Origin of the sequence: Hyphomonas sp. NPDC076881, from assembly GCF_050269995.1 — a bacterium.
Lineage (GTDB): Bacteria > Pseudomonadota > Alphaproteobacteria > Caulobacterales > Hyphomonadaceae > Hyphomonas.
In genome coordinates this window covers 1-219,434 of record NZ_JBNNJJ010000004.1, presented here as the reverse complement: position 1 = coordinate 219,434, position 219,434 = coordinate 1, and the positions used below count along the sequence as shown (strand labels likewise).

The following is a 219,434-nucleotide window of genomic DNA, read 5'->3' as shown; positions in this document are numbered from 1 at the left end:
CCTTTCCTTGGAACGCCTTGACTGTCGAGCCTTTTCGCGCCTCTGGAGAAGGTTGCATCCTCCTGCGAAACTGCCACATAGAGCCCATGATCAAACATCGCCCCGCCCTCTTCCTGGATAGAGACGGCGTCATCAATATCGACCGGGGCTATGTCAGCCGGATTGAGGACTTCGAATTTGTCGAAGGCGCCGCCGAGGCAATTGCTGCCTTCAACAAGCGCGGCTGGTATGTCTTCGTCGTCACCAACCAGTCCGGCATCGCCCGGAATTACTACACCGAAGACGACATGCACGCCCTGCATGACTGGATGCAGGCCCGCCTCGCCGAAAAGGGCGCGCAGATCGACCGCATCTATTTCTGCCCCTTCCATGAAGAGGGTGAAAACCTCCGTTACCGGAAGGACAGTTTCGACCGGAAACCCAAGCCCGGCATGCTGCTGCGCGCCATGGCGGACTTCCCGGTGAAACGCGAGGCAAGCTTCCTGATCGGAGACAAGGACGCCGACATCGAAGCGGCCAAAGCCGCCGGCGTCGCCGGCTTCCTCTTCACCGGCGGCAACTTAGAGCGTTTCGCCGAATGGACCCTCGCGAGCTTCGAGGATGGCAACCGGGGCTGATCCGGCTTAGCGCTCGCCCTTCCGAACAATCCATGCTAGCATGGTATTCATGCCTAGCTTGCTTTTCGTTGAGGGGTCAGGATGAAAGGTTATGGCCCGGAAACCTTCGGTGAGCTGAACGCTGTTGATTATGACAGATTGCATGATCCGGGCACAACAGATGCCGCCGTTGATCTGCTCACGGAAATCGCGGGAACCAGCAGGACACTGGAACTTGCGATCGGCACAGGACGTGTCGCACTGCCAATGGCTCAGCGCGGATGCCGGATCGAAGGGATTGAAGCCTCTCCGGCCATGATCGCAAAGCTGCGACAAAAGCCGGGCGGCGGCGCGATCCCCGTGACATTGGGTGATATGTCGGAAGTCTGCGCAGAAGGAAAGTTCGGTTTCATCTTCCTGATCTTCAACACATTTTTCAATCTCACCAGCCAGGAAGCCCAGATCCGCTGCTTTCAGAACGCAGCAGCCATGCTTGATCCGGGTGGCGCCTTTGTGATCGAAGCCTTCGTGCCGGACCTGGCCCAGTTCCGAAATCATCGCAGCCTCCAGCCGCGACACCTGGATTTCAGTACACTGACACTCGAAGCAGCCATCCACGATCCGGTAACACAGCGGATAGACTACCAGTATCTTCGCTTCACGCCGGAAGGCACACGCATAACCCCGCTGCCGATGCGCTATGCATGGCCCCAGGAAATAGACCTGATGGCGCGCTTGGCTGGGCTCGTTCCAGAAAGCCGTTGGGGCGGCTGGGGCCGCACTGCCTTCACTGCAGACAGCCGCATGCATATCTCCCTTTACCGGAAATCCCGGTAACCCCCGAATCAGGGGATACCGCAGATCTTCCCGCCCGTGCTTACTGGCTCCTCAATTGCCCGAGGCTCGCCATGCTTCGTGGTCCCGCCCACAGGAAACCCTCAACATGCGCAAATTCATCAGCCTTACCTGTCTCTCGCTTGCCACCACGCTGCCCGCCTTCGCAGGCCCGGTAACACTCAATGGTGGTCTCTGGGAGGGTCAACTCACCGTCGCAACCGATGTCTTTCTGGACGAACGCCTGCTCAGCGATTGCCTCCACGGCGAGACAGTCGCGCTCTCCACCGCAGACCTTTTGGCCCGGATCGAGCCAGAAGGTCAGTGCACGGTTCTCAGCGAAGAAGAGACAGAAGAAGGCATACAGCTTGCCATCGAATGCACCGGCGGCACCATCTCGGAAGGAGATGTCCTCATTGCCTCAACGCCCGACGACCTCGAGATCATGGCCGACGTCATCTTCGGTCTCGGGGAAGATCTGTTCGTTCCGGGTGTCGTGCTCGCCATCAGCCATAACGCAGGCGCCTGCCCGGCAGAATAGCGCGCGCTAAACCGCCTTCAGCGTTTTGGGATCAATCCCGCCCATCCGGCAAACCTCTTTCCACTCCGCTGCCGTCACCGGCTGCACAGAGAGGCGGAAAGAGGTAACAAGGCTCATCCCTTCCAGCTTCGGGTTTTCCTTCACATCCTTCAGCTTCACCGGCTTTGGCATCGGCGCCAGCGCGCGGATGGTCACACAGTCCCAGCGCGCATCGTCCGTCGTCGGATCCTGCTTGGACAGCTCATTCACCTCGCAAATGCCCACAACCTCCAGCCCCTGATTGGAGTGGTAGAAAAACACCTGATCGCCCAGCTTCATCGCCCGCATATGGTTGCGCGCGGTATAGTTGCGCACGCCTGACCAGATCTCGCCCGCCGCGCCGCGTTTCACCTGCTGCTCCCAGCTCCAAGCGTCGGGTTCCGATTTCATCAGCCAGTATTGCATACGCCGTCCTTTCTTGATCTGTCCCTGCTTTAGCCGCCACGGCGCGCCTGCGCCAGCGCCGCGCGAACCAGCCGCTGATAATGCGGCCAGCCTTTATAATCCGCCAGCACCGGATCAATCCCCTCCCAGGCATCGCTGAACGCCTGGGCATGCCCCGGCCCGGCCAGCGCCGCCCGCAAGGGATCAATCGCCACCCTTATCGTGAACACAACCGCGCCCGAAACTGCCAGCTTGGAAATTGTCTGCCGCTCCACGCGCAGCCACAGCCCGTCCAGAGCGCCCGCCTCATCCATTTCCGCTGCCTGCGCCTTGAACGGCGCCTGGCTCGGCATGAACCGCTCCGTGCCCGGCTGAACCGTCCAGTTGAACCGCTCCAGCACCTGGCCGGGCCGCAGCGCGTCAAACATCCGGTGAATGCGCCCCACCATGCCGGGATTGGCCCCCGGCACCGGCCCGTGCAGCCCGCCCAGCGGCTCGCCCAGCTTCTCGCCGAGCCGCCAGAAGGTCGGCGCGCAGAGGCTGCCCGCCTCCAGCCGCCAGAGCCCGTCGCCATCTTTGATCAGCAGGCAGAGATCATCAGAAACCGCGCTCGCCGCCCCTTCCAGCGCGCTTGGCCAGTCGCCCACTGCTGGCCCGGCCACCCCGTGCACCACCGCTGCCAGCTCCGCCGCCGCCTCGCTGCCCTCGCGCGCGCCATACACTTCGCCCCGCCGGTCCCGCATCAGTGCGCGCTTTTCCGCCAGAGCGTCCCTCTCCGTATCCGGACAAAGCCACGCCTCCGGCGCAATCGGGCGCAGGCCCGGCGCCAGACTCAGAGGCCCATTGAGGAACGGAAGATAGGGCGGCGCGCGCATCGCCTCACGCGATCCGCGCCGCGCCCCAGCTGACATAGCCGGCAATCTTCGGCGTATTGGGCAGATACATCGTCTCAGCCCCCTCCAGCGCAAAGCCCGCCTCGCGCAGCATCGCGCCGGTATCCCGCGTCAGATGGCACCCGCCCGCCAGCGCCTTCCAAACAGGCTCCACCCGGCGCTGCCATTTGGCCACGCCCTCGTCCGGCGCCAGCCCGTGTTCGGTGAAAACAATCTTGCCGCCCGGCTTCAGCACACGCTTCGTCTCCGCCAGCGCCGATTTCCAGTCCGGGATCGTGCAGAGCACAAAGGTGATGACGGCGGTATCCACCGAATTGTTCGCCAGCGGAATATTCTCCGCGCCGGTCTCAAGGAAATCGATGCTCTTGCCGATGCCGAGCTCGCTGGCCGTGCGCTTGGCCTTCACAACCATCCCCGGCGCCGGCTCCAGCGCGTAGAGATGGTCCACCTTGCCGGCATCATACATGGCAAAGTTCGTGCCCGCCCCACAGCCGATCTCCAGCACCACGCCCTCGGCCTTCGGCACCACCTTTTCGCGCTGCTTCATGATTGGCCGCGTGGCGCAGGCACATGAAACCAGATGCGGAACAACGTACCGCTCCCAGGGGTTCATCAGTTTTCCCGCCGTGTCGGAATGAATCCCGGATAGGATTTGGACTGGATCAGCGTGCGCGTCGCCTCGGTCGGCCGTGCGATCAGGGCGTCCTGCGTGATCGACACCTCATATTCAAACCCGTCGCCCATCGGCTGATAGGTGGCCGATCCGTATTCGGCATCAATCCCGAAGCGCGATCCATAGGTATCGGCCAGCTTCGACACATCAATCCCCGGCTCGCTCGTGACGATCCGTATGCCGTCTATCTTGCCCTCGGTCACTGCCTCGGAGGAGAACTGCATGGAGTTGGTCGAGCGCATATGCTCGATCCGGTAGATCGAGTCATAACCCAGAATGTTTGCCATCGGCTTGAACTTGATCACGCGCGCGCCGATCTGCCATTCATCGCCCCGGAAAACCGGCTGCGAGCCATCGGCCTGGAGCAGATGCGTGCCATCAGAGAAGGTCACGTCCGCTGTATAGGCATCGGCCTGCCCCGGCACGGCCACAAACTTCACCACAGCCACCGGCCGCTCATAGGTGAGGCGCTTGTAAGTCTGCACGTTCAGCCCGATGAAGGCGACCATCCCGGCCAGCCCCACAAAGGCCGTGCCGAAGGCAAGCCGCGTCACCCCGGCAAAAGGCTTCAGATTCGCCAGTTTGCCGAACCCTGCGAACAGGAGGATGAGGCCAATCACCCCGGCAATCGACGGCAGAACCCACCAGATCAGGCCCATCAAACATCTCCCTGCCCGGCGCCGTGGCCGGGGCCAAGTTAACCCTGTTAAACATCATATCAGCGCTTTGCGGCGGATTTAGCAACCTTTCGCAGGGCTGCTGCAATTCATAACGGCCGTAAAATCAGGAAGTTGCGAGAATTCCAAGCACAGCGTTCCAGCCCACATAGCCCGCCACGGCCACGATCATCGCCGCAAAGCCCTTCCGCGCCAGGGCCACCCGCCCGGCCAGCGCCCGCGCCACGCGCACGCCCATCAGCCCGCCCACGGCCCCGCCGGCCAGCACCAGGCCCACCAGCGGAAAGTCCACCTGCCCCGCCAGGGCATAGTTTGCCGAGGTCGTCGCCCCGAACAGCGCCACCGATACCAGCGAAGAGGCCATGGCATTGGACAGCGTCATCCCCGTCGCCATCATCAGGCCGGGCACGATCAGAAAGCCGCCGCCAATCCCGAAAAAGCCTGCCGCCAGCCCGGTCAGCAGGCCCAGCGGCAGGATGCGCGCCATGATCGCCGGGGTGATATGCACGTCCGGGTCGCCCTCGCCCTTCGGCTTGCGGAACATCGAGAGGCCAATCGCCGCCATCGCCAGGGCAAAGGCTGCCAGCAGCCAGGTGCCATCCACCCGCAGCGCCAGCTGCGACCCGGTAATCGATCCCAGAATCCCCGCCACGGCAAACGCGCCCGCACACGGCCATTTCACCCGCTTTGCCCGCCAGTGGCCAACCAGGCTCACCAGCGCGATCGCCGCTACGGCGGCGGCCGATGTGCCGATCGCCACATGCGGGTCGCGCACGCCCACGGCATAAATCAGCAGCGGCGCGGCCAGCACGCTGCCCCCGCCCCCGAACGTACCGAGGAACACGCCGACCAGTGCGCCACTGGCCAGCGCCGCCAGTATCACGGGCAAAGTAAGGTCCATGTGCGGCTCCTTCGCCGTCAGGCTTGAACAGCCTTAAATATATGAGAACTTGCTAAATTAGCAATGCCTCATATATTAGCACCAACGCAGATAAGACCGCCGCCCGAAAGGACCATAAAATGCCAAAGATCAAAGCCTTCTTCGACACGGCCACCAACACCGTCACCTATCTCGTCTGGGACGGCGCCACCCGGCAGGCCGCGATCATCGACCCCGTGCTGGATTTCGATCCTGCCCCGGCCCGCCTCTCCACCAAGTCTGCAGATGACGTGCTCGCCGCCGCAGAGGCGGAGGGTCTGAAAATCGTCTGGGCGCTCGACACCCACGCCCATGCCGACCATCTCTCGGCCGCCGACTACATCCGCCAGAAAACCGGCGCCAGGATCGGCATTGGCGCGCATATCACCGAAGTTCAGAAAATCTTCCGCCCGATGTTCGGCCCCACATCTGACGCGCCGGATGAAACCGTCTTCGACGCGCTCTTCCATGAAGGCGACGAAATCCCGCTCGGCAACGAAACCATCCGTGTACTGCACACACCAGGACATACCGCCGCCTGCCTCACCTATCTGATCGGCGACGCCGCCTTTGTCGGCGACACCGTCTTCATGCCAGACTACGGCACCGCGCGGGCAGACTTTCCGGGCGGCGACGCCCACGCGCTCTACCGCTCGATCCGCAAGCTGCTCGCCCTGCCGCCGGAAACCCGCATCTTCACCGGCCACAACTACCTCCCCGAAGGCCGCAAAACCTATGCCTGGGAAGCCACCGTTGCCGAGCACCGCGCCGCCAATGTGCATGTCCATGACGGCGTCGAAGAAGCAGACTTCGTCGCCATGCGCACCGCCCGCGACCAGACCCTAAGCGTCCCGCGCCTCATCCTCCCCTCTCTGCAAGTCAACATCCGCGCCGGCCGCCTCCCCCCTGCGGAGTCTGACGGGCAGACCTATCTCCGCCTGCCGGTAAACCGGCTGGGCAAGTAACACGCCAGAGAGCCCCCTCCGCCCCTCCGGGGCACGAGAAGGCGCGGTGATCATCCTCCCCCGTTTACGGGGGAGGTGGCCGCGCAGCGGACGGAGGGGGGGACGCCAAGCAGAGCGGCACCCCCGCATACCTCCCCTGCCAGCCTACCCCGACGCGCCCCCTGCCAATCCCCGCCAAAGCCTGATAGGGCCAGCTCCATCATGGCCATACGTGACTTCCTCCTCCTCTGCGCCGTCTGCCTCGTCTGGGGGCTGAACCTTGTCGTCACGCGCTGGGCCGTGGCCGATATGGCCATTCCGCCGATCTTCTTTGCCGCGCTGCGCTTCCTGGGCGTCGCGGTCTGCCTCGTGCCCTTCCTCTTCCCGCGCCCGCCAAACCTGCGCACGCTGTTCTTCGTCTCGATCATGATCGGCAGCGTGCATTTCGCGCTCCTCTTCATCGGCCTGCAGCATGCCGAGGCCTCCGCCGTCGCCGTCACCGGCCAGCTTGGCGTGCCCATCTCCACCCTGATGAGCATGCTGTTCCTGGGCGAGGTCATCCGCTGGCGCCGCGCGCTCGGCATTTTCCTCGCCTTCATCGGCGTCGTCATCATCGCGTTTGATCCGGGCAGCTTCTCGGTCTCCTATGGCCTGCTCTACATCATCGGCTCCGCCTTCGTCGGCTCGGCGGGCGGCATCATCATGAAGTCGATGCCGAAAATCTCCGCCCTGCGCATGCAGGCCTGGGTCGGCGCGTTCAGCTTTGCGCCGCTGTTCGCCCTCTCCTTCGTGATGGAGACCAGCCAGCTCGACGCCTACATCCATGGCGGCTGGATGGTCTGGGCCGCCAGCGCCTTCGCCATCCTCGGCGTGTCGGTGTTCGGCCATTCGGCCTTCTACACCCTCCTGAAGAAGTATGACGTTTCCCTCCTCTCACCGCTCACGCTGATGACACCCATCTGGGGCGTGATCTTCGGCATCGCCCTCCTGAACGAGCCGCTCACCCTGCGCCTCATCCTCGGCGCCATCGTCTCGCTGTCGGGGGTGCTTGTCATCGCGCTGCGCCCGAACGAAAAAATGCCGGAAGCTGCCCTCGGCAAGAAGGCCGCCTCGGGAGACTCGTGATGCACATCGAAGACACCCCCAGCCCGAACTTTGACGACCGGAAACACCCTGTCTCCCTGCTCGTGCTGCATTACACCGGCATGGAAAGCGGCGCCGCCGCCCTCGCCCGGATGCGGGATCCCGAAGCAAAAGTCTCCGCGCACTATATGGTCTGGGAAGATGGCCGCATTGCGCGCCTCGTGCCGGAAAACCTCCGCGCCTGGCATGCCGGCGTATCGAAATGGCAAGGCCTGGAGGATCTTAACTCCCGCTCCGTCGGCATCGAGATCGTCAATGGCGGCCATGACTACCGCGCCCCCGGCGGCAGCCTCCCGCCCTATCCCGGCGCCCAGATCGCCGCCGTCATCGCTCTCTCGCGCGAGATCATGGCTCATCATGCCATTCCGCCCACCGGCCTCGTCGGCCATTCCGACATCGCCCCCACCCGCAAGATCGATCCGGGCGAACATTTCCCCTGGGCGCGCCTCGCAGACGCCGGCCTCGGCCTCTGGCCCGTGCCGGAAACCGGCGCGGCCTGCGTCTGGTCGGGCGGCGACGCCTCGCGCCTCAATGCCCAGCTCGCCGCCGTCGGCTATGACACGGCCGACATCCCCGCCGCCTTGCGCGCTTTCCAGCGCCGCTGGATGCCCCACGCGGTTACCGGCATGGCCGGCGCGGACACCTTGCGCCGCCTCGCCCAGATCGCCGCAGCCTACGCCTCAGCGCCCGGCGCTTCATCCTCGCCCCAGGCATGAGCCCATTCGGTCGCCAGCGCCGCCCCCAGCAGCAGCGATGACACCGACGCCGACAGCCAGATGAAACCGAGGATCAGCGACGCCAGCGCGCCATAGACCGTGCTCATCACCGAATAGTGCAGGTATAGCTGGAACAGAAAGGTCACGCCCAGAAAGGCCACCGCCGCCGCGCCTGCGCCCGCCGCCAGCGCCCGCGTGCCCCGCCGCACATGCCCGCGCAGCGACATCACCAGGATAAGATAGAAAACCACGAAGCTCGCCACCCCTTTCGAGATCCAGAGCGAGTCCACCACCGTCGCGATTTCGTTGGCAAAGCGCACCGCCAGCCCCCCGGCCTCCTGCACCGCCACCGTCGCGATGAGCTGCGTCGCCCCCAGCAGCCACACGATCAGGATCAGCGTCGCCGTCAGCGCCAGCGACGTGCCCTGAAAGCGCGCAAACTTCGTCCGGTCGGCCGTGCCGGCGATCATCCTGATGCCGGTAATCAGCGCCTTGGCGCCGGAGGTTGCCGTAAACAGCACCAGGATCGCCGCCAGAAAGGCCCGCACGCTCAGCCCGGCCGGCGTCATCTTCTGGATCGCGTCCACCTCCTCGAAGGTCAGCGGCTCCACGCTCTGGCTGAAGAAATTGGTGATCGGCTTGGCCAGCTGATGCGCCAGTTCCGGCGGCAGGAAGAACGTCAGCAGCGTCAGCGTCATGTAGATCAGCGGGAAGATCGAGAACAGCGCATAGAAGGCGATGCCGCCGGTCACGATACGCACATCCGGCCGCACCAGCCGGCGCACAGCCCGGATTGCAGGATCTATGAAGTCGGGTCGCCAGCGCTCGAGCATCCCCGTCTTTCTGGCACGGTCCGCCGCAGAAACAAACCGCGGATTAGCGCGCGCCTGTCCCCGCCCTCCCCGCCTGCATTTATTGCAGGCAGAGCCCTGTCCCGATGGGCCCTATCCACCGGGGCCGCCCGGCGGGGCATCCTCGCGCATGCCTGGCTTCATCTCCCAGGCATCCATCTGCTGCCCGAGGGCAGCAATCCTGCGGATGAGGCAGAGCCGGGACGCCGGGGACATCTCATTCCCTCTGACAAATTATATGCCGTCCCCGGACAAATCGGGCCCCCGCCCCATCCGCAGGGCTTTTTCATCCCAGGTATAGCCGGACAGGGATACTCCTTGCCCGGTTGATTTTGTTGCATATTTTTGAAGCGCTTCACAAACATTCCACAGGCGTAACGAAACCTGTGAGATTCTTCTCCGGCAGCGAGAAAAAATCTGGACAGCCTCTCGACTCAGGCGAGGGCTTGTGAGATCGTTTCGGTAAGCCAACGGAATACCCGGCAGGAGCAAACCTGCCAACGGAACCGGAGGAAAAGTCCATCGCCCCCGGACGAAACCGGGTCAGGAGCAAAGCCGGGAGACTGGCGGCGCAAAGGGCCCAGGCGGAGATGAAGGGATAAAGCAGGCGATGGCCGGGAGGCGGGAGCTAGACCCAGCCAAACGGGGCCGTATGCCGTAACGGGGCGCGATCCGTAGACGGTGACCAAGAAGTGAGGGCCAGCAATGGCAAGCGCAGGCGGTCAGCCGCATGCTCGCAACCCCCCGGTTGTGCATGACGGCGACGGAAACGGAAGCGTGCGCCTGAAAAGGCGAACGTCCGGGTCCGGAGGGTGATGAAGGATGGCCCGCTCGAACGGGTTGTCTCCAGAGCCTGATGTCGATCGAAGAACGATATCGAGTGCTAGCACAGTGTCTCGGTAGACCGATTCGAAACACACGGGAAGGCACGACGCTCGCAAGGGGGTCGTGCCTTCTTGCGTTTCGGGACCAAGGCCCTCACCTCCCACCGCCTTTGGCGGCGGGCCCCTCCTCTCCCTGAGGGAGAGGGGTTGGGACTTCACCCCAAGCGCAACGCCAAGCCCCTCTCCCGCGAAGTGGGAGAGGAGGGGCCCATTGCGCAGCAATGGGGGGTGAGGGCGCGCGCAGCGCGAAGCCGCCCGGCCCCATTTGCACTGCGCCCCCAAACCCCCTATATCCCCCGCCAGACCAGATGGCCGGGCAGCCGCTGGTATGGGGGTAACCCCATACTGGAGGAAAGTCCGGGCTCCAGGTGGACAGGGCGACGGCTAACAGCCGCCCGGCGTGAGCCGAGGGAAAGTGCCACAGAAAGTAAACCGCCCGAAGGCTTCGGCCCGAGGGTAAGGGTGAAAGGGTGGGGTAAGAGCCCACCGCAGCGCTGGTAACAGGGCTGGCATGGCAAACCCCGCCCGGAGCAAGACCAAGTAGGGGGCACATACGGGCTGTCCGCCGCTCGTGCCCCGGGTGCGTCGCGCCGAGGCGTTCAGTAATGAGCGCCCCAGAGGAATGGCTGCCAGATCCCGCAAGGGACGAACAGAACCCGGCTTATTGGCCATCTGGTCTAATTTTTCCGCCCGGCCCGCCCTAGATTGACGGATATATCCTCCGGTGTGATGTAGGAAACGGTGCGCGCAGATGCCGGTGCCTGATGGAGACGTGTTCCAATGCCCAGGCCCGCCGGCGCCCGCAATCATGACTTTGACGAGAAACGCGCCGCCCTGCTCGACGCGCTGACCGATTTTGCCCTCTCCGCCGACCTGCGCCGCCCCTCGCTGCGCCAGTTTGCCCAGGCGATGAATGCCTCCGAGCCCACCCTGCGCCATTATTTCGGAGACCGGCAGGGCCTTGTCATCGAGATCCTGGAGAATATCGGCCGCAAGGGCGCGCCCCTCTGGGCGGTCGTCGCCCTGCCCTCGGCCAATCCGGCCACCGCCTTTGAGGAATATTTCCGCATCTCCGAGGCTGGCATGCGGCTGGGCGGTTTCATCCGTGCCCATGCTTTCGGCCTCATCGAAGGCCTCGCCGACGAAGCCATCGGCCGGGCCTATCTCGAAAAGGTGCTCGAGCCGGCGCTGGGCGCCGTGTCAGACAAGCTCCGCGCAACCCCCGGCGCCCCGCAGGACGAGGCCGAGCTGCGCACCGCCGCGCTCGCCGCCCTCTCGCCCCTGCTTGTCATGAGCCTGCATCAGGAACTGCTCGGCGGCGCCGCCACCGCCCCCATCGACTCCAGCAAAGTCATCGCCGCCCTGCAAGTCTGGCTCGGCAAAGCGCTCACGCCCTGATGCCTCCCCTTACTTCCGCATCGCCCGCTTGAGCGTTTCCCGCACGGCGTCAATCTCCGCCTCGGCCGTCGCCCAGGAGCACACAAACCGGCTCGATCCGCCGGGCCATTCGGCATAGAAGGCGGCGCCGTCTTCCTGCAGCTTGTCGATGTCATACGGGTCCAGCAGCGCAAAAACCTCATTACCCTGAACATCAAAGGCAAGCTCGATACCGTCCTCGCGGAATACCGCCGCCAGCTCCTGCGCCATTGCGTTGGCATGGGCCGAGAGGCCGAGCCACAGCCCGCCCTCCAGCATCGCCTCCGCCTGCGCCGCCAGGAAGCGCATCTTGGCGGGCATGTGGCCGGCGCGTTTGGCCCGCGCGCGCAGTTCCTTGCCCTTCGCCTTGGCCGCCCCGAACAGGATCACGATATCGCAGCTCAGCGCCCCGGTTTTCGTCAGGCCCAGGGTCAGCACGTCGATACCGGCTTTCCAGCTCATCTCCGCCGGGCTGGCCCCGGTATGCACCAGCGCATTGCCAAACCGCGCCCCGTCCATATGCACCGCCAGCCCGCCGCCCTTGGCGCGCCGCGCGAAGCGGGCCACCTCGTCCGGCGTATAGGCCGTGCCACATTCGGTCAGGTTCGTCAGCGACAGCACCGCCGGGGGCGTGCCATGCACAAAGCTCGGATCAAACTCGTCCAGATAGTCCTTGAACACATCAAAATCGATCTTCGCGCCCTCGCCGGGCAGAAGGTGCAGCCGCCCGCCGCCGGTGAAGAATTCCACCGCCCCGCGTTCATCCATCTGGATATGCGCTTCGCGGTGGCAGATCACCGAGGCAATCGGCGGGCAGAAACAGGCAAGCGCCAGCGCGTTCGCCGCCGTGCCCGAGGGCGTAATCCAGAAGTCGAAATCGTCTGTCTCGAACACCAGCGCCAGCTGCGCCCGTACGCGCGCGGTAATCTTGTCAGCGCCATAGCTGGGGGCGGGCCCGGCATTGGCCCGCATCATTGCTTCGAGCACGGAAGGATGGGCCGGCGCGGCGGTATCGGAGGAGAAGTTCATGGACAGCCTCTCAGATCTGGGTGTCGGGGGTCTGCCACATCAGGTGCTGGCCGCCATCACAGGCGATCATCTGCCCGGTCACGCTGGAGGCGCTCACCAGATAGCGCAGCGCCCGCACGATCTCCTCAGGGCAGCCGCCCTCTCCGGTCAGCGTCGCGGCCTTCTCGGCGGCAAACTGGGCGGGGGTCTGATGCACGCTCTGCAGCGTCGGGCCCGGCGCAATGGCGTTGACGCGCACATCCGGCGCCAGGCCCTGCGCCAGCGTCTGCGTCGCCTGCCACAGCGCCGCCTTGGACAGGGTATAGGTGAAGAACAGCGGATTGAGCTTCAGCACCTTCTGGTCGATCAGGTTCACCACCAGGCCCCGCTCGCCTTCGGGAAGGTGGGCGGCAAGCTGCTGGGCAAGATGCACCGGCGCGCGCAGGTTGGGTTCGAAATGATGGTCCCAGTCTTCGCGGGTATGGCTGGCGGCGCTGTCGCCGGTAAAAGTTGACGCCGAATTGACCAGCAGGGTTACCGGCATGTCCAGGAGTGTCCGGATTTGTCCAAAAAGGTCCGCCCTCTGACGCTCGTCTGACAGGTCGCAGGCGATGATTTCGGCCTTCCCGCCCGCTGCCCGGATGAGCGCGGCGGTCTCCTGCGCGCCCTCGGCAGAGCCCCGGTAATGCACCGCCACGGTCCAGCCATCGGTTCCCAGCGCCAGCGCCATGGCCCGGCCAAGGCGTCCGCCCGCCCCCGTCACCAGCGCGCCCCTGGGTGTCATCCGCGCACCATCTGAACCAGCGCCATGATGTTCGTGCCCGTCACCAGGCCATAGATATACGCCGCATAGACCAGCAGCAGCACCAGCCCCAGAAGCCGCCCCATCTTCACGCGCAGCAGGATCAACGCCGCAAATACCAGCGCCGCTGCCCCCATCACCCAATGGTCATAGCGCTGGAACATCGGCGCCACTTCGAACGGTCCCAGCAGGGCCACGATCCCGCCCGCGCCCAGAAGGTTGAACACGTTGGAGCCAAGGATATTGCCGACCACAACATCCCCCCGCCGCCGGAATGCCGCCGCCAGCCCCGCGCCGATCTCCGGCAGCGAGGTGCCCAGCGCCAGGATGGTCAGCCCGATCCACTCCTCCGGCACCCGGAAATGCCGCGCCACCCCTTCCCCGCCCGCAATGATCATGCCGGAGGCATAGACCAGCCCGGCAATGCCCAGCGGCACATAGAAAATGGCCCGCCAGACCGGGGGATTGAGCGTCACGGCATCGGCATGATGAGAACCGCGCCCGGCGATTTCGTCATGCCGGGCCGCGAAGATGGAAAAGCCGGTATAGCCAATCAGAACCAGCAGGAAGCAGAGCCCCATCAAAGGCTCCAGCGGCAGGATCGCCGTCATCCCGATCCAGATACCGGTTGCCAGCAGCAGCATGCCCAGCGCCCGCCCCTGCCCGGCCCCGCCAGTGCGATAGGTGAAGATCAGCGCGGGAATGGCCGCAACCATCAGAATGTTGGCGATATTGGAGCCGACGATATTGCCGATGGCCAGGCCCGGATTGCCGTTCAGCGCGGCGTTTGCCGAGATGAACATCTCTGGCGCCGAAGTTCCAAAACCGACAATGAAAACACCCGCGACCAGCGGCGAAACGCCCATCGCCCGGCCCAGGCCGAGCGCGCCCCGCACCAATAGGTCTCCGGCAAGCGCCATGAGGAGCAGCCCGCCAAAAAGGGAAATGAGCAGGATGGGGTCGGGCACCGCCTGCTCCCTTGAAGATTAGTCCAGGCGCTTGAACTCTATGAGATTCAGGATGCCGAACACAACTACAATGGCGGCGATCGCGATCAAGGAAGGATGGATCATGTCTCTGCCTCAGCCCGTGAAAAGGTCGATTTGCGCTGTCCTTAGCGCGCGTTGTCGCACTTGGCGAGCCAATTCGGCATCTTTTCCGTAATGTTTGACAGGGCCCTGACGCTGCGTCATGGGCGAAACCTGCCCCAAACGCTGGGGAATTCCCCTTATTTCCGGATTTCGATCGACACGAACTGGTCAAACCAGCCCCCGGTGTCGCCCCGGCGTTTCACCCGGATCAGGATCGGCTGGTTCGGCGCCTGCATGGCGGCATCCAGGCGTTTGAGCACATCGGAAACCGTGCTGACGGACTGGAAATTCACCTCGACGATGACATCCCCCCGGCGCAGCTTGTTGTAAGCCCGGCCCCGGGTGCTGACACCGGTAACCGCAACCCCGGTCATATCGCGCGGCGCGCCGAACCGCCGGCGCACATCATCATCCAGCGCCACCAGATCGGCGCCCAGATCATTGGACAGGCCAACCGCCTCGGACGGCGCAGCGGTGGCGGGCACATCCTCATCCGGCAGTTCGCCCAGCGTGACGGCAACATCCCGCTGACGTCCGTCGCGCACGATGCTGAGGGTGATCGCCTTGCCGATGGGCTTCTCCGACAGCTGGCGCGTCATGTCGCGCACCCCGGCCACCGCGCGGCCATCAATCGCCAGGATGAGATCGCCGACTTCCAGCTTCGCCTTGGCCGCCGGGCTGTCATCGGTGATGCGGGTGACGATGGTGCCGCTCTTGCCGGTTGCGCGATACGCCTTGATGAGCGACTCGTCCGCATCCTGCACATTCACCCCAAGCCAGGGACGGTGCACCCGGCCTTCCTTGATGAGCTGCGCAGAAATGCGCTTCACCGTGTTGGAAGGCACCGAAAAGCCAAGACCAATGGAGCCGCCCGATTGGGAGATAATGGCGGTGTTCACGCCCACAACCTGCCCATTCAGATTGAACAGCGGGCCACCGGAGTTGCCCTGGTTGATGGCTGCATCGGTCTGAATGAAATTGTCAGACCGCCCCGTATTCAGATCGCGGCCCGTCGCCGAAATGATACCGGCCGAGACCGAACCGCCAAAGCCGAGCGGGTTGCCGATGGCGATCACCCAGTCCCCTACTTCGGCCTTGTCGCTGTCGCCGAGGTCAACGAAGGGCAGCGGCGTGCGGGAGGTGACTTTCAGCACCGCGATATCGGTATCCCGGTCACGCCCGATGATCTTTGCGTCCAGCGTGCGGCCATCGGAGAAGGTGACCTCGATCGTGTCGGCCTTGTCAATGACGTGGTTGTTGGTGATGATATAGCCATCAGCGCTGATGACAAAGCCCGAACCGAGCGAGCCCTGGCGCTGGAAGCCATCATCATTGCGGCCGAAATATTCATTGAACCGCTCGGCAGGCGAGCCTTCCGGAAAGGTTGGCAGACGGCTGGCGACGACCTGCGACGTGGAGATGTTCACCACCGCCGGCATCAGGCGTTTGGACAGCGCGCTGAAGCTTTGCGGTGCCGTCTTGGCATCAACCGGCGCGCCGGGACGGGACAGGCTGCCCGCTGTCTGCGCGAACGTGGCGGGGGCCATGAGTGCCATCAGGGCGATCACCGCAACGGCGGTCCGGTTCATGGTGGAGATGACTCCCTTCACGGTCTTTTCTGCGGCCCGCCCGGCAGATGCCGGCGCGCGCGAATTATTCTGCAAAGCTGACTATGGCGCTTTGGCCGCCAGTTGCAACAGGCTCAGGCTGTGCGAACTGCAAGCATCAGAAGGCCGACGCCGACCGCCGCCACCACCAGCCCGCCTATCGCCAGATCGCGGGGCGGCATGTTGGAGAGGAGCTGACCTATGCGGCGCATATAGTCAGGTGTAATGGCGCAGAGCGCCCCTTCCACCAGAAGCCAGACGCCGAAGCCGGCGAGGGCGAGCGTAATCCAGCTCATCGCCTCGCCCGCCCCTGATCAGCGCGTCCCGCCCGCCGCGCGGGCGCTGTCGAAGAACTGGTCACAGACCCCCAATGAACCGGGGCTGATGACCAGCTGCGTGCCCTGCTGGATAGCCTTTTCACACGCGACCAGCGCCCGTTGGAAACGGAAGAATTCAGGGTCCTTGTTATACGCCGTGGCATAGATTTCCGTGGCACGGGCATCACCCTCACCGCGGATCTTTTCAGCCGCTTCACGCGCCTGGGCCTCGATAACGGTCTTCTCGCGTTCGGCCTGGGCGCGGATCAGGCGGGCCCGCTCCTCCCCTTCCGAACGGATGCGCTGGGCTTCCTGCAGACGCGCCGTCCGCATCCGGTTGTAGACGCCTTCGGCAACTTCCTGCGGCAGGTCTGCCTGGCGGATACGCACGTCGATGACATCGACGCCGGCCCGCTGCAGCTCTTCGTTCACGCTGTCACGGATGTTGTTCATCAGGGCGGCGCGTTGTCCGGAAATGATCTCCGGCACCGGAACATCACCCAGCGTGGCGCGGATGGCCGCAACCGTGATCGTGTTGATCTGGGTTGTGGCTGCCGCTTCGGTGCGGAAGCTCTGATAATAGCGCAGCGGGTCGTTGATCCGCCAGCGGACGAACGCATCCACCTGCAGGCGGCGCTGGTCGGAAGCGATCACCTGGATGCCTTCGATATCGAGGCCAAGGTTACGCTTATCGAGCACCTGGACCTGCTGATAGACCGGGATTTTCATGTGCAGACCGGCCTGATCGGTGCCGGGCGCGTTGATGATCCGCACCGGGCGGCCAACTTCAAGCACGATGGCCTGTTGCGCCTGGCCGACGATGAAGAACACATTCGAGATCACCACCAGAGCGATGATGGACAGGATCAGGATGAGCCAACCAAAAGCACGCATCAGCGCTCTCCTCCGCTGTTGGGCTGGGTCCGGACGCGATCAAGCGGCAGATAGGGCACAGCGCCCGAATTCTGGTCGAGGATCAGCTTGTCCGAACGCTCAAGCACACGTTCCATGGTTTCAAGATACATACGCTCGCGCGTGACGCGCGGCGCCTTGCGATACTCTTCATAGATCTGGTCGAAGCGGGCGGCTTCACCGTTTGCATCGGCCACGATCTGATCGCGGTAGGCTTCAGATTCCTGTTGCAGGCGCGAGGCCGTACCGCGGGCCTGCGGAACAACTTCATTGGCAAACTGGGTGGCGCGGTTGGTCAGCGTTTCCGCGTCCTGCTCGGCAACGTTCACATCGTTGAACGCCTCGATCACAGGCTGGGGCGGGTCCGCCTTGCCGATCTGCACCTGAAGCACCTGCACGCCGGCGCGGTATTCGTTCAGAAGCGCCTGGGTCTGTTCGGCGACCTGCTGCTGAACACGGTCACGCTCTGTCGTGATGATCGCCTGAAGGCGCGTCTTGCCGACCACTTCGCGCATCACCGACTCGGCGACCATGGCAACCGTCGTTTCCGGGTCGCGCACGTTGAGCAGGTAGTTCTCGGGGTTCTGCGTGTCGACCTTCCAGATGACCGAGAAGTGGATGTCCACGATATTCTCGTCCTGGGTCAGCATCAGGCTCTGGTCCTGCGTGCGCCCGATCGGGGTTTCGGTGCGGGTTTCCACCTGGATCAGCCGGTGGCTTTCCAGCGGGGCAGGCAGATGGAAATGAAGGCCGGGACCGTAATTTGCCTGCCACTTGCCGAAGCGGAACACGGCGGCCTGCTGTTCAGGCGCCACAACCACAATGCTGGTGGAGAGCCAGGCGAGAAGACCCACGCCCACGATGACCATGACGCCGAGCGGACCGGCGCCGCGGCCTGTGCCGCCGCTGCCACCACCGCCGCCTTTGCGGCCCCCGCCGCCACCATTGCGGCGCTGGCGAAAGCGCTCCTGCATGCGGCGCATCTGTTCTTCCAGGTCGGGCTGTTCCTTGTTCCCGGAATCCTGTTTTCCGGGCCGGTTCCACGGAGAACCACCTTCTCCGCCCCCATTGCCATTACCCGAACCGCCTCCGCCCCAAGGGCCAGAGCCTTTTGTCTTGTCGTCCCAGGGCATTCAGCCTCCTGAAATCTGCGTTTCCCGCCTATATAGAGGCTCTACCACACTCTGCACGCTAAATCGGCTTCCCGGCGCAGCAAAAATGCCGCATTCCGGGGTGCCGGGCCGCCTGCTTCACCCCGCACAAACCGATGTTTGCGCAATTTATGCCCCGTTCTAGCCGAGGAAGTCTTAAATGTTTGGATCAAGGCAGAAGTCCCGGGAGAAACTCGCGGCCGCCGTGCGCAGCGCGCTGGGGGCGCCGGACTGGCTGGAGTCCGTCACCATCGGGGAAGAGGGCCGGGCGATCCTGGTGATCCGGGCTGACAGCGGCGGCACCGCAGGCGCTGAGGCCCGCCGCATCGAGGCGGAAAACGCCGCCGCGCGCATTCCCGGCATCGAAAAGGTGACCACCGTTCTGACCGCGGAAAAGGCGCCCAATCAGACTCATTCCCATGCCAATTCCGGACAGAACCGGACAAATCCGGACAGTCCGCTGACACCCTCGCCCCCCGCCGGGACACGCCGCGTCACCAAGGGCGCGCGCCTTTCCGACGAGGCGCTGAGCCAGGGCGCCCCGCCGCCGGCCAGCCCCATGCGCCCCCTTCCGGGCATCGCGCGCATCCTGGTGGTCGCCAGCGCCAAGGGCGGGGTTGGCAAGTCCACCGTGTCGGTGAACCTTGCCGCCGCGATGGCCAAGGCCGGCATGAAGGTCGGCCTGCTGGACGCTGACATCTATGGCCCCTCCCTCCCCACCATGCTGGGCACGGTGAACGCCGAGCCGGCAACCTCCCCGGCCAAGAAGCTGATCCCGGTGGAGGCGCATGGCCTGAAGACCCTCTCCATCGGCTACCTCTCCGACCCTGACGCGCCGATGATCTGGCGGGGGCCGATCGTGATGTCGGCCATCACCCAGCTGCTCAACGATGCCGAATGGGGCACGAAGGAAGACCCGCTGGACCTCTTGATCATCGACACCCCGCCCGGCACGGGCGACGCGCAACTTGCCATCGCGCAGAAGGTGCCGGTGACCGCCGCGCTGATCGTGACGACGCCGCAGGAAGTGGCGCTCGCCGATGTGCGCCGGGGCGCGGCGATGTTTGCCAAGACGCATGTGCCGGTGATCGGCATTGCCGAGACGATGAGCTGGTTTGAAGACGCGGCCGGAAACCGCCACTATCTGATGGGCGAAGGCGGCGGGCGGAAGATGGCGCAGGCCCTCGGCCTGCCCCTGCTGGCGGAAATCCCGATGCTGCAGCCCATCCGCGAAGCAGGCGACGCGGGCACGCCGGCCGCCCTGTCAAATGGTCCGGCAGCGGATGTTTTCCTGAAACTTGCACGGAATGTGGCGATTGCGCTGGACGAGCTGGTAACAAAGCCCGCGCCGGAGATTGTGTTTGAAGATTGAATTCAACCCAACTACTGGTAATATTCGAATTCTATCTAATGGGGTGGACGAATGACTTCACAACCGCAGCAATCATCATGGCGAAAGTTTTCTGACTGCTTTTACATCAAGCCTGACCCTTCAATTTGGAAAACTCAAAACTACTCCCGCTCCGGGAGTACGATGGTCCCAGATCGGGAACAATTCAGAGAGCCCCAATATGGCTTGCAGCCAAAGAGCCCATACATTTCTCTGCAACAGACCCATGGAGTTTACCTCATCGCTCAAGGTGACGAGGTAATTTATGTTGGTCGAGCAAGGGGCACGGAAAGTATTTGGTCCCGCCTGGGGAAGCACCGCATAAAGTTAACTGGAAGTATGTATGGAAAAGGTGTCCATCACCCAGTTCTCTGGCAGAACTATGCGAGAGATCGATACAGAAATAATCCAAATCTGATTTGCAGCGACATCTTAGAAGATTTCAGTTTTTCCTACTATGAAGTAACCACTCGCTTCGGTCCAACCCAGCCACTCCACCTCTATAAACAATTGGAAGCAGAGGTTTTCAGTGTCGTGGAGACGTCGCCGAATGGGGCACCGCGCCTCAACCACCCGAAACGAATCGCTCGATTGCACACTCGAGTCGGATTAGCGTTCACTCTTCCGTAAGCCAATTAAATACAAATATCCATTATACGCACAACTGATTCCGACAGGAAAATCCTTTGCGCACCCAAAACCGACCCAACATAAAGCGGAAAAATGATCGGCAAAACAAACGAAACCTGAAACAATTTCCGTACACCTTGCAAAATAAATCACATGGCGAACATTACTTTTGCGAACCTCCAACTACTATCGATGCGCGGAATGGGAGTTAGCACTTGGTCGCCCCCAAAGCGGGCCTAGTTGGAACAGGATTAATGAGCAGGCGGGAGGGAGCGCTGCCGCATTGGAGGCTGAGGGCATTTGACTGCGCCGCATGAGTTGCATGAATTTGTGGTGGTGGACCTTGAGACGACGGGGTTCAGTCCGCGCACCTGCCAGATCATTGAGGTGGGCGCGGTGCGGGTGGATATGGTGACCGGCGCGCGGGCGAGCTTTTCGAGCTTTGTGCGATGTGACGCCGCCCTGCCCCATCACATTACGCGGCTGACCGGGATCAGCAGCGACATGCTGGAGGGGGCGCCTGAGGGGCATGAGGTGGTGGCAGAGTTGACCGGGTTTATCCGTGGGCTGCCGATTGTGGCGTATAATGCCGGGTTTGACATGAGCTTTCTGCGCGCGGCGGCGCCGGAAGTGTTTGAGACCCATCCCGTGATTTGCGCCCTGCAGGCGGCGCGGCGGTATCTGCGCCTGCCTGACTACAAGCTGGCAACCGTGGCGCGGCATTTCGGCGTGGACCAGGCCGCCGCCCACCGGGCGCTGGACGATTGCCTGACGACCCTCTCCATATTCGAAGGCATCCGCGCCATCAGCGGGGCGCGGGGATAGGCCTGCCCCGCGTTTATTTTCTCTCGCGGTGGATTGGCGGGTTACGCCTTTGGCTAACCCGCCCTACGGTGTTGTGCTTTGATGAGAAGGAAGGCTGCCCCATGAAACACTTTGCCCTGATGGCCCTGCTCGCCCCTGCCGCGCTGGGCGCGTGCGTGAACATTCAGGATCACGGCCGGCCCGCGCCGAAGGCGTTTCCGCCGCCACCGCCGGAGAAAGTGGTGCTAGTGCCGGGCAATCAGCTTTACAGCGCGGCGGTGGGCCATGGGGATACGATCTATCTGGCCGGGGTGATCGGGCGGAGCGAGACCGGCGACGTAAAAGAAGCCACCCGCCAGGCGATGGACACGGTGAAGGGCAATCTGGAGAAGGCCGGCCGTACGATGGATGACGTTCTCAAATGCACCGTGTTCCTGACCGGCGCCGAGCAATACGGCCCGATGAATGAGGTGTATGCGGACTACTTCCCCGCAGACCCGCCGGCGCGGACGACCGTGGCGATTTCCGCCCTGCCTCTCGGGGCGATGGTGGAAGTGGAGTGTATTGCGGCGCGGTAGGCCGCGTCAGAACGGGTTCAGCGTATAGCCCTGCTGCTGGAGCTGGGCATGCGCGGTCATCGCCGAGAGGGAGACGGTTACGCCCTCGACCAGATCCTCCGGCGCGGCGTCATGCATGACGCCTGCCTGGCCGCAGAGGATGATGGAAACCCCGTTTGCCAGAAGGGCCTCCACCAGCGGCGCGCTGGGATTGGGGGCGCCATCCTTCATCACCTTGCGCAGGTCATTGGTGGCCGGGCCGTGGACCACGACCGCAAGGGCGACATTCTCTGCCGGGACACCGGCGGCGGCGGCCATGTTGAGGAAACGGGCCACACGGTCGAGCGCGGCATTGGCTTTGCCGGGCTCGGCGCCGGCGGCCACATCATAGGCAATCCTGAATTCGGTTTCCGGCGTGAGCGTAGGGTCTGCGACCGGGGCGAACTTGCCATAGCCGGGGATGACCGTGCCCGCGCGGAAATCTTCCGGCCCGGCCAGGGCGGGCACCGCGGCGAGCGCGAAGAGGACGGGCAGAAGGGCGAGTGTGCGGCGCATGGCGATGGCTCCCGGTGGCAAAACGTGACCGGGACCATGGCATGGCTGGCAAGGCTTGGAAACTGCCGATGCAAGAAGATAGGTCCTCTGACGGGCTTTGCCCGCCGAGGGTGACGAAGGTGGAAGGGTCAGGCCCTGGCCATCAGGCGTTGTAGTTCAGCTTCAGGCCCGGTTCTGCCCAGCGGGTCTTGATCAGCTGGCCGGTGCCGGAGGCGCAGATATAGGCGTCGCGCATGTCTGCCCCGCCAAAGGCAATGTTGGTGACGAAGGGGTCTGGGATTTCGGTGAAGCTGGATTTGCCTTCGGGCGTGATGGTGGTGATGCCGCCATAGCCGCCATTCTTGAGGATTGTTGCCACACAGACGTTTCCGGAGGCGGCGACGGCGAGACTGTCGAAATAGCAAAGCTCCGTCTGCCCCGTAATCACGCGGCCACGCAGGAAGGGCGGCTTGTAGGGCGTGTATTCGCCGGGGCCGGTGAGCGCAAAGCCCCAGAGACGGGCGGTCATCGTGTCAGCAAAATAAAGCGTCTTGCCGTTCGGCGAGAGGCCGCAGCCATTGGGCGAGATGTGGTGATAGTCCACTTCCTTGATGAGGGAGCCATCGGGCATTGCGTAATAGACGCCGCCATGATCGCGGTTGCGCGAGAAGCCTTTGCCGAGGTCGGTGAAGTAGAAGCCGCCTTCGGTGTCGAACACGATGTCGTTGGGGCCGCGCAGGGATTGTCCGTCCACGGCTTCATAGAGGCGGTCCACCTTGCCGGTGGAGAGGTCGACCCGCTCGATACGGCCGCCGGAATAATCGGGCGGGCAATTGCCGGGGATCGTGAGGCCGCCGACTTCGTGATATTCGAAGCCACCATTATTGCAGCAATAGAGCGCGCCGTCCGGGCCGATGGCGAGGCCGTTGGGGCCCCCGCCCGGCGTGGCGATCACCTCGCGCTTGCCGTTCCAGAGGCGGGAGATGCAGCCGCGCTGGATCTCGACGATGATGACCGAGCCATCTTCCATGACGACGGGGCCTTCGGGAAACCCGAGGCCTGAGGCGACGACTTCAAAATCCATGCTCTTGTTCCTCCCGGAAGGTTTCTTTTCCGGAAGGGTAAGGCGGGGATGCGGGCCGTGTCTATCACTGCCCCAGCGTGAAGCGCAGGCCAGTGGTTCAACTATGGTCAGGCGTGGGCGGAGGCGCGGTCGAGGCGGAGGATGCGGAAGGCGTGGTCATTGCCCTCCCCTGCCGGATGGGCGGCCAGCTCGTCCTGGCGCCACTGGCGCATGTCCAGTTCCGGGAATAGCGCATCGCCCTCGACCTCGGTTTCGACCTCGGTGAGGTAGATGCGGTCCGCGAAAGGCAGCGCGAGAGTGTAGATTTCCGCGCCGCCGATGACGAAGGCTTCGTCCCGGCCTTCGCGCGCGGCGATGGCGCGGGCCGCGTTCATGGCCGCCGGGAAGCTGGAATAGACGCGCGCCTCTGCCGCGTCATAGTCCCAGTCGCGCGTCAGAACGATATTCTCGCGGCCGGGCAGCGGGCGTTTGGGGAAGCTTTCCCAGGTCTTGCGGCCCATGATGATGGGCGCGCCCATGGTGGTCGCCTTGAAGAATGCCATGTCATCCTTCAGCCGCCAGGGAAGACGGCCGGATGCGCCGATGACCCGATTGCGCGCCTGCGCAACGATCAGGCAGAGTTTGACTTCGATGGACATTGTTCTTGTTATTATCTTTCACATCAGTCCGACTGGCGCACTCCCGATTGCCCGCTTCCTCGCCCCGAGTGCATGGTTTAAGCAAGCACCGAAAGCAGCGGCAACTGTATTAAACTGGTACATCGGGGGAACGCTCACAAATGTCTGAACTCGTATCGGTCCTGACCAATGGTCAGCCGCAGTTGATAGGGCCGGCGCTGGGCGCGCTGCTGCTCACATTTTGCGCCATCTGGTTTCTGAACGGACGGTTCTGGGCGTTCATCTATGTGGCGCTGATTCCCTTCCTCAACTGGTCGTTCAGTGTGATCCCCCAGGCTGAGATCATCGCGCCGGGCGGGGATTATGCGCCGGGCGTGGCGCTGCACCCGATGACGATGGTGACCGGCATGGTGTTCGTCATCCGTGACTTCGTGCAACGGGAGATGGGGCACAAGGTGCTGATCCTGATGGCGATCGCGGTGGCGTGGTCGTTCTTCTATTCCTGGCCGGTGATTGCGCTGGCGAGCGGAATTGCATTTGCCGTGTCAGAATTTGTCGACTGGATGGTTTACACCTTCACGAAATACCGCCTGTCGACCCGTATCCTGATTTCCAGCGCGCTCGCCTCGCCGATGGATACGACAGTGTTCCTCTATGGCGCCGACATCGCCCAGCAGATGCAGCTGGGGGCGGAGCCGGGCAACATGCTGCATCCCATAAACTGGATTGTTTTTGTTATCGGCAAGATGGTGGGCGCGGTGATCGTTTCATATGTGATCCGCCGGCGCGAGGATATGGGGCTGATCTCGCCCCATGAGGCGTGATTGAGATTGCTCGCGGCTATTGCTGAGCCCTGCGGTCTCAGCGCCGCTGTGCCTGCGCGTTGCTTGTGGAGTCGCGGCTGGAGAGGTTGAGATGGCCCCGCCCTTTTGGGGCGAGGCCAGTTGAGAATTACTCCGTTTCCAGAAGTTTCTGGCGGAAGAGAAGGCCGGCAAGCGCTGCGCCGATCAGCGGGGCAACGAAGAACAGCCAGAGCTGGGAAATCGCCGTGCCGCCGACGAACACCGCCGGGCCGAGGCTGCGGGCGGGGTTTACCGATACGCCGGTGACCTGAATGCCGACAATGTGGATGACCGCCAGCGTCAGGCCGATGGCAAGGCCCGCGACCATGCCGGGGGCTGATATCTGGGTAGACCCCAGGATCACCACCAGGAACAGGAAGGTGGCCACGACTTCAAAGACGAGGGCGGCCACAAGGCTGTATTCGCCGAGATAGCCCGGCCCCCAGCCATTCTGGCCGAGCCCGTTCGAAGCAAGATCATACCCGGCCTTGCCCGAAGCGATGAGATAAAGGACCGCCGCACCGAGGATCGCCCCGATGAACTGCGCCAGCCAGTATTGCAGCATGGAATTCAGCGTCATCCGCCCGGCAATGAACGCGCCAAAGCTGACAGCAGGGTTTACATGACAGCCCGAGATGGGGCCGATGCCATAGGCCATGGCGACGATGGCCAGGCCGAAAGCGAAAGCTATTCCCAGTTGGCCAACTTCGCCTCCCGCGAGAACGGCCGAACCGCAACCGAACAGGACAAGGGCAAAAGTGCCGATAAGTTCAGCAATCAGGGTTTTCATGGATGCCTCCTTGATGGGCCGGACCGGTCTAAATGCCGCCTCAAGCCAATGTCAGGATGCAGAGCTTCTACCGTTACGGCAAGCCGCAATCTGGGGCTTGCCAGAAAAGGCGGTGCCCGCAACTGTCTGGAAGACAAGGAGTTCTATCGATGAAACGCCTGACCGTCCTTCTCCTGCCGGCTCTGCTGCTGGCGGCCTGCGGGCATAGCCCGGACCGGAACGATGCGGCCGCGCCGGCCAGGGCTGCTGCGCCAGAAGCGGAGCGCGCGCCGGGGCCCGGCGCGTATGACCCCCGCCCGGCGGCCCTGCCCTTCCGGCTGGATGTGACCGTTTCAAGCGAAGTCAGCCGGGCGCTGGACGCAGCGGGCGTCAAGCTGACCGTGGAGGCGGACTATTTCGGCAAGGCGCGGCGGGGCGAGGCGCTGGTCGATCTGGGGCGGGAAGACCGCCAGATCAGCGTGCGCAACCAGTCCGTCACCCTGGCCGGGCGCTTTGACGCCGGGCAGGTGGCGCGCGAGGTGAGCGGGGATCCGCAGGTGCGGGTATCCGCCTCGGTGAAGGGTGAAGGCGGGCCAGTCGTCTATTGTACGGAGTTCGAGGAGGCCCTGCCGATCGCGGTGGAGACCGGTGGTTTCATCCATTGCGAATTGCTGAGCGAATAGCGCAGCCCCCGCGGGGCAGATGCCTAAGGGCATTTCCCTATTGGATCGGCAGACCAGGGCCGCCAGTTGAGAAAAGGCGCATGCGCCCGCCAACTCACATCCAGGAAGCTGCAAGGAGCCCCTATCATGTCTTCAGGCACCAAGGACTACGCCGTCATCACCGGCGCCATCAATGAAGGCCTCGCCGGCCTGCGGCGCACGGGCGCGGCAGACACGCTCACCCAGTTCAGCGCCCTCTCCAAGGCTGCCCTTGCCGACGGCGCGCTCGACAAGAAGACCAAGGAACTCATCGCCCTGGCCATCGGCATTTCAAAACAATGCGACGGCTGTATCGGCTTCCACACCAAGGCCCTGAAACGCCTTGGCGCCACGGATGAAGAGGTGGCCGAAACCCTGGCGATGACCGTCTATATGGGCGGCGGGCCCAGCCTGATGTATGCGGGCGATGCCTGGACAGCCTGGCAGGCCCTTCAGGAGGACTGAGGCACGCTTCAGACCGCCACAGGCGCCTTGATATGGGGATGGGGATTGTAGCCGTCGACGCGGAAATCCTCATACTCCCAACCGAAAAGATCTTTCTTCTCAGGGTTCAGCCAGATGGCCGGCAGGGGGCGCGGCTCCCGCGACAGCTGCAGCTCTGCCTGCTCCAGATGGTTGAGATAGAGATGGGCGTCCCCGAAGGTGTGGACAAACTCGCCCGGCTCCAGCCCCGTTGCGCGGGCCATCATCAGCGTCAGCAGCGCATAGGAGGCGATGTTGAAGGGCACGCCCAGGAAGACGTCGGCCGAGCGCTGGTAGAGCTGGCAGTTGAGCTTGCCGTCCATGACATTGAACTGAAAGAGGCAGTGGCAGGGCGGCAGGGCCATGTCGTTGACGTCTGCCGGGTTCCAGGCCGAGACAATCAGGCGGCGGGAATTGGGATTGGTGCGGATTTCATTCAGCACCCACTGGATCTGGTCGATGGTTTCGCCATTCGGGGCGGCCCAGCTGCGCCACTGCTTGCCATAGACAGGGCCGAGATCGCCGTTTTCGTCGGCCCACTCATCCCAGATGGAAACGCCGTTTTCCTTGAGATAGCGGATATTGGTATCGCCCTTCAGGAACCAGAGCAGCTCGATGATGATGGAGCGCAGGTGCAGCCGCTTGGTCGTGACCATCGGGAAGCCCTCGGAGAGGTCAAACCGCATCTGGCGGCCGAAAACACCGATCGTGCCGACGCCGGTGCGGTCGCCGCGCCGGTGGCCGTTTTCCAGAATGTCCTTCATCAGGGCGTGATACTGCTGCATGGGGCGAGGCCTCTCGATTCGCGCGGTGACCAAGTTAACAGATTCCAAACCCTGCGGGCAAATTTCATCATCCCGGCCGCACCGGGCAGAAACCCAGATCTGCGATAACCCTGCAATGGCCGGGGACATGGGGGCACGCATTTGACCCAGATCCCGGCCGTATGGATGGGACAGAGGGTCAAGATGAACACCGGCCGTTTGAATTTTGCTGCGAATGAGAAGGGCAATGTTGCGATGATCGCGGCGCTGACCATCATCCCGATTGTCGCGATTGCTGGCTTTGCCATCGATTTCCAGGTGACAACCACCCAGAAAGCGCGGGTTCAACAGGCGGTCGACAGCGCGGTTCTGGCCGCAACCAAATCCATGCAGGATGGCAAGGACCAAGCCTACACGCTGAAGGAAGCCAACGACTATTTCACCGGCATCCTCAACCAGTCCAACAATAGCGGTCTGACCTGCACCAAGATCCAGCTCACCTATATTGAAGAAACCGAGGAACTCGAAGGTTCCGCCACCTGTGAGCAGCGCACCACGCTTTCCAATGTAGTGGGCATCAAGAAGCTCGATTTCACCGTCTCCTCCGCCGCCACCTATGGCATCGGCAAGCTGGAAATCGCCTTCGTATTCGACGTGTCAGGCTCGATGGGCTCCTACGGCCGGATGGATGACTTGAAGGAAGCCGCAGTCGTCGCCGTAGACACCCTACTCCCGGTTGAAGGGTACTCGGGCGATCCCGAAGATGTGCGTCTTGCAATGGTGTCTTACGATACGATGGTCAATGCTGGCCCATTCTTCAAAGCCGTGACGAACAAAGACGCAAACCGGACCTATTCCGAAAGCGTCTATACATGCATCCGTTATCGGAACAATGGCACTTGCCGCCAGTACGGTTATGAAGAAAAAACATACACCATAAACTCAACCTGCGTTTGGGAGCGCCAGGGCGCTGACGCATATACTGACCGTGGCCCTGCCCCCAATCGCTGGCTCAGCACCGTAGACGCGACTTACGACACCAGCAATGACCGTTGGGTTCTGGTGAACCCGTCCAGCACTACTACGTGGTGCAACACAGATATTCCCGTTCCGCTCACGTACAATCGCGAGCCTCTTCTGGATTTCATCGCCAGTATGCGCCCCCGTGGCAATACGGCCGGTCATATTGGCACCGCTTGGGGTTGGTATCTGGTTTCGCCGGAATGGAACCATGTGTGGCCTGCTGCATCGCAGGCCCTCCCCTATGACGAGCCCGACGCAACCAAGGTGGTTATCCTAATGTCGGACGGCGAATACAACCAGACCATTCAGGGTACGAACAAGGGCACGCCAAGATCGGCAACAATGGCCAAAGACACATGCGACGCAATGAAGGCCAAAGAGATCATCATCTACACAGTCGGGTTCAACGCGCCCACTGCCGGCCAGGAGGTACTTGATTACTGTGCCAGCAATCCGGCGTTCTCATTCCGCCCCACCAACGGGCAGGAACTGACCGAAGCCTACAAGAATATCGCCCGCTCGATTTCCGATCTGCGCATCTCGCGCTGACCGGCGCTTCAAAAAACCCTTCTGCCTGCAGAGCAATGATCTAGAGATGCGCCCTTCCCGCCCGATTTCCCGCCTTCACGCGCTTGCGCGCGCCGAGGGCGGGAATGTGGCGATGATCGCGGCTTTTGTGATCCCCTGCATCATTGCCATGGCGGGCATTGCCGTCGATCTTCAGAACACGGTGCGCCAGAAATCGAAGGTTCAGGCAGCGCTGGATTCCGCCGTGCTGGCCGGCGCGCTGGGCCGGCAGGCCGGCAACACGCCTGCCGAAGTGACGAGCGATGTGCAGGCGTACGCGCAGGCGCTGTTCGACGATCAGGGCGGGGGCCTTACCTGCGATCCGGTGGCCGTCAGTTTCGACGAGGCCAATTTCGACATCCATGGCTCGGTACACTGCGAACAGGTGACCTACATTTCCAGCCTGATCGGCCACGACAAGCTGGAGTTCACTGTCAACTCCACCTCCACCTATGGGGTCGGCAAGCTGGACGTTGCGTTCATATTCGACGTATCCGGATCAATGAACAGCTATAACCGGCTGGCGCAGCTGAAGACGGCAGCGGGGGCGGCCATCGACGAACTGCTGCCCGATAGCCGGGAGCGGGACGGCACGGTGCGCCTGGCCATCGCCAGCTATAATCACTCGCTGAATGCCGGGCCCTATATCAGCCAGGTGACCGAGATGGTTACCCTATCCGCTGACGGATCAAATTCCACCGCCCAGAGCCGCTATAACAGCCACAACACCAAGCGGATGATCGATCAGGACAGCGGGCGGCGCTTTTTCTATTATCAGGCCGGCACCTGTTCGAGCTGGAGCTGCGGGCGCAATTCGACCTGGACCTGGAATACCCAACGCCGTTTCTTTGCCGATACCGGGCTCAGCGACCGCTGCGTGCATGAACGCACGGGCACGCAGGCCGCCACCGATGCGGCGCCTGGCGCTGGCGCCTGGATCGGCGCGGGCAATCCGCGCTGGAACTTCTCTGCCAGCAGCACCAGCAAATATGATGGCTGGCAGAATGTGGAAAACCAGAACGCAACCGGCTATGGCGTGGGCGCCTATGAAGGGCGCCACGGCACCTGCATGCCCTCTGGCCCCGTGCCGCTGACCGAGGACAAAACCGCCCTCAAGGCGCATGTGAACGGCCTGATCGCGGAAGGCGGCACGGCGGGTCATCTGGGCATAGCCTGGGGCTGGTATCTGGTTTCGCCGGAATGGGCCGGCATCTGGCCGGAGGCCTCCGCGCCCCTGCCCTACCGGGAGCCGCAGACCTCCAAAGCGGTGATCCTGATGACCGATGGCGAGTTCAACATTCAGCACCCCACCGCCACCAAGGACTCGTTTCGCCAGTCGATGGATCTGTGTGACGCGATGAAAGCCTCCACCCGCCGGATCCAGATTTATACTGTTGGCTTTCAGGTGCCCTCCGGCGTGCAGCGCACCGGCGACGGGCGCACCATTCTGGAATATTGCGCCACTTCCCCCAGCCACGCCTTCAGCGCCGACAATGGCGAGGAGCTGATCGAGGTTTACCGCTCGATTGCCCGCTCCATCTCCGACCTGCGCCTGAAACAGTGAACGGGCGCCATTGCCGCAAGGCGCGCGGGCTGGCAGACGGAGCGCCATGTTTGCCTGGATCCCCAACGCCCTGACGATTTCCCGCTGCGTGTTTGCGGCGCTGGTTCTATTTGCTGCCTTCAAGGCGTCAGGCCTCGAGCCGCTGCTGGCCGATGCCGGGGTGACGGGGCTGGAGCGCCAGCGCTACGCCACCTTCCAGCAGCTGTGGCATCAGTTCGGCCTGCTGGCCTTCATCTCGGGCATGCTGACGGATTTCCTGGATGGCTGGGCCGCGCGCGCCTTCAAGGCGGAAAGCCGGTTTGGCGTCTGGCTTGACCCCATCGCCGACAAGCTGCTGGTGGGGGCCGCGCTGATCGCGCTCGCCCTCGCGCTGAAAACCTGGCTGATCTACGTCCCCGCCGCGCTGATCCTGGCGCGGGACGTGTTCATGACCTGGCTGCGCACGCGGCCGGAAGCGGCTGGCATCGTCGCCCCCTCAAGGCTGGCGAAATGGAAAACGGCGGCAGAGATGATGGCGATCACCGGGCTGATGCTGCCGCTGGCGCTGTGGCCGATGCCGGAAGCCCCGGCGGGCGGGGCCGGGCTGCATTGGAGCACGCTGGCAACCGGGGCGCTGGTGCTCGGCCTCTGGGTGGCAGCCGCCCTCTCCCTGCTCACCGGCATGCAATATGTCAAAGCCATCAAGGGCAGCCAGCGCTGAACACGAAAACGCCGGTCTGGGAAAGCAGACCGGCGCCGACGTCGATGGGCGGGCTTATGCGCGGGAGAGTGCGGGCCGCCGATTTGCAGGGTCGTCATCATGTATGGCGGGAGGGGTGAACCCGACATGTGCCCAGATTGCGCCGCAATTCTTAACGGCGCATTAACGCCTGCCTTTCGGTCTTTTAACCAAAAATCCCGGGGCCTCCGCGAAGGCGCCCGGCTTCAGCCACAATCGGGGTGAAGCTGGATGGGCCATGACCCAGCGCCGCCCGACCTATCGCCGCCGCCCGCAACCCAACATCATCGCGATCCTGCTCGCGATGCTCGCCTTCCTCTGCCTGCCCGCGCTGTTTGCGTTTGCCCATGCCGAAGCTGTGCCGCAGACGGCCCGCTCCCGCGCGGCATATGAGGCGCAGGCGAGCGGCGTGAAGGCCGCGCTGGCCGAAAAGGGCCTTGCCCTTGGCAGCCCGGTTTTTCTGCAGATCACCAAGCAGCCTGCCGAGCTGACCGCCTATGTTCAGGACACAGACGGCCGGTTCCAGCCCTACCGGACCTGGCCGGTCTGCGCGATGTCTGGGGGCCTTGGCCCGAAGATGCGCGAGGGCGATCTGCAGGCGCCGGAGGGGTTCTATACGGTGAGGCCCGGCCAGATGAACCCGGCCTCCAGCTTTCACCTCTCCTTCAACCTCGGCTATCCCAACGCCTTCGACCGGGCAAATGGGCGCACGGGAAGTTTCCTGATGGTACACGGATCATGTGTCTCGGTGGGCTGTTTTGCGATGACCGATCCGGTGATCGAGGAAATCTGGACGCTGATGCAGGCAGCGTATGAAGGCGGACAGAGCGAAGTGAAGGTTCACATCTTCCCCTTCCCGATGACGCAGGCGAACCTGGCCGCGCATTCAGCCAGCGAACATGCCGCTTTCTGGCAGAGCCTGAAGCCCGCCTGGGAGCGCTTTGCGGCAGACGGCAGGCTTGCGTCCGTCAGCGTTCGCGGCGGCGCCTATCAGGTAGGGGGCGCCCAGTAGGGCGAGACCGGCAGGCCGCCATAGAGTTCTTCCAGCCGCAGGCGCGTGCCATTGGTGATCCCCTCTGGCGGGGCGGCCGGGTTGACCCAGACGGTCTCTGCGATCTCACCGCGCGAGGTGGCCTCTACCGGCTCCCAACTGCCCCAGGGCACCCGGTAGAAGAGGACGTGATCGTTGGGAAAGTTGTGATGGTTTGAATAGACACTGACGAGCCGGGGCTCTGTGACGAGTTTCACGCCCGCTTCCTCGACCAGTTCGCGCTGAAGCGCGTCCAGCGCCGGCTCGCCCCGCTCGATACCGCCGCCGGGCATGAACCAGCCCCGTATGTAAGTGTGGCGCACCAGGAAGACATGCCCGGCCTCATTCTCCACCGCCGCGCGCACGCCGAGTGTCATCGGGCGGCTGAGACGGAACCAGGACTGGAAAAGGCGGGTACGGATCTTGGACATTTCCGGTCATCTCCGGACAAATTCGGACACCTTGTATCCTTGGAAGAAGAGGGCGGCCGTCAAGTCCGTATGGCGGATGGCGCCGGTGGCTTCGGCGGCGACAACGGGTTTTGCCTTATAGGCGATGCCGAGGCCGGAGGCGCGGATCATATCCAGATCATTGGCCCCGTCCCCCATGGCGATCGCGTCTTCCGGGGTGGCGCCGAGCGCCGCGACGGCCTCAATCAGGGCGGCGCGCTTGGCTTCGCGGCCAAGGATGGGCCGGCCCACTTCGCCGGTGAGAGCCGCGCCGTCATCCATCAGCGTGTTGCCCTGATGGCTTTCAAAGCCTGCGAGTTCAGCGACGCGGGAGGTGAAATAGGTAAAGCCGCCGGAGACGAGCAGCGTGCGGGCGCCATGGGCCTTCATGGTGGCGATCAGTGTGCGGGCGCCGGGATTGAGGGTGATGCGTTCTTCCAAGGTGCGCGTCAGGGCGCTGAGCGGGAGGCCTTTCAGCATCGAGACGCGCTCTGTCAGGGCCGCTTCGAAATCCAGCTCGCCGCGCATGGCGCGTTCGGTGATTTCGGAGATCTTGGCTTTCAGACCCACGGCGTCAGCGATCTCGTCGATGCATTCCTGGCCGATGATGGTGGAGTCCATATCGGAGATGAGGAGCCGTTTGCGGCCGAACCGGCCCGCCGGCATGATGGCCGCATCGACCGGGCCAGCCGCTTCGATCTGGCGGCGCAGCGCTGCGGCCCCTTCCCCGCTGGCGGCGAAAGGCAGGAAACCGGCATGGAAGGGAGCCCCGTCAGCCAGGGAGGTCCATTCGCCCGCCTCCCCGCCAGCCGCCTTGACGGCGGAGGCGGCGAGTGCCGGGAGGCGGACATCTGCCGCGCTGGCGGCGGCCACCAGAACCCAATCCATCTTCATGCCGGAGGCCCTCTTGAAAGCTCGCCGTCTCTAGGTGGCTTTCCTCAAGGCCCGCAAGTCCTTAGTTGTACCAGATGCACCCTGCCATCCTGATACACGGCCCGACGGCCAGCGGAAAAACCGCCCTTGCAATAGAAGTCGCCCGCAAGCTGGGCGGAGAGGTAATCAATGCCGATTCGATGCAGGTTTACCGTGACCTGCAGGTAATTTCTGCCCGCCCGACCGAGGAAGAGATGGACGGCGTGCCGCATCATCTGTTTGGCTATGTGGACGCGGCGGCGCGCTATTCGACCGGCGAATGGCTGGAGGCGGCACGGGGCGTGCTGAAGAAATTGCAGCGCCAGAACAAGCATGCGGTGATCGTGGGCGGCACTGGGCTCTACCTGCTCGCCCTCACGCAGGGGCTTTCCGACATCCCGCCGGTGCCCGACGACATCCGCGCCGAGGTGAAGCAGATTTCCGACACCGAGGGCGCTGACGGGTTGCGGGCGCGCCTTGCCCCGCATGATCCGGAGCTGGCAGAGCGGCTGGGCACCGGTGACAAGCAGCGCCTGGCGCGGGCCTATGAAGTGTGGCTGGCAACCGGGCGGCCCCTCAGCGATTTCCAGACCGAGCGCCAGCCGCCCGTGCTGAAGGATGGCGAATGGGTAGGCTATGCCCTCACCCCGCCGCGCGCGGCCCTCTACAAGAAGATCGACCGCCGGTTTGAAGGGATGCTGATGCAGGGCGCCATGGCCGAGGCCCACGCGCTGGTTTCACGCGATCTTGACCCGGAACTGCCGGCGATGAAAGCCCATGGCATGCCCTGGATTGCCGCCTTCGTGCGCGGCGAGATCAGCGCCGAGGAGGCAGCCGAGAACGCCAAACGCGACACAAGACGTTATGCTAAAAGACAATTTACCTGGATCGGGCGGCAATTTCCCTTCTGGCCGCGCATCCCTTCCCCCGAAATCGGGGACCGCATGAGGGTTATTTTTGCCCTCTATCGTGAGATTGACACGGCCAACACGGAAGATTATGCCTGAGCTCCCAGAATTGAGGAAACGCAAAGTGCGCGTCAGAAACGTAGTAATCCTTAAGTGCCCGTAGCTGCCCTTCGATCAGGCAGTTGCGGGTGCGCGCACAAAAGGGCTTCCTCCGGAGGCCCTTTTTCTTTTGGCCGATCCCTCTTTTAACCCTACGCAGAAAACCCCCTCCCGGAAGCTGAAGCCCATGACCACCAAGACGAAGGCCAAGCCCGCCGCTGACACGGCAGAAATCTCCACCCCGCGCATGATGACCGGCGCGCAGATCATCGTGGAGGCCCTTCGGGAGCAGGGCGTATCGGTGATGTTCGGCTATCCCGGCGGCGCGGTGCTACCGATTTATGATGCGCTCTACGGGCAGGATGAGATCCGCCATATTCTGGTGCGCCATGAACAGGGCGCAGGCCATGCCGCCGAAGGCTATGCCCGCTCCACCGGCAAATGCGGCGTGGCGCTGGTCACCTCCGGCCCCGGCGCGACGAATATGGTGACCCCGATCACCGATGCGATGATGGATTCGATCCCCATGGTCGTCATCACCGGCCAGGTGCCGACGCATCTGATCGGCACAGATGCCTTCCAGGAATGCGACACCACCGGCATCACCCGCACCTGCGCCAAGCACAACTATCTGGTCACGGATGTGAACCAGCTGGCGCGGACGATCCATGAGGCGTTCTACATCGCCACAAATGGCCGGCCCGGCCCGGTCGTGATCGATATTCCCAAGGACATCCAGTTTGCCACCGGTCCCTATATCGGCAAGGCGGGCATTCTGAAGCAGACCTATGTGCCCCAGACCGAGCCCGCGCCCGAGGCGATCAAGGCCGTGGTCGATCTGATGACCAAATCCTGGCGGCCGATCTTCTATACCGGCGGCGGGGTGATCAATTCCGGCCCGCGCGCGGCAAAGCTGCTGCGGGAGCTTCAGGCGGCGACGGGCTTTCCGGTGACCTCCACCCTGATGGGCCTGGGCGCCTTCCCCGCCTCCAGCCCGGACTGGCTGGGCATGGTGGGCATGCATGGCAGCTTTGAAGCCAACAATGCGATGCATGACTGCGACCTGATGATCTGCGTGGGCGCGCGGTTTGACGACCGGGTGACCGGCCGGGTGGATGCGTTCTCGCCCAAGTCCAAGAAGGTTCACATCGATATCGACGCTTCCTCGATCAACAAGATCGTGCGGGTGGATGTGCCGGTGCTGGCTGACTGCGCAGAGGCGCTGGAAGCGATCCTGAAGGAGCTGAAGGCACGCAAGGCGAAACTGCCCGACCTTTCGGCCTGGAAGGAGCAGATCGATACCTGGCGTGAGCGCCGCTGCTTTGCCTACAAGGGCTCCAATGAGGTGATCAAACCGCAATATGCGGTCGAGCGCCTTTATGAGCTGACCAGGGACCGGGACACCTACATCACCACCGAAGTGGGCCAGCACCAGATGTGGGCGGCGCAGTTCTATCATTTCGAGGAACCCAATCGCTGGATGACGTCCGGCGGGCTGGGTACGATGGGCTACGGCCTTCCCGCCGCTGTCGGCGTGCAGGCGGCCCATCCCGGCGCCCTTGTCATCGACATTGCGGGGGAAGCCTCGATCCAGATGATGATGCAGGAGCTTTCCACGGCCGTTCAGCACAAGCTGCCGGTGAAAGTGTTCATCCTCAACAATGAATGGATGGGCATGGTGCGCCAGTGGCAGGAATTGCTGCATGGGGAGCGCTATTCCCATTCCTATTCGGAAAGCCTGCCGGACTTTGTGAAGCTGGCCGACGCGCTGGGCGCCCATGGCATCCGCTGTGACGATCCGGCAGAGCTGGACGCGAAGATTCTGGAGATGGTGAACCATCCCGGACCGGTGCTGTTCGACTGCCGGGTGGAGCGGGCGGAAAACTGTCTGCCGATGATTCCGTCGGGATCAGCGCACAATCAGATGATTCTCGGTGAAATAACGGGTAACGAGATCGGAGAGGCTGGCCGCAGGCTGGTCTGACGGTCTGCGACCGGACCCCGGACACACGGAACACTCATGGACGCTGCAAGCATCTTTGAATGGCTTAAAGGGAATGCCGAGATCTTCATCGGCATTCTCTCTGCCATCGTGGCTGTGGTGAGCGCGGTGATCGCCCGCGGGGAGACCCGCAAGCAGCGCAAGCTGGCCACCGAACGCCTGCGCCAGAGCATCGATGCGGCAAGCCTCGACTGGGGCGCCGCCGCAATCGACACGATGGCGCGCTGCGCGGCGTTCGTGCGCACCCGCCACATGCACGCCAATGAAGCCGCCTTCATGGCAGCCAAGACCAATATGCTGATCCTCTTGTCTACCCTGGTGGACCGGGGGCGGATGTTCTTCCCGAACATCGACCCCGATGGAAAGGGCGTGGAGAAGGAAGGCGCCTATCGCGGCTCGCGCCCGCCGATCCTTGACGCGCTGATGTTTGCCTATCGCGAAGTGGAAGCAACCACACGCGAGAATGGCCCGCCCTCAGAAGAGTGCGGGGACTTCATCGACGAATGCCGCCGCCTGCTGGTTTCCGAACTGCAGGCACATCTTGATCCCCGCCGCCTTGACGAAATCGTCGAGCGTTATGATGACCGGTCAAAGGAAAACCGCGCCAAGGCCAGGGAGCAGTCCGCCATACTTCGCGGCAAGCTGCTGACCCGGCGGCCGAACGTGGTTCTTGATCGCGGCTTTGCCAGCAACACTATTCCGGAGCGCCCCCAATGAGCGATGGCACCATCCCGCCCGGCCCTGCGCCGAAATCTGCCTATTTCCTCTCGCATGAGGATGAGGAAGTCGAACGCCGCACACTGGCGGTGATCGTGGACAACGAGCCGGGCGTATTGGCGCGCGTGGTGGGCCTGTTCTCCGGACGCGGATACAATATCGACTCCCTCACCGTGGCCGAGGTGGACGCCAACCAGCACCGCTCGCGCATTACCATTGTCACGCAGGGCACCGCGCACATTCTGGAACAGATCGAGGCGCAGCTGCTGCGGCTTGTTCCGGTGGCGGAAGTTATCGACATCACCAACTCCAAGCGCGGCATCGAGCGGGAGCTGGCGCTGGTGAAGGTGGCGGGCACCGGCGAGAAGCGCGTCGAAGCACTGCGCATCGGCGAGATTTTCCGCGCGCATGTCATCGACACAACGAATGAGAGCTTCATTTTCGAAGTGACCGGCGCGTCCGACAAGCTGACCCAGTTTGTGGACCTGATGCGGCCTCTGGGCCTGGTTGAGGTGAGCCGTACAGGCGTCCTTTCGATCAAGCGCGGGAAGGAAAAGGGCTGATGACCCTTCGCCTGGTCCTGGCAGCCCTGACGCTGACCGCCCTGCCCCTGATGGCAGCGGCGCAGGCAGCGCCGTGTGCTCCGGCGACGAACGACCAGGAACGGCTTGACTGCGATATGGCTCGGGCCGCCGGGATTGCCGGCAGCGGCGAAGGCCTCTTCGGCGCGGCGCCGGAAGCCTGGCTGCGGATCATCGACACCCAGTCTGCCAGCGGCGCAGCCTATGTCTATTATGTGATCGAGGAAGGCCCCTATCAACTGCTGGAGGCGCGGTCTGTGCCGGGCGCAGGCGCGGCCAGGGCGCCGGCCTGCAAGCTGCGCACGGCGCTGCCGATGGACGTGGCCGTCAAGGTGAAAGAGGCCGCAGCAGGCCTCGCCGCCGCCCCGCCTGCCAGCTATGGCCCGCGCGAAGTGGTGACGGCAAACCCGGATGGGTCGCGCAGCATGCGCCTGATCGTGGACAGCCAAGACATCATTACACGTATCAATATGGGGGATCGCACCCTGAATTTCTCGCGCCTTGCCGGCGCGGAGGATGCGGTTACCCGTCTCAACAATCTTGTCATCGGTGTCGCCAATTTCAGTGGCGACTGGAGCTGCGACGCCGTTTGACCTGACAATCCCCCCTCCCTCAACTTTCATCCACCGGAGCTTTAGCAAGCACATGAAGATCTATTACGAAAAAGACGCGGACATCTCGCTGATCCAGAAACTGAAAGTCGCCGTGGTCGGCTATGGCAGCCAGGGCCACGCCCATGCGCTGAACCTGAAAGATTCCGGCGTGAAGCAGATCAAGGTGGCGCTGCAGGAAGGCTCCGCCTCGCGCAAGAAAGCTGAAGCGGCAGGCCTGGAAGTGGTCACCGTTACCGAAGCGGCCAAATGGGCCGATGTGCTGATGATCCTCGTTCCCGACGAGAAGCAGGCCGTTCTGTTTGCCAACGAGATCGAGCCGCACCTGCGCGCTGGCCAGCACCTGATGTTCGGCCACGGCTTCAACATCCACTATAACCTGATCCGCCCCCGGAAGGATGTGGACGTGTCGCTTTCGGCGCCCAAGGGCCCGGGCCACACACTGCGCAACCAGTACCAGATGGGCTTTGGCCTGCCGGGCCTGATCGCCATCCACCAGGACGCCACCGGCACCGCCCAGGCCGTTGCCCTCTCCTACTCCAAAGCCATCGGCAACACCCGCGCCGGCGTGATCGAAACCTCCTTCCGTGAAGAGACCGAAACCGACCTCTTCGGCGAACAGGCCGTGCTCTGCGGCGGCATCGTCGAGCTGATCAAGGCAGGTTACGAAACCCTCGTTGAAGCTGGCTACGCGCCGGAAATGGCCTATTTCGAATGCCTCCACGAGACCAAGCTGATCGTCGATCTGATCTATGAAGGCGGCATCGCCAACATGAACTATTCGATCTCCAACACGGCCGAGTACGGAGAATATGTCACCGGCCCGCGCGTTGTGAACAGCGCGACGAAGGCGGAGATGAAGAAGGTTCTCGAAGACATCCAGAACGGCACCTTTGCCCGTAACTGGGTTCTGGAAAACCAGGCCGGCGCGCCGGGCTTCCACGCCATGCGCCAGCGCATGAGCAGCCACCCGATCGAGGAAGTGGGCGAGAAACTGCGCGGCATGATGCACTGGGCGCAGAATGACCGCCTCGTGGACAAGAGCCGCAACTAGGGCCCTCGCCGCATATGGCTGACAGGTCTTCGCCTCCATCCGGCTTCACCCACCGCCTTGCGGTGCCGGCCGACGAGGCGGAGATCGCCGCCCTGATGGACGTGGCCATCGGCGAACTGCAGAAAGGCTTTCTGAGCCCGGAGCAGATCGCCGTGTCACGGTCCATCATGGGGCTGGACCGGACGCTGATTGCGGACGGCACCTATTTCCTGATCCATGACGCAGAAAGCGGCAGGCTGGCCGCCTCCGGCGGCTGGAGCCGCCGGGCGACGCTTTATGGCGGCGATCATTCCACCGCGCAGCGCAATGCCGCTCTCCTCCGTATCGGGACGGACGCTGCCCGTATCCGCGCGATGTATACCCATCCGGATTTCACCCGCCGCGGCCTTGGCCGGCTTATGCTATCGATCTGCGAACAGGCTGCACGGGAAGCTGGCTTCCACAGGGTGGAGCTGATGGCGACGCTGGCGGGCGAGCCGCTATACCGCGCCTGCGGGTATGAAGAGATCGAACCGATCATCAGCGCATCTGCCGGCGGCATTGATGTGCCCGGCCTGCGCATGGGCAAGCAACTGATCTGACCCTTCGGGCCTTACTGGGCCTTCTGCAACCAGCGCGCATGGGGCCGGTAGCCATCGGCATGCATCCGCGCAAGCGCCGGCGCCACGGCGCGCCAGTGATATTCGAGAGTGTCGTTGATGATATCGGCAAGATCCCCGGCAACGCTGCCGGTTTCCTCGCCCAGCAGCCCCAGCGCGTTCTGGCGCATGGCCTCGCGGCGGATCAGGGCAGGCGGATGGGTATCCAGCAGGCGCTCCTGCTCGGCACCATGCTCGAGAATGCTCAGTGTACGCTGCATATAATCGACACCCGTGAAGACAAGCTCGATCCCGGCATAGGAAAGGTTGGGGCTGTAGCCGCGCGCGCGCATGACATCCATGGCCAGCGCCAGGCCGATATAATCCGCCTCAAGCTCCTTTTCCCAGCTTTCCGGCATGCGCAGCTCTATCTCGCCGCCCTCCCCGCTTCCCTCTGCGGCCATGGAAAGCGACATCCGGGGGGCGCCCTGAAGATGGCCGGCTGCGCAATGGCCATACTCATGCCCGAAGATGAAAAACTCCATCGCATCGCGGAACACGCCCACCAGATGGGTGTGATGGGTGGTCATCAGATAGGACTGGGCGGCATGGGGCGCGCCCTGAACGGCATAGGCCGTGAGCAGATCAAAGAAGCGCATACCCGTTTCAGGCGATTGCAGGCGCTGGCGGACCACGCTGTCCCGGTCGGTGGCAAAGTTGAGATTGCCATCTTCTGCCTGGGTAACCGGGAAGCTGACGGCGGCGACCTTGGACAGGAGGTTGGCAAAACCCATGATGCCGTCATCGATCAGGATCAGGTAATAGGACGGATTGTCGACATCGGCGGCAACGCCGTTGACACGCCCGGTCTGCAGGCTGCCGAATACGGGCTGTTTGGGCAGGCCGATCTTCAGGCGCTGGCAGGACTGTTCCAATTGCCCCTGCATCTGCTGAAGCCAGAAATGCGTGAGCGGATCTTCATACCGGCTGAACGGGCGGGCGCGGAAGCCGGGCTCCATTTCCTTCCGCCAGGCGTCCAGAGGCAGGCTGGTGATGCCCGCCGCCGTCATGGACTGGTGGAAGTGGACGAGAAACTGCTCGGTAAAGTCGGCGTCGGTGGCGCCCGGTTCCATGCCTGCAAGCCAGGGATGAGAGCGCGCATGCACCTTCTGGAGGTATTCAAGGTCTCCGATGACCTGCCGCCAATGCTCCTTGCTGGCAGCCGCTGGGGCTTCACGCCCTTTGCCTTTCGAGAACCAGTTGAGCATGATAATCTCGCCCCCCGTGCATCATCATGGCAATGGATGTAGCACGGGTGTCTGATGAGTGGAAATTGGGGGATATGTCAGGATGAGCCTGGTTGATGTCGTGCTGGCGCTGGTGTTTGGTCTTTTGGCGGCGTTCATTGCCGGCCAGATAACCGGGCGGGGCAGCAAGCTCTATGAGGCCACGCTCGAGCGCCTTGTCCGGCTGGGGCGCATGCGGGCGCAGGGCCTTGACGCGGATACCGGCGAAGAAACCTTCACCGTGACCAAGGCGATGATCCAGCAGGCGCTGGAGGAACATACCAAGCCTGCGAAGTTTGCCTGGGCGAGCAATTTCCTCTGGTTTTCAGCCGGCGCGCTGGTCTCGCTGTTCACCTCGGAAATCCGCGGGCTGGTCGGGCTGGGCTGATCACTCGGCGGCGCGATTGAGATCGACATTGCCGGCCACGCCCGGCACGCGGCCCTTCATCGAATACTGCCAGATGGCATGGGTCAGGCGCGGCGGGCCATCCAGCGACCGCACCCAGAGCGGGTGGCGGTCAAACCCCTCCCCCGCCAGCCATTCGGCATGAAAGGCTGGGGTGGTGTAGATCACCGGCACGGCGCCGTATTCCTCTTCAAGGCCTGCCAGAAACCGTTTCAGGTCTGCCAGCGTTTCGGCCCGGCCCGCGCGCGGCGCACAATTGTGAGCATGTTCCAGATCGACCGCCGGGGGTAGCGTGTCGCTGCGCACCTCGACCTGGCGGATGAAATTCACCGCCTGCCGCCCGCCATCCTGGCAGAGAAGGTAGAAATGGTAGGCGCCGGTCTGCCAGTGATGGCGCAGCGCGCTCTGCCAGTTGGCCTGAAACTGCGTATCGACATGGCTCTCTCCTTCGGTGGCCTTGAGATACACGAAGGAGAGATGGGTGGCGGAAAGGCGCGGCCAATCCACCGCGCCATTATGGTGGGAGAGATCGATGCCTTCCGCGCCCGGCGCCAGCAGAGGGCGTATCGCCTCCTCCACTGGGGCCCCACTTGGCCCGCAGGATGCAAGCAGACAGGGGGTGACCAGCACGGACATAAGGCGCAGGCGCAGATTCATCGCGCCGGGCCTTGGTGAAGTGTCCCGTTCTGGATCATCTTGGTCATGATGGAACCTCATCGGCAGGCCTATTCAGGGAGACGCAGAATGGCAGAAGACAAAGGCAGAGCGGCGCCGCCGCCCTCACCCGCCAAGCCCTCTGCCCCGGCCGGCCCGAACAATGTTATCGCGGCCGGATGCCGTGTCATCGGCGATATGACACTGGCCGGTGAGGTTGTGGGGGACGTCCACTGCCAGGGCGCGCTGGTGGTTGAGGCCACAGGAAAGATCAAAGGCCGGATCAGCGCGGCAGAGATCGTGCTGGCGGGCGCCCTGATCGGAGAGGTCGCTGCGGCGCGCCGGATCGAAGTCAGTGCCGGCGCCCGGATTGAAGGCTCCATCTTTGCCCCGTCCATGCGGGTGGAGGGCAATGCGGTGATTGACGGCGATCTGCTGATCGCGCCGGAACGTTCGCCCGCCCATATCGAACGGGCGAAGGTTCTCAGCGTGCTGACGGAAGCGCCGGGGACAATGCCCACCGGCACCGCCGGCTAGTTCTTGTTCTTCTCGATCTGACGCAGGCGCTGCTGCGAAGCGTCATTGGGATCGAACGCGCCCAGGGTCTGGATGCGCTCGCACGCCCAGGCATAGTCTTTCTGGCAGGCCTCCTGCAGGGCGCGGGTGCCGCCCTGAACGTCTTTCGGGCCGCCGGTGCCGGTGAAGGCCATGTTGCCCCAGGCCGCGCAGCCGCTGACTTCGCCCAGATCACAGGAAGCCTTGTAGAGGCGGCGGCCCTCGGTGAGGTTTGCCTTCACGCCCCGGCCCTGCACCGTCAGATAGGCAAGGCCCGCGCAACCGCGGCCATCCTTGGCATCGCAGACTTTCTTGTAGTTCTTGGCCGCCGCTGCGAGATCCTGCGAGCCGCCAAGGCCCTTGCGTTCCAGCTCGGCGAGTTCATAGCAGGCCTGATATTCACGGGCCGCGCACTTGGTTTTCGCCGTCTCGCGAGATTCCTTGAGCTTGGTAAAGTCTGTTTCTGCCTTCTCCATGGCGAGTTCGGCCTGGGTACGCTCGACACGCCCCGCCGTGCCCTGCGCGCTTGCCGGCAGGGTGATGGCAGCCGTCATGAGGACAGCGCCGAGCATCATGAGAACCTTTTTCATCGATCGGGTCTCCTTTTCCTTGTGTGAGGGTTTAGCGGCAGAATTGGGCAAGGCTGGGGCAGGCCGGCAGACAGATTGCAGTAGCCCCCTGCCCAAGGCGGGTCTACCATCGCCGCAACACACAAAAAATAAGGGAGAAACCGCAATGGCGGCAAGTGATCAGATACCCCTCGGCTCAGATTTTCACGCCAAGAGCACGGCCAGGGAAGTCGTCGCGGACATCGGCCTTGCCGGCAAAAACGCCGTCGTGACCGGGGGCTATTCCGGCATCGGGCTGGAGACTGTCCGCGCGCTGGCAGAAGCCGGAGCGAAGGTGACCGTGCCTGCCCGGCGGCCTGAGGCCGCGCAGGCGGCGCTGGCAGGGATCAGCGGCGTCACCGTTGCCGCCATGGACCTTGCCGACTTGGCAAGCGTGCGCCGGTTTGCGCAGGAACATGTGGCCGCCACGCCGAAGCTGCACCTGCTGATCAACAATGCCGGGATCATGGCCTGCCCCCTCGCCCGCATCGGGGCCGGCTGGGAAAGCCAGTTCGGCACCAATCATCTTGGCCATTTCGGCCTGTATCAAGGACTGCTGCCCTCGCTGCGCGCTGCCAATGGCGCGCGCGTGGTGGCGCTATCCTCAACCGGGCATATCCTGTCGGACGTGATCTGGGAGGATCCGAACTACCAGTCCCGCAAATACGACAAATGGGAAGCCTACGGACAATCCAAATCCTCCAACGCCCTGTTTGCCCTTGGCGTGGACCTGCGCGAGCGGGGCAACGGCATTCGCGCCTTCTCGGTGCATCCGGGGGGCATCTTCACCAATCTTCAGCGCCACCTGCCGGATGAGGAAATGGTCGTGCTCGGTTGGAAAAACCCCGATGGCACGCTGCCCGAGAGGATCAAAGCCTCGTTCAAGACGCCCGAGCAGGGCGCCTCCACCACCGTCTGGGCGGCCACCTCTCCCATGCTGGAGGGTAAAGGCGGGGTCTATTGCGAAGACTGCGACATTGCCAAGGCCGCCACACCGGCAAGCCAGCGCTATGAGCATGCCCGCGACTGGATCAGCGACGACGCCCGCGCCGAGAAGCTGTGGGCGATGAGCGACACCTTTCTGGCCAATGCATAACGCCCTGCCCCGTCCAGATTGACGCTTCCGGGCTTTCGGCGCACGAGAACGCGATGAGCGAGACCAACCTTCCTTCCAGCGCTCCGGCAGCTTCGCGGCGCGCGATCCTTCTGGGGCTTGCGCTTCTGCTGGGGATTGCGGGGGTGTTTGTGGCCGGAAGGGCTGGTCTGCTGCCTGATGCCGATACGGTGACCGGCTGGATGGCCACGCTCAGCGAAAGCCCGTGGGGGCTGGTGGCCGTGATCGCCGTATTCTGCCTGGCGGCCTTTGCCGGCATTCCGCAATTTGCCCTGATCGCAACAGCCGTCGCGGTGTTTGGCCCCTGGTATGGGGCAGGCTATTCCTGGATCGCCAACATGATTTCGGGCGCGCTGACCTTCTGGGTGGGCCGGGCAGCGGGGGAACAGGCCTTCCGCCGCTATGCCGGCGCCAGCGCGCAGAGGCTGTCGCGCTTTGTCGGGCGCAATGCGCTGGTGACGAGCGCGATCGTGCGCAATGTGCCCACCGGGCCGTTTCTGCTGGTGAACATGGCTTTCGGCGTCAGCAGCGCCAAATTCCGCGATTTCTGGATTGGCATGGGCATCGGCGTCCTTCCGAAGATCGCGCTGGTGGCCTTTGCCGGCCGCAGCGTTCTGGCCGCGCTTCAGGGCAATCTGGGGATCGCGGTCCTGACTGCACTGGCAGCCGTCGCCGTTTATGCCGGCGGATATGTCTATTTCCGGCGCCGGGCGGCTCGCGCGCGGCAAATTATTGCGAATGAGACAGCCTCACCGGTTGACAGGGCCGCTGAGGCCGGTGATTAGAGTGGCCATGCGCAAAGTTCTGCCCCTTCTTAGCCTGCTTACCGGCCCCTGGCCGGGGACCGACGCCCGAGTCTGAGGGCGGTCGCGCGGCCAGGGGACATTCGAAAAGAACCGCTTTTTTCCCGACATCCCGCTGAGCGACGCAAAACCATGACCTCCCAAGACCAAGCTGCGAAATCCGCAAAGAAACCCCGCGTATTCATTTTTGACACCACCATGCGCGATGGCGAGCAATCGCCCGGCGCGTCGATGACGCATAACGAGAAGCTCGAACTGGCAACCCTGCTGGAAGACATGGGCGTCGACATCATCGAAGCCGGCTTCCCCGCCGCTTCGGAGGGTGACTTTGCCGCTGTCAGCGCCGTGGCGGCCCAGTCGAAGAACGCCGTCATCTGCGGCCTTTCCCGCTCCACCCCGGCCGACATTGACCGCTGCGCCGAAGCCGTCCGCAAGGCGGCCCGCCCGCGCATCCACACCTTCATCTCCACCAGCCCCGTGCACATGAAGCACAAGCTGAAGATGGGGCCGAATGCCGTTCTGGAAGCCGTTGGCCGTTCCGTGGCGCAGGCCCGCAACCTGGTGGATGACGTGGAATGGAGCGCGGAAGACGCGACCCGCACCGAGTTCGACTTCCTCTGCAAATGTATCGACGCAGCGATTGCCTCGGGCGCTACTACGATCAACGTGCCCGATACGGTGGGCTATTCGCACCCGGAAGAATATGGCGCTTTGATCCGCAGGCTGATCGAAAACATCCCCAACTCCGACAAGGTGATCTGGTCGGCCCACTGCCACAATGATCTCGGCCTGGCCGTTGCCAACTCGCTGGCTGGCCTCTCCAATGGCGTGCGGCAGATCGAATGCACCATCAATGGCCTGGGTGAGCGCGCAGGCAACGCGGCGCTTGAAGAAATCGTGATGGCCATGAAGGTGCGCGGCGACACCCTGCCCTACGAGTGCAACATCAATTCAAGCTATCTGGCCCGGGCCTCTGCGATGGTCAGCCGCATCACCGGTTTCCCGGTGCAGTACAACAAGGCCATCGTCGGCAAGAATGCCTTCGCGCATGAAAGCGGCATCCATCAGGATGGCATGCTGAAGAACTCCGAAACCTATGAGATCATGAAGCCCGAAGATGTCGGCGTGGCCAAGACCTCGCTGGTGATGGGCAAGCTGTCGGGCCGCAATGCCTTCCGCGACAAGCTGGAATCCATGGGTTATTTCCTCGAAGGCGAAGCCCTGAACGACGCTTTCAAGCGCTTCAAGGATCTCGCTGACCGCAAGAAACATGTGTTCGATGATGATATTATCGCGCTGGTGGATGAGCAGCTGGCCGCCGAAGGCGAGCGCATCGGCTTCAAGCGCCTGCGCGTCGTGGCCGGCACGGAAGGTCCGCAGACGGCAGAAATCGATCTCGTGATCGACGGGGTGGAGCAATATTCCATCGCGCGCGGCAATGGTCCGGTAGACGCTGTGTTCAATGCCATCCGCCAGCTGGTGCCGCATCAGGCGATCCTGGAACTCTATCAGGTACATGCCGTTACCGGCGGCACGGACGCGCAGGCAACCGTCTCTGTACGGCTGAACGGCGATGGCATCATGGCCACCGGCCGCTCGTCAGACCCCGACACGCTGGTTGCCAGCGCCAAGGCCTATCTGCACGCGCTCAACAAGTTTGAAGTTCGCAAGGCCAAGCGCAGCAAGGCAGCCTGATCTACAGGTGGGCGGCGGGCGGCTCAGCCCCCGTCCCGCTCTCCGAAGCCATCGGCGACCAGCGCGGCGATGGCTTCCACCGCCTCCTGAGCCTGGGGACCGCTCGCGGTCAGCTCGATCTCGCAGCCGGTATGGGCCACCAGCATCAGCAGATCCATGATCGAGCGGGCATCGGCCTGCTCGCCTTCATGGCGCACGATCACCTTGGCATCATATTCGGCGGCAAGCTTGGCAAGCTTTGCCGAAGCCCGCGCATGAAGGCCCTTGCGATTGACAATGGTAGCGCGGGCAGAGGCAGTGGGAACCGAACTCGACATCAAGGCAGCCTGGCAAGCAGCTCGGAGGCGATGGTGACATATTTCCGCCCGCCTTCTGCGGCGGCGTGAGCGGACTCGTCCAGGCTCAGAACTTCGCGCACTTCGGCCAGCTTGATCAGCATCGGCAGGTTGGCCCCCGACACGATCTCCATCGGCACATTGCCCCGAATGGACAGGACGAGATTGGACGGCGTGCCGCCGAACATATCCGTCAGCACGACCACGCCATGGCCATCATCGCAGGCTTTGACCGCCGCCAGGATCTGCTCGCGCTTCTGATCGAGATCGTCATCTGAATCGATGGAAACAGCCCGCGCACGCCAAAGGCGGCCCACGACGTGCTCCGCTGCCGCGACGAGCTCGTGGGCCAATCTTCCATGGCTGACAACAACAATGCCGATCATTCCGCTACTGGGATGCAACCCTGAACGTTAAACTAACGTCACGTTGTCACGATGCTGCGCCGCGTCAAGGCGCATTCGGCTGAAGATGCGGTGCTTTCCTCAGCCGGTGTGGCCCAGACCCAACACATCGTTCATGTCGTAAAGGCCGGGTGCCTGCGCCGCTGCCCAGATCGCTGCATGCAAGGCGCCTTCGGCGAAGACAGAGCGATCAAGTGCCGTATGGGAAAGCCGGATCAGCTCCTTTTCGGAGCCGAAGATCACCTCGTGTTCCCCGATCACGCCGCCGGCGCGGCGCACGGCAAAACCGATCTTGCCGGTTTCGCGCCGGGCTTCCGGCCCGTCATAAGGCGGCGCCCGCAGCGCGCTCAGCGGCGCGCCCCTGCCCTCTGCCGCCGCCGCGCCCAGCATCAGCGCCGTGCCCGAGGGCGCATCCGCCTTCATGCGGTGATGGGTTTCCAGCACTTCGATATCCCAATCCGTGCCCAGACGGCCGGCGGCAAGGCGGGTGAGCGCTTCGAGCAGGTTCACCCCGATGGAGAAATTACCCGCCTTCACAATCGCAAAGCGCGAAGATGCCGCCCGGATGGCGTCCTCTTCAGCCGCAGAGAAGCCCGTTGTGCCGATCACCACAGCGCGCACCGTTGTCGCTTCCAGCGCCGGCAGCGCGGAAAGCGTGGCTTCCGGGCGGGTAAAATCAATCCACGCCCCAGCCGCCTCGGCGGCGCCTGCCACGGTCGCCACAGGTTTGATCCCGATCGCGCGCCGCCCGGCAAGAAGGCCGATATCCTCGCCATAGGCGTTGGCGGCAGCAACTTCGGTGCCGCCCCGGATAGGGATGCCCCGGTCAATCGAAACGGCCGCCAGCTGGCGCCCCATACGCCCGGCGACGCCTGCAATGGCAACACTCATGGCGGTCTCTGGTTTAGTCATTCGATTTCTCCGCGGCAGCATCCGCCCTAGTCTGTTCCAGTTCGCTCCGCAGGCTGGAGAGCTCCCGCTCGCGCAGCTCGTCGGAAAAGGCGCTGGCGAAAACACCCGCCGGCAGCGCCACAACCCCGATCCCCGCAATCGCAATAATGCCGGCGCAGAAGCGGCCAAGCGGGGTCACCGGATAGACATCGCCATAGCCCACCGTCGTCAGTGTGGCCACAGACCACCAGATGGCGCGCGGAATGGACGCAAAGGCTTCCTGCTGGTTTCCGCCGATGCCCTCGACAAAATAGAGCAGCACGGCAGCCACATAAACCAGCGTCACCGCCAGGGCCAGCGAGGTGAGAAGCAGCGAGCTTGCCCGCCGCACGGCCGCGCCCAGCGCTTCAAAGGCAGGAATGAAGCGCGCAATCTTGATCAGACGCGCCAGGCGCAGCACGCGCAGCACCAGCAGCGACATGCCCGAACCCATCGCCATCAGGATCAGCTCCGGCAGAAAGGCCAGCAGGTCGGCAATCGAATAGAATTGCGCCATGAAACGCAGACGCCCGCGAAACCCGCGATAGGCCGGATCAATGCCCGCGCTCCACACCCGGGCAACATATTCCAGCGCGAAGATGCAGATCACCGTGACATTGAACACATGGAACACGCGCTGCCAGCCCGGCACCTGCAGGGTCGGCTCGGTCTCCAGCGCCAGGAAGAGGAAGCTGAGGATCACCAGCCCGACAATGCAGGCATTGGTAAGCGATAGACCCGTCCGGCGCGCCTCGGGCGCTAATGCCTCATAAAGCCGCCGTTTCAGTCCCATCCCAGCCGTCCCCTTGCTGTTTCTGTCAGCCTCTTAGCACACCGCCCGTTCCCTTGGCGACGGAAGCAACAATCCGCTCCATCACCTGCTGGATCTGCTCGTCCTTGAGGGCTTCCTTCGGCTGAAGGGTAATCTCGATGGCCACCGATTTCTTGCCCTCGGCAACGCCCTGCCCCTGATAGACGTCAAACACGTCTACGGAGGTGATCAGCTGCTTCTCGGCAGACTGGGCGTGACGCACGATTTCGCCGGCCGCCACGCCCGCATCGACCAGGAAAGCCAGGTCGCGGCGGATCGGCGTCAGCTCGGCGCGTTCCAGCACGGGCTTGGTCTTGGTCGCCTTCACCTTCATCACCGGCAGGGCGTTGAGATTGAGCTCAAACGCATAGACCGGGCCTTCCACATCCAGCGCTTTCAGCACGCCGGGATGCAGCGCGCCGAAATTGGCGACCGTCATCTTCGGGCCGAGCTTCAGGCTGGCAGCCTGCCCCGGATGCCAGTGCGGCTGGGTCGGGGCCGACACCTGGAACCGGTCGCCCGGCTGGCCAAGCGCGGCGAGGAGCGCGAAAAGATCAGCCTTGGCCGCATACGCATCATAAGGCGCAGCCTTGCCCTGCCAGTGGCGCTCGGCCGCCGGCAGCACCAGTCCGGCAACCACCGTACGCTGATCTTTGGGGCCATCGCCGAGATAGACCGGGCCAGCTTCGAACAGGCGCACCGTGCGTTCGCCGCGATTGCGGGCGCGCTGCGCGGCCTGGGCAAGGTTACCCAAGGCGGAGGGGCGCATATAGTTCAGTTCGCTCGCTACGGGATTGGCTACGCCGAGGGCGTCTTCGGTCTTACCGAAGAGCTCGGCATGTTCGCGCGCCATGAAGCTCCAGGTGACCGCTTCGAGAAAGCCGCGCGCCGCCATCACGCGGCGCGAGATCGCCACCCGCGCCTGGCGCGGCGTGGTGATGACGCGGCGCCCGCCTTCGGGCAGCGGCAGCGAAGTGGTCGGCAGCTGATCAAAGCCGATCAGGCGGGCGATTTCCTCAACAATGTCGGCCGATTGCTCCATATCGAACCGGTGCGAAGGCGGCATCAGATACCAGGCGTCCCCTGCATCCTCGATATCGAACTCGAGATCCTTGAGGATACGCTTCATTTCCGCCGGCTTGACGACGAGGCCCGTCAGGCGCTCGACATCGACAGGATAGAAGGTGACCTTCTGGGTACGGATCGGGATCGAGCCGGCAATCTTTGCCTTCGACACCTGACCGCCGCCATATTCCAGGATCAGCGCAATCGCGAGATTGAGCCCGTCCAGGCAGCTTTGCGGATCAACGCCGCGCTCAAACCGGTAGCGGGCGTCCGAATGGATGCCGGTAGCGCGGCCGGTGCGCGCGGTGCGCAGCGGATCGAACCAGGCTGCTTCGATGAACACGTCTACCGTCTCTGCCGACACCGCTGTGGAGACGCCGCCCATCACCCCGCCAAGGCCGATGGCGCCGGAATTGTCAGCGATAACGCACATGTCTTCGGTGACCGCATAGGTCTTCCCGTCCAGCGCTTCCAGTTTCTCACCGGCTTTGCCGAGGCGCGCCAAGACAGCGCCGGAAAGCCTGGCAGCGTCATAGACGTGCAGCGGCCGGGCCCGGTCGAGCGAGATATAGTTGGTCACATCAACCAGCAGCGATTTCGGCTGCAGACCCGCCGCCTTGAGGCGCGCCTGCATCCAGTCCGGAGACGGACCATTTGTGACACCCCGGATCAGCGCGCCGGCAAACATCGGGCAGGCTTCGGGGGCTTCCAGCTTGATGTCGATGGGGCAGTCATAGCTGCCATTGATCTTCTTGGGATCATTGCGCAGGAAGCGCCCTGCCCCGGCCGCGGCCAGATCGCGCGCAATGCCCTGCACGCCCAGCCAGTCGGGCCGGTTGGGCGTCACTTCAAAGTCGATCACCGGGTCGCTCTGGCCGAGCGCTTCAGCCGCCGGCGTGCCGACCTTGAAGTCTCCCTGCAGATCAATGATCCCGTCATGATCATCGCCGGTTTCCAGCTCCCGCGAAGAGCACATCATGCCATGGCTCTCGATGCCGCGAATGGCGCGCGGCTTCTTGTCGAGCGCGAAATCGAGCCCCGGAATGAAAGTGCCGAGCGGCGCATAGATCGCCGTCATGCCGGCGCGCGCATTCGGCGCGCCGCAGACGATCTGCTTGATCCCGTCGATGGTCTCCACCGTACACACACGCAGCTTGTCGGCGTCCGGATGCGGCGTTGCCTCGATCACCTTGCAGACCGTGAACGGGGCGAGCTTCTCGCGCGGATCAATAACCTCTTCGACCTCAAGGCCGGCCTTGAGCATCAGATCGAGAATGTCCTGAAGCGACGCCTTGGTGACAAGGTGATCGTTCAACCAGGAAAGCGAGAAACGCATCAGCTGAGCCCTCCGCTGACGGATGGTGTGAGCCAGGGCGAGAAGCCGTAATGGCGGGTCCATTGCGGGTCGGCTTCGAAATAGGGGCGCAGGTCCGGCATGCCGTATTTCAGCATGGCGAGACGGTCCACGCCCATGCCGAAGGCAAAGCCCTGATGCACGGCCGGATCAATGCCGCAATTGCGCAGCACATTGGGATGCACCATGCCGCAGCCAAGGATTTCCATCCAGCGGTCGCCCGCGCCAATCTCGATGGCGTCGCCCTTGCGGGAATATTTCACGTCCATTTCGGCCGAAGGCTCCGTGAACGGAAAGAAGTGGGGCCGGAAACGCGACTCCACATTGTCCACCTCGAAGAAGGCTTTCACGAAATCGATGAGGCAGCCTTTGAGGTGCCCCATATGGATGCCCTTCTCGATCACCAGGCCTTCGACCTGGTGGAACATCGGCGTATGGGTCGCGTCCCAGTCATTCCGGTAAACGCGGCCGGGCACCAGAATGCGGATCGGCGGCTTCTCTTCCATCATCGTGCGCACCTGCACGGGGCTCGTATGCGTACGGAGCACCTTGGGTGTGTCGCCTTCCAGCGCCTTCATGAAGAAGGTGTCGTGCGTCTCGCGCGCCGGATGGCCCAGCGGGAAGTTCAGCGCGGTGAAATTGTGCCAGTCGTCTTCGATGTCGGGCCCTTCGGCCACAGTGAACCCCATATCGCCGAAGATCGCGGCGATTTCCTCGAACACCTGCATCACCGGGTGCAGTGCGCCTTCGCCGGGGCCGGGCGCGGGGGGAAGCGTCAGGTCCACCCGTTCGGTCACCAGGCGCGCTTCAAGCGCGGCATTCTCCAGCACATCCTTGCGCAGACGGATGGCCTCATCCACGCGGGTCTTGAGGGTGTTGAGCAGAGGCCCCTGCGCCTTGCGCTCCTCCGGGCTCATCTTGCCAAGGGCGCCCATCAGGGCGGAAACCCGCCCCTTCTTGCCAAGCTCGGCCACGCGCACGGCGTCCAGAGCGGCAAGGTCGCCCGCCGCCGCGATGGCAGCGAGGGCTTCTTGTTCGATCGCGGTTATGTCGGACACTTGGAGTTTCCCTTTCAGGTCAGACCGTCGCGGCTTTCTAGTCGCTAGAATAAGGGCGAGGCAATCAGCAAAACGCCCGCAGGCCGGAACCCACGGGCGTCTCATAAAACGAGGCGAGGCCGGGGGCGCCGATCAGGCGCGCGCAGCCTTCTTGCGAGCAAGGCGTGCGCGCTTGGTGTTACCAAACACGCGGACCTTTGCCCGCTTTCCAAGGTTGGCGGTCCATTTGGCGTTGCGGCGCTTGACGCGCGGCTTCTTGCCGGCGGTGAGAACGCTGTTCGGGGATTTCGACATCTTGTTTCTCTCCGGGCTGGATTAGGCGAGGGCAGCTTTGGCCTGGGCGACGAGCGCACCAAAAGCCTCAGGCTCGCGCACGGCGAGGTCAGCCATCACTTTACGGTCGACTTCGATACCGGCCTTGGTCAGGCCGTTGATGAAGGTCGAATAGTTGAGGTTCTCGTCATGGATGCGGACAGCAGCGTTGATACGCTGGATCCAGAGCGAGCGGAACTGGCGCTTCTTAACCTTGCGGCCAACGTAAGCATACTCGCCGGCTTTCCAGACGGCGGCGTGGGCGTTGGTGAAGGTATTCTTGCGGCGATTGCGGAAACCCTTGGCCTGCTTCAGGATTTTCTTGTGGCGGGCGTGGGCGGGAACTTTGGCGCGTGAACGGGGCATCGTGGCCTCCTGTCAGAAAGTGTTCAAAATCAACGGGGTTAAAGGGGGTCTGCCCAGCCTTAGAGGCCGTAAGGCAGGTACTTTTTCACGCGGGCTTCATCCGCCTTGGCGCCGACGGACGTGCCGCGGTTCTGGCGGATATATTTCGCGTTATGGCTCATCAGGCGGTGACGCTTGCCAGCGACGCCGTGCTTCAGCTTGCCCGTTGCGGTGATTTTGAAGCGCTTTGCAGCGGCCTTCTTGGTCTTCATCTTCGGCATCTTTGTCTCCTTAAACTGTAGAGCTCACACCAGATCTGGCGGCCCAGGACACACGGGTCAGGGGGCAATGCCGTCGCCCCAAAACCCGGAAGTGGCGGCTTATGGCGGAACATCCGCCATGAATCAAGGGGGCGGACGGGAAGGAAACGCAGGCGGAGAGGCGGTTATCGGTCCCGTATAATAAACGCCGTCCCAGTAAGCGGTACTCCCATCATACGCAGGTTCCTCCGCCCCGAGGGCAAAGGCATGCACGGGTGCATCCGGAGGCAGCCCGTTCATAAGGTCAAGCGCGCCCATAAAGGGCTTGCCGTCCACCTCGCCTATCATCCAGCCGGAGCCGCCCGCATGCCGCATCTCCAGCGAGAGCACGGGGCGCGCCCGGATGCCCGTTGCCATGGGGACAAACGACGTCCCGTCAAAGTCAAACACCTGTTTACGGGCATGGAAACCGCCCGTCAGCAGAAGGACGGCGCCGGAAAACCGGGCGGCGGCCGCATCCACCGTTTCAGCCATCCTGGCGTCCCGGCTAACCGTTCCCCAATCGGCCTGCTCGCGATAATCCAGCTCTGAGGAAGCATCGAACGCAAAGACGCTGACCTCAAGACCCGCCGCGCGAAGCTCCGCAAGGTTCTGCAGCAACAGGAGGGCCGCCTGCGACGACCGCCCGTCATGTACATCCCACATGCCGCTGGTGGTCCCGTAGAGCCTCGCAGCGTCGCCGTGATCAAGGAAAGCGTCGAGTTCATCGCTAAACGTGCGCTCAGCCTCCAGCCCGACCAGCACGGGGGCCCCCTCCTTCGCCAGGTGGCACGCCAAACCGAACAGCGCTGCAGGAGACTCGTTCGTGCCGTGGATGGCCTCGCCAAAGACAACGATATGGCTTTCTGCCTTCTCGGCGATGACTTCAAAGCTCTGATAGGGATGGCACGCAGGCACCGGCGTTCCTGAGCCGGGCACGACGGCAACCGGAGCCGTCCCGCAGGCGGCGCAGAGAGCCAGCATCACAACTGCGATGGCCCCGCGCATCACCCCCTCCTGCAATCAAGGATGGATATCCTTGCGCCACAGAGAAAAAAGTCAACCGCACCCCGGAAACAGAAAGAGCCGGGGTCCGTGAGGACCACCGGCTCCTGGATCTGGCGCCTTGCCTTGCGCCCCTCAGCGCGGGGCGAGCACCATGGTCATCTGCTTGCCCTCGAGCTTGGGTTCGAGTTCGACCTTTGCGGTCTCCTCGAAATCCTTCTTCATCTTCTCGAGAAGCTCCATGCCGAGATGCTGGTGGGCCATCTCGCGGCCCCGGAAGCGCAGGGTCACCTTCACCTTGTCGCCTTCTTCGAAGAAGCGGGCGATGGCGCGCGCTTTGACTTCGTAATCGTGCTTGTCGATGTTCGGGCGGATCTTGATCTCTTTCAGCTCGGAAGATTTCTGCTTCTTCTTGGCTGCGGCCTTTTTCTTGCGCTCTTCAAAGCGCAGCTTGCCATAGTCGAGGATCTTGACGACCGGGATTTCCTGCCCGGCCGACACTTCGACCAGGTCCATCGATGCTTCTCGAGCCGCGTCAAGCGCGGCGGCCAGGGGCATCACACCCTGCTTCTCGCCATTCTCGTCAATCAGCAGCACTTTTGCGGCGCGGATTTCTTCGTTGATGCGGGGGCCAGCCTGTTTCTTGGGCGGCGCATCGGCTTCAGGTCTGCGAGCTATGGGAGATCTCCTTTGGTTGCTCAGAAAGTCGCGGGAATATGCCTGTGTTCGGGGCATTCTTCAAGGCGCGAGGCTTTGGCAGCCGCTGAAGCGCAATGCAACTGCCAAAGTTAGCTGCCTGAATTGCTCTCCGGGCGAAGATGTCCTTAATCGCAGGCCTAGAGAAACAAAGCCTTGGGGGCGCCATCATGAAACTTGCCGCTATCCTTGCCGCTGGCTGTCTGCTGCTGGCCGGCCCCGCCTCCGCGCAGCCAAAGCCGGAAGCGCCCGCGAGCCTCGCCAGCAAGATCGAGGGCCTTGAGGCAAAACCCGGCTTTCTCGATCTCTATGTCGACAAGGCCGCCGGCAAGGTGTTTGCCGCCCTGCCCGCCCCGGATGAGGATGGCCTCTCTGTCCGCTTCATCTATTCCACGGGCCTCACCGCCGGGCTCGGCTCCAACCCCATAGGTCTTGACCGGGGCAACGCCACCTCCGGCGATATTGTCCGCTTCCGCCGCATTGGCGAGAAGGTGGTGGCCGAGGCCGAGAACTGGAGATACCGCGCCACGTCCGGCCGCAGCGATGAGGAACGCTCCGTTCAGCAGAGCTTTGCCAATTCCTTCCTCTGGTCCACGGGTATCGAGGCCAGCGGCGCCGATGGCACGCTGCTGATCGACCTTTCCGGCTTTCTGACGCGCGACGCCAGCGACATCGCCAGCGCCCTGAAGCACGGCAAGGATGCGGGCGACTATCGCCTGGCGGCAGACCGCTCGATGCCTGATCCGGGCGCTGTTCTCTCCTTCCCGGACAATGCCGAGATCGACGCCTTCCTGACCTTCGAAACCTCCAGGCCAAACGCGCAGACCTATGCCACAGCCGCCGATGCGCGCGCGGTAACGCTGGTGCTCCACCATTCCTTCGTGCGCCTGCCCGATGAGGGCTATACCCCGCGCGCCTTCGACCAGCGCACAGCCAGCATCGGCATGGGCTTTCATGATTTCTCCGCCCCGCTCGGCGCGCCGCTCGTCTCCCGCTTTTCCCCCCGCATGCGGCTGGAACGGGTAGACCCGGCCGCCGCCTCCGGCCCGGTGAAGGAACCGATTGTGTTCTATGTCGACAATGGCGCGCCGGAAGAGATCCGCAACGCCCTGATCGAGGGCGCCAGCTGGTGGGCGCAGGGGTTTGAGGCGGCCGGCTTCGAGAACGCTTACCGCGTGGAGGTTCTCCCCGAAGGCGCCCACCCGCTGGATGTACGCTACAATGTCATCAACTGGGTGCACCGCCAGACGCGCGGCTGGTCCTATGGCGGCAGCGTGATGGACCCGCGCACCGGCGAGATCCTCAAAGCCAACGTCATCCTGGGTTCCCAGCGTGTCCGGCAGGACCGGATGATCCTTGAGGGGCTGGCGGGCGCAGCAAAAACCGGCACCGGCGTGGCCGATGATCCGGTGGAGGTGTCGCTCGCCCGGATCCGCCAGCTCTCCGCCCATGAGGTGGGCCACACCCTTGGCTTTGCGCACAACTTTGCCGCCAGCACGAATGACCGCGCCTCGGTGATGGATTATCCGGCGCCCTGGGTGCGCCCGGCGGCCGGCGGCCGGCTGGACTTCAGCAACGCCTATGCAACGGGCCTTGGCGCCTGGGACATCTTCACGGTGAAATGGCTCTACGCCCAGTTCCCCGAGGGCGGAGACGACCTGCCTGCGCTGAACCAGATGGTCGATCAGGCCTATGGCAGCGGCCTGCGCTTCGTGTCGGACAATCATGCCCGCAGCAAGGACACTGGCCACCCCTTCGGCGCCGTGTGGGACAATGGCGCAGACCCTATCGGGATGCTCGACGAGGTGATGGCTGTCCGCCAGATTGCTCTGGCGAATTTCGGCCCCGAAGCCCTCTCCGATGGGCGGCCGCTGTCTGAGCTGAATGCCGTGATCGTGCCGATCTATCTTTACCACCGCTATCAGGTGGAGGCCGCCGCCAAGAGCATTGGGGGCCTCGACTTCCGGTATCATGTGAAGGGTGAAGGCGAGACACCGGCCCGGCCGGTGGCGGCCGCTGAGCAGCGCCGGGCGCTGGAAGCCCTTGTAAACACACTGAAACCTTCCGCGCTGGACCTGCCCGACAGCGTGCTGAACTACCTGACGCCCGGCGATGTCGGCTATGCTGGCGGCGGCACCATCGAGGAGCTGTTCCCGAACCGCACGGGGCCGGTATTCGATCTGGCCGCGTCTGCAGAAATTGCAGCAGGAGTGACGCTCTCTGCGGTGCTGGATCCGGCCCGCGCCAACCGGCTGATGGCGTATGAGGCGCGTGATCCGGGCGCGCTGACCCTGAGGCAGGTGATCGAGCGGCTGGAAGCATCTGTTTTCACTGAAGAAAAAAGCCCCCGGCTCACCGCGCTCAGCGGCATTGTGCAGACCCGCTTTGTGGCCGAGCTGATTGGCCTTTCGCGCAGTGAAACGGCCTCGCCGGGCGTCAAGGCCGTGACAGACAGCTACCTGGCCGGGCTGCAGACGCGGCTTTCCGCGCCCAAAAGAGGACAAATCCGGACAAATCCGGACACCTCGCGGGCACTGGCAGACATGATCGGCAAGCATCTGGCCGGGGATGACCTGCCCGCCGCGCTGCTGCGCCCGGCGCCCCCTGCCCCCGCCGGCGCGCCCATCGGATCGATGACCGGCGCCATGGGCCAGATCGAGGAATGCTGGTTCTGCGGAGCTGAATAGCTGCGCCCCTATGCCGGCGCGATCCCCAGCGCGCGGACGGACTGCCAGACATCATCCACCGACAGCTCTTTCAGCGTCGGGGCGGAGTTGACGATGACGGTCTTGGGGCCGCGCGGGGCCGAATGGTCCGGGTTGCTTTCAGTCAGCGCGAAGAGGGCGATGCCGGGGGCGCCCGCCAGGGTCGCCATATGCATCGGCCCGGTATCATTGCCGACGACGAAGACCGCCGTTTCCGCCAGCGCGACAATCTGGAAGAGGTCTGTCCGCGTCACGAGGTTCTTGACCCGCGGCTCGCGCTTCACCAGTTCCTGGGCGATGGCGCTTTCGGCCTTGCCGCCGATGACAACGGGCGTGATGCCGAGATCGGCGATGCGCCGGGCCAGCTCGGCATAATGCTCGATCGGCCAGCGCTTGGCCTCCCGGTGTTCCGACGCGCCAGGGATCAGCAGCATGTAGGGCTTCTGGATGCCGAAATAGGCCGGGCTCAGCCGGGGCGTGTCGCCCAGCTTGGGGCGCACCCAGCCGAGATCCGGAAAGGGCGCGCTCTTGCCCAGCCAGCGGCCCTGAGGGGCCACGCCGGCGACCTCGAGCTGTTCGGCCAGCCGGTCAATCGAATGCATACCTGCGCGGGCCGGATTATCGTGGAAGAAGGCAGCCTTCTCATGATGGCCTGACCACAGCGGCGCCTTCCCGGCGCGGGAAAGCACCGAATAATAATTCCTTGTGCGCCCGCTGGTCTGGAAATCATAGATGATGTCGTATTTCGCCTTGCGCAGGCGGCTCAGCAGCGCGTTGGTGGCTTTCAGCCCTTCCGGGCGGCCATCGGTCTCCACCACGTCGAAATACGGGCAGGTCTTGGCGAATTCCTCGTAAGGCGGGGTGGTCAGCAGCGTGATGCGGGCAGATGGGTGAAACTCGCGCACAGCGCGCATCGCGCCCAGCGCCAGGACAAAGTCTCCCAGCGCGCTGAGCTTGATGACCAGCACTTCCTTCGCCTTCGCGCCGGGATTTACCGGGCTGGCGCCGCTTCCGCGCGCACTCGACAAGTGATCAATTCCCCTTCTCCAACAGGCGCTTATAGACGGTGAGTGTCGCCGTCTGAAGCCCCCTCTTGGAGAAATGGCGCAGGACATGCGCCCGGCCCGCCGCGCCCATGGAGGCGCGCACCGTGGGGCCAAGCCCGATCATAGCCCGCAGCGCGCCCGAAAGCGCGCTCGCGTCCCCCGGGGTCACCCGCGCGCCGGTCTCGTATTCAATGACGGTTTCCCGCCCGCCGCCATGATCGGAAACGATCACGGGACGCTCCATCGCCGCAGCCTCTGCCGCCACCCGGCCAAAGGCTTCCGGACGGGTCGATGGGGCAAGCACGATGTCAGAGGCCAGGTAAGCGGCGGCCATGTCGCTGATATGCGGAACAATGAGTACCGAGCGTTCAAGGTCGAACCCCGCAATCTTGTTCTGCAGCGCCTCGACATAGCGGTCGCGCCCCTGCGGGTCTCCGGCGAGGACCAGCACCATGCCGGCGCGTTCGTCCGGCGCGAGGGCGGCGAAGGCGTCAATGGCGAGGCCCTGCCCCTTCCATTCGGTGAGGCGGCCGGGGAGGAACAGCGTCAGGCGCTTGTCGCCGAGCAGACCCCAGCTCTGGCGGATCGCATCCACGCGGGCGGGCGCCACGGCCTTGGGGTCAAACTCGGCCAGGTCCACCCCGCGCGGGATGGTGACAATCCTGTCCGCCGGCGTTTGGTGAACCTGGCGGATGTGACCGGCAATCCAGTTGGAGTTGGCGATGACGATATCGCCCTTGGCCATCACGGAATTGTAGGCGCGCTTCAGCCCGGAGGTTCCCGAATAGGCGCCGTGATAGGTGGTGACGAAGGGCACGCCTTCCGCCTTTGCCGCGGCATAGGCACTCCAGGCCGGAGCACGCGAGCGGGCGTGGACGAGGTCCACCTTCTCTTCACGGATGATCTGACGCAGCTTGCCTTCATTGATCCGGATGGTCAGCGGGTTGCGGCTTTTTGCATCCATACGGAAGAGTTCGCCGCCCAGACGTTCGAACTCGGCTTCCAGCCTTCCACCTCGGCTCGCAAGCAGGGCGCGCCCGCCTGCCGCGACGATGGCCTCGGTCACCTCCAGTACGGTACGCTCCACACCGCCCGCCGAAAGCTCCGGCGCAACCTGGAGGATCACCTTGTTCTTCAAATCCGGAAGTTCGCCCAAAACGCGGCCCTGACTACTCGCTTGACAGGCGTGAGAGATGACGGAAGGCAGCAGCCATGACAACGGAATATTTCACCTCACCCGAGGGCCGCCGGCTGGCTTTCAACAAAATCCCGCCTGTAAACGGGCGGCCAACCTTCATCTGGCTGTCCGGCTACAGATCGGACATGGCGGGCGGCAAGGCGCAGGCCGTCAGCCGCTGGGCCTGGGAGACCGGAAATGGCGCTGTTTTGTTTGACTATTCCGGTCATGGCGAATCAGATGGCTGTTTCGAAGACGGAACAATTTCGGCCTGGCGCGAGGATACGCTGGCCGCCATCGACACGCTGTCGGAAGGCCCGCTGATCCTGGTGGGTTCCAGCATGGGCGGCTGGATGGCGCTGCTGGCCGCGCTTGCCCGGCCCCAGCGCGTGAAGGGCCTGGTGCTGATCGCGCCCGCGCCGGATTTCACCGAAAAGTTGATGTGGGCGGGCCTCTCGCCTGCCCAGCAGGAAGAGATCATGACGCAGGGCGTCACCCTTCGCCCATCAGACTATGGCACGCCCGACCCGATCACGAGGGCGCTGATCGAGGATGGCCGGGGCTGGCAGATCCTGGACGCGCCGATTGTGTTTGAGGGCCCGGTGCGTATCCTGCAGGGGGTGGAAGATCCCGATGTGCCCTGGCCACACGCTCTGGAGATCAGCGAGCGGCTGACCTCTTCCGATGTCGTCCTTACCCTGATCAAGGACGGCGACCATCGCCTCTCCCGCGATCAGGATGTGGCAAGGTTGATTGCCGCCTGCGCGGATGTGGCCATGAGACTGCGCTGACTTGCTCAACGTATTGACAGGCTGGACGCCAGCACATCTTCAAGCCAACCAGCAAAAATCTGAACCCGGCGCGACAAAAGACGCCTGTGCGGAAAAACAAGATTGAGCGGCATCGGAGGGCACCTGTATTGAGGCATGACCTCTACAAGTTCACCGGCAGCCAAATGACCCCCAACATCATAAGCGGGGATCTGGATCAGACCGAGACCTGCGAGGCAGCAGGCGATATAGGCTTCCGCGCCGTTCACGGTGGCACGCGCTGGTAGCATCAGGCTACGGAGGACGCCCCCCTCCTCCCACTCCCAGACTTCCGGGCGACCGGTCGTGGGCGACGCAAAGCAGACAGCCACATGACCCTGTCGAAGGTCCGCGGGTTTAATGGGCGTACCGTGGCGGGCAAGGTAGTCAGGGCTTGCCACGTTGATCAGCGGCAGATTACCGAGGCTGCGCGCGACAAGGCCGGAATCGGGAAGCGCTCCCACGCGCAGGGCGAGATCAACATTCTCGCCAATCAGATCTACCGCACGATCCGTCATGCCAAGCTGCACATTGATACCAGGGTAGCGCTCCAGAAATTCAGCCAGGACCGGGGCAACGATCAACCGCCCGATGCGGCCGGGCATTTCGACATACAGCTTTCCGACAGGTCCCTCTCCATCGGCCCGGAACATGGTCTCGAGTTCTTCACTGTCGGCAAGAAGCCGCGCGCAGCGATCATAAAAGAGCAGACCGTCCTGCGAGGGGGAGACCTTGCGGGTCGTGCGATGGAGGAGGCGGACGCCGAGGCGTGACTCAAGTGTCCCGATCACAGTGGAGACAGTGGAACGCGGAATGTTGAGGGTCGTGGCTGCCTTGGTGAAGCTGCCCGCTTCGACCACACGCATGAAGACCCGGTAGTGCTGTAGCCGATCCATGGCCGCTCCGCCCTATTGTTCGAAATCGACGACAAGAGTTGTCGCAAATAGATGATTTATACCAACAATTTCGACCTATAAATCTTGGTCCGTCAAGAGAGAAGGAGACGCCCATGACAAACCACACGATTGCAGGAAAAACCGTGCTGATTGCCGGGGGCGCCAAGAATCTCGGGGGTCTGCTGGCCACCGACTTTGCCCGCCAGGGCGCAAAAGCTGTGTGCATTCACTACAACAGCGCGGCTGCTTTGGCCGATGCAGAGAAAACGGCAGGCGCCGTGCGCGCCGCCGGAGCAGCTGCAACCATCCTGCAAGCTGACCTGACGACGGCTGGCGCGATCGAAAAACTGTTCGTGGACGCCAAGGCCGCAATGGGCAGCATCGACATCGCAATCAATACGGTCGGCAAAGTGCTGAAGAAGCCGTTTGTAGAGATCACCGAAGCCGAGTTCGACGAAATGGATGCCGTCAATAACAAGAGCGCCTTCTTCTTCCTGAAAGAAAGCGGCAAACATGTCAGTGACAATGGCAAGGTATGTACACTGGTCACGTCTCTGCTCGGCGCGTTCACGCCTTTCTATTCAAGCTATGCGGGCACCAAGGCACCGGTCGAGCATTACACGCGGGCGGCAGCAAAAGAGTTTGGAGCACGAGGTATCTCGGTGACAGCGATTGGACCAGGACCGATGGATACGCCCTTCTTTTATGGCCAGGAATCTCCCGAAGCACAGGCCTATCACAAGACGGCTGCCGCCCTGTCAGGCTTCACACCAACGGGCCTCACACATATCGAGGATATTGTTCCCTACATCCGCTTTCTGGTGAGCGATGGCTGGTGGATGACGGGGCAGACGATACTGGTAAATGGCGGCTACACAACGAAATAGCCGGAACGGAAGGAGGTGGAAGGCATTCCACCTCCTTCTCAACGCGCCGGTTCATCCGCAGACAGACATCAATCCCGCAAGAGTTCGTTCACGCCGGTTTTGGAGCGGGTCTGTGCGTCCACCGTCTTCACGATGACGGCGCAGGCGAGCGAGGGGCCGCCTTTGGGATCGGGCAGCGTGCCGGGCACGACCACGGAGTATGGCGGCACCTTGCCATAGATGATCTCGCCGGTGCTGCGATAGACGATCTTGGTGGACTGGGTGATGAACACACCCATGGCGAGGACGGAGCCTTCGCCCACGACAACGCCTTCGACGACTTCCGAACGCGCGCCGATGAAGCAGTTGTCTTCGATGATGGTGGGATTGGCCTGCAGCGGCTCAAGCACGCCGCCTATGCCGGTGCCGGCGGAGATATGGCAGTTCGCGCCAACCTGCGCGCAGGAGCCGACCGAGGCCCAGGTGTCGATCATGGTGCCTTCGCCGACATAGGCGCCGATGTTCACATATGACGGCATCAGCACGGCATTCTTCGCCACATAGGCGCCGCGGCGGACAGCCGAGGGCGGCACGGCGCGGAAACCGGCGTCCTGGAATTCCTTGGCGCCCCAGCCTTCAAACTTGGAGGGCACCTTGTCCCACCAGGCGCCGCCGCCGGGCACGCCATTGATCACGCCATTGGCGTTGAGGCGGAAAGACAGCAGCACGGCCTTCTTCAGCCATTGATGCACGGTCCAGCTGCCGTCGGCTTCCTTGGTGGCAACGCGCGCCTCCCCGGAATCGAGCAGGCTGATGGCGGCGTCCACCGCGTCGCGCACCTCGCCGGTCGTGGACGTGGAGAGGCTGTCGCGTCCTTCCCAGGCAGCATCGATTACACGGGCAAGGGCGTCGGTCATGGCATCTCTCTTCAGCTTATTTTTTTGGCAGTCAGGCTCGACACCGCCGTATCGAGGAAACCGGCGAGGTCGCCGGTGACATAATCGATGTGTCCGGGGCCGTCATCCCCGAAAGCGTCCCCTGCCCCGGCGGGACGTGCCTCGATCGGCTCATGGCTCCAGTCCTTTTCCGAATGGACGAGCACGGTGGTGAAGCCCAGAGACTTGGCCGGTTTCAGATTGCGGGCGAGATCCTCGAAGAAGATTGCGCCTTCGGGGCGAACCTGATGAGCTTGGCAAAAGGTCTGATAGGCATCCAGGTGAGGCTTGGGCCGGTAGGCGGCTTCCTCGATGCCGAAGCTGTCATGGAAGAGATGGGCGATCCCCATCTTCTCGGTCACGCGCTCGGCATGGCGGCGCGAGCCATTGGTGTAGACGAACTTCCGGCCCGGCAGCGACGCCAGCGCGGTGCGCAGGTTCGGCAGGTCCGGCAGCGGCGAGAGGTCGATCTCATGGACATAGTGCAGGAACTCTGCCGGATCGAGCTTGTGCACCTGCATCAGCCCCGACAGCGTGGTGCCATACTGGGCGTAATAGGATTTCTGCAGCTTGCGGGCATCGGTGCGCTCAAGCTGCAGGTAGCGGGAGACGAAATCGGTCATCCGCGTATCGATCTCGGCGAAAAGATCGCACTCGGCCGGATAGAGGGTGTTGTCGAGATCGAACACCCAGTCCTGCACATGGCCGAAGCCGGCATCGCTCTTCCCGCCCCCGCCGCTCATTTTCTGGCAACCTCGGTAAAGTCGCGGGCGAAGAATTCATAGACGAGCTTGCGTTCGACCGGCGCGGGCGTGCGGGTGAACAGGGCGGTGCGGTAGGCGGCGTCCTCGCAATCCTCGCGGCCGGAGATGGCGAACTTCGCCCGGCCGACGCAGAAGGCTTCGTTCGCATTGGCCAGCGTGCGCAGCTGGGCGCCGTCTTCCATCTCGGCATAGACGAAATGTTCCGAGCCCCGCAGCGGGCGGTCGATCACACGGGCGCAGCCGCCCGCCTCGATCCGCCACCAGCCGCGGCTTTCCCAGCCTTCCGGGCTGCGCCGGGCAATGGCGCTCCAGATGCGGTTCTTGGTGCGGTTACAGAGCGTGAAGCCGACATTGCGGCCCCGTTCCTCGGCGGCCTGTTCAAGATAGTCGATCAGATCAGCGTCCGAGAGGTTGGCCGGCAGGCCGCGCAGCTTCAGGAAGTCGGCAATTGCCGCGCGCGTGCGCTGGCCGATGAAACCATCAACATTGCCGGAAATGACACCCGCCTCATCCAGCAGGCGCTGCAGCCCGGCATTGCGGGCGGTGTCCTCAGAATAATTCTCGATCTCGGTGAAGAGGTTGGTCCAGCTTCCGTCCCGGGTGATATCGACCGGGCGGAAACCCTGCGTTTCAAGTCCCATCGCGGCGCAGTCCGGCGGGCTCTCCAGCGAGAAGGCGCCGGTGGGGTCCACGCAGAGATCCTTGCGGCCGCCCCATTCCCGCCCGCCGCCAAGGTGGGCAGAGGACGTGCGGCCGTAAAGATAGTGCACCCCCGCCGTCAGCGGGCCGGGCAGCGCAATGCGGCAGGCGCCCGGATGCAGCTTCGTCCAGCCTTCAACCGTGATGCCGCTGGCTTCCTCATGGCCGACAGCGGCCTCGATGACATAGCTGGTGCGATTGCACAGCTTCCAGCCTTCCTCTTCCTGCGCATCGGCAGGCAACAGCAGGACGGCCAGCGAGGCAATCGCCAGAACTACAATTCTAAGAAACCAGCGTTCCAGCGCCATGTTCGGTGAACAGCTCCATGAGCAGGGCATGCGGCGCACGCCCATCCAGAATAACCGCCGCCCCGACACCATGATTTACGGATTGCGCCGCTGTTTCAAGCTTCGGAATCATACCGCCGACAGCTGTGCCGTCCTTGATCAGCCCGGCGACCTCTGCCGCAGGGATTTCGCGGATCAGCTGCTTCTGCTTGTCGAGCACGCCGGCAACGTCCGTCATCAGAATGAGGCGGCTGGCTTTCAGGGCCGAGGCGAGCGCGCCGGCGGCTGTATCTGCGTTGACATTGTAGCGCGCGCCGTCCGCGCCCACGCCGACCGGGGCCACCACCGGGATCAGCGCCGCATCGGCCTGCAGCAGCGCGTTGAGCACGCTGGTATCAACCTCGCTCGGCTCGCCGACAAATCCCAGATCGACGATCTGTTCGATATGGCTGTCGGGATCGCGTGTGGTGCGCGTGGCCTTTTCCGCCCGCAGCAGGTTTCCGTCCGCGCCGGAGAGGCCAACCGCCTTGCCGCCTGCCTGGTTGATGGCCCGGACGATGGATTTGTTGATCGGGCCGGAAAGCACCATCTCGACGACTTCCATGGTCGCCTCATCGGTGACCCGCAGGCCATCCTTGAACTCGGACACAATGCCGAGCTTGTCGAGCAGCTTGCCGATCTGGGGGCCACCGCCATGCACGATCACCGGGTTGAGCCCCAGGGCCTTGAGCAGCACCACATCGCGCGCGAAGGACAGCGCAAGGCTGGCATCGCCCATGGCATGGCCACCGTATTTCACCACGATGGTCTGGCCGGCATAGCGCTGGATATAGGGCAGAGCCTCGGAGAGGGTGCGCGCGGTGAACTGGGCGTCGGAATGGGTCGTCATGGCTGCCCCTTATCGCGGTTTTGAACAACGCGAAACGGGTTTGTCAGAGCAATTTTCCAGGAGGCTCAGCGGCGAGACCTGATACGGCGTGTCCGGGAGGCGGGCTCTACGCCTTCGCCCGCCGCTTCCGAAGCCTTCTGCCGCTCGATTTCGGCAAGGCGGCCTTGTATCTGCCGGTGCGCTATCTCGCGGGCCGCTTTCTGATCGGCCTTGTAGCTGAAAAAGCCGACGAGCAGGAAGATGATCCCGAACGGGATAATGATGATTGCCATGCCCCGCCCCCCCGGCGATCGATTGCGCGCTAGCGGCGGCCAACCCTGCGGCGCGTCTCGATAGAGATGGGCACCAGCTCGCCGTCTTCGGCTCCCTGCCGCACACGCGCCAGCGCCGCCAGCTCGCTCTGGAGGCGGCGCAGCTCAAGCTCACGCCCGGCTTTCTGAGTGCGGCGATAGAACAGAACGCCAACAAGAACGGCGATCAGGATAAGCGGAACGGCCAGCATGCAAACTCCCCTTTGCGCGTGGAACCCCCTTAAGAACGATCCTGAATCCGGCGTCAAGTGTGGTTGAATATTACAGTCCGGAAAGGTGAAAAACGCCTGTTATATTTGCAAATGCATGAAGACACTGTTCGGGTCTTCAGCATAATCGCCGAATGGTCCGCAGTAAGAGAAGCCATAGCTTTCATAGAGGCGGCGGGCCGGGATAAAGGCGTCCATCGAACCGGTTTCGAGCCAGAGCCCGGCATAGCCGCGTGCCCTGGCGGCGCCGAGGATATGTTCCAGCATCATCCGGCCAAGCCCCCTGCCGCGCAGATGCGCGCGCGTATGCATCGACTTGATCTCGCCGCCCCCGTTGCCGAGATCCTTGAGGGCGCCGCAGCCGATCAGCGCGCCGTCTTCCCACATCGACCAGACACTCACGGAAGGCTGGCGCAGGCCGTCAATCGGCAGGAAGTGACAGCTTTCCGGCGGTGAGGACGCCAGCATCGTCTGCGCATGGATGGCGATCAGATCGGCCATCTCGGCGCTGGTGAGATCGTCAGGGCGGATGTCGATGGTCATGTGAGATGCCTTGCCACTGAGGGGCCGGCAAATTCGCTAGCCGAGCGCGGCGAGGCCTGCAATCTCTGCCCGGAGTTCGGGAATGCCAAAGCCCTTTTCTGCCGAAGTCATGCGCACGACGGGATGGGCCGCGCCGCGTTTCTTCAGCTTGTCGGTGATCTTCGCGACGGTCTTCTCGACCTCCGCCTTCGGCACCTTGTCGACCTTGGTGAGCACGACCTGATAGGTGACGGCGGCGCCGTCCATCAGGTTCATCACTTCTTCGTCCGTATCCATCAGGCCGCCGCGCCGGGCATCGACCAGCAGGAACACCCGGCGCAGGCTGGGCCGGCCGCGCAGATAGGATTTGATCAGCTTGGTCCAGGCGGCCGTCTGCGTCTTGGAGACCTTGGCATAGCCAAAGCCCGGCAGGTCGACGAGAAACAGTTTCCCTTCATCCCCGATGGCGAAATAGTTGAGTTCGCGCGTGCGGCCCGGTTCCGCCGAGGAGCGGGCAAGCTTGGCCCGGCCGGTGAGGGCGTTGATCAGGCTGGACTTGCCGACATTCGAGCGCCCGGCAAAGCACACTTCGGCCCGGTCAGCCGGCGGCAGCCCCGACAGGCTCGCCACGCCCAGCACAAACTCCGCCTTACCCGCAAACAGCAGACGGCCCGCCTCCAGCGCTTCCTCTGAGAATTCCGGGGCCGCGTCCAAGATCTATTCCGCCTGCGCCTTCTTGAGGCCAAGCCGCGTGGCAACAAACTTGCCGAGCTCGGTCTCCACCCCATTCATCCGCATGATGATGTATTGCTGGATGAAGGTCAGCACGTTTGACCACACCCAGTACATCACGAGGCCAGCCGCAAAGCCGCCGAAGACGAACATGAACACGATCGGCATGGCCATGATGATGCGCGCCTGCATCTTGTCCGGCGGCGGCGGGGACAGCGACTGCAGCGCCGCCATGGTCGCGCCATAGAGGATCGGCAGGATACCGATGCCGATGATAATGCCGATGACCGGGATGCTCTTGACGTCTGCGCCGGACCAGAACGGGATCAGGCCAAACAGGTTGCCGATGGCCGTCGGATCGGGCGCGGAGAGATCCTTCAGGAACCAGAAGGGCGCATGGCGCATTTCCAGCGAGACATACAGCGTCTTGTAGAGCGCGTAGAAGATCGGGATGGTGAAGAGGATGGGCAGGCAGCCGCCGATGGGGTTGGCCCCCTCCTCCTTGTAGAGCTTCATCAGCTCCTGCTGCTTGCGCTGCGGATCGGCGGCAAAGCGCTCATTTAGCTGCTTCATCGGCTCCTGCAGCTTCTTCAGCTTGGCCATGGATTTGAAGCTGGCATTGTAGAGCGGCACCAGCGGCAGCTTCACAAGCACGGTAAAGGCCAGGATCGACCAGCCGAACGAGCCGAGATGGCCGTTCAGCCAGTGCAGCACATAGAAGAACGGCTTGGTCAGGAAGTAGGCCCAGCCCCAGTCGATGGCATCGACAAAGCGCGGCAGGCCGGATTTCTCATAGCCTTCGAGCACTTCGAACTGCTTGGCGCCGGCAAAGAGGCGGTTCTCGACCGTGACGCTGGCGCCCGGCGCAATCTGCACCGGTTCTGCCTCGGTGCGCACTTCCAGCGGGCCACCGCGCGACAGGCTTGTCCGGTTGACGCTGGCCGTGAACGGACGAACCTGTTCGGGCACCAGCGCGCCCATCCAGTACATGTCGGTCAGGCCCCACCAGCCGCCTTCGTCAGAGAAGAAGGTGCCGTCTCTCGATTCGCCGCTGATTTTCTTGGATTCAAAAAGCGGTTTGTATTTCTGCAGGCGCAGATCGCCCTCCACCACGCCCATCAGGCCAAGATGCGCCGGGCCGCCACTGGTGGCCGAGGCCGGGTCTGTGATCTCGAGGAAGCGTTTCCAGTCGCCATGGCGCTCCAGCGAGCCAATGGCGCGGACATTGCGCGCCGCGCCGGACGTATTTGTCAGCGTGTCGCGGAAGGTGAACATGTAATTGGCATCGATCGAGATTTCCCGGTCGATGGTCATGCCGTCGGCTTCAAGGCGCAGGGTGATCGGCGAAGCGGTGGTCAGCGTATCGCCGCCCACCTGCGTCCAGGCAGAGTTGCGCCCGGCCACCAGCGTATTGCCGTCCGCCCAGTAATAGGTGGCGAAATAGCCCCCTTCGGTGGCTTCCGGGCGCAGGAGGCGGATTTCCTCCACACGGTCGACCGTGGTGTAGAACTGTTTCAGGCTGAGATCGTCGATGCGCGCGCCGGCCAGACGGATCGAGCCGTCCACGGCCTCAGCATTGAACGCCACCCGCTCCCCTTCGGAAAGGGCCGCTTCCAGCGGCCTGGGCCCCAGAACCTCGGCAACCCCGGTATCGGCGCCAGGCACCTGCGTGGCAGCAGCGAGCGCCGCCTGCTCGGCCTGATACCGCTTCTGGGCCGGTTCCATGACAAAATACTGGTACAGGAAAACGAACGCGATCATCGCCGCCATGGCGATCAGGAAGTTGCGTTGTTCTTGAGGTTCCATATCGGGTGTCCGCGGGGGCTGAGAGCGTGCCGGTCCGGCAGGCGCGGTGGCGTTTCGGGGATCAGGTGCGCGCGAGGCTTATCAGCGCGCTTTCCATATCGTCAAGCAAACGTGCCCAGCCGGTATCAAGTGTCGCTTCCCGGGCGATGAAGACATAATCCCATCCGGGGCGGCCATGCTGGGCCAGGAGGCGGCGGGCAGCTTCGCGCAGGCGGCGCTTGGCCCGGTTGCGTTCGACAGCGCCACCAACCTTTTTCGTCGCCGTGTAGCCCTCCCCGACATGATCGCCGGTTTCATCACCGGGCCGGGCGCGCGCCTGAACCACCACCGTCTTGCGCCGCTCGGTCACCCCGTCGCGGACATAGGTGAACTCGCGGCGTCGGCGAAGCCGGCGCAGTTCTGGCATAGGGGAGAGATCGGGCGACATTACCGCAACGCCGGAAAAACCGGCGCAGGCAAGCTCCGTCAGGCCGTCAGCGTCTTGCGGCCCTTGGCGCGGCGGCGCGCCAGAACCTTACGGCCGTTCTTCGTGGCCATACGCTCGCGGAAACCATGCGTGCGCTTGCGGCGAAGGTTGCTCGGCTGGAATGTGCGTTTCATCGGTCTGCCCTGACGGCTTGAATTCTGGAAACCGCGGCCAATACAGGCCGCGCGGGGGAAGGTCAAGCGGGGCCTGCGGGATTTACCCCTCCCCGGCTGACAGATTGCAGCTCTACTGCCTGAGCCCGGTTTACACTTTCCTGCCACACACGGTGTTATCTGTAACGCAGCATCTGAAGGCAGAGGGGTATCGATGATCCGGTTTGGCGCGTTTCTGCTGGGATTGATGGGCTGTGTGGCAGGTATCGCTCAGGCGCAGGCCCCTCAGCAGCCCCCGGTTCAGGCCTCCGTTCTGGTCGCGCCCCAGCCTGTAAATTTTGACCGCCTGGACGAAAGGCTGACCCGGCTCTCCCGGGAAAATGACATGGTCGGGCTGGCCGTGGCGGTGATCGAGCGGGGCGAGATCACCTTCGCGCGCGGCTATGGCGTCACCGCCTATGGTGAAGACCCGGTTACGCGCAATACCGTGTTCCGCTGGGCCTCGCTGTCGAAAGGCGTCGCCAGCAGCCTGACGGCAAAACTCGCCAATGAAGGCCGCTTTGCGCTGGACGATACCCTCGCCTCGTTCAAGACCAGCCTGCGCCTGCCCGGCAAGGGCGAAGAGGCGGCCACTCTGGAAGACCTCCTGGCCCACCGGGTGGGCGTTGTGTCCAACGCCTATGACACGATGCTGGAGGATGGCCGCAACCCGGCCGATATCCGCCGCAGCCTCGCCGGCCTGAAGGTCGTGTGCCCGATCCGCGATTGCCACTCCTATCAGAATGTCGCCTTTGATGCGGTCACCGAGATTGTCGAAGCCGCCACCGGCATGTCCTATGGCGCTGCCGTGGATGCGGCCCTGTTCAAGCCGCTGCAGATGACCACCGCCAGCACCGGCCGCGCCGGGCTTGTCGGCTCTGCCTCCTGGGCCAAGCCCTATGAAATGAAGCGCGGCGCGCCCCAGCCGGTCCGCCAGACCGTCAAGGAGCCCTATTACCGCGTGCCCGCCGCCGGCGGCGTCAATGGCTCGATCCTCGACCTGGCCCAGTTTGCCCGCGCCCAGATGGGCCTGGCGCCCGATGTGCTGACGCCCGAAACCCTGGTCACGCTGCACACGCCCCGCGTCTACACCCCGCGCGAGCAGTCCCGCCTGGGCAACCAGTATGAAAACCGGATGCGGGACGCCCGTTACGGGCTCGGCTGGCGGACCTACAAATACGACATCACCGGCGCCCGCGTGGTGGGCCATCGCGGCGCGGTGGAGGGGTATCGCTCGCTGATGCTGTTTGACCCGGAACTCGATTCCGGGGTGGTGGTGCTCTGGAACTCCAATTCCCGCCGCCCGGTCGGCATCGAGCTGGAAGTGATGGACATGATCTATGGCCTGTCCCCGCATGACTGGATGCGGATCGACGCGCCCGCCGCCGGGGCCGCGAAATAGCCCCCGTTTCCCTCACGGCGCTTTTGGCCTAAGTCTCCGGCCGTGAGCGAGCCTGACCTGCCCCCGGACCAAGCCCCGCAGCGCCGCGTGCGGCGCCTGACGGAGAGCCTTGCCGCGCGCCTGTTCGCGTTGACCCTGGGCGCCATCCTGCTGACCGAAGCGCTGGTGTTCGTTCCCACGGCCGGCAATGTGCGCACGCAATGGCTGACCGAGCGCGCCCAGGCCGCCCGGATCGCCGCCCTCGCCCTTGAGGCCGCGCCAATGCGCGAGGTTTCCGAAGAGCTCTCCAGCAGCCTGCTGGAGAAGGCTGAAGTGCTCGCCGTCACGGAGGTGGAAGACGACATGCGCTTCCAGCTGCTCGCCCCGGCCATGGAAATCGAAGAAGCCCCCACCCGTATCGTGGACCTGCGCGCGGGCGGCATGATGGGCCGCAGCGCGGCGGCGCTGGTGGAATATTTCGCGCCCGAAGGCGAAATGCTGGTCATCCTGGCGGAAGGCTCCGAAAGCGGGCGGGTGATCGAGGTTGTGGTGCCCCAGGCGCCACTCAAGAAAACGATGGTGGAGCTTGCCTGGCGGGTCGCCGGCTTCTCACTGATCATTGCGCTGGTCGCAGCCGTGGTGATCTACCTGGTGCTGAATGCCCTCGTGGTCGGCCCGGTGCGGCGGGTGACCGTCAGCGTGGAACAGTTCAGCCGCGATCCCGGCAGCTGGACCCGGCGCCTTTCCCCCACCAAGCGCCGCGACGAGATCGGCCGCGCGCAGAACGCCCTTGCCGGCATGGAGGAAGTCGTCGCCGACTCCTTCCGCCAGCGCGCCCACCTGGCCGAGCTTGGCAGCGCCGTGGCCAAGATCAACCATGATCTGCGCAATTCCCTCGCCTCCGCCCAGCTCGTCTCCGATGGCCTTGCCGCCTCTGAAGACCCCCGCGTGCAGCGCGCCGCCCCGCGCCTCAAACGCGCCCTCGAACGCGCCATTGAACTGGCCACCGCCACGCTAGACTATGGCAAGGCCGCCCCGCGCGCGCCGGTGATGCAGACCGTGCGCCTGCTGAGCGTTTTGCAGGGCGCCGCCGAAGAAGCGCTGGTGGAGAACGGCGTAAAGACGCGGATCGATGTGCCCGAAACCCTCGTCATCCGTTCCGACGCCGACCATCTTCACCGCATCGCCGCAAACCTCATCCGCAACGCTGCCGAGGCAATGCGGCAGGTAAACACGCCCGACCCGGAAATCCGGATACGGATAGAAGGCGGCGCGCTGATGTTTGCTGACAATGGCCCCGGTGTTCCGGAAAAGACGCAGGAAAATCTTTTCCGCCCCTTCTCCGGCTCTGGCCGGGTGGGCGGCACGGGGCTTGGCCTGGTGATCGCCCATGAACTGGCGCAGGCCCTGGGCGGCAATCTCACGCTCGCCTCAACCGGCCCGGAAGGCACCGTCTTCCGCCTCGCCCTGCCAGGCCTTGCGGTATGAACGCCTACGCCCCGGCGCCCGCGCCGGTTTCCTATATATATTGCGACGATCACCTGATCCTGATCGACAAACCCTCCGGCCTCCTCTCCGTGCCTGGACGGGGGGAGGAAAAGGCCGACTGCGCCATCGCCCGCGTGCAGTCAGAGTTTCCAGATGCCCTCACCGTCCACCGGCTGGACATGGCCACCAGCGGCCTCCTGCTGATGGCGCGCGGCAAGGACATGCAGCGGGCGCTCTCCGGCCTCTTCGAGCGCAGCGAGGTGGAGAAGTCCTACCTCGCCGACGTCTGGGGCGCGCCCTCGCCCACCCGCGGCGAAATTGACCTTCCCCTGATCACCGACTGGCCGAACCGGCCCTTGCAGAAGATCGATCACGACATCGGCAAGCCGAGCCGGACGCTGTATGAAACCCTCAGTGTCAAGAACGGCCATGCGCGCCTGAAGCTCACCCCGCTCACCGGGCGCTCCCATCAGCTCCGCGCCCACCTCGCCGCCATCGGCCACCCGATCCTGGGCGATGAGTTCTACGCGGCCGGCGATGCCCTCGCCGCCCGCCCGCGCCTGGCGCTGCACGCCGCGCGGCTCTCTTTCATCCATCCGGCAACGGATGAATGCCTGGAGTTTGAGGCGCCCTGCCCCTTCTGACGCGGCGGCATCCTTCGTTCAGTATCGGTATGCTGACCGGAAAACAGGGCGCAGAAGGAGGCGTCTTTCCGTCACCCGATCTACTCAGCCGGCGCTGGCAGGGTGGGGCCGGCGCCTCCGCCCGGTCCGCGCGATCACAATCGCCCCGATCAGGATCAGGATTGCGCCCGATGCGACCACGATCAGGATATTGCGGGCCTCCAGAACAATCAGTGTGTCGAGCCCGGCCTTGCCCGTTTGCCAATACAGCCATTCCCCGCCGATTTTCCGGGCCAGTGTGGCGCTGCCGGTTTGGAGTACGACGATGCCGTTGCCTGTCGCTGGATCAATCCGCGCGGTGGTGTTGATTGCGGGGTAGTTGCCCCCATCATGGCCGATCACATACCCCCCAGCGCCATTGGGCGCGTAGAGGGTTGGCCCAAGCCCCCAGACGGGCAGGCCATACAGAAACGCCTCTGGCGCATGCATCTCTTCAAGCGTGGCGCGGCTGAGCACACCGCGCCCGGGCGGAGCCCCCTCCGGGCCCTTGGCCTGAGCCTGAAGGAAGCGCGTCAGATCCGCAGCGGACGTGTAGAGGGACGCAGCCCCCGTCGCAGTGAACCGGTAGTGCGCCGCCAGTGATCCGTCCGCTGAATAGAAATCAACCAGGCGGCCCGGGTCTGGCTCAACAAATGTGGAGCCGGTCATCCCGAGCGGCTGAAGCACCGCGCGCTGCATATAGTCGTTGAACGGTTCCTGCGTCACGTCCTCAATGAGCAATTGCAGGATCAGATAGCCCCCGCCGGAATAGCGCCAGGCAGACCCCGGCTCAGCGCCGACCTGCACGATCCCATTCGCTCCCGGCATCACGTCTCGCGGTTGCGTCAATTCCTCTTCGAGTGTGGGGAGGACCTGCCCCTCTTCAAAACCGAGGAATCCCAGGCCATCGGTGAGACCGGCCGTGTGGCTGAGCAGTCTGCGTACGGTAACCTCCTCATTGTTGAACGGCCCCGGCGGAAGCTGCCAGCGTGTAAGATATTGCGACACGGGCGCATCAAGATCGACCCGGCCCTGCTCGGCGAGCGCCATTACGCCCCAGGCGGTAACCCACTTGCTTATGGAAGCGATCTGAAAGAGCGAGCCGCCCTCGACGGGCCGCCCATGAGACGCGAAGTAAGTTTGCGCCGGGTGGCCGTTCTCGAGCAATATGATCGCAATATTGCCCTGCGATTGCGACGTATATTGGGCCTCGGCCCATTTCAGGAAGGCCGCCGTGTCGCCTTTGGCCGCCGGCATCGGCCGCAACCAGCCTTCGCGCGCGCCCAGCACCACGAGTGCTGCCCAAAGGATGAGAACAGCAAGGGCTGCGGCGGCAATCTTGAGCAACCTTTTCATCCTTCATCGGTGCCCTTGCGGCTGGCGGCGGTCAAGCACGCGGCGAGCGGCGACCGGCGGGGCCGGAAACCAAATCCCGGTGTTGACGCCCCCGTCCCATTCATATATTGAAAAACGATAAGAAGCTGAGGAGCCGCCCCATGCATGCTGAACTCGTTCGCGTTGCGCTGCACGAAGTCGATATCAAGATCGTCTCGGGTGACCGGATGCATGTGCTGCAATGGCGGCGCAACCTGCTCTGGGATGAAGTGCTGCTTGATGGCAAGCGCCAGGCGGCCAGCCATGGCCTCTGGGGCCGGGAAAAGGTCTATGGCCTCGTCTTCGGGCGCGATCTTGAAGGCAAGGGCGGCGAGCAGGTGATGCTGATCCTCGATCCGGCCCAATCCTACGATTTCAGCCATGTCGGCGAGCGCATTCGCGGCGTGCGCCTGGAAGGCAAGGATGGCGCGCTCGTCTCCTATGGCTCGCTGGAGGCCAACGCCCTGAAGAAACCCGCCACCTTCTCCGGCTGGATGAAGAAATCCATGGGCATGGACTGGGGCGACGAGACCACCCGCCGCCCGAACTGACCGGCCCCACGCCCCCTTGCAGACGCCGTCATCCTCCGTCATCGCGCTCTATGATCAGAACGCCTCCGGCTGGGATGAAGACCGCCAGTATCAGCGCCCCGCCGGGGAACAGCGCTGGATCGCGCGGTTTACCGGTGCAGCAGAGCCTGCTTCGCAGTTACTGGATCTGGGATGCGGCGCGGGCCAGCCGATTGTGCCCGACCTTCTCGCTGCCGGGCATCGCGTAACCGGCATCGACGGCGCCGCCTCCCTCATTGCCCTCTGCCGGCAGCGGTTTGCGGATCAGGAATGGCAGGTGGCCGATATGCGCGGGCTCAATCTGGGGCGCGTCTTTGGCGGCGTCCTCGCCTGGCACAGCCTCTTTCATCTTTCCCCGGACGATCAGGCAGACATGTTTCCGGTCTTCGCGCGGCATCTGCGGCCGGGCGCGCCCCTGATGTTCACCAGCGGAACCCAGCGCGGCGAAACCCTGGGCCGCTGGCGCGGAAAGCCCCTCTATCATGCCAGCCTGGATCTGGCAGAGTATGAGGCATTGCTCGCCGCAAACCGGCTGGCCCTGATCGGCCGGGTTGTGGACGATCCCGATTGCGGCGGCGCCACGATCTGGCTCGCCCGGCTGGCTGCCTAATTCTCCTGCGCAATGCGCACGAGGTTTGCGTCCATCTCTCCGATGATGGAGGGCGCATCGGCCGGGCGGTCATTGGCATAAACGGCAAAGATCAGCGTCTGCCCGCTGCGCGCGGTCATGAAGCCTGAGAGCGCGTTGACGCCGTGCAGAGAGCCTGTTTTGGCGTAAACTTTCCCCTCCAGCGGCGTGCCCTGGAACCGGCGCGCCAGCGTGCCGCTCTCCCCGCCCACGGGCAACAATCCGCGCCATTCATCGCCCCAGGTCTGCCGGGCTGCCCATTGGAGAAATTGCGCCATGCCGCGCGGGGTCACGCGGTTATAGCTGGAAAGGCCCGAGCCATCGAACAACTCCGCCTCCACCGGCGTCAGCCCCGCCTCAGCCACCAGCGCGGCCAGCACCTCCGGCCCGCCTTCGGGGGAAAGCTCCCCCCTTGCCAGCGCAATGCGGCGCAGCAACAGCTCCGCATGCAGGTTCTGGCTGTTCACAAGAATACGCCGCAGACTGTCCATCAGCGGCGGCGGCGTCAGCTGCGCAATCAGCACCGGCGCGCTCTGCCCGGCCTCCCCTTCGGCGGGCTCATGACGTGCCCGCATCTTGCCTTCCACAGCCACGCCGCGTTCCGTCAGCAGGCGGAAGAGGCGAAAGGCTGCCGTCTCCGCCGGGTCGCGCATTCCCACGGCATAGGCGCGCGGGGCGGTGCCGGCCGGGATCGATCCGGTCAGCCGCAATATCTCAAGGCCCGGCACGCGCCCCATCCGCAGGGTCTGCTCGGTTCCCGGCAGGCCGGTGATCAGCTGGTTGTCAACCGTCAGCAGGTCATCGCCCGCCGCCCAGTCCGCCTCTGCCGGATCGCCCGGGGCCGCCCCTGGCGCCACAATCAGGCTCAGCGCATTCTCGTTGACCGAAAGAGCCGATACCGGCGCGGCATAATACCAGACGAAATTGTTCCAGCTCCACCCCTGCCCCCAGGGCTCGGCGGGCAGCAGCGTATCATCGCCAATAATGTCGCCCACGCGCGTGATCCCGGCAGCGGCCACAGCGTCCGCCAATTGATGCAGGCAATTGTCCAGGCAGTCTGGCCGGTCAGCCAGCATGGGGTCGCCCGCTCCCATCAGCACAAGATCGGGCGCCGCCCCTTCTCCGCGCGGCGCCAGCCACAGCGATGTGCCCGCCGCCGGATCGGCCACATCAAGCCCCGCCAGATACTGAAACGCTGCCGCCGTGGTGAACACCTTGGTGTTGGAGGCCGGAATGAAGCGCTCATCGGCATTCAGCGAAAACACCTCCCGCCCGTCCAGCGTCATCACCACCGCGCCCCAGCGCACGCCGGCCACCTCCGTCTCCGCAAACGGCGCCGGCCGGGGCGGCTCTGCCGGCGTCGTGGTGCAGGCAGCAAGCCCGATCAGCGCAGCGCCGGTGATGGCCTTCAGCAAGCGGGGCAAGTTCATCCGTAACCGTCCTTTTGTCTCTAGAGGCGCTTCTTGGTGCGCCCCTCATGCGCGCGGGCATTTGCCGGGTCGTCCGGCCAGTCATGCTTGGGATAGCGCCCGCGCATATCCTTGGCCATGTCCTTGTAGCCTGCGCCCCAGAAGCGCGCGAGATCCTGTGTCGCCGCCGCCGGTTTCATGCCGGGCGAGAGCAACTCCACCGTCACCGGAACACGGCCCGCCGCAATCTTCGGATGCTCGGTCAGCCCATAAAATGCCTGCGCCCGTGCCGACACCAGCGGCGCGCGCGGGTCCAGCCAGTCCACCCGCGCGTTCTGACCGGACGGCAGCTCCAGGCTCAGCGGTGCATGGCTGCGCAGCGCTTCCTGCACCGGCCAGTCCAGCGACTGCACCAGCGCCTCGCGTACATCATGAGGCTCGGGCACCTGCGCTCCGCGCCGTTTCAGCGCCGGCTTCAGCCAGTCTGCCGCCGTTGCCGCCAGCCCCTCCCCCGTCAGCCCCGGCGCCTCGATCAACCCCGCCTCTGCCAGAATGCGCAGCCGGCTCAGCGTCTCCTCGATCACATCGCCCGCGCCAATGGCGCCAAACCCGTCTGCCTCAATCGCCGCCAGCATCGCTGCGGCCGCCGCCTCTGCCGAAGGCTTCGGCAAAGGCGCTTCGGAAAGCACAATCGCGCCCAGCGCCTTCACCCGCCGCGCCGTGAATTTGCCCGTCTTCGGGTCAAACGCCGCGCGCTCCTCGGTCACCGCCTTCTGGCTCGCCAGCGCTTCTGCCTCGCTGAGCGGAAGGCCCAGCAGAATGCGCGGCTCCTTCGCTGCCCCGCCCAGGTCTGCCACGATCAGCCAGTCTGACTTCGCCAGAAGATCAGAGGGCGGAACAGCGGCCGCCCGCCCCGATGCCATCAGATAGCTGCCCGCGCTCCCCGGCCGCCGCCGCGCCACCTGATCGGGCCAGGCTTGGCTGAGCAGCTTTGCCAGATCCCCGCCCGGCGCTGCGCCCCCGCCCCAGCTTTTGGCCTGCTGTTTCAGGGACCGGGCCCGCGGGCTGCCATCAGCGCGGAAACGCTGCAGGCGCTGGGTGAGATCGCTGCTCTCCCCGCCCATGCCACGCTCGCCCATCATGGCGGCAATCTCGGCGGCCAGCGCCTTCTCTGCCGGGCCTGGCGCGGAAGCCACCAGCGCGGCAAGGCGCGGGGGCAGCGGCAGGCGCGCCATCTCCCGCCCCCGCGCGGTCAGGGCGCCATCTACGTCCAGCGCGCCAAGCGCCGTCAGCAGCGCGCGCGCCCCCTTCAGCTTGCCCGGCGGCGGCGGGTCCATCCAGGTCAGCGCCGCCGCGTCCTGCGTGCCCCATTCGGCCAGCGTCAGCGCAAGCCCGGAAAGATCAGTCACCAGAATTTCCGGTGTCGGCGCCGCCATAAGCCCGCGTGTCGCCGCTTCGTCCCAGAGGCGGTAACACACGCCCGGCGCCGTCCGCCCGGCCCGGCCCCGGCGCTGGTCGGCAGACGCGCGGGACGCGCGCACCGTCGTCAGCCGGCTGCCCAGCCCGCCCAAATCTTCCTCCGCCACGCGCGAGAGGCCAGAATCAATCACGATCCGCACCCCCTCAATCGTCAGTGCGCTTTCGGCAATGTCCGTCGCCAGAACAATCTTCCGCTTGCCCGGCGGCGCGGGCGAAACCGCCGCGTCCTGTTCCCCCGGAGACAGCGCGCCGTAAAGCGGCGCTATGATCACGTCCGGCCCAAGCCCCGAGAGCGCCTCTGCCGTGCGGTTGATCTCCCGCGCGCCCGGCAGAAAGGCCAGCACAGAGCCTGCCTCCTCGCGCAGCGCCTGGCGGATCACCTTCGGCATCCGGTCTTCTATCCGCTCGTCAGACTTGCCAAGATAGCGCGTCTCGACCGGATACATCCGCCCCTCGCTCTCGATCACCGGCGCATCAATAGCGCGCGCGACCGCAGCCGTATCCAGCGTGGCCGACATGATCAGCAGGCGGAGATCCTCGCGCAGCACAGACTGCACCTCCAGCGCCAGCGCCAGGCCCAGGTCAGCGTTCAGCCGCCGCTCATGGAACTCGTCAAACAGCACGGCGCCCACGCCGGGAAGTTCCTGATCGGCCAGAATGCGGCGCGTGAACAGGCCATCGGTGATCACTTCGATCCGCGTCTCCTTCGACACCTTCCGGTCCACCCGCGTTGTCAGGCCGATGGTCTGGCCCACCCGCTCGCCAAGGGAGGAGGCCATCCGCTCGGCCGCCATGCGCGCGGCCACCCGGCGCGGCTCCAGCAGGAGGATACGCCCCTCAATCACCCCCGGCGCGCCCAGCAGGCCCGCCAGCGCCAGCGGCACGCGCGTCGTCTTGCCCGCGCCGGGCGGGGCGGCCAGCACAAGGCGCGGCCCAGCCGCCAATGCCCGGAGAATTTCCGGCATCACCTCATCAATCGGCAGGGCGTCGGCATGCATCATCTGCCCGCTGATAGGGCGCCCCCTGCCCTGATGGCAAGCGCCGGCCTCTCTGCTGCAGTTCCGGCAGTTGCCATTGCGGCGCCCTCCCCCTACCGTCCCGGCGGGTTCTAACTGGGAGTTGCGTATGAAGGGCTGGTTCGCCATTGATCTCTGGAAGCGGGTGCTGGTCGGCCTCGTTGTGGGCACGCTGATCGGCCTCGCCCTGCGCTACGGCCTCGGGCCAGAGCGCGCCGGGGAGTTCGTCACCACCTGGTTCAAACCTGTGGGTGATGCCTTCATCAACCTCATCCGCATGCTGGTCGTGCCGCTGATCTTCGTCACGCTGGTTTCCGGCGTGCTGGCGATGGGCGATCCCAAACGCCTCGGCAGTCTCGGCGGCCGCGCCCTTGCCATGTATATGGGCACCACCGTCATCGCCATCTGCTTCGGCCTGCTGATGGGCACGCTGGTTCAGCCCGGCGCGGGCTTTGACACCTCCATCGCCTCAGCCGCAGACATTGAGGAAACCCGCTCGCGTCTCGCCGTCAACGCGCCCGCCGGCAGCGTCGGCGAGCAGCTTGTCCGGACCCTGCTCTCCATCATCCCGTCAAACCCGGTGGATGCCTTCGCGCGCGGCGATGTGCTGCAGATCATCTTCTTCGCCATCCTGCTCGGCATCGGCATCATGATGACCGGCGAAATGGGCAAGCCGCTGGAGAAACTGTTCAACTCCGGCGCCGAAGCGATGATGAAGCTGACGCTGATCGTGATGGAAACAGCGCCCTTCGGCGTCCTCGCCCTGATGGCCTGGGTGATGGGCGACCGGGGGCTCAGCGTGCTCACCGTGCTCGGCAAGATGACGCTGGCCCATTACACCGCCTGCCTGCTGCACATGGTCATCACCTACGGCTTCATCGTGAAAGGCGTTCTGCGCCTGCCGCTGATCCCCTTCTTCCGCGGCGTGTTTGATGCGCAGATGGTGGCCTTCTCGACCTCCTCCTCCAACGCAACCCTGCCGATGAGCATCTCCTGCGCCACCAAGAATCTCGGCATCGGCAAGCCGGTGGCCTCCTCGGTGCTGCCGCTCGGTGCGACGATCAACATGGACGGCACCGCGCTCTATCAGGGCCTCATCGCCCTCTTCGCCGTGCAGGCGCTCGGCATCCCGATGGAGCCGGGCATGTATCTGACCATCATCATCATGTCGACGCTGGTATCGATCGGCACCGCCGGTGTGCCCTCCGTCAGCCTGCTGCTGGCCACCACCACGCTCAGCATCGTCGGCGCCAGCCCGGAGCAGATCGTGCTGATCATCGCCGTATTGTTCCCGTTCGACCGTATCCTCGACATGATGCGCACCGTCACCAACATCACCGGCGACCTTGCCGTCTCCACCGCCGTCGCCAAATGGGAAGGCGATCTCGACGAGGAAGTCTTCAAGGCATCCGATCCAGTCTGATCTTCAAGCCCCTTCTCCCCCTGGGGAGAAGGGGTTGGGGATGAGGGGGCCAGGCAACCAACGACATCACCGGCAGAAGAAAAAGCCCGGCCGTCTTTCGAGGGCCGGGCTTTTCATATGCTTTAGGCGCTAACTCAGTGCGCGGTCGGTTGCGGCTCGAAGCTCGTCTGGCTCGGCGGCAGGGACGCCGTTACCGGTGCCTGCGAGGGCAGCCAGCAGGTCACTTCCAGGCCCCCGCCATCGACCGATTTCATGCCCACCGTGCCGCCATGCAGATGGATGAAGTGCTTCACCAGAGCGAGCCCCAGGCCCGCGCCGCGCTGATCGCCGGAAACAAAGCTGTCAAAGCTCGTCGCCCGCTTGTCTGCCTCAAGGCCGGAGCCATTGTCGCGCACGCTGAGGGTAATCATGTCGCCCATGCGCTGGGCCGCCACCACGATCTCCCCGCCCGGCTCGGTAAAGCGCAGCGAGTTGGAGATGAGGTTGAACAACACCTGCTTGATCCGGCGCTCATCGCCCCGCATCTGGCCAAGGCGCCCGGTGATCTCGGCGCGCACCGAGACTTCGGTATCCTCCGCTTTCGACACAACCAGCTCGACGCTCTGATGGATCACCTCTTCCAGGTCCAGTTCACTCAGCTCCAGATCCAGCCTGCCGGCTTCGATCAGCGCCAGATCCAGAATATTCTCGATCAGCTTGTTGAGATGATCGGACGCTGAAAGGATCGCGCGCACATGGTCTGTCTGGCGCTCCGTCAGCGGACCATTGCGCTGGGTCTCCAGCAGCTCGGCATATCCAAAGATCGTGGTCAGCGGCGAGCGCAGCTGATAGCTCACATTGCGCACAAACTCGGTCTTCAGGCGGTCTGCCGCTTCGAACGCTTCGGCCCGGTCGCGCAGCGCCGATTCCACCCGCCGCGTCGCCGTCACATCGGCAAAGGCGATCATCGTGTTTCCATCCGGCAACGGATGGGTCAGATATGTCAGCAACGAGCCATCCGAGCGGCGCATTTCGCCGGTGGTGGACTGGCGCGCCGAAGGGTCGGTGATGTGAACCTTGATGCCTTCCCAGATGTCCATGTCATGGAACAGCGGCACACAGCCCCGCACCACATCATCATAATCCGGCTTGTCCTTCAGCCGGTCAGACGGAATGTCCCACACCCGCTCAAAGGCGCGGTTATGCAGCTTCAGCCGCCCGTCAGAACCGAACACGGCGACGGCCTCATGCAGATTGTCCAGCGTCGAAGACTGCGTCTTGATCAGCGCGTTGAAGCGCGTCTGCAGCGACAGATGGTCGGTGATGTCCTTGAACAGGACCAGCAGCCCGCCCATCGGATGGCGCTGGCGCGTGACAGACAGCGTGCGGCTGTCCGGCAGAGACCATTTGTCTTCCTTCACCCCGTCAATGTCGAGATAATAGGAAATCTCCTCGGCGCGCCATTCGGCATAATTCGTCCGTGCCGGGAGTTTCTTCTTCTCGCGCAGGCGGTCCAGAAGCTGGCCATGATTGGGGCGGTCCAGAAGGAAGGTCTCTTCCAGGTCCCACATGTCGCGGAAAGCCTTGTTGTAGAAGTTCAGCTTCCGGTCCGGCCCGAAGATCGCCACAGCGTCGGCCACATGGTTCAGCGTCTCGTCATGGGCGCGCACATGGCGGTTGAGCTCCTCGCGGGAATTCTCCTGCTCGGTCACGTCAAACGCCATACACCCCGCCCCGCCCGACAGCGGGAAGGTCAGCACCCGCATCGCCCGGCGCTGATTGTTGATCACGATATGCCGGGTCTCGTCATGCTCGGCCCCGTCGGTGATCGTCTTGCGCGCCTGCTCGTTGACCGCCTGGTCCAGCATCACCTGCCGCTCCAGCACCCGGTCAAGGTTTCCGCCGTCCACCGCTTCGATATAAGCGGGGTTGGCCCATTGCAGGCGCCCCATGCCCGAAACCCGCCAGGCCGGGAACGGCGCCTTGCCGAGCATGTCGAGGAACGCCGTCGGGTCGCGCGCAATCACCTGCCGCGCCTCTTCCAGCTTGCCGCGGGCCGAGCTTTCCTCCAGCCCCTTGATCGTCGTGTCGTTGACCCACACCACCGCGCGCACGCCCGCCGTGCGCCCGTCCGCCTCCAGGAAGCGGCCCGAGGGCCCGATGATGGTCAGCGAGAAAGGCTGCCCGCTCTCGCGCAGCTCCCGCAGGCGGATGCGCAGCGTCGTGTCCTGGCCCGCCGAATCGCGCGCCTCCAGATCCGCCAGCCCCTCGACGATGCGCACCGCCGGGTCCGGCGAAATCGCGTCATCGGTAAAACTGAGAAGGCCCGCCAGCGCCACTGGCGAGCCATAAAGCTCCGGCGGGGTAATCTCGTCCCCATCCAGCTCCAGCGCGTCGCCCTGCCAGACCAGAATAACGCCCGGATGGGCCCCTAACACAGATTTAAGGCCGGCATTCTCCGTCTCGCGGTCCCCGGCCACTTCGCGGTAGCGCTTGGCCGCCCCGCGCGCGCCGTCCGACACCCGCAGCGCCCAGAGCAGCGCCCCAAGCGCCAGCAGCGCAGTGCCAATAGCCATCAGAATGGGCATCTGTTCAGCGGTCATCGAGCTACCGGGCCTCTATATATTGGCAAAACATGCCGATCATGGACGGCCGCGCGCAGAAACAGGCGCCGCGACTCGCGAGGGTTTATACTGGTTAATGAATGGTGCTGCGAGCGTTAAGGCGGGGTTAATACTGAGTTCAGCACGCTGCCTGCAGAACAGTCCGGCGATCGGGCAGGCCTGCAGATTGGTGTTGCAAAACAGCCACACCCACCTAGGTTAGTCCGATCGGCCTTTCAGGAGCTATCCCGTATGCGCGCCCTCCTTGCCAGCCTTGCCCTGTCTCTTGCCCTGCCGATGACCGCGATGGCGTCTGGCGATGGAGACCTTGCCGAAGCCGACGACATCGTGCGCCTGCCCGGCCAGCAGGCCGCCGGCCGCCCCGAAAGAATGCCCCTCCCCGGCGGCCAGCCTGGCGACAAACCCAAACGCCTCGTCTCGGGCGGCGTGCTGATCATCAGCTTCGATGCCAATGGCGACGGCGTCATTTCCCCCGAAGAACTGCGCGAGGGCATTTCCGCCGCCTTCGCAGAGGCCGATGCCAATGGCGATGGCCAGATCTCAGCGCTGGAACAGCAGGCCTGGGCGGCCAGCTTCCCGGTGCGCGACGATACCCTCGCCAATCCCGTCCGGTTTGACCCCAATCTCGACCGGATCGTCACCTATGAAGAATTCTACACGGTGATCCTCCAACTCGCCGCCCAGTATCAGGACAGCGCCGGCAACATCACCGCCGCCAGCCTCACCGCGCCCGACAAGCCGGAGAAGGAAGACCGCCGCTTTGCGCAAGGCGGCGGCCCGCGCGGCGAAGGTTCGCCCGGCGGCCCCCAGCGCTAGGGCGCCCGCCGCCTTCGGGGCCCCTCCCCCACCTTGACTTCGCGCGCGGTTCAGGAAACCCGTTTCCGCCATGACCCTGCCTCCCCTTCCGCCCGTGCGCGGCAAACTCATCCCCGGCGCAGAGCTTGCGCCCTACACCTGGTTCCGCGTTGGCGGCCCGGCAGACGCCCTCTTCCTGCCCGCCGATGAGGAAGACCTGGCCGCCTTCCTCAAGGCGCTCGATCCCGCCATCCCGGTCACCGTCCTCGGCGTCGGCTCAAACCTCATTGTCCGCGATGGCGGCATCCCCGGCATCGTCATCCGCCTGATGGGCAAATACTGGGGCGAGATTGAAGCCCTTGACGGCATCACCCTCTCGGCCCGCGCCGGCGCGCTCGATCTCGCCGTCGCCAGGGCCGCCGCCGGAAACGGCATCACGGGGCTGGAATTCCTCTCCGGCATCCCCGGCTCGCTCGGCGGGGCGACGCGCACCAATGCCGGCTGCTATGGCGCCGAGCTGCGCGACCGGCTTGTCGCCCTGCATGGCTTCCGCCGCGATGGCAGCCCGGCGGCCTATCGCGGCCCCGGCAAGCCCGGCGCCCTGCCCGAGGCCCACTTCTCCTACCGGCATACAGACCTGCCGGAGGATCTCATCGTCACGCGCCTCATCCTGGAAGGTACGGGCACGGATGATCCGGCCACCATCAGCGCCGCCATCGCCGCCCTTCAGGCCCGCCGCGCAGAGACCCAGCCAATCAAGGAAAAAACCTCCGGCTCCACCTTCGCCAACCCCGATCCTCCGGGCACACCGGACCAGCGCTCCGCCTGGAAACTGATCGACGCAGCCGGCTGCCGCGGCCTGAAAGTCGGCGGCGCCCAGGTCTCCCCCCTCCACTGCAACTTCCTGATCAACACCGGCACCGCCACCGCCGCAGACCTAGAAGCCCTCGGCGAACTCGTCCGCGCCCGCGTCCTCGAAACCTCCGGCGTAGACCTCCGCTGGGAAGTCCGCCGCATGGGCCGTATGCAGAGGGTTTAGGCAACCGTTCCGACCCGCGCCCCTCCTCCCCCGCCTGCGGGGGAGGTGCCCGAAGGGCGGAGGGGGGACGCGGCAAGACACACCCTCAATAAAAGAAACCCCGTAGGGCGGGTTAGCCAAAGGCGTAACCCGCCATCTTCCTCAACAACCGAGAGCCCTACGCTTGTTAAAAGCCCCCTCTCCTGCGGGGTTGCGAGGAAAAGAAATCGCACCGCGATTTCCCGAGCAACGGGTTGGGGGTGAGGGCGCGCAACGCTTCCCCAAACCGCTCCTCCAGACGGATGACCCAGCCCCCCCTCACCCCTGCCCCTCTCCCAAGGGAGAGGGGTTCCAGATAAAGGCGGCCTACGCCCCTTCTCCTCCCCCGTTCACGGGGGAGGTGGACGCGAAGCGGACGGAGGGGGCTTCGAGGGAAATGAAATCGCCCCGCGATTTCCCCGAGAAGGCCAGGTGTCTGAAAGACATCTGGCCCTCAATGCCCAAACGCGCTCACCACAAGCGAACCCCGTAGGGCGGGTTAGCCCAAGGCGTAACCCGCCATCCCAAGCGCAAACGGTGGTTATCGCGCTGCTTCAAAAACACAACAGAGAATGCCTTGAAATCAAAACTGTAGCCTTGAAAGCAGAGAAGTCGCCCCCACCTAAGCGAGAAACCAAAAAGTGGTGGGAGACCATGAAATTTTCTAAGTATTTCAAACTGAAGAAGAAACAGGCCGAACTGGACTTTGTAGACGTCGATGTCGACGAGGACACTGAGCTTTACATTGATCCGTACGCAATCGAGCTTGCAACGGAGCCGCTCGCCGAGACTTGTAACGAAATATTGCGCGAGTTCTTTCAAGAAGTATTGAACGCTATTCGGAAATCTGATCGCCTGCGTGTTGGGTTCTTGATGAGCAATCTCCACTAGCCATTGGACACCTATTTGGGTGTATCGAAAGGTGGTCCCGGGCGTGGCATCGGCGCGAAACAGTCTGCTCAAATTGTTGCATCGTTGTTGAAAAGCAAGGCAGCACAAACTGGTCTGCTTAGTGATCTCTCAAATACCACACTGTTCATCGATGGGATCGCGCGCGATAAAATCTCTGACCTCGTTACTAATTTGATCCGCAGAGAACTGGCGGAGTACACTCAAAGACAATGCGAACTGCACGGCATCACAAAATTAGAAGAGCGGAACGCTGTCGCGCCATTATGGTCACGAAAACATTTAGGCTGGAAATCTGAAAAACTTTTACTCCCTATCGTAAAAGGAAAGCCGGTTCTTCTGGTTCCAAAGCATTTTGTACGCCATGACCTGTCTTTGGTCGCACAATACTTTTATGATAAGATTATCATCGACTTCCTCAGATCAGAACACTTGTCTGCCAATTCTTCCTTGGTACACGTACTAAAAAACGGTGACAGGCGCGTGTTGGTCAAAGACATTAAGCAAACGCACCCATTCTCAAAAGAGCTCATCTTTGAAATGGCGCAGAAGCACCATGAACTTCTGCAGAAGTACAAAAAGATGGCATCACAGGTTGGCCCATTGACAACTGGCGATATGGACGAGGGTTTCTTTGAGTCAAGCTTTGCTACCGCCGCCATCGAGACCCTGAAAAATATTCCTGCAGGAAAAAAAGACGCCTCCGCCTATCACAACTTCATGGTAGGTATACTGACGTTCCTGCTACATCCTGATTTGACCAATCCACGCAAAGAGGCGGAGATAAACGATGGAAGAAAGCGAATTGACATTCGCTATGATAACTCCGGATTTGGATCATTTTTTGCCCGCATATTGATGGCAAAGCAAACCCAGGCAATACAAATCCCGGTTGAGTGCAAAAACTATCACACAGACGTAAAGAACCCCGAGATCGATCAAATGATCGGGCGGTTTTCTCCTAGAATTGGTAGCTTCGGAATAATTGTATCCAGAAAAGTCGACGATCCGATAGGCTTAAAGGCTAGGCTGAAAGACGCCGCCACTAACCAAGGCGCCTTCATTGTGCACTTAGATGACGAGATCATCATAAAGATGCTGAATTCCGTCGCAGACGGAAGACGGAATGAAATACAAAGCATTTTGGAGTCTCTGTTTGGAGAACTATTGACGTGAGAGGACTCGGTGCTTTCTTCGAATACCCCCTCAAAACTTCCCCTTCAACTCCACCGTAAAAATCGGCCCGAACGCCCGGGAATATTCCTCCGTGCGCACCAGCGCCCCGTTGCGGTCGCCGTCATAGACGCGGCGCCAATAGGTGTCCTTCTGGTTGGTGAGGTTGCCGATGGCCACGGTGCCGGTCATGCCGGCGATGTCCTTGTGTTCCAGATAGGCCATCAGGAAAGGCGGCTCATTGCCTGACAGCTGCGTGTCGGAAAGCTGGTAGAACGGCTCCTGCTTGAAGCCCTCCAGGATCACGCCCCAGGCAATATCCGTCTTCGGAACATCCTGGCGCAGCTCGATATTATAGTCCCAGATCAGGTGGCCATTGATCGACCGGCGAATGCCGGTCACCGGATCGTCTGCCTCCGTATCATAATAGCGGCCCGTGGCGGTAATCTCCGCGCCGGCGAAACCGAGCTTGGCGAGCTTCAGCGTCGATTCGGTTTCCACCGCCCAGGCCTTGGCGCTGTCGATATTGCCGGGCCCCGCGCCCTGCCCGATCGGCACCTGGTCCACCACGTCTTCCAGGTCCACATAGAGGAAGCGCACGGTCGAGGCGCCCCATTCGCCGAAAGTCTTCTGCGCCTCCACCGAATAGCGCCAGGACTGGCTGGGCACGATTTCCTCATTGCCGGACTGGCCATTGCCAAGGTCCAGGTCCACCGAGGAAATGAAGTCGTAAAAGTCAAGCTGGCCCACGCGCCGCTCCACCTTGCCGACGAGTTTCAGCGTGTCGCTCTGCTGCCAGGAAAGCGTGGCAAAGCCCTTGGGCCGGGTAAAGCTGCGCTTGTTTTCCGCGTCGCCAGTCTGTTCGAGCTCGGAATATTCCAAGCCGCTGGAAAGCTGCAGGTTGAGTTTGGGCGAAAGCTGGCGCCCATGGGTGAGGATCACCTCGCCCCGGCGTTCCTCCACGCGGCTGTTGGCCAGGTGCAGCGGCACCGGCAGCAGTGGCCCGCCGCCAGTGGCTTCCTCCAGTGCGGTTTCCGCCTCCAGGAAGTTGAACGCGCCCTCGGCCGAAATCTGCCAGTCGCGCCCCTTCCCCGTCTGCAGGGCATATTCGCTGCGCAGGATGTATTCGCCCTCGTCCACGGTCTGCTCGAAATTGGACGCATACTGACCAGATCCGTCGAGCCCGCCCATCAGGAACCGGTCAACAAACGGGCTGTGCTCATGGCGCACAAGGCTGATGAATTTCAGCCGCCCCGGCCCCAGGCCGAATTCATAATCCCCGCCGATTTCGGCGTTCCACTCATCCTCCGCGCCCTGGAAAAGGCGCCGCCCCTCCACCCCGCCCAGCGGATAGGTCTTGGAAATCTGCTTGCGGTCCACTTCCCACACGCCGGCCCTGGCGTTGAGATTGGCAATCGCCCCGCTGGCCGGTTTCCAGGAGAGCGACCCGGCCACGGAAACATCATCCCCCACGCGGGTGAAATCCTCCCGGCGCTGTTCCAGAAGGTTGCCCTGCCCGTCCTGAATGAGGCGCCAGCCGGCATCGGCGCCCCGCTGCGGCGCGCTGGCCGCCTCCAGGCTCCAGCTCAGCGCCCCCTGGCTGCCCGCCAGCGTCAGCGTGCCTTCGTTGAGCGAGGGCGGCAGGTTTTCCCGCAGGCGGATCTTGTAGCGCCAGGTGCCGTCCATCGTGCCTTCGCCATCGGTGATCACATTGACCACCTTGCCGGTCAGGCCGGGAATGTCGGTCTGCGTCCCGTCCAGCACTTCGATGCGCACCACCCGCGCCGCCGCGACCCGGCCAAGCTCGGCTTCCGCCCCGTTGGACTTGGCCGAAACCCGCTGCCCGTTGATCAGCACATTGCCGCGCGCCTGGCCAAAGCCGCGATTGCCGCTGTCATCGCTCTGGATGGCAAAGCCCGGAATGCGGCGCACCATGTCCAGCGCCGTCACCGGGCCATACTGGGCAAAGTCTGCCGGCACATAGGCGGAACGGTCCGTTCCGCTCGCGGCGGGGCTGGCGTCCGGCATCACCGGCGCCGCCGTCTCGGCGCCCGCAGGCCCCATCAGCGCCATCACGGCAAGGCTTCCCATCAGCAGCGGCTTCAACGGCATCGGCATTTCCTCCCACACTCTTCGAGCAGGCCTGCTTGACAGCGCCGCTCAAATATCATTTCCGTTTTTCGGTATCGATTTCTCGATCTTCAATAAGATTGAGGTGTGGTCTCATGAGACTACATATGTAGTCAACATCTTTTTGGGCACGCAAATAATAATCACTCGCGAGACTTGGGCCGGGCTCTGGCCATCAAAGCGGCGGAACGCCCGGTTTTTCAGGCGAAACGGCCGTCGCCGCGCTCTGCCCGCCCAAACATGATATTTCGGTAATCCGCCGCAAAACGGCCCCGCCCCCGCCTGACAGCTGCCGCGCCCCGCGTCTTAAGTCGCTGTTCACCGTGTCAGGCCATCAACTGGGCAAGAGCGCGGCAGTAAGCGGCAGAAGGAATTTCCCATGAAACGGGTAGCAGTGATCTATGGCGGCTGGTCTTCGGAACGGCCTGTGTCCTTGTCCTCCGGCCAGCAGATGGCCGCTGCCGCCCGCAAGGCCGGCTACGGCGTCACCGAGATCGACGTCACCCGCGACCTCGCCACCCAACTCGCCGAAGCCAAGCCCGATGTGGTCCTCAATGGCCTGCACGGCCCCTGGGGCGAAGATGGCTGCGTCCAGGGCGTGCTGGAGGTGATGGGCATCCCCTACTCCCATTCCGGCGTGCTCGCCTCGGCCCTGGCCATGGACAAGCTGAAATCGAAAGCCGTTTACCGCTCGGCCGGTCTCGATGTCGCCGCCGACAAGCGCGTCACCCGCGCCGAGGCCGCCGCCGCTCACGCCCTGCCCCCGCCTTACGTGATCAAGCCGGTGAATGAAGGCTCCAGCTTCGGCGTGCTGATCGTGCGCGAAGGCGCCAACGGCCCGCCTCAGGAACTTACCGGCCCGAACTGGCGCTATGGCGATTATCTGATGGCCGAAGAATACATTCCTGGCCGCGAACTCACCGTCGCCGTGCTGGGAGACAAGCCCCTCGCTGTCACTGAAATCACGACCTTAAGGGACTATTACGATTTTGATGCAAAATACGCGGCTGGCGGATCAAGACATGTGATCCCGGCAGACCTGCCGGCCCATGTGACGAAGGCGGCGATGGACGCCGCGCTTACGGCGCACAAGGCCCTGGGCTGCCGCGGAGCAACGCGATCAGACTTCCGCTATGATGAACAGAAGGACCGGCTCGTGATCCTCGAGACAAACACCCAGCCCGGCATGACGCCGACCTCGCTCGTTCCCGAGCAGGCCGCGCATGTGGGTATGTCTTTCGAGGAGCTTGTCGCCTGGATGATCGAGGACGCTTCATGCCAAAGATAGAGCGCAACCAGACCGTCCCCGGCGGGCGCCGCCGTGCCCCCGCCACGATCATCGACGAAACCACCGGCGAGGAAGTCCGCGTCTCCTCGGTGATCTTCGGCATCGTGATGCTGATCGCCATCCTCGTCGCCACCGCCGCCTGGATGGGCGGATCGATGTCGCAGATCGGCTCGCGCTTTGGCGGCTTCATGGACGACACAGCCCGCCTTGCCGGGGTCGATGTACGCTCGGTGTCGGTGATCGGCCTGGAGCTCAATCCGGCGCTCGCCGATGAAGTGCGCGCCGCCGCGATGATCGAGCCGGGCGAAAACATGTTCCGCGCCGACCCGTATGTCATCCGCCGCCGCGTCGAATCCACCAAGAAAGTCCTGAACGTCCGTGTCCACCGTCTCTGGCCCGGCCAGGTGGTGATCCTGGCCGAAGCGGCGGAGCCCGTCGCCCTCTGGCATGACGGGCGCGACTGGAAAGTCGTCGATGGCCTTGGCCGCATCCTGCCGGATGCAAAGGCCGAAGATCACGGCCACCTCCTGCGCCTCGCGGGTCTCGGCGCCCCCTCCGCCGCGCCCCAGCTCACCCGGGCGCTCGCCGCGTCGCCGGACATCAACGAGCGCGTCGCCGTCGCCACCCGCGTCGGCGAACGCCGCTGGGACATGCGTTTCGTCAGTGGCGTGACGGTTCGCCTGCCCGAAGACGAAGCGCTTGAGCCCGCGCTTGACCGTCTCGCCAAGCTGCAGGTGCGCACCGCCCTCACCCAGCGCCCGCTGGAAATGATCGATCTGCGCTCGCGCAACCGGGTCTATCTGCGCGCCACCAAGGAAGCCCAGCTCGCCCACCCCCTCACCCCCGCCGGTGAACGCACCTGATGGCAAACCTGTCGGCCAAACGTCTCGCCCGCCTGCAAGGCCAGCGCGCCGGCACCGTCGCCGCCCTCGATATCGGCTGCTCGAAAACCACCTGCCTGATCGGCCGCCCGGATGGCTCGGGCCCGCGCCGCATCCATGTCCTTGGCGGCGGGCGCCAGCAGACACGCGGCTTCAACGGCACCGGCATCACCGACATGGAAGGCCTTGAGCGCACCATCCGGGTTGCCGTGGAAGATGCCGAGCGTGAGGCGGGCGAACCGATCAGCGAAGTCATCCTCGGCGTCAGCGGCCCGCAGGTCACCTCCTGCCTCGTCGAAGCCCAGATCGAGCCGGGCGGGCGCGCCGTCACGGCCCGCGATGTGCGCCGCCTGCACACCCAGGCCATGGCCCGCGTGCCTCAGAAGAATTCAGACATTCTGGCCGCCTGGCCGGTCGTCTACACGATTGACCGCGCCGCCGGCCGCGTGCGCCAGCCCGTCGGCATGATCGCCGGCACGCTGCATGTCCGCATGGCGGTGATCACCGCGCCCAAATCCATGGTGCGCAATCTCGTCGAATGCGTTGGCCGCGCCCATCTTGGCGTCACCAAGCTTGTCCCCTCCCCCATCGCGTCGGGCCTTGGCACGCTGATCGAGGACGAGCTGGAAAACGGCACCATCTGCATCGACATGGGCGCCGGCATCACGGCTGTCTCCGTGTTCCTCAACGGCGCGCCCGCCTGGCTCGGCCTCGTGCCCGTCGGCGGCCAGCATGTCACCGCAGATCTCGCCCAGGGTCTTGGCACCACCTTTGCCGCCGCCGAGCGCATCAAGACCGTCTTCGGCACGGCAGACCTGGAAGGCCCCGGCCTTGCCGAACGGGTCGAGGCCGCCCGCCTTGGCGATGATGGCCGCCTGCACGCCACCCGCACCGAGCGCGGCGAGATCGCCCGCATCATTGCCCCGCGCATCGAGGAAACCTTCGAACTCGTCGCCCAGATCCTGGAGACCAGCGATGTCCGCAAGGTTCTCCCCCACCGCGTCGTCCTCACGGGCGGCGCCAGCCAGCTTCCCGGCATCCGTGAAGTCGCCAGCCGTTACCTGCGCGCGCCGGTGCGCCTCGGCAAACCGGTGATTTCCGAATTTCTGGGCGAAACACTGGCAACACCGGCTTTCTCCACCGCGTCCGGCCTGATACTCTATCCGGAGTTGGGGTATGCAGATGCTGCGCGGGCTGGCGTGGCATCAACAGAGGATGCTGCCGGATCGGGCACTTGGGTGAATGCTGCGCTGCGCTGGCTGAAGGATAACTTCTGAGGAACTTCCCCGGAATTTTTCTTCTCCCCTCCACACTCACTTAAGCGTTTTTTAGCCCCGCCACAGGATGGTGCAGGTTGAATACGGCCCGGCAGGACGCGGATTGTGAGAGTAGGTACGCGATGACCCAGGAACTCAAACCCAGAATCGTTGTCTTTGGCGTGGGCGGTGCCGGCGGCAATGCCGTCAACAACATGATCGAAGCCAACCTTCAGGGCGTGGAGTTCGTCGTCGCCAATACCGACGCGCAGGCGCTGGCCCGCTCGCGCGCCGAATTGCAGCTCCAGCTTGGCCTGGAGACCACCGGCGGTCTCGGCGCCGGAGCGCGCCCCGAAATCGGCGCCCGCGCGGCTGAAGAATCCCTTGATGAAATCCGCCTCCATCTGGAAGGCGCCCATATGGTGTTCATCGCCGCAGGCATGGGCGGGGGCACCGGCACGGGCGCCGCCCCGGTCATCGCGCGCGCGGCCCAGGAACTCGGCATCCTCACCATCGCCGTCGTCACCAAGCCCTTCGGCTTTGAAGGCACCCACCGGATGAAGCTGGCCGAGGACGGCCTTGCCCGCATCCGCAGCCATGTCGACACGATGATCGTGGTGCCCAACCAGAACCTCTTCCGCGTCGCCAATGACCGCACCACCTTTGCCGATGCGTTCCGCATGGCCGATGATGTGCTCTATAACGGCGTGCGCGGCATCACCGATCTCATCGTCATGCCCGGCCTCATCAATCTCGACTTTGCAGACGTCGGCGCCATCATGCGCGGCATGGGCACGGCGCTGATGGGCATGGGTGAAGCCAGCGGCGAAGGCCGCGCGCTGGAAGCGGCCCGCCGCGCCATCGACAATCCCCTGCTGGATGATGTCACGATCCGCGGCGCCAAGGGCGTGCTGATCAACATCACCGGCGGCTATGACATGACCCTGTTCGAACTGGACGAGGCTGCCAACGAGATCCGCCGCGAGGTAGACCCGGAAGCCAACATCATCATCGGCTCGGCCTTCGATACCGGGCTTGAGGGCACAATCCGCGTCTCCGTGGTGGCTGCCGGCCTGGATGAGGCCGCCCGGCGCCTGCCCGCCGCCCAGCCGGCCACCGCCAGCGTGCGCCAGCCCATCGCAGCCCCCGTCGAAGACGCCCCCGTCCTGCCCGAGCCTGAGCCCCTGATGGCCGAGCCGGACGTCGAAGACATGCTCGAAACGGTGGCTGAAGCTGCCACCGCAGAAGACACCCCCGCCAGCGCCCCGGAAGACGATGACCGCCCGGTCGTCATCACCCGCCCTCAGCCGGCCGCGCGCGCCGTGATCATCGACGACACCGCCGATGAGGAAGAGGAGCCCGCCGCGCCGATGCCGTCGGTCTTCTCCAGCCGCAAGGACGTGCCCGCTGCCGACAAGCCGGCCCGCGAAGCCCCTTCGGCGGGCTTTGCCAACCTCTTCGGCTGGCGCCGCCCCACGCCCCAGGGCCAGAACGACACGTCCGATGTTCCGGCTGTGCCCAGCCAGATCGTCACCTCGCCGGACGACCATCCCAAACCGGCACCGTTTGACGATGCCGATCTCGAAATCCCGGCCTTCCTGCGCCGGTCGGCCAACAACTGATCTCCGTCTCCAATTTGGCCAGCGCGCGCCCGGACCTCGTCCGGGCGTGTCCGTATTTGTCCCGGATCTGTCTGAAACTGTCCTTGTGTGTCCCTTCGGAGACAGCTTTTGTAACAGAAATGTCCCTTTGTTTTCAGCGCACTAAGATCAAAAAACGCCCCATTTTGTAACAACACGCAATATCCCGTGTTTTGATGCTGGCCCCCACCCTTGCCAAATGGATTTCGAAGGCTGCGACAAGTGCAGCCGCCAGTCAGGTTCTTGGTTCCATGGTCGATATGCAACATACCCTCGCAAAGGCCGTCAGCTGCGCCGGTGTCGGCGTGCACAGCGGCGTGCGGGCCCGGTTGACCCTGAAACCTGCTCCCGCCGGCACGGGCATCGTCTTCCTCCGCACCGATGTTCCCAAGGCCACCGCCACCGTGCCCGCCCATGCCGAAACCGTCACCGATACCCAGCTCGGCACCACGATCAGCAATGAACACGGCGTTTCCGTCGCCGTCGTCGAACACCTGCTGGCTGCTATCGCCGGTCTCGGCATCGACAATCTGATCGTCGAGATCGACGCCCAGGAAGTGCCGATCATGGACGGCTCCTCCTCGGTCTTCTACGAGCTGATGATGCTGGCCGGCCTCAAGGCCCAGGGCGCCCTGCGCCGCCGCATCCGCGTGCTGGAGCGCGTCGAAGTGGCCGATGGCCCCAAGCGCGCCTCCCTCTCCCCGGTCGCCGATGACAGCCTCACCATGCGCGCCCGCATCGAATACACCGATCCCACCATCGGCGTGCAGCAGATGGCCCTGCGCCTCCTGCCCGGCAGCTTCGCCCGCGATCTCGCCTTTGCCCGCACCTTCGGTTTCGCCCGCGATGTCGATATGCTCCGCGCCATGGGTCTTGCCCGGGGCGGCTCACTCGAAAACGCCGTGGTGATCGACGATAACGGCATCATGAACCCGGAAGGCCTGCGCGTGGAGGATGAGTTCATCCGCCACAAGATGCTCGATGCGGTGGGCGATCTGATGCTCGCCGGCGCCCCGATTGCCGGCGCCTATGATGCCGTCCAGCCCGGCCATGGCATCAATAACAAGCTGGTGCGCGCCCTGCTCGCCAACCCGACAGCCTGGTGCTGGGAAGAAGCCGGTTCGCGCGCTGAAGCGGCCGAAGACGTGCGCGCTGCCGTCTGAGCTCCCGCCGATCTGGCGCCCGCGCCTCAGGCCTGGCCGCTGATCCCGCCATTGGTGGCTGGCCGGGCCGGCGCAACCTCGCTGTCCCCCTCAACGTCCCCCCCGCCGGACAAAGCCCGCATCAGCGCCATCAGATGGCTGCGCACGCGGTCGTCCTCGATCCGGGAAAAATTGCGCACCAGCTCGATCACTGCGCGGGAAGAGTTGCCCGGCTCATCTGCGGCCTCGGCAGCGCCAAAGAACCAGCCCGGCAAAACTTCCAGCACTTCGGCAATCTGGGCCAGCCGCCCGGCGCTGATGCGGTTGGCGCCGGTCTCATATTTCTGGATCTGCTGATATGAAATGCCCAGCGCATCGGCCACCTGATCCTGCGTCAGCCCAAGCAGTATCCGCCGCCGGCGCATTCGCTCGCCCACCTGACGGTCCACCTGGTTTGCATCGCTCAGTTTGATCGGTCTCATGGAGCTACCTGACTGCGCCAAAGCTAGCGGATGACCCACCCGAAAATCGGGTTCCGGCGCGTAAAGAAGTACCCTTATACGCCGCAAGCTAGTCCGCAACACCCTTCCGGCAAGGGCAGCGCCCCCCGCCGCGCGCACTGAGATGACAAACGGCCTTGGAAACCCCACACAATCCGCGCTAATCAAGCTGACGAAAAGTTCTGAGAGCGCGAGGCCGCACCGCATGTCGAAACTGACACCCCTTCCCCTCGTGCTTCTTGCCAGCGCCCTGATGGTGACAGCCTGCGCGTCGAGCCGCCGCAATCCTGAGCTGGCCTATGTCGAGCGCCCCGTGGAGCAGCTCTACAATCAGGGCACCGACCGGCTGGACCGGCGCGATTACACCCGCGCCAAGCTGTTCTTCGAGGAGGTCGAGCGCCAGCACCCCTATTCGGAATGGGCCCGCCGCGCGATGGTGATGTCGGCCTATGCGTCCTATCGCGCCCGCGATTACACCACCTCCATCTCCGGCGCGCAGCGTTATCTCTCGCTCCACCCCGGCGGCTCGGAGGCTGAATACGCCTATTATCTGATCGCGCTGAACCATTTCGACCAGATCACCGATGTCGGCCGCGACCAGGCGACCACCGAAAACGCCCGCAACGCCTTTCTGGAGGTCATCCGCCGCTATCCCGACAGCGAGTATGCCCGCGACGCCCGCGTCAAGCTCGACATGGTCAACGACCAGCTCGCCGGCAAGGAAATGACCATCGGCCGCTGGTATCTGCGCTCCAATCAGACGCTGGCCGCCGTCAATCGCTTCCGCCGCGTGGTGACGGAGTATCAAACCACGTCTCACTCCGAAGAAGCGCTTCATCGCCTGGTGGAAGCCTATCTCACCCTGGGCCTGCGCGATCAGGCGCTCGCCGCCGGCGCCACGCTCGGCCACAACTATCCGGGCAGCGACTGGTACAAGATGAGCTACCAGCTGCTGACCAATGAAGGGCTGAACCCCGACACTGTGGACGAGACCACCCGCCGCAGCTTCCTTCAGCGGCTGATCCCCGGCGGCAATTAACCGCCGGGCCGCGCGCCCCTCAGGCCTCGCCGATCAGGGCCAGCCAGTCATCTTCCGTCATCACCGTCAGGCCAAGCTGCTCGGCCTTGGCAAGCTTTGAGCCTGCCCCTGGCCCGGCGACGACAATGTCCGTCTTGGCCGACACCGACCCGGCCACCTTTGCGCCCAGCGCGCTCGCCCGCGCCTTGGCCTCGTCCCGCGTCATCTTCTCCAGCGTGCCGGTGAACACCACGGTTTTCCCTGCCACCGGGCTGTCGGTTGCGGCAGGCACTTCATCCTCCACCTCGACCTCCTGAAGCAGCGCGGCGAGCATTTCCCGGTTATGCGGCTCGCCCTCGAACGCCATCAGCGCGCGGGCCGCCGCCTGGCCGATGCCATCAATGCCGATCAGGTCATTGTAAGCCTCGCTGCCCACGCCGCCCTCTTCAGCCGCCTTCACCGCCGCCCAGAAGCTCTGCCAGCTGAGGAAACTGCGCGCAAACTGGGAAGAGGTCGTCTGCCCCACATAGCGGATGCCGAGGCCATTGAGAAACCGCGCGAACGCCACCTTCCGGCGCGCATCGATCGCGCTGTAAAGCTTCTTCGCGGAGGCCGCGCCAAAGCCTTCCCATTCCTCCAGTGGCGGCAGGCCGGCCGCCTCGATATTCGTCTTTAGGCGGAATATATCCTGCGGCGCCTTCAGCACCCCCTTCTCGAAGAACAGCGCCACCTGCTTCTCGCCCAGCCCGTCAATATCCAGCGCCTTGCGCGAGACGAAATGTTTCAGCCGCTCCACCGCCTGGGCCGGGCAGATCAGCCCGCCCGTGCAGCGCCGGCGCACATCCTCGCGGCCGGCGTCATCAATCTCGCGCACCGCCGCCGAGCCGCAGACCGGGCAGGTGTCCGGCATCGTCCAGGCTGGCCCCTTCCCCGCTTCCACCACGCGCAGCACCTGCGGGATCACATCACCCGCCCGCTGCACCTCCACCCGGTCGCCGGGCTTCACGCCAAGGCGGGCAATCTCATCCTCATTGTGAAGCGTGGCATTGGAGACCACCACGCCCCCCACCGTCACCGGCTCCAGCCGCGCCACCGGCGTCAGCGATCCCGTGCGGCCCACCTGGATGTCGATGCCCAGCAGCGTGGTGACCGCCTTCTCGGCGGGAAACTTGTGCGCAATCGCCCAGCGCGGCGCGCGGCTGACAAAGCCGAGCCGCTGCTGCCAGTCCAGCCGGTCCACCTTGTAGACCACCCCGTCAATGTCATATTCAAGGCCCGCCCGCTCGGCCTCGATTTCAGTATAGTAGGAGAGAACCGCCTCCACCGTCTCGATACGGATCATGCGCGGATTGGTGACAAAGCCCCAATCGGCAAAGGCCCGGACCGCGCCCAGCTGCGTCTCCGCAAAGGGCTCGCTCGCCGCCGCCCAGGCATAGGCAAAAAAGCGCAGGGGCCGCGATTTGGTGATCTCCACATCCAGCTGCCGCAGGCTGCCGGCCGCGGCATTGCGCGGATTGGCGAAAGTCTTGCGCCCGGCGGCGGCCTCGCGCGCATTCAGCGCGGCAAAGTCGGACTTGGCCATATACACCTCGCCCCGGATCTCGATGCTCTCCGGCCAACCTGCGCCTTTCAGTTTCGCCGGAATATCCTTCAGTGTGCGGGCATTCTTGGTTACGTCCTCGCCCGTCTGGCCGTCCCCGCGCGTTGCGGCGCGCTTGAGTTTACCCTTCTCATAGGTGAGGCTGAGGGAGAGGCCATCAATCTTCGGCTCGGCGGTAAAGGCGACCACCTCTTCGGCCGGCAGCCCCAGAAAGCGGCGGATGCGGGCGGCAAAGTCAGCCACATCTTCATCCGTGAACGCATTGTCGAGCGACAGCATCGGCGCGCTGTGGCGGGCCTTGGCAAAGCCGTCTCCGGCTTCGGCGCCCACCCGCTCGCTGGGGGAATCCTCACGCTTCAGTTCCGGAAAGCGCGCCTCGATGGCAAGGTTGCGCTGGCGCAGGGCGTCATACTCGGCGTCCGTCAGCTCCGGCGCGTCATTCTGGTAATAGGCTGCATCTGCGTCCGCAATCGCCCTGGCGAGACGTTCCAGTTCTGCCGCCGCTTCTGCCGGCGTCAGCGCCTCGACCGGTTTCTCCGCGCTCATGCATCCTCCATCAACCTCCCTGCCGCCGCGCGCGCCTCATCGGTGATTTCCGCGCCCGACAGCATGCGGGCAATCTCTTCCCGCCGTCCGCACGCATCTAGCAAGCTGAGCTGTGTCTCGCCAGCCTCCGGAAGCTTTTCAATGAGCCAGTGATTGTCCGCTGCGGCGGCCACCTGCGGGCTGTGGGTTACGGCAAATACCTGCCGTGTCCGCGCCAGATGCTCGAACCGCTCGCCAATGGCGGCAGCCACCGCCCCGCCCACGCCCTGGTCTGCCTCGTCAAAGATCAGCGTGCCGGCGCTGCCCGCTTCGGCGAGCGCGCATTTCAGCGCCAGCGACACCCGCGCCAGCTCCCCGCCCGAGGCCACCTTGCGCAGCGCGCCAAAGCCCGCGCCCGGATTGGTTTCCGCCTCAAACTCCACCCGCTCGGCGCCTGCCGCGCCCGCCTCTGCCTCGGCCAGCGGCGTCAGCGCCACCCGGATCGTCGCCCGGCCCAGCTTCAGCGGTTTCAGCTCCGCCGCAATGGCTGCTTCCAGCCGCCCGGCCGCGCCCTTGCGGGCCTGGGTCAGCCGGTGGGCCGCGCCATGCCAGCGGGCCCGCGCCGCGCTTTCCGCCGCCTCGGCTTTCTTCAGGCCAGCATCCCCCGCCTCCACCAGATCGAGCCGCCCGCGCAGCGCCTCCAGCCGGCCGGGCAGCAGCTCTGCCTCCCCGCCATATTTCCGCGCCGCCGCGCGCAGCGCAAAAAGCCGCGCCTCCACCGCGTCGAGATCGCCCGACGCTTCGGGCAACGCCGCCAGCCGCGCCACCGCCAGCTCCGCCTCGCGCACCTCGATCAGCGCCCGCTCGATCGCCTCGGCGGCGGCCCGCGCGGTTTCGGCCAGCTGGCCCTCCCCGCTTTCAAAGCCCGGCAGCCGGCAGATCCGCTCGGCCGCCCGCGCCGCCTTGCCGAGCGCCGTTTCAGACCCGCCTTTGGCGAGCGCCTCTTCGGCCTCGGCGACCGCTTCCTGAATGCGCTCGGCCTGCATCAGGCGCATGCGCTCCTCGCTCAGCCGCTCGGCCTCGCCCTTTTGCGGCGCCAGGCGCTCCAATTCCTCCACCGAAGCCACCAGCCATTCGCGCGCTTCCCGCGCCGCGTCCTGCTCCGCCTTCAGCCGTGCCCGTTCGGCCCGCGCCGCGTCCAGCGCCTGCCAGGCAGCGGCGCATTCGGCCAGCAGCGCCTCATTGCCGGCAAACTGGTCCAGCAGCCGGCGATGGGAAGACGGCCGCATCAGGCTGGACGCAGCGTGCTGCCCGTGGATCTCCACCAGCAGGTCGCCCGCCTCGGCCAGCAGCGACGCGCTCACCGGCTGATCATTGATAAATCCCCGCGCCGGCCCCTGCGCCCGCACCACACGTTTCAGCGTCAGCGTTTCGCCCGCCTCCGCCGCAACGCCCTGCCCGGCCAGCAGCGCCCAGACCGGATGGTCCCGCGCCACGTCGAACTCGGCCGCAACGCTTGCCTGCTGGGCGCCCGCGCGGATCACGCCCCGGTCGGCCGGCCCGCCCAGGGCCAGCGCAATGGCGTCCAGAATGATGGATTTGCCCGCACCGGTTTCCCCGGTCAGAGCGGTGAAGCCTTCCCCCGGCGAAAGATCGAGCCGGGAAATAAGCACGAAATCACGGATAGAGACTGAGAGCAGCATGAAGGGGCTGATACCACGAGAACAAAATGAGAACAACCAGAATCATGGGCTTGCGCGCAGAGGCCACTTCGCCCCATCCTTGGCGCATCGGGCACAGGGCGCATCAGGAGGCGGGGTGCAGATAAGGCGCGCGCAGATCATGGCAGGCTTCAAGGGCGCGGGGCTCGCGGCCATCGCGCTCCTCATCCTCTGCTTCTGGTATCTGGGCGCTGCCTGGCTGTCGGGAAAACTGCCGCTCGGCGGGCGCGCGCAAGCCGAGGAGCCGGGCACCCCGGCCACCTATCTCTGCGAAGCGCCCTTCCACACGGACATCGCCCTCCCCCTGTACGATCCCCTGTTCGACTGGGCCGCCGAACTGAAAGACGAACTGCCCGCCTGGCTGCCGCCGGACACCTACATCCTCTTTGGCTGGGGCGACTCGGTCTTCTTCACCCGAGTGCTGCAGCCTGAAGACATGACCCCCGGCCGCGTCCTCAGCGCCCTGGCCGGCCTCAACGAAACTGCCGTGCGGATCGTCCCCGTCGATGGCGGATCAGTTGACGAGTTCTGCAATCCCATCGCCGTCGACACAGAGGGCCGCGCCGCCCTGATCGCGCATATCCGCGAGACCCTCGAGCGCGACCGCAAAGGCGAGCTGCGGATGATCCCGACGCCGGTGCCCGGCGAAATCCTGGTCCGCGCCAAGGGCCGCTACAGCATCTTCAACACCTGCAACCAGTGGACCGCCGCCGCCCTGGGCAAGGCCGGCCTGCCCCGCTCCCTGTTCGCGCCCTTCGCATGGAACGTTACGTCACCCTTGCAAGGCGCGCGCGAGACAGATACCGAGGAGGTAACTCTATACAACTAGATTAATGGGAGGAGTTAGCATGATTGGTCCAAATGGCCGCCCCTGTCCGGAATGGTTCGCCAAGCCCCAGCTTGGCATCTTCATTCACTGGGGCATGTTCACGATCCCCGCCTGGGCCCCGCGCGGCCGCGCCATCCACGAGCTTCATGGCGACGATTATTACATGAGCGCGGTGATGACCCCCTATTCGGAATGGTATGACAATGCCGTCCGCGTCGAAGGCAGCGAAACGCGCAAACGCCATCTGGCGCTCTACGGAGACAAGCCGTATCAGGACTTCTTCCCCGAATTTGACGCCCAGTCCCAGAAGTTCGATGCCAATGCATGGGCCGATTTCTTTGTCGAATGCGGCGCTACCCACTGCGTCTTCGTCGCCAAGCATCATGACGGCCTCTGCCTCTGGCCCACGCAGGTCGAAAATCCCCACCGCCCCGGCTGGCACACAGAACGCGACTTTGCCGGCGAGCTCGCCGATGCCGTCCGCGCGCGCGGCCTGCGCTTTGGCCTTTATTATTCCGGCGGCCTCGACTGGACCTTCCGCCCCTTCCCGATTGCCAATCTCGGCGACATGTTCGCCTGCGTCCCCACCGAGCAGGATTACCGCGACTACGCCCTCGCCCAGGCCAAGGAGCTGATCGACCGCTACAAGCCCTCGATCTTCTGGAACGACATCTGCTGGCCCAATGGCGAAGATGTGCCCGTCCTGCTCGACTATTATTACAAGGCCGTGCCCGACGGCGTCACCAATGACCGCTGGCTGGGCGCGCACGACTTCTTCAACTCCCTGCGCAATGACGAGGTCCGCAAGGGCTTCAACGACATGATGAAGGAACGCTCCGCAGGCGGCGCGCAGGAGGAAACGCCCGCGCCGTATGCGGACTATCGCTGCGTTGAGTTCGGCCTCGGCGTTGTGCCGAAGGAACACAAATGGGAGGCCTGCCGCGGCCTCGGGCTCGGCTTTGGCTACAACTCCGCCGAAATCCCGGAAGACTATATGACCAGCGACGAGGTGATCGCCCTTTACAAGGACGTCACCTCAAAGCGCGGCAACCTGCTGATCAATATCGGCCCCCTCGCCGACGGCACGATCCCCGATCTGCAGAAGACACCGCTGCGCGCCCTCGGGCAGTATCTGAAGGGCTGACGGCGGGGGCTTTACCCCGCCCGCTCCACAACATCCGCCACCGGCCGGCGCCGCGCGCCGTGCCGGCCCTTGAAGCGCACCTTCTGGCCCACCCGCACATACACCCGCCCCGGCGCCAGCTTGAACTGCACCGGGCTTTTCACCCGGTCACACCGGATGAGGCCCACGGCCTTGTACCGGTCAAGATGGATCACATTGCCCGACACCCATTCGTCCGGGTCAAGATCAGGCCCCCGGGCCGGGCCGGACGCGGCCTGCGCCAGCATCACCAGGGCCGGGCCGTCCGACAGGGCCACCGGCTGCGCCCCTACTACCGGCAGCGGCCCCTTCGCCCCGCGCCCGCCGGCCAGCCGCGCAATCACCGCCAGCGCCAAGACCAGGATCACCGCCCCCGCCAGTCCCACCACCAGCATCCGCGCCGTCTCATCCCACGCCGCCGGCAACAGCGATGTCACCGGCCTCAGTATTTCCTGAATATCCAAGTCTGCCTCCCTCAAGCAGGATCAAGGATTAGATCGCCGCCCCCCGCCGCCAAGCACCGGCGCGATATTCGCAACCGGAAACCCCGCGCTGCCTGATTTTCAGGCAGCACCTGGGCCCCCGCCCTGCCGCGCTATTGCGGACACATCGCGTCGATGCGCGCCTTGTTCTCTTCAAAGGTCACCTGGATGTCGAAGGCCGCCCGCCGCGCATTCACCTCTTCTGCCGGCGCTTCGATTTCGAACGCCACCCAGTCGCCCGGCCCCATACATCTGCCCTGCGTGCCAAACCGCTGCGGCCGATCCTGCGCCACGGCCACACGGTCCCACAGATAGGCGTAATTGTTCCGGTTCACATCCCCGGTCTCAAGCAGGGGCGCCATCTTCTCCAGCGCCAGCCGCTGGAAGGCGGGGGTCTGGTCGGCATGCTGCGTCAGCAGCCAGATATTGCTGGCCGTATCGGCGCCCACCTCCTCCACCGTCCACCAGCGCCCGCCGCGCGCCTCGAGTTCGCGCTGCAGAAACGCCGTATTGTCGAGATCGGTGCGGACAAGCGCCCGCATTATGCGGTCTCCGAAGGCTGCCCCGCCTTCCTCGTCCAGCTCAAACCCCAGGCGCGCGGCCAGCGCAACCGGCGCCTCCGGGGTCATCGGCCCATCCAGGCGCCCATACTGATCCAGCGCCACGCGCCGGTAAACCTCCTTCACAAACGGATCATCGCTTTCGTCAGAGGTCTGTTGATAGTCCCTCATCTTCTGATGCCAGTCGAGGAAGGGCGCCTTCTCTCCGGCAAGGATGGCATCGCGCTCGGCAATCCATGCCTCCAGAACTTCATCAGCCTGCGAATGAGGTGCCGGCGGCGTCGCCAGCCAGTCGCTGAGATCAAAGTTCGCTTTGGGCTTTTTCTCCTCTGCCGCTTCCTCCGGCGCGGCCTCTTCCGGCGGCGCGGCTGGCTCCCCCGCAAAGGATGGCGCCGCAAACCCGCCGAGCGCCGCCATCACCAGACCCATCAGATAATACCGCATCCCTCAGCCCTCCTGATCCCCGGAGGAAGCAGTCTAGCCGGGCACACACCCGAAACAAGGAAATAATTGCTACCTTAACGATCAATAATGATTACCCCAAACAAAACGCCCCAGCCTTTCAGGCCGGGGCGCTTCTTGTCTCTCTGCGGCGGCGAAATCAGATCTTCGCGCAGGCCTTCTTCAGCCAGTCTTTCACCTCGCCGTCCAGCTTGCGGCCAAGCAGTTTCAGAACGCGCTTGTGATAGTCGTTCACATATTTGCGCTCTTCCTTCGTCAGCATCTTCACATCGATCAGGTCACGGGCCAGCGGCGCAAAGGTCAGGCATTCAAAGCCGAGCATCGCAATTTCCCCGCCCGGAATATCCTCCGCAGGCGTCACATATTGCAGGTTCTCGATGCGGATGCCGTATTCCCCGGCCTTGTAGAAGCCCGGCTCGTTGGAAACGATCATCCCCGGCATCAGCGGCACAGGGTTCCACGGCTTGGCAATCCGGTGGGGCCCCTCATGCACGCCAAGGTAAACCCCCACGCCGTGGCCGGTGCCATGCTGATAATCCAGCCCCGCCTGCCACAGCGCGTGGCGCGCCAGCACGTCCAGATGCGTGCCCGTGGTGCCCGGCGGAAAGCGCACGGTGGCCAGCGCAATATGCCCTTTCAGCACACGGGTATAGTTTGCGCGCATTTCCTCCGTAGGCGTCCCGATCGGCACGGTGCGCGTCACATCCGTCGTTCCGTCCAGATACTGCCCGCCCGAATCGATCAGGAACAGCGATCCGCGCGCCAGCTTCCGGTCAGAGGCCGTGGAAACCCGGTAATGCGGCAGCGCGCCATTCGGCCCCGCGCCGGAAATCGACGGGAAAGAGAGGTCATTGAGATTGCCCAGCTCCTCGCGGAACGCTTCCAGCTTCACCACTGCGTCAATCTCGGTCACGTCCCCGCTCTGCGCTTCGGTGTCCAGCCAGTGGAGGAACTTCGTCAGGGCAATACCATCGCGCGCATGCGCCGCCGTCGTGCCCTTGATCTCTGCCGCGTTCTTGCACGCCCGCGGCAAGGCCACCGGGTCGCGCTGGCGCAGGATATTGGCGCCCGCTTCCTTCAGCGCGTCAAAGAACCAGGCCGAGGCCACGTCCGGGTCCAGGCTGACGGTCTTGCCCGAAAGGCCTTTCAGCCCCTCGTCCAGCTTGCTCAGAGGGCGGAGCGTTACCTTGTTGCCCAGATGCCGGCGTAGCGCGGCGTCGGTCTTCTCCTCGTCGATGAAGAGGTCCGCCGAGCCATCCGCACGCAGGATCGCCCGCCCCAGCGGCAGCGGCGTACAGCTTACATCCCCGCCGCGAATATTGAATGCCCAGGCCAGCGAGGCCGGCGAGGTCAGCACCGCCGCGTCCGCCCCGTCGCGGGCGAGCTGCGCGCCAACCGCTTCCAGCTTGTCGGTATGCGCCACGCCGGCATGTTTTACCGCCTGGGGCACCACCTTCGCCATCGGCTGGGGCGGACGATCCGTCCACGCCGCATCGACCGGGTTCTCAGTCACCGCCACCAGCTCGGCCCCGGCCTTCGCCGCCGCTGCCGCCAGCGCGGCCACATCATTCGGGCTCATCAGGCGCGGGTCATACCCCACCTTCTTGCCTTTAAGGCTCTGCTGGGCCAGCCAGCCAAACGCGCCGGGGTCAGGAATGCCCACCACTTCAAACAGCGCCGGGTCGGTCTGGTCGCCCGCCTGCAGCGTGTAGCGCCCGTCAGCAAACAGCACCGCCTGGCCCGCAAACACGAAGGCCGAGCCGAACGAGCCGGTAAACCCACTCACCCAGGCCAGGCGCTCATTCGCGTCGGGCAGGTATTCGTTCTGATATTCATCGTCATGGGGCACGTAGAAGCCGTCGAGGCCCTGGCGCGCCAGTTCACGGCGAAGCAGCGGAAGATGGGTCCGGCCGTCCTGCGGCCCGCCCTTGATGTCGAATGTCTGTCTCATGCCCTTTCATAGCGCCAAGTGGCCGCGCCGGAAAGCAAGCAAGCTATGCAAATCGGCATGGAAAAATGTCACTTTCCATACTGTTTTGTTTAGCTCGCACCCTATATAGGCCGCACACAAACATTGCTGCGCCGCAGCAAAGTGAGCATTAACAAGGCATTAACATGAAAACCGAAATTAACCTCTCGCAATCGGCCGATATGGTGATCGAGAGCGTCCTGCGCCCGGCAATGGACACCCAGGCTGCAAGCGCCGCTGCGCCGGCCGCGCATGAAAGCGCCCGCGACGCCCTCGTCCGCCTCAACATCCTGGCCCGCCGCCAGCAACGCTGGGATCGCCGCGCCGCCCGCGCGTCCTGATCCGTCCTTATTCGCCTGCCGCCCCGCACCCTCCCATCGGGGGCGGCAGCTGAAGATCGCCCGGCCAGGCGTCCCTCCCCCACGCGCCGGCGCGATCCCCTCCCCGCCCATCCCTCCCCCAGGGATGGGCCGGAGGGCCAAGGGAGCCTCTCCAAAGTTTAACTTCCCGCTGAAATCATACCCCCTAAAGTTGCTCTTCAGACATCACCTGATGGGCAAGGGGAAACACCTATGGCGTTCTGGCACCACACGGGCGCGGCCTTCGCCGCCCTGCTCACCGCATGCAGCACTGCGCCCACGCCGCTGGCCGCTGCCGGCAGCACCGATGTTCGTCCGCGGTCGGTCGAGATATCCCTGCCCTGCGCAGACCATGCGGCCCGCCGCCTGGAGGAAACCAACCCCATCCAGCTAGCAATGCTCGATCTTCTGGCAAACGCCTGCGCGCTGCCTACGGACGATCTCACCCTGGCGGAAGCTGAAGCCACGCTCGCCGGCAAACCGCTCGCCCTCACCGCCAAAGGGGACACGCTCACCCTCTTTCAGATCGCGGACGGCCGGGAGCCTTCCATCTGCTGCTCCCTCCAGAGGGCAAACTGGCGCGACCTTGGCGATGGGCGCACCTATGCCGCCCGCTTTCATCTCAAGGATCTGCAGTCAGGCATGCTCAAACTGACAGCAAAGCCGCTGGATCAGGAGTGGGTGGAGGATGACTTCATCCTCTGGCGCGGCCCGGATGCGCCGGACGAGCCCATCTTCAAGCCTGACCTTGAGGGCACTCTGTCAGATCACACGCTCTACAGCCCCGAACTGGGCGAAACGCGCAAGCTGATTATCTACCAGCCTCGCCAAGGCGGAGAAGGCCGCCTGCCCACGCTCTATCTGGCCGATGGCGACGACCTGCATTTCCTGGCCCGTATCATCGAGCCGCTGATCGATGCGCGCGAAATCGCCCCGCTCCTGATTGTCGGCATGCCCAGCGGTCAGGAAGGCATCGTGGAGGATCGCAGTGATCTTGGCCAGGATATCCGCAGCCTCGACTACCTCCCCATAGATTTACCCGGACATTCGCCCAGCCGGTTTGAACCCTATCTCGCTTTTGCCGCAGACACGCTGGCGCCATGGGTGGAGGAAACCTTCCCGGCGGCGCCGGACCGTCAGATGCGTGCGGTTTCAGGCAAATCCAGTGGCGGGGGCTTTTCCCTCAACGCCGGCTATCGCAGGCCGGATGTCTTCGGCCATGCTTGGCCTATGTCGGTTGGGAGCGGTGAGATCCACCCCGCCGCCCTGCCCGAGGGCGAGCCCGCCCGTTTCCGCATCAGTGCGGGCTATTACGAACCGTATTTCCTCCGGGCCAGCCGGATCAGCGCGCAAGCACTCCACGACGCCGGATACTCCGTAGACACCAACTGGTACGCCGCCGGCCACATGACGGACCAGTGGCACCACCGTCTGCTCGAAAACCTCAAATCCGTCTTCCCCAGCCCGGCGGCCAGCGCCAGCGCCGAGTAAGTCTTATCCCCGCTTCCGGAATACCAGCGTTGACCAGCCGTCGCGCTTGATGCGTTTCTGGAAGAGAAGGTTATGCCCCTCATAGGCGGCGCGCACCGGCGCGGCCTGATGGTGGAGCAGGCCCGAAAGGATGATCGTCGCGCCCGGCGCCGAAAGCTGCTCGATCTCTCCGGCAAGGCCGATCAGCGGCTTCATCAGGATATTGGCAAACACCGTATCATAAGGCCCCGCCCGCCGGATCGCCGGATTGTTGGCGCCCGCCACATGATGCACGAAAAACCGGCTCACCTGGTTCTTCTTCGCGTTCTCGCGCGCCACGAACACCGAGTCCCGGTCAATGTCGCTGCAGGACGCCATCTCCGCGCCCACTTTCAGCGCCGCAATCGCCAGCACGCCTGATCCCGTGCCCAGATCCAGCACGCGCCCCGGCTTGCGATAGCGCCGCGCCTCCGCCAGCGCCAGGAGGCAGCCCAGCGTCGTGCCATGGTGGCCGGTGCCAAAGGCAGGGCCTGCTTCGATCAGTACAGAGATTTTCCCCGGCGAGGATTGGGTCAGCGCATGGCTGCCCGCCACCACGAACGGCCCGGCATTGACCGGCGGCAGCCCTTCCAGCGACAGCGTCACCCAGTCCCGCTCGACAATCTCCTCGATCCGCGCGGTCAGCTCCGGGGCGGCTTCCTCGATGAGGGCGGCGCATTCTTCGGCCTCTTCCAGCGTTTCGCAGAAGGCGTCGATCCGCCAGGCGCCGCGCGCATCTTCCTTGGCATCAACCGCGCCTGCGGGCGAAGGGTCCGCCCAGGCGAGCGCCTCCCATGCCGTTTCCACTGGCCCCCGCGGGCCTCTTGCCGTGATCTGGTACATGGACGCGGCGCTTAGCAGGCCGCCCCCGCCTTGGGAAGCGGGCAAGGCGCCCCGCCCCGCCCCCATCCTAACAAAGTTTAACACAACCTCTGCGGGCTCGCGGCGTTGGTCCGGTACAGCAACCCCCGAAAAGGAGACGACCTTTATGCCGACCCCATCCGGACATACCAGCGCCATCCCCGCCAGCCGCACCATCGGCACCTCCGTCTACAACACCGCCGGCGACAAGATCGGCAAGGTCGAAGACGTGATGCTCGACAAGCTCGACAACTCGATCCTTTACGCCGTTGTCGGCTTTGGCGGCTTCCTGGGCATGGGCGAGAAATACCATCCCGTTCCGTGGTCAACGCTCGACTACAACAAGGACAAGGATGGCTATGTCGTGCCCTTCACCAAGGAACAGCTGGAAGCGGCCCCGGCCGATTCCATCGAACAGCTGACCAAGAATGACGGCTACGCCGCCCGCGACGCGGCCTACAATTACTACAAGGTCCAGCCCTACTGGCTCTGATCCCCTGCCAGTAAAGCCTGGATAGAAGGCGGTGGCCCCGGCCACCGCCTTTCCTTTTGCTGAGGGTGCGGAGTCAAAAAATTACCGTTTTTCGATAAAAACCACTGGAAACCTGCCCGCTGCCTATTATATGATAATCGATAAGACAGCAGAGGAGCCGGACAATGGCTTTCACCACCGAAGACATGATCCTGATCGAGCAGCGCGCCGCCAATGAGAAGAAGAGCGCCGGAGCCGCCTATCTGCTCTGGTTCTTCCTGGGCTGGATCTCGGCGCACCGCTTCTATCTCGGCAAGCCGGTCACGGCGGTCCTGCAGATCGTCAGCTATTTCTTCCTCATCGGCTTTGTCTGGTGGGTGCTGGATCTCTTCCTCATCCCGGCGATCATCGAGCAGAAGATGGATGCCGCCCGCTCCGATGCGGCCTGGTCCATCCGCCGCAGCCGCTACGCCTGACAAGGGGCCCAAACCCCAGCGGCTGCCCTCCTCCCACAGCCGCCCCCAAGGCCCCGGAGTTCCCCGCTCCGGGGCCTTTTCTTTTTCAATACAGAGAGATCAAGCGCCCTCCTCCCCCGTTTACGGGGGAGGTGCCCCAAAGGGGCGGAGGGGGGAGCCTCACTCGCTGCCCCACCCCCAACACCCGCTTCGGCACGCACCGCACAAGCCGCACTTACCAATTCGTGCTTGACCATTTATTTTCACTTTTGTAGAAATATTATCAACAAACGGAAGGAAATGCAGATGTCAGATTTCTCTCGCGGCAAGGGCGTCTCCAGCGCCGTCACCTATGCAGACCCCAACGCCGCCTTCCGCTGGCTGGAAGACGCCTTCGGGTTTGAGCCTGTGATGGTGATCCTGGACGAGCATGAGCGCATCGCCCATTCGGAGATGGCCTTCGGCAGCGGCCTCATCATGGTGGGCGGCGAATGGTCTGAAAACCATCGCAGCCCGAAAAGCCTCTCCGGCGTAAACACCCAGTCCGTCCACATACAGCTTGCGCCCGGCGAAGACATTGACGCCCATTGCGCCCATGCGCAGAAGTCCGGCGCCGAAATCCTTCAGATGCCGGACGATCAGTTCTACGGAGACCGCACCTATCGCGCCCGCGACCCCGAAGGCCATATCTGGACCTTCGGCGTCACCGTGAAGCAGATGACCCCCACCGAATGGGACAAGGCCTCCGGCGGAAGCCTGCACACCCGGACACGCCTGTGAGCGAACCTGCCCGCCTCGATACCGTCTTCGCCGCGCTGGCCGATCCAGACCGGCGCCGCGCGGTAGAGCTGCTGGGAGAGCGGCCCCGCAGCGCGGGCGAGCTGGCCAGCGCGCTTGGCCTTGCCGCCCCGGCGATGAGCCGGCATCTGCGCCTCCTCAAACAGGCAGGCCTGGCGCAGGAAAGCCATCCGGAATTTGATGCCCGTGTACGGATCTATTCCCTGAAGGAGGGGGCCATGGCGGATCTGAAGCTATGGCTGGCAGAAACCGAAGCCCTCTGGACCGGTCAGCTCACCGCTTTCAAGGCGCATGTCGAGGGCAAGGCAAAGGCGCGGAAAAAGCCGTGAGCGCCGTGATCGTCTCCCTCCGCGTGCCCGCCAGCCCGGAAGAAGCCTTTGACATATTCACCGCAGAGATTGCCGCCTGGTGGCAGCCCTCCGCCCTCTTCCAGCTTACCCCGCGCGGGGATGGCACGCTGAGCTTTGAGGAAGAAGCCCGCCTTATCACCACCCTCCCCAATGGCAAGGTGTTCGAGATTGGCCGCGTCACCGCCTGGCAGCGCGGCCAGCGCCTCGCCTTCTCCTGGCGCCAGGCGACCTTCACGCCAGACCAGATCACCCATGTCGATGTCCGCTTCGAGGCGGTCGGCGCAGAAACCCGCGTCACGGTGGAGCATCGCGGCTGGGACACGATCCCTCAGGCACATGTCGCCCGCCACGGCTTTCCCCTCGCCGCCACCCAGATGCGCCTTGCCGAATACTGGCGCGCCCAGCTCGCCGCGCTCAGCCGGGCCCGTAGATCGCCGTGAACTGATCCCACAGCGCCGCCCGCGTCGTCTTGAACGCCTTCACCACCAGCGCGTCTGAGGCGGCCACCGCATCGGGCCACGCCTCTTCGATGAAGATGTGCGAGGTCGGGATCGCCCAACCGGCTGCGTCCAGCGTTCCGGCGCAAAGGATGATCAGGTCCGGCGCCACATCCGGCCCGTGCCACAGCCGCGTCCCGCAATGGCGGCAGCGATAGATGGAGATCTGGTTGCCGCTGCCCCCGGTGCGCCGGAAAAGGTCCAGCTGGCCAGAGGTCACCTCAAACCCCGCTTTCGCCACATGCAGGTAAACCCCAAACGGTGCCCCGGAAAGGCGCTGGCAATCCCCGCAATGGCAGGCATTCACCGCCATCGGCCGCGCGCTCACCCGGTAACGCGCCCGGCCGCAATGGCATCCCCCCTCCAGCGGCAGCGAAGGCAAAGGCGGGCGCAACACATCCATCCGTTTCATCCGCCAAACCCTGCCCCCACCCCCGCGCCCAGGCAAGGCCCGCTTCTGCATGGCTCGGTTTCGGGAAAGCCGGCATCGCGCGGCGATTGACAGACATCCCCTTCCGCCACTTAAAACCTGAACCATTCTTCTGCGTGCGGATCAGAAACATCTGCCGCTCGGGCCATAGGGGGCCTCCCGATGTTACCTTCCAGCCACCTCGCAGCCGTGGCAGAGGCCTATGCTTGGCACCGGGGCCTCGGTAATGAGTGCATCAGAGGCGATCATTGCCAGTTGGTGATCGACCGTGCGCATCCTGCCGTCTGGTCATCAAACCACGCCTCGCGCATCCGTGCCGAGACCGAACCGGAAATAGATGCCGTGTTCGAAACAATGGACCGCGCGTTCGCCCATTGCAGCCATCGCTTTGTCAGCAGCGATTGCTTTACGCCGCCTCAATTCCTGGCTCACCTGGCCATGAGAGACTACCGCGAACTTACCCCCACGCTGCAGATGATCCTTCCGGGTGACCTGGCATCCGTAACGGCCCCGCATCTGGATCTGCGCGAAGTCATCAGTGATCAGGATTGGAGGGTCGTTGCCCGCCTTGTCCGCACCGACCACGAAGAAGGGGCCCGAACCAATCGCACAGCCCTCACAGACGAGGTGAGCCGGGGGATCGTCGAGGGGTTCAGAAAGAAAGCGGGCCCATGTACCCTCTATCTGGCCCGCCTTGATGGCGAAGACTGCGCCTACGGAATGGCCGTCCGCTGCCCGAATGGTCTCGGCATGGTGGAAGACCTCTACACCCTGCCTGGCTATCGGGGTCGCGGCATCGCGTCGGCCATCATCCGGCATTGCGTTGATGTCCTGCGCCAGGAGGACCACCAGGTCATCTTCCTCGGCGCCCACATAACGGAACGGCCCAAACATCTGTATCACAAGCTCGGCTTCAAACCGCTGATGCTCACCCGCGAATTCGTGCTGGCGTTATAGCGTTTGATCAGCCCCCTGCCCGCCATCAGGCCACCGCCGGTTGACGCGCGCGCGGGGGTGGCAGACAGTTGCGCGTATGAAACGCGCTCTTCTTGCCTCCGCCGCCCTTTTCTGTGCCGCCTGCGTCACATCCAGTCCGGTCTTGTCCGAAACTGTCCCTGAACTGACCGAAGCTGATCCCGGCTGGCGCGCGGTTGACCCGGAAAATCTGATCATCGTCACGCTGGAAACCGGCACGGTCGCGATCGAGCTGTTCCCGGAAGCGGCCCCCGCCCATGCCGCCCAGATAAGGGAGGCGGTCCGCGAAGGCTTCTATGACGGGGAATATTTCTACCGCGTCGTCGAAGGCCATGTGGCCCAGGCCGGCCGCGAATTCGACCTGGCCATTGCCGCCTGGCCCACCCTGCCCTTCGAGGCGGAACGTCAGGTCTCCGCCGAAGGCTTTGCCCCGCAGGGGAACGCAGACCTCTACGCGCAGGAAGTTGGCCACAGACAAGGCTTTGCCGTTGGCCGGGAGGGGGACAGGGAATGGCTTCTCAACTGCCCCGGCGCCCTCGGTATGGCGCGCGATACCAATCCCGAAAGCGGCTCCACCGAGCTCTACATCCCCCTTCAGCCGCGCCGCTATCTGGACCGGAACTACACCATCTTCGGCCGGGTGATCGACGGGATGGAATTCATCCACCGCCTGACCCGTGTTGATCCGTCCACGGAAGAAGAAATGAACGCGATGATGGGGGAAGACGAGGAACTCGCCCATCAGATCAGCCAGTATCGCCGCTCCAAACTGGCGGATAACCAGATCGTATCGGCCCGTATGGCCGCCGATATCCCCGTGGACAGCCGCCCGGCCTATGACGTTATGATGACGCCCTCCGCCGAATGGGAAGCCCTGAAAACCTCCAAGCGGGATTACACCGGCATCGCCGCCCTCGCCTACACCCCGCCCAAGGTGCTGGACATCTGCTCCCTCCCCGTGCCCGCCCGGCGGGCGGGGGAGTGACGCAAGGATGGGCACTGCCGGGCCTCTGATAAACCTTACGCATTTATAATCTCCCGCGAATCCATCCGGAAACAGAGCACTAGCGCGCAGCCTCTCCTGTGGGGCGAAGCGGCGGCTTTCTCCTGCCTTGCCAGTCTCGCCGGGCCATAGTTTCGTTTTGGCTTCGGGTGCCCCGGGCTGCCGGTCCGGGCGGGCGGGCTTTGCGCCCTGCGGCGGGGCGCCGGAACGGCTTCGAGAGGCAGGGCGTGTGAGCATGGCGTTCGAGGGAAAGTCGCAGGGCGAGGGCCGCCCCGCCGAGACCGAAGGCAAGACCCAGACCGGGCGGCGCTGCTTCGTCATCCTGCCCTATCCGGCCAGCGAGGAAGCCGCATCCGGCCCGGATTTCGACGCGGTGTATGAAGAGCTCATCCGCCCCGTGATCGAGGACCTGAACCTCGACATCCTCCGCGCCGACCGGGTGAGCCGTTCCGGCCTCATCCACAAGGAGATGATCGAAAACCTGCTGGAAGCCGATGTGGTAATTGCCGATGTCACCCTCGGCTCGCCCGACGTGTTCTTCGAGCTCGGCATCCGCCAGACCGCGCGGCGGGCAGGCACCGTCATTCTGCGCCATGCCAAAAGCGCCGTGCCGCTGCCTATCTCCGGCCTGCGGGCGCTGGATTATGATCTGGACGCGCGCGGGGCCATCTCGCGCCAGCAGGTGATCGAGGATTGCCGCATCCTCTTGCGCACGCATGTGAGGAACAGCCTCGACAATCCGAGTACGGACAGCCTCGTCCACACGCTGATGCCGGGGATGGAGGTTTCCCTGCCCGGCCGCCTCATTCCCGAGCGGCGCTACATCTCCTACCGCGTTGGCCCGCAGGGGCCAAAACCCTCGAAACTGATCGAACTCGTCACCGGCGACATTGCCGACATTGACGACATGGATGTGTGGGTAAACCCCGAGAACACCCGGATGGAATTTGGCCGGTTCCACGAAACCTCCATCTCGGCAGCCATCCGCTATCTCGGCAGCCGGCGCGACCGGCATGGCTTTGTGCGCGACGACATGATCGCCCGCCTCCTGGCCCAGCGCGCGGGCGGCCATCAGCTGCGCACCGGGGTGGAGCCGGCCACCGCGCTGATCACGGAAGCAGGCATGCTCAGCCGGTCCAACAGGGTGCGCCTGCTGGTGCACACCGCCGCCTATCAGGGCGAGCCGGGGCGCGGCTACCGGTTGATCGGGGCCTATCGCAAATGCGTCAGCAACGCGCTGGCCGCCGTGGACGCGGAAAACCGCCGCTTTGGCGTCAGCCCGAAACGGGCGCTGAAATCGGTGCTCATCCCCCTCTTCGGCACGCGCAGCAGCGGGGAAAGCCCGCATGAACGCGCCCAGGGCCTGATCCAGACTGCCCAGCAATACCTCCTGAACTGGCCCGACTCGCGCATCGAGCGGGTGGCTTTCCTCTGCCATACCCAGGCCGACCTCGACCTCGCCCAGGCCGCGCTCTACCGGATGGGCCTGCGCGCGGTTGCCGTGCCGAGGGGCGCGCGCTAGGCAGGCAGGCAGGGGCTTTTTTGTGGGATTCGCCGGGGTGCGGCACATGCACATCTTGCGGTATTAACCCATTTTAAGCACTATATGTGGTGTGTTGAGTGTCCGAACCGGCCGGATTCGCCGGCCTTAACCGACCTGATGAATGGAGCCCGCCCCATGGCAAACGTAAGCAATGATCGCCCCGGCCTGCTGACGCCGAGCCTTGCCTACAAGCCCTTCCGCTATCCCTGGGCGTACGAGTTCTGGAAGAAGCAGCAACAGGTTCACTGGATGCCCGAGGAAGTGCCCCTCGGCGAGGATTGCAAGGACTGGGCGGTGAAGCTCTCGGACGCCGAGCGCAACCTGCTGACCCAGATCTTCCGCTTCTTCACCCAGTCGGATGTCGAAGTCGGCGCCAACTATATGGAACACTACATGCCGCTGTTTAAGCCGGTGGAAGTGTCCATGATGCTGTCGTCCTTCTCCAATATGGAGACGATCCACATCGCGGCCTACGCCCTGCTGCTGGAAACCATCGGCATGCCGGATTCGGAATTCTCCGCCTTCATGGAATACAAGGAGATGGCCGCCAAGCACGACTATCTCGGCCAGTTCGGCACGGAGACGAACGAGGACATCGCCCTCTCCATGGCCGTGTTCGGCGCCTTCACTGAAGGGCTGCAGCTCTTTGCCTCCTTCGCCATGCTGATGAACTTCCCGCGCTTCAACAAGATGAAGGGCATGGGCCAGATCGTTTCCTGGTCGGTGCGCGACGAGAGCCTGCACTGCGAGGGCATGATCAAGCTGTTCCACACCTTCTGCGCCGAAACCGGCGTGATGACGGACGAGCTGCGCGAGCGTATCCGCGAAAGCTGCCGCACGGTGGTGAGCCTGGAAGACAAGTTCATCGAGCTTGCCTTCGAGATGGGCCCGGTCGAAGGCATGACCGCCGACGATATCAAGAACTACATCCGCTATATCGCCGACTGGCGCCTTGGCCAGCTGAAGCTGGAGCCGCTCTTCGGCATCACCAAACACCCGATCCCCTGGCTGACCGAAATCCTCAACGGGGTCGAGCATGCCAACTTCTTCGAGCAGCGCGCGACGGAATATTCCAAAGGCGCCACGAAGGGCGACTGGCACGGCGATGACGGCGTCTGGGGCCGCTTCGACGCCCGCCGGAAAGCCGCTGACAACGTGCCGGCGGAGTGACGCCAGGAAAGAGTTGATAGAAGGTCCCGGATAGCAGCTGCGCTGCTTCCGGGATGACACGGATTTTCTGAAACAAACCGTGTCATCCCGGACGGCCCGAAGGGACGATCCGGGACCTTCCCTCAATCTTGCGCCCCCCTCTCAACAAGGTCCCGGATCACTGCTTCGCAGTGTCCGGGATGACACGGGTGTACGGGGGATAGCGGGAATCCTCGCGCCGCCCGTCAACAGCTCCTCATACAGATCAATCCAGCCGGGATTGAATTTCCCGATCAACTCATCCTTCCATTGCCGGCGCCAGCGCTTGAGGCGTTTCTCAAAATTCAGCGCATCGTCCACTTCGGCAAATTCCTCAAACCAGACGAGGCGCCGAATGTGGTATTTCTTTGAGTGACCGCTGAAGGCCCCGCGCCGGTGTTGCGAGACACGGGCGAGCAGGTCACTGGTGATGCCTACGTAAAGCGCGCCGTCTTTCTTCGAGGCGAGGATATAGACCCAGTAGGTTTTCTGACTTGTCCCCATGGTTGGAACATATAGAGAACATATTCCTCCTTGTCAATCTCTTCGTGTCATCCCGGACGGCCCGAAGAGGCGATCCAGGACCTTCGTGGGGAAAAGTCCCGGATAGCGGCTTTGCCGCTTCCGGGATGACACGGGGGAGCGCGAGATGACACGGGAAGGCTGGCGCCCCCGCCCCGGCCCCGCTAAGGTCCGGCCGATCCATGAGCGCTGACGATTCCTCCACAGGCGATGACGCCACGGGCGCCCTTTTCGGGGGCGGGGACGCGCCTGCGCGCGGCAAGGCGTATGAGGTGCTGGCGCGGAAGTATCGCCCCCGCCGCTTTGAGGATCTGATCGGCCAGGAAGCGATGGTGCGCACGCTCTCGAATGCCTTCGAGACGGGGCGGATTGCGCATGGCTTCATGCTGACGGGCGTGCGCGGGGTGGGTAAGACGACCACCGCGCGCCTCCTCGCCCGCGCCCTCAATTATGAGCCCAAGGCAGAGGCCAAAGGCAAGAAGGGCAAGGCTTCGGGCCCCTCGATCCATCTGGACCCGCCCGGCGAGCATTGCGACGCGATCATGGCGAGCCGGCACCCCGATGTGCTGGAGCTGGACGCAGCCTCGCGCACCGGCGTGGCGGATATGCGCGACCTTTTGGATTCGGCCCGGTATGGCCCGGTTTCGGCGCGCTACAAGGTCTATATCATCGACGAAGTTCACATGCTGTCGAATGCGAGCTTCAACGCGCTGCTGAAGACGCTGGAAGAACCCCCGCCGCACCTGAAATTCATCTTTGCGACGACCGAGATCCGCAAGGTGCCGGTGACGGTGCTGTCGCGCTGCCAGCGGTTTGATTTGAAGCGCCTCGATGCCGGGGAACTGGCCACCCATCTGGGCAATGTGGCCCGCAATGAGGGGGCGAATGTTTCCGAAGAGGCGCTGGCGCTGATTGCCCGGGCCGCCGAAGGCTCTGTGCGCGACGGGCTGTCGCTGCTGGATCAGGGCATTGTTCAGACCACGGATGGCGAGGAAGTTTCCGGCGCGGCCGTGCGGGCGATGCTGGGCCTGGGTGACCGGGCGCGCCTCTTGGACGCGGTGGAGAAGGCCGTTTCGGGCGACGCCAAGGGGGCCCTTGCCGAAGTGCGCGAGCAGGTGGCGGGCGGGGCAGACCCGGCGGTGATCCTGAAGGATATCCTGGATATTGCCGCCGATATTTCCGTGGCCCAGGCAACGGGCGACGACTGGACACCGGCCGGCCCGGCAGACTGGGCAAACCGCACAAAGGCGCTGGCCCAGCGCCTGACCCCGGCGCAGGCAGCGCGCAACTGGCAGCTTTTGCTGTCTGGTTATGGCGACCTGCAGGTGGCGCCGGACCCGGCCACGGCGCTGAACATGGTGGTGCTGCGGCTGGCGGCGGCCTCCACCCTGCCCTCGCCGGAAGAGGCCGCGCGGATGATTGCCGAGGGGGCCCGGCCGCCGGGAAAGGATAGCCCGCCCCTTAAGGCCCCGCCGCAGGTGCCCGGCGGGATACACAGCTTTGCCGACATGATCGCGATGATGGACGCGACCCGCGAGGTGGCGCTGCAGGTGGACACCGAACGTTTCGTGCGGCCTTCACGGTTTGAGCCCGGACGCCTTGCCTGCGCGCTGGCGCCGGGGGCGCCGGCGGGCCTGCTGGGGCGGCTGAAGATATTCCTGGAAAGCTATAGCGATCTCGACTGGACGGTGGAGGAGGCCGAGACGGACGCCGAATCCATGCGCGAGCGGGAGCGGCGGGAAAAGACCGAGCGGATCGAGGCGGCGATGCAGCATCCGCTGGTGGCGGCGACCCTTTCGGCGATCCCCGGCGCGGTGATCCTGGATGTGGGCCAGATGCCGCCGCCGCTTGAAATCGAGCCATCGCAGGGCGATGTGGCCAGTAACATTATTCCTCTCAAAACCCGCCGGCCGGCCTGACGGAGACAAGATCCCATGAAAGACCTCGCCCAGATCATGCAGCAAGCCCAGGCCATGCAGGCCAAGATGGCCGAAGTGCAGCAGAAGATCGAAAACACCGAAGCCGACGGCGTGGCAGGGGCCGGCCTTGTGCGCGTGAAGCTGCGCGGCAAGGGAGAGCTTGTGTCGGTGACCATCGACCGGAGCCTGATGGGGGACGATCCGGAGATCGTGGAAGACCTGATCAAGGCAGCCCATTCGGACGCCCGCAAGCGGCTGGACCAGGCGATGGAAGAAGCGATGAAATCGGCCACCGCCGGCTTTGGCGGCCTGCTGCCGGGGTTCAAGCTGCCGTTTTAGCGCGGTCTGACTCTAACTGCCATCTATCCTATCAAATCAAGGAGGCGGAGAGAGAGGCGCAAACCGGCCGGTCCTCTTTGCGCCCCCCTATTACTGCAGCTAATGGAGTTAAGAGCTGTATTGAATATATTTTTGCCAGAAGAAGTGCGCAGATTGGATAACGTCTTCACTGGCTTTTTTTGCGATGAGATAATCGCGGAGTGCTGCCCAGCTTTGCGGCTGCGGAAAATCCTTATCTCTTTCCACTGACCAAACGAAGCGCTCGTGTTTCTCTCTCCAAGCGCTACGAGTTTTTACATATTCTCCGAAAGTTTGCATGCCCTTCTCCTTTTTGTTGAAGGCACGAGATAATTGAAGCATTGCCCCAGCTCATGGAACGCACCGGAAAATTCCCAACTCAAAAGGCGTCATGATCCAAATGAGAGGCCGAGGCAGTAAGTCCCGTGCCAAATGTTCGTCACGCTCGATGGCCGGCAGGCCATCTGAGCGCCCAGCTCCTTTGCTCTCCGCTGGAAGCAACGGCGCTGGCAGGAGATGGGCCCTCAGATGCGCTTTGCGCATCGAGGGTGACGAAGGACAGAGGCTACGCATCTTCCGGGATGACACGGAGCGCGAAGTGCGCAAGGAAAACGGCCATGTCACAGCGTTCTGCCGGTCCTGAGCTTCTTCGATTGATTGATCTGATTGCCAAGCTGCCGGGCCTGGGGCCGAGGTCTGCGCGGCGCGTGGCGCTGCATCTCCTGAAGCGCAATGACACGCTGCTGAAGCCGCTGGCCGAGGCGATGGCGGAAGCGGGCGCGAAGATCCAGAAATGCCATGTCTGCGGCAATTATGACACCGTGCAGCCCTGCGCCGTATGCCAGATGCCGGGGCGCGATGACGGCGTGATCTGCGTGGTGGAGGATGTGCCCGACCTCTGGGCGCTGGAGCGCGGGGGCGCGTTCCGGGGCCGCTATCATGTTCTGGGCGGGGCGCTCTCAGCCATAGACGGGATCGGGCCGGAAGACCTTGGCATTGCCAGCCTTGTGGCGCGGATCGAGGCGGGGGGCATCCGCGAGGTGATCCTGGCACTGAACGCAACAGTGGATGGTCAGACCACGGCGCATTATGTGGCCGATCTGCTGGCCGGGAAAGGCGTGGATGTGACGCGGCTCGCGCACGGGGTTCCCGTGGGCGGTGAGCTGGATCATCTGGATGACGGAACGCTGGCGGCGGCGCTGCGCGCGCGGCGCGGGCTTTAGCCGGTATCCCGCCGCATCTGCAGCAGGGCGCCCTCAACCAGGCCCTGCACCTGCCCCAAGAGGCGGAAATTCACGGCATTGTCACTGGCGGCGCGGGCCGCCTCAAAGCCCCGGCGCGACAGGATTGCTTCAGGGCCGGGCGCCAGAAGGCGGCGCATCCGCAGAATGTTCGCCTCCGGATCAAGAAAGACGGTTTCCAGCGCCCGGAGGCGGCGAACCAGCCGCGCGGTGGGCAGCAGCGTGTCTTCGGTGAGGGGCGGCGCGGCCGCGCCGGGATGGGGCGTAGACGGAGGAGATGCCTTGCGGCCGGCAGGCGCGCGGGCGGCAGGCTCAGCCAGGCGGAAAAGCGGCGCCCGGGCGCGGCGCGGGGCAGCGGCGGGAGCCTCGCCACCGGGCGCGGGCCGCGCATTTGGCGCGGCGGGCGGGGAGATGAGCGCGCCGCGCGCCGCGGCGATCAGGAACAGGGCGCGGCGCACCATGGCTTCGATGAAGGTGAGCTCTGCGGCGATGGCCTCATGCGCGGGCCGGGGCAGAAAGACCGTGAAGCCGAACCGCCCAAGACCGAGCCGCGGGACAAGCGCAACCGCCAGCATCTCTGCCGCGATCTGGGCAAAGCGAATGAGGCTGGTGGCCCAAGGAGCGAAGTCTGCACGCATGGGCATACTCTAAAGCCGGGCCCGGCGTGTCGGATAAGGCGGGGCGGCGGATGGGGAAAACTGTTTCCCTTCAGGGCGCTGGCGGGGGAACGGCCTGCGGATTGAGGCGCGCTTATCCCCCATTCTGGCTGCGTCAGAACGCGGACATTTCCGGACAAATCCGGACAGGCCCGGTCAAACCATGGACAAATCCGGACACTTCCGGACATTTTCGGACACGCCGGGGACAGGCGCGGCGCCCGCCACCGTCGCGGCGGCAAATTCAACACCTGTTCAAAGATTGAGCAGCTTTGCCCGCCCGGGGGGCAGTGAGGCGTGAACAACAGCGATTTTGTTCAGAACCGGGCCAATTGTCATTGCTTTGTCGCACCTGCGAGCTAATTGTTGCAATGCAGCATGAGCTGGGCCGCTCCGGTCAAGGCCATGGCGCGAGGCACCCCGTCCACCGGGACCCCGCCCCATACCGGAGCAGGATAAGCCCCCGGACGCGCTGCGGGAGGAGTTTTCCTGCCGGCCAAGCCGGCGCTAACTCTGAAGGACTGATCCAATGCTGAAAGCTACCTCGATGATCCTGGCTGGTGCCATGGCTCTCACCCCCGTTGCCGCTGCAGAGTCGCTGAAGGAAGTGACCCTGAAGATGGACTATGATCCGGCCCTCCTGACCACCGAAGCCGGTGTCGAGACGCTGGTTTCCCAGCTTGAAAGCAAAGCCCGCAAGCTGTGCTCGCAGCGCGTGCCGGCGCTCGGCTCGATCTATGTCGACGCTGATTGCTCCACCTCGCTGGTGAAAGCTGCCGTGCAGCAGATCCATGCTGACCAGGCCAGCAGCGTTGAACTGGCACCTGGCTTCCAGCGCCTGGCCGCTGTGGACTACGCGCTCGCCAACTGAGCCCCCCGATTTTCCGGAACAACGCCAGACCAATGTTTCCTCCCGGTCCGCGGCGTTGGAGGGGCCATCTGAGGCCAAGGATGGCCCCTCACTCCGGCTTTGCCGTTCACTGTGCCTGAACGTTGGCCCCCCGGCTTTCACGCCGGGATTGCGCCTGTCTCCACTTTGCCCTTGACGCTACGCAACTCTTCCCTAGCGTAAATCTGGCAGCAAGGGGCTGCCTCATCCGTGACCGGGCCATCAGAGCCCTGCCGGACACCGCCCGCAGAGCCGGGCCGCAAAACTGGAGGAGAGACGACATGATTTCCATGAATACCGGGCCCTACCGCCTGACGCTGGCCACGCTGATGGCCGCGCCGCTGGTCTATGGCCTGTTCCTGGCGGCCAATGCGCTGATCACGGTGCGCGAGGTGAACCTGGTGGCGGGCCCGCAGCGGGTGCTGGAAAAGGTGACGCCGCAGATCAGCGAGCCGGGCAAACCCCGCACGACGCCCAAGCCCCTGCCCCTGGAAGCGGCGCCGAAACCCCCGCCGCCGCCGCGCCCGGCGGTGGCCAGCGAGGGCGTTGGCCCGGTTGGGCCAGTCTGGAGCGGGGATACGCCGGAGATCTTTGATATCGGCAAGATCAGCTTCGGCGTGATCTCTGCCAGCCCGATTGACGGGCGGGATCTGGTGGCGGTGCGCCCGCCGATGCCGACCATCCCGCCGGCAGCGGTTTCGCGCGGGATTTCCGGAAGCTGTAACGTCTCTTTCGATGTGGACACGGCCGGGCGGCCGCAGAATGTTTCGGCGCAGTGTACGGATAATGTATTCCGGGCGGAGGCAGAACGGGCCGTGCGGCGGGCGGAATTCCTCCCCGCCATCCGCAACGGCCAGCCCGTGATCCAGAAGAATGCGGTCTACCCGATCGAATTCATCGTGGAGTAGCGGGCCGCCGGGGCAGGCCTGCCCTGCCCCGGTTCTGCGGCTTTTCTCCCGCTGCCCCCGGTGTTGACCCCTTGGGCAACGCCGCCAATACTGGCCGGGGTCGATAAGCGGGGCCAATGGATGAGGTTTGGATCGAGACTGGCGGGCCTTCTGGCGGTGCTGGGAACGCTGGCGCTGATGCCGGTGGCCGCCGCGCAGGCCGGCAGCGCGGATGTGGGCGCGCTGGAGGCAGGATGCGACGCGGCAGTGGCCGAAGCGTGCCTGGCGCTGGCCGAACGCAAGATCATGGCGGCAGATGGCGCGCAGGATTTGCCGGGCGCGCGGCAACTGTTCGACAAGGCGTGCTATACGCTGCAGGCGGGCGAAGGATGCCTCAATCTGGGCTTTGCCTGGCGGGCGGGCCTGGGCGCGGCGCCGGACGAGACGCAGGCGCTGATCCACATTCGCAAGGCGTGCGATCTTGGCAATGCGGCCGGCTGCGCCGAACTGGCGAAGGCATATTATCATGGCGAGGGCGTTGGCCCGGCGAGCCCGGCAGCGGCGTTTGAGCTTTATGGCCGGGCCTGCACGCTGGGCGCGGGCGATGCGTGCCTGCGGCAGGGGCATATGTATGCTGCCGGCGAAGCCACGCCGGCTGATCCGGGCCGGGCGCTGGCGCTTTACCGGGAAGCCTGCACGCAGCAGAGCGGGGCGGGATGTTATTTCGCCGGGGCGCAGCTTTATATCGGCCAGGGCGAGGCGGCAGATATTCCGGGGGCGGTCCATCTGTTCCGGGAGGGCTGTGAGCTGGGCGATGGGGAGGCGTGTCTGCGCCTGGGCGGGGAGCTGGAGTTTCCCGACTTTGGCGAGGCCGACAATGACGGCGCGCTGGCTGCCTATGCGCGCGCCTGTGAGGCCGGGCAGCCGGAAGGATGCGAGAAGGCGGGGATCGAGATGGCGCCTGCCCCCGTGGAAGCGGCCGGCGCGCCGATGGCACCGGGAGAGGCCGGCAAGGACGCCGCCGTGATCGTGACGGCCTATGCGCCGCCCACGGAGGATGAGGCGCCCGCAGAGCGCGGGCCGAGCTTTGCGGCTGAAGCGCTGCCCGACCTTGATTTCGGGGCAGCGATGGCGGAGCCGGAGTTTCTGCCCGAGGATGAGGCAGCGGAGGCCGCAGCGGAGATGGCGGAGCCGGCGGCCGAAGACAGTCCGCCCTCGGAGGAAGATCTGGCGCTGGCCGAAGAGCGCCGGGGCATGGCGGACGCCTGTGGGCGGGGCGACCTGGAAGCGTGCGAGATATTTGCCGCCTGGCTGCGCGATGGCACGGGCGGGGAGGCAGACCCGGTGCGCGCGCGGCGGATATTCTCCGTGATCTGCACTGAAGGCTCGGTCAAGGGATGTTATGAGCTGGCCTGGATGATGTTTGATGCGGGGCAAGCGCCGGAGGCGAGCCCGCTGGAGCTTTCGCGCGCGCGGTTCCTGTTTTCGGAGACGTGCAAGGCCGGGGTGATCGAAGCCTGCCTGCAGGCGGGCGATCTGCGCCGGGAGGGCGTTGGCGGCACTGTGGATGTGGCCAGCGCCGGGCGGCTCTATGCGATTGCCTGCGAGGCAGGGCTGGAGCCCGCCTGCCCGCTGGCGGCGGAGGGAACGCCGCCAGCGGAGGAGACCGCCGCGCCGGAGGAAGCGGACGAAGCGGCGGCGGCCTCAACGGACGATCTGCCTGCGGACGATCCCGCGCTGGCAGAGGACGAGACCATTTCTGACTGATCGCGGCTTATTCGCTGGTGGGGGTGTGATCTTTCTGGCGGGTTTTGCCGACGCCCATGACCATGCCGAGGCCGATCAGCGTGACCGCGCCGACGAGGATCCAGGTGAGCGCGATGCCCAGGAGGAACGCGCCATAGGCAAGGCCGCCGACGAACAGCAGGAAGCCGATCAGATAAATGGCAAAGGATGACATGACGAACTCCTTGTGATGAGGAGTTAAACGGACGACAGACCGCAAGGTTCCGCTGCGGGGAAGACGGACGGGGTTGACGGCGCGCCTTGCCGGGATAGAGTTTCCCCCGGGGGTGGCAGACATGAACCGTTTGACGTTACTGGTCGCCGGAGGCCTAGTGATGGCGGGCTGCGCCACGCGGGAGGACCCTGCCCCTGAGCTGGCGGCCGTCTGCCCTGTGCCGGCTATGCCTCTGGTTTTTCCGCATCCATCCTATCCCGAGCACGAAGCCGAAAATGGCTATGAGGATCGCTGCACGGTGCGCTTTGATGTCGGCGCGGCAGGCGCGCCGGAAAATGTGACAGCGCGCTGCACCTACAAGGCGTTCGCCGACTCTGCCGAAGCGGCGATGCAGGACGCACGGTTTGATCCGGCGCTTTCAAAAGCCCTGCCCCAAGGGGCCCAGTGCGCCAGCTTCAACTTCGAATACAGCCTGGAGCCTCTGCCGGAGGCCTCCTGATGGGCAGAAGGACGGCATGAAAAAAGCCCTCCCCGGCGGGGAGGGCTTTTTTGGGAGAGAGGGTTCCGGATAAGCGCTTTGCGCTTTCCGGGATGACACCGGGGCTTAAGCGTCGGCGCTCTGTTTGGAGCGGCGCTTGCGTTCGTTGGGGTCGAGGTAGATTTTCCGCAGGCGGATGTTTTTCGGGGTAACCTCGACGAGTTCATCATCCGCGATGTAAGCCAGCGATTTTTCCAGCGTCATCATCAGCGGCGGAGTGAGGCGGACGGCTTCGTCCGAGCCCGAGGCGCGCATGTTGGTGAGCTTCTTGCCCTTCAGGACGTTCACTTCCAGATCATTGTCGCGGTTGTGTTCGCCGACGATCATGCCGCCATACACCTTGTCGCCCGGATGGATCATCATCGGGCCACGGTCTTCCAGGTTCCAGAGGGCGAAGGCGACGGCTTCGCCCTGCTCCATGGCGATCAGCACGCCGGTATGGCGGCCCTGGATCTTGCCCTTGTGGGGGGCGTATTCCTGGAAGATGCGGTTCATGATGGCGGTGCCGCGCGTATCCGACAGAAGCTCGCCCTGATAGCCGATCAGGCCGCGCGTCGGCGCATGGAAGACCAGGCGCGTGCGGCCAACGCCCGAGGGGCGCATGTCGAGCATTTCGGCTTTGCGCTCGTTCATCTTCTGGACGACGATGCCGGAATGTTCGTCATCCACATCGATGATGACTTCCTCGATGGGCTCGAGCTTCTCGCCGCCGGGGCCTTCCTGCATGACGACCTGCGGACGGGCGACGCCCAGCTCAAAGCCTTCGCGGCGCATGGTTTCGATCAGGACGGAGAGCTGCAGTTCGCCCCGGCCGGAGACGGTGAAGGCTTCGGCATCGGTGGCGCGCTCAACCTTCAGGGCGACGTTGCCTTCGGCTTCTTTCTGGAGGCGGTCCCAGATCATCCGGCTCGTGACTTTCGTGCCTTCCGTGCCGGCGAGCGGCGAATCGTTGACGCGGAACGTCATCGAGATGGTCGGCGGGTCAATCGGCTGGGCGGCGAGCGGCTCGGTGACCGAGGGGTCGCAGAAGGTGTCGGCCACGTTGGCCTTGGTCATGCCGGCGAGGGACACGATGTCGCCCGCAGAGGCTTCTTCGACCGGCACACGCTCAAGGCCACGGAAGGCGAGGACTTTGGAGACGCGGCCCTGCTCGACGAGCTGGCCATCGCGCGAGAGCACCTTGATCGACTGGTTCGGCTTGACCGTGCCCGAGGCGATGCGCCCGGTCAGGATACGGCCGAGGAAAGGGTCTGCCGAAATCGTGGTGGCAAGGAAGCGGAACGGGCCTTCGGAAACTTTCGGGACCGGCACATGATCGACGACGAGCTGGAAGAGCTCGTCCATGTTGGAGCGGGTCTCTTCATACTGTTTCGACATCCAGCCCATCTTGCCCGAGCCGTAAAGCACCGGGAAATCGAGCTGGTCGTCGGTGGCGTCGAGATTGGCGAAGAGGTCGAACACTTCGTTGAGCACTTCGTCCACGCGGCGCTCGGCCTTGTCGATCTTGTTGATGGCCACGATGGGGCGCAGGCCGAGTTTCAGGGCCTTGGACACCACGAATTTGGTCTGCGGCATGGGGCCTTCGGCCGAATCGACGAGCACGATCACGCCGTCCACCATATCGAGGATACGCTCCACTTCCCCGCCGAAGTCGGCGTGGCCGGGGGTATCGACGATGTTGACGCGGTAGCCGTTCCATTCGACCGAGGTGGTTTTGGCGAGGATGGTGATGCCCCGCTCTTTTTCCAGATCGTTGGAGTCCATCATCCGCTCGGCCGTCTTTTCGTTGGCGCGGAAGGTTCCGGACTGTTTCAGGAGTTCGTCAACGAGCGTGGTCTTGCCATGGTCAACGTGGGCGATGATGGCAATGTTGCGCATCTTTTCGAGCGGCGTGGTCATAAGAATAGGCTTTCCGGCGGGCGGCGTTTGGGAGGAAAACGGGCGCTGTCTGGTGGGTTTGGGCGCCCCCTAGCAGACATGCGGCGTTTTGCATATGGCAGAGCGGCAGGTTTTGACGCAGCCCCTGCAGCAGGGAGCGGCTCTTGACGGGGCCGCCGGGGACCGGCAGCACGGGAGGCATGAGCCCGCCGCTGACCCCTGCTCCCCTGCTCTCCGGTATTTCCGGGCTAAGTCATGGTTTCTTCGGGCGGCGCGGCGGGGTTTCCGGCGGGATTTATGACAGCCTGCATGGGGGCGGCCGGGAGAGTAACGCGGCCGGCAATATCTACAGCAGCCTCAATGCCGGCGAAGGATCGGGCGATGATCCGCGCAATATTGCCGAGAACCGGGCGCGGATTGGCGCGGCGATCGGGGCGAGATGGCTGCTCTCCTGTTATCAGGTGCATTCGCCGGATGTGGTGCGGGTAACCGCGCCCTGGGACGAGCGGCCGAAAGCCGACGCGATGGTGACGGACCGTCCGGGGCTGGGCCTCTGCATTCTGTCGGCAGACTGCACCCCAGTCCTTTTTGCAGACCCAGATGCGGGCATTATCGGCGCGGCCCATGCCGGGTGGAAGGGCGCGATTGCCGGCGTGCTGGCGCGCACGCTGGACGAGATGGAAGCGCTCGGGGCGAAGCGCGCGCGCATCCGCGCCGCCATCGGGCCGACCATCCAGCAGGCGAGCTATGAGGTGGGCCCGGAATTCCGCGATCAGTTTCTGAGCCAGGACAGCGCCAGCGAAGACCTGTTCATTCCGGGCAAGGGCGACCGGTTTCACTTTGACCTGCCGGGCTTCTGCCAGCGCCAGCTGACCTCTGCCGGGGCGGGCGAGGTGTTCAATCTTGGCCATGATACCTGCGCGATGGAGGAGATGTATTTCTCCAACCGGAGGCGAAATCTGCGCGGAGAGCCCGACTATGGACGCAATGCGTCGGCGATTGTGTTGCTTCCATAGACCGCAGAGATTCCAGAATCCTGTGGCTTGCGACTCGGGCCGCCCTGTTACAAAAGCGTCGCGAACCCCGCCCGGTCACGAGAGAGCCCTCCCATGAAGCTGATTTCCTGCAACGCCAACCGGCCCCTCTCCGAAGCCATCGCCGATTATCTGGACATGCGGCTAACCCGGTCTGAGGTCAAAACCTTCGCCGACCAGGAAATCTTCGTCCGGATTGATGAGAATGTGCGCGGCGAGGATGTGTTCGTCATCCAGTCCACCTCCTACCCGGCAAACGACAATCTGATGCAGCTGCTCATCACGATGGACGCGCTGCGCCGCGCCTCGGCCCGCCGCATCACCGCCGTGATCCCCTATTTCGGCTATGCCCGCCAGGACCGCAAAACCGATGGCCGCACGCCGATTTCAGCCAAGCTGGTGGCCAACCTGATCTCTACCGCAGGCGCTGACCGCGTGCTGACGGTGGATCTGCATGCCGGGCAGATCCAGGGCTTCTTTGACATTCCGACCGACAACCTGTTTGGCGGCCCGGTGATGGTGGACGACATCAAGGAACGCTACGGCAAGGAAAAGATCATTGTCGTCTCGCCCGACGTGGGCGGCGTGGTGCGGGCGCGCTCTCTGGCCAAGCGCCTGGACGATGCAGACCTCGCCATCGTCGATAAGCGCCGGCCGGAAGCGGGCAAATCCGAGGTGATGAACATCATCGGCGATGTGAAGGGTTGCCGCTGCATCATGCTGGACGATATGTGCGATAGCGGGGGCACGCTGGCCAACGCCGCCGCCGCGCTGAAAGAGCATGGGGCAAGCTCGGTCTCCGCCTATGTGACGCATGGCGTGCTCTCAGGCTCGGCCGTCAGCCGGATCGAGAATTCGGTGCTGGACGAGCTGGTGATGACCGACACGATCCAGCCGTCTGAAGAAGCGCTGAAATCAAAGAACATCCGCGTTCTGCCGATCTCGCCACTGCTGGGCGAAGCGATCCGCCGGATTGCGAATGAGGAAAGCGTGTCGAAACTGTTCGACCGCTGAGGGAACGGCCCCTCCCTACTCCGGAATTTTGAAGCTTACTCGACCGTCCAGCCGCGCGGGGTGCGGCGGGCTTCCAGGGTGATGGCGCCTTCCGGCATGGCGGACGCCTGCGAGGGGCCGGCGCGGCGCGCAGCGGTGAGACGCATGGCGATGGCTGCTGCGGCCAGCGTGATGCCGGCAATCGCCGTGACCAGGGCCACGAGACCCGCCACCAGCACCAGCATCAGCCCGGCCAGCACCTGAACAGCGAGGGCAACGCCCATCCGCAAGGCGGCGAGCAGGCTGGCGACGGGATCAGAGGGGGCGCGTGTATGTACCATGTGTGTCACTTTCGCATCGCAAGATGGCGCGATGATGGCGGAGCGTCAACGCTGGTGAGGCAATCTGCGCGCCAACAAGGGCAGCCGGGTCAATCCTGACGCACCAGCAGGCCGCGTTCAGCCCGGATCTTGGCATACGCCGCCGTGATCGCCGCAGCCTTGGCGTGGACGCTGTTTTCAAACTCGCGCGGGGCGCCCTTCTGGATGATCAGATCAGGGTGATGATCTGCCATCAGGCGGCGATAGGCAGAGCGGATGACGGGGAATTCCGCGTCATGGGGCACGCCGAGGACATGATAGGGATCGTCCCGGTCTGGCCCCAGATGGCTGGCGCGGATGCGGCGGAAGGTGGCCTCATCGAAGCCGAAAGCGTCCGACACGGTGCGCAGATAGGTCAGCTCCGGCTGGGTGATCACGCCGTCTGCGCCCGCGATCTGGAACAGGCCGTCGAGCACGCCTTCCAGGAGGCAGGGCCGGTCACTGTACCGCCGGCCAATGCGCCGGGCATAGGATTCGTAGCCCTTCACCGTCTGCCGGGCGAGATTGAATACCCGGCGGACATTCTCTGCCTCTTCCGGCGGGGCGCGGAAGACGCGGGCGAACACCATGATTTCCTGATCGGTGACATGGCCGTCCGCCATCGCCATCTTGGCGCCGAGGCCGACGACAGCCGCCGTGAAGCCGACATCGTTGGCATCGGGCGCGCAGCGTTCTCCATTCGGTTCCGCCTGGGGGGCCGGGTCCGGTCCGTGGTCAAACAGGCGTCTGCCGCTCTCGAGAAGTGTCGTCCATAAACTCATGATCAACCCAGAGTATAGCAGGGGTTCCTCTGTCTTGGACAGAGACGGTTTCTGACAAGCACGTGAAGTAAACTCACCCATACCCCCGTATACGGGCGTCAGCGGAGATGGTTGCGCCCGGGAAGATCATTAAAGTTCGGTCATCAAGGGAGCTATTTATATATCGCGCCGTATACGAAACCAGCTGGAGAAAACTTCAGCGCGGTTTTTCCCACTGTGCTGCTGCGGGCAGGCTGATCCTGCCCCTCCCCTCGTCAGACACCCTGGACTTCGCCTGGTTGGAGTATCCCGCGACGAAAATTAACTATTTCGAAAGAATCCGCGCTTGCTCCGGGAACGAATCTTTCTGCGCGCCGTTTGATCTTCATCGAACAGAAAATCCAGGCCGAGCTTGCCGGAGGATTGAAGATGAAGACGTTTGCCTTTGCTGCCCTCGCAGCCCTGATGATGAGCCCGGCGGCCTTTGCCGATGCCGACAAGGCCGCGCCTGCGAGCGCCAGCCTGCCGCTGGGCGCCGCCCGCGCCGTGGCCGCAGCGCCAGCGGCAACCGGCGAACGCGCGCTGGAAAAAGCCTCCAGAACCGGACGCTTCAACACGCTGATGGCGGCCATTGATGCGGCCGGCGTGGGCGATGATCTGGGGCAGATGGGCGCCTATACCTTCTTTGCGCCGACCGATGCGGCGTTCGAGAAACTGCCGCCCGGCGCGATGGAGCGCCTGATGCGCCCGGAAAACCGGGATCAGCTGATCAGCCTGCTGCGCATGCATGTGGTAGCGGGCGAAGCATTGACGGCAGAGCGGATGCGCGGCGCGCAGATGACGGCCGAGACGCTGAACGGCCCGGTGGCCATTGACGGAACTGATCCGTCTACGGGCGTCTGGGTGAATGCCGTGACGGTGAGCGGACCCGACATCCGCGGGCCGGACGGCGTCTTTGTGGGCATCGACACGCTGCTGTTGCCGACCGGCTGAAGAATGAAGGCCCCGCGCATAGGTCAGCGCGGGGATTAAAGCTTGGTCATCTGGAGGAACCTCGCTGGACCTCATCCGTCTTTATTTCAGCGAGTGAGGCCTTCAGGCCAGTTTTCAGGCCAGTTTTTCAGGCAAAACCCCGGAAAGGCGCGATCTCATGAAAAGCATCCTTCCCTTTGGCGCGGCCCTACTGCTTTGGGCATCGCCCGTGATGGCAGCGCCGCAGGCTGCAGGCGGCGAACCCGCCCAGCAAAGCGCCGCGCAGGATAATCAGCCTACGAATGATTTGATCGAGGTGGCCAGCCATACCGGCGCCTTCAACACGCTTGTGGAAGCGGCGGTGGCAGCGGGAATCGAGGAGGATCTGCGCGCAGACGGACCGTATACGGTTTTTGCGCCGACCGATGCGGCGTTTGCCAAATTGCCGGCCGGCACGGTGGACCGGCTGATGCAGCCGGAAAACCGGGGCGAGCTGATCAGCCTGATCCGGATGCATGTGATCGCCGGGGCGCGGCTGACGACGGCCGATCTGGCCGGGCAGCAACTGACCGCAGAGACCCTCAACGGGCCGCTGGCGATTGACGCTTCGGACGAGATCACCGGTGTGCGTGTCAATGATGCGTCGGTGACGCTGACCGATATTGAAGCTTCGAATGGCGTGATCCACGCCATCGATACCGTTCTCCTGCCGGCCAACTAGGCCGAAGGGAGAGTACCCCCCGTGTGTGGGCCCCGTCTGGACCTCAAATCCAGGCGGGGCTTGGCGGGGGATTATTCAGCGGCGGTTGTGGTGTCTGAAACGATGCGCCACTCACCGCCTGTCTTGCGCAGGATGAGGGTGTAGAGGCCCCAGGGCTGCTCGCCCTGCCAGTCGAGCTGCCATTTGCCATGGGCGATGGCGGCATCGGCCGAGAGGATTTCGATTTCATGATCGCTGGTGGTCAGCGTGCCCATCTCCGCGCCGGTGCCATAGCGTGCCTTGTAGCGGGCGAGTGTCTCGTCCCAGCCGCGCGTGATGTTGCCGCCCGAGGCAAAGCGCAGATCCGGCGAGCGCAGATAGCCGGCCATGAAGCCCTCGATATCGCCCTGGTTCCAGGCGGTGTCCTGCGCTTCGAGCAGGCTGAGGATGGCGGCTTCATCAGCGGCGCGCGCGGCCGGGCTGACCCCCGAGGTGGCGCAGGCGGCCAGCGCCAGGAAAGCGGCGCCGCCCAGCGCGGCAGCAAGCCTAGTTGGTACGCTGAGGATCATGGTCATGCCCGGGAATGTCCTGTTCATCTGAGGACGGCTCATCTTCATAGGTGTAGCCAGTGTCCTGCGGGGCGGCCTGCTGATAGGTAACCTCTTCGGCGGCAACCTGTTCTTCGGGCCCCGGATCGAAGGCGGCGGCGGGGGCAAGCCCTGCGGCTTCATCTTCCACCAGCGCTTCTTCTTCCTTCTTGCGGCCAAAGCCGAAGAGGCCGCCCTTGCTTTCGGGCTTTTCCTTCTCTGCCTTCTGCGCCCGGCGGCGGCCGAGAGGCCCGCGTTCATCGGCGTGGCGGTCATACTGCATGGAATAGTATTCCCAGGCCGTATGCGTCAGCGGGCGGGGCGTTAGTTCCAGACCGTAAAGGCGCAGGCGCTCGACCACCTCATCGCGCAGATGCATGCCGGGGAAGGCATCGGCGCGGAAATTCTTGGCTTTCATCCAGTCGCGCACCGACCAGCTGCGCACCCGGCCGATTTCGGCAGGCAGCGCGCCCTTGTGGACTTCCCAGATATAGAGCGCGGCGATGCCGTTGATGGCCGCGTCCATTGCGTCGTCCAGCTCGGTTTCCGGCGCCCTGCCCTGGGCGAGGGTGGCGCGCAGGCCAAGCTTGCGGGCCTCCATCTCCTGATAGGTGGAGCCGAGAACGGCAATGCCGTTGCGGTTGGTGTTGATCAGGGAGCGGTTGACCCCATCCAGCTGCGGGCTGCGGATCGGCAGCAGCACATCCGGGCCGACGCCGGGATGGTGGGCAACCTGTGACAGCTCGCTGATCATCCGGTGAAGGTTGATGCGCAGCTCATGCGCGACGCCGGCGAGCGCCGAGGCGCGGCCCGCGCTCGCCTCTTCCCGCATTCGCCAGAGGTTCCAGGCGACAAGGACCAGCAGGGCGATGGCCAAGGCGAGGCCACCGGTCAGGAAGGTATAAAATTGTGCTTCGCTCATTCTGAGTCCCCCTGCGACCAGCCCGGAACGGGACAGCGCGCGCCGGGCTGACGCCAAGCGTTACCAACTTCTAAACGCCGAGCGCGCGCCCTGCAATCGCCTGCAGCTTATCAATCATGACAGGATCGCGTAGCTGCGGCGCCGTGATGAGGGCAGAATCCAGAGAGGATTCAATGCCCTGCGGCGATGGTGTACGCGGCGTACCGCTCAGACGGGCGGCAAGCAGGAGGATGGCGCGGCGGGCGAGCGCGGTGTTCTGCGCCATGATTTCGAGCACATGGGTGACGCTGACGGCCTCGGTATCGGCACGCCAGCAGTCATAATCGGTGACCATGGCGAGGGTGGCGTAGGGCAGCTCTGCCTCCCGCGCGAGCTTGGCCTCGGGCATGGCCGTCATGCCGATCACATCGCAGCCCCATTGCCGGTAGAGATGGCTTTCGGCGCGGGAGGAGAATTGCGGGCCTTCCATGGCCAGATAGGTGCCGCCGCGATGGACGGTGCCGCCGGCCGCTTCCATGGCGCCGGCCGCCAGGCCCGACAGGCGGGCGCAGACCGGCTCTGCCATCGAGACATGCGCGACAAGTCCTGCGCCGAAGAAACTGGAGGCGCGCGAGACCGTGCGGTCGATGAACTGATCCACAGCAACCGTATGGCCGGGAGCATAAGGCGCCTGCAGGGAGCCGCAGGCGGAAATCGAGAGGATGTCGGTGACCCCGGCCATCTTCAGCGCGGCGATATTGGCGCGGTAGGGCACCTCGCCGGGGGAAAGCCGGTGGCCCCGGCCATGGCGCGGCAGGAAGACAAGCTCCACCCCGCTGATCCGGCCGGAGACCAGGCTGTCGGACGGGGCACCCCAGGGCGTCTCGACCTCTGTTTCGCGCCGGTCTTCCAGCCCATCGAGCGCATAGAGGCCGGAGCCGCCGATGATCCCGAGTTTCCAGCCGCTCATGGCGCGCTCCCCTGCCCTCAGAACCACTTGCGCATGCCGATGGGCGGGGGCGAGCGGGGGTTGGGCGTTGTCAGTTCAACATCTCCGGCAAGGACGTAGCCAAGACCGGCATAGAAGTCGATCAGGCGGGGCTGGTCGGTGCGGATGGCAAGCTGGGCGCCGGCCAGCGCCTGTTCCCGGCCCATATCTTCCAGCGCCTCCAGGATGCGCGCGCCAAAGCCGCGCCCGGTAAATTCCGGCAGGACGCCGATGCGCTTGATTTCCATCCAGCGGCCCTGGCCACCGGGGCCGGGCACGCCGCCCCAGCGGCCAGACCCGATGGGCGCCGCCCCCGCCTCAAGGATCACGGCGCCGCCTTTGGCGATCTGCGCGGCGACGGTTTCGGGTGTTTCCTGGAAAACGGTGGATTCAGCCGAAACACGGCCTGTCCAGATGCAGCGCGTCAGCCCCTCAACGAGAAAGCCATCCGAAGGGGTGGCCCTGCGGATGGCTATCGGTGAGTTCATGCTGGAGAGGGTGAGGCTAGTGCTCAACCTTCCGCCAGATCTGCTTGTAGGAGAACCACAGCAGCGTGGTGAGGATCAGCAGGAAGGCCATGGTGCCAAGGCCAGTGCGCTTGCGGGCTTCCAGCTTGGGCTCAGCCGCCCAGGCCAGGAACTGGGCCACATCATGGGCCATCTGCTCGACCGTGGCTTCGGTGCCGTCGGTATATTCGACGCGGCCGGGGGTGAGCTGCGGGGCCATGGCGAGGAAGCCGCCCGGCGGGGCGTGGCGCGGATCGCCCTCATAGTTCGGCTTGGTGTCGCCGGCCATGTAGGGGTTGTAGTACTGGCCAGCCGGCTGGACGAGATAGGCGGTATGCTCAGGGCGGTAGTGGCCGAGTTTCTCGAACTTCGAAACGTCGAGCACTTTCTGATACAGTGTCTCGCCATTCTCCTGGACTTCACGGTCCTCGAAGAGGGCCGGGTCCGGATAGCCGGTCATCAGGCTGTAGACATAGTCAGCGCCATAATGGCGGGCCTTGACCATCACCGACAGATCCGGCGGCAGGGCGCCGCCATTGGCCGCGCGGGCAGCCGCATCGTTCGGGAAGGGCGCGCGGAAACGGTCTGCCGGCATGGCCGGGCGGAACTCGTATTCGCCCGCCTCGTTGGGCTCGGCATTCATGACTTCGTTCTCAGCCGCCAGCGCCTTCACGAACGGATTGTCGTTCGGGTTGGGATAGGCCGGATCATAGAACGGGCCGCCGGGCTCACCGAGGTTGCGGTAGCTCAGCAGTTTCATGCCGTGGCAGCTGGAGCAGACCTGCTTGTAGACCTGATAGCCGCGCTGGACGGAGGCCTTGTCATACTGACCGGTGACGCCTTCGAAGGGCCAGCCTTCTTCAGGACCGTGCGGGTGCTTGGCGCCGCCAGCGGCGTGGGCGAGGCCCGCAAAGGCCAGGCCGGCAAGACCAGCAGCGAGGATGCGGAAGGTTTTCATGTTCTTTCTTTCCCCAGCTTGCATCTTACTCAGCCGGCACTGCGTTGCCCGTATCCTTGGGCTTACGCTTGAGCACGGATTTATGGATCGATTCCGGCAGAGCCTTCGGCTTCTCGGTCAGGCCGATGAAGAACAGGGCCACGAAATAGCCGAAGTACAGGAATGTCAGGATCAGCGACAGGTGACGGAAGGCGAAGGTCGGTGCCGGAACAGCCGAGAGGCTGGGATTGGCGCCAGCCGGCAGGCTGGCCATGAAGGCCTTTGCCTGTTCGAAGGCTTCTTCGCCACCTTTATAGCTGGCCGTGGCAGGTGCGCCTTCGACCGTATAGCTGACCACGAGGCTCGGATCGCCCTGCAGCGCCGGGATCACCGCGTCATCCGGATTGGCCGCGCCGCACCAGCCAAGCAGGAAGCAGACCACGACAAAGCCGAAGAAGAACTGACGGGCCACCGGGCGGTAGCGCATCGATTTGACTTTCGACGTGTCGAGCCAGGGCAGCACGAAGAGAACGGCAATGGCGGCGAACATGAAGATCACGCCGAGCAGTTTCGCATCGATCGGGCCAAGGTCGAAGGTGATGGCGCGCAGGATCGCGTAGAAGGGCAAGAGATACCATTCAGGCACGATGTGGGCCGGGGTCACCAGGGCGTTGGCCTCGATGTAGTTGTCGGCATGGCCCAGAACGCCGGGCGCGTAGAAAACGAAGACCGCGAACATGATCAGGAAGATCACGACGCCGAAGGCATCCTTCACCGTGTAGTAGGGGTGGAAGGGCACCGTGTCTTTCTCGATATCCTTCACTTCAACGCCGGTCGGGTTGGTGTTGCCCGGAACGTGCAGCGCCCAGACGTGCAGGACAACGGCGCCGGCAATCATGAAGGGCAGAAGATAGTGCAGCGAGAAGAAGCGCTGGAGCGTCTGGTTGCCGATCGAGGGGCCACCCATCAGCCAGGTCTGGATGCTTTCGCCGACCAGCGGGATAGCGCCGAAGAGGCCGGTGATCACGTTCGAGCCGTGATAGGACATCTGGCCCCAGGGCAGCATGTAGCCGAGGAAGGCGGTGGCCATCATCAGAAGATAGATCACGCAGCCGATGATCCAGAGCACTTCGCGCGGGGCCTTGTAAGACCCGTAATAAAGGCCGCGGAACATGTGGATGTAGACCGCGAGGAAGAACATCGAGGCGCCGTTGGCGTGGATGTACCGCAGCAGCCAGCCATAGGGCACGTCGCGCATGATGCGCTCGACCGACGCGAAGGCGCCATCGACGCTGGCTTCATAGTGCATGGCCAGGATGACGCCGGTGATGATCTGGACGGCAAGGCAGACGGCCAGAATGGCGCCGAAGACGTACCAGTAGTTCAGGTTCTTCGGCGTCGGGAAATTGATCATCGTGTCATTCGCGAAGCGAATGATCGGAAGACGGGTATCGAGCCAGCGCTCAAAGGCTGAGTTCGGCGTGTAGGTAGACTCATGTCCGCTCATCTAAAGGTATCCTTCTCAGAGGGAGATGTTGACGACCGAGTCGGAGACCCAGCGATAATTGGGGACCGGGAGATTCTTCGGCGCAGGACCTTTGCGGATGCGGCCGGAAGTATCGTAGTGCGAGCCGTGGCAGGGGCAGTACCAGCCGCCATAGTCACCCGTATTGCCCTGAGAGGGACCGACGGGCACGCAGCCAAGGTGGGTGCATGAGCCAGACGTGACGAGGATCGCCTTGTTCAGCGAGCCATCCCCCTTCGGGCGAAGGCGGGCATCATCGGTCTCCGGGTCCGGCAGGATGGAGATGTTCACCGATTCGGCGGCCGAGATTTCAGCCGGCGTGCGGTGGCGCACGAAGAACGGCTTGCCGCCGATCAGGATGCGGATCTCGCCGCCCAGCGGAACCTTGGAAACGTCGACGTCGAGCGCCGAAGCCGCGCGCGTATCGGCAGCCGGATTCCACTGGTCCACGAGCGTCCAGGCGAACATGGCGGCGCCGCCGAAAGCTACTGAACCTGTGGCGATGTGAATAAAGTTGCGGCGGTCTTCATCGACCGCCTCGGCGTGGGTCTCTGTCGTCACGTTTCTATCCGTCCCTGGTGCGTGGCGTTAGCCGCTGTCTTTACTAAAGCTGCGCGGGCCGCACATTGCGGCAAGTGGGCGCGGGGCGCGGCAGAAACTGCGCGTCCTGCCCCCAGTTGGGAGAGGGCGTTACCGCCGTTCCGCCCCTGTGACAACTGGGGACTTGCGAGGCAAATGCCCACATAGCAACAAGTCGGGCATGATCAGCGACACCCAGACTGCCGAGTTTACGGCGCGCAAGGCGCAGGCAAGCGCCTGGTTCCGCGCGCTTCAGGAAGACATCATTGCCCGCTTCGAAGCCATCGAGGACGCCGCCCTGCCCCCGCTCTATCACGGAGACGCGGGGCGATTCGCCCTGAAGGACTGGCGCCGGGGCGATGGCAGCGCAGACCTGGGCGGGGGGCGGATGGGCCTGATGCGCGGGAAAGTGTTCGAGAAGGTGGGCGTGCATTTCTCAGAAGTTCACGGCACGTTTTCCGAAGCCTTTGCCGCGCAGATACCGGGGGCGGACAAGTCTGGCGGGCAATTCTGGGCGAGCGGGATTTCGCTGATTGCCCACCCGCTGAACCCGCGCGTGCCGGCCGCGCACATGAATACGCGGATGCTGGTGACCAGCGAGGCCTGGTTTGGCGGCGGCGGCGACCTCACCCCCCTGCTGGCCTATCAGCGCGATCAGGGCTTTGAAGATACGGTGGATTTTCACGCCGCGATGAAGGCGGCCTGCGATACCCATCCCGGCGCCGACTACGCGCATATGAAAGACTATTGCGACACCTACTTCCACCTGCCCCATCGCAGCGAGCCGCGCGGCACCGGCGGCATTTTCTATGACCGGTTCAATACCGGCGACTGGGAAGGCGATTTTGCGTTCACCCAGGAGGTGGGCCGGCAATTTGCCAACATATATCCAACTCTTGTGCGCCGGCGCATGAACGAGGCCTGGAGCGCGCACGAGCGGGAAGCCCAGCTGATCCAGCGCGGGCGGTATGTGGAGTATAACCTGCTCTATGACCGGGGCACGACCTTTGGCCTGAAAACCGGCGGGAATATCGAGAGCATTCTCTCATCCATGCCGCCAATCGTAAAATGGCCCTGAAAGATCAGAGCTTTTCGCAGGACCGGCGGAGCCAGGCGGCGTAGGCTTCCTCGGTGATTTCGCTGGCGGCGAGCGCGAAGGTCTTGACCGTCGCATCTACTTCATCGGCGGTCAGCATCCAGCCATTGATCTCCAGGAAGACGGCAGCGGCGAGGAATCCGGTGCGTTTGTTGCCATCCACGAAGGGATGATTCCGAACGATTCCAAAGGCGTAGGCTGCCGCCAGATCAAACAGATCCGGCGCGCCATAGGCGAACAGGTTTTCCGGGCGGGCAAGCGCACTGTCGAACAGCCCTTCATCGCGGACCCCGGCGGCCCCGCCATGATCCGCGAGGCTTTCGTCATGCAGGATGAAGACTGCTTCCCGGCGGAGCCATTTGGGCGGCGCGTGGTCCGTCATTTGGCGAGTTCACGCAGCGTGTTGCGGTAACGCCGCGCCACAGAGCGGCCGACCTCAACCTGCTCAGCGACAGATTCGTCATAAACATCAAGGCGAAAGCCATCCGGCGTGTCACTGAGAATGACCGTATCGCCCTGGCCGATCTTTTTGCGGGCCAGCGCATCGGCGGGCAGCACGACGCCGAGGGAGTTGCCGATCTTGCGGATTTTCAGCTTGGTCATGGGGGCCTCCTGATGGAATAACATGCGTTATAACATGGGGCGGCTATTCTGGGAACCAAGGGCGGCCAGCGCGGGTTCATCCGGCGGACATTTCCGGACAAACCGGACACGCCCCGCCTCACTTCAGGCGCGAGAGCAGGTCTTCGCGGGAGAGCCGGAAGCCAGACGCGATCCAGGCCTCTTCCAGCGTTTGGAGCCGCTTGCCGACCTCGGGGCCCCTGAGGCCAGCGGCGAGGGCGTCGTCACCCCCGACCGGGAAGACCGGGCGCATCCAGCTGGACTTGTCCGTCAGGATCGGGGCGAGCTTGTCCTCCCCCCCGCTGGCCGCTTCGATCAGGGCGCGGTCGAGCACGGCCTGGGGGGTAAAGCGGTAGAAGGCTTCCCGCCGGGCGCTCTGGCCGAGGCCGAGCATATGGCCGAGGGCCGGATCGGCCCAGGCCTGAAGCCGGGCGGCTTCCTGATTGGAGAGGCGCAGGGCGCTGGCGGCCTCCGACATGTTGCGCGGGCGGCGGGGCAGCATCGCCATCAGGCGCTGCATCGGATCGGCCCGCAGGCCATGGGCAGCCTCGACTTCGACCAGCCCGGGGACAAAGGCCGCTGTGGCGCCGGGCAGGACGATAGCCAGGACGCCGGCCTCTTCCATCGCCATCAGGGCGGTTGACGGATCGGGCGCTGAAAGCGTGCGCTTCAGCTCCTTCCAGATCCGCTCGGCAGCGATTTTCTTCAGCCCCTCCCGCTGCCGCGCACAGGCCGCCTGCCCCGCCGTATCAATTCCGGCGCCATACCAGGCATTGAAGCGGTAAAAGCGCAGAATGCGCAGATAGTCCTCGATCAGGCGCTGATCAGCCTCGCCGATGAAGATGACACGGCCGGCAAGGGCGTCTTCAATCGAGCCAGGCACGACTTCGTAAAGCGTCCCCTCCGGCCCGGCATAGATGGCGTTCATACGGAAATCGCGGCGGGCGGCGTCTTCGGCCCAGTCCTGCGTGAAGGCGACGACAGCGCGGCGGCCATCGGTTTCGACATCCCGGCGCAGGGTGGTGATCTCCACCGGCACGCCCTTATGGAAGGCCGTCACCGTGCCGTGTTCGATACCCGTGGGGATCACGCGGATTTCGGCCGCTTCCAGCGCCGCAACGGTTTCGGGCGGGGTGAGCTGGGTGGCGATATCGACATCATCCGCAGGCAGGCCGCGCAGGGTGTTGCGGACACAGCCGCCGACATAGCGCGACCCATCCTTGCGGGCCGCTTCCAAGGCCGCCATCACGGCCCGGCTTGAGGGCGCCTCCAGCCAGCTTGCCGTAATCCGCTCAGTTTGGGTCATCGGCGGGCGGTGTCTCGGCAGGCGTTGAGGAAGGCGTGAGACGCCCGCGCTGCAGGCCGACATCTTCGGGATGGCGCTCGCACGGATAGGTGCGCTGCGGGATCAGCTGGCCGTTCTCATAGCGCGCCGGTTCCACACACATGTCGCGCTCGCGCGGCTCCAGCGCGATCAGCACGAACCAGGCGATGGTGGCCAGACCAAGACCAATGGCGAACAGCATCTGGATGGGCCATTTGCGCTTGCCCGCTTCCTCAGCCGAACGGGTCGCAAGCGTGTAGATGCCGAACACCAGAAAGGGCAGCGAGAATATAAAGACTTCAAACAGCAGGCGTCCGGCCATGTCGGTGCTTTTCCCCGCAACTCTTTCAAGCCTTACATAAGGCGCTGAAAGGGTTTGAGAAACCCTGAAGGGGGCAGCGCGGCCAGCCTAAAGTACTCAACGGCGCTCAATTTCGTGCCGCGCCGCTTCCACCAGAAAGGCAGACCGGGTCAGGCCGCGCTCGCGGGCAGCCGCGTCGATGGCTTTCAACATGCCTTTGTCGAGGCTGATATTGGCGCTCACCTGCCGGGTTTCGTTTTCGATGAGCGGGACAGAAATAAGATAGCCGCCTTGCAATATCGCCTGCCGGATATCGGGATCTGCAGTCACTTCAGCTGCGGAACGGGCGAGCGGCGCAACGCCGCCTTCCAGATGCAGGGCCAGCGCTTCAATGGCGTTTTTCAGGATGTCTTCTTCGGAGTCGGCAGCGGAGAAGCAGCCGGGAACATCGGGAAAGGTAATGCCGTAGGCAGAGCCTTCCTCTAATTCGACAAGGGCGAGATAGCGCTTCATATGTCTTTCTCCTCTAGCCATCCTGCGGCTCTGGCGATGGCCCGTGCCGTGCCTGTCGGCAGGTCTTTCTTTGGATGCGGCACCGTCAGGGTTTGGCCGTCTTTCGTAAACTGGTGGTGGGAGCCGCTGGTCCGGGCGAGTGTCCAGCCTTCTTTTTGAAGGCGCTGGAGAATTTTCCGGCTGTTGCGCTCTAGCCCCATGCGCAAAATATTGCGCATAGAAAGTCAAAAATCAACACTGTTGCGCAAATATATGCGCAAAGCCGTCAGTCGCTTTCATATAGTGTCTGGTAGAGGCGGCGGATGATGCCGGCGGTGACACCCCAGATACGGTATCCGTTATAGGGCATCTCGTAATATTCCCGGTGGGCGCCCTTATAGAAGGCGGTGCCGGTCAGGTAGTTCTTGGGGTTCATCAGCAGTTCGAGCGGGGTCTCGAAGATGGCGGCGACTTCGCCGGGCTCTGCCACTGGCTGGAAATCAGCCGGCAGCAGTCCGACAACCGGGGTGATGCGGTAGCGCGTGCCGGTGATGTAGGGCGAGGCCTTGCCCAGCACGTCCACATCATTGGGATGGGCACCGACCTCTTCATGGGCTTCGCGCAGGGCGGCGGCGACCTCATCCAGGTCAATCGGGTCCACCTTGCCGCCGGGCAGCGCGACCTGGCCGGCATGGTCTGCCATCGTGGTGGGGCGCAGGGTGAGGAGCGCCGTGGGGCCTTCCCGGCGCGGGATGACACCGAAGAGGACCGCCGCCGGGCGGATGATGGCGACTTCTTCGGGCGTGAGGAAATCCATGTCGCCCATTTCGGTAAGCCGCCCCTGCCCTGCGGGCGGGTCGAGCTTGGCGGTGACGCGCTCTACAAAGTCATCAAGGGTGCGAAAGGACATCGGGGGCCTATGCCGCAGGTCCGAGCGGAAAGAAAACCCCTTTGCTCCAGACGCCCAGCAGATTCTCGTCCTCCGGCGAGGGTTCGGCGAGGTCCACCAGCTCATAGAAAACCGGGCGGGCGAGCTTGGCCTCGAGGCGGCCGCGCACCAGAACATAGGGCGAGGGCTCGCCGGTTTCGGGGTCTGTCTCGACGCGGAGGGGGCGGTCTGGCCCGGCGATGGTTACGTCGCCCACGGTGGTGACAAAGCCGATTTCCTGATCCCGCCCGGGCGCGCCCAGCACATCCATCCGGCCGGCCAGGAAGGGCGCGTCTTCGACATGCACGATCACTTTTTCATGAGGGGTGACGAGGAAAGTCTGCCCGCCGGCATCCTTGCGCAGGATGCGGGCGAAGAGTTTGACCAGGCTGGCGCGCTTGATCTCGCCGCCTTCATGCCACCAGCTGCCATCGGCGCGGATTTCCATGCCGATATCCTTAACCCCGGCAGGATTCCATTTCTCCACAGGGGGTAACTCAGCACCAAACTTGCCTTCCGGCAGGATGGCCTTAAGCGTTTCCTCAACGCTCAGAATTGTGCCGGGACTGGATGTCACATCTTTCTCCGCCAAAATGACGCCTTAGACATAGGGCTGATAGCCAGAGACGTGAAGCCGGAGGCGCCTGAACACATGGCCGATACCACAAACACCGAAACTGCCGTGGCAGATGCAGAGGCTGCTGCCGAAGCCCTTGCCCGCGTGAAAGCTGAAATCGGCAAGGCTGTGTTTGGCCAGGAGAAAGTGGTGGAGCTGTCGCTCGCCGCCGTGCTGGCCGGGGGGCATGCGCTGCTGATCGGCGCGCCGGGCCTGGCCAAGACACGGCTGGTCGAGGCGATGGGCACGGCGCTCGGCCTGGCCAATCAGCGCATCCAGTTCACGCCGGACCTGATGCCGTCCGATATTCTCGGCTCTGAAGTGCTGGACGAAAGCCCGACCGGCGAGCGCAGCTTCCGCTTCATCAAGGGGCCGGTGTTCACCCAGCTTCTGATGGCTGACGAGATCAACCGCGCCTCTCCCCGCACCCAGTCTGCCCTTCTGCAGGCGATGCAGGAGAAACATGTGACGGTGGCCGGCGCCCGGCATGACCTGCCCGCGCCCTTCCATGTGCTGGCCACCCAAAACCCGATCGAGCAGGAGGGCACCTATCCCCTGCCCGAAGCCCAGCTTGACCGGTTCCTGCTGAAAGTGGACGTGGCCTATCCCGACCTCGACACCGAGCGGCGCATCCTGATCGAGACGACGCGCGGGGGCGAGGCGCCGGTGAAGGCGGCGCTGAACGCCGCTGAGCTTCTGAAAATCCAGGCGCTGGTGCGCCAGATGCCGGTGGGCGAGAAGCTGGTGGCGACGATCCTCACCCTCATCCGCGAGGCACGGCCCGAGCAGACCACGGATGCGCGCGTGAAGCGCCTCGTTGACTGGGGCCCATCGCCGCGGGCGGGTCAGGCGCTGATGCTGGCGGCGCGGGCACGGGCCCTGCTGCGCGGGCGGCTGGCGCCGTCGATGGAAGATATTGAAGCCCTCGCCGACCCCTGCCTCGGGCACCGGATGGCGATGCGCTATGACCCGACCGGGGACGCGCCGAAGCTCAGCGAGCTGATCAATGATCTGGTGAGGAAGGCTGCATGAACTTTCGCATACTGGCGGGGGCCGGAACCGGATTGCTCGCGTCTGCCTGCGCAGGCGGGCCGCAGGCCGGGCTGGACGCGGCAGTGATCGCCTGCGGCGATACGCTGGCGCAGAACGCCGCCTATGTGCGCCAGCATGTGGAAGCGCGCGAGGAAAAGCTGAAGGTCATCCGCTTTGCCTCCGAAGAAGCGATGGACGCCTATAATGAGGTGACCGACACTTTCACCGTTCTGGGCATCGACCTGGTGGCCATGCGCAATGTGATCGAGATGGAACGCGGGCTGCCGGACGATACGGCGGAATACACATTCGATCACACTACGGATGAAGAAGCGACCGCGCGGATCGAGGCGGCCAAGGCGTGCGCGGGTCCGCTGCTGGAATGATCCCTGCTTCTGACCTGCGCGCCGAAGCGGAAAGCCTGGCACGGCAGTTGCCGGGCTTGAACTTCAAGGCAGAAGCCTCCGAAGCCGCGCATATCGGCTCGGCCGGGCGGCGGCGTGCGGGCACAGGCGAGAATTTCTGGCAGTATCGCCGCTTTACACAGGAAGATGCGCCGGGGCGCATCCACTGGCGCCGCTCTGCCAAGGGCACGGATCTTTTCGTGCGCGAAAGCGAGCTTGAGACCGCGCGCACGGTGCTGTTCTGGGTGGACGATGCGCCGGGCTTTCGCTGGAAGGGCGCGGGCGACCTGCGCACCAAGGCGGAGGAGGCGACCCTCCTGATGCTGACGATGGCCATTCTCATGTCTAAGGATGGCGAGCGGATTGGCGCGCTGGGCTCTGGCCGAAGCCCCAGCTTTGGCAAGCGGGCGGTGGACCGGCTGCTGGACGATCTTGCGCGTGGCACCAAGGGGCAATTCCCGCCCCCGCCCAAGGCGAGCGCGACGATGGTGGTGGCGTCTGACTTTTATGATCCGCCAGCGGAATGGCAGGCGCGGCTCGGGCCCCTTGCGGGAAGGTGTCCCGAGGGCGTGCTGCTGGCCGTGTCGGCGCCGGTGGAGATTGCGTTTCCCTTTGAGGGGCGCACGAAGCTTTCCCGCCCCGGCACGGGAGAGGAACGCATTCTTGGCCGGGCCGAGACGATGCGCGAGGAATATATGCGCCGTTTCACCGAGCAGCGCGAGGCGCTTGCCGCGCTTGCCGCGCGCATGGGCTGGGGGCTGGTGACGCATGTGACCGGCAGCCCGGCGCTGTCTGGCGCTTCCCGCCTGAAGGCGGAAATCGAACGCTTCGGAGTGGCGCGGTGATGGGTAGGGTGTTTTCTGCCAAAGCCCCCTCTCCCTTGAGGGAGAGGGGGTTGGGGGTGAGGGAGCCGCAACGCTTCCTCCTACCGCATCAGACGCCGTTCCTGCTGACCGGTTCTTGCAAGATCGCGCCACCGCGCCCCCTCACCCCTACCCCTCTCCCCAAGGGGAGAGGGGATGAAGAACAGGTGGGCGCACAATGACCGCCATCGGGCCTTTTCTGCTGGGGGCGCCGCTGGCGCTGTTTGCGCTGCTGGCACTGCCGCTGATCTGGTGGGTGCTGCGGGCAACCCCGCCCGCGCCGAAGGAGGCCGAGCTTCCCTCGCTGCGCCTGCTGGAGGGGGCAGAGCCTGAAGAAGAGACGCCCGCGCGCACGCCCTGGTGGGTGTGGCTGATCCGTACACTGGCGGTGATCGCGGCAATCCTTGGCCTTTCCCAGCCCGTCTGGGCGCCGGGCGCGCGCACCACCGAGGCAGGCGGCGGGCCGCTGTTGATCGTGATCGACAATGGCTGGGCCTCTGCCCCGCGTTGGAGCGAGCTGACCAATGCGGCGAGCGCCACGCTGGACGCGGGCGACCGGGACGGGGCGGTGCACCTCTTGCTGACAGCGCCGCGCCAACTCAACGCCGACCCCGCCGAGCGGCTTTCCCGCGCGGACATGGCCCGGCGCCTTGCGAGCCTCGATCCCCAGCCCTGGGCGACCGACCGGACCGATGCCCTGGCCCGGCTGGACGCCTCGAACCTCACACCGGCACGGATATTCTATGCGAGCGACGGGCTGGAAACCGAAGGGGGCGCGGCCTTTGCTGCGGCCCTGGCCGCGCGCGCGCCGCTGACCGTGTTTGCCGCCCCGCCCGAAGGCCCTGCCGTGATCACCGGGCTTTCGGCGCAGACCGATGCGGTGACCGTGCGCCTGGCGCGGGCCGATGCGCGGGGCAGCGCGCGGGCCTTTGTTTCGGCGCTGACGCAGGACGGCTCCGCGCTCGCCTCCGCCGAGGCGGTGTTTGCCGAGGGCGAACGGGAAGCCGAGGCGCAATTTTCCATTCCGGCCGCAGCACTGGCGCGGATTGCGCGGTTCAATGTGACCGGGCGGGCGGGCGCAGGCACGGTTTGGCTCTGGGATTCGGCGGAGCGGACGCGCCGCGTCGGCATCGTCGACACCGGCACGGCGGCCCAGCCGCTGCTCTCGGACATGCACTATATCCGCAAGGCGCTGGAGCCGTTCGCCTCGATCTCCACCGGAGACATCGAGACGCTGGTGGCGGCAGCGCCCGACGCGATCATTCTTTCCGATGTCGGACAGATTCCGAAGGCCGATACCGAGCGGCTGACAGAGTGGGTAGAGAATGGCGGGGCGCTGATCCGCTTTGCCGGACCGCGCCTGGCCGCGCAGGGGGATGATCTTCTCCCCGTGACGCTGCGCCGGTCTTCCCGTGCCATTGGGGGCGCGCTGGCCTGGGAGGAGCCGCAGGGGCTGGCCCCCTTCCCCGATACTTCGCCCTTTGCCGGCCTGCCCGTGCCCGCCGATGTGCGCGTGCGCCAGCAGGTGCTGGCGCGGCCCGAGCCGGATCTGGCGCGCAAGACCTGGGCGCGGCTCACCGATGGCTCGCCCCTCGTCAGCGCGGACAGCCGGGGCGACGGGACGCTGATCCTCTTCCACATCACCGCCGGGCCGGACTGGGGCGACCTTGCCTATTCCGGCGTGTTCGAACAGATGCTGCGCCGGGCGATTGCGGCAGGCCGGGGCGAGGCGGTGGAAGATGGCGACGGCACCTATATGCCCCAGCTTTCCCTCGACGGATTTGGCCGCCTGACACGGGCGAGCCCCAATGCCGCGCCGGTCAGGGCTTCCGAATTTGCCACGATGAAGCCTTCCGAAATCCACCCGCCGGGGCTTTATCAGGGGCCATCGGGATCGCGCGCGCTGAACATTGGCGCAGGCGCCGCGCCGCGCCTGATGACGCAGTGGCCATCCTCCGCCCGCCTTCTGGGCGACGCCGAAGCCCGCTCCCTGCGCCTGGCCGGGCCGATGCTGGCGATTGCCGCAGGCCTTCTGGCGCTGGACCTTTTCATTGCCTTGTTCGTAGCCGGACGGCTGCGCGGGCTGACCCGCCGGGGCAAGGCGGCGGCCAAGAAAACAGGGGGCGCGGTGGGCGCGCTGATCCTGGCCTTTGCCTTCCTGCCGCAGGAGCCGGCCCACGCCCAGGGCGGCTATGAGCTGTTGCCCGATGGCAGCTATCGCGCGATCCCCTCGCCCTCCACCCGCGTGGTGCCCCTGCCGGCAGGCAAGGCGAGCGAGAAGGAAATCGAAGCGGCCCTGGTAATGCGGTTTGGCTATGTCGAGACCGGCGACCGGGCCCTCAATGAGCGCACGCGCGCGGGCCTGCGCGGGCTGTCCAACATCCTCAACATGCGCACGTCGGTGGAGCCGGCAGAGCCCCATGCGCTGAACCTGGAAACCGACGCGCTGGAGCTTTATCCGCTGATCTTCTTTGTGGTGCCGGAGACTGCCGCGCCGCTGACAGACCGGGCGGTGGCGCGGCTGAACGCCTATCTGCGCGCGGGCGGCGCGCTGGTGATCGACACGCGCGCGGGCGGCGACCCGGCAGCGCAGACGGATGTGTCGCGGCTGGAAACCCTGCTGGCGGGCCTCGACGCGCCGCAACTGCAGACCGTGCCGGACAATCATGTGCTGTCGCGCAGCTTTTATCTGATCAAGGATTATCCTGGCCGGTTTGCCGGACGGCGCCTCTGGATCGAGAAGACGGGCGAGCCCGGCGCCACGCGCGGGGACGGCGTCTCGCGCCTGTTCATCGGCGACGCGGACTGGGTGTCAGCCTGGGCTGTGGACGACAATGGCCGCGACCTCTATTCCGTTGACGGAGGACCGCAGCAGCGCGAGACCGCGCGGCGGTTTGGCGTCAACCTGGTGATGTATGTGCTGACGGGCAGCTATAAGGACGACCAGGTGCATATTCCTGCGCTGCTGGAGCGCCTGGGCGAACAGAATGAAACACCCGAGCCTCTGCTGCCGGGCGGCAATCTGCTGGATGGGGGGCCGCGATGACCGAAGCGGTGCGCCTCAGCCTTGAGCCTTTCCTGGGCTGGCCCCTGATCTGGGCGCTGGTGGCGCTGACGGTTGGGGCGTGGACGGCGTATTTCTTCCTGCGGGGCCGGGCCTGGCTGACGCGGGCGGTGGGCCTGCTGGTGGTTTCTGCCGCGCTGCTCAACCCCACGCTGGTGCATGAGGAGCGCGAGCCCCTGCCCTCGGTGGCGGCGCTGATCCTCGACAAATCCGAGAGCATGCAATTTGGCGAGCGGGACCGGGCGGCGGCGGCCGCCTATGAAGCGCTGAAGGCAAAGCTCGCCGAAGATACGAGCCTGGAAGTGCGCACGCTGGAGACAAGCCCCGGCGATGACGGCACCTATCTCTATGGCGCGCTGGAAGGTCTGATGGCGGATGTTCCGCGCGACCGGATTGCCGGGGCAATCATGGTGACCGACGGCCAGGTGCACGATCTGCCTGATCCGGCGCGCGTGGAGGCGATCATCGGGCCGCTGCACGGCGTGATCGCAGGCGACGAAGACCTTGGCGACCGGCGCATCGAGATCGTCAATGCGCCGAATTTCGGCATCGTGGGCGAGACAGCCACCCTGATGGTGCGCGCCGAAGACCCGCGCGGCGGAACGATGGACCTTGCCGTTTCGCTGAATGGCGGGGCGCCCGAGCGCGTGCGCGTGGAGGCGGGCAAGGAGACGCCCGTGCCGATCGAGATCGAGCGGCGGGGCGAGAACATCGTGGTGATCGAGGCGCCGCCGGGGCCGCAGGAACTGACGCTGGCCAACAACCGCGCGGCCACCTCCATTGCCGGCGTGCGCGACCGGCTGCGCGTTCTGCTGGTGACGGGCAAACCCAACCAGGCGGGGCGCGTGTGGCGCGACCTGCTCAAATCCGATCCGTCCGTAGACCTCGTACATTTCACCATTCTGCGCCCGCCCTTCAAGGTGGACTATGCGCGGCCCGATGAGCTGGCCCTGATCGAGTTCCCAACCGAGGAACTGTTCGAGCAGAAACTGACCGAGTTCGACCTGATCATCTTCGACCAGTATGAGCGCCAGGGCGTGATCACGCAGGCCTATCTCAACAACATGTCGCGTTACGTGGCGGATGGCGGGGCATTGTTGATCGTGGCGGGCGAGCAGTTTGCCGGCCCCGCCAGCCTCGCGCGCTCGCCGCTCGCCTCGGTTCTGCCCGCCTCCCCCACCGGCGTGATCCGCACCGGCGAGTTCGTGCCGCAGCTGACCGGTCCTGGCAAACGCCATGCCGTCACCGCGCCGCTGGACGGGCAGCAATGGGGCGGCTGGATGCGCTATATCGAGGCCAATGCCGTGGGCGGCGATGTGCTGATGAGCGGGCCGGACGGGCGCCCGCTGCTGATCGTTGACCGCGTGTCCAAGGGGCGCGTGGGGATGCTGATGTCGGATCAGATCTGGCTGTGGGCGAGCGGGCATGATGGCGGCGGGCCGTTTGCCGAACTGATCCGCCGGGTGGTCCACTGGATGATGAAGGAGCCGGAGCTGGAAGAACGCCGGCTGGCCCTGACCATCGAGGCGGGCGCGGCGAAGATCGAACTGCGCACGCTGCTGGACGCGGCCCCGCCGCTGGAGGTGCAGACGCCGGAGGGCGAGGTGCTGACCCCGCGCTGGGCCCCGGCCGGCCCCGGCGTCTTCACAGCAGAGGCGCCGGTCGAGGAGCTGGGCATCTACCGCGCGCGCTCCGGAGGGCTGGAGGCAATTGCGCTGAGCGGGCCGGAAAACCCGAAGGAATATGCCAATCTGGAATCGACCACGGCGCTGATCGCCCCTGTGGCGGCGGCAACCGGCGGGGGCGTGTTCCGGCTGAATGATACGGGCACGAACATTCCCGACATTCGCCGCGTGGGCAATCAGAAGACGGCGGCAGGGGCAAACTGGCTGGGCCTGCGCGAACGGGGCGCCTATGCGGTGCGCTCGTCCACCAGCCAGGGGCTGGTGCCGGGTATTCTGGCGGCAGGCCTGCTGGTGATCTTCCTGCTGCTGGCCTGGCGGCGCGAGGGACGCTGACGCACCCCTGTGTCAGGGCGGCGGCGCGGCTTCAGCCTGCTTCATCCGCTGGCGGACCATCCAGATGAGGATCAGCGGCGGAAGGGCGGCCAGCGGGCTGAGCGAAAAGTAAAGCGCAAAGCCGCCCATTGAAGAGCCGGTGACACCCTGCAGCGCGGTGACGCCGAGCCCGGCAAAGCCGCCGAGAAAGCCGCTGAGCAGAGACATCAGCGAAGAGAGCAGCGCGAACTGGGCGGCGGTGGCGATGGGGTTGGTGAGGCGGCTCGCCCAGGCGACGATGGCCGCCATGGCGAGGCCGCCGCTGAACCCCTCCACCACCGTGATGCACGCCCAGATAAGCTTCGAGCCGCCCGACAGGGCAAGGATGCAGAAGCCGAGATTGGATAGCCCCGCCAGGGTAACCCCGATAGCCATGGCCGCGAGCGTGCCGAAGCGCAGGCCTATAAGCCCGGCGGCGACCACCCCGCCCAGCGTCGCCGGGAAGCCGATGGCGGTGCGCATGCCGGCAATTTCGGCGGTGGAGAAACCGAGGTCTATATAGAGCGGGCCGACCATCGGCACGATCAGCCCATCTGGCAGGAAGAACAGCGCGATCAGCGGCAGGAACACATAGAGGTTGCGGCCATGGTCCTGCCAGAAAACCTTCACGGGACGGACGAGCGCGCCGCCAACCGAGGCAAGGCCTGTCAGCGGCTCGAAATTGCGCGGCTTCTGCGGCTCCCGCGCCAGCAGGAGGGCCGAGAGGCCCGCAAAGCCGCCCAGCGAGGCGAAGGCGTAAGCCATCTGCCAGCCAACAATGCCGGAGGCGGCCAGCAGCGGCACATTGCCGAGGAAATAGCCCGAGCGCAGGCCAAGGATATAGGCCGAGGCCATCAGATCCTGCTCTTCATCCTTCGCGCTTTCGATGCGCCAGGCATCCACCGCGATATCCTGCGTGGCGGCGGCAAAGGAGGTGAGCATGGCGAAGCCGGCAAACACCGCCAGCCCGCCGGAAGGGCCGGTGAAAGCCATGCCGAGAATGCCGATTGTAACGAAGATCTGCCCAAGGAGCATCCAGGAGCGGCGATGGCCGAGCCGCTTGCCGAGGAGGGGCAGCCGGATCCAGTCCACAAAGGGCGCCCACAGGAATTTGGCGGAAACAAAGATGCCGACCCAGCCCATGAAGCCGATGGCGGTGAGCGCGATGCCTTCCTGTCGCAGCCAGTAGCCGAGCGTGACGCCGACCATGACGGGCGGCATACCCGTGGCAATGCCGAACACCATCGCGATGGCGACCTTCGGCTGGCGGAGTGATCCCAGAACTTCGCGCAGGCCGGCCTGTGGCCGTACCGGCTCGTCCTGGCCGGTCACAATGTCGGCCATACTTCCTCCCGAAGCGCAGCCGGCCAGCCCCTCGCCTCATGAGCGGGCAAGGTTTTGATGTGCGGTCATTTGCGCTGAGGCGGAGTGTGTCAGCGCCTCCCCCGCCCTGCAAGCAGAAATCAGGCTGCCGTTACGAGACCTTCGAGCAGGCTGGCGTCGCCTGCCAGATCCTTCACCATGACGCGGGACTGGTCCTGGGGGCCTGGGAAAGTCAGGCGGCCGCGCGGCGTGACGGTGAAGCCAACCTTGCCGAAAAGGCTGTGCGCGCCAATGAGGATGGCTGCCGGCCAGCCTGCCTGCTTGCCCGCCTCGAGGGCCGCTTCGGTGATCTTCAGGCTGAGGAAACTGCCGCGATAGGCAGGGTCAACCGCCACCGGGCCATAGAACAGCGCCGGCATCCGCGAGGGCCCGACCACCAGCGGCCAGACGCGGCAGACGCCGATCACCTGACCGTCATCGAGGGCGACACGGTTCACCTCCGGCAGCGAGTGGGAATACTCGCGCAGGCGCTCTGCCGTCTTGGCAAAGTGGCCAGGGCCGAAGGTACGGTCGAAGAGGGCTTCGATCGCTTCGGCATGGAGGCTCGGATTTTCCGGTACAATCTCGATCATGGCGGGGCGCTCTAGGGCGCATTTGCCCGCCCCGCAAGCGCCTTGGTGTGAACGCCCGCCCTGCCCCCATTTACACCGGGCGAAAGCGCGCGTCCGCGTTCTCCAGAAGGGCGTAAGCGACATGCGCCTTCAGGGCTTCGGTCAGGGCCACCGGGTCGCCGGCCAGCACCTCCGGCGGGATCGTCTCGCCAAAGGTCATCCGGAATTGCGAGCCGCGCTTGTTGAGGAGTTCGTTGAAGAGGGTGATGTCGCGCAGCTCGTTGGAGAGATCACAGAAAAGATAATAGAGCGCCGAGTTGCGAGCATCGAGATTGAGCGGGATGACCGGGGCACTCTGCTTGCGGGCAAGGCCGACCACGGTGGGGAACCATTCCTTCTCGATCATTCGGCCATCCTTGCGCAGCGCCAGGCGGCCGGAGGGGAAGATGACGACGCATTTCTCATCGGCAAAGGCGGCGGCAGCGCGCTTCAGGGTTTCGCGCGTCTTGGCGGGCGAGCGCTTCTCCGCCACCCATTCGACCGGGATGATGACATCCTCAAAGCGCGGATTGACCCGGATGGCGTCTGCATTGGCGAAGAAGACGATATCGTCGCGCTTCTGTTTCAGCAGATCCCAGACGGCGATGCCGTCGGCCAGGCCGGTGGGATGATTCGCCGCCACGATGCAGCGGCCCCGCGCAGGCAGGCGGTCCAGGCGATCTGCGGAAATATTGAAGGCGAGTTGTTTTGAAAGCCGGTCAAAACTTTCCCTGCCCGTCAGCTGAACCAGTTCATCGGCCATCCGGCGGGCCTTGCTGTAACCCAGAATGGAATAAAGCAGCGGCCGGGCAACCGGCCAGGCCGGGCTGGCGCGCAGGCGCGGGCACCGCTCCTCGATCAAAACATCGACAATATGCGCGTCACGGCGCTCTGCCTCGGGCAGAAACGCCGATTGCGCAGCGGGAACTGCAGGATGGGAGAGAGGGCCGTCTGTCATTGAGAATGTGCTTCCTTCCACCCCAAATAGGTGTGCGCAAAGCATAGAGCCGGCCGGATAAAACGGAAAGATGGCTGCTTTCCCCTGCGGCCAACCCTAAAATCCATCGGAATTTCAATACTTCGGAAAGTTTCGCTTTACCAAGACGCAAGACGCCCGTGGCATTGTGAACGTCAGACGGGCAGCGGCTTAACACCTCTTACCCCGCTGCCATTCAAAAACATCCAATGGGGTTGAGTTTCATGAAGGTGCTTTGGATCGAAGATCACGAGCCGGTGCGTACGATGCTGGCGCATGCAGCCGACAAGGCTGCGCGCGCGCGTATTCCGGTGGATCTTGTTATGGCGGAAGGCCTGCTGGCGGCTGAGCGCCGCCTGCGCCTTGAGCGCTTTGATCTCGTGATCGTCGATCTGCAGCTGCCGGAAACCGGCGATGATGTGGATATGGCGGTGGCCCGCGTGGCCAATATGGGCAAGCACCGCATTGCGGTGGCCTCTTCCCGGCCGGAACGCGACGAGGTGGTGTCTTCGGCTGTGCGCTGCGGCGCCAATATCCACCCGCAGGCGGTTTTCAAGGCGGGCCTCAACTTCAACCGCTTCATCCAGCGGCCGGAATCCTTCGAGGATTTCCTGCTGGAACTGATGCCCGCCGCCGGCGCGCGCAGCACCGTTCGCGCAGCCTAACACCGCCAGGCGCTTGCCGCCCCAGGGCCAGACTTGCTAAGCCGCCCGAAGGCCCTTCGGGCGGTTTTTACTTCTGAAGGGAAAGACCAAGGCGCATGGCAGACATCTTTTCCTACCCGGCCACGCTGACACTGATCGTGCTCAATGTGTTTGCCAGCCTGATTGCGCTGCGCAACCCCGCCTTCAACGCGCAGAACATCCTGTGGGTGCGCCCGATGCGGGATCAGGGCGAATGGCACCGGCTGATCAGCTCCGGCTTCCTGCATGTGAACGGGTTTCACCTCTTCATCAACATGTATGGCCTCTACATGTTCGGCCCGGTGATCGAGCATGTGCTGGGGGGCGTGAACTTCCTCATCATCTATCTTGCCTCCCTGATCGGCGGCAGCATCTGGGCCTATCTGTGGAACCGGGCCAATCCGGAATACCGCGCAGCGGGCGCCTCGGGCGCGCTTTCGGGCATCATCCTGGCCTTCTGCATGATCGCGCCTTTCTCCACCCTGTTGTTTCTGTTCATCCTTCCGATGTGGGGCATCGTGTTTGGCGTGGCCTTCGTCGTGCTGAGCTATCTCTTCTCGCAGCGGGCCGACCGGATCATCGGCCATGAGGCACATCTGGGCGGGGCGGTGGTGGGCATCGTGACGACGCTGCTGGTGGAGCCGCGGGTGTGGACGTCCTTCCTGGCGCAGCTTGCTGAAAAGTTCGGGTGAGGACAGTTCAGGCGATGGGCGGTGTGCGCGCGAAGTATGAGGCGAAGGTGGCAAGCGGCGCGCTATCGGAGGATCCGGCGCAGGCAGAAGCCGCCGGACTGCTGGATGACCTTGCCCGGCGCCTGGCCGATCAACCAAAACCCGGTTTGTTTTCAAAGCCGAAGCCTGTGCGCGGGGTCTATCTCTGGGGCGGGGTGGGCCGGGGCAAATCCATGCTGATGGACCTGTTCTTCGGCGAGGCCGTGACCCAGCCCAAGCGCCGGGTGCACTTCCATGAGTTCATGGCGCAGGTGCATGAGCGGCTCGGCATCTGGCGCAAGATGACGGACGCGGAGAAGAAACGCTCTCCCTGGCGGGTGAAATCGGCCGGGGATGACCCGATCCCGCCGGTGGCCAAGCAGATTGCGGCGGAAGCCAGGCTGCTGTGTTTTGACGAGTTTCAGGTGACGCAGATTGCCGATGCAATGATCCTGGGGCGGCTGTTCGATCAGCTGTTCCAGCGGGGTGTGACCGTGGTGGCAACCTCCAACCGCCACCCCGACGAGCTTTACAAGGACGGCATCAACCGCCAGCTTTTCCTTCCTTTTATCAAGGAGTTGAAGGATCGCTGCGCGGTGCTGGAGCTGGTCTCGGCGCGCGATTACCGGCTGGACCGGCTGGTGGAAGCGCCCGTCTGGTATGCGCCGCTGAACGGCGCCAGCACTGCCGCGCTGGACAAGGCCTGGGACCGGCTGACGCTGGGAGCCGAGCCGCAGCATTGCGTGCTGACGGTGAAGGGCCGCAAGCTGGAGGTGAGCCGGGAGGCCGCCGGGGTGGCGCGGTTTACCTTCGAGGAGCTGTGCGCGCGGCCGCTGGGCCCGATCGATTATCTGGCCATAGCCGGCACGTTTCATACGGTGATGCTGGAGGGCATTCCCCTGCTCTCCCCGGACAAGCGGAATGAGGCGATGCGGTTCATCAGCCTGATCGATGCCCTGTATGAGGCGAAGGTGAAGCTGGTGGCGAGCGCAGAGGCCGAGCCGGGCGCGCTTTACCCGGAAGGCGACGGATCGTTCGAATTCGAGCGGACGGCGAGCCGGCTTTTCGAGATGCGGTCGAAAGATTATCTGAGCCTCGAGCGCCAGGATGTCGATCTGAGCTGAGATCCCTGAAAAATCAGGACATTTTTTGGATTTTGGGCGCCCACGGCGGGACAGGGCGTGACACCGGATGGACAAATCCAGACACTTCCGGCACGGTGATGGCCACAACTTGCACAGCGCGGACGGTTTCTTACATTCCTTTCAGGACCGGCCCGGACATGCCCGGCCTGGACCTGACAACACGAAGGTGTGAAGCCGGCGGGAAACCCGTGCCCGGCCCTCTTCCACATGCCTGCCTCAATTCCTATTTATGCATCTGCGCGATGAGTGAATTGCGCACGCCTGGAGACGACGCCGCCGCTGAGCGGGGCTAAGGTTTCAAGGTGAGCCCCAAAGACGGGAACAGGCCGCCGCGCCAAGACGGGGCCGGTTCCGAGAAGGAGGAATGAACATGGCAAATGCGAACGCAAAAAGCTCGGTTGCCCTCAGCCCCGAACAGGGCATGAGCCGCTATCTGAGCGAAATCCGCAAATTCCCGATGCTCGAGAAGAATGAGGAATTCATGCTGGCACGCCGGTGGCGCGAGCATGAAGACACCGAAGCGGCCGAGAAGATGGTGACCTCCCACCTGCGCCTCGTGGCGAAGATCGCCATGGGCTATCGCGGCTATGGCCTGCCGATGGCCGAGGTGATTTCCGAAGGTAACGTTGGCCTGATGCAGGCGGTGAAGAAATTCGACCCCGACAAGGGTTTTCGCCTGGCCACCTATGCGATGTGGTGGATCCGCGCGGCCATTCAGGAATACATCCTGCGCAGCTGGAGCCTGGTGAAACTCGGCACCACGGCCGCGCAGAAGAAGCTGTTCTTCAACCTGCGCCGCCTGAAGGGCGAGATGCAGGCGCTGGAAGAAGGCGACCTGAAGCCTGAGCAGGCCCGGCTGATTGCCGAGAAGCTGAACGTCACCGAAGACGAAGTGTATTCGATGAACGGGCGGATGAGCGGGTCTGATGCCTCGCTGAACGTGCCGATGGGCGCAGACGGCGACATGGAATGGCAGGACTGGCTGGCCGATGATGAACCCGGCACGGCCGAAACCTTCGCCAACCGCCAGGAACTCGACGCGCGGATGGACCTGCTGACCCAGGCGATGGAAGACCTTTCCGAGCGCGAGCGTCACATCCTGACCGAGCGGCGCCTGATCGACGAGCCCAAGACGCTGGAAGAGCTGTCGGAGCAGTACAATGTCAGCCGCGAACGTATCCGGCAGATCGAAGTGCGCGCTTTCGAGAAGCTGCAGAAGGCAATGAAGCGCATGGCCAAGGAACAGGGCCTGCCGGTTGGGGCGTAACTCGCGCAGCTCTGGCCTGAAAGTAATGCAAACAAAAACCGCACTCTGAAGGGGTGCGGTTTTTTCTTGACATATATGTCATGATGACATATATGTCGTTCACTCCTTAATCGTTTTTATTATGAAGGAATTTGAAAAGTGCTTTGTGAAGTCCGCATACTGAGGAGATATTCCCGATGGAAGTCAGGAACTATGTCGATGCCGACGGCGATGATCGGTTTTTAGATGATTTGAAGAGCCTGCCCAGAGCAGCACAGATGAGAGTCTGGACCGCAATTGGACGAATGGAACTGGGAAATTTAGGTGATCACAAGCCGCTGGGAGACAGCATCTGGGAGCACAGGATTCATGCAGAAAGCGGTGTCCGGATTTATTTTGGAAAAGTTGGCCAAGAAATCGTTCTTCTTCTGACAACCGGACTGAAGAAAACTCAACCAAAAGATATTGCAGAAGCCAAACGAAGGTGGACTGATCATGAAGAAAGGCAAAATTCCCCCTAGCCGGCCTCATAGCGAAGCGCTGACAGAATTCATGTCTGACATAGACAATGCTATTGGCATGTTCGCCCATGCGCTTGAGCAATTTGCTGATGGGAATGACGATGAAGGAAAAATTGCGCTCAGAGTTCTGGTTAAAGGCCGGATCGGGTTTGAGGCTCTGGCGAACAAAACCGGAATCCCGGCGCGCAGCCTCAACCGTATGCTCTCAAGCGAGGGCAACCCTTCGCTCTCGAACCTCTCCCTGATCATCCGTCAGCTGCACGCCGAGCTTGGCGTTGAACCCAACTGGACCCTCACGGCGGCGGCCTGACGGGCTTTTCCCGGAACCTCCTCCCCTGCTCCGGCGTTGAACGGGACAGGAAAGGAGGGTTCACCCATGTCATTCAAGATTGTCATTCCGGTTCTGGCCGCCGCGCTTGGCGCGGGAAGTTTTGCCTTTGCCGACCCGCCCCACCGGCGCGGGCATGACCTTCCCCCTGGCCTTGCCAAGCAGGGGAAGATACCGCCCGGCCATGCCAAGAAGATGTGGCGCAAGGGCGATCATCTGCCTGCGCATTACCGCGAAGTGTATGTGCGCGATTACCGCTATCATGACCTGCGTGAGCCCCCGCGCGGCTACCGGTGGGTGCATGTGGATGAGGACGCCTATCTCGTTGAGATTGCCAGCGGGCTGATTGCCGAAGTGCTGGTGAACGCGCTGGCTGATTAGCGCGGCCGCTGTCTCGCCCCCTCGCCTTCCGCCCTGCCTCTTTTAAGGCCCCGTCTCTTCTCGCCTCTCCCGGCGGGAACCAGAGGCGGGGTTTTCGCGTTGGGCGATGGAGAGGAGAAAATTTCAATGTCTTTGCGCGCCGTGATCCTTTTGCTGGCGTCCGCCATGGGCGGGGGACTGGCGGCGTTGGCAGACCCGCCGGCAAGCGAGCCATCAGCGCGGGCGCCGTTTGATCTGGCCAACGTTCACCCGTCTCACCCCGGCGACCCGCCCGTGATGGCGCCCGACCGCACGCCGATGTGGGGAAGAGGGCAGATCCTCCCGCCGGAATTTCGCGGCGAGGAATTCCGCGACTGGGAAACTTATCACCTCTCCGCCCCGCCCGAGGGCTATCATTGGGTGCGCGTTAAGCGTGGGGCGTATCGCGTGAAACAGGAAGACGGTTATATCGCCGAGGCGGTGTTTGGTCTGCCTACGGATTGAGGGGCTCCCGGGGCCGCTATTGGGCGCGCGCGTCCTGCATTCTGAAATCATCGACATACCAGGCGCCGCGCTGGCGGACCCAGACGACTTCGGCCGATCGCTGAACATTATTCAGGAAATCCGCCTGGGCGAGGCAGGTGACGAAATCCCCTTCCCGCGCCTCCGTGCCGCGATAGGAATGGGCGGTGCAGCCCGGCTTTGAGATGAAGACGGCGCCGCCGGTTTCAGCGAGGGCCGCATTGAGGCGGGCAAGCGCTTCGGGGGAGAGCTGCGCGCCCTCTGCCAGGCGGGGATCGCCCGCCGGCGCGAAGCCGCGCTCCGCCGTAACCGAGAGAATCAGCGCGCGGGTGGGCTCCACCCGCTCCAGCGAACTGGCGATGAGATCGCCAAACAGCCAGGCGCAGCCGGCAAACATCAAGACCATCAGCCCAAGGACAACCATCGCCGCAATCTTCAACGCCCTGGGAAAGCGCGAGGGCGGCGGGCGCAGGCGATGGAAGACTTCCGGCCTCGGACGGTCTGGCGGGGTCATTCCGGGCCGGCTTCGGGACCGGCCTCGCCCGCCTCGATCCGGTCAAGCTTCTCGGCCTTGTCGATCAGCACGGTATTGTCGGTGAAATGGGTCTGGAAATCGAGGAGTTTCCAGGTCTCATCCTCCCGCACCCAGCGCACGGCGATGGTGACCGGGGATAGCTCTGCTGTGGCAGAAAGCGTGCAGTTGGCGAAGGTGCCCGACTGGGCAGGATCAGAGTTTGCGCTGCTGACGATGTTGCACGCGGCGGGGGTGAACTGGGATACCTTGCCGAACTGTTTCATGAACCGGTTGAGGGAATCGAGGGAGCCTTGATCCACCCCGGCGCGGCGGGCATAGACCGGATCATCCGCAGGCGGCAGACCTTCCGCCATGAAACGCTGGGCGAGCATCTCCGTGGCCGCGTTGCGGGCGGTGACGGCCTTGTAAAGGTCGATGCCGCCCTTGACGCAGCTGCCCAGAACATAGAGGAGCAGCGCGCCCCCGCCGAGTATCCACCATAGCCGGCGCGACTTGCGCGGGGCGGGCGTTTGCTCATAAGGCTGCGTAGTGTCCGGTTCCGACATTTTCCCCGCTCCGTAAGGTTGCCACAGAGACAAGCAGATGAAACCTGATCAGGCAATACGCATTGAGCGCCCCGATGACCCGCGCGTGGAGGCCTATGTCTCGATCCGCGAGCGCGACCTGACGGGCGGGCATGGCGGGCGGTTTATCGCGGAAGGCAAGGTGACGCTGGAAACACTGTTGCGGCGCGGGCGGTTTGAGGTGGAGAGCCTGTTCCTGTGCGAGACGCGGCTGGCGCCGCTCGGCGACATGCTGGCGCATGTGCCTGCGGGGGTGCCGGTCTATGTGGCGGCGCAGGGCGTGATGGATGCGGTGGCCGGATTTGCGATGCACCGGGGGGTGCTGGCATGTGGGCGAAAGGGGGAGAGCGTTCCGCCTGCGGAGTTTCTGACTTCGCGCGCACGCGCGTCTCTATCCTTCGACTTCGCTCAGGATGAGCCCCGCTTTTCAACGTTGTTGCTCCTGTCGGAGCTGTCCAATCATGACAATGTGGGGGCGTGTTTCCGCAATGCGGCGGCGTTTGGGGCAGATGCTGTGCTGCTGGACGCGGCGTCCTGTGATCCGCTTTACCGCAAGGCGATCCGGGTTTCGTCCGGGGCGGCGCTGTGGCTGCCCTTCAGCCAGGGCGGCACGGGCGGCGGACTGATCGAGGCGGCCGAAGCGGCCGATTATGAGGTGTGGGCGCTGACGCCGCGCGCGGATGCAGAGCCCCTGCCCTCGCTGAAAGTGCCCGCGCGGGTGGCGCTGCTGATGGGGGCCGAAGGGCCGGGCCTGCCGGCGGAGATGATCGCGCGGGCACGGCCGGTGCGTATTCCGATGGCGGAGGGGTTTGACAGCGTGAATGTGGCGACGGCGGCGGCGATTGCGCTTAGCGCTGTGTTTGCCGCGCGGGGGTAAAGCTTACCCGCTCTTGTCCTTCGACTTCGCTCAGGATGAGCTCAGGAACGGAGCGCCCCACAAGCAAGGCGCAGCGGCGCTGAGCCCGAAGGGCTCAGCAATAGCCGCGATCCCGGCTCAATCGGCGGCAAGGCCGCCTCTGGCCGGGATGACAGTTTTAAAGGATCAGAAAACCCTTGGCCGTTCGTTGCGGTCTACGTGGAGGCCGCATTCGGTTTTCTGCTGGCCGGCCCAGCGGCCAGAGCGCGGATCGCTGGGATCTGCGGCCGGTTTGGTGCAGGGCCAGCAGCCGATGGAGGGATAGCCCTGCGAGACCAGCGGGTGGCGCGGCAGGTTTTTCTCGGCGAGGTAAGCGTCGACATCGGCCTGCGTCCAGCTGGCGAGCGGGTTCACCTTGTAGCGGCCATCGGCATATTCAAACACCGGCAGGCTCATCCGGGCGCCGCCATGGAAGCGTTTGCGCCCGGTGATCCAGGCGCCGAAGCCTTCCAGCGCCGGCTCCAGCGGACGCACCTTGCGCAGGGCGCAGCAGGCATCGGCATCGGTTTTCCAGAGCATGTTCTTGGGATCGAGCACCTTGCGCTCGGTCTCGTTGGGCGTGATCTCGCGCACGCCGGTGAGGCCGAGGCGTTCGATGACCTCATCCTTATAGTCCAGCGTCTGGGGGAAATGCATGCCGGTGTCGATGAAGACGATCGGCAGGGAGGGGTCTACCTCGGCAATGAGGGAGAGCATGACGACGCTTTCGGCGCCGAAGCTGGACACATAGGTGAGCTCGCCCGGCCATTCGCGGGAAATGGCCGCGCGGAGGATTTCCTGGGCCGACGCCGTGCGCAGCTCTGCATTGAGGCGCGCGAGCCGGGCTGCCGGCTGCTCGGGAATCTCGGTTTCAAATGCCATGGGCCGGGGCCCTTCCTGCGGATCAACTGCGTCTGCGGAAGGCCGGGACCGAAGGGTCTGCTGCGGGCTGGTAGACCACGCTGTATTCGTTCAAGGCTTCCAGCACTTCAGATAGGCCAGCGCGGGCGGTCTCGTAAGCATCGAACCCTGAACGGTGCATGTAGAATATCTGATCCCTCAACACATGGCCGACCGCGCGCAGCTCGCCCGTATACTGGTAGCGGCGGCGCAGGAGCTGGGCATGGCTGTAGCCGCGCCCGTCGGTATATCTGGGAAAATCGATCTCAATGAGGGCGAGTTCCCCTAGGTAAGGCTCCAGATCCTCGGCCTTGTCTGCCGGGGAAAGGCGCACGCCATCGGGCAGCGGGCCGTTTTCCTGGCCCTGTTTGAGGGCGAGGAACCGGCCAAGGCTGACCGAGAAACAGCCCGTTTCCGGCAGCGCTTCGCCCTCGGCGACGAAAACCCAGTCATTGGCGATCTCGGCGCCGTTCTTAATCAGCGGCATAGAGCGCCTCCTGGAAAGGCTGGTGGCCGAGGCGTTCCAGCGTGTCGATGAACTTCTCGTCCTTGGACGCGCGCTGGGCCCGGTAGAACTCCACGACGCGGTGAATGGCGCCGGGCACTTCTTCTGCCTTGAGGCCGGGGCCGACGATATTGCCGAGGGCGGCTTTCTCATCGGCGCGGCCGCCGAGGAGGATCTGGTAGAATTCCTCGCCTTTCTTGTCGACGCCGAGAATGCCGATATGGCCGACATGGTGGTGGCCGCAGGCATTGATGCAGCCTGAGACGTTGATGTGCAGGCGGCCGATATCTTCCTCATAGGCCGGGTCTGCGAAGAGTTTCGAGACTTCCAGCGAGACCGGGATCGAGCGGGCATTGGCGAGGTTGCAATAATCAAGGCCGGGGCAGACGATCATGTCGGTGATGCGGCTTTCATTCGCCGTGCCGAGGCCGGCAGCGTCCAGCGCGGCATAGATTTCCGGCAGATCATCGAGAGCAACATGCGGCAGGATGAGGTTCTGCGCGTGGCTGACGCGGATATCTCCGTGGCCGAACTTTTCGGCGAGGTCTGCGACGAGTTCCATCTGGGTGTCAGTCGCGTCACCCGGCGCGATGCCCTGCGGCTTGAGGCTGACGGTGACGGAGGCATAGCCGGGCGCCTTGTGGGGATGCAGGTTTACCCGCGTCCAGCGCGCGAAGGCCGGATCTGCGGCCTTGGCCGCTTCAAGGCGTTCGGAAACGTCTGGTTTTGCGGCCAGCGCCGGCGGGGCAAAATAGGCATGGATGCGGGCGATTTCGTCCGCCGTCAGCGCAATCTTCTCATGCGGGCGCTGGGCGGCGAACTCTTCCTCGACCTGGCGGATGTATTCGGCTTCGCCAAGCTCGGTGACGAGGATCTTGATACGGGCCTTGTATTTGTTGTCGCGGCGGCCATAGCGGTTATAGACCCGCATGATGGCTTCCAGATAGTCGAGGATCTCGCTTTCCGGCACGAAGGGATTGACCAGCGTGGCGATGACGGGCGTGCGCCCCTGCCCGCCGCCGACCCAGACTTCAAAGCCGGTGACGCCGTCCTTCCGGCGGATATGCAGGCCGACATCATGCACGCGGATGGCGGCGCGGTCATGCTCGGCCGCGGTGACGGCGATCTTGAACTTGCGCGGCAGGGCAGCGAATTCGGGATGGAAGGTGGACCATTGGCGGATGATCTCGCACCAGGGGCGCGGATCGAGCAGCTCATCCTGCGCGGCGCCGGCGAAATGATCCGTGGTCGTATTACGGATGCAGTTGCCCGAGGTCTGGATGGCGTGCATCTCCACCTCGGCGAGCTTTTCCAGCACGTCCGGAATGTCTTTCAGGGCGACCCAGTTGAACTGGATGTTCTGGCGCGTGGTGAAGTGGCCAAAGCCCCGGTCATAGTCGCGGGCCACCTCTGCCAGGCGGCGCAGCTGGCGGGGGGAAAGCTGGCCATAGGGAATGGCGATGCGCAGCATATAAGCGTGAAGCTGGAGGTAGACGCCGTTCTGCAGGCGCAGGGGCTTGAACTCGTCTTCCAGAAGCTCTCCCGAAAGGCGGCGGGCCACCTGCCCCCGGAACTGGGCGACGCGCTCGGCAACGATGCGGGCGTCGAACTGGTCGTATCTGTACATTAGACTAACAACTCCTGCGCATGGGGAATGCCCAGCGCATCTTCGGTGCGGGATACCCAGCGCGCGACTGCCGGGTAAAGTCGGATATCGAAGCCGCCCTCATGCGCCACGCGCGTGTAGGCGACAAGGGCAATATCAGCGATGCTGAGATCATTTCCGGCAAACCAGTCGCGCGCTTCGAGGCGCTGCTGCATCACGCCGAGGGCGTTGTTGCCGCGCACCAGCAAAGCGGGGTCGATCTCGGTGTCGGATTTCTTGAGATAATGTTTCTGGAACCGGCGGACGGCGATGGCGGTTTCATGGGAATATTGTTCCCAGAACAGCCAGCTCATCGCCTCAGCGCGGGCAAAGCGGTCTTCCGGAATGAGGTCCGTGCCTTCGGCGAGATAGAGCATGATAGCGTTGGACTGGGGCAGCACGCGGCCATCGGCCCAGCGCGCCACGGGCACCTGGCCGGCCGGGTTGATGGCCAGGAATTCCGGCGTGCGGGTTTCCCCCTTCACCACATCCACATTCACCCAGGTGTAGGGAATGCCGAGCAGATCGGCGGTCCATTTGGGTTTCAGGCAATTGCCAGAGACGGGGTCTCCATAGAGCGTGAAACCGCCGAGATCAGACGCAGACATGTGGCCCGTGCCCTATGCGTTTTCAGACGCGGCGAGGCCGCCTGCGGAGAACTGCGCGCGCAGCGATTCGCGTAAGGTTTCCCTGCCGGTGATTGCGCCCGTCTCGCTGACTTCCATGAAATAGGGATCGGTGACGGCGCCTTCCTGCTTCAGCGCGGCAGCAAGGGCCGCTTCAGCCGCCTCGCCTGTGAAGACGCCAAGCTGGGTGACATCCTCCGTCCACGACCCATCGGCTTTCAGCCAGACGGTGCGGCCCGTGGCGGTTTCCCAGGCGGTGATGGATTTGGGGGTTTCGGGCTTGAGCTTCGGGCGAACGGAGGTCATGCGGCGGACTCCTTGAAGGTGTGCTGGCGGGCGTCGGGGTTGAACCAGGCAAGGCCGGACGCTTCGGTGACGATGGAGGCGATGCGTCCCTGCTCTGCGGGCAGGCCGGCCACCTCACCGATGATCAGCAGCGCCGGGCCGGCAATGCCTTCTTCCTCGACCAGGAAAGGCAGCTCGGCCAGCGTGCCGAAGACGCGCAGCTCGTCGGGGCGTGTCCCGTTCTCGATGACGGCGACGGGCGTGGTGGGGGCGCGGCCGGCAGCAACGAGTTTTTCGGCAATCGCAGGCGCCGTGTCGACGCCCATGAAGACCACCACGGTCTGGGCCGGGCGCGCGAGGGCCTGCCAGTCAAGATCGGGCACGCCGCCTGCCTTGGCATGGCCGGTCACGAAGGTCAGCGTCTGGGCATGGTCTCGGTGGGTGAGCGGCACGCCGGCAGACGCGGCACATCCGAGGGCGGAGGAAATGCCCGGCACGACATGCACCTCGATGCCTTCGGCGCGGACGGCTTCAAGCTCTTCCCCGCCCCGGCCGAAGATGAACGGATCGCCGCCCTTGAGGCGCACGACGCGCAGACCTTCGCGGGCCGAGGCGATGAGGCGCTCATGGATTTCCGTCTGCGGGACGGAATGATCGCCCTTCGACTTGCCGACGGGCACGCGGGCGGCGTCACGCCGGATAAGGCCGATGATCTCCGGGCTGACGAGGCGGTCATAATAAACCACATCGGCTTCCTGGATGAGGCGCAGGGCTTTCAGCGTGAGGAGTTCCGGATCGCCGGGGCCGGCGCCGACGATATGGACGACGCCGCGCGCGCGGCCGGCGGCGCGGGCCTGCTGGCGCAGCAGGGTTTCGGCGCGCTCAAGGTCTCCGGCGTAGGCAGCCTCGGCGGCGGGGCCGGACAGGGCGCGCTCCCAATAGCGGCGGCGGGCGGATTTGTCGGGGATGGCCTCGCCCACGAAACCGCGCAGGGAGCGGGCAAGCGCGGCAAGGTCTCCGATACGCTGGGGGAGCAGCGCTTCAAGCTTGGCGCGGATCGACTTGGCGAGCACGGGGGCGGCGCCGCCCGAGCCGATGGCGGCGACGATCTCGCCCCGGTCCAGGATCGAGGGGACGGTGAAATCGCAATCCTCTGGCTGGTCGACGACATTGACAGGAATATTGCGGGCGCGGACGGCGGCGAGGGCCTCAGCCCGGTGGGCGGGGTTTTCCTCCGCGATGATGGCGAGGCGGGCGCCTTCGAGGGCAGACGCGATCTGGCTGCGCGGGCGCGTGTCCACCCATTCGTCAAACTCGGCCGTCAGGGCGGCCTCATCGAAGCCGCCAACAAGCACGACCTCTGCGCCCGACGCATGGAAGAGGCGCAGCTTGCGCGCCGCTTCCTCACCGCCGCCAAAGACGGCGATCCGGGCACCTTCAAGGTTAAAGAAGGCCGGGAACTGGCGCATGGGCGCTATCTTTCTTATTAGTGACACTACAAGGACGGATATAGAAAACCTCCTTGACGCCTCGGACGCAACGGGCAACCCCTACAGCGATCATTTAGAGAAACTATTTATGTCCGACGCCTCAGATCGCCTACCCCCGCTCAACGCGCTGCGTGCTTTCGAGGCAGCCGCGCGCCGCCTGTCGTTCACGCAGGCGGCCGAGGAATTGAATGTCACGCCCGGCGCCATTTCGCAGCAGATCCGCCAGCTGGAGGACTTTGCCGGCACGCCGCTGTTCAAGCGTACGGGGCGTTCCGTTCTGCTGACCGATGCCGCGCAGGCGAGCCTGCCGTTGGTGCGCGAGGCGTTCGAGCGGATTGCCGAAGCGGGGCGCGTGATGCAGGCCCCTGCCCGCAAGGGGCGGGTGATGATCTCGTCGGCGCCGTCCTTTGCCGCCAAATGGCTGGCCCCGCGCCTGGAGAGCTTCCACCGCGCCAATGAAGGCATCGAGGCCTGGATTTCGGCGGACATGTCGCTGACCGATTTCAACACCGCGGATGCCGACATCGCCATCCGCTATGGCCGGGGCAATTATGAGGGGCTGAAATCGGAAAAGCTGCTGGACGAGATGGTGCTGCCGGTCTGCTCGCCGCGCCTGCTGGAAGGACCCAACGCCATCCGCAAGCCCGAAGACCTGCGCCACCATACGCTGCTGCATGATGAAAGCTCGGAGAACGACCCCTCCTGCCCGGACTGGGCAAGCTGGCTGCGGGCGCACGGCGTCAGCGGGGTGGATGGCAATCGGGGGCCGCGCTTCAATCAGGGCATTCTGGTGATCGAATCGGCGGCCGCTGGCCGGGGCGTGGCGCTGGCCAAGCAGGCGATTGCGGCGGCAGACCTGGAAGCGGGCCGGCTGGTGGCGCCGTTTGCCGATGGATCGATCCCGATCGATTTCGGCTATTGGCTGGTCTGGCCGAAGGGCCGGCATCTTTCGCCGGATGTGCGCGCCTTCATCAAATGGATCAAGGAAGAAGCCGCCGGCACCGAAGTGGTCGGCGTTTAGGCTTCGTGCCTAGAGGGCGGCGTCCAGTAGCAGGAAAGCGGCGAGGCGCGGGCTGGCATTGCGGCTGGTGCTCTGGGTCTGCTCCAGAGCGGCCAGGGCATCTGTCCGCTCGAAGCGGACGAACTGTTTTGCCATGTCCATCAGGCGCGGATCGCCGCGCAGGCGCTGAACGACGCGGTCAAACTGCTTGCCGCCCTGCTCGATGGTGGCGGCGTGGCGATCCTTCTCGCCGCGCTGGGCAGCTTCGGCGATGCGGCGCTTGGCCTTGGGCTTGAACGCATCCGACAGCGGAATGCCGGAATTCTGCAGGCGCTCCACCACCGCTTCGGCGATGGTTTCCCGGTCTGCCTGGGGCGGAGCCTGATCCTTGCTGATATCCGAAATGATCTCGCGCCAGGGCGCGGGGCCACTGCCATTGCCATTGCCGGAGCTGTGGCCGTTACCGTTATGGCCGTTGTATCCGCCTGCGCCATTGCCATTGGAGGGCGGCGTGGGCGCATAGTCAGAGGCGCGGCGGCGGGGCGTTTCGGGCGGGGCATCATCATGCCGGCGCCGCAGGGAAACCGGCGGGTCCATATCCCGCTCCCGCGCGGGCGGGGCCGGGGATGGGCGGGCCGCGTTGGAGGGGACAGGATCGAGAATATCGTGATCCTCATGGCCGCGCGCAGCGGCGATCATAGCCTCGGCGCTGGCCTCGAAGAGGTCATCGTCCATACTGGGGCGCGGCGGCGTGGCCGGCGGGGTGATCGCGGAATTTCCGTAGGCGGAGGGACGGGCTGACTGGGCCGGGCCATTCTGGAAGGGCTGGGCCTGCTGGAAAGGCTGGGGCGGCGGCGACGCAGAAATCGGTGTGCGGACGGCCGGCGGCGTCAGCGGGGCTGCGGCGGCGGCAGAGCCTGCCGGCATGTACGGCCCGGCCAGACGGTCCAGCGCTTCGCTTTCGAGGCGGGCAGCAAGGCCAGCGGCGCGCAGGGCGTAAGCGGCCTGCTCACCGGTCTCGCGCAGCTTGGTCAGCGAGCGGGCGGCCTCTTCGGCGGCGGCGCGGGTGGCGGCGTTGATCTCGGCATTGGCATGGCGGGCGCCCTCGATGGCGGAGGAAACCGCGTTCTTCAGCGCGTCGCCCGTGGTCGCCGCAGCCGCGGCCGCCACTTCGCTGGCGCGGACGGCCGCATCCACCGTGCGGCGGGAATGTTCGAGCTTGTCTTCGACGCGGCTGATCGAGAAGGTCAGCGCTTCGGTGCGGCCAGAGGCGTCGCGCGCGAGATCATCGAGGGATTCCATCCGGCGGGTGAGTTCCTCGCCGGCATGGTGCATGGCGATCAGGCGCTGCTCCAGGGCAGCATCCGCGCGGCCGACTTCCTCGCTGGCAACACGGGCAGCCGACACCATCAGCTGGGCCTGGCGCGGAATGGCTTCATTCATCGCGGTGACCTGCGCGCGCAGATCCCGGGCCAGGGTTTCGAGGGCATGACGCTCCTCACCCAGACGTTCTGCCAGGTCGCGCGCATTATCTGCCGCCGCATAGGAAACAGATTCGAGCCGCAGCCGCTCGTCCCCGATCTCGCCGGCCATGGCCTTCATGGCGGAGAGAGCGTGGGCCATCGCGTGATCGATTTCGGCGGCGGACTGTTTCATCTGCTCGGCAAAGGTGATGCCCTCATGGCCCGCTTCCCGGGCCGGGGCCATCAGGCGGGCGGCCGCTTCGAGCACCAGCGCATTGGCCGCAGCCGCACGGCGATTGGCGCGCGCCATCTGGCCAGCCGCCACCATCAGCAGCGCCGGGATGATGGCGCCAATGGCGGCCGCGACAATCAGGGCGGGAGGATACTGGCTGACAAAGCCGATACCGCCGAGCCCGATCAGGGCTGCGCCGAGACCTGCGAGCCAGAGAAAAGCCGAGACATAAGCGAGCGTGACCATCCAGCCGCCACCATGTTGCGCAGTTTCAAAATTCTGCGAGGCCTCGTGTCGGACGAGGTCGTCCCGGCCGGACCGGCGCGCAGAGGGGGCTTCCGTCATGTTATATGTATAACCCGCCTTGCGGGTTCCTGCGAGTGCTGATTGCACGCCGACGGACGGCTAATGCCCTGTTTTTTCGAGTCAGGGCAGCAGGGAGAGCGTTACCGATGAGTCACCCTTGTCCTCGGGTGCCTTTTCGGGCGTCTGCGGAGCAAACTGGAGACCGATCAGAGCAAAGATCGCGGCCAGCACAATGTTGCGGACGAAAATCAGAAATTCGGTCATGATCGTAAAACCCAAGGGCGCGCGGCCGTTTTATTCCGTGCGGCGCTATTATCAGAAAGAGACAGCCCCGGCAATCTGCCTGGGTTGAAAGAATCTTTCCCCGGAAGCGAGGTTAACGCCCTGCTAACCGCGCCCGATCAGGCTGACCCGGCCCATAGGAGCCTTTGATGTCCGCTGACAGCCCCCTGCCCGTTCTGGACCTTGCCCATCTGGCCGCGATGACCGGGAATGATACCGGCCTCTCATTGGAGGTGATCGGCATTTTCCGGGAACAGGCCCAGCTCTGGTCGCGCCTGCTGGACCCGATGAGCGAGGCGCGGCAATGGGCCGACGCGGCCCATACGCTGAAGGGCGCAAGCCTGGGCATCGGCGCGCTGAAGCTGGCAGCGGCCTGCGAGCGGGCGGAGAAAGCGGGGCGGGCAGAGACCGCGCCCAGCAAGGCCCATGCCTCGGTGCTGCTCAGCGAGGTGAAGGAAGCCCTTGGCGAGACGCTGGAAGCGGCGGCGCGCGCGGCTTACGATTTGGCCTCTGCAGCCAGGCGCAGCGCGTCGTAGCTTTCAAATTCATAGGCGATGCAGCGGTCGATCAGGGTGCGCCAGACCGGCTCTGCAATCGCCGGAGAAAGGCCGTGTCTTGCGCATTCGGCCCTCACCTTGGCCACAACATCCTCGATCCGCGCCCGGTCATGCACAGCGGCGCGGGCGCCCTTGATGCGGGCGGCGGCATCCATCATCGACTGGCGCTCGGCCAGGATCTCGACCAGCAGGCGGTCGATCCGGTCGACCTCATAGCGGACGTCCGCCATCGTCTCGGCGGTGTCGGATGTGTGCCTGCGCGCGTCGGAGGTATAGGTCGTCATGCGGCCTCTCAGTTCTTTCGCCCTGCCCTATATGGGCATCGGCCCGGCGGCAAGGGAACGGGGCGCTGCGCCGCAGCTCAGGCCTTGAGTTTTGGCAGGCCGGTTTCGGCGCGCAGCCGCGCAATCATGGCAGGCACATTGCGCCCGGCGATATAGCCCCAGGGCGTCTGGAAGGCCGTGGCGCCGATCGCCGAAAGGTGGGGCTTGAGGCGGGCGGTGTCCTTGAACAGGGCGAGCAGCACGGCGAAATTATTGTGCGCAAACCCCGCCTCGGCGAAGGTGAGTTCCGGCCCGGCGGTAAAACGCTGCCGGAAATGATCGTCGAGTCCAGCAATCTCTGCCCGGAAGGCATCAGACTTCACCTTCTCGCGGAAGGCGGCGATTTCGGCCTCATCATCATTCATGGCGGTCTGGTAGAGCCACTCCTCGATCCAGGCGCGGGCCTTCAGCGCCAGGAAGGACGCATTCGGCGCCCCGTCCATGGCATTTTCGGCGGCCGCGTGCATCTCGCCGACGCTGCCATGCCATTTGGGGGCGAGGTAGTTCATCCGGGCAAGCTCGGCCAGCACATTGGCCTCACCGGTGGCGCGCAGATCTGCTGTGGCCGCCTCAAAGCCGCCAGCGGGGGCGCCGGTCAGCATCATGGCGCGGAAGCGGAAGCCATGCAGCGCGCTGTCACCGGGCGTTGCTTCGGCAGCCGCCTCCAGCAGGTCTTCGGCGACAGCGGCCATCTCGGCCATATCCATCACCTGCGTGTCGCTGGTGCGGTCTGCGGTGGCAAAGCCGCGCAGCCGGTGGGCCCAGACATAATGCAGCCCGCCCGCGACGGCATAGAGCGCAGGATGATCGTTCAGCGCCGGCAAGGGCGCCCCGATCTCCGACAACTGGCCGAGGCCATCGAGGAAATGGATACGGTCTGGCGGCGGCAGGCCGGCATAAAGCTCAGCCAGCTCGCGCCCCTTCCCGGCCTCCAGCAAGGCAAGGCCCGGCGCAACATGGCGGTTCCCCTCGGCGAGATCGAAGGCGGCTTGTTTCTTCCCGAACAGTCCGAACACGGCCTAGCTGCCTGGCTGCAGCTTGTCCTGCGTCTTGGTGTCGAAATCGCTGGCGTCATGGCGTTCCCAGAGCTGGGATTCCGGCTTGCCGTAGACGCGGTTCACCATGCGGCCGCGCTGGACGGCGGGGCGTTCGGCGATCTGCTTCGTCCAGCGCTGGACGTTCTTGTAGCTTTCCACATCGAGGAACTCGCCCGCCTCATAGAGGATGCCCTGCGCGAGGGCGCCATACCAGGGCCAGATGGCCATGTCGGCAATCGTGTATTCGTCGCCCGCCATGTATTCATGATGGGCAAGATGGCGGTCCAGCACGTCCATCTGGCGCTTGGTTTCCATCGCATAGCGGTCGATCGCATACTGGATCTTGACCGGGGCGTAGGCATAGAAATGGCCAAAGCCGCCGCCGAGGAAAGGCGCCGAGCCCATCTGCCAGAACAGCCAGCTCAGCGCTTCAGCGCGCTTGGGATAGGATTTGGGCAGGAAGGCGCCGAACTTCTCGGCAAGGTACATCAGGATTGCGCCGGATTCGAAGACGCGCACACCCGCCTCTGTGGACCGGTCAAACAGCGCCGGGATCTTGGAGTTGGGGTTGATGTCGACAAAGCCGGAGGAGAACTGGTCGCCATTGCCGATATTGATCAGCCAGGCGTCATATTCGGCGCCCGAATAGCCCAGCGCCAGCAGTTCCTCGAGCATCACCGTCACCTTGACGCCATTGGGCGTGCCCAGGGAGTAAAGCTGCAGCGGATGCTTGCCGACGGGGAGCTCCTTCTCATGCGTGGGGCCGGCAATCGGGCGGTTGATGTTGGCGAACCGGCCGCCCGCATCCTTGTTCCAGGTCCAGACTTTGGGCGGGATGTAATCTGAATCGCTCATGGCAGTCCTCCGATCGGGGCTTTGTTCTGTTGTTCCAAGGTCATGTTTAAACGGCATTTTACAAGGCCGAAACCTTCAAGCGCGCGATCAACCCTTGCCGGCGCCGGCAAAAGGCAATAGGGGAGGAGCATATCTCGTAACTAACGGAGTTTCGTATGAGCCCTCCCCGCCCGTCCCTAGCGCTCTCGGGCGCGTTCAGTGAAGACCATGCCAAGGCCTATGATACCCAATTCTCCGCGCTCAGCGGAATTCAGGCCTGTATGCACCTTCTGACCGACGCCTATCTCAGCCCGTTGCCGGAAGAGGCACGCATCCTGGTGGCCGGGGCGGGCACGGGCGCCGAAGTGCGCTATCTTGCCCCCCGCCATCCCGGCTGGCGCTTCACGCTGGTGGACCCTTCCGGGCCCATGCTGGCCATCGCCCGCCGCCATGCCGAGGCCGAAGGCTTTGCAGACCGTTGCAGCTTTCACGAGGCGTATGTGTCCGAAACACCGGTGGAGGCGCATGACGGGGCCACCAGCCTGCTTGTCTCCCACTTCCTCACCGGCGCCGCCGCGCGCCAGGCCTATTTCGCAGACATTGCCGCCCGCCTGAAGCCGGGGGCCCGCTTCATCAATGTTGATCTCAGCACGGATGATAACGCGCCCAGCTTTGCAGGCGTCATGGGCCTCTGGATGGATATCTTCCGCCTTGGGGGGCAGACGGAGGAAAACCGGGCCAATTACCTGAACGCCTATGGCAAGCAGTTTGCTGCCCATGGGCCGGAACAGGTCGCCCAAATGATTGAGGCGGGAGGCTTCACGCCCCCCGCCCCGGTATTTCAGGCCGCGCTGATCCGCGGCTGGACGGCGACGCGGTTGTGATCCGCGCCCGGATCATTGCAGGCGAAGCGCGTTGTCAGGGCCACCGCCTTCTCGCCCGTCGCCGTACACTTTCAGGCCCGTGACGGTACCTGATGCGTCAACGCTGAGTTCGATCTCGTCATTCCCGCCGGTGTAGAAAAGCAGGTGATCTGTTTCTGCCGCAAACTCGTAGATGTTGCCGTTCGGATAGCGCACCAACACGTCGGGCGCGTTGACGACGAGTTCGTAGACCTTCCCTTCCCCTGTTGCGAACCGGCCTTCGGCGCGGCCAAGGACCGCTTTGGTAACCTCGATACGGGGCCGCGGCGGCGGCGGCGCAGGCGGCGGCTCGATGGCGGCATCGTTGACGAGGGCGCGGGCGATGGCCATCGGATCGTTGTAAGTGCGGGCATTCATCAGGACGACAGCTGATTTGCCGAGCGCCGGATCAAAAAGCACCGCTGACCGATAGCCAGCCTTGCCGCCGCTATGGCCGATACTACCCATTGTGTTGGTGCCCCAGCCCAGCTTCTCCCGCAGCTGCAGGTCCATCGCCTTGCGCAGCGGATGATCGGAGGGGTCGAGGTAGGCAGCTTCCAGCTTCAGGAGATCGTTGACGGTTGAGCGCAAGGAGCCGGAAGCCTGCAGTGTGCGCATCTCCATCGTCCGCACACGGACGCCGTAGCGGTCATGACCCGGCGCAAGCCGGGCCGCCTGATCGGGCGTCAGGGTGATCGACGTACTGCTCATGCCGAGGGGGTGAAGCACGCGCTGCGTCAGCGCCTCCTCATAAGTAAGACCAAGACGCCCGGCGAGCAGACGACCGAGCAGCGCCACGCCGACATTCGAATAGACGTTCTTTTCGCCCGGAGCATGATCTGGCGTGTAGGCATTCAGGAACGCAAACAAGTCCTGCTCGGAATAGGCCTCGAGGGGGTCCGGCAGGGCATGCAGGTCGATATTGTCCGGCATCGACGGGAGGCCGGAGACATGGTTGGCGAGATCACGCAGAGTGATGGCCCGTCCCCTGCGAGGCATGGAAACGCCATCAGGCAGGTAGCCCCCAGCTGGATCGTCCAGACCCACTTCGCCGCGAACAACCATGTCTGCGAGCAGCAGGCTGGTAAAACCCTTCGTGACCGAACCGATCTGGAACACCGTATCGCCATCCAGAGGCCGTCCGTCCGAGCTGCCACTGGCGCCTGCCGACGCAACATTAGCGCCAGCCTCGTCAATAACCCCGGCAACAATTCCGACACCGCCGGCCTGAAGCTGCGTGCGAAGCAGATCATCCAGACCTTCGCCCCGGAGAACCTTTGCTTCAGTGGGTGCATCTGCGTCAGGCGCAGCAGGCAGGTGCCGGCACGCTGCGATTCCCGTTAACAGAACAGCACAGACAATGCCACACAGCCGAACCCTGCAATAGATACCGCTGGTCAGCTCCTGTTCTTGCCGCAGCACAGACTCAAACCTCCAGCAGCATCCGCTCGGGATCTTCCAGCGCCTCTTTCACGCGGACGAGGAAGGTGACGGCTTCCTTGCCGTCAACGATGCGGTGGTCATAGCTGAGGGCAAGATACATCATCGGCTTGATGACGATCTGGCCGTTGCGGACGATCGGGCGGTCCTCGATGCGGTGCATGCCCAGCACGCCGGACTGCGGCGGGTTGAGGATCGGGGTCGACATCAGGGAGCCGTAGATGCCGCCGTTCGAGATGGTGAAGGTGCCGCCCTGCAGGTCGCCGATGGTGAGGGCGCCGTCGCGGGCCTTCTTGCCGAGATCGGCAATGCCCTTCTCGATTCCGGCCAGCGACATCTCGTCAACACCACGCAGGACGGGCGTGACGAGGCCCTTCTCCGTGCCGACGGCGACGCTGATATCATAGTAGTTCTTGTAGATGATGTCCTGGCCATCAATCTCTGCGTTGACTGCCGGAACTTCCTTCAGCGCGTTGGCCACGGCCTTCACGAAGAAGCTCATGAAGCCGAGCTTGATGCCATGGCGGGCGACGAAGGCGTCCTGGTGTCTCTTGCGCAGGTCCATGATGGCCGACATGTCGACATCGTTAAAGGTCGTCAGCATCGCGGCCGTATCCTGAGCTTCCTTCAGGCGGCGGGCGATGGTCTGACGCAGGCGCGTCATCCGTACACGTTCTTCACGGGGGCCGGTTTCGCGCGGTGGTTTTGCAGCGGTGTCAGGCATGGTCGAGGAGCTTGCTTTCGGTTGATTGACGTAAGCCAGGGCATCAGCCTTGGTGGCGCGGCCATCACGGCCCGTGCCGGGAATGTCGGACGGGCTGACGCCGGCCTCAGTGGAAATGCGGCGCACGGACGGCGCCACCGGACGGTCACCCGTAGCGGCGGGCTGGGCAGCGGCCTTCGGCGCTTCGGTTTTGGCCGGAGCTTCAGCCGCCTTGGCCGGGGCCGCGCCGGACGCGCCGATCCGGGCAATGACGGAACCGGGGGTGACCGAGTCGCCTTCCTTCACCAGCCATTCAAGGATCACGCCGTCAGCCGGGGCGGGAACTTCCAGCGCCACCTTGTCGGTTTCGATCTCGGCGATGGTTTCGTCCTTCTTGACGCTGTCGCCGACCTTCTTGGCGAAGTTGGCGATCGTGCCTTCGGCAACGCTTTCGCCCATCACGGGGACTTTGACATCCGTAGACGCGCCCCCCGAAGCGGCGGCGGCCGGCTTGGTTTCCGCCTTCGGCTCAGCCTTGGCTTCGGCCTTTGCCGGCTCCTTGGCCGGGGCGGGCTTGGACGCGGCGGCGCCGCCCGCATTCAGGCGGCCGAGCACGGCGCCGATATTCACGGTATCGCCCTCTTTGGCGACGATTTCGGAGAGAACGCCGTCTTCGGAAGCGGAAACCTCAACCGACACCTTGTCGGTTTCAAGTTCGACGAGGACTTCGTCCTTCTTCACCGCGTCACCGGCCGCTTTCAGCCATTGGCCGACGGTGGCTTCGGTAACGCTTTCGCCGAGTGTGGGAACAACGATGTCTGTCATGTGTCGTGTCCGTCTCTTTTTATGGATTATCAGGGAGAAACGATCCGGTCATCGACCGGGTCGGGTGAGAGGGCTGTCTTGATCAGGTTGGCCTGTTCGGCCTGGTGCTTGGACAGGAGGCCCGTTGCGGTCGCCGCCGAAGGCGGACGGCCGGCATATTTCGGGCGCGGCTGTTTGTAGCCCGCCTGGGCGGCGCACCATTCGATCTCGTCACGGATGAAGGTCCAGCCACCCATATTGCGCGGCTCTTCCTGACACCAGACAAGCTCTGCCTGCGGGAAGCGCTTCAGCTCAGTGATCAGCGACTTGCGCGGCACCGGATAAAACTGTTCCACGCGCAGCAGGTAGACGTCGTCCTGGCCGGTCGCTTCGCGGGCCTCGAACAGGTCGTAATAGACCTTGCCCGAACACAGCACGACGCGGCGCACCTTGTTGTCCTTCGCCAGTTTCACCTTGCCTTCGCGGCCGGGCGTCTCAGCGTCATCCCAGAGGATGCGGTGGAAGGTCGATTTGGTGTTCATGTCGTCCAGCATCGAGGTGGCCAGCTTGTGGCGCAGCAGCGATTTGGGCGTCATGATGACCAGCGGCTTGCGGAACTCGCGGTGGATCTGGCGGCGCAGGGCGTGGAAATAGTTCGCCGGGGTCGTCAGGTTGCACACCTGCATGTTGTCTTCCGCGCACATCTGCAGGAAGCGCTCGAGGCGAGCCGAGGAATGCTCCGGACCCTGACCTTCATAACCATGCGGCAGAAGCATCACGAGGCCCGACATGCGAAGCCATTTGCGCTCTGCCGAGGAAATGAACTGGTCATAATAGACCTGCGCGCCGTTGGCGAAGTCGCCGAACTGGGCTTCCCAGCAGACCAGCGAATTCGGATCGGTCAGCGAATAGCCATATTCATAGCCCAGCACCGCCTCTTCGGAGAGCAGCGAGTCGATCACCTCATACGGCGCCTGGCCGTCACGGATCTGGTTGAGCAGCGTGACGCGGTCGCCGGTCGTCTGGTCGACGATATGGCTGTGGCGCTGCACGAAGGTGCCGCGGCCGCAATCCTGGCCGGAGAGACGCACCGGGAAGCCTTCGTCGAGCAGGCTGGCGAAGGCCAGATGCTCGGCGCCGCCCCAGTCAATGTCCTTGCCGGTCTCATAGCTTTCGCGGCGGCGGGCGATAACGCGCTCCACCGTCTTGTGAACGTCAACGCTTTCCGGAATGCGGGTGATGGCGTCACCCAGTTCCTTCAGGCGCGTCTTGGACACGCCGGTCTTGCCGCGGCGGTCATCATCCAGCGGCAGGCCGAAACCCGACCACTGACCTTCCAGCCAGTCTGCCTTGTTGGTTTTCAGCGTCTTGCCGGCGTCGAAGGCGCGGTCGAGGAAGTCCTCGAATTCCTTCACCTGCGCATCGACGTCAGCCGCTGTCAGCAGGCCCTCGGCGACGAGGCGCTGGGCATAGATTTCGCGCGTGGACGGACGATCCTTGATGACGCGGTACATGACCGGCTGGGTCATCGTCGGGTCGTCACCCTCATTGTGGCCGAAGCGGCGGTAGCAGAACATGTCGATGACGACATCCTTTGCAAACTTCTGCCGGTATTCGGTGGCCACCTTGGCAGCGTAGACCACGGCCTCCGGATCATCGCCGTTCACATGGAAGATCGGCGCCTGCACCATCAGCGCCACATCCGAGGGATAGGGCGAGGAGCGCGAATACATCGGGCTCGTGGTGAAGCCGATCTGGTTGTTGACGATGAAGTGGATGGTGCCGCCGGTGCGGTAACCCTGCAGGCCCGACAGCGCGAAGCATTCGGCCACAACGCCCTGCCCTGCGAAGGCAGCGTCCCCGTGCAGCAGCAGGGGCAGCTTGTGCGAGCGGTCGAGCTTGCCGGTCTGGCGCGATTCCATGAACTGTTTGGCGCGGGTGCGGCCGAGCACAACCGGGTTGACCGCCTCAAGGTGGGAGGGGTTCGGGTTCATGGTGAGGTGGACGACATTGCCGTCGAACTCACGGTCAGACGAAGCGCCGAGGTGGTATTTCACGTCGCCCGAGCCGAATTCGCCAGCGCCCTGCGTCGAGCCGCCCTGGAATTCGTGGAAGATCTTCTCATAGCCCTTGCCCATGACGGCCGCGAGCATGTTGAGGCGGCCCCGGTGGGGCATGCCGACGACGATCTCGTTCACGCCGAGCGCGCCGCCGCGCTTGATGATCTGCTCCAGCGCCGGAACGGCCGCTTCGCCGCCATCGAGACCGAAACGCTTCGTACCCGGATAGCGCTTGTGCAGGAAGCGCTCGAAGCTTTCCGCCTCGATCAGCTTGCGGAGGATCGCCAGCTTGCCCTCGCGGGTGAAGGCAACGCCCTTGTCGGGGCCTTCGATCCGCTCCTGCAGCCAGGCTTTCTCTTCGGGATCGGAGATGTGCATGAACTCGATGCCGAGCGTCGAGCAATAGGTGCGGCGGAGGATGTCCAGCATCTGCGCCGGGGTGGCGTGTTCGAGGCCGAGATAGCCGTCGATATAGATGCTGCGGTTCATATCCTCCGGGCCAAAGCCGTAGCTGGCCGGGTCAAGCTCAGGCTGGTCGCCGAAGCCGGAGAGGCCGAGCGGGTCGAGCTGAGCGGCGAGGTGTCCGCGAATCCGGTAGGCGCGGATCATCATCAGCGCGTGGATCGAATCGGTCACCGCACGGGTGACTTCCTCGGCGCCCATCGCGGGGCTGGCGGACTTGATCTTCTTTTCGAGCTTGGGCTCGATCAGCGCCCAGTTGCCGTCAAAGGCGGCAATCTGCTCGCTGGCGGCCGGACGCGGCCAGTCCTTGCGTTTCCAGCTGGCGCCCTTCGCGTTCTGGGTGGCGCTTGCAGCTTCATCGCCGAGTTCAGCGAAAAAGGCGCGCCAGCTCTCAGGCACGGAATTGGGGTCTTTGGCGTAAGCCGCCTGCATCTGTTCCAGCCAGTGGGCAGAGCCCCCATACAGGAACGCAGTATCCAGCATTGCCGCATTGCCCGTGCTGCGGGGACCATTCACCGGGCTACCATCGTCGGCCATCTAATGTCCATCCTTCCAGAGTTGCCGCCCCCGGCGACTGATATAGGGACGGACCTTACCCCCTGCCCCTACGTGAAGCAGGTTATGCTGCAACGCCCGCCCCAGGAATACGCCGGAGCGGGCGTCACGAATCTATAACACTATAGGGTCTTTCTAACCCTTTAGCACCTCGACAAGTGTGGTGCCGAGACGGGCCGGGCTGGGGCTGACGCGGATACCCGCAGCTTCCATGGCCGCAATCTTCGACTCCGCATCACCTTTGCCGCCGGACACGATGGCGCCGGCATGGCCCATCGTGCGGCCCGGAGGCGCCGTGCGGCCCGCGATGAAGCCGGCCATCGGCTTCTTGCGGCCCTTCTTGGCCTCGTCGATCAGGAACTGAGCGGCTTCTTCTTCGGCAGAGCCGCCGATTTCGCCGATCATGATGATGGATTGGGTTTCATCGTCTGCCAGGAACATTTCCAGGATGTCGATGAACTCGGTGCCCTTCACCGGGTCGCCGCCGATGCCGACAGCCGTGGTCTGGCCAAGGCCGACATTGGTGGTCTGGAACACGGCTTCATAGGTCAGCGTGCCCGAGCGCGAGACGATGCCGACGGAGCCCTTCTTGAAGATGGAGCCCGGCATGATGCCGATCTTGCACTCATTGGCCGTGATGAGGCCAGGGCAGTTCGGCCCGATGAGGCGCGACTTGGACTTCGCCAGCTTCGCCTTGACGCGGACCATGTCCATCACCGGAACGCCCTCGGTGATGCAGACGATCAGCGGGATCTCTGCGTCGATGGCTTCCTCGATGGCAGCGGCTGCGCCGGCGGGGGGAACATAGACCACAGACGCGGTGGCGCCGGTCTTTTCCTTGCCTTCGGCGACGGAGGCGAAGATCGGGAGTTCCTGGCCGTTATCGGCCTTCCACATCTCGCCACCCTTCTTGGGGTGAATGCCGCCCACCATCTGGGTGCCGTAATAGGCCAGCGCCTGATTGGTGTGGAACGAGCCGGTGTTGCCGGTCATGCCCTGCGTCAGGACTTTCGTGTTCTTGTCGATCAGAATGGACATGGAACTTAACCCCGCACCGCTTTGACAATTTTCTGGGCTGCATCATCGAGATCGTCGGCCGGGATCACGTTCAGGCCGCTCTCGCGGATGATCTTCTTGCCGAGATCGACATTCGTGCCTTCGAGGCGAACCACCAGCGGAACCGCCAGGTTGGTTTCCTTCACGGCTGCGATCACGCCTTCGGCGATGACATCGCATTTCATGATGCCGCCGAAGATGTTCACGAGGATGCCCTTCACGTTGGGGTCCTTCATGATGATCTTGAAGGCGGCTGCCACCTTCTCCTTGCCGGCGCCGCCGCCAACGTCACAGAAGTTGGCCGGCTCTTCGCCATAGAGCTTGATGATGTCCATGGTTGCCATGGCGAGGCCTGCGCCGTTGACCATGCAGCCGATGGTGCCGTCGAGGGCGACATAGGCGAGATCCCATTCCGCCGCTTCGAGCTCTTTGGAGTCCTGCTCAGTCTCATCCTTGAGGGCCGCGATGTCCGGGTGGCGGAACAGCGAGTTGCCGTCGAACGACACTTTCGCGTCGAGAACGCGCAGATGGCCGTTCTTCATGACGATGAGGGGGTTCACTTCCAGCATCGCCATGTCTTTCTCGACAAAGGCTTTGTAGAGGATCGGGAACAGTTTGAGGCCGTCTTCAGCGGCCGAACCGGTCAGCTTCAGGGCTTCGTTGATCTTGGCCGAATCAGCTGCCGTCACGCCGGTCAGCGGATCGATGCCGAGGGTCAGGATTTTCTCGGGCGTTGCGTGGGCAACTTCCTCGATGTCCATGCCGCCTTCGGTGGAGACAACGAACGAAACTTTCGAGGTCGAGCGGTCAACCAGGATCGAGAGGTAGAGTTCTTTCTCGATGTCGGCGCCGTCTTCGATGTAGAGGCGGTTGACCTGCTTGCCGGCAGCAGAGGTCTGGGCGGTGACGAGGTGTTTGCCGAGCATCGCTTCGGCATGTTTTTTCACGTCTTCCTTGTTGAAGGCGAGGCGAACGCCGCCTTTTTCACCGGCTTCCGGCTCGATGAATTTGCCCTTGCCGCGGCCACCTGCGTGGATCTGGCTTTTCACAACCCAGAGCGGGCCGGGGAGCGTGTCGATTGCCTTCTGCACATCGGCGAGCGAAAGCACAGGCACGCCTTCTGCCACAGGCGCCCCGAAGGATTTGAGCAGCGCCTTGGCCTGATATTCATGGATGTTCATGGAGTGGTTTCCCTGTCCGGCCTCACGGCCCGCCAGCATTCCGCCGGTTACCGTTTCCGTTCCTCTTTGACAGGGCGGCTATATACACGCCTGAAATGATGCTGCAACAGGCTGAGTACCAAGTCGCGTACTTAGCTTTGCTCCCCTTCCGTGGGGTCACGGGGCACGATTTCGACACTCGCCAGCGGGCTAGGCAGGATGGGCCCGCGCTCGCCTGCCGGGGGAGACTCGGCCGGAGCGCGCTGGCGCACCCGCACGATCATGTAGACTGCCAGCAGGCCCAGCATCACGCCAGCAAAACCAAAAAGGCCAACCGCCCCCGCCAGCCGCATCACGACGCCGGAAATCAGCGGCCCCGCAATCGACCCGGCAGCCCAGACAAATAACAGCCCCGACATCACCTGCGGCACTTGCCCCGGGGGAGTGCGGTCAATCGCATGGGAGACGCAGATGCCGTAAAAGCAGAGCGCCCCTGCCCCCCAGATGCCGATCAGCACGAGCACGCCGGTTTCGCCGATCACGGCGCCGAATACGGCGATCAGGATGGCCGCTGCCCCGGCGATGCCGGTCAGCCCTGCGACGACCAGCCGCCGGTCGATGATGTCGGAAAGGCGCCCGGCCGGCCATTGCACGATCAGGCCGCCGATCCAGGCAATGGCGATGGCGATGGCCGCCGCTGCCGTGCCGCCGCCAGCGAGGTCGAATTTTTCGAAATAGACCGGCAGCAGTGCCAGCGTGCCGGTATTGACGAGCCCGGCGCCGACCACCCCGACAACTGCGGCGGGCGCAATGGCGAATAGCTGGCCGAGCGGCATGGCTTTCCTGTCTGGCGGCGGGGGCTCTTTCAGCCTGGTCAGGCAGGTGGGCACCAGGGCGAGGGCCAGGAAGAGGCCCGCCCAGATATAAGACCGGCTATCAAGGGGAGAGAGCCCGGCCAGGAAGAACGGCCCGACGATCAGCGAGAGCTTGGCGGCGGTGTGATAAACGCCCATCACATTTCCGCGAGACCGGGCCGGCACCGCCTCTCCCAGCCAGCTTTCGATACTGGTGAACATATAGGCGAAGGCGATGCCCTGCAGCACGCGGATCAGCGCCCAGAAGGGGGCCTCCTGAATCAGGGCCAGGGAAAGGATGCCCGCCGCGCTGACCCCTGCCCCAGCCGCGAAGAGGCGGATATTGCCGACCAGCGCGAGGGCCCGTGGCGAGGTCCATGCGCCCAGCATGAAGCCGGCTGCGTTCATCGCGGCGACAAAGCCGATCAAGGAAGCGTCCACCCCCAGCCGCTCCAGCCCGAGCGGCGTCAGGATGCCGGTCAGCCCGCCCGCCAGCTGCAGGATCATCACCGACAGGATCAGCGCAAGAACAGAGCGTGTGTCGGTCATGGCCTCGTCTCGGCGGGCCGGGCAACGGCGCGCGTCTTACTCTCCGGCTGCTCTCCGGAACGGCGCAACCACTTCATTCACGGTGTCGCCGGTGTCGCTCTTGATGGCAAGACGGACCGTACCGCTTTCCCAGTCAATTTCGATGGCACCGAAATTATTGGGGGCATAGCCTGGCCCGATCTGTGCCCGGTCCACCTCGCCGGAGGTATCCCACATCGAGACATTCATCGAAGACGCCGTGATCTCATAGGCCGGATAGGGCAGCGCCGCCTCATCCTTGTAAAGGAAGGCCGTGTGCCGGTCGCCGGAGACGAACACCACGCCTTCCGCCTCCGTTTCGGCGACAAGGCGGTATAGCCGCTCCTGCTCCGCGGGCAGGCGGGACCAGGCTTCAAAGCCGTGACCATCGGTCGTCATCACCTGAATGGAGGAGACAATGAGGCGCAGGTCAGCCTCTTCCTGAAGCTGGTTTTCCAGCCAGGTCCACTGGTCGTTGCCCAGCATATCCTGCCCTTCTGAAGTGGACGGAACGTACCGCTCCTTGCCCTTCTTGCCCCATTCATCGGTTGGCTCCAGCGGCGAGCGGAAGAAACGGGTGTCCAGCATGATGATCTGGACGCGCTGGCCCTGCGGGCCAAAGCTGCGGGCATAATAGGTGCCGGGCCAAGCGCCGACATCCTCATTCTCCAGGCCCCAGAAGCGCTCATGAATACGCTCGGCCAAGCGGCGGAACGGGAACTCGCGGCCCGCATCATTGGCGCCATAGTCATGATCGTCCCAGGCCACCATCATCGGATGCTTCGCCCGCAGGGCCTGAAATTCAGGGCGCGCGGCCAGATCGCTGAAACTTTCGCGCAGCTCATCCAGGGTCGCCTGATTGTTGACATAGGCGCGCCCGTTCATGTCGCCATAGACATTGTCGCCGATCATCAGGAAGAGATCGGCTTCCTGCGCGGCGACCGTCGACATCGCCGTTCCGTCCGGCGTCTCCTCATTGAAGCAGGAACCGACGAGGAGGCGTGTCAGCACATCCTCGTCGCCAGGCAGGGACAGACCTCTCGGCGCGCGGGGGAAGAAGTCTTCCGGCAGCGTGCGGTAATAGAGTTCCAGGGCCGCTTCGGCGCTGGCCGGAGACAGAAGCTCATCGGGCAGCAAGGCAACCTGGCTCGCCGGTATGCCGGTGGCAGGTGCCGGCGTTTGACACGACGCCAGCGCCAGAATGGCGGCCGGGATGACCGCAAGCGTCCGAAACTGTCCCATATTCTCCTCCTGAAATCCCTCGGAGGAACTGTAACGGCGCTTCGTGACAGGTTTAAAGCGGCGATTGGCTCAGACGGCAAAGAAGAGGTGCCACATCAGCCGTCCGGGCAGAAAGCTGAACAGGCCGGCCACCAGGAGGCCTCCCACGAATATGCCCGTCATTTCTTTCCGGTGTTTGGCGATGTTCTTCCGCCGCGCAGCCGCCAGCCCCATTGGCAGGACGATCATGGTCCAGGCCGAGAGCGCATGAATAAGGCTGAAGCTGCCCGGATTGATGCTCTGCAGGAAGAAGGAGCTGAGGGCAGTCACAGCCATGGCCGCCACCCAGATATAGCCCAGCGTGCGGTGCATGGCCCGCCCCTTCACCCCCGCCAGCAGAACGCAGCCGATGACGAAGGCCAGCGCGGCGCCCACCACATGGGCCTGCAGCACCAGCGGGGATTGCAGCAGCGGGGTCAAATCCACCCGGACCCGGACGGGCCCCTCCCCTTGCAGCATCATGTGGCTGATCACGGCATAGACGCCCACCGCCAGACCGGCGGTGATCTTGTAGGGATGGCGCTGGCGCAGGCGGCGAAGGGGGTTTTCAGTTTTGGGGGCGGCGGCAATCGAGATCATGGGGCTATGCTCCAGAGGCAGGCTGTTTCGGTGGGATCAGAGCCACCCGGCTCGTGCAGCCGGCTCTGATGCCTTCAATCTGCCGCCCCTTGCCCCTGCCGCCAGCGGGAGTGCGTGTCTGGTCTGGAATCCTTCGTGAAATACAGCCAGAACAGCTCACGAAGCGCGAAATGCGAGGGGGTTTTCGTTTGCGAAACGCGGGTGACTGGACGCGGCGCCTCAGGGAGATCGGCATCTATGCCGTGATCGGCGCGTTCCTCACTATCATCAGCCCCTATAACGGCTCCGGAAACCTGCCACTCTGGGGCGCCTACCTTTACTGGACCGGTCTGGTGCTGACCGGCAGCTTCTCCGCCGAGGCCACCCGCACGCTGATGGAGCGCACGGGCTGGAAGTTCGGGGTGCCGGTGATGATGGCGGTGATGTCGGTCACGTCCGCCCTGGCCGTCACCGCCATGATTATTCTGCTGGAAGCCTTGATCTCGGGCCGGTCCATTCCGCCGGGCTACCTGCCGCGCCTGTTTGGCCTCGTCTGGGTGATCGCCGCCGCCGTAACCGCTGTCGGTTTCATGATCGAGCGCACGGTGCTGGCGCCGGTCACCGAACCGGTGAAAGGCACCAGCCCCGAGGAAACCTTTCTGTCCCGCCTGCCGGTGAAATACCGCACCGCGCAGCTCTATGCCGTCAGCGCGGAGGACCATTACCTGCGCATCCACACCAGCCATGGCGAGGAGCTGATCCTGATGCGGCTGGCCGATGCGATGCGGGAGCTGGCCGGGGCAGATGGCCTGCAGGTTCACCGGTCCTGGTGGGTGGCAAAAGACGCCGTGCGCGACACCCGCAAACAGGGCAGCAAGCTGAGCCTCGTGCTTCCTTCGGGCAAGGAAGCGCCCGTCTCCCGAACGTTTCAGGCAGAGGTAAAAGCCGCCGGCCTTTCGGCCTGACGCTACATCGTCACGCCGGTGACAGGCTCAGGCGAAACCAGCAGCTGTTTGACGAACTCGATATGGCTGCGCAGACGGTAGAGATCGTCGGTATAGGAGAGGGGCACCTCCAGCTTGCCCACCTCCACCTGAAGCCGCTCCAACTGCTTTTCAACACTGATCCGGGCCGATCCTTTCGGCAGCGCCCTGCCCTGGGCTTCCAGCTCCCGCAGATCCTTGTACCAGACATAGATCTTCCGGCGCACGCGCCAGCGATAGATCGGCGGGGCGGCGCGCACCAGCGGAAAGGCCAGCGTCAGCAGCGGGATGGCCAGCACCCAGGCGCGGTCAAGGAAATTGGCCACGCTGAACGGGAAATACCGGCGCAGGAAAGACGGGCCATCCTGATAATAACGGGCGACCTGCTTGCTGACCGGCAGGTCCACATTCGTCATGTTCGGAAACTGGCCGCCCTTGTTGAAGAGGCTCGGCTCGGAATGGATCAGCATGGCGGTATCAAGCAGCACCGCCTCGATGGCCGGGTGAATGTCCTTGTGGACCGTCAGCTGCGCGATGGCGGCCACCAGCGGCACGTCTTCGGCGGGGATGTCGGCGCCGACATCGATCACGCCGCGGATGAGCGTGACGGCCGAGAGGGCTTCCTCCCGCCGCGCCAGCGCTTCGGCCCGGTCAAACGGCAACAGCCGCACCTCGCCGGAGCGCATCAGCGCCTGGATGTAGGCGGCGCCGGGAGAGGCAGCAAAGGCGGCCGCGTCAATCTCGCCCGCAAACAGCGCGGCCTGGGAATCGGTGCTGCCGAGCGACTGGCGCGCGGCCTCCGGCCAGACGCCGCCATATTGCTGCTGGATCGAGAGGGCGAGGGCCCGCGTGCCGGAACCTTCCGCTCCGATCGACAGGCGCGCGTCCCGCAGCTCCCCGAAACTCTGCGCGGGATGATCGGCGCGGAGAAACACCCAGAAGGGTTCTTCAAAGATGCCGCCCGCCGAGCGCAGAAGCTCGGCATCCTTGGACGTGGCCAGGCCGCCCTGGACGATGGCGACATCCACCTCCCCGGCTTCCAGCATCCGCAGATTGTCGATGGAGCCCTGCGTATCGACGAGGTGAACCTCAATCCCCTGCTCTTCGAGCAGGCGCTGATACCTTTCGGCATAGGCATAGTAGGCCCCGCCCGGCGCGCCGGCGGCAAAGCGGATGGATTTGGGCGGGGCGGGGTCCATGGCCGACAGCGCCCAGATGAACCCGATCAGTGCCACGGCAATCAACGGGCCGTAGATTTTCCAGAAGTCCTTGCCCGGCATTCGTCGTCCTGTCCCGCTCATGCTGACACCCCTGTTCCAGCCGGGGCCATTAGAACCGGCAACGCCGCAAGCGCAACTGCCGAAGCGGCCGGACCCGCAACCTCAGGCCTTGTGATAAGGCGTTCCGGCGAGGATCGTCATCGCGCGGTAGATCTGCTCGGCCAGCATGGCGCGCACCAGCCGGTGGGGCCAGGTCTGAACACCGAAGGCCAGCGTTTGCGGCGCAGCGGCGCGCACGTCTGCCGAGTAGCCTTCAGCCCCGCCGATCAGGAAACAGGTGTCGCGCATCCCGTCATCGCGCCAGCGGGAAAGGCGGGCAGCAAAGGCATCGGAGGTGAGGTTCTCTCCGCCCTCATCCAGGCGGATGATGCGGGCGCCTTCCGGGATACGGGCAAGCAGGCGGCCGCCCTCGGCCTCCATGCCGCCGCCGCTGGCCACCTCGGCCTCCTCCGGCCCCTTGAAGCCAAGACCGCGCGCCATGGCAGCGGCCCGGCGGAGATAGTCATCGGTGAGATCACGCTCGGGCCCGTCCTTCAGACGGCCGACGCCGAGTATCTGAAGGCGCATGCCTCAGGTCGCGCTGGCGCGGTGGGCCGACTTGTCGGAAACCCAGATCTTCTCGAGATTGTAGAATTCGCGAACTTCAGGACGGAAGAGATGGACGATCACGTCGCCGGTATCGATCAGCACCCAGTCGGCATTGGGCATACCCTCAACGCTGGGCTTGCGCCCGGTGAGCTTTTTTACTTCTTCAGCGACATGGCTTGCCAGCGCCGCCACATGGCGGCCCGAGCGGCCAGACGCGATGATCATGAAGTCGGCGAGAGAGGATTTACCCTGAAGGTCGACCAGGATCAGGTCTTCGGCTTTGTCGTCTTCAAGGGCTTTGCAGAGCGCATCGGCGACCGATCTGATCTCTTCGATCGTGACGCTTTTCGGCGGCTGTGCGCGGGAGGGGGCGGATGACAGGGCGGGGGCTCCTTTGGCTGAGAATGTCCTGAAACTACCATGCCGGGCGGGTTTCAACCAGCAAAAAGCCCATCAAGGCCGTTCAGGGCAGCCAATCCCCCGTCTGCCTGTTCCCGCAGCCTTAGAGACCTCGTTCAGCAGGGATACAGGGAATTAAATATAGTTTGCCGGAAAATCGCCGTATCTTTCGGCAATGTAATCGGAAAATTCCGCCGCCAGTATCAGGACACCCCATTATGCGCGCCCCTTTTCTTCTTCTTCCGCTGATTGCCCTTCTGCCGCTTTCCAATTGCGCGGTAGCCGCTGTCGGGGCGGTGGGCGCGGCCGGCTTTGCCGCCTCCAAGGACCAGACGGTGGGGCAGACGATTGATGACATCGGCGCCTCCAACGAGATCAAGGCGCGGCTGTTGTCGGAAAGCTCCAGCCGGTTCGGCGAAGTGGCCGTGGAAGTTTCCGGCGGCCTGGTGCTGCTGACCGGCCGGGTTTTCTCGGCCGAGGACCGCACCCGGGCCGAAGGGATCGCCTGGACATCGGTTTACACTCAGGACGTTGCCAATGAGCTGGCCATCGAACAGCCGGGCGGCTTCTTCGCCAATGTCGCCGATGAAATCATCAGCGCCCGTGTGCGCTCGCGCCTGATTGGCTCCAGCTCGGTGAAAAGCATCAACATCAATGTGGAGACCTATAACGGCGTCGTCTATCTGATGGGCATTGCCCGCACGGCTGAAGAACTGCGCCGGGCCGCCGAGGAAGCCAGCGTCGTGGGCGGGGTGAAGCAGGTGGTTTCGTATGTGCGGCTGACCGAGGACAATCGCCGCCCTGCCGCCCCGACGACGCAGATGCCGGTTTCTCCTTCCCCCTCTTACCAACCGGCGCCTGACACGTCATATGACAGCCAGCCGCTGCCCGAACTTCGCGGCGTAAATTATTAAGCCGGAAGCGGGCGGGGGCTGAGCCTCCGCCCCCGCCTTCCGGAAACGCCGGAAGGAACTGACGCTTGACGCTTCGCATTGCCATCCAGATGGACCCGCTGGAACGGGTCAACATCGACGGGGATACAACCTTTGCCCTGGCCGAAGCGGCGCAGGCGCGCGGCGCCGAGATATTCGTTTATGGCCCCGGCGACCTTTCCTTCCGCGAAGGCCGGGTGACCGCCTGGGCCCGGCCGGCACAGGTTCAGCGCGTGCGCGAGACGCCGGGTATTTTCGGGCCGGCCCAGACCCTGGATATTGCCCGGGATGTGGACGTGGTGCTGATGCGCCAGGACCCGCCCTTCGACATGGCCTACATCACCGCCTGCCATCTTCTGGAGATCGTCGCCAACCAGACGCTGGTGCTGAATGATCCGGCCGGGGTGCGCTCCAGCCCGGAGAAGATTTTCCCGCTGCTGTTCCCGGAAATCATGCCGCCGACGCTGGTGAGCCGTGACCGGCAGGTGATCGACGCCTTCCGCGAGGAATACCGGGACATCATCGTCAAACCGCTTTTCGGCCATGGCGGCGCCGGCGTCTTCCGCCTGCAATATGAGGATTCCAATCTGGATTCCCTGCTGGAACTGTTCTTTTCCCGCTCGCCCGAACCGGTGATGGTGCAGGCTTTCCTGCCCGCCGTCTCCGAAGGCGACAAGCGCATCATTCTGATCGATGGAGACCCGGTGGGCGCGATCAACCGGCGGCCAAAAGCCGGACAGGTGCGGTCAAACCTGGTCGTGGGCGGCACTGCGGAAGCCACGGAGCTTTCCGGCGCCGACCGGAATATCTGCGAAGCCATCGGGCCGGAGCTGCGCCGCCGGGGCCTGATGCTGACCGGGATTGATGTGATCGGGGGCCGCCTCACCGAGGTCAACGTCACTTCGCCAACCGGCGTGCAGGCGCTCAAGCGGCTGTCAGGCATTGATGCGGCTGCCAAATTCTGGGACGTTGTGCAGGCAAAGCTTGCTGTGGGCTGAAGCCTGCGCCATTTACGGAGAATGTTCATGAAACCGCTGACCGCTGCGCTTCTCTTCTCCTTCGCCTTTACCGGCGCTGCCTGCTCGGACCCGGCAAAGTCCACCGCAGAGGCCGCACCGGCGGCGCCGGTGGAAGGGGAAACACTTCCCATCGACACCTCGACGGCAAGCGCCGGGGGCGAACTCAGCGGCACGCTGAACCTGAATATCGGACCGCAACAGGACAGCGGCACGCGCCTTCTGGGATCAGGCGGCCTCGGCGGCTCCGGACAGAGCAGCGGCGTGCTGGGCGCTGGCGGACTTGGCGGCGGCAATTTTGGCGAGAGCCTGGACCTCGGCATCAATCTTGATGATCTCGAAGATCCCGCTGCGCCGCTGACCAATCCCGCCCTGCCGGCCAAACCTTCCGATGAAGACGAGATCGTCCGCCTGCCCAACTGAGCGCAGCTGGCGCTAACCGCCCCGGCTGAGTTCCTTCAGGCGATAGACAAGCTGCAGGGCCTCGCGCGGCGTGAGGTTGTCAGGGTCTGCTGCGGCAAGCGCCTCAATCACGGCGGAACTTTCCTCTGAAAACTCCGGAGCCGGATCTTCGGCAACCATGGCAAAGAGCGGCAGGCTTTCTGCCGCAGCCGGGCCTGCCTCCAGTTTCTTGAGGATCTGGCCTGCGCGCGTCACCGCCGAGCGGGGCAAACCCGCCAGCCGCGCCACCTGCACGCCGTAGGAGCGGTCAGCGGGGCCGGGCTGAACCTCATGCAGGAAGATCAGGTCCTGCTTCCACTCACGCGCCTTGAGGGACGCATTTGCCGCTGCCGGCAGACGGCCGGCCAGATCTGTCAGCTCGTGGTAGTGGGTGGCGAAGATGGCGCGGCATCTGTTCGTATCGTGAAGGTGTTCGGCTGCCGCCCAGGCAATGGCAAGGCCATCCCAGGTGGCCGTGCCCCGGCCCACCTCATCCAGAATGACAAAGCTTTCCGGCGTGGCCTGATTGAGGATCGCGGCGGTTTCCACCATCTCGACCATGAAGGTTGACCGGCCACGGGCGAGATCATCCGAAGCGCCCACGCGGGAGAATACCCGGTCTGCGAGCCCCAGCCGCAAGGAGGCGGCTGGCACGAACGCTCCGGCCTGCGCCAGGATCACCGCCAGGGCAGACTGGCGCAGATAGGTGGATTTACCAGCCATGTTCGGGCCGGTGACCAGAAGGAAACGGGCGCCTTCCGTGCCGTCCGCATCCAGAACAAGATCATTCGCGGTAAAGCCCTTGCCTTCCCGGCGCAGCGCCGCCTCCACCACGGGGTGGCGCAGGCCCTTCGCCTCGAATACCGGGCGCGGATCAAGCTGCGGGCGCACGGCGCCAATCTCTGCGGCCCAGACGGCATGGCTGGCGGCAACATCGAGTTCGGCCAGGGCGGCCGCGATGATCGCCAGGGGCCCGGCGAGGTCCTCCGTCTTGCCGCAGAAGGCGTCAAAGATTGCAATTTCGCGCGCCTTGGCTTCGTCTTCTGCCCGGCTGATACGGCCAGCCAGATCGGCAAGTTCATGCGTGGAGAAGCGCACGGCGCCCGCCATTGTCTGGCGATGGATGAAGTCTGACGAGAGCGGCGCCCGCAACATCGGATCCGCCTTGGCCGCCGGCACCTCGATGAAATAGCCCAGCACATTGTTGAACTTGACCTTCAGGGCAGAAATGCCCGTCTGATCGGCATACTTCGCCTGAAGCTCGGCAATCACGCGGCGGCTGCCATCCCTCAGGGCACGGACTTCATCGAGGCCCGCATCCCAGCCTTCAGCGACGAAGCCGCCATCGCGCGCCAGCATCGGGGGCGCTTCGGTCAGCGCGCGCAGCAGGTCTTCGGCAAAGGCACGCACGGAGGGCGCCCCGGCAAGACCCAGCGTTTCGGCCACATCTGCCAGGCGAGGCGGCAGCCCCTGCCCGAGAACCGCAGCAGCCTCTGCCCCGGAAAGCACTGCTTTGGAAATCGCCAGAAGATCACGCGGCCCGCCGCGCCCGAGGCTGAGGCGCATCACGGCGCGTTCAAGATCGGGCGCCGCTTTCAGCCGGCCACGGACATCTTCAAGCAGGCCCGCATCGCCCAGCAGGTGGGAGACGGCATCATAGCGCGCGGTGATTTCCGCAATGCTTCGGGAAGGGCGCGCGAGCCGCGCCGCCAACAGACGCGCGCCCGGCGCAGTTACCGTCCGGTCAATCACCGCCAGCAGCGTGCCCTCGCGCCCGCCGCTGATGCTGCGGTCAATCTCGAGGCTGGCGCGGGTGGCCGGGTCGATCAGCAGGAGGCCGCCTGCGTCGGGGCGGCGTGGGGCGCGCAGGCGGATCGGCGCGCCGGCCTGGGTGAGCTTCACATAGTCAAGCAGCAGGCCCGCGGCGGCGAGTTCCACCCGGCTGAACTCTCCCAGAGAGTCCAGCGCGGCGATGCCGAACACGTCCTTGAGCAGGGCTTCGCCCGTTTTGGCGCTGGCCGCGCGGCCGGGACGTTCCGTAATCGGCGCGCTCAGAAATCCGCGCGCTTCCTGGATGAGCGGGCGATCAGCATCCTCCTGCGCAATCACCAGCTCGCTGAGCGGCCAGGCGAGCAGCGCTTCGCCGAGCCGCGCGGCCGGGATCGCTGCAAGGTCAAACGCGCCGGTGGAGACATCGCACACGGCAAGGGCCGCCTCCCCCGTGCCTGCAAAGGCAATCGCCGCCAGCGCCTGGCCCTGGCGGGCGGGCAGCAGGGCGTCCTCGGTCAGCGTGCCCGGCGTCACGATCCGGACGACGCCGCGCTGGACGATGGATTTGGAGCCGCGCTTCTTGGCCTCTGCCGGGGTCTCGATCTGCTCGCACACCGCCACCCGGCAGCCGCCCTTGATCAGGCGGGCGAGATAGCCTTCGGCTGCGTGATAGGGGACGCCTGCCATCGGAATGGGCTTGCCGTCATGTTCGCCCCGCGCGGTCAGCGTGATGTCCAGGATGCGCGCTGCCTCTACGGCATCGTTGAAGAACAGCTCATAGAAATCGCCCATGCGGAAGAACAAGAGCGCATCGGGATGTTCTGCCTTGATCGACAGATACTGGGCCATGAAAGGCGTCGGTTCCGTGGCGGCGGGGGGGCGGGCGGTGTCTGGCATGGCGCGGCAAGCTAGCCCGCATCCGGCAGATTCGCAAAGCAGTGCGGCACCTGCGCACGCCATTTCACTGTTGGCAGGGCGTCCGGCGCGGCCTAGACGGGAATTGATAGCGACAACAACAACAAAACAACCGTCCGAGCGAACCTGAGATGACCATGCAGCGCCCGAGCTTCACTGACCAGGAAGCCCTTGATTTCCACTCACAGCCGACCGCCGGCAAGATTTCCATGGTGCCGACAAAACCCATGGGAACCCAGCGCGACCTCTCGCTCGCCTACAGCCCCGGCGTGGCCATCCCCGTGCTGGCCATCGCGGAAAATGCCGACAGGGCTTATGATTACACCTCCAAGGGCAACCTTGTGGCGGTTATCTCCAACGGCACGGCGATCCTCGGGCTCGGCAATCTGGGGCCGATGGCCTCAAAGCCGGTGATGGAAGGAAAGTCTGTTCTTTTCAAACGCTTCGCCGACATCGACAGCTTTGATGTCGAAGTTGACACAACCGATGTCGAAGACTTCATCCGCACGGTGCGCAATATCGGCGCCACCTGGGGCGGCATCAACCTGGAGGACATCTCCTCCCCTGCCTGCTTCATCATCGAGAGCCGCCTGCGCGACGAACTCGACATCCCGGTCTTCCATGACGACCAGCACGGCACCGCCATCATTGCCGCTGCCGGCCTGATCAACGCCTGCCACATTACCGGCCGCGAGCTGAAAGATGTGAAGGTGGCCGTTTCCGGCGCAGGCGCCGCTGGCCTGTCGGTCGCCGGCCTCATCCGCCATCTGGGCGTGAAGCGCGAGAACATTCTGATCTGTGACACTGGCGGTGTGGTCTATGAGGGCCGCACCGAAAAGATGGACCAGTTCAAATCTGCCTTCGCGGTCAAGACAGCCAAGCGCACCCTCGCTGAAGCGATGGACGGGGCCGATGTGTTCCTCGGCCTCTCGGTCAAAGGCGCGGTGACCAAGGAAATGGTCAAGTCGATGGCGAAAGATCCCATCATCTTCGCCATGGCCAACCCCGATCCGGAAATCACACCGGAAGAGATCAAATCCGTCCGCAGCGATGCCATCATCGCCACGGGCCGGTCGGACTATCCCAACCAGGTCAACAACGTTCTGGGCTTCCCCTACATTTTCCGCGGCGCCCTGGATGTGCGCGCCCGCGGCATCAATGAGGAGATGAAGGTCGCGTGCGCCCGCGCGCTGGCCGAGCTTGCCCGCGAGGACGTGCCCGATGAAGTGGCCGCCGCCTATCACGGCGCCCGGCCCAGCTTTGGCCGGGAATATATCATTCCCAGCCCGTTCGACCCGCGCCTGATCAGCTTCATTCCGCCCTTCGTGGCGCAGGCCGCCATGGACACCGGCGTCGCCCGCAAGCCGATTGCCGACATGGACGCCTACCGGCGCAGCCTTGTGCGCCGCGCGGATCCGTCTGCCGCCTTCCTGCAGGGCGTGCAGGCCCGCGCCCGCGAAACACAGCGCCGCATCGTGTTCGCCGAAGGCGAAGAGCCCGCCGTCGTGCGCGCTGCCTTCAGCTTCAAGAACCAGGGCCTTGGCCATCCGATCCTGATCGGCCGCGAAGCCCAGGTGGAGCGCGCGATGGAGCAGATGGGCATCCCCCTCGGCTCGCTCGACATCATCAATGCGCGCCTGTCAGACAAGAACCCGATCTATGTGGACATGCTGTATGCACGCCTGCAGCGGCAGGGCTATCTCAAGCGCGATGTCCAGCGCCTGGTGAACCAGGACCGGAACATCTTCGGCAGCTGCATGCTGAAGAATGGCGATGCTGACGGCATGGTGACGGGCGTGACCCGCAATTATGACGCCGCCCTGAAAGACGCGATGCTGGTGCTCGACCCGATCAGCGGCCAGGCCCTTATCGGCATGTCGATGGTGATCAATCTCGGCAAGACGATCTTCATTGCCGACACCAGCGTGCATGAACTGCCCGACGGCCCCACACTGGCGAACATCGCCATGGAGGCAGCCCGCGCCGTGCGCGGCCTCGGCTTCACCCCGCGTGTCGCTTTCCTCTCCTACTCCACCTTCGGCAATCCGATGGGCGAGCGCGGAGACCGTGTGCGGGAGGCCGTTGCCCTTCTTGATCAATGCGCGGACGTTGATTTCGAATATGAGGGCGACGTCAACGCCGATGTGGCGATGAACCCGCATCACCGGCTGATCTACCCCTTCTCGCGCCTCAGCGGGCCGGCCAATGTGCTGGTCATGCCGGCGATCCATTCGGCATCCATCGCAACCAACCTTCTGGAAGCGATGAGCCGGGCCACCGTGATCGGGCCGATGCTGTTCGGCCTGGAAAAGCCGGTGCAGATCGCCTCGCTCGGCGCGACGGTCGGCGACATTGTCGACCTTGCCACCATTGCCGCCTACGACACCGACCGCGTCTAGGCGACCCGGACAATCAAGACCTTCAGGCTCCGGCTGCGTCCTGCGTGGCCGGAGTTTTCTGTCTGGCGATGCGCAGCCATTCCAGCAGCGAAAGGACAACCGCCACCCCGCCAAGCCAGAAGGTTACAATGAACACGGTATAATATCCGTGGACCTCGATCATCTCACCCAGCCAGGGCCGGCCCAGCGTGCCGATCAGCATGGTGAGCGAGCCCAGCAGCGCATATTGCACAGCGGCAAAGCGCGGGTTCACGACCGAGGTGAGATAGGCCACGACGGCAACACTGGCAAAACCACCCGCGATGTTTTCCCCGCCGATGGCCAGCATCAGCCGCGCCATGCGGGCGCCAGCCTCAGCGCCCTGGCCTTCGGGAGAAATCGAGGCCGCCCAGCCGGCGAACATCCGGATCGGATCGGCAAGCCGCGTCCATTCCAGAAAGGCGTCAATCGCCATGCCGCCCCGCGCAAGGTCTGCGAAGAGGAGGTTGGTGGCGGCCGCCAGGATGGCGCCGATCACCAGAACCGGCATCCGGCCGATGAGGCTGATCACCACCACACCGATCGCGGCGCCCGCCATGGTCATCAGCACACCGAAGAATTTCGACGCCACGGCCACATCCGCCATCGTGTGGCCGATCGCGCCATACTCGTCGCCAAGATAGAAGGGATAGGCAAAGGCGCCCCAGACGGCATCGGCAAACCGGTAGGTCAGCGCCAGAAGCAGCACCAGCAGCGCGCCCCAGCCGAGGCGCCCGATCATTTCCATCAACGGATCAAAGATTGCGCGGAAGAGAGAATTCAGCACGCGGGCGGCCTGGCCATCCTCAGGCCGGTTCGGCAAGGTGGCGCCCGGCGTGCGGCCATATTTCCAGAGCAGCACGGCGGCCAGCGTGGCGGGCAGCATCACCGTCAGCATCACAATCACCGGCCCCTGCTCGCGCACAAAGGCGCTGCCACTGGGCGGGGGAACCTGCGTCAGCGAGGCGAAGACATGCCAGGCAATCATGGCAATCGCGACGGCCCAGCCAATGGCCACCGCCAGCGTGAAACCGCGCAGGGCTTGCAGCGGAATGATGGACTGATAGCTCTCGCGCGCCTCTGCAGGTTTGCTGGACATTTCCGGTTCGGGCGCGATGAACGTGCCTGAAATGGCCAGAACCATCATCAGCGCGATCAATCCGTACACCATCTGCCAGCCGATGAATTCGGCCAGCAGCAGCGCCATGAACCCCGTTACAAACGTGGAGGCGCGATAGCCGAACTGGTAGAGCGCGGCCATCAGATCCTTGTCTTCCTCGCTGCGCGCGACCTCGATGCGCCAGGCATCAAGCACCGTATCGTGCGTGGCCGACAGCAGCGCTACGCCGAGGGCGACGAGGGCGATCAGGCCGATCTGGCTGGCCGGATTGGAAAAGGGAAGGATCAGCAGCAGAACCGCAATCGGCAGCTGCAGGGAAATCAGCCAGGTGCGCCGGGGGCCCAGGAAAGGCTTGGGATGGCGCGCCACCTGAAAGGCCGGTGACCAGAGATATTTGAACGCATAGCCCAGCGTGATGAGGGAGAGTGTGCCAATGGTCGAGGGGGTTACCCCCTCCACCGTGAGCCAGGCATTCAGCGTACCGAGTACCGCCCCGAAGGGCAGGCCGGCGGCCAGCGACAGGAGCAGCATCGCTGCCATGCGCCGGTCGTTCAGTGCCCGCAGCGCGCGGATGAAGCGCGGCGTCTTGTCGGCCTCTGCGGCCTGCACGGCCTCTGTCATGCCGCCCCCGCTACGGCGCCGGAGCGGCCTGTCCAGCGCAGAGCCAGGCGGCGCAGAGCTTCGGCGTCGAGCGGCTTGGCCGCCACACCATCGGCGCCCGCCTCCCGCGCCCGGCGTTCGATGTCGGGATTGATCTCGGCGGAAACGGCAATGATCGGCGCGGGAAAGCCCTCGGCCCGCAGGCGGCGCATCGCCTCGAACCCATCCATGACCGGCATCCGCAGATCCATCAGCACCAAATCCGGCTCCATCCTTGCGGCAGCTTCCAGCGCTTCGCTGCCTGTTGCCGCAACTGTTACGGTAAATCCGGCCGATTCCAAGGCACGGCGCGCAATCAGGGCGTTTACAGGATTGTCATCTGCGATCAGCACGCGGCCTGCCCCGGCGATCGCTTCCTGCTCTTCCACCGCATCGGCGCCGGAACGCGCCAGCAGGATGCGCTCTGCCACCGAGCCCATGCGCAGCGGGCGGACGAGCCAACCAACACAGCCAAGGGCGCGGAAACGGGCGATGGCCCCGCGATCCTCCGGGCGCAGAACAACCAGCGAAGCCGTGCGCCGCGCGAGGGCTGCCACCACCCCCTCGGGCAGGTCCGCCCCGACGAGCAGGACATCAATTCCCGCCGGTATCTGCGCCGCGCCGGTATCGACAAGGAAGACGTCCGCGCCCATCGCCCCCAGGCTGGCGCAGAGGGCCAGGCTGGTCGCCGGCGGCAGGCCGGCCAGACCGACCCGGCCGCCAATCATCGGCAGGGGCTCTGCCGGCGCCGCCCCGGAGCGCTGCAATGGCAGGAACACGCTGAACCGCGCGCCCTCCCCCAGCGCGGAGGCAACTTCAACACGCCCACCCAGCAGATCTGTCAGGCGTTTGACAATGGCCAGGCCGAGGCCAACACCGCCATCCCGGTAAGCATCCCCGGCGGCGGTCTGGCGGAAGGCTTCGAACAGGCGCGCCTGATCGGCCGGCAGAATACCCGGCCCGGTGTCGCGGATATGAAAGGCGAGCCCTTCCGGCACGATCTCGGCATCCACCAGCACCGCGCCGCGCGTGGTGAATTTCAGCGCATTGCCGACCAGGTTGAACAGGATCTGCCGGATGCGGCCCGCATCGCCCAGAAACCCTGGCATCGGCGAGGGCAGAGACCGCACCGCCAGATCCAGCCCCCCCGCATGAGCGCGGGGACTGAGCAGTTCCACCACCTCCCCGCAGAGACGCGCGGGGCAGAACGCCTCCGCCTCGATCTCGACGGCCGAAGCGTCCAGCCGCGCATAGTCGAGCACATTGTTCAGGAGGTCGAGCAGCCGCGCGCCGGAAAGCCGGATTGTCTCGGCATATTCGCGCTGCGCCGGGGAAAGCTCTGTCTCCAGCAGCAGGGAAACCGTGCCCAGGATACCGTTGAGCGGCGTGCGGATTTCATGGCTCGCGGTGGCGAGGAAGGTCTGTTCGGGCGTCTCGGCGCCGCCGGGGCGGGTGGAATCCTGGGTCATGGGCCGGTAGCCTAGCTGAAAGCCTTAAGCAGAGGCTTAACCGGCTCCGTCTGTGAAAACCCATCTGGCGAGCGCGCCGGCCCCCGGCTGGGAGGTTTCTGCGGCCGGGCGGTGCCGGTAGCTGAGCGCTTCGGCGAGGTGTACGCGGCGTACGCCATCCGCCCCGTCCAGATCGGCAATGGTGCGCGCTACTTTCAGGACACGGGTATAGCCCCGCGCCGTCAGCCGCAGCTTTTCCGCCGCTTCTGAGAGAAGCGCGGCGCCCGCTGCGTCCGGCGTCACCGCCCTATCCAGGGCCCCGGCCGGGATATCAGCGTTGACCGGCCGCAGCGCCTCCCCGCCCAGCGTGCTGAGCCGCTCAGCCTGCACAGCCCGGGCCTGCGCCACACGCGCGCGCACCTCGGCCGAGCCTTCGGACGGCGCCGGCAGGGCAAGGTCCATCGCCGTCACGGGCGGCGTTTCATAGAAAAGGTCCACCCGGTCGAGGAAAGGCCCGGAAATCCGCGCCTGATAGTCGGCTGCGCAGCGGGGCCCGCGCGAACAGGCCGCCGCGCCGGGCCCGCCGCCGCAGCGGCAGGGGTTCATCGCCGCGATCAGCTGGAACCGCGCCGGATAGCGCACATGGCGGTTGGCCCGGGCGATCATCGCCTCGCCCGCCTCGAGCGGCTGGCGCAGGCTGTCGAGCACCTGGGAGGAAAACTCCGGCAGCTCGTCCAGGAACAACACGCCATGATGGGCAAGTGATACTTCCCCCGGCTTGGCACGGATGCCCCCGCCGACCAGCGCGGCCATTGAGGCTGAATGATGCGGCGCGCGGAACGGCCGCGCACGTGACAGCGCCCCGCGCTGCAGAAGGCCCGCAATCGACTGGATCTGCGAAACCTCCAGCAGCTCGCGCGCCGAAAGGGGCGGCAGCAGTCCCGGCAGGCGCTGGGCCAGCATCGACTTGCCCGACCCCGGCGGGCCGCAGAAAAGCAGATTATGTCCCCCCGCTGCGGCAATCTCCAGCACGCGCTTGGCCCCCTCCTGCCCTTTCACATCGCGCAGGTCCGGACCGGAGATGTCCTCCTCCAGCTCTCCCTTTTCGGGCGGGCGGAGCACCGCGCGGCCAGAGAAATGATTGACGAGGGCGATCAGGCTGGGCGCGGGCAGAATGTCTCCGCCCGACCAGGCCGCCTCTGCCCCGCCCGCTGCGGGACAGATGAGGCTGAGCCCCATCGCTTCGGCGGCCATGGCAGCGGGCAGCACGCCCGCCGTTACCCCAAGCCGGCCATCCAGTGACAACTCTCCCATTGCCGCGTAGCGCGCCAGTTGATCCTGCGGGATCACCCCCAGGATCGCGAGCAGGGCAAGCGCAATGGCGAGATCATAATGGCTGCCCTCCTTCGGAAGGTCGGCCGGGGCAAGATTGACGATCACCCGCTTGGGCGGCAGCGCCAGGCCGAGCGCCATCAGCGCCGCGCGCACCCGCTCCCGGCTTTCGCCCACGGCCTTGTCCGGAAGGCCGACAACATGAAAGGCCGGATTGCCACCCACGAGCTGAACCTGCACATCCACCGGCTGGGCCTCAACGCCCTCGAATGCAAAGGTTGTAACCCGGCAGACCATCCCGCGCCCCTTCTCCCAACTTGGCAAAAGGTTAACATGGTCCCGCGAACAAAGAAAGAACAAATTTAGCCTGCGAGCGCAGCGCCCTCAACCGCGCCGAGCGCGGCGCGCAGCACATCCAGCCCGGCGCCTTTCTTGACGCCCTGCTCGGACAGAATGCGCCGCCATTGGCGCGCGCCCGGCTGGCCGGCAAACAGGCCGAGCATATGCCGGGTCATCGCATGCAGGCTGACGCCCTCGGCAAGGCGCGCGGCAATATAGGGCTCATAGGCGCGCACAGCGTCGCCCGGCGCGATGGCCTCGCCCTCGCCGAAAAGGGCCGCATCCACCTCTCCCAGAAGCCCCGGCGTCTGATAAGCGGCCCGGCCGAGCATGACACCGTCAAACTTGGCAACATGATCCCGGCACTGATCAATCGTCGAAATGCCGCCATTGAGGATGATGGCAAGGTCTGGCCGCGCTGCTTTGAGCTCGGACACCAGTCCATAGTCCAGCGGCGGCACTTCCCGGTTCTCCTTCGGGCTCAGCCCTTTCAGCCAGGCCTTGCGCGCATGTACGGTGAACACGGAGCATCCGGCCGCCGAGACCTTGTCCACAAAGGTAAACAGCGTTTCTCGCGCGGGCAGATCATCAATCGCGATGCGGTTTTTAACCGTCACCGGAATTGACACCGCCCTCCGCATCGCCGCCACACAGTCGGCCACCAGATCCGGCTCAGCCATCAGGCAGGCGCCAAAAGCGCCCGATTGGACACGCTCGGACGGGCAGCCGCAATTGAGGTTCACCTCATCATAGCCAAAGCCCTCGGCAATCCGCGCTGCTTCGGCGAGCTTGCCCGGCTCCGATCCGCCCAGTTGCAGCACAAGGGGATGTTCCACCGCGCTATAGCCAATCAGGCGCTCTCTCTGCCCGTGGATCACGGCGTCCGCCGTCACCATCTCCGTCCACAGGAGCGCGCGCTTCGTCAGCGTGCGATGGAACGCCCGGCAATGCCGGTCGGTCCAGTCCATCATCGGAGCGACGGAGAAGCGATAGTCGAGGTCTGCCTGCATGCGGCAGACTTCTGCTATCTCCGGGCCTTGCGCGTCAATGCCCGGCTTTCAGATGGGCTGACTTGATCTTTTTGGCCAGCGACCATTTGTGTACCTCGGTGGGGCCGTCATAGATGCGGAAGGCGCGCACTTCGCGGAAGAGTTGCTCCACGATGGTGTCGCGCGTCACGCCCATGCCGCCCATTACCTGCACACAGCGATCAGCCACGCGGAACAGCGCCTCGGAGACGGCCACCTTCGCCATCGAGCTTTCGACATTGCCATTCTCGCCCGCATCGAGCGCGTCGGCGCACCAGTCGATCATCAGCTCGGCCTGTTTCAGCTCGATCTGGTTTTCCGCCAGCATGAAGCCGACGCCCTCATGGTCGATCAGCAGCTTGCCAAAAGCCTTCCGTGTGCAGGCATACTCTGTCGCGATCTCCTGCGCCCGCGTCGCGACGCCGTGCCAGCGCATGCAGTGGGACAGCCGCGCCGGCGCCAGGCGGATCTGCGCATAGCGGAAGCCTTCGCCTGGATTGCCCAGCATGTCCGCCTGCGGAACACGCAGGTTCTCGATCATTACCTGCGCATGGCCGCCCGGCATGGAGCTGTCGATGGTGTCGAGCAGGCGCTCGATGCGGATCGCCGGGCTCGGCAGGTCCACCAGGAACATGCACGCGCCTTCTTCCGCCTTGGCCATGACGATGCCGACCGAGGCCCCGTCTGCGCCGGTGATGAAGGTCTTGCGGCCATTGATCACCCAGTGATCGCCATCCTTAACAGCGGTCGTCTTCATCATCGAGGGATCAGACCCTGCGCCGTCTTCAGCGGCCGGTTCGGTCATGAAAAAAGCCGAGCGCGCCTCGCCGGAAACGAGCGGCTCCAGGAAACGCGCGCGCTGCGCGTCGGTCGCCACCTTGCCCAGCAGGAACATGTTGCCCTCGTCCGGCGCGCCGGTATTGCACGCCACCGGGCCAAGCGGCGAGAGCCCCGTCTTCTTCAGCACATGCGCCGTCCCGCGCTGCGAAAGGTGGGTATGGCCGGGCAGGATGTGCGGTGTCATCACACCGGCCTCCCGCGCCTTGTCGCGCAGTTCCTTCACCAGTTCCGGCGACGGACCATGTTCTTCTAGGCGCGGATCGCGCTCATACGAAGCCACCACATCGCGCACGAATTTTTCGACACGTTCGCCAATTTCAATGGCCAGGGCCTGATCGGGATAGGACATGGCGGGCGTACTCCTTCTGCCGGTGAATTCCGCGCAGACCTATGCCACTGCCCCGCCCGGCGCGCACCCCGGCGGATCGCCCCTTGCCGCGACGTCACATCGCCTCAGAGCGCGCAATCCGCGTCGGGAACCCCGTCCACACGTGCCCATTGATAGGCGTCCACTATCTCCCCGCGTGGAAGATATGTGATCTCGAACGCCTCCCCCTCCCGGCGGATCAGCAGCGTCAGCTCCATCTCCTGGGCGCCCTGGATGCCATCCTGGGGCACAGGTTTGACGATCTCGTCGCCATTGCGCAGACCCGCCGCTTCCGCCGCCGAGCCTGCCACCAGCCCCCGCACGATCCGCACCGGCTCGGCCAGCACATCCGAAGCAAAGCCAACCTCATAGCGCCGCAGGGGTTTCGTCGTCCGCCGGAAGCACGGCCCGAACGCATCAGACGCAGGCCCGGCAAGCTGCCCCTCCAGAAACGCGCGGAACTCTGCCACGGCATCCGGCCCCAGTGCCTCCTCCAGAACGCTCTCCCACACCGCTGGCGTCAGCGGCGTCCCTTCCTGGCTCAGCTTCAGCATCGTCAGCATAAGGTCATCCATCGATTGCGCCCCGCCGGTTGCCGTCCGCATCGCATGGTCCACCCCGGCAAAATACAGCATCCCCCGGTCATAAGGCAGCGTGCGGATGCGCGTATCGGCCCAGAAGCGCTTGGGCACCTCCGAATTGGGCGCCTCCGCCATCAGGTTTGTGTAATACCGCCCGGCATGAAAGTTCAGATCTTCCAGAAATTCATCCGGCGTAATCATGCCATAGCGCAGCGGCAGGCGCCGCTGATAGAATGTCGCAAGCCCCTCGCCAAACCAGGACGCTTCCAGCCCCGCCGGCGCGTTGAGGAATGGCTGGAAGGTGTGAAACATTTCATGCGCCAGCGTGAACTTCACCTCGGTGGGGTCCGTGCCCGGACCATCCCCCTCCCCAAACGTGGTGACAAAGCTGTGATGGAGGCCAACGCCGCCGCCCGCATTGATCGGGTTGTAGCGCAGGAAAACGCCATACGGCGGCGGGGTTTCCTGCCCGAAGAATTCCGAATAATGCGTATAGAGATCGCCCGTCCACTCCATCAGCGCCTCTGCATCAAAGGGCGGCGCGCCATGCCAGGCAGAGAAAAAGCCTGTCTCCGGGGTCACTTCGGGCGAAGTCTCCAGCTTGCCTGTCATGATATAGATCCGCGTCAGGCGCGAGACAGGCGCCTCTCCAGCCGCCACCCTGCCCTCGCCAAAGGAGGTCAGCCCCCGCGCGCCTTCGGGCATGGCGGAAAGATCCCAATCCAGGGTCACGTCAAACACGCTCTCCCCCGGCGGCAGCAGCAGGAAAACCGATCCTGCCGCAGAGGTCGCCCCGCCATCAGCGCTGAAGGCCAGCGGCGGCGCCGGCCCGCGCGGGGGCAGCGTCGCATCGGCAGGCACGGCATAAGTCACCATCAGTGGCCCGGCCACATCGCGCGCGGCAAACCATTCGCGCGTTCCTTCCGGCGCACGCCCCTTCACGCGGCTCATCAGGCTCACCGGCCCATCGGCATCGCTGGCATAAACCGGCCCCACCCCGGAAGCGGCCGTGTCGACATTGGCAACCACATAGGGGATCTGCAGCAGTGTCTCGCCCGCCGGTGCGTCTGCCTCTTCCAGGCGCAGCACCACGCGAATTTCACCCACGCCCTCGCCTTCCGGCTGCGGCGCCAACAGAAGGTCCAGCGCAGGGGCCTGCGCGCTTGCCATCCCCGCCAGCAGCGCCATCAGGCCGATCCCCACACATCCCTTAAAACCCGCCATGCCACGCTCCTGAAACTGGTTTCGTCTGATGCCACTACACATCGCTCAAGTCAGGCAATCCTGCCTCGATCTGCCGGCCACACCGCAGATTGTGCATGGACTATGCAGGAACACGGCGCCCGTCTGCATGGGAATTTCGGGGGATAGCCACCACCTCAATCCACAGGGGTTTCCTCGTCACCACAGGCTTTTGCGAGTTCTCTATCCGGCGGGCCACGCAATGCCCTCAGACTTGGCGCCATGATCAAAGGCCGCGTTCTCCTCGCACAACCCTGCCGCGCCCAGCCACCCCGCGGCGCGTGGAAACTGCTGCGCGGTCTCCTCCTTATGCTGACAGGCGCGCTCTGGAGTGTGCAACATCTTGCGCCCAGCCGGATGAGGGCCGGCGCCCTGCGCAACCTTGCCCGCCATATCGGCGCGCTTGAACATGGCCTGCGCTGCCTGCTGCTGCTGATGCGCGCGGCGCCTGCTCCTCGGGTAAAACTGCCTGAAGGGCTTGCCCGCTGCCAGCCGCGCCGCACTGGCCGGCGCAAATCCCACCGTTTTTCGCTCAGCCCCGGCACGCTCGCCAAAGGCTTTGCCCGCCATGGGCGGGAAATTTCAGGCTTGGCACCAAAGCCCTGCGCCCCGCCACCCACTTCCCGGCCGCCGCGCGGCCCAACGGCCTCAGCGCCGATTGCCGATCCGGCCGATTTGCTGCGCGCCCGTCTCGCCGCCCTCCGCGCCGTCTTTGCAGACCCGCACGGCCATGCCGCAAAGCTCTCGGCCATCCTGAGCGCTCGCGGTTTCCGCCTGCGCGCCCTCAAGGCGCTGATCCCGGCGGTAGCGCTCTGTGTACGGATGAACCATCCCGCGCGCGCTGAAGGCATTGGCCTTCCTGCCACCACCCCCAACACATCCTGACACGTCCCGTTTCGGGTTCAATCCAGCCTCTGCCGGCCACGGGAACCCCGTGCTCCGGGCAAAGCTGCTGGCAGAAATGCAGTTCAGCGGCCTAAATCTCGCCGATCCGGTCTTCCGAATGCATCACACGTTTCAGCGCCTCGCGCGCCGCCTCCAACTCGCCCTGCCGCGCCACCAGGTCTGCCTTGCGCCGGTCGATCTCGGCGATCATCCGCTCCACCGCGCCATGCCGGCGCGCCAGGCTCGCCCCGTCATATTCTTCCCCCGTCCGGTCCAGCGCCTTGAGGTTCTCGCCGATCCCGGCAATCTCCGCCTCGATCCGGCGCACCTCCATCTGCAGGCTCAGCATGTCCTGCTCGGCCTTCTGCCGCTTGATGCCCACCAGGGTCTGAAGCTGGGCGGCCTGCTTGCGGGGAATGGGGGTCATACGCCGCTCCTTAGCCGGTCAACAAACTGGATGGCAGCGGCAACGGCCGCAAAGTGTTCGGGCAGAATTTCCTCGTCCACCTCCACCATCGAATAGATCGAGCGGGTCGCGGGCGGATCACTGTAGATCGGGATATTGCTCTCGATCGCCAGTTCCCGGATCTTCAGCGCCAGATGGTCCACGCCCTTGGCCACACAGATGGGCGCCTTCTTGCTGTCGGGATCCCATTTTAGCGCCACGGCATAATGGGTCGGGTTCACCATAACCACCGTTGCCGTCTTCACATTCTGCATCATCTGGCCGCGCGAAATCTTGGTGGCCCGTTCGCGGCGCTGCTGGCGCATATAGGGATCGCCCTCGCTCTGCTTGAGCTCTTTCTTCATGTCCTCGCGCGACATGCGCAGCTTGTTGGCATGAATGCGCCATTGCAGCGGCAGATCGAGCGCGGCCAGCACGAACTGGAAGGCGAAGAAGTAAAGGATCAGCCGCAGGGCCTGATTGAACGTGAACTGATAGAAATCAGCCGTATCCACCGCCGCAGCGCCATAATAGTCCCGCGCAAACTGATACAGGAACAGCGCTCCCAGCCCGCCGGCAAACAGCATCTTCACCGTGTCTTTCATGAAATCGGTGAGGCCCTTGGCGCCATACTTGTTCTTGAGGTTCTCGGCCGGGTTGATCTTTTTTATGTCCGGCATGATTTTCTTGGCGGAGAAGGCAATCGACCGCTGGATGATCAGCGCCAGCAGCACCAGCGCCGCCATCACGATCAGCAACGGCGCCAGCGCGATCAGTACCGTCCCCAGCCACATCCAGGTGGCGCTGCCATCGCCATTGAAGATGTCCTCGGCAAAGGCGTCGCCATGATAGAGGATGCGCGAGAAGTCATCGAACAGGCGCGGGCCAACCACCGAGTTGAGGATCAGCGCCGCCACCAGGATGCCCAGCGTCAGCGCAAAGGCGTTGGCCTCCTTCGACTGGGGAACATTGCCTTCCTGCCGCGCCTCGCGAAGGCGCTGCTCGGAGGCATCAAATTCCTTTTCGCCGCTCTCGTTATCCTGCTCGGCCATCGCTCTGTCCTACAGCCAACCGATAACCTGAAGCGCGCGGTCTTTCCAGATGATCAGCATGCCGGAAATCGAGATCGCCAGCAGCATCACCCCTGCCCCCACCATGAAGGGCGCGCCGACAAAGGCCACCATCAGCGACGGCAGCGCCTTGTTTATGAAACCCAGGCATATGTTGTAGAAGAGGTTTGCCGCCACAAATGGCCAGGCCAGCATCAGGGCGAAACTCAAGGCAGAATAGAAACTGCCATAGATCATCCCCCAGCTCACCTGCGCCACTTCGCCCAGCGGGATCTCGGTGTAAAGCCGCATCAGCCCGTCCACGACGGCAATATGGTAGTTCGCCGTCAGCAGGATCACCGTGCCAGCCATCGACAGCATGTTGGAGGTCACCGTCTGCGCCTCATGTTCAAGCGCCACGCCGAGAAACTGCGCCAGCCCGATCGACTGCGCGATCACCGTTCCGGCAATCGTCAGCATCCAGACTGAAAGGCGCAGCAGCGCGCCAAGCCCCAGGCCGATGATCACTTCGCTGCCCAGCAGCTGCAAAAGGTCTGCGAGCTTTTGCGCGTCTGGCGCCGGCACGGCGCCAGTCGAGGCAATCGCCGCCGAGAGGCCCAGCAGAACGAATAGCCGCGTGCGCGCGGACATCACCTGGTCGCCAATGCCCGGCATCAGAAAGACGACGAAGGAGAGGCGCGCCACAACCGTCAGGAACAGCACGATCCACGGGCTCGCCTGCCCCAGATAGGGGGCGAGCACTTCCATCAGGCGACGCCGATGATGTACGGCTTGCTCTTGGCGTTGATCTCTTCATAGGCAACCACGGCATTGCGGATGCCCTTGCTCGCCAGAACGGTCTGCAGGAAGCGCCGCCGGCGGGATGAGGTCGCCACCGCCGCGACGATCCCCTTCTGGGCTGTCTCGTTGAGTTTTGCCTGCACCGAATTGATCAGTTCCCCAAACACTTCCGGGGGCAGCGCGATATCTGATCCGCCATTCTCGTTATTCACTTCATACTCGGCAAATTTCTGCTCCCAGCTGGTCGACAGCTGGATCAGCGGCAAGCGGCCCTGATCGTCCTGCAGCCGGTCGACAATCTGGAAGGCCAGCCGCTGGCGGACGAGTTCAATAACGCGCGGCAAGGCAAGCCCCTGGGGCTTGGTTTCGGCTACGGTCTCGATGATCAGGAACAGGTTGCGGATCGGCACCCGCTCGGTCAGCAGCATCCGCAGGACCGACAGCAGCAGCTCCGGCGTCACCTTGCCCGGAATGTATTCGTCAAGGAAGCGCTTGTTGGCGCCGGCCCGGTCGATGTCGGAAATGGCCGTCAGCGCCTCCAGCGTTTCCATCATCACCATCCGGGTAAAGACGAGCGAGAAGTTGGACTGGATCACTTCCAGCATATGCGTAGCCAGCACTTCAATCGGCTCGACCACCGGAACGGCGGCGGCAGACAGCTCCTGCTTCTTGGCCGATGGCAACCAGCGGGCGGCCGCCTTGTAGACGGGCTCACGCACCTTCTCCCCCGCCAGATGCGGCAACTGATTGTCTTCGATCAGCGCCAGAACCTGGCCTGGACGCAGGATCCCGGAATCCACCCGCACGCCCTGGATCCGGATCCGGTATTCATTCTTCTTCAGCGTGGGATTATCCGTCATCCGGATCGGCGGCAGCACAAAGCCATATTCTTCGGCGATATAGCGGCGGATCTTGTCGATCCGGCTTTCAAAGCCATTATCACCGACCAGCACCATGTTGACGAGGTCCGGCGCCACTTCGAGGTGGATTTCATCCGCATAGATCGAATCGCCGATCTTGGGCGCCTTGGGCGCGGCGTCTTCTGGCTTGGCCGTCTCAGTGGCCGCCTTCTCATCGGCTGCCTTCTTGATGAAATAGGCGCCCGCTGCAAGGCCGCCGGCGGCCGCAATGAACGGCAGGAAGGGCAAACCCGGCAGCAGGGCGAAGATGGCGAGGATGCCGGCGACAATGTAAAGCGCCGTCGCATTTCCGGCCAGTTGCAGACCAAGCGCGCGGTCGATGGCGCCTTCTTCCCGGCCCTTCGACAGCAGAAGCGCGGCCGCCACAGACACAATGACCGCCGGGATTTGCGAAACCAGGCCATCCCCCACTGTGAGGATGGAGTAGTTGTTGAGCGCCTCAACGATGCTGAGCTGATGGGCCACGACCCCAAAGCCGATACCGGCGATGAGGTTCAGCGCGGTGATCAGCAGGCCGGCAATTGCATCCCCCTTGACGAATTTCGATGCACCGTCCAGCGAGCCGAGAAAGGCGGCTTCTTCCTGTTCCCTCTGACGGCGGATCTTTGCCTCTTCATGCGTGATCGCGCCGACCGCGAGATCGGAGTCGATGGCAAGCTGCTTGCCGGGCATGGCGTCCAGGGCAAAGCGCGCGCCGACTTCGGCCATCCGGCCAGCGCCCTTGGTGATGACCATGAAGTTCACGATCACCAGAACGCCGAACACGACGAGGCCCACAAACAGGTTCCCGCCCATGATGAACATGGCGAAACCTTCGATCACCCCGCCGGCTGCATTGGTGCCGGTATGCCCTTCCCCGATGATCAGCTTGGTCGAGGAAACGTTGAGGGCCAGCCGCAAGACCAGCGATGCCAGCAGAATCGAAGGAAAGGAGGAGAAATCGAGCGGCTTCTCCACGAAGATCACCGTAGTGAAGATCAGGATCGACAGGGCAAAGGACAGCGTCAGGCCAACATCCAGCACCCAGGCCGGCATCGGCAGGACCATCACGAGAATGATGGCCATCAGGCCCATGGCCAGCAGCGCGGTAGGCTTGGTGAAATTCAGAAGGCTCTGTATTGGCATCGGGGCGCGCTATCCGGCTATAATCGGCAACACCCAGTTATTGAACAGATCAAGGACAACCTTGGTCATGTAACCGAGCGAAAGAAAGAAAACGACGAGGACCGCAAGGATCTTCGGAATGAAGGTGAGCGTCATTTCCTGGATGGAGGTGAGCGCCTGGATGAGGCCGATGACGAAGCCGACAATCAGGGTCACCGCCAGGATCGGCAGCCCCATCATGGCGGCGCCCCAGAGATGGGCCCGCAGGACCTCGAATATCTCACCCTCTGACATGTGATGGCCCCCCGCCGATGCTTCAGACCGGCATTCTCAGGAGTTCCTGATAGGCTTCCACCACCTTGTCACGGATCGTGACGACGGCGTCGAGCATCAGCTCGGCATTCGTCAGCGCCTCAACCATCGCATGGGGATCAGCGCCTGAAACAGCCGTCTGGATCGCTGTCTGCTCGGCTTCCTGCATGGTTGTGCGGAAGTCGGCGATGGTTTCGGCAAACTTGCTGCCTGCCGCTTCGGGTGCCTGGCCGGCGGTTTTGGCCCCTTCGGCCGGACGCGGCGTGTTGAGCGCTGTATACGGATTGAACCCCAGAGTTGACATCTACTGCCCTCCTCAACGGCGCAGAATATCCAGCAGCGAACGGTACATGGACCGGGCCTGCTGGAAGGAATTGAGATTAGCTTCATAAGACCGGTTGGCTTCCCGCATGTCGGCCAGCTCGGTCACGATCGAAACGTTGGACATGGTCACATACCCGTCGGCATCAGCCATCGGGTGTGCGGGATTGTAGTCGCGCTTTCCCTCGGCCTCATCCAGCTGCACGCGGGAGGCCAGGAACTGCTCGCCGCTGGTCTGGCGCGTTTCTTCGACCATCAGCAGCTTGCGCTTATAGCCGGGCGTATCGGCGTTGGAGATGTTCTCAGCCGTCACGCCCATGCGGCGGGACTGAAGCTCCATGCCGGAGACGGCCTGTTGCTGAGCGGCTTTAAGCGGATTCATGGTTTACTCCTCCTCAGCGTGACTTGCCCAGCGCGGTGCGCAGGAGATCAATGGATTTGGAATAGACGGTCAGCGCCATATTGTGCTGGCCCATCGCCTCGGTGGAGTTGAAGATCTCCCGCTCGATGCTGACATTGTTCCCGTTCGGATCAGACGGCGCGGCTGAAATGCCGGTCTCGAAGCCGGAGGTCAGCCCCTGGGGGCCACCGGCCGGCATGGTCCGTGCGAGGAAAGCTTCAAAGCTCTCGACCTCGCCCGCCTTGAACCCCGGCACATCGGCATTGGCGACATTCGTGGCGCTGACCTTCTGGCTTTCGGCGGCATGCCGCGCCATCGCGCCATAGATCTGGAAAAGCTGGAGATCCGAAATCATGGGACAATTCACCAAGGTTAACCCTTTGGGAAAATGTTCGCATTAACTAAAGAACAGGTTAACAGAAACGCGGGATTTGTTTACTTGCAGGCATCCATGGCATCGCAGCCGCACCGGCTCTATCGTCTCTGGGGCACCGTCACGGATGTCGCCGCGGGCATGTTGCGCATCGCGGGCGTGAGCGAGCTGGCAGGCGTGGGAAACGAAATTGTCATTGAAAAACAGGGCCAAACGATCCATGGAGAAATTCTGAGCGTTTCGGGCGACAGTGTTTCAGCCCTGCTTTATTCAGCCAGCGACATCCTCCGCATCGGCGATGTGGTGCATATCGAGCAGGAAGCCCGGATCGAGCCGGGTGATCACTGGCTTGGCCAGATCATTAACTATCGCGGCGAAGTGGCAACCCAGCTACCCGCAGGCGCGGGACTTGCGGCCCAAGGGATCAGCCGGCCCCTGCGCGCGCCGGCGCTTCCGGCCCATTTGCGCCGCCGGCTTGGCCCCCGCCTGGCCACGGGATGGATGGTCACTGACACGCTGCTGCCGATCTGCCGGGGGCAGCGGCTCGGCCTCTTCGCCGGATCGGGCGTCGGCAAATCCACTTTCCTGGGGTCCCTCGCCGCCGGGCTCGACGCCGACCGGGTGGTGATCGCCCTGATCGGCGAACGCTCCCGGGAGGTGGGTGAGTTCGTCGAGGTGAACCTGCCGCAGGCTGTCCGCCACAAGACCGTCATCGTCTCGGCCACAGCCAGCGAATCCCCCGGCGCCAAGAAACGCGCCGCCTATTGCGCCATGGCCGCTGCCGAGCATTTCCGCGACCAGGGCCACAGCGTCCTCTTCCTGTTCGACTCGATCACCCGCTTTGCCGAGGCCCATCGCGAAGTGGCGCTGCTGGCCGGGGAGACCCCTGCCCTCAACGCCTTCCCCCCCTCTACCGTGCGCGTGATCGCCGAACTGGCCGAGCGCGCCGGCCCAGGCACCGGCACCAAGGGCGACATTACCGGCATCTTCTCCGTTCTCGTCGCAGGCTCCGACCTTGAGGAACCGGTCGCCGACATGATCCGCGGCATTCTGGACGGTCACATCATCCTCTCCCGGAACATCGCCGAGCGGGGCCGCTATCCGGCCATTGATGTGCTCAAGAGCGTTTCCCGCGCGCTGCCCGCAGCGGCAACTGACTGGGAGAACGATATGTTGCGGGATTACCGCCGGATGGTCGCGCTTTACGATGAAATTGCCCCGATGCTGCGCGCGAGCCTGTTCGAATTCGGGCGCGACCCGGACGCCGACCGCGCCATCGCTCTCTATCCGGCGCTGGACGCATTTGTATCCACACGGAATGGAAACGGAATTGAAGCCGCCTTTGCGGCAATGGCGGACATTCTCAATGCCACTGCCCCGCCCGGCCCAGCGCCGGAGCAAGCCGCGACGCGCCCGCCGCCGCGTCCGCGCAGCTAGACGCGCCTAGAGAAAACTCGAGAGAAAGAGATTCTGGCTGGCATCGCTGCCATACCCATAGCTGCTGCCGCCCAGAAGTATCAGCGCTGCGGAAGCTGGTGTGCTGACCACCGACCCTTCCGTGATGGATTTCATCGCGTGATAACGAACCACGATCTTGTCGACGAGTTCCGGCGAAGAAATCTCCGACAACTTAGAAACACCCAGAACCTTCTTGAGCCCGGCCGTGATAATTTCGGCCTGCCGCTCCACCGACAGGTTGGACATGTCCGATGGCAGATTCAGGGCTGTCTTCAACATCGTATACACGGGAACATCGCCCATGATGCGATAGGCCACCGTGGCGTCGCTGGCGCCGTTGGCCGTCATCTCGCCAATCTCGGCCTGGTAGTTCAGGGATAGGCGCATACTGTCATCGATATCGCCCACAGCCTGTTCGAAGGAGTTGCGCTCGAAACTGACGGCAATTGCCGCGATCTTCTCTGCACTGAGTTCGATCTTGCCATCCACTGGCTTCAGGGCATCTGCAAGTGCGGTATACTTCGAATTGTTCAGCCGCTGAAGGAAGGTGCTGTCGGGATTGCCGACTTCTTCGAGCACCTTCTTGATGAAGCCCTTCTTCCATTCCTCACCGGAAAGGTCGAAGGCGGTCATTGTTGCGCGCACCAGCCGCGTATCTTTCAGGAAATCCTCAACCGAAACCGGCTGGGCAAACTTCTCGATCAGATAGTCGCGCTCGTTGCGGACCTGCGGAGATTTTGTGTAGCTCTGCAGCTGCTTGTCATAGGTGGCCTGGAGGAACTGCCATCCTCCGATCCCTGACAATGGAACGACCGGCTGAAATGCCATATCAGGCGACCTTGCTTTCCCTGCGCATGTCGAGAAGCTGTTCTTCCAGCGCCAGAACCTGACGCAGATGGCACAGCGCCGAATAATAATTGCCACGGCTGAGCATGGATCTCAGCACCGGGATGAGATCTGCGTTGAGCGGCTTGAAGATGTCGAGCAGCTGAATGCACGCTTCATCCAGAGCAGGCAGCGTATCTTCCTCTTTCAGGTCGCCGGTGATCAGCAGCTGGATGGCGTAATAGACACGCTTGACCGGCGTATTGACCTCGCTCGGATGCATGGCATCGCGCACGCGCAGCACGCGGGCGTCGCCTTCAACCACGCGGATGCGGGCGGGTTTATCGCCGTTCTCAAGGGTGGCGCCGTTGATGATGAAGCGTTCACCGGGCGCAATTTTCAGAACCAGTCCAGACATCAGATAACCTCCTGCTCTACTGATGAGGCCGAGCCATCCAGGCCGGCCAGGATTGTCCGGTTCACCTCGATGATGTCGGCAAGGCCAGCGGCCCCGGCGAGAACCTGCATCGAGGTGCGGCGGACAAATTCGGAAAGCGAGAAGAGACCCGCCTTGGTCTCTTTCGGAAGGGCGTTCTCAGGGCTGAGAACATCCGCGGCGATGATCGACCAGAGCTGGAGATTGCGATGGATCGCATCGCCCCATTCGCCGGGATTTTCGCCATTATTGTCGTGAACTGTCTGAAGCGCCTGGGTGATCTGTTCGAAGACAGCGATTTCAAGCGCACGACCGGTCGCAGTCCTCTGCGTAACCTGGCCATAGGCCTTATATGCCAAAGCCTGCAAGATGCCCCTCCTGGGTATCTGATGAATAGCCCCGGACGCCGAAACGCCCGGGACGATTGGTTGCCGAATTCATGGCTCCGGCCACCGAAGCGGCCGGAACTGAAAGGTCTGTTAGCGGAAGAGCGACAGCAGGGTCTGCGGCGCCTGGTTCGCAATCGACAGCGCCTGAACGCCGAGCTGTTGCTGAACCTGAAGGGCCTGCAGTTTTGCCGAAGCAGCTTCCATGTCCGTGTCGGTGAGGCTGCCGATACCGGTGGTCATGGAGTCGATCAGGGTCTGAACGAACTCGGACTGGCCAGTGATGCGGTTCTGGGAAGAACCGAAGGCAGCCGCCGCATCGATTGCGGTGTTGAGCAGGGTTTCGATCGTCGTCAGAGCGGCGGTTGCACCGGCCGTACTGGTGACGTCGATCGTGTTGAGATCGCCAAGACCACCTGCCGACACACCAGCCGTACCGCCCGTTGCCGTCGCAGCGGTAACGCTGAGCGCAGCAGCGGAGTTGTTGGTGATCTGAATTTCATCGCCGCTGCGGACAACGGAGTAGTTCGTCTCACCGGTGGCAGCGAAGAAGTTCGAGATCTGGTTGGCGAGGCTTGCAGCAACCGATTCGGCGCTGTCCGAGGCGCTGGCGACGTATTCGAAGCTGCGCTGACCCAGCGTGTTGTTGGTTGCCGTGTCGCTGAGCGTCAGGCGATAGCTGTTGCCATCTGCAACCGAGGCAACCGTGATGGTTTGCGTTGCGCCACCAGCGACAGAAGCAGCCGTACCAGCAGCGGTGCCGCCGTTGTTCAGGATGGTGGTGTTGGTGACAGCCGTGCCGCCGAAGGTTGCGGCAGAACCGGTGTTGGCCACCGAGAGATCCTGGCGGGCAACCGTGATGTAGGATGCCGACACGGAACCCGAGGACGAACGGTCAAGCGACGACAGGACGTTCACGTCTTCCGTGGACGAGCCGTTGATCAGGTTGAGGCCGTTGAACTGGGCGGCGCTGACATAACCTTCGATCAGCGAGATTTTCTCGGCGATGTCGGTCTGATATTTTGCGCGGTCAACGTTCTCGCCCTGGGCCTGAACGATCAGGGTTTTGATGTCCTGAAGGGCCTCGGTCACTTTTTCAGCGGCCGAACGCGCCGTGCCGACCGTCGACGAACCAAGGTTCAGCGAGTCGGTGATGGCTTTGAAGGAGGCAACGTCGGTCGACATGACCGTCGAGACAGCCCAGATCGCAGCGTTGTCTTTTGCTGTCGAGATTTTCTTGCCGGTGGCGATTTCGCTCTGAACGGTTTCGAGATTGCGGTTGATGTTACGCAGGGTCTCGAGGGCGACCATCGAGCTGTTGTTGGTCAGGATGCTAGACATCTATCTATCCATTCTTGTGTGCCACAATTTTTGTATAGTGGCTTGCTTGTTGAAAAAACGCGTCGTCCTGACGTTGGAGCCGCAGCCCCGAACTTTCGTAGTTCCACACCTGAAGTCTTAGAGCAGAGCAATAAATGTAGAGTTAATCGGCTCAAACCCTTTTGAGGTATTGCCCGGTCGCATTCGAGAAGGCGATCTGGCGCCCGCCCTGCTGGTAGGAACCGACAAACACATCATCGGCCGGGCGCTCGAATCTTGCGATCAAGCTGCGCACGCCGTTGCGGACTGCATTGAGCAGCTGCGCGTTTTCTTCCGACAGCTGAAGAACGTCCTGAACAAGCAGCCGGGTGGCGGCCGATACGGCGACCCGCCCGCGCCCCCTGATGGCGCCTTCGAACGCTTCCAGAGCGGCAAGCTTCTCGCCGCTGAGATCGGCGGCTTCCCGCACGCGGCCGGCCATCAGGAGGTCTCGCTCCGCAATCAGAATGTCTTCAAGATCGAGAGCGGTGCTCTGGATTTGCGCTTCGCTCATCCCTGGGTATCCTTCATGAGGGTGTCAGAGGGGGCCTGCACGGAAGTGATTTCGTCCACCTTGCGGGCAAGGCCCAGCGGATGGGTCTCGGCAAGATCTGCGGCAATCGCTTCAACGACATATCTGGAAAAGGCAGAGGCGGCTTCGCCCCCACCCAGGGTGAGGGATTTTTCAAGGCCCGCATGGCTCAGCATCTCGGCCCAGAGCATCTGTTCGAATCGCTTGCCGATCTCGGAGCGGTCTTCACCTGACGGCGAAACAGACTTCCCCTCCCCCGCCGTCCCCGTCAGAGGGGCCGTGGTGACCCAGCCCCCTGATCCGGGCCGTTTAATTGGAGACTCTGTTCGCCTTTCTTTCTGGTTGGGGGTGGGTGGTCAAGGCCCGCTGAGCGGAGCT

General features: G+C 64.2%; 227 protein-coding genes, 1 other RNA gene and 1 pseudogene. 98 read left to right on the top strand and 131 right to left on the bottom strand.

The window, feature by feature from the left end:
• Nucleotides 1-86: 86 nt before the first annotated feature.
• The 3 genes from ACQKI2_RS06445 to ACQKI2_RS06435 all read left to right on the top strand — a co-directional run bounded on the left by ACQKI2_RS06445 (nt 87) and on the right by ACQKI2_RS06435 (nt 1,971).
• Nucleotides 87-617: a D-glycero-alpha-D-manno-heptose-1,7-bisphosphate 7-phosphatase gene (locus ACQKI2_RS06445; RefSeq protein ID WP_427378876.1), complete on the top strand. Its 531-nt coding sequence runs from the start codon at nt 87-89 to the stop codon at nt 615-617.
• An 81-nt stretch (nt 618-698) separates the two neighbouring features.
• Nucleotides 699-1,433 carry a class I SAM-dependent methyltransferase gene (locus ACQKI2_RS06440; RefSeq protein ID WP_427378875.1) on the top strand — a complete coding sequence of 245 codons (735 nt, stop codon included), beginning with the start codon at nt 699-701 and terminating at the stop codon, nt 1,431-1,433.
• A gap of 106 nt (nt 1,434-1,539) precedes the next feature.
• Nucleotides 1,540-1,971 carry a hypothetical protein gene (locus ACQKI2_RS06435; protein ID WP_427378874.1) on the top strand — a complete coding sequence of 144 codons (432 nt, stop codon included), beginning with the start codon at nt 1,540-1,542 and terminating at the stop codon, nt 1,969-1,971.
• Nucleotides 1,972-1,977: 6 nt separating this feature from the next.
• On the opposite strand, the gene ACQKI2_RS06430 is transcribed toward ACQKI2_RS06435, so the two are convergent.
• The 5 genes from ACQKI2_RS06430 to ACQKI2_RS06410 all read right to left on the bottom strand — a co-directional run bounded on the left by ACQKI2_RS06430 (nt 1,978) and on the right by ACQKI2_RS06410 (nt 5,538).
• Nucleotides 1,978-2,415, bottom strand: a complete 438-nt coding sequence (locus tag ACQKI2_RS06430; RefSeq protein ID WP_427378873.1) for an EVE domain-containing protein — start codon at nt 2,413-2,415, stop codon at nt 1,978-1,980.
• A 29-nt stretch (nt 2,416-2,444) separates the two neighbouring features.
• A complete protein-coding gene (locus ACQKI2_RS06425) occupies nt 2,445-3,305 on the bottom strand; it encodes a heme-dependent oxidative N-demethylase family protein (protein ID WP_427378872.1) in 861 nt (286 codons plus the stop codon).
• Nucleotides 3,274-3,834 (bottom strand): class I SAM-dependent methyltransferase, encoded by a 561-nt coding sequence (locus tag ACQKI2_RS06420; protein WP_427378871.1) that lies wholly within the window; start codon nt 3,832-3,834, stop codon nt 3,274-3,276. Before ACQKI2_RS06420 ends, ACQKI2_RS06425 begins: the two co-directional genes overlap by 32 nt.
• A 65-nt stretch (nt 3,835-3,899) precedes the next feature.
• Entirely contained in the window at nt 3,900-4,619 is a 720-nt protein-coding gene (locus ACQKI2_RS06415; RefSeq protein ID WP_427378870.1) for a hypothetical protein, read from the bottom strand.
• A gap of 124 nt (nt 4,620-4,743) precedes the next feature.
• On the bottom strand, nt 4,744-5,538 hold the full coding sequence (locus ACQKI2_RS06410) for a sulfite exporter TauE/SafE family protein (RefSeq protein ID WP_427378869.1): 795 nt from the start codon (nt 5,536-5,538) through the stop codon (nt 4,744-4,746).
• 119 nt (nt 5,539-5,657) lie between these two features.
• Between ACQKI2_RS06410 and ACQKI2_RS06405 the strand changes: the two genes are divergently transcribed.
• The 3 genes from ACQKI2_RS06405 (at nt 5,658) to ACQKI2_RS06395 (ending at nt 8,359) form a co-directional block, all read left to right on the top strand.
• Nucleotides 5,658-6,521: an MBL fold metallo-hydrolase gene (locus ACQKI2_RS06405; RefSeq protein WP_427378868.1), complete on the top strand. Its 864-nt coding sequence runs from the start codon at nt 5,658-5,660 to the stop codon at nt 6,519-6,521.
• Nucleotides 6,522-6,722: 201 nt separating this feature from the next.
• Entirely contained in the window at nt 6,723-7,625 is a 903-nt protein-coding gene (locus ACQKI2_RS06400) for a DMT family transporter (RefSeq protein ID WP_427378867.1), read from the top strand.
• A complete protein-coding gene (locus ACQKI2_RS06395; RefSeq protein WP_427378866.1) occupies nt 7,625-8,359 on the top strand; it encodes an N-acetylmuramoyl-L-alanine amidase in 735 nt (244 codons plus the stop codon). The genes ACQKI2_RS06400 and ACQKI2_RS06395 overlap by 1 nt, the downstream gene beginning before the upstream one ends.
• Here ACQKI2_RS06395 and ACQKI2_RS06390 read toward each other — a convergent pair.
• Nucleotides 8,317-9,192, bottom strand: coding sequence for a YihY/virulence factor BrkB family protein (locus ACQKI2_RS06390; RefSeq protein ID WP_427378865.1), 876 nt, complete (start codon nt 9,190-9,192; stop codon nt 8,317-8,319). The two genes, ACQKI2_RS06395 and ACQKI2_RS06390, sit on opposite strands and share 43 nt — an antisense overlap.
• A gap of 1,206 nt (nt 9,193-10,398) precedes the next feature.
• Between ACQKI2_RS06390 and rnpB the strand changes: the two genes are divergently transcribed.
• Together rnpB and ACQKI2_RS06380 are read left to right on the top strand one after the other, a co-directional pair.
• Nucleotides 10,399-10,774: RNase P RNA component class A (gene rnpB / locus ACQKI2_RS06385), an RNA gene on the top strand.
• A 100-nt stretch (nt 10,775-10,874) separates the two neighbouring features.
• Nucleotides 10,875-11,492, top strand: coding sequence for a TetR/AcrR family transcriptional regulator (locus ACQKI2_RS06380; protein WP_427378864.1), 618 nt, complete (start codon nt 10,875-10,877; stop codon nt 11,490-11,492).
• 9 nt (nt 11,493-11,501) lie between these two features.
• Here ACQKI2_RS06380 and ACQKI2_RS06375 read toward each other — a convergent pair whose 3' ends face one another.
• The 7 genes from ACQKI2_RS06375 to hflK all read right to left on the bottom strand — a co-directional run bounded on the left by ACQKI2_RS06375 (nt 11,502) and on the right by hflK (nt 18,230).
• Nucleotides 11,502-12,539, bottom strand: coding sequence for a threonine aldolase family protein (locus ACQKI2_RS06375; protein WP_427378863.1), 1,038 nt, complete (start codon nt 12,537-12,539; stop codon nt 11,502-11,504).
• Between the two features lie 10 nt (nt 12,540-12,549).
• Nucleotides 12,550-13,302 carry an SDR family oxidoreductase gene (locus ACQKI2_RS06370; RefSeq protein WP_427378862.1) on the bottom strand — a complete coding sequence of 251 codons (753 nt, stop codon included), beginning with the start codon at nt 13,300-13,302 and terminating at the stop codon, nt 12,550-12,552.
• The gene (locus tag ACQKI2_RS06365) at nt 13,299-14,288 is read right to left on the bottom strand and encodes a calcium/sodium antiporter (RefSeq protein ID WP_427378861.1); all 990 of its coding nucleotides are present in this window, start codon (nt 14,286-14,288) and stop codon (nt 13,299-13,301) included. Before ACQKI2_RS06365 ends, ACQKI2_RS06370 begins: the two co-directional genes overlap by 4 nt.
• A 260-nt stretch (nt 14,289-14,548) precedes the next feature.
• Nucleotides 14,549-16,000 carry a Do family serine endopeptidase gene (locus ACQKI2_RS06360; RefSeq protein ID WP_427378860.1) on the bottom strand — a complete coding sequence of 484 codons (1,452 nt, stop codon included), beginning with the start codon at nt 15,998-16,000 and terminating at the stop codon, nt 14,549-14,551.
• A 113-nt stretch (nt 16,001-16,113) separates the two neighbouring features.
• Nucleotides 16,114-16,314: a DUF2065 domain-containing protein gene (locus tag ACQKI2_RS06355; RefSeq protein WP_427378859.1), complete on the bottom strand. Its 201-nt coding sequence runs from the start codon at nt 16,312-16,314 to the stop codon at nt 16,114-16,116.
• Between the two features lie 18 nt (nt 16,315-16,332).
• Nucleotides 16,333-17,229, bottom strand: coding sequence for a protease modulator HflC (gene hflC / locus ACQKI2_RS06350; RefSeq protein WP_427378858.1), 897 nt, complete (start codon nt 17,227-17,229; stop codon nt 16,333-16,335).
• On the bottom strand, nt 17,229-18,230 hold the full coding sequence (gene hflK, locus ACQKI2_RS06345) for an FtsH protease activity modulator HflK (protein ID WP_427378857.1): 1,002 nt from the start codon (nt 18,228-18,230) through the stop codon (nt 17,229-17,231). Before hflK ends, hflC begins: the two co-directional genes overlap by 1 nt.
• 328 nt (nt 18,231-18,558) lie before the next feature.
• Here hflK and ACQKI2_RS06340 point away from each other — a divergent pair, with 328 nt between their 5' ends.
• From ACQKI2_RS06340 to ACQKI2_RS06330, 3 genes are all read left to right on the top strand, one after another.
• Complete coding sequence (locus ACQKI2_RS06340; protein WP_427378856.1) at nt 18,559-19,770, top strand: Mrp/NBP35 family ATP-binding protein; 1,212 nt, start codon at nt 18,559-18,561, stop codon at nt 19,768-19,770.
• Nucleotides 19,771-20,718: 948 nt separating this feature from the next.
• Nucleotides 20,719-21,243, top strand: a complete 525-nt coding sequence (locus ACQKI2_RS06335; protein ID WP_427378855.1) for a 3'-5' exonuclease — start codon at nt 20,719-20,721, stop codon at nt 21,241-21,243.
• A 101-nt stretch (nt 21,244-21,344) separates the two neighbouring features.
• Nucleotides 21,345-21,800, top strand: coding sequence for a RidA family protein (locus tag ACQKI2_RS06330; RefSeq protein WP_427378854.1), 456 nt, complete (start codon nt 21,345-21,347; stop codon nt 21,798-21,800).
• A gap of 6 nt (nt 21,801-21,806) precedes the next feature.
• On the opposite strand, the gene ACQKI2_RS06325 is transcribed toward ACQKI2_RS06330, so the two are convergent.
• From ACQKI2_RS06325 to ACQKI2_RS06315, 3 genes are all read right to left on the bottom strand, one after another.
• Entirely contained in the window at nt 21,807-22,334 is a 528-nt protein-coding gene (locus ACQKI2_RS06325) for a DsrE family protein (protein WP_114104765.1), read from the bottom strand.
• A 142-nt stretch (nt 22,335-22,476) separates the two neighbouring features.
• Nucleotides 22,477-23,397, bottom strand: a complete 921-nt coding sequence (locus ACQKI2_RS06320; protein WP_427378853.1) for an SMP-30/gluconolactonase/LRE family protein — start codon at nt 23,395-23,397, stop codon at nt 22,477-22,479.
• A 107-nt stretch (nt 23,398-23,504) separates the two neighbouring features.
• Nucleotides 23,505-24,035, bottom strand: coding sequence for a dihydrofolate reductase (locus tag ACQKI2_RS06315; RefSeq protein WP_427378852.1), 531 nt, complete (start codon nt 24,033-24,035; stop codon nt 23,505-23,507).
• 140 nt (nt 24,036-24,175) lie between these two features.
• Between ACQKI2_RS06315 and ACQKI2_RS06310 the strand changes: the two genes are divergently transcribed.
• A complete protein-coding gene (locus ACQKI2_RS06310) occupies nt 24,176-24,838 on the top strand; it encodes a hypothetical protein (protein ID WP_427378851.1) in 663 nt (220 codons plus the stop codon).
• 127 nt (nt 24,839-24,965) lie between these two features.
• On the opposite strand, the gene aqpZ is transcribed toward ACQKI2_RS06310, so the two are convergent.
• Nucleotides 24,966-25,646: an aquaporin Z gene (gene aqpZ, locus ACQKI2_RS06305; RefSeq protein ID WP_427378850.1), complete on the bottom strand. Its 681-nt coding sequence runs from the start codon at nt 25,644-25,646 to the stop codon at nt 24,966-24,968.
• A 149-nt stretch (nt 25,647-25,795) separates the two neighbouring features.
• Between aqpZ and ACQKI2_RS06300 the strand changes: the two genes are divergently transcribed.
• Nucleotides 25,796-26,308 carry a hypothetical protein gene (locus tag ACQKI2_RS06300; protein WP_427378849.1) on the top strand — a complete coding sequence of 171 codons (513 nt, stop codon included), beginning with the start codon at nt 25,796-25,798 and terminating at the stop codon, nt 26,306-26,308.
• 126 nt (nt 26,309-26,434) lie between these two features.
• Entirely contained in the window at nt 26,435-26,791 is a 357-nt protein-coding gene (locus ACQKI2_RS06295) for a carboxymuconolactone decarboxylase family protein (RefSeq protein WP_427378848.1), read from the top strand.
• Nucleotides 26,792-26,799: 8 nt separating this feature from the next.
• Here ACQKI2_RS06295 and ACQKI2_RS06290 read toward each other — a convergent pair whose 3' ends face one another.
• Nucleotides 26,800-27,594, bottom strand: a complete 795-nt coding sequence (locus ACQKI2_RS06290; protein ID WP_427378847.1) for a thymidylate synthase — start codon at nt 27,592-27,594, stop codon at nt 26,800-26,802.
• Nucleotides 27,595-27,777: 183 nt separating this feature from the next.
• Here ACQKI2_RS06290 and ACQKI2_RS06285 point away from each other — a divergent pair, with 183 nt between their 5' ends.
• The 4 genes from ACQKI2_RS06285 (at nt 27,778) to ACQKI2_RS06270 (ending at nt 32,457) form a co-directional block, all read left to right on the top strand.
• Nucleotides 27,778-29,145: a pilus assembly protein TadG-related protein gene (locus ACQKI2_RS06285; RefSeq protein WP_427378846.1), complete on the top strand. Its 1,368-nt coding sequence runs from the start codon at nt 27,778-27,780 to the stop codon at nt 29,143-29,145.
• A 46-nt stretch (nt 29,146-29,191) separates the two neighbouring features.
• Complete coding sequence (locus ACQKI2_RS06280) at nt 29,192-30,727, top strand: pilus assembly protein TadG-related protein (RefSeq protein WP_427378845.1); 1,536 nt, start codon at nt 29,192-29,194, stop codon at nt 30,725-30,727.
• A gap of 46 nt (nt 30,728-30,773) precedes the next feature.
• The gene (gene pgsA, locus ACQKI2_RS06275) at nt 30,774-31,427 is read left to right on the top strand and encodes a CDP-diacylglycerol--glycerol-3-phosphate 3-phosphatidyltransferase (RefSeq protein WP_427378844.1); all 654 of its coding nucleotides are present in this window, start codon (nt 30,774-30,776) and stop codon (nt 31,425-31,427) included.
• 256 nt (nt 31,428-31,683) lie between these two features.
• On the top strand, nt 31,684-32,457 hold the full coding sequence (locus ACQKI2_RS06270; protein ID WP_427378843.1) for a L,D-transpeptidase family protein: 774 nt from the start codon (nt 31,684-31,686) through the stop codon (nt 32,455-32,457).
• Here the strand turns inward: ACQKI2_RS06270 and ACQKI2_RS06265 are convergent.
• Both ACQKI2_RS06265 and serB read right to left on the bottom strand, forming a co-directional pair.
• The gene (locus ACQKI2_RS06265) at nt 32,436-32,906 is read right to left on the bottom strand and encodes an NUDIX domain-containing protein (RefSeq protein WP_427378842.1); all 471 of its coding nucleotides are present in this window, start codon (nt 32,904-32,906) and stop codon (nt 32,436-32,438) included. The two genes, ACQKI2_RS06270 and ACQKI2_RS06265, sit on opposite strands and share 22 nt — an antisense overlap.
• 6 nt (nt 32,907-32,912) lie before the next feature.
• Nucleotides 32,913-33,812, bottom strand: a complete 900-nt coding sequence (gene serB / locus ACQKI2_RS06260) for a phosphoserine phosphatase SerB (RefSeq protein ID WP_427378944.1) — start codon at nt 33,810-33,812, stop codon at nt 32,913-32,915.
• Nucleotides 33,813-33,892: 80 nt separating this feature from the next.
• On the opposite strand from serB, the gene miaA reads away from it, so the two are divergent.
• The 7 genes from miaA (at nt 33,893) to ACQKI2_RS06225 (ending at nt 40,389) form a co-directional block, all read left to right on the top strand.
• Nucleotides 33,893-34,843, top strand: a complete 951-nt coding sequence (gene miaA / locus ACQKI2_RS06255; RefSeq protein ID WP_427378841.1) for a tRNA (adenosine(37)-N6)-dimethylallyltransferase MiaA — start codon at nt 33,893-33,895, stop codon at nt 34,841-34,843.
• A 187-nt stretch (nt 34,844-35,030) separates the two neighbouring features.
• Nucleotides 35,031-36,827 carry an acetolactate synthase 3 large subunit gene (locus ACQKI2_RS06250; RefSeq protein ID WP_427378840.1) on the top strand — a complete coding sequence of 599 codons (1,797 nt, stop codon included), beginning with the start codon at nt 35,031-35,033 and terminating at the stop codon, nt 36,825-36,827.
• A 36-nt stretch (nt 36,828-36,863) separates the two neighbouring features.
• Nucleotides 36,864-37,562: a hypothetical protein gene (locus ACQKI2_RS06245; RefSeq protein WP_427378839.1), complete on the top strand. Its 699-nt coding sequence runs from the start codon at nt 36,864-36,866 to the stop codon at nt 37,560-37,562.
• Nucleotides 37,559-38,125: an acetolactate synthase small subunit gene (gene ilvN / locus ACQKI2_RS06240; protein WP_427378838.1), complete on the top strand. Its 567-nt coding sequence runs from the start codon at nt 37,559-37,561 to the stop codon at nt 38,123-38,125. The genes ACQKI2_RS06245 and ilvN overlap by 4 nt, the downstream gene beginning before the upstream one ends.
• Entirely contained in the window at nt 38,125-38,736 is a 612-nt protein-coding gene (locus ACQKI2_RS06235) for a hypothetical protein (RefSeq protein WP_427378837.1), read from the top strand. Before ilvN ends, ACQKI2_RS06235 begins: the two co-directional genes overlap by 1 nt.
• Nucleotides 38,737-38,788: 52 nt before the next feature.
• Entirely contained in the window at nt 38,789-39,808 is a 1,020-nt protein-coding gene (gene ilvC / locus ACQKI2_RS06230; protein WP_114104753.1) for a ketol-acid reductoisomerase, read from the top strand.
• A 14-nt stretch (nt 39,809-39,822) separates the two neighbouring features.
• Nucleotides 39,823-40,389, top strand: a complete 567-nt coding sequence (locus ACQKI2_RS06225; protein WP_427378836.1) for a GNAT family N-acetyltransferase — start codon at nt 39,823-39,825, stop codon at nt 40,387-40,389.
• Between the two features lie 11 nt (nt 40,390-40,400).
• Here the strand turns inward: ACQKI2_RS06225 and ACQKI2_RS06220 are convergent, their stop codons facing one another.
• A complete protein-coding gene (locus tag ACQKI2_RS06220; RefSeq protein ID WP_427378835.1) occupies nt 40,401-41,654 on the bottom strand; it encodes a hypothetical protein in 1,254 nt (417 codons plus the stop codon).
• An 82-nt stretch (nt 41,655-41,736) separates the two neighbouring features.
• On the opposite strand from ACQKI2_RS06220, the gene ACQKI2_RS06215 reads away from it, so the two are divergent.
• A complete protein-coding gene (locus ACQKI2_RS06215) occupies nt 41,737-42,060 on the top strand; it encodes a hypothetical protein (RefSeq protein WP_427378834.1) in 324 nt (107 codons plus the stop codon).
• Here the strand turns inward: ACQKI2_RS06215 and ACQKI2_RS06210 are convergent, their stop codons facing one another.
• Entirely contained in the window at nt 42,061-42,657 is a 597-nt protein-coding gene (locus ACQKI2_RS06210) for a GH25 family lysozyme (RefSeq protein WP_427378833.1), read from the bottom strand.
• A 165-nt stretch (nt 42,658-42,822) separates the two neighbouring features.
• Between ACQKI2_RS06210 and ACQKI2_RS06205 the strand changes: the two genes are divergently transcribed.
• Complete coding sequence (locus ACQKI2_RS06205; RefSeq protein ID WP_427378832.1) at nt 42,823-43,269, top strand: bactofilin family protein; 447 nt, start codon at nt 42,823-42,825, stop codon at nt 43,267-43,269.
• Here ACQKI2_RS06205 and ACQKI2_RS06200 read toward each other — a convergent pair.
• Entirely contained in the window at nt 43,266-43,877 is a 612-nt protein-coding gene (locus ACQKI2_RS06200; protein ID WP_427378831.1) for a tetratricopeptide repeat protein, read from the bottom strand. The genes ACQKI2_RS06205 and ACQKI2_RS06200 overlap by 4 nt on opposite strands.
• Before the next feature lie 145 nt (nt 43,878-44,022).
• On the opposite strand from ACQKI2_RS06200, the gene ACQKI2_RS06195 reads away from it, so the two are divergent.
• The 3 genes from ACQKI2_RS06195 (at nt 44,023) to ACQKI2_RS06185 (ending at nt 47,507) form a co-directional block, all read left to right on the top strand.
• Entirely contained in the window at nt 44,023-44,991 is a 969-nt protein-coding gene (locus ACQKI2_RS06195) for an oxidoreductase (protein ID WP_427378830.1), read from the top strand.
• Between the two features lie 53 nt (nt 44,992-45,044).
• Nucleotides 45,045-45,794 carry a TVP38/TMEM64 family protein gene (locus tag ACQKI2_RS06190; RefSeq protein WP_427378829.1) on the top strand — a complete coding sequence of 250 codons (750 nt, stop codon included), beginning with the start codon at nt 45,045-45,047 and terminating at the stop codon, nt 45,792-45,794.
• A 150-nt stretch (nt 45,795-45,944) separates the two neighbouring features.
• Nucleotides 45,945-47,507 (top strand): 2-isopropylmalate synthase, encoded by a 1,563-nt coding sequence (locus tag ACQKI2_RS06185; protein WP_427378828.1) that lies wholly within the window; start codon nt 45,945-45,947, stop codon nt 47,505-47,507.
• A gap of 23 nt (nt 47,508-47,530) precedes the next feature.
• On the opposite strand, the gene ACQKI2_RS06180 is transcribed toward ACQKI2_RS06185, so the two are convergent.
• From ACQKI2_RS06180 to infC, 11 genes are all read right to left on the bottom strand, one after another.
• On the bottom strand, nt 47,531-47,824 hold the full coding sequence (locus ACQKI2_RS06180) for an HPr family phosphocarrier protein (RefSeq protein WP_427378827.1): 294 nt from the start codon (nt 47,822-47,824) through the stop codon (nt 47,531-47,533).
• Entirely contained in the window at nt 47,824-48,228 is a 405-nt protein-coding gene (locus tag ACQKI2_RS06175; protein WP_035593812.1) for a PTS sugar transporter subunit IIA, read from the bottom strand. The genes ACQKI2_RS06180 and ACQKI2_RS06175 overlap by 1 nt, the downstream gene beginning before the upstream one ends.
• Before the next feature lie 99 nt (nt 48,229-48,327).
• A complete protein-coding gene (gene dapB / locus ACQKI2_RS06170; protein WP_427378826.1) occupies nt 48,328-49,158 on the bottom strand; it encodes a 4-hydroxy-tetrahydrodipicolinate reductase in 831 nt (276 codons plus the stop codon).
• Nucleotides 49,151-49,969 (bottom strand): ion transporter, encoded by an 819-nt coding sequence (locus ACQKI2_RS06165; RefSeq protein ID WP_427378824.1) that lies wholly within the window; start codon nt 49,967-49,969, stop codon nt 49,151-49,153. Before ACQKI2_RS06165 ends, dapB begins: the two co-directional genes overlap by 8 nt.
• Nucleotides 49,970-49,994: 25 nt before the next feature.
• A complete protein-coding gene (pheT, locus tag ACQKI2_RS06160) occupies nt 49,995-52,388 on the bottom strand; it encodes a phenylalanine--tRNA ligase subunit beta (protein WP_427378822.1) in 2,394 nt (797 codons plus the stop codon).
• Nucleotides 52,388-53,464: a phenylalanine--tRNA ligase subunit alpha gene (gene pheS / locus ACQKI2_RS06155; protein ID WP_114104749.1), complete on the bottom strand. Its 1,077-nt coding sequence runs from the start codon at nt 53,462-53,464 to the stop codon at nt 52,388-52,390. Before pheS ends, pheT begins: the two co-directional genes overlap by 1 nt.
• A gap of 132 nt (nt 53,465-53,596) precedes the next feature.
• The gene (locus ACQKI2_RS06150) at nt 53,597-53,758 is read right to left on the bottom strand and encodes a hypothetical protein (RefSeq protein WP_290919647.1); all 162 of its coding nucleotides are present in this window, start codon (nt 53,756-53,758) and stop codon (nt 53,597-53,599) included.
• 21 nt (nt 53,759-53,779) lie between these two features.
• Nucleotides 53,780-54,142, bottom strand: a complete 363-nt coding sequence (rplT, locus tag ACQKI2_RS06145) for a 50S ribosomal protein L20 (RefSeq protein ID WP_035593801.1) — start codon at nt 54,140-54,142, stop codon at nt 53,780-53,782.
• Nucleotides 54,143-54,201: 59 nt separating this feature from the next.
• Nucleotides 54,202-54,402: a 50S ribosomal protein L35 gene (rpmI, locus tag ACQKI2_RS06140; protein WP_011645460.1), complete on the bottom strand. Its 201-nt coding sequence runs from the start codon at nt 54,400-54,402 to the stop codon at nt 54,202-54,204.
• Nucleotides 54,403-54,525: 123 nt separating this feature from the next.
• Nucleotides 54,526-55,428, bottom strand: coding sequence for a hypothetical protein (locus ACQKI2_RS06135; protein ID WP_427378821.1), 903 nt, complete (start codon nt 55,426-55,428; stop codon nt 54,526-54,528).
• Nucleotides 55,429-55,560: 132 nt separating this feature from the next.
• Nucleotides 55,561-56,160: a translation initiation factor IF-3 gene (infC, locus tag ACQKI2_RS06130; protein WP_233349230.1), complete on the bottom strand. Its 600-nt coding sequence runs from the start codon at nt 56,158-56,160 to the stop codon at nt 55,561-55,563.
• Nucleotides 56,161-56,291: 131 nt separating this feature from the next.
• Between infC and ACQKI2_RS06125 the strand changes: the two genes are divergently transcribed.
• Nucleotides 56,292-58,808, top strand: coding sequence for a zinc-dependent metalloprotease (locus ACQKI2_RS06125; protein ID WP_427378820.1), 2,517 nt, complete (start codon nt 56,292-56,294; stop codon nt 58,806-58,808).
• An 8-nt stretch (nt 58,809-58,816) separates the two neighbouring features.
• Here ACQKI2_RS06125 and ACQKI2_RS06120 read toward each other — a convergent pair whose 3' ends face one another.
• A complete protein-coding gene (locus tag ACQKI2_RS06120) occupies nt 58,817-59,854 on the bottom strand; it encodes a glycosyltransferase family 9 protein (protein WP_427378819.1) in 1,038 nt (345 codons plus the stop codon).
• 4 nt (nt 59,855-59,858) lie between these two features.
• A complete protein-coding gene (locus tag ACQKI2_RS06115; RefSeq protein WP_427378818.1) occupies nt 59,859-60,998 on the bottom strand; it encodes a glycosyltransferase family 4 protein in 1,140 nt (379 codons plus the stop codon).
• An 86-nt stretch (nt 60,999-61,084) separates the two neighbouring features.
• Here ACQKI2_RS06115 and ACQKI2_RS06110 point away from each other — a divergent pair, with 86 nt between their 5' ends.
• Nucleotides 61,085-61,840: an alpha/beta hydrolase gene (locus tag ACQKI2_RS06110; protein ID WP_427378816.1), complete on the top strand. Its 756-nt coding sequence runs from the start codon at nt 61,085-61,087 to the stop codon at nt 61,838-61,840.
• A 5-nt stretch (nt 61,841-61,845) separates the two neighbouring features.
• Here ACQKI2_RS06110 and ACQKI2_RS06105 read toward each other — a convergent pair whose 3' ends face one another.
• Entirely contained in the window at nt 61,846-62,754 is a 909-nt protein-coding gene (locus ACQKI2_RS06105; protein WP_427378815.1) for a LysR substrate-binding domain-containing protein, read from the bottom strand.
• A gap of 113 nt (nt 62,755-62,867) precedes the next feature.
• Here ACQKI2_RS06105 and ACQKI2_RS06100 point away from each other — a divergent pair, with 113 nt between their 5' ends.
• The gene (locus ACQKI2_RS06100) at nt 62,868-63,641 is read left to right on the top strand and encodes an SDR family oxidoreductase (RefSeq protein WP_427378814.1); all 774 of its coding nucleotides are present in this window, start codon (nt 62,868-62,870) and stop codon (nt 63,639-63,641) included.
• Between the two features lie 68 nt (nt 63,642-63,709).
• On the opposite strand, the gene dapD is transcribed toward ACQKI2_RS06100, so the two are convergent.
• The 11 genes from dapD to rpmH all read right to left on the bottom strand — a co-directional run bounded on the left by dapD (nt 63,710) and on the right by rpmH (nt 71,374).
• Nucleotides 63,710-64,537: a 2,3,4,5-tetrahydropyridine-2,6-dicarboxylate N-succinyltransferase gene (gene dapD / locus ACQKI2_RS06095; RefSeq protein WP_427378812.1), complete on the bottom strand. Its 828-nt coding sequence runs from the start codon at nt 64,535-64,537 to the stop codon at nt 63,710-63,712.
• 11 nt (nt 64,538-64,548) lie between these two features.
• Nucleotides 64,549-65,298 (bottom strand): pyrimidine 5'-nucleotidase, encoded by a 750-nt coding sequence (locus ACQKI2_RS06090; RefSeq protein ID WP_427378811.1) that lies wholly within the window; start codon nt 65,296-65,298, stop codon nt 64,549-64,551.
• Entirely contained in the window at nt 65,295-66,326 is a 1,032-nt protein-coding gene (locus tag ACQKI2_RS06085) for a DUF1036 domain-containing protein (protein WP_427378810.1), read from the bottom strand. Before ACQKI2_RS06085 ends, ACQKI2_RS06090 begins: the two co-directional genes overlap by 4 nt.
• Nucleotides 66,301-67,194, bottom strand: coding sequence for an acetylglutamate kinase (argB, locus tag ACQKI2_RS06080; protein WP_427378809.1), 894 nt, complete (start codon nt 67,192-67,194; stop codon nt 66,301-66,303). The genes ACQKI2_RS06085 and argB overlap by 26 nt, the downstream gene beginning before the upstream one ends.
• Nucleotides 67,195-67,259: 65 nt before the next feature.
• On the bottom strand, nt 67,260-67,466 hold the full coding sequence (locus ACQKI2_RS06075) for a hypothetical protein (RefSeq protein WP_427378807.1): 207 nt from the start codon (nt 67,464-67,466) through the stop codon (nt 67,260-67,262).
• 29 nt (nt 67,467-67,495) lie between these two features.
• Nucleotides 67,496-67,696 carry a hypothetical protein gene (locus tag ACQKI2_RS06070; RefSeq protein ID WP_427378805.1) on the bottom strand — a complete coding sequence of 67 codons (201 nt, stop codon included), beginning with the start codon at nt 67,694-67,696 and terminating at the stop codon, nt 67,496-67,498.
• Nucleotides 67,697-67,795: 99 nt separating this feature from the next.
• A complete protein-coding gene (locus ACQKI2_RS06065; protein WP_427378804.1) occupies nt 67,796-68,257 on the bottom strand; it encodes a GNAT family N-acetyltransferase in 462 nt (153 codons plus the stop codon).
• A 36-nt stretch (nt 68,258-68,293) separates the two neighbouring features.
• Nucleotides 68,294-68,953: a ribosome biogenesis GTP-binding protein YihA/YsxC gene (yihA, locus tag ACQKI2_RS06060; protein WP_427378943.1), complete on the bottom strand. Its 660-nt coding sequence runs from the start codon at nt 68,951-68,953 to the stop codon at nt 68,294-68,296.
• Nucleotides 68,954-70,774, bottom strand: a complete 1,821-nt coding sequence (gene yidC, locus ACQKI2_RS06055; RefSeq protein ID WP_427378803.1) for a membrane protein insertase YidC — start codon at nt 70,772-70,774, stop codon at nt 68,954-68,956.
• 61 nt (nt 70,775-70,835) lie between these two features.
• Nucleotides 70,836-71,201, bottom strand: coding sequence for a ribonuclease P protein component (gene rnpA / locus ACQKI2_RS06050; RefSeq protein ID WP_427378802.1), 366 nt, complete (start codon nt 71,199-71,201; stop codon nt 70,836-70,838).
• 38 nt (nt 71,202-71,239) lie between these two features.
• Complete coding sequence (gene rpmH, locus ACQKI2_RS06045; RefSeq protein WP_035593776.1) at nt 71,240-71,374, bottom strand: 50S ribosomal protein L34; 135 nt, start codon at nt 71,372-71,374, stop codon at nt 71,240-71,242.
• Nucleotides 71,375-71,567: 193 nt separating this feature from the next.
• Between rpmH and ACQKI2_RS06040 the strand changes: the two genes are divergently transcribed.
• From ACQKI2_RS06040 to ACQKI2_RS06030, 3 genes are read left to right on the top strand one after another with little or no spacing between them, the layout of a single operon-like run.
• Nucleotides 71,568-72,794: a serine hydrolase domain-containing protein gene (locus ACQKI2_RS06040; RefSeq protein WP_427378801.1), complete on the top strand. Its 1,227-nt coding sequence runs from the start codon at nt 71,568-71,570 to the stop codon at nt 72,792-72,794.
• A gap of 42 nt (nt 72,795-72,836) precedes the next feature.
• Nucleotides 72,837-74,261, top strand: coding sequence for a sensor histidine kinase (locus ACQKI2_RS06035; protein ID WP_427378800.1), 1,425 nt, complete (start codon nt 72,837-72,839; stop codon nt 74,259-74,261).
• Nucleotides 74,258-74,905 carry a pseudouridine synthase gene (locus tag ACQKI2_RS06030; RefSeq protein WP_427378799.1) on the top strand — a complete coding sequence of 216 codons (648 nt, stop codon included), beginning with the start codon at nt 74,258-74,260 and terminating at the stop codon, nt 74,903-74,905. Before ACQKI2_RS06035 ends, ACQKI2_RS06030 begins: the two co-directional genes overlap by 4 nt.
• A gap of 84 nt (nt 74,906-74,989) precedes the next feature.
• On the opposite strand, the gene ACQKI2_RS06025 is transcribed toward ACQKI2_RS06030, so the two are convergent.
• Nucleotides 74,990-76,279, bottom strand: coding sequence for a serine hydrolase domain-containing protein (locus ACQKI2_RS06025; RefSeq protein ID WP_427378797.1), 1,290 nt, complete (start codon nt 76,277-76,279; stop codon nt 74,990-74,992).
• 140 nt (nt 76,280-76,419) lie between these two features.
• Here ACQKI2_RS06025 and ACQKI2_RS06020 point away from each other — a divergent pair, with 140 nt between their 5' ends.
• Together ACQKI2_RS06020 and ACQKI2_RS06015 are read left to right on the top strand one after the other, a co-directional pair.
• Nucleotides 76,420-76,848 carry a hypothetical protein gene (locus ACQKI2_RS06020; protein ID WP_427378796.1) on the top strand — a complete coding sequence of 143 codons (429 nt, stop codon included), beginning with the start codon at nt 76,420-76,422 and terminating at the stop codon, nt 76,846-76,848.
• Between the two features lie 16 nt (nt 76,849-76,864).
• Nucleotides 76,865-77,476 carry a class I SAM-dependent methyltransferase gene (locus ACQKI2_RS06015; RefSeq protein ID WP_427378794.1) on the top strand — a complete coding sequence of 204 codons (612 nt, stop codon included), beginning with the start codon at nt 76,865-76,867 and terminating at the stop codon, nt 77,474-77,476.
• Here the strand turns inward: ACQKI2_RS06015 and dacB are convergent.
• Both dacB and hrpB read right to left on the bottom strand, forming a co-directional pair.
• The gene (gene dacB, locus ACQKI2_RS06010; protein WP_427378793.1) at nt 77,473-78,924 is read right to left on the bottom strand and encodes a D-alanyl-D-alanine carboxypeptidase/D-alanyl-D-alanine endopeptidase; all 1,452 of its coding nucleotides are present in this window, start codon (nt 78,922-78,924) and stop codon (nt 77,473-77,475) included. The two genes, ACQKI2_RS06015 and dacB, sit on opposite strands and share 4 nt — an antisense overlap.
• Nucleotides 78,925-78,944: 20 nt before the next feature.
• Nucleotides 78,945-81,383 (bottom strand): ATP-dependent helicase HrpB, encoded by a 2,439-nt coding sequence (gene hrpB, locus ACQKI2_RS06005; protein ID WP_427378792.1) that lies wholly within the window; start codon nt 81,381-81,383, stop codon nt 78,945-78,947.
• Between the two features lie 124 nt (nt 81,384-81,507).
• Here hrpB and ACQKI2_RS06000 point away from each other — a divergent pair, with 124 nt between their 5' ends.
• On the top strand, nt 81,508-82,821 hold the full coding sequence (locus ACQKI2_RS06000) for a dicarboxylate/amino acid:cation symporter (protein ID WP_427378791.1): 1,314 nt from the start codon (nt 81,508-81,510) through the stop codon (nt 82,819-82,821).
• A gap of 134 nt (nt 82,822-82,955) precedes the next feature.
• Here ACQKI2_RS06000 and ACQKI2_RS05995 read toward each other — a convergent pair whose 3' ends face one another.
• Entirely contained in the window at nt 82,956-85,403 is a 2,448-nt protein-coding gene (locus ACQKI2_RS05995) for a sensor histidine kinase (protein ID WP_035593760.1), read from the bottom strand.
• A 252-nt stretch (nt 85,404-85,655) separates the two neighbouring features.
• Here ACQKI2_RS05995 and ACQKI2_RS05990 point away from each other — a divergent pair, with 252 nt between their 5' ends.
• The 4 genes from ACQKI2_RS05990 to ACQKI2_RS05975 all read left to right on the top strand — a co-directional run bounded on the left by ACQKI2_RS05990 (nt 85,656) and on the right by ACQKI2_RS05975 (nt 89,361).
• Complete coding sequence (locus ACQKI2_RS05990; protein ID WP_427378790.1) at nt 85,656-86,240, top strand: hypothetical protein; 585 nt, start codon at nt 85,656-85,658, stop codon at nt 86,238-86,240.
• 70 nt (nt 86,241-86,310) lie between these two features.
• A complete protein-coding gene (gene murB / locus ACQKI2_RS05985; RefSeq protein ID WP_427378789.1) occupies nt 86,311-87,258 on the top strand; it encodes a UDP-N-acetylmuramate dehydrogenase in 948 nt (315 codons plus the stop codon).
• 450 nt (nt 87,259-87,708) lie between these two features.
• A complete protein-coding gene (locus tag ACQKI2_RS05980) occupies nt 87,709-88,167 on the top strand; it encodes a hypothetical protein (RefSeq protein WP_427378787.1) in 459 nt (152 codons plus the stop codon).
• A gap of 15 nt (nt 88,168-88,182) precedes the next feature.
• Nucleotides 88,183-89,361 carry a hypothetical protein gene (locus tag ACQKI2_RS05975; protein ID WP_427378786.1) on the top strand — a complete coding sequence of 393 codons (1,179 nt, stop codon included), beginning with the start codon at nt 88,183-88,185 and terminating at the stop codon, nt 89,359-89,361.
• 30 nt (nt 89,362-89,391) lie between these two features.
• Here ACQKI2_RS05975 and ACQKI2_RS05970 read toward each other — a convergent pair whose 3' ends face one another.
• Entirely contained in the window at nt 89,392-91,470 is a 2,079-nt protein-coding gene (locus tag ACQKI2_RS05970) for a TonB-dependent receptor plug domain-containing protein (protein ID WP_427378785.1), read from the bottom strand.
• 397 nt (nt 91,471-91,867) lie between these two features.
• Between ACQKI2_RS05970 and ACQKI2_RS05965 the strand changes: the two genes are divergently transcribed.
• The 5 genes from ACQKI2_RS05965 to lpxC all read left to right on the top strand — a co-directional run bounded on the left by ACQKI2_RS05965 (nt 91,868) and on the right by lpxC (nt 97,716).
• Nucleotides 91,868-92,776, top strand: a complete 909-nt coding sequence (locus ACQKI2_RS05965) for a D-alanine--D-alanine ligase (protein ID WP_427378784.1) — start codon at nt 91,868-91,870, stop codon at nt 92,774-92,776.
• The gene (locus tag ACQKI2_RS05960; protein WP_427378783.1) at nt 92,764-93,639 is read left to right on the top strand and encodes a cell division protein FtsQ/DivIB; all 876 of its coding nucleotides are present in this window, start codon (nt 92,764-92,766) and stop codon (nt 93,637-93,639) included. Before ACQKI2_RS05965 ends, ACQKI2_RS05960 begins: the two co-directional genes overlap by 13 nt.
• Nucleotides 93,639-94,934: a cell division protein FtsA gene (gene ftsA, locus ACQKI2_RS05955; protein ID WP_427378782.1), complete on the top strand. Its 1,296-nt coding sequence runs from the start codon at nt 93,639-93,641 to the stop codon at nt 94,932-94,934. The genes ACQKI2_RS05960 and ftsA overlap by 1 nt, the downstream gene beginning before the upstream one ends.
• A gap of 122 nt (nt 94,935-95,056) precedes the next feature.
• Entirely contained in the window at nt 95,057-96,535 is a 1,479-nt protein-coding gene (gene ftsZ, locus ACQKI2_RS05950) for a cell division protein FtsZ (protein ID WP_427378781.1), read from the top strand.
• Nucleotides 96,536-96,804: 269 nt separating this feature from the next.
• Nucleotides 96,805-97,716 (top strand): UDP-3-O-acyl-N-acetylglucosamine deacetylase, encoded by a 912-nt coding sequence (lpxC, locus tag ACQKI2_RS05945; protein WP_427378779.1) that lies wholly within the window; start codon nt 96,805-96,807, stop codon nt 97,714-97,716.
• A 26-nt stretch (nt 97,717-97,742) separates the two neighbouring features.
• Here lpxC and ACQKI2_RS05940 read toward each other — a convergent pair whose 3' ends face one another.
• Entirely contained in the window at nt 97,743-98,177 is a 435-nt protein-coding gene (locus ACQKI2_RS05940) for a helix-turn-helix domain-containing protein (protein WP_427378778.1), read from the bottom strand.
• Nucleotides 98,178-98,400: 223 nt separating this feature from the next.
• Between ACQKI2_RS05940 and ACQKI2_RS05935 the strand changes: the two genes are divergently transcribed.
• Entirely contained in the window at nt 98,401-99,234 is an 834-nt protein-coding gene (locus ACQKI2_RS05935) for an outer membrane protein assembly factor BamD (RefSeq protein ID WP_427378777.1), read from the top strand.
• Between the two features lie 19 nt (nt 99,235-99,253).
• Here the strand turns inward: ACQKI2_RS05935 and ligA are convergent, their stop codons facing one another.
• Complete coding sequence (ligA, locus tag ACQKI2_RS05930; protein ID WP_427378776.1) at nt 99,254-101,359, bottom strand: NAD-dependent DNA ligase LigA; 2,106 nt, start codon at nt 101,357-101,359, stop codon at nt 99,254-99,256.
• Nucleotides 101,356-103,041, bottom strand: coding sequence for a DNA repair protein RecN (locus ACQKI2_RS05925; RefSeq protein WP_427378775.1), 1,686 nt, complete (start codon nt 103,039-103,041; stop codon nt 101,356-101,358). Before ACQKI2_RS05925 ends, ligA begins: the two co-directional genes overlap by 4 nt.
• Before the next feature lie 115 nt (nt 103,042-103,156).
• On the opposite strand from ACQKI2_RS05925, the gene ACQKI2_RS05920 reads away from it, so the two are divergent.
• Together ACQKI2_RS05920 and ACQKI2_RS05915 are read left to right on the top strand one after the other, a co-directional pair.
• Nucleotides 103,157-103,888 (top strand): DUF2459 domain-containing protein, encoded by a 732-nt coding sequence (locus ACQKI2_RS05920; protein WP_427378774.1) that lies wholly within the window; start codon nt 103,157-103,159, stop codon nt 103,886-103,888.
• Nucleotides 103,889-103,907: 19 nt separating this feature from the next.
• Complete coding sequence (locus tag ACQKI2_RS05915) at nt 103,908-105,032, top strand: alpha-L-fucosidase (RefSeq protein WP_427378773.1); 1,125 nt, start codon at nt 103,908-103,910, stop codon at nt 105,030-105,032.
• A gap of 11 nt (nt 105,033-105,043) precedes the next feature.
• On the opposite strand, the gene ACQKI2_RS05910 is transcribed toward ACQKI2_RS05915, so the two are convergent.
• The 3 genes from ACQKI2_RS05910 to ACQKI2_RS05900 form a co-directional block, all read right to left on the bottom strand.
• Nucleotides 105,044-105,514, bottom strand: a complete 471-nt coding sequence (locus ACQKI2_RS05910) for a hypothetical protein (RefSeq protein ID WP_427378772.1) — start codon at nt 105,512-105,514, stop codon at nt 105,044-105,046.
• 131 nt (nt 105,515-105,645) lie between these two features.
• The gene (locus ACQKI2_RS05905; protein WP_427378771.1) at nt 105,646-106,536 is read right to left on the bottom strand and encodes a DUF6624 domain-containing protein; all 891 of its coding nucleotides are present in this window, start codon (nt 106,534-106,536) and stop codon (nt 105,646-105,648) included.
• A gap of 157 nt (nt 106,537-106,693) precedes the next feature.
• A complete protein-coding gene (locus tag ACQKI2_RS05900) occupies nt 106,694-108,505 on the bottom strand; it encodes an aminopeptidase P family protein (protein ID WP_427378770.1) in 1,812 nt (603 codons plus the stop codon).
• Between the two features lie 164 nt (nt 108,506-108,669).
• On the opposite strand from ACQKI2_RS05900, the gene ACQKI2_RS05895 reads away from it, so the two are divergent.
• Both ACQKI2_RS05895 and ACQKI2_RS05890 read left to right on the top strand, forming a co-directional pair.
• Entirely contained in the window at nt 108,670-108,864 is a 195-nt protein-coding gene (locus ACQKI2_RS05895; RefSeq protein ID WP_427378769.1) for a hypothetical protein, read from the top strand.
• Between the two features lie 231 nt (nt 108,865-109,095).
• A complete protein-coding gene (locus tag ACQKI2_RS05890; protein ID WP_427378768.1) occupies nt 109,096-110,373 on the top strand; it encodes an alpha/beta hydrolase in 1,278 nt (425 codons plus the stop codon).
• Between the two features lie 3 nt (nt 110,374-110,376).
• On the opposite strand, the gene ACQKI2_RS05885 is transcribed toward ACQKI2_RS05890, so the two are convergent.
• Nucleotides 110,377-111,198, bottom strand: a complete 822-nt coding sequence (locus tag ACQKI2_RS05885; RefSeq protein WP_427378767.1) for a 50S ribosomal protein L11 methyltransferase — start codon at nt 111,196-111,198, stop codon at nt 110,377-110,379.
• 181 nt (nt 111,199-111,379) lie between these two features.
• Here ACQKI2_RS05885 and ACQKI2_RS05880 point away from each other — a divergent pair, with 181 nt between their 5' ends.
• The 5 genes from ACQKI2_RS05880 (at nt 111,380) to ACQKI2_RS05860 (ending at nt 113,767) form a co-directional block, all read left to right on the top strand.
• Nucleotides 111,380-111,745, top strand: coding sequence for a PRC-barrel domain-containing protein (locus ACQKI2_RS05880; RefSeq protein ID WP_035599153.1), 366 nt, complete (start codon nt 111,380-111,382; stop codon nt 111,743-111,745).
• A gap of 164 nt (nt 111,746-111,909) precedes the next feature.
• Complete coding sequence (locus tag ACQKI2_RS05875) at nt 111,910-112,200, top strand: TM2 domain-containing protein (RefSeq protein WP_035599252.1); 291 nt, start codon at nt 111,910-111,912, stop codon at nt 112,198-112,200.
• A 285-nt stretch (nt 112,201-112,485) separates the two neighbouring features.
• On the top strand, nt 112,486-112,959 hold the full coding sequence (locus ACQKI2_RS05870) for a VOC family protein (protein ID WP_427378766.1): 474 nt from the start codon (nt 112,486-112,488) through the stop codon (nt 112,957-112,959).
• Complete coding sequence (locus tag ACQKI2_RS05865) at nt 112,956-113,306, top strand: ArsR/SmtB family transcription factor (RefSeq protein ID WP_427378765.1); 351 nt, start codon at nt 112,956-112,958, stop codon at nt 113,304-113,306. The genes ACQKI2_RS05870 and ACQKI2_RS05865 overlap by 4 nt, the downstream gene beginning before the upstream one ends.
• On the top strand, nt 113,303-113,767 hold the full coding sequence (locus tag ACQKI2_RS05860) for an SRPBCC domain-containing protein (protein ID WP_427378764.1): 465 nt from the start codon (nt 113,303-113,305) through the stop codon (nt 113,765-113,767). Before ACQKI2_RS05865 ends, ACQKI2_RS05860 begins: the two co-directional genes overlap by 4 nt.
• On the opposite strand, the gene ACQKI2_RS05855 is transcribed toward ACQKI2_RS05860, so the two are convergent.
• Nucleotides 113,742-114,236, bottom strand: coding sequence for a GFA family protein (locus ACQKI2_RS05855; RefSeq protein ID WP_427378763.1), 495 nt, complete (start codon nt 114,234-114,236; stop codon nt 113,742-113,744). The two genes, ACQKI2_RS05860 and ACQKI2_RS05855, sit on opposite strands and share 26 nt — an antisense overlap.
• A 180-nt stretch (nt 114,237-114,416) precedes the next feature.
• Between ACQKI2_RS05855 and ACQKI2_RS05850 the strand changes: the two genes are divergently transcribed.
• From ACQKI2_RS05850 to ACQKI2_RS05835, 4 genes are all read left to right on the top strand, one after another.
• Nucleotides 114,417-115,211: a GNAT family N-acetyltransferase gene (locus tag ACQKI2_RS05850; protein ID WP_427378762.1), complete on the top strand. Its 795-nt coding sequence runs from the start codon at nt 114,417-114,419 to the stop codon at nt 115,209-115,211.
• Between the two features lie 76 nt (nt 115,212-115,287).
• Nucleotides 115,288-116,214 (top strand): peptidylprolyl isomerase, encoded by a 927-nt coding sequence (locus ACQKI2_RS05845; protein ID WP_427378761.1) that lies wholly within the window; start codon nt 115,288-115,290, stop codon nt 116,212-116,214.
• Between the two features lie 253 nt (nt 116,215-116,467).
• Nucleotides 116,468-117,754, top strand: coding sequence for a macro domain-containing protein (locus ACQKI2_RS05840; protein ID WP_427378760.1), 1,287 nt, complete (start codon nt 116,468-116,470; stop codon nt 117,752-117,754).
• 156 nt (nt 117,755-117,910) lie between these two features.
• On the top strand, nt 117,911-118,945 hold the full coding sequence (locus ACQKI2_RS05835) for a ribonucleotide-diphosphate reductase subunit beta (protein WP_427378759.1): 1,035 nt from the start codon (nt 117,911-117,913) through the stop codon (nt 118,943-118,945).
• A 225-nt stretch (nt 118,946-119,170) separates the two neighbouring features.
• Here the strand turns inward: ACQKI2_RS05835 and ACQKI2_RS05830 are convergent.
• A pseudogene (locus ACQKI2_RS05830) lies at nt 119,171-119,467 on the bottom strand (GIY-YIG nuclease family protein); the annotation flags it as partial.
• A 200-nt stretch (nt 119,468-119,667) separates the two neighbouring features.
• Here ACQKI2_RS05830 and ACQKI2_RS05825 point away from each other — a divergent pair.
• Entirely contained in the window at nt 119,668-121,404 is a 1,737-nt protein-coding gene (locus ACQKI2_RS05825; protein WP_427378758.1) for a DNA polymerase III subunit gamma/tau, read from the top strand.
• 15 nt (nt 121,405-121,419) lie between these two features.
• Nucleotides 121,420-121,743, top strand: a complete 324-nt coding sequence (locus ACQKI2_RS05820) for a YbaB/EbfC family nucleoid-associated protein (RefSeq protein ID WP_427378757.1) — start codon at nt 121,420-121,422, stop codon at nt 121,741-121,743.
• Between the two features lie 108 nt (nt 121,744-121,851).
• On the opposite strand, the gene ACQKI2_RS05815 is transcribed toward ACQKI2_RS05820, so the two are convergent.
• Nucleotides 121,852-122,061 (bottom strand): hypothetical protein, encoded by a 210-nt coding sequence (locus tag ACQKI2_RS05815; RefSeq protein WP_427378756.1) that lies wholly within the window; start codon nt 122,059-122,061, stop codon nt 121,852-121,854.
• 317 nt (nt 122,062-122,378) lie between these two features.
• On the opposite strand from ACQKI2_RS05815, the gene recR reads away from it, so the two are divergent.
• On the top strand, nt 122,379-122,984 hold the full coding sequence (gene recR / locus ACQKI2_RS05810; RefSeq protein WP_035599131.1) for a recombination mediator RecR: 606 nt from the start codon (nt 122,379-122,381) through the stop codon (nt 122,982-122,984).
• On the opposite strand, the gene ACQKI2_RS05805 is transcribed toward recR, so the two are convergent.
• A complete protein-coding gene (locus ACQKI2_RS05805) occupies nt 122,981-123,640 on the bottom strand; it encodes a hypothetical protein (RefSeq protein ID WP_427378755.1) in 660 nt (219 codons plus the stop codon). The two genes, recR and ACQKI2_RS05805, sit on opposite strands and share 4 nt — an antisense overlap.
• 547 nt (nt 123,641-124,187) lie before the next feature.
• On the opposite strand from ACQKI2_RS05805, the gene ACQKI2_RS05800 reads away from it, so the two are divergent.
• From ACQKI2_RS05800 to ACQKI2_RS05790, 3 genes are all read left to right on the top strand, one after another.
• Nucleotides 124,188-124,529, top strand: a complete 342-nt coding sequence (locus tag ACQKI2_RS05800) for a UrcA family protein (protein ID WP_427378754.1) — start codon at nt 124,188-124,190, stop codon at nt 124,527-124,529.
• A gap of 299 nt (nt 124,530-124,828) precedes the next feature.
• Nucleotides 124,829-125,455 carry an energy transducer TonB gene (locus ACQKI2_RS05795; protein ID WP_427378753.1) on the top strand — a complete coding sequence of 209 codons (627 nt, stop codon included), beginning with the start codon at nt 124,829-124,831 and terminating at the stop codon, nt 125,453-125,455.
• Between the two features lie 120 nt (nt 125,456-125,575).
• Nucleotides 125,576-127,201: a hypothetical protein gene (locus ACQKI2_RS05790; RefSeq protein WP_427378752.1), complete on the top strand. Its 1,626-nt coding sequence runs from the start codon at nt 125,576-125,578 to the stop codon at nt 127,199-127,201.
• Between the two features lie 7 nt (nt 127,202-127,208).
• Here ACQKI2_RS05790 and ACQKI2_RS05785 read toward each other — a convergent pair whose 3' ends face one another.
• Entirely contained in the window at nt 127,209-127,394 is a 186-nt protein-coding gene (locus ACQKI2_RS05785; protein ID WP_035599116.1) for a hypothetical protein, read from the bottom strand.
• 121 nt (nt 127,395-127,515) lie between these two features.
• Between ACQKI2_RS05785 and ACQKI2_RS05780 the strand changes: the two genes are divergently transcribed.
• Nucleotides 127,516-127,893, top strand: a complete 378-nt coding sequence (locus ACQKI2_RS05780; protein ID WP_427378751.1) for an energy transducer TonB — start codon at nt 127,516-127,518, stop codon at nt 127,891-127,893.
• A 105-nt stretch (nt 127,894-127,998) separates the two neighbouring features.
• Here the strand turns inward: ACQKI2_RS05780 and typA are convergent, their stop codons facing one another.
• Entirely contained in the window at nt 127,999-129,831 is a 1,833-nt protein-coding gene (gene typA, locus ACQKI2_RS05775; RefSeq protein ID WP_427378750.1) for a translational GTPase TypA, read from the bottom strand.
• A gap of 179 nt (nt 129,832-130,010) precedes the next feature.
• Here typA and pgeF point away from each other — a divergent pair, with 179 nt between their 5' ends.
• Entirely contained in the window at nt 130,011-130,826 is an 816-nt protein-coding gene (gene pgeF / locus ACQKI2_RS05770; RefSeq protein WP_427378749.1) for a peptidoglycan editing factor PgeF, read from the top strand.
• Nucleotides 130,827-130,919: 93 nt separating this feature from the next.
• Nucleotides 130,920-131,858: a ribose-phosphate pyrophosphokinase gene (locus tag ACQKI2_RS05765; protein ID WP_427378748.1), complete on the top strand. Its 939-nt coding sequence runs from the start codon at nt 130,920-130,922 to the stop codon at nt 131,856-131,858.
• 35 nt (nt 131,859-131,893) lie between these two features.
• Here the strand turns inward: ACQKI2_RS05765 and ACQKI2_RS05760 are convergent, their stop codons facing one another.
• The gene (locus ACQKI2_RS05760) at nt 131,894-132,178 is read right to left on the bottom strand and encodes a hypothetical protein (protein ID WP_427378747.1); all 285 of its coding nucleotides are present in this window, start codon (nt 132,176-132,178) and stop codon (nt 131,894-131,896) included.
• An 89-nt stretch (nt 132,179-132,267) separates the two neighbouring features.
• A complete protein-coding gene (locus ACQKI2_RS05755) occupies nt 132,268-132,978 on the bottom strand; it encodes a TerB family tellurite resistance protein (protein ID WP_427378746.1) in 711 nt (236 codons plus the stop codon).
• A 408-nt stretch (nt 132,979-133,386) separates the two neighbouring features.
• Between ACQKI2_RS05755 and ACQKI2_RS05750 the strand changes: the two genes are divergently transcribed.
• Together ACQKI2_RS05750 and ACQKI2_RS05745 are read left to right on the top strand one after the other, a co-directional pair.
• Complete coding sequence (locus tag ACQKI2_RS05750) at nt 133,387-133,950, top strand: fasciclin domain-containing protein (protein WP_427378745.1); 564 nt, start codon at nt 133,387-133,389, stop codon at nt 133,948-133,950.
• Nucleotides 133,951-134,107: 157 nt separating this feature from the next.
• A complete protein-coding gene (locus ACQKI2_RS05745) occupies nt 134,108-134,650 on the top strand; it encodes a fasciclin domain-containing protein (RefSeq protein WP_427378744.1) in 543 nt (180 codons plus the stop codon).
• A gap of 71 nt (nt 134,651-134,721) precedes the next feature.
• Here ACQKI2_RS05745 and ACQKI2_RS05740 read toward each other — a convergent pair whose 3' ends face one another.
• From ACQKI2_RS05740 to petA, 7 genes are all read right to left on the bottom strand, one after another.
• Nucleotides 134,722-135,204 (bottom strand): YybH family protein, encoded by a 483-nt coding sequence (locus tag ACQKI2_RS05740; RefSeq protein ID WP_427378743.1) that lies wholly within the window; start codon nt 135,202-135,204, stop codon nt 134,722-134,724.
• Entirely contained in the window at nt 135,176-136,138 is a 963-nt protein-coding gene (locus ACQKI2_RS05735; RefSeq protein ID WP_427378742.1) for a hypothetical protein, read from the bottom strand. Before ACQKI2_RS05735 ends, ACQKI2_RS05740 begins: the two co-directional genes overlap by 29 nt.
• Nucleotides 136,139-136,208: 70 nt before the next feature.
• Nucleotides 136,209-137,087: an S-methyl-5'-thioadenosine phosphorylase gene (mtnP, locus tag ACQKI2_RS05730; protein ID WP_427378741.1), complete on the bottom strand. Its 879-nt coding sequence runs from the start codon at nt 137,085-137,087 to the stop codon at nt 136,209-136,211.
• A 17-nt stretch (nt 137,088-137,104) separates the two neighbouring features.
• The gene (locus ACQKI2_RS05725) at nt 137,105-137,620 is read right to left on the bottom strand and encodes a GNAT family N-acetyltransferase (protein ID WP_427378740.1); all 516 of its coding nucleotides are present in this window, start codon (nt 137,618-137,620) and stop codon (nt 137,105-137,107) included.
• The gene (locus ACQKI2_RS05720; RefSeq protein ID WP_427378739.1) at nt 137,610-138,569 is read right to left on the bottom strand and encodes a cytochrome c1; all 960 of its coding nucleotides are present in this window, start codon (nt 138,567-138,569) and stop codon (nt 137,610-137,612) included. Before ACQKI2_RS05720 ends, ACQKI2_RS05725 begins: the two co-directional genes overlap by 11 nt.
• A 25-nt stretch (nt 138,570-138,594) precedes the next feature.
• Complete coding sequence (locus tag ACQKI2_RS05715; protein ID WP_427378738.1) at nt 138,595-140,055, bottom strand: cytochrome b; 1,461 nt, start codon at nt 140,053-140,055, stop codon at nt 138,595-138,597.
• A 15-nt stretch (nt 140,056-140,070) separates the two neighbouring features.
• Nucleotides 140,071-140,634 (bottom strand): ubiquinol-cytochrome c reductase iron-sulfur subunit, encoded by a 564-nt coding sequence (petA, locus tag ACQKI2_RS05710; protein WP_427378737.1) that lies wholly within the window; start codon nt 140,632-140,634, stop codon nt 140,071-140,073.
• Between the two features lie 199 nt (nt 140,635-140,833).
• On the opposite strand from petA, the gene hemF reads away from it, so the two are divergent.
• Nucleotides 140,834-141,730: an oxygen-dependent coproporphyrinogen oxidase gene (gene hemF / locus ACQKI2_RS05705; RefSeq protein ID WP_427378736.1), complete on the top strand. Its 897-nt coding sequence runs from the start codon at nt 140,834-140,836 to the stop codon at nt 141,728-141,730.
• A gap of 4 nt (nt 141,731-141,734) precedes the next feature.
• Here the strand turns inward: hemF and ACQKI2_RS05700 are convergent, their stop codons facing one another.
• From ACQKI2_RS05700 to ACQKI2_RS05665, 8 genes are all read right to left on the bottom strand, one after another.
• Nucleotides 141,735-142,130 (bottom strand): type II toxin-antitoxin system death-on-curing family toxin, encoded by a 396-nt coding sequence (locus ACQKI2_RS05700; RefSeq protein ID WP_427378735.1) that lies wholly within the window; start codon nt 142,128-142,130, stop codon nt 141,735-141,737.
• Nucleotides 142,127-142,351, bottom strand: coding sequence for an AbrB/MazE/SpoVT family DNA-binding domain-containing protein (locus tag ACQKI2_RS05695; protein WP_427378734.1), 225 nt, complete (start codon nt 142,349-142,351; stop codon nt 142,127-142,129). The genes ACQKI2_RS05700 and ACQKI2_RS05695 overlap by 4 nt, the downstream gene beginning before the upstream one ends.
• A gap of 118 nt (nt 142,352-142,469) precedes the next feature.
• On the bottom strand, nt 142,470-143,675 hold the full coding sequence (locus ACQKI2_RS05690) for a CCA tRNA nucleotidyltransferase (RefSeq protein WP_427378733.1): 1,206 nt from the start codon (nt 143,673-143,675) through the stop codon (nt 142,470-142,472).
• A complete protein-coding gene (locus ACQKI2_RS05685; protein WP_427378732.1) occupies nt 143,662-144,015 on the bottom strand; it encodes a DUF6111 family protein in 354 nt (117 codons plus the stop codon). The genes ACQKI2_RS05690 and ACQKI2_RS05685 overlap by 14 nt, the downstream gene beginning before the upstream one ends.
• 96 nt (nt 144,016-144,111) lie before the next feature.
• The gene (locus tag ACQKI2_RS05680) at nt 144,112-144,507 is read right to left on the bottom strand and encodes a type II toxin-antitoxin system HicB family antitoxin (RefSeq protein ID WP_427378731.1); all 396 of its coding nucleotides are present in this window, start codon (nt 144,505-144,507) and stop codon (nt 144,112-144,114) included.
• A complete protein-coding gene (locus tag ACQKI2_RS05675; RefSeq protein WP_427378942.1) occupies nt 144,504-144,707 on the bottom strand; it encodes a type II toxin-antitoxin system HicA family toxin in 204 nt (67 codons plus the stop codon). The genes ACQKI2_RS05680 and ACQKI2_RS05675 overlap by 4 nt, the downstream gene beginning before the upstream one ends.
• Nucleotides 144,708-144,772: 65 nt before the next feature.
• On the bottom strand, nt 144,773-145,396 hold the full coding sequence (locus tag ACQKI2_RS05670; RefSeq protein WP_427378730.1) for a CoA pyrophosphatase: 624 nt from the start codon (nt 145,394-145,396) through the stop codon (nt 144,773-144,775).
• 7 nt (nt 145,397-145,403) lie between these two features.
• Nucleotides 145,404-145,991, bottom strand: a complete 588-nt coding sequence (locus tag ACQKI2_RS05665; RefSeq protein WP_427378729.1) for a DUF1285 domain-containing protein — start codon at nt 145,989-145,991, stop codon at nt 145,404-145,406.
• A gap of 75 nt (nt 145,992-146,066) precedes the next feature.
• Here ACQKI2_RS05665 and ACQKI2_RS05660 point away from each other — a divergent pair, with 75 nt between their 5' ends.
• From ACQKI2_RS05660 to ACQKI2_RS05640, 5 genes are all read left to right on the top strand, one after another.
• Nucleotides 146,067-147,062, top strand: coding sequence for an AAA family ATPase (locus tag ACQKI2_RS05660; RefSeq protein WP_427378728.1), 996 nt, complete (start codon nt 146,067-146,069; stop codon nt 147,060-147,062).
• A complete protein-coding gene (locus ACQKI2_RS05655) occupies nt 147,059-147,448 on the top strand; it encodes a hypothetical protein (protein ID WP_162546050.1) in 390 nt (129 codons plus the stop codon). The genes ACQKI2_RS05660 and ACQKI2_RS05655 overlap by 4 nt, the downstream gene beginning before the upstream one ends.
• Nucleotides 147,445-148,311 carry a DUF58 domain-containing protein gene (locus tag ACQKI2_RS05650; protein WP_427378727.1) on the top strand — a complete coding sequence of 289 codons (867 nt, stop codon included), beginning with the start codon at nt 147,445-147,447 and terminating at the stop codon, nt 148,309-148,311. The genes ACQKI2_RS05655 and ACQKI2_RS05650 overlap by 4 nt, the downstream gene beginning before the upstream one ends.
• 196 nt (nt 148,312-148,507) lie before the next feature.
• Nucleotides 148,508-151,375, top strand: a complete 2,868-nt coding sequence (locus ACQKI2_RS05645; protein WP_427378726.1) for a DUF4159 domain-containing protein — start codon at nt 148,508-148,510, stop codon at nt 151,373-151,375.
• Entirely contained in the window at nt 151,372-153,411 is a 2,040-nt protein-coding gene (locus ACQKI2_RS05640) for a hypothetical protein (protein ID WP_427378725.1), read from the top strand. The genes ACQKI2_RS05645 and ACQKI2_RS05640 overlap by 4 nt, the downstream gene beginning before the upstream one ends.
• 12 nt (nt 153,412-153,423) lie before the next feature.
• On the opposite strand, the gene ACQKI2_RS05635 is transcribed toward ACQKI2_RS05640, so the two are convergent.
• The 3 genes from ACQKI2_RS05635 to ACQKI2_RS05625 form a co-directional block, all read right to left on the bottom strand.
• Nucleotides 153,424-154,773: an MFS transporter gene (locus ACQKI2_RS05635; RefSeq protein ID WP_427378724.1), complete on the bottom strand. Its 1,350-nt coding sequence runs from the start codon at nt 154,771-154,773 to the stop codon at nt 153,424-153,426.
• A gap of 119 nt (nt 154,774-154,892) precedes the next feature.
• Nucleotides 154,893-155,384 carry a GNAT family N-acetyltransferase gene (locus ACQKI2_RS05630; RefSeq protein ID WP_427378723.1) on the bottom strand — a complete coding sequence of 164 codons (492 nt, stop codon included), beginning with the start codon at nt 155,382-155,384 and terminating at the stop codon, nt 154,893-154,895.
• Nucleotides 155,385-155,454: 70 nt separating this feature from the next.
• Nucleotides 155,455-156,360, bottom strand: coding sequence for a GNAT family N-acetyltransferase (locus ACQKI2_RS05625; protein ID WP_427378722.1), 906 nt, complete (start codon nt 156,358-156,360; stop codon nt 155,455-155,457).
• 242 nt (nt 156,361-156,602) lie between these two features.
• Between ACQKI2_RS05625 and ACQKI2_RS05620 the strand changes: the two genes are divergently transcribed.
• The 8 genes from ACQKI2_RS05620 to ACQKI2_RS05585 all read left to right on the top strand — a co-directional run bounded on the left by ACQKI2_RS05620 (nt 156,603) and on the right by ACQKI2_RS05585 (nt 161,875).
• The gene (locus ACQKI2_RS05620; RefSeq protein WP_035599038.1) at nt 156,603-157,043 is read left to right on the top strand and encodes a response regulator; all 441 of its coding nucleotides are present in this window, start codon (nt 156,603-156,605) and stop codon (nt 157,041-157,043) included.
• Nucleotides 157,044-157,138: 95 nt separating this feature from the next.
• Complete coding sequence (locus tag ACQKI2_RS05615) at nt 157,139-157,753, top strand: rhomboid family intramembrane serine protease (RefSeq protein ID WP_427378721.1); 615 nt, start codon at nt 157,139-157,141, stop codon at nt 157,751-157,753.
• Between the two features lie 14 nt (nt 157,754-157,767).
• Entirely contained in the window at nt 157,768-158,895 is a 1,128-nt protein-coding gene (zapE, locus tag ACQKI2_RS05610) for a cell division protein ZapE (RefSeq protein WP_427378941.1), read from the top strand.
• Between the two features lie 391 nt (nt 158,896-159,286).
• A complete protein-coding gene (gene rpoH, locus ACQKI2_RS05605; protein WP_427378720.1) occupies nt 159,287-160,183 on the top strand; it encodes an RNA polymerase sigma factor RpoH in 897 nt (298 codons plus the stop codon).
• A gap of 176 nt (nt 160,184-160,359) precedes the next feature.
• A complete protein-coding gene (locus ACQKI2_RS05600) occupies nt 160,360-160,683 on the top strand; it encodes a type II toxin-antitoxin system RelE/ParE family toxin (RefSeq protein WP_427378719.1) in 324 nt (107 codons plus the stop codon).
• 31 nt (nt 160,684-160,714) lie between these two features.
• A complete protein-coding gene (locus tag ACQKI2_RS05595; protein ID WP_427378718.1) occupies nt 160,715-160,993 on the top strand; it encodes a DNA-binding protein in 279 nt (92 codons plus the stop codon).
• 66 nt (nt 160,994-161,059) lie between these two features.
• Entirely contained in the window at nt 161,060-161,392 is a 333-nt protein-coding gene (locus ACQKI2_RS05590; protein WP_427378717.1) for an RcnB family protein, read from the top strand.
• Nucleotides 161,393-161,518: 126 nt separating this feature from the next.
• Nucleotides 161,519-161,875, top strand: a complete 357-nt coding sequence (locus ACQKI2_RS05585; RefSeq protein ID WP_427378716.1) for an RcnB family protein — start codon at nt 161,519-161,521, stop codon at nt 161,873-161,875.
• A 16-nt stretch (nt 161,876-161,891) separates the two neighbouring features.
• Here the strand turns inward: ACQKI2_RS05585 and ACQKI2_RS05580 are convergent, their stop codons facing one another.
• Together ACQKI2_RS05580 and ACQKI2_RS05575 are read right to left on the bottom strand one after the other, a co-directional pair.
• On the bottom strand, nt 161,892-162,407 hold the full coding sequence (locus tag ACQKI2_RS05580; RefSeq protein ID WP_427378715.1) for a hypothetical protein: 516 nt from the start codon (nt 162,405-162,407) through the stop codon (nt 161,892-161,894).
• Nucleotides 162,404-162,973 (bottom strand): hypothetical protein, encoded by a 570-nt coding sequence (locus ACQKI2_RS05575; protein ID WP_427378714.1) that lies wholly within the window; start codon nt 162,971-162,973, stop codon nt 162,404-162,406. The genes ACQKI2_RS05580 and ACQKI2_RS05575 overlap by 4 nt, the downstream gene beginning before the upstream one ends.
• Nucleotides 162,974-163,010: 37 nt before the next feature.
• Between ACQKI2_RS05575 and ACQKI2_RS05570 the strand changes: the two genes are divergently transcribed.
• Entirely contained in the window at nt 163,011-163,868 is an 858-nt protein-coding gene (locus tag ACQKI2_RS05570) for a TrmH family RNA methyltransferase (RefSeq protein ID WP_427378713.1), read from the top strand.
• A 165-nt stretch (nt 163,869-164,033) separates the two neighbouring features.
• Here the strand turns inward: ACQKI2_RS05570 and ACQKI2_RS05565 are convergent, their stop codons facing one another.
• From ACQKI2_RS05565 to cysG, 6 genes are read right to left on the bottom strand one after another with little or no spacing between them, the layout of a single operon-like run.
• Nucleotides 164,034-164,768 (bottom strand): phosphoadenylyl-sulfate reductase, encoded by a 735-nt coding sequence (locus ACQKI2_RS05565; protein ID WP_427378712.1) that lies wholly within the window; start codon nt 164,766-164,768, stop codon nt 164,034-164,036.
• A gap of 22 nt (nt 164,769-164,790) precedes the next feature.
• Nucleotides 164,791-165,273, bottom strand: coding sequence for a DUF934 domain-containing protein (locus ACQKI2_RS05560; RefSeq protein ID WP_427378711.1), 483 nt, complete (start codon nt 165,271-165,273; stop codon nt 164,791-164,793).
• Entirely contained in the window at nt 165,260-166,918 is a 1,659-nt protein-coding gene (locus ACQKI2_RS05555) for a nitrite/sulfite reductase (RefSeq protein WP_427378710.1), read from the bottom strand. The genes ACQKI2_RS05560 and ACQKI2_RS05555 overlap by 14 nt, the downstream gene beginning before the upstream one ends.
• A complete protein-coding gene (locus ACQKI2_RS05550) occupies nt 166,918-167,544 on the bottom strand; it encodes a glutathione S-transferase family protein (protein WP_427378709.1) in 627 nt (208 codons plus the stop codon). Before ACQKI2_RS05550 ends, ACQKI2_RS05555 begins: the two co-directional genes overlap by 1 nt.
• 12 nt (nt 167,545-167,556) lie before the next feature.
• A complete protein-coding gene (locus ACQKI2_RS05545) occupies nt 167,557-167,868 on the bottom strand; it encodes a DUF2849 domain-containing protein (RefSeq protein WP_427378708.1) in 312 nt (103 codons plus the stop codon).
• Nucleotides 167,865-169,316, bottom strand: a complete 1,452-nt coding sequence (gene cysG / locus ACQKI2_RS05540; protein ID WP_427378707.1) for a siroheme synthase CysG — start codon at nt 169,314-169,316, stop codon at nt 167,865-167,867. Before cysG ends, ACQKI2_RS05545 begins: the two co-directional genes overlap by 4 nt.
• A 109-nt stretch (nt 169,317-169,425) precedes the next feature.
• On the opposite strand from cysG, the gene gcvA reads away from it, so the two are divergent.
• The gene (gene gcvA / locus ACQKI2_RS05535; RefSeq protein WP_427378706.1) at nt 169,426-170,358 is read left to right on the top strand and encodes a transcriptional regulator GcvA; all 933 of its coding nucleotides are present in this window, start codon (nt 169,426-169,428) and stop codon (nt 170,356-170,358) included.
• Nucleotides 170,359-170,367: 9 nt separating this feature from the next.
• Here the strand turns inward: gcvA and ACQKI2_RS05530 are convergent, their stop codons facing one another.
• Nucleotides 170,368-172,377 (bottom strand): hypothetical protein, encoded by a 2,010-nt coding sequence (locus tag ACQKI2_RS05530; protein WP_427378705.1) that lies wholly within the window; start codon nt 172,375-172,377, stop codon nt 170,368-170,370.
• A gap of 81 nt (nt 172,378-172,458) precedes the next feature.
• Nucleotides 172,459-172,602, bottom strand: a complete 144-nt coding sequence (locus ACQKI2_RS05525) for a hypothetical protein (protein WP_427378704.1) — start codon at nt 172,600-172,602, stop codon at nt 172,459-172,461.
• 167 nt (nt 172,603-172,769) lie between these two features.
• Here ACQKI2_RS05525 and ACQKI2_RS05520 point away from each other — a divergent pair, with 167 nt between their 5' ends.
• A complete protein-coding gene (locus ACQKI2_RS05520) occupies nt 172,770-173,156 on the top strand; it encodes an Hpt domain-containing protein (RefSeq protein ID WP_427378703.1) in 387 nt (128 codons plus the stop codon).
• Here ACQKI2_RS05520 and ACQKI2_RS05515 read toward each other — a convergent pair.
• From ACQKI2_RS05515 to yghU, 3 genes are all read right to left on the bottom strand, one after another.
• Nucleotides 173,117-173,461, bottom strand: a complete 345-nt coding sequence (locus tag ACQKI2_RS05515) for a chorismate mutase (RefSeq protein ID WP_427378702.1) — start codon at nt 173,459-173,461, stop codon at nt 173,117-173,119. The genes ACQKI2_RS05520 and ACQKI2_RS05515 overlap by 40 nt on opposite strands.
• Nucleotides 173,462-173,538: 77 nt before the next feature.
• Entirely contained in the window at nt 173,539-174,516 is a 978-nt protein-coding gene (locus tag ACQKI2_RS05510; protein WP_427378701.1) for a hypothetical protein, read from the bottom strand.
• 3 nt (nt 174,517-174,519) lie between these two features.
• Nucleotides 174,520-175,392, bottom strand: coding sequence for a glutathione-dependent disulfide-bond oxidoreductase (gene yghU, locus ACQKI2_RS05505; RefSeq protein WP_427378700.1), 873 nt, complete (start codon nt 175,390-175,392; stop codon nt 174,520-174,522).
• 155 nt (nt 175,393-175,547) lie between these two features.
• Between yghU and ACQKI2_RS05500 the strand changes: the two genes are divergently transcribed.
• Complete coding sequence (locus tag ACQKI2_RS05500; RefSeq protein ID WP_427378699.1) at nt 175,548-176,255, top strand: class I SAM-dependent methyltransferase; 708 nt, start codon at nt 175,548-175,550, stop codon at nt 176,253-176,255.
• A gap of 12 nt (nt 176,256-176,267) precedes the next feature.
• Here ACQKI2_RS05500 and ACQKI2_RS05495 read toward each other — a convergent pair whose 3' ends face one another.
• The 8 genes from ACQKI2_RS05495 to ACQKI2_RS05460 all read right to left on the bottom strand — a co-directional run bounded on the left by ACQKI2_RS05495 (nt 176,268) and on the right by ACQKI2_RS05460 (nt 187,794).
• On the bottom strand, nt 176,268-177,695 hold the full coding sequence (locus ACQKI2_RS05495; protein WP_427378698.1) for a serine hydrolase domain-containing protein: 1,428 nt from the start codon (nt 177,693-177,695) through the stop codon (nt 176,268-176,270).
• 4 nt (nt 177,696-177,699) lie between these two features.
• Nucleotides 177,700-179,241 carry a 2-oxoglutarate dehydrogenase complex dihydrolipoyllysine-residue succinyltransferase gene (odhB, locus tag ACQKI2_RS05490; protein ID WP_427378697.1) on the bottom strand — a complete coding sequence of 514 codons (1,542 nt, stop codon included), beginning with the start codon at nt 179,239-179,241 and terminating at the stop codon, nt 177,700-177,702.
• 29 nt (nt 179,242-179,270) lie between these two features.
• Entirely contained in the window at nt 179,271-182,279 is a 3,009-nt protein-coding gene (locus ACQKI2_RS05485) for a 2-oxoglutarate dehydrogenase E1 component (RefSeq protein WP_427378696.1), read from the bottom strand.
• 153 nt (nt 182,280-182,432) lie between these two features.
• Nucleotides 182,433-183,335: a succinate--CoA ligase subunit alpha gene (gene sucD, locus ACQKI2_RS05480; RefSeq protein ID WP_427378695.1), complete on the bottom strand. Its 903-nt coding sequence runs from the start codon at nt 183,333-183,335 to the stop codon at nt 182,433-182,435.
• 5 nt (nt 183,336-183,340) lie between these two features.
• Nucleotides 183,341-184,534: an ADP-forming succinate--CoA ligase subunit beta gene (gene sucC / locus ACQKI2_RS05475; protein WP_427378694.1), complete on the bottom strand. Its 1,194-nt coding sequence runs from the start codon at nt 184,532-184,534 to the stop codon at nt 183,341-183,343.
• Between the two features lie 131 nt (nt 184,535-184,665).
• Nucleotides 184,666-185,916, bottom strand: coding sequence for an MFS transporter (locus tag ACQKI2_RS05470; protein ID WP_427378693.1), 1,251 nt, complete (start codon nt 185,914-185,916; stop codon nt 184,666-184,668).
• 36 nt (nt 185,917-185,952) lie between these two features.
• Entirely contained in the window at nt 185,953-187,176 is a 1,224-nt protein-coding gene (locus ACQKI2_RS05465) for an alkaline phosphatase D family protein (RefSeq protein WP_427378692.1), read from the bottom strand.
• A 69-nt stretch (nt 187,177-187,245) separates the two neighbouring features.
• Complete coding sequence (locus tag ACQKI2_RS05460) at nt 187,246-187,794, bottom strand: DUF2306 domain-containing protein (protein WP_427378691.1); 549 nt, start codon at nt 187,792-187,794, stop codon at nt 187,246-187,248.
• A 188-nt stretch (nt 187,795-187,982) separates the two neighbouring features.
• Here ACQKI2_RS05460 and ACQKI2_RS05455 point away from each other — a divergent pair, with 188 nt between their 5' ends.
• Nucleotides 187,983-188,738 carry a LytTR family DNA-binding domain-containing protein gene (locus ACQKI2_RS05455; protein ID WP_427378690.1) on the top strand — a complete coding sequence of 252 codons (756 nt, stop codon included), beginning with the start codon at nt 187,983-187,985 and terminating at the stop codon, nt 188,736-188,738.
• A gap of 2 nt (nt 188,739-188,740) precedes the next feature.
• Here ACQKI2_RS05455 and ACQKI2_RS05450 read toward each other — a convergent pair whose 3' ends face one another.
• From ACQKI2_RS05450 to rsfS, 3 genes are all read right to left on the bottom strand, one after another.
• On the bottom strand, nt 188,741-190,057 hold the full coding sequence (locus ACQKI2_RS05450) for a TAXI family TRAP transporter solute-binding subunit (RefSeq protein WP_427378689.1): 1,317 nt from the start codon (nt 190,055-190,057) through the stop codon (nt 188,741-188,743).
• 81 nt (nt 190,058-190,138) lie between these two features.
• Complete coding sequence (rlmH, locus tag ACQKI2_RS05445; RefSeq protein WP_427378688.1) at nt 190,139-190,603, bottom strand: 23S rRNA (pseudouridine(1915)-N(3))-methyltransferase RlmH; 465 nt, start codon at nt 190,601-190,603, stop codon at nt 190,139-190,141.
• A gap of 3 nt (nt 190,604-190,606) precedes the next feature.
• On the bottom strand, nt 190,607-190,960 hold the full coding sequence (gene rsfS / locus ACQKI2_RS05440; protein WP_114104676.1) for a ribosome silencing factor: 354 nt from the start codon (nt 190,958-190,960) through the stop codon (nt 190,607-190,609).
• Between the two features lie 281 nt (nt 190,961-191,241).
• Between rsfS and ACQKI2_RS05435 the strand changes: the two genes are divergently transcribed.
• From ACQKI2_RS05435 to ACQKI2_RS05425, 3 genes are all read left to right on the top strand, one after another.
• Nucleotides 191,242-191,937, top strand: a complete 696-nt coding sequence (locus ACQKI2_RS05435; protein WP_427378687.1) for a BON domain-containing protein — start codon at nt 191,242-191,244, stop codon at nt 191,935-191,937.
• A gap of 65 nt (nt 191,938-192,002) precedes the next feature.
• Nucleotides 192,003-192,953 (top strand): glutathione synthase, encoded by a 951-nt coding sequence (gshB, locus tag ACQKI2_RS05430; protein WP_427378686.1) that lies wholly within the window; start codon nt 192,003-192,005, stop codon nt 192,951-192,953.
• Nucleotides 192,954-192,980: 27 nt separating this feature from the next.
• Nucleotides 192,981-193,394 (top strand): hypothetical protein, encoded by a 414-nt coding sequence (locus tag ACQKI2_RS05425; protein ID WP_427378685.1) that lies wholly within the window; start codon nt 192,981-192,983, stop codon nt 193,392-193,394.
• Nucleotides 193,395-193,406: 12 nt separating this feature from the next.
• Here ACQKI2_RS05425 and mutS read toward each other — a convergent pair whose 3' ends face one another.
• Nucleotides 193,407-196,079: a DNA mismatch repair protein MutS gene (gene mutS / locus ACQKI2_RS05420; RefSeq protein ID WP_427378684.1), complete on the bottom strand. Its 2,673-nt coding sequence runs from the start codon at nt 196,077-196,079 to the stop codon at nt 193,407-193,409.
• Nucleotides 196,080-196,228: 149 nt separating this feature from the next.
• On the opposite strand from mutS, the gene ACQKI2_RS05415 reads away from it, so the two are divergent.
• Complete coding sequence (locus tag ACQKI2_RS05415; RefSeq protein WP_427378683.1) at nt 196,229-198,496, top strand: NADP-dependent malic enzyme; 2,268 nt, start codon at nt 196,229-196,231, stop codon at nt 198,494-198,496.
• Between the two features lie 22 nt (nt 198,497-198,518).
• Here ACQKI2_RS05415 and ACQKI2_RS05410 read toward each other — a convergent pair whose 3' ends face one another.
• The 6 genes from ACQKI2_RS05410 to ACQKI2_RS05385 form a co-directional block, all read right to left on the bottom strand.
• Complete coding sequence (locus tag ACQKI2_RS05410) at nt 198,519-200,255, bottom strand: AmpG family muropeptide MFS transporter (RefSeq protein ID WP_427378682.1); 1,737 nt, start codon at nt 200,253-200,255, stop codon at nt 198,519-198,521.
• Nucleotides 200,252-201,742 (bottom strand): response regulator, encoded by a 1,491-nt coding sequence (locus ACQKI2_RS05405; protein ID WP_427378681.1) that lies wholly within the window; start codon nt 201,740-201,742, stop codon nt 200,252-200,254. The genes ACQKI2_RS05410 and ACQKI2_RS05405 overlap by 4 nt, the downstream gene beginning before the upstream one ends.
• A gap of 36 nt (nt 201,743-201,778) precedes the next feature.
• On the bottom strand, nt 201,779-203,350 hold the full coding sequence (locus ACQKI2_RS05400) for a YifB family Mg chelatase-like AAA ATPase (RefSeq protein WP_427378680.1): 1,572 nt from the start codon (nt 203,348-203,350) through the stop codon (nt 201,779-201,781).
• Between the two features lie 65 nt (nt 203,351-203,415).
• Complete coding sequence (gene dusA / locus ACQKI2_RS05395) at nt 203,416-204,402, bottom strand: tRNA dihydrouridine(20/20a) synthase DusA (RefSeq protein WP_427378679.1); 987 nt, start codon at nt 204,400-204,402, stop codon at nt 203,416-203,418.
• Nucleotides 204,403-204,436: 34 nt separating this feature from the next.
• On the bottom strand, nt 204,437-205,609 hold the full coding sequence (locus ACQKI2_RS05390; RefSeq protein ID WP_427378678.1) for an acyl-CoA dehydrogenase family protein: 1,173 nt from the start codon (nt 205,607-205,609) through the stop codon (nt 204,437-204,439).
• A 104-nt stretch (nt 205,610-205,713) separates the two neighbouring features.
• Nucleotides 205,714-207,432 carry a peptidase M61 gene (locus tag ACQKI2_RS05385; RefSeq protein ID WP_427378677.1) on the bottom strand — a complete coding sequence of 573 codons (1,719 nt, stop codon included), beginning with the start codon at nt 207,430-207,432 and terminating at the stop codon, nt 205,714-205,716.
• Nucleotides 207,433-207,672: 240 nt separating this feature from the next.
• Between ACQKI2_RS05385 and ACQKI2_RS05380 the strand changes: the two genes are divergently transcribed.
• Nucleotides 207,673-208,335 carry a hypothetical protein gene (locus ACQKI2_RS05380; protein ID WP_427378676.1) on the top strand — a complete coding sequence of 221 codons (663 nt, stop codon included), beginning with the start codon at nt 207,673-207,675 and terminating at the stop codon, nt 208,333-208,335.
• Nucleotides 208,336-208,426: 91 nt separating this feature from the next.
• Here ACQKI2_RS05380 and ACQKI2_RS05375 read toward each other — a convergent pair whose 3' ends face one another.
• Genes ACQKI2_RS05375 through ACQKI2_RS05340 form a run of 8 tightly spaced genes read right to left on the bottom strand, consistent with a single transcriptional unit; the run spans nt 208,427 to nt 214,042 of the window.
• Nucleotides 208,427-208,762 carry a hypothetical protein gene (locus ACQKI2_RS05375; RefSeq protein WP_427378675.1) on the bottom strand — a complete coding sequence of 112 codons (336 nt, stop codon included), beginning with the start codon at nt 208,760-208,762 and terminating at the stop codon, nt 208,427-208,429.
• On the bottom strand, nt 208,759-209,832 hold the full coding sequence (locus ACQKI2_RS05370; protein WP_427378674.1) for an EscU/YscU/HrcU family type III secretion system export apparatus switch protein: 1,074 nt from the start codon (nt 209,830-209,832) through the stop codon (nt 208,759-208,761). The genes ACQKI2_RS05375 and ACQKI2_RS05370 overlap by 4 nt, the downstream gene beginning before the upstream one ends.
• A 9-nt stretch (nt 209,833-209,841) precedes the next feature.
• Entirely contained in the window at nt 209,842-210,597 is a 756-nt protein-coding gene (locus ACQKI2_RS05365; protein WP_427378673.1) for a flagellar biosynthetic protein FliR, read from the bottom strand.
• Entirely contained in the window at nt 210,597-212,675 is a 2,079-nt protein-coding gene (locus tag ACQKI2_RS05360; RefSeq protein ID WP_427378672.1) for a flagellar biosynthesis protein FlhA, read from the bottom strand. The genes ACQKI2_RS05365 and ACQKI2_RS05360 overlap by 1 nt, the downstream gene beginning before the upstream one ends.
• Before the next feature lie 9 nt (nt 212,676-212,684).
• Nucleotides 212,685-212,948 (bottom strand): flagellar biosynthetic protein FliQ, encoded by a 264-nt coding sequence (locus tag ACQKI2_RS05355; protein WP_035600159.1) that lies wholly within the window; start codon nt 212,946-212,948, stop codon nt 212,685-212,687.
• A gap of 22 nt (nt 212,949-212,970) precedes the next feature.
• The gene (locus tag ACQKI2_RS05350; protein WP_114105920.1) at nt 212,971-213,270 is read right to left on the bottom strand and encodes a flagellar hook-basal body complex protein FliE; all 300 of its coding nucleotides are present in this window, start codon (nt 213,268-213,270) and stop codon (nt 212,971-212,973) included.
• A 12-nt stretch (nt 213,271-213,282) separates the two neighbouring features.
• Nucleotides 213,283-213,669, bottom strand: a complete 387-nt coding sequence (locus tag ACQKI2_RS05345; RefSeq protein WP_427378671.1) for a flagellar basal body rod C-terminal domain-containing protein — start codon at nt 213,667-213,669, stop codon at nt 213,283-213,285.
• 13 nt (nt 213,670-213,682) lie between these two features.
• The gene (locus ACQKI2_RS05340; protein ID WP_427378670.1) at nt 213,683-214,042 is read right to left on the bottom strand and encodes a FlgB family protein; all 360 of its coding nucleotides are present in this window, start codon (nt 214,040-214,042) and stop codon (nt 213,683-213,685) included.
• Between the two features lie 96 nt (nt 214,043-214,138).
• On the opposite strand from ACQKI2_RS05340, the gene fliI reads away from it, so the two are divergent.
• Complete coding sequence (fliI, locus tag ACQKI2_RS05335; protein WP_427378669.1) at nt 214,139-215,497, top strand: flagellum-specific ATP synthase FliI; 1,359 nt, start codon at nt 214,139-214,141, stop codon at nt 215,495-215,497.
• A 6-nt stretch (nt 215,498-215,503) separates the two neighbouring features.
• Here the strand turns inward: fliI and ACQKI2_RS05330 are convergent, their stop codons facing one another.
• The 6 genes from ACQKI2_RS05330 to ACQKI2_RS05305 form a co-directional block, all read right to left on the bottom strand.
• Nucleotides 215,504-216,346, bottom strand: coding sequence for a DUF1217 domain-containing protein (locus ACQKI2_RS05330; protein ID WP_427378668.1), 843 nt, complete (start codon nt 216,344-216,346; stop codon nt 215,504-215,506).
• A 1-nt stretch (nt 216,347) separates the two neighbouring features.
• Nucleotides 216,348-216,761 carry a flagellar biosynthesis repressor FlbT gene (gene flbT / locus ACQKI2_RS05325; RefSeq protein WP_427378667.1) on the bottom strand — a complete coding sequence of 138 codons (414 nt, stop codon included), beginning with the start codon at nt 216,759-216,761 and terminating at the stop codon, nt 216,348-216,350.
• Entirely contained in the window at nt 216,761-217,147 is a 387-nt protein-coding gene (gene flaF / locus ACQKI2_RS05320; RefSeq protein WP_427378666.1) for a flagellar biosynthesis regulator FlaF, read from the bottom strand. Before flaF ends, flbT begins: the two co-directional genes overlap by 1 nt.
• A gap of 111 nt (nt 217,148-217,258) precedes the next feature.
• Nucleotides 217,259-218,506, bottom strand: a complete 1,248-nt coding sequence (locus tag ACQKI2_RS05315) for a flagellin (protein WP_427378665.1) — start codon at nt 218,504-218,506, stop codon at nt 217,259-217,261.
• 151 nt (nt 218,507-218,657) lie between these two features.
• The gene (locus tag ACQKI2_RS05310) at nt 218,658-219,038 is read right to left on the bottom strand and encodes a hypothetical protein (RefSeq protein ID WP_427378664.1); all 381 of its coding nucleotides are present in this window, start codon (nt 219,036-219,038) and stop codon (nt 218,658-218,660) included.
• On the bottom strand, nt 219,035-219,247 hold the full coding sequence (locus ACQKI2_RS05305) for a hypothetical protein (protein WP_427378663.1): 213 nt from the start codon (nt 219,245-219,247) through the stop codon (nt 219,035-219,037). Before ACQKI2_RS05305 ends, ACQKI2_RS05310 begins: the two co-directional genes overlap by 4 nt.
• Nucleotides 219,248-219,434: the final 187 nt, after the last annotated feature.

Coding starts and splice junctions, on each gene's coding strand:
- gcvA (WP_427378706.1), top strand. CDS start 169,426: ATGTCCGACGCCTCAGATCGCCTACCCCCGCTCAACGCGCTGCGTGCT.
- ACQKI2_RS06225 (WP_427378836.1), top strand. CDS start 39,823: ATGGCTGACAGGTCTTCGCCTCCATCCGGCTTCACCCACCGCCTTGCG.
- ACQKI2_RS06395 (WP_427378866.1), top strand. CDS start 7,625: ATGCACATCGAAGACACCCCCAGCCCGAACTTTGACGACCGGAAACAC.
- ACQKI2_RS05315 (WP_427378665.1), bottom strand. CDS start 218,506: ATGTCTAGCATCCTGACCAACAACAGCTCGATGGTCGCCCTCGAGACC.
- ACQKI2_RS05805 (WP_427378755.1), bottom strand. CDS start 123,640: ATGCGTGCAGACTTCGCTCCTTGGGCCACCAGCCTCATTCGCTTTGCC.
- ACQKI2_RS05785 (WP_035599116.1), bottom strand. CDS start 127,394: ATGTCATCCTTTGCCATTTATCTGATCGGCTTCCTGCTGTTCGTCGGC.
- ACQKI2_RS05560 (WP_427378711.1), bottom strand. CDS start 165,273: ATGCCGCTGATTAAGAACGGCGCCGAGATCGCCAATGACTGGGTTTTC.
- ACQKI2_RS05995 (WP_035593760.1), bottom strand. CDS start 85,403: ATGACCGCTGAACAGATGCCCATTCTGATGGCTATTGGCACTGCGCTG.
- ACQKI2_RS05600 (WP_427378719.1), top strand. CDS start 160,360: ATGGAAGTCAGGAACTATGTCGATGCCGACGGCGATGATCGGTTTTTA.
- ACQKI2_RS05875 (WP_035599252.1), top strand. CDS start 111,910: ATGGCTTTCACCACCGAAGACATGATCCTGATCGAGCAGCGCGCCGCC.
- ACQKI2_RS05685 (WP_427378732.1), bottom strand. CDS start 144,015: ATGGCCGGACGCCTGCTGTTTGAAGTCTTTATATTCTCGCTGCCCTTT.
- ACQKI2_RS05405 (WP_427378681.1), bottom strand. CDS start 201,742: ATGACCCAGGATTCCACCCGCCCCGGCGGCGCCGAGACGCCCGAACAG.
- ACQKI2_RS05545 (WP_427378708.1), bottom strand. CDS start 167,868: ATGACCTCCGTTCGCCCGAAGCTCAAGCCCGAAACCCCCAAATCCATC.
- ACQKI2_RS05485 (WP_427378696.1), bottom strand. CDS start 182,279: ATGGCCGACGATGGTAGCCCGGTGAATGGTCCCCGCAGCACGGGCAAT.
- ACQKI2_RS05790 (WP_427378752.1), top strand. CDS start 125,576: ATGAGGTTTGGATCGAGACTGGCGGGCCTTCTGGCGGTGCTGGGAACG.
- ACQKI2_RS06195 (WP_427378830.1), top strand. CDS start 44,023: ATGGCGGCAAGTGATCAGATACCCCTCGGCTCAGATTTTCACGCCAAG.
- ACQKI2_RS06340 (WP_427378856.1), top strand. CDS start 18,559: ATGTTTGGATCAAGGCAGAAGTCCCGGGAGAAACTCGCGGCCGCCGTG.
- argB (WP_427378809.1), bottom strand. CDS start 67,194: ATGACGACCCATTCCGACGCCCAGTTCACCGCGCGCACCCTCTCCGAG.
- ACQKI2_RS06200 (WP_427378831.1), bottom strand. CDS start 43,877: ATGAAAAAGGTTCTCATGATGCTCGGCGCTGTCCTCATGACGGCTGCC.
- ACQKI2_RS06295 (WP_427378848.1), top strand. CDS start 26,435: ATGTCTTCAGGCACCAAGGACTACGCCGTCATCACCGGCGCCATCAAT.
- hflK (WP_427378857.1), bottom strand. CDS start 18,230: ATGCGCCGCATGCAGGAGCGCTTTCGCCAGCGCCGCAATGGTGGCGGC.
- ACQKI2_RS05645 (WP_427378726.1), top strand. CDS start 148,508: ATGACCGCCATCGGGCCTTTTCTGCTGGGGGCGCCGCTGGCGCTGTTT.
- ACQKI2_RS05450 (WP_427378689.1), bottom strand. CDS start 190,057: ATGAGCGGGACAGGACGACGAATGCCGGGCAAGGACTTCTGGAAAATC.
- ACQKI2_RS05655 (WP_162546050.1), top strand. CDS start 147,059: ATGAACTTTCGCATACTGGCGGGGGCCGGAACCGGATTGCTCGCGTCT.
- ACQKI2_RS06355 (WP_427378859.1), bottom strand. CDS start 16,314: ATGAGCTGGATTACGCTCGCCCTCGCCGGCTTCGGCGTCTGGCTTCTG.
- ftsA (WP_427378782.1), top strand. CDS start 93,639: ATGGCAAACCTGTCGGCCAAACGTCTCGCCCGCCTGCAAGGCCAGCGC.
- ACQKI2_RS05915 (WP_427378773.1), top strand. CDS start 103,908: ATGATTGGTCCAAATGGCCGCCCCTGTCCGGAATGGTTCGCCAAGCCC.
- rplT (WP_035593801.1), bottom strand. CDS start 54,142: ATGCCCCGTTCACGCGCCAAAGTTCCCGCCCACGCCCGCCACAAGAAA.
- ACQKI2_RS05625 (WP_427378722.1), bottom strand. CDS start 156,360: ATGACAGACGGCCCTCTCTCCCATCCTGCAGTTCCCGCTGCGCAATCG.
- ACQKI2_RS05525 (WP_427378704.1), bottom strand. CDS start 172,602: ATGACCGAATTTCTGATTTTCGTCCGCAACATTGTGCTGGCCGCGATC.
- ACQKI2_RS05750 (WP_427378745.1), top strand. CDS start 133,387: ATGAAGACGTTTGCCTTTGCTGCCCTCGCAGCCCTGATGATGAGCCCG.
- ACQKI2_RS06315 (WP_427378852.1), bottom strand. CDS start 24,035: ATGTCCATCGAAGTCAAACTCTGCCTGATCGTTGCGCAGGCGCGCAAT.
- ACQKI2_RS06150 (WP_290919647.1), bottom strand. CDS start 53,758: ATGTCGAAATCCCCGAACAGCGTTCTCACCGCCGGCAAGAAGCCGCGC.
- ACQKI2_RS05675 (WP_427378942.1), bottom strand. CDS start 144,707: ATGGGGCTAGAGCGCAACAGCCGGAAAATTCTCCAGCGCCTTCAAAAA.
- ACQKI2_RS06030 (WP_427378799.1), top strand. CDS start 74,258: ATGAACGCCTACGCCCCGGCGCCCGCGCCGGTTTCCTATATATATTGC.
- ACQKI2_RS05465 (WP_427378692.1), bottom strand. CDS start 187,176: ATGGGACAGTTTCGGACGCTTGCGGTCATCCCGGCCGCCATTCTGGCG.
- serB (WP_427378944.1), bottom strand. CDS start 33,812: ATGGATTGGGTTCTGGTGGCCGCCGCCAGCGCGGCAGATGTCCGCCTC.
- pheT (WP_427378822.1), bottom strand. CDS start 52,388: ATGCGTTTCTCGCTTTCCTGGTTGAACGATCACCTTGTCACCAAGGCG.
- ACQKI2_RS05520 (WP_427378703.1), top strand. CDS start 172,770: ATGTCCGCTGACAGCCCCCTGCCCGTTCTGGACCTTGCCCATCTGGCC.
- lpxC (WP_427378779.1), top strand. CDS start 96,805: ATGGTCGATATGCAACATACCCTCGCAAAGGCCGTCAGCTGCGCCGGT.
- ACQKI2_RS05800 (WP_427378754.1), top strand. CDS start 124,188: ATGCTGAAAGCTACCTCGATGATCCTGGCTGGTGCCATGGCTCTCACC.
- ACQKI2_RS05815 (WP_427378756.1), bottom strand. CDS start 122,061: ATGCAAACTTTCGGAGAATATGTAAAAACTCGTAGCGCTTGGAGAGAG.
- ACQKI2_RS05715 (WP_427378738.1), bottom strand. CDS start 140,055: ATGAGCGGACATGAGTCTACCTACACGCCGAACTCAGCCTTTGAGCGC.
- ACQKI2_RS06325 (WP_114104765.1), bottom strand. CDS start 22,334: ATGCGCCGCACACTCGCCCTTCTGCCCGTCCTCTTCGCGCTCGCCGCG.
- mutS (WP_427378684.1), bottom strand. CDS start 196,079: ATGCCAGACACCGCCCGCCCCCCCGCCGCCACGGAACCGACGCCTTTC.
- ACQKI2_RS05935 (WP_427378777.1), top strand. CDS start 98,401: ATGTCGAAACTGACACCCCTTCCCCTCGTGCTTCTTGCCAGCGCCCTG.
- ACQKI2_RS06445 (WP_427378876.1), top strand. CDS start 87: ATGATCAAACATCGCCCCGCCCTCTTCCTGGATAGAGACGGCGTCATC.
- ACQKI2_RS05460 (WP_427378691.1), bottom strand. CDS start 187,794: ATGATCTCGATTGCCGCCGCCCCCAAAACTGAAAACCCCCTTCGCCGC.
- ACQKI2_RS05595 (WP_427378718.1), top strand. CDS start 160,715: ATGTCTGACATAGACAATGCTATTGGCATGTTCGCCCATGCGCTTGAG.
- dacB (WP_427378793.1), bottom strand. CDS start 78,924: ATGAACTTGCCCCGCTTGCTGAAGGCCATCACCGGCGCTGCGCTGATC.
- ACQKI2_RS05690 (WP_427378733.1), bottom strand. CDS start 143,675: ATGACCCAAACTGAGCGGATTACGGCAAGCTGGCTGGAGGCGCCCTCA.
- ftsZ (WP_427378781.1), top strand. CDS start 95,057: ATGACCCAGGAACTCAAACCCAGAATCGTTGTCTTTGGCGTGGGCGGT.
- ACQKI2_RS05970 (WP_427378785.1), bottom strand. CDS start 91,470: ATGCCGTTGAAGCCGCTGCTGATGGGAAGCCTTGCCGTGATGGCGCTG.
- dusA (WP_427378679.1), bottom strand. CDS start 204,402: ATGCAGGCAGACCTCGACTATCGCTTCTCCGTCGCTCCGATGATGGAC.
- ligA (WP_427378776.1), bottom strand. CDS start 101,359: ATGAGCGCGGAGAAACCGGTCGAGGCGCTGACGCCGGCAGAAGCGGCG.
- ACQKI2_RS06425 (WP_427378872.1), bottom strand. CDS start 3,305: ATGTCAGCTGGGGCGCGGCGCGGATCGCGTGAGGCGATGCGCGCGCCG.
- typA (WP_427378750.1), bottom strand. CDS start 129,831: ATGACCACGCCGCTCGAAAAGATGCGCAACATTGCCATCATCGCCCAC.
- ACQKI2_RS05575 (WP_427378714.1), bottom strand. CDS start 162,973: ATGTCGGAACCGGACACTACGCAGCCTTATGAGCAAACGCCCGCCCCG.
- ACQKI2_RS05820 (WP_427378757.1), top strand. CDS start 121,420: ATGAAAGACCTCGCCCAGATCATGCAGCAAGCCCAGGCCATGCAGGCC.
- ACQKI2_RS06110 (WP_427378816.1), top strand. CDS start 61,085: ATGACAACGGAATATTTCACCTCACCCGAGGGCCGCCGGCTGGCTTTC.
- ACQKI2_RS06085 (WP_427378810.1), bottom strand. CDS start 66,326: ATGGCGCTGGAACGCTGGTTTCTTAGAATTGTAGTTCTGGCGATTGCC.
- ACQKI2_RS06135 (WP_427378821.1), bottom strand. CDS start 55,428: ATGCGCGGGGCCATCGCAGTTGTGATGCTGGCTCTCTGCGCCGCCTGC.
- flbT (WP_427378667.1), bottom strand. CDS start 216,761: ATGTCTGGACTGGTTCTGAAAATTGCGCCCGGTGAACGCTTCATCATC.
- ACQKI2_RS05660 (WP_427378728.1), top strand. CDS start 146,067: ATGGCCGATACCACAAACACCGAAACTGCCGTGGCAGATGCAGAGGCT.
- ACQKI2_RS05720 (WP_427378739.1), bottom strand. CDS start 138,569: ATGAAAACCTTCCGCATCCTCGCTGCTGGTCTTGCCGGCCTGGCCTTT.
- ACQKI2_RS06000 (WP_427378791.1), top strand. CDS start 81,508: ATGAAGGGCTGGTTCGCCATTGATCTCTGGAAGCGGGTGCTGGTCGGC.
- ACQKI2_RS06410 (WP_427378869.1), bottom strand. CDS start 5,538: ATGGACCTTACTTTGCCCGTGATACTGGCGGCGCTGGCCAGTGGCGCA.
- ACQKI2_RS05555 (WP_427378710.1), bottom strand. CDS start 166,918: ATGTACAGATACGACCAGTTCGACGCCCGCATCGTTGCCGAGCGCGTC.
- ACQKI2_RS05345 (WP_427378671.1), bottom strand. CDS start 213,669: ATGAATCCGCTTAAAGCCGCTCAGCAACAGGCCGTCTCCGGCATGGAG.
- ACQKI2_RS05380 (WP_427378676.1), top strand. CDS start 207,673: ATGATCAAAGGCCGCGTTCTCCTCGCACAACCCTGCCGCGCCCAGCCA.
- ACQKI2_RS05500 (WP_427378699.1), top strand. CDS start 175,548: ATGAGCCCTCCCCGCCCGTCCCTAGCGCTCTCGGGCGCGTTCAGTGAA.
- ACQKI2_RS05735 (WP_427378742.1), bottom strand. CDS start 136,138: ATGAGCGAAGCACAATTTTATACCTTCCTGACCGGTGGCCTCGCCTTG.
- ACQKI2_RS06075 (WP_427378807.1), bottom strand. CDS start 67,466: ATGGCAATCATCATTATCCCGTTCGGGATCATCTTCCTGCTCGTCGGC.
- yidC (WP_427378803.1), bottom strand. CDS start 70,774: ATGGAACCTCAAGAACAACGCAACTTCCTGATCGCCATGGCGGCGATG.
- ACQKI2_RS06330 (WP_427378854.1), top strand. CDS start 21,345: ATGAAACACTTTGCCCTGATGGCCCTGCTCGCCCCTGCCGCGCTGGGC.
- ACQKI2_RS05650 (WP_427378727.1), top strand. CDS start 147,445: ATGATCCCTGCTTCTGACCTGCGCGCCGAAGCGGAAAGCCTGGCACGG.
- ACQKI2_RS05385 (WP_427378677.1), bottom strand. CDS start 207,432: ATGGCGGGTTTTAAGGGATGTGTGGGGATCGGCCTGATGGCGCTGCTG.
- ACQKI2_RS06440 (WP_427378875.1), top strand. CDS start 699: ATGAAAGGTTATGGCCCGGAAACCTTCGGTGAGCTGAACGCTGTTGAT.
- dapD (WP_427378812.1), bottom strand. CDS start 64,537: ATGACCGACGCCCTTGCCCGTGTAATCGATGCTGCCTGGGAAGGACGC.
- ACQKI2_RS05585 (WP_427378716.1), top strand. CDS start 161,519: ATGTCTTTGCGCGCCGTGATCCTTTTGCTGGCGTCCGCCATGGGCGGG.
- ACQKI2_RS05355 (WP_035600159.1), bottom strand. CDS start 212,948: ATGTCAGAGGGTGAGATATTCGAGGTCCTGCGGGCCCATCTCTGGGGC.
- ACQKI2_RS06405 (WP_427378868.1), top strand. CDS start 5,658: ATGCCAAAGATCAAAGCCTTCTTCGACACGGCCACCAACACCGTCACC.
- ACQKI2_RS05415 (WP_427378683.1), top strand. CDS start 196,229: ATGACCATGCAGCGCCCGAGCTTCACTGACCAGGAAGCCCTTGATTTC.
- ACQKI2_RS06065 (WP_427378804.1), bottom strand. CDS start 68,257: ATGACCATCGACATCCGCCCTGACGATCTCACCAGCGCCGAGATGGCC.
- ACQKI2_RS05365 (WP_427378673.1), bottom strand. CDS start 210,597: ATGGAAGTGCTCGCCCCCTATCTGGGGCAGGCGAGCCCGTGGATCGTG.
- ACQKI2_RS06245 (WP_427378839.1), top strand. CDS start 36,864: ATGGACGCTGCAAGCATCTTTGAATGGCTTAAAGGGAATGCCGAGATC.
- ACQKI2_RS05330 (WP_427378668.1), bottom strand. CDS start 216,346: ATGGCATTTCAGCCGGTCGTTCCATTGTCAGGGATCGGAGGATGGCAG.
- ACQKI2_RS05890 (WP_427378768.1), top strand. CDS start 109,096: ATGGCGTTCTGGCACCACACGGGCGCGGCCTTCGCCGCCCTGCTCACC.
- sucC (WP_427378694.1), bottom strand. CDS start 184,534: ATGAACATCCATGAATATCAGGCCAAGGCGCTGCTCAAATCCTTCGGG.
- ACQKI2_RS05700 (WP_427378735.1), bottom strand. CDS start 142,130: ATGACGGACCACGCGCCGCCCAAATGGCTCCGCCGGGAAGCAGTCTTC.
- ACQKI2_RS06420 (WP_427378871.1), bottom strand. CDS start 3,834: ATGAAGCAGCGCGAAAAGGTGGTGCCGAAGGCCGAGGGCGTGGTGCTG.
- ACQKI2_RS06310 (WP_427378851.1), top strand. CDS start 24,176: ATGTCTGAACTCGTATCGGTCCTGACCAATGGTCAGCCGCAGTTGATA.
- ACQKI2_RS05305 (WP_427378663.1), bottom strand. CDS start 219,247: ATGCTCTGGGCCGAGATGCTGAGCCATGCGGGCCTTGAAAAATCCCTC.
- ACQKI2_RS05855 (WP_427378763.1), bottom strand. CDS start 114,236: ATGAAACGGATGGATGTGTTGCGCCCGCCTTTGCCTTCGCTGCCGCTG.
- ACQKI2_RS05850 (WP_427378762.1), top strand. CDS start 114,417: ATGTTACCTTCCAGCCACCTCGCAGCCGTGGCAGAGGCCTATGCTTGG.
- yghU (WP_427378700.1), bottom strand. CDS start 175,392: ATGAGCGATTCAGATTACATCCCGCCCAAAGTCTGGACCTGGAACAAG.
- ACQKI2_RS05825 (WP_427378758.1), top strand. CDS start 119,668: ATGAGCGCTGACGATTCCTCCACAGGCGATGACGCCACGGGCGCCCTT.
- ACQKI2_RS06175 (WP_035593812.1), bottom strand. CDS start 48,228: ATGATCGGCATTGTTGTTGTCAGCCATGGAAGATTGGCCCACGAGCTC.
- ACQKI2_RS06265 (WP_427378842.1), bottom strand. CDS start 32,906: ATGTCCAAGATCCGTACCCGCCTTTTCCAGTCCTGGTTCCGTCTCAGC.
- aqpZ (WP_427378850.1), bottom strand. CDS start 25,646: ATGAAAACCCTGATTGCTGAACTTATCGGCACTTTTGCCCTTGTCCTG.
- miaA (WP_427378841.1), top strand. CDS start 33,893: ATGCACCCTGCCATCCTGATACACGGCCCGACGGCCAGCGGAAAAACC.
- ilvC (WP_114104753.1), top strand. CDS start 38,789: ATGAAGATCTATTACGAAAAAGACGCGGACATCTCGCTGATCCAGAAA.
- ACQKI2_RS05515 (WP_427378702.1), bottom strand. CDS start 173,461: ATGACGACCTATACCTCCGACGCGCGCAGGCACACATCCGACACCGCC.
- ACQKI2_RS05895 (WP_427378769.1), top strand. CDS start 108,670: ATGAAAACCGAAATTAACCTCTCGCAATCGGCCGATATGGTGATCGAG.
- ACQKI2_RS06380 (WP_427378864.1), top strand. CDS start 10,875: ATGCCCAGGCCCGCCGGCGCCCGCAATCATGACTTTGACGAGAAACGC.
- ACQKI2_RS06375 (WP_427378863.1), bottom strand. CDS start 12,539: ATGAACTTCTCCTCCGATACCGCCGCGCCGGCCCATCCTTCCGTGCTC.
- ACQKI2_RS06020 (WP_427378796.1), top strand. CDS start 76,420: ATGCATGCTGAACTCGTTCGCGTTGCGCTGCACGAAGTCGATATCAAG.
- ACQKI2_RS06320 (WP_427378853.1), bottom strand. CDS start 23,397: ATGGATTTTGAAGTCGTCGCCTCAGGCCTCGGGTTTCCCGAAGGCCCC.
- ACQKI2_RS05880 (WP_035599153.1), top strand. CDS start 111,380: ATGCCGACCCCATCCGGACATACCAGCGCCATCCCCGCCAGCCGCACC.
- ACQKI2_RS05905 (WP_427378771.1), bottom strand. CDS start 106,536: ATGCGGTATTATCTGATGGGTCTGGTGATGGCGGCGCTCGGCGGGTTT.
- ACQKI2_RS06180 (WP_427378827.1), bottom strand. CDS start 47,824: ATGTCGAGTTCGGTTCCCACTGCCTCTGCCCGCGCTACCATTGTCAAT.
- ACQKI2_RS06090 (WP_427378811.1), bottom strand. CDS start 65,298: ATGAGCGGCGGGGGCGGGAAGAGCGATGCCGGCTTCGGCCATGTGCAG.
- ACQKI2_RS05755 (WP_427378746.1), bottom strand. CDS start 132,978: ATGAGTTTATGGACGACACTTCTCGAGAGCGGCAGACGCCTGTTTGAC.
- rlmH (WP_427378688.1), bottom strand. CDS start 190,603: ATGCGCCTTCAGATACTCGGCGTCGGCCGTCTGAAGGACGGGCCCGAG.
- ACQKI2_RS05960 (WP_427378783.1), top strand. CDS start 92,764: ATGCCAAAGATAGAGCGCAACCAGACCGTCCCCGGCGGGCGCCGCCGT.
- ACQKI2_RS05760 (WP_427378747.1), bottom strand. CDS start 132,178: ATGGTACATACACGCGCCCCCTCTGATCCCGTCGCCAGCCTGCTCGCC.
- pgsA (WP_427378844.1), top strand. CDS start 30,774: ATGTTTGCCTGGATCCCCAACGCCCTGACGATTTCCCGCTGCGTGTTT.
- ACQKI2_RS06250 (WP_427378840.1), top strand. CDS start 35,031: ATGACCACCAAGACGAAGGCCAAGCCCGCCGCTGACACGGCAGAAATC.
- ACQKI2_RS05350 (WP_114105920.1), bottom strand. CDS start 213,270: ATGTCAACTCTGGGGTTCAATCCGTATACAGCGCTCAACACGCCGCGT.
- odhB (WP_427378697.1), bottom strand. CDS start 179,241: ATGACAGACATCGTTGTTCCCACACTCGGCGAAAGCGTTACCGAAGCC.
- ACQKI2_RS05925 (WP_427378775.1), bottom strand. CDS start 103,041: ATGCTGCTCTCAGTCTCTATCCGTGATTTCGTGCTTATTTCCCGGCTC.
- ACQKI2_RS05740 (WP_427378743.1), bottom strand. CDS start 135,204: ATGACCATGATCCTCAGCGTACCAACTAGGCTTGCTGCCGCGCTGGGC.
- ACQKI2_RS05470 (WP_427378693.1), bottom strand. CDS start 185,916: ATGACCGACACACGCTCTGTTCTTGCGCTGATCCTGTCGGTGATGATC.
- ACQKI2_RS05340 (WP_427378670.1), bottom strand. CDS start 214,042: ATGATTTCGGATCTCCAGCTTTTCCAGATCTATGGCGCGATGGCGCGG.
- ACQKI2_RS06430 (WP_427378873.1), bottom strand. CDS start 2,415: ATGCAATACTGGCTGATGAAATCGGAACCCGACGCTTGGAGCTGGGAG.
- cysG (WP_427378707.1), bottom strand. CDS start 169,316: ATGCGCCAGTTCCCGGCCTTCTTTAACCTTGAAGGTGCCCGGATCGCC.
- hemF (WP_427378736.1), top strand. CDS start 140,834: ATGATCAGCGACACCCAGACTGCCGAGTTTACGGCGCGCAAGGCGCAG.
- ACQKI2_RS05680 (WP_427378731.1), bottom strand. CDS start 144,507: ATGAAGCGCTATCTCGCCCTTGTCGAATTAGAGGAAGGCTCTGCCTAC.
- ACQKI2_RS05400 (WP_427378680.1), bottom strand. CDS start 203,350: ATGGTCTGCCGGGTTACAACCTTTGCATTCGAGGGCGTTGAGGCCCAG.
- ACQKI2_RS05425 (WP_427378685.1), top strand. CDS start 192,981: ATGAAACCGCTGACCGCTGCGCTTCTCTTCTCCTTCGCCTTTACCGGC.
- ACQKI2_RS06125 (WP_427378820.1), top strand. CDS start 56,292: ATGAAACTTGCCGCTATCCTTGCCGCTGGCTGTCTGCTGCTGGCCGGC.
- ACQKI2_RS05965 (WP_427378784.1), top strand. CDS start 91,868: ATGAAACGGGTAGCAGTGATCTATGGCGGCTGGTCTTCGGAACGGCCT.
- ACQKI2_RS05835 (WP_427378759.1), top strand. CDS start 117,911: ATGGCAAACGTAAGCAATGATCGCCCCGGCCTGCTGACGCCGAGCCTT.
- infC (WP_233349230.1), bottom strand. CDS start 56,160: ATGCCCCGAACACAGGCATATTCCCGCGACTTTCTGAGCAACCAAAGG.
- ACQKI2_RS05390 (WP_427378678.1), bottom strand. CDS start 205,609: ATGTCCTATCCCGATCAGGCCCTGGCCATTGAAATTGGCGAACGTGTC.
- ACQKI2_RS06290 (WP_427378847.1), bottom strand. CDS start 27,594: ATGCAGCAGTATCACGCCCTGATGAAGGACATTCTGGAAAACGGCCAC.
- murB (WP_427378789.1), top strand. CDS start 86,311: ATGACCCTGCCTCCCCTTCCGCCCGTGCGCGGCAAACTCATCCCCGGC.
- ACQKI2_RS06285 (WP_427378846.1), top strand. CDS start 27,778: ATGAACACCGGCCGTTTGAATTTTGCTGCGAATGAGAAGGGCAATGTT.
- pgeF (WP_427378749.1), top strand. CDS start 130,011: ATGAGCCCGCCGCTGACCCCTGCTCCCCTGCTCTCCGGTATTTCCGGG.
- ACQKI2_RS05375 (WP_427378675.1), bottom strand. CDS start 208,762: ATGACCCCCATTCCCCGCAAGCAGGCCGCCCAGCTTCAGACCCTGGTG.
- ACQKI2_RS06300 (WP_427378849.1), top strand. CDS start 25,796: ATGAAACGCCTGACCGTCCTTCTCCTGCCGGCTCTGCTGCTGGCGGCC.
- rpoH (WP_427378720.1), top strand. CDS start 159,287: ATGGCAAATGCGAACGCAAAAAGCTCGGTTGCCCTCAGCCCCGAACAG.
- ACQKI2_RS05635 (WP_427378724.1), bottom strand. CDS start 154,773: ATGGCCGACATTGTGACCGGCCAGGACGAGCCGGTACGGCCACAGGCC.
- ACQKI2_RS05590 (WP_427378717.1), top strand. CDS start 161,060: ATGTCATTCAAGATTGTCATTCCGGTTCTGGCCGCCGCGCTTGGCGCG.
- rpmH (WP_035593776.1), bottom strand. CDS start 71,374: ATGAAACGCACATTCCAGCCGAGCAACCTTCGCCGCAAGCGCACGCAT.
- ACQKI2_RS05640 (WP_427378725.1), top strand. CDS start 151,372: ATGACCGAAGCGGTGCGCCTCAGCCTTGAGCCTTTCCTGGGCTGGCCC.
- ACQKI2_RS06100 (WP_427378814.1), top strand. CDS start 62,868: ATGACAAACCACACGATTGCAGGAAAAACCGTGCTGATTGCCGGGGGC.
- ACQKI2_RS05745 (WP_427378744.1), top strand. CDS start 134,108: ATGAAAAGCATCCTTCCCTTTGGCGCGGCCCTACTGCTTTGGGCATCG.
- mtnP (WP_427378741.1), bottom strand. CDS start 137,087: ATGAGCGGCTGGAAACTCGGGATCATCGGCGGCTCCGGCCTCTATGCG.
- rnpA (WP_427378802.1), bottom strand. CDS start 71,201: ATGTCGCCCGATCTCTCCCCTATGCCAGAACTGCGCCGGCTTCGCCGA.
- ACQKI2_RS05900 (WP_427378770.1), bottom strand. CDS start 108,505: ATGAGACAGACATTCGACATCAAGGGCGGGCCGCAGGACGGCCGGACC.
- zapE (WP_427378941.1), top strand. CDS start 157,768: ATGGGCGGTGTGCGCGCGAAGTATGAGGCGAAGGTGGCAAGCGGCGCG.
- ACQKI2_RS05630 (WP_427378723.1), bottom strand. CDS start 155,384: ATGATCGAGATTGTACCGGAAAATCCGAGCCTCCATGCCGAAGCGATC.
- ACQKI2_RS06220 (WP_427378835.1), bottom strand. CDS start 41,654: ATGCTCAACTGGTTCTCGAAAGGCAAAGGGCGTGAAGCCCCAGCGGCT.
- ACQKI2_RS05765 (WP_427378748.1), top strand. CDS start 130,920: ATGAAGCTGATTTCCTGCAACGCCAACCGGCCCCTCTCCGAAGCCATC.
- ACQKI2_RS05615 (WP_427378721.1), top strand. CDS start 157,139: ATGGCAGACATCTTTTCCTACCCGGCCACGCTGACACTGATCGTGCTC.
- ACQKI2_RS05670 (WP_427378730.1), bottom strand. CDS start 145,396: ATGTCCTTTCGCACCCTTGATGACTTTGTAGAGCGCGTCACCGCCAAG.
- ACQKI2_RS05570 (WP_427378713.1), top strand. CDS start 163,011: ATGAAACCTGATCAGGCAATACGCATTGAGCGCCCCGATGACCCGCGC.
- ACQKI2_RS06105 (WP_427378815.1), bottom strand. CDS start 62,754: ATGGATCGGCTACAGCACTACCGGGTCTTCATGCGTGTGGTCGAAGCG.
- ACQKI2_RS05435 (WP_427378687.1), top strand. CDS start 191,242: ATGCGCGCCCCTTTTCTTCTTCTTCCGCTGATTGCCCTTCTGCCGCTT.
- ACQKI2_RS06360 (WP_427378860.1), bottom strand. CDS start 16,000: ATGAACCGGACCGCCGTTGCGGTGATCGCCCTGATGGCACTCATGGCC.
- ACQKI2_RS06025 (WP_427378797.1), bottom strand. CDS start 76,279: ATGAAAAGGTTGCTCAAGATTGCCGCCGCAGCCCTTGCTGTTCTCATC.
- ACQKI2_RS06040 (WP_427378801.1), top strand. CDS start 71,568: ATGATCCGGTTTGGCGCGTTTCTGCTGGGATTGATGGGCTGTGTGGCA.
- ACQKI2_RS06370 (WP_427378862.1), bottom strand. CDS start 13,302: ATGACACCCAGGGGCGCGCTGGTGACGGGGGCGGGCGGACGCCTTGGC.
- ACQKI2_RS06185 (WP_427378828.1), top strand. CDS start 45,945: ATGACCTCCCAAGACCAAGCTGCGAAATCCGCAAAGAAACCCCGCGTA.
- ACQKI2_RS05370 (WP_427378674.1), bottom strand. CDS start 209,832: ATGGCCGAGCAGGATAACGAGAGCGGCGAAAAGGAATTTGATGCCTCC.
- hflC (WP_427378858.1), bottom strand. CDS start 17,229: ATGCGTGCTTTTGGTTGGCTCATCCTGATCCTGTCCATCATCGCTCTG.
- ACQKI2_RS06415 (WP_427378870.1), bottom strand. CDS start 4,619: ATGGGCCTGATCTGGTGGGTTCTGCCGTCGATTGCCGGGGTGATTGGC.
- ilvN (WP_427378838.1), top strand. CDS start 37,559: ATGAGCGATGGCACCATCCCGCCCGGCCCTGCGCCGAAATCTGCCTAT.
- ACQKI2_RS06390 (WP_427378865.1), bottom strand. CDS start 9,192: ATGCTCGAGCGCTGGCGACCCGACTTCATAGATCCTGCAATCCGGGCT.
- ACQKI2_RS05780 (WP_427378751.1), top strand. CDS start 127,516: ATGAACCGTTTGACGTTACTGGTCGCCGGAGGCCTAGTGATGGCGGGC.
- ACQKI2_RS06215 (WP_427378834.1), top strand. CDS start 41,737: ATGAGCCTGGTTGATGTCGTGCTGGCGCTGGTGTTTGGTCTTTTGGCG.
- recR (WP_035599131.1), top strand. CDS start 122,379: ATGTCACAGCGTTCTGCCGGTCCTGAGCTTCTTCGATTGATTGATCTG.
- ACQKI2_RS06205 (WP_427378832.1), top strand. CDS start 42,823: ATGGCAGAAGACAAAGGCAGAGCGGCGCCGCCGCCCTCACCCGCCAAG.
- hrpB (WP_427378792.1), bottom strand. CDS start 81,383: ATGATGCATGCCGACGCCCTGCCGATTGATGAGGTGATGCCGGAAATT.
- fliI (WP_427378669.1), top strand. CDS start 214,139: ATGGCATCGCAGCCGCACCGGCTCTATCGTCTCTGGGGCACCGTCACG.
- ACQKI2_RS05695 (WP_427378734.1), bottom strand. CDS start 142,351: ATGACCAAGCTGAAAATCCGCAAGATCGGCAACTCCCTCGGCGTCGTG.
- ACQKI2_RS05620 (WP_035599038.1), top strand. CDS start 156,603: ATGAAGGTGCTTTGGATCGAAGATCACGAGCCGGTGCGTACGATGCTG.
- ACQKI2_RS05990 (WP_427378790.1), top strand. CDS start 85,656: ATGCGCGCCCTCCTTGCCAGCCTTGCCCTGTCTCTTGCCCTGCCGATG.
- ACQKI2_RS05565 (WP_427378712.1), bottom strand. CDS start 164,768: ATGGCATTTGAAACCGAGATTCCCGAGCAGCCGGCAGCCCGGCTCGCG.
- ACQKI2_RS05940 (WP_427378778.1), bottom strand. CDS start 98,177: ATGAGACCGATCAAACTGAGCGATGCAAACCAGGTGGACCGTCAGGTG.
- ACQKI2_RS06165 (WP_427378824.1), bottom strand. CDS start 49,969: ATGGGACTGAAACGGCGGCTTTATGAGGCATTAGCGCCCGAGGCGCGC.
- ACQKI2_RS05795 (WP_427378753.1), top strand. CDS start 124,829: ATGATTTCCATGAATACCGGGCCCTACCGCCTGACGCTGGCCACGCTG.
- ACQKI2_RS06235 (WP_427378837.1), top strand. CDS start 38,125: ATGACCCTTCGCCTGGTCCTGGCAGCCCTGACGCTGACCGCCCTGCCC.
- ACQKI2_RS06400 (WP_427378867.1), top strand. CDS start 6,723: ATGGCCATACGTGACTTCCTCCTCCTCTGCGCCGTCTGCCTCGTCTGG.
- ACQKI2_RS05845 (WP_427378761.1), top strand. CDS start 115,288: ATGAAACGCGCTCTTCTTGCCTCCGCCGCCCTTTTCTGTGCCGCCTGC.
- ACQKI2_RS05410 (WP_427378682.1), bottom strand. CDS start 200,255: ATGACAGAGGCCGTGCAGGCCGCAGAGGCCGACAAGACGCCGCGCTTC.
- ACQKI2_RS05310 (WP_427378664.1), bottom strand. CDS start 219,038: ATGAGCGAAGCGCAAATCCAGAGCACCGCTCTCGATCTTGAAGACATT.
- ACQKI2_RS05840 (WP_427378760.1), top strand. CDS start 116,468: ATGGCGTTCGAGGGAAAGTCGCAGGGCGAGGGCCGCCCCGCCGAGACC.
- rpmI (WP_011645460.1), bottom strand. CDS start 54,402: ATGCCGAAGATGAAGACCAAGAAGGCCGCTGCAAAGCGCTTCAAAATC.
- ACQKI2_RS06435 (WP_427378874.1), top strand. CDS start 1,540: ATGCGCAAATTCATCAGCCTTACCTGTCTCTCGCTTGCCACCACGCTG.
- ACQKI2_RS05530 (WP_427378705.1), bottom strand. CDS start 172,377: ATGACGGAAGCCCCCTCTGCGCGCCGGTCCGGCCGGGACGACCTCGTC.
- ACQKI2_RS06280 (WP_427378845.1), top strand. CDS start 29,192: ATGCGCCCTTCCCGCCCGATTTCCCGCCTTCACGCGCTTGCGCGCGCC.
- sucD (WP_427378695.1), bottom strand. CDS start 183,335: ATGTCCATTCTGATCGACAAGAACACGAAAGTCCTGACGCAGGGCATG.
- dapB (WP_427378826.1), bottom strand. CDS start 49,158: ATGACTAAACCAGAGACCGCCATGAGTGTTGCCATTGCAGGCGTCGCC.
- ACQKI2_RS06270 (WP_427378843.1), top strand. CDS start 31,684: ATGACCCAGCGCCGCCCGACCTATCGCCGCCGCCCGCAACCCAACATC.
- ACQKI2_RS05580 (WP_427378715.1), bottom strand. CDS start 162,407: ATGACCCCGCCAGACCGTCCGAGGCCGGAAGTCTTCCATCGCCTGCGC.
- ACQKI2_RS05360 (WP_427378672.1), bottom strand. CDS start 212,675: ATGCCAATACAGAGCCTTCTGAATTTCACCAAGCCTACCGCGCTGCTG.
- ACQKI2_RS05550 (WP_427378709.1), bottom strand. CDS start 167,544: ATGTCTGCGTCTGATCTCGGCGGTTTCACGCTCTATGGAGACCCCGTC.
- ACQKI2_RS06070 (WP_427378805.1), bottom strand. CDS start 67,696: ATGCTGGCCGTTCCGCTTATCCTGATCGCCGTTCTTGTTGGCGTTCTG.
- ACQKI2_RS05870 (WP_427378766.1), top strand. CDS start 112,486: ATGTCAGATTTCTCTCGCGGCAAGGGCGTCTCCAGCGCCGTCACCTAT.
- ACQKI2_RS06190 (WP_427378829.1), top strand. CDS start 45,045: ATGAGCGAGACCAACCTTCCTTCCAGCGCTCCGGCAGCTTCGCGGCGC.